This window comes from Neobacillus nitrireducens, from assembly GCF_030915405.1.
Classification (GTDB): Bacteria; Bacillota; Bacilli; order Bacillales; family Cytobacillaceae; genus Neobacillus.
The window spans coordinates 1,903,154-2,133,839 of record NZ_CP133262.1; the positions used below are offsets into that span (position 1 = coordinate 1,903,154).

A 230,686-nucleotide genomic window follows, 5' to 3' on the forward strand; every position below is an offset into this window, starting at 1 on the left:
AATACAATGCTAACCAGAAACCCGAAAAGACAGGCAGGACATTAGCGATTAATACATTGGCTTTAAAAAGTAACTTTAAATCAGTTATTATACTAGCTATATTTCGTTGATTTGATATTATCGATCTTCCGTCCTTCTGTAGAGAAGGTATTTCATTATTACTCATTTAATATCCTCTCCTAGGAAGTAATTCAAAACAGATATAATCTATCATACCATATTAAAATCATCAAAATAAGTGTCAGGCACTGGAAATGACTGTTGTTTACTCCAATCGAAACTGCTAGGTTTAATGTCATGTACTTTCTACAAAAACAACTGGAAATACCTTCCGTATTTTCTTGCGTTTTTAACGTATTTTACCATATTCCCCATATATGTGATAATAATAGAATATAGAATAAGGAGGTGTGAGATCTATTGTCCAACCTATTAGGGGAAGAAATCAACGAAGTCAATGAAGGGATTGTCATTCCATTATCTGAACCGTTTGACATGAACACCAACCTTGGCTACCTTAAGCGTAGTACTAATGAATGTATGTTTAAGGTCGAAAATGATGCCATTAGAAGAGTGATAGTAATTGGTAAGACTCGAACCTTAGTACAGATAGAATACTCCGATAATAAGCAGTTGAATGTCCACTTCATAGGCGGTGCTCAACCTACTAAGACTTGGCAGTGTGCGGAAATTGTTAATTACATTCAAGAATGGTTTGATCTTGATAACGACTTATTTCCTTTTTATGAAATGGCCAATGCTGATCCCTTACTTAAAACGACTATAAAAGAGTTTTATGGATTACGCCTCATCGGCATTCCTGATTTGTTTGAAGCTCTCTGCTGGGGAGTCTTAGGCCAACAAATTAACTTAGGATTCGCCTACACATTAAAGCGACAATTTGTTGAAAAATTTGGTGAATCAATCGAATCGGACGGCAAAAATTATTGGATATTCCCGTCCTATGAACAAATTGCCCAACTCACACCTAATGATTTTGCAGATATTAAAATGACCGTGAAAAAGAGTGAATATATTATTGGAATTGCAAAATTAATGGCGAGTGGAGAATTATCCAAGCAGAAGTTAATCGAAGCCGGTAGCTTTAAAGAGGTCGAAAAAAGTTTAATTAAAATACGTGGGATCGGTCCATGGACGGCCAATTATGTGCTGATGCGCTGCCTCCGTTTTCCGAATGCGTTTCCTATCGAAGATGTTGGTTTAATCAATGCAATCAAAACATTATTAAAAATGGATAGAAAACCAACCAAAGAGGAAATCCTCGCCTTATCAATTCCATGGGATAAATGGGAATCCTATGCAACCTTCTATTTATGGCGAGTTCTCTATTAGTCAAAAAAGTATGCTAATTAAGCAAAAAATAAACGTTTGAAACACCGTTCCTCGTAGATAAATGAAAAAAACCTTGCAAAGTTATGCAAGATTTTTTTGCGTCAGATGTGAAATCTCAGTATCTCTATTTAGATGTCAGCTCTTCAAAAGAACATTCCTTTAGTGGAACGACCTTCGATTTATGAAAAAATTTATACCCGAGCCATAATGCCAAAAAGACCGGTAAACCAATATAAGACACAGCTACTCCATACCAATCAATCTCACTAGTTATAAAAGCTTGATAATTTTGGCCGAAAATGACAAAGACACACATCGCAAAAGCTAGAATCGGACCAAGCGGGAACCATTTTGCTTTAAATTTTAAATCATTCATGTCCCTGCCCTGTGCCATATAGGCTTTTCTAAAACGGTAGTGGCTGACTGCAATTCCCAGCCATGCAATAAATCCAGTTAAGCCTGACGCATTTAATAACCATGTATACACTTGGTCCCCAAAAATGGACGTTAAAAAGGCCAAGCCTCCGATAATTGTCGTTAGGACAAGGGCATTCATCGGAATCCCGCGACTATTTACATTTTGTAAAAATTTAGGTGCCTGACCGTCTTTTGCCATGGACCAAAGCATGCGTGTCGATGCATATAAACCGGAACTCCCCGCCGATAAGACCGAAGTCAAAATGACCGCATTCATAACAGATGCCGCAAATGCAATGCCCACTTTCTCAAATACAAGGGTAAAAGGGCTGACAGCGATGCTGTCGACATCCCTGCCTAATAGGTTGGGACTTGTGTATGGAATTATCAGGCCAATGACTGCAATGGCAACGATATAGAATAAAAGAATACGCCAAAATACCTGTCGAATCGCCTTTGGTACGTTTTTCTCCGGCTCTTCACTTTCTCCTGCAGCAATCCCCACGAGTTCCGTTCCTTGAAAGGAAAAACCTGCAATGAAAAAAATACTTAAAATGGACAAAAGACCGCCATGAACCGGAGCATCTCCTATCGTAAAGTTTTTAAACCCGATAAACTCTCCGCCAAGAATACCGAAAATAGTGAGTAAACCGACTCCAATGAAAACAATGATAGTCACTACTTTAATTAAGGAGAACCAATATTCGGATTCTCCGTAACTTTTAACCGACAATGCATTCAATAAAAAGATTAGACCTAAAAATAGTGCACTCCAAACGATGCTTGGTACATCCGGAAACCAGAACTTCATAATAATAGCCGATGCAGCTATTTCAACCGCCAGTGTAATAGCCCAGTTGAACCAATAATTCCAACCAAGTGCAAAACCAAAGGCAGGATCGACAAAACGGCTGCCATATGTTGAAAAGGAACCCGAAACTGGCATTAAGGTAGCCATTTCTCCAAGACTTGTCATCAAAAAGTAAACCATGATGCCGATAGCTCCATAAGCTATAATCGCTCCACCAGGTCCAGCTGTTTGAATGGACGCACCTGTTGCTAAAAATAAGCCTGTCCCGATTGACCCTCCAATCGCAATCATCGTCATGTGACGTGCCTTTAGATTACGTTTAATATGCTCTTTACCTTCTCCTCTATTTTGACTATTCTGATTATTCTCGGTATTATTATAGCTTTTGAGTGCTTCCATACTTGTCCTCCTTCAATTTGAACTTATAAGCATCTGATAAAATTCATCTCCCGCTTACAATTGAAAAACGGGAGATGGCTTGCCAGTTATTTCGAAAAATCAAAGTAGTTTCGCTTCAATAAGCGTGGAGCTGCCATAAGTGTTTCATACGTCATACTTTTTTCGAGCTTTGTGCAATCTATTAAATATAGCTGATCCTCAATTTCTTTCACCGTATGATCGGTTTGATAGGTCATTCCGCATTCCAAGCAATGAATGGTCGGTGTGTCCTGAATCTCGATTGCTTTTGTTCCATCTGGAAGTTCCCAATACACTGAGTTGCTCGTTTCACGTGCTGTGTCAGATTCGCACCATTGACAAATCAAAATTATTCCTCCTTTGCTCCCACAGTTTCGTACTTACTCATTTGCGCCTGGAATTTTTTCTCTTTTAATTCGTCACGTTTTTCACGTTTATCTTTTAATGAACTATGCTCAGTGTTTTCCTTATACGTTTTGCGGCGGTCTAAACGTTTTAATCCTTCAGGTGTAAGGTTAAATTTCGTATCGTCAATAATCGATAGAACGCCATTACTTTCAAACTTTTCAAACACTTCAGGATATACTTTTTTGTAGTAATCCTCTGCACTGCCTGACTGATAATTTGTTGGTTCTGGATAAGATGTAATAACACCTTCAAAGTTACGTAATACGACTTTATTAGAACTTTGAGAAATGATATAGTTCGGTTGCAATGGAATTTTGCCTCCTCCACCTGGGGCATCAACAATAAATGTCGGAACGGCATAACCTGATGTATGACCGCGAAGTCCTTCCATGATTTCCAATCCTTTACTGATTGGTGCACGGAAGTGGCCGATCCCTTCTGATAAATCGCACTGGTAAATGTAATATGGACGAACACGAATTTTAACAAGATCATGCATAAGCTGTTTCATGATTGGTACACTGTCGTTAATGCCTGCTAAAATAACCGCCTGGTTACCAACAGGCACCCCAACATTTGCAAGCATTTCACATGCACGCTTCGATTCTTCCGTAATTTCAATAGATGTATTGAAATGTGTATTCAACCAAACAGGATGATACTTTTTCAAGATATTACAAAGATTTTCGGTAATACGCTGTGGGAATACGACAGGTGCTCTTGTACCGATACGAATAATTTCTACATGCGGAATCTCACGTAAATTCTTTAGAATATATTCTAAAATATTGTCATTAATGAGGAGCCCATCTCCTCCGGAAATTAACACATCTCGGATCTGTGCGTTGGATGCGATATAATTAATTGCTGTGTCTAACTGTTTCTTTGGTACCCCCATTCCGATTTGTCCGGAGAAGCGCCTTCTCGTGCAGTAACGGCAGTACATAGAGCATTGGTTTGTAACTAAAAACAACACGCGATCTGGATAACGATGTGTTAACCCAGGTACTGGTGAATCTTCATCTTCGTGAAGGGGATCTTCTAAGTCATATCTTGTTTTATGCAATTCCGCAGAAATCGGAACAGACTGCATTCGAACCGGACATCTTGAATCATCAGGATCCATAAGCGATGCATAATATGGCGTGATGTTTAATGGGATTGTTTTTGTTGAGATTAAAACCCCTTCCTCTTCTTCTGGTGTTAAGTTAACTACTTTCTTTAAGTCTTCTAAATTTTTAATAGTATTCGTCAGCTGCCAAACCCAATCATTCCATTGCTCATCCGTTACATCCTTCCAAAGCTCGATTTCTTTCCAATGTCTTTTTGGTTTGAATAAAGTGTTTCTCATGTTTAATTCCCCCTAAATTGGTTGATTTTTTATGATCCCTTAAATAAATGCTCTATTTATTAAGAAATGGTGTATTCCATATAGTAGCGATTTTCGCCTTCTCCAAACTCATCGAATCTCGTCTCTTTTATAGCAAATCCCATTTTTTCATATAGCTTGACAGCTGACTTATTCTCAACATTGACCGTTAAGCATACTTTTTGAAATCCATCTTGCTTCAAAATCGGATAAATCTCCTGTAAAAATAATTTCCCTATGCCTTTTCCTTGCTGATCAGAACGGACATAGAATCCAAAAATATAGACTTTATGACTATCATGGTAAGCTCTCATCAATTCACAAATCGCAATCGGTCTTGGATCACTTTCCTGACGATATTGAATGAGTTTTCCATAACGTGTAAGCGGGACAAGTGTTTGTTCATCTATTGCCCCAAATCCCGGAAATGCATCTTTCTCAAGCTCCATCATCATTGTTAGCTGATCCGGCTTCAATGCTGCCGGTACTTCGATATAATAGGTATTTTTCATCGTTTCCATCGTTCTTCCCCCTCCGTTCCACTTCATATTCGATATCATCCAGCGGCCAAATTGGCTTAGGAATGTTTTGATACGTAAAAGTTGTTAAACGATTGGATGCAACACCAGGTGCATCCACATAAATGATACGGCCAACCATCGGCTCAAACGCTGCCCGGAAATGATTTTTAGCCTTTAACCCAAGAATTCTCTTTGCCTGCGGCTCAAGACCAATATGACGAAACATTTCCGGATCATTCGCTGACATCGGCCTTCCAATGAGGAGGATATCCATGTTGCCAACGCGAATGTGAGCCGCCCCCTTTAAATCGACTCGTAAATGCTGGTTGAACGGTCCAGAATTGTGAAATACACCGTCTGATAAAGCCATTACCGTTGCTTCAACCTGTACGGGTTCCCCAAATTCAGGCGATACTTTTCCTCCAAGGGACAGCATTACCTTATTTCCGGCTCCCTTCTTGCGACAAGCCTCAATGGATTCTGGATCGTAAAGTCCTCCAAACAGCGTGTCGGGAATGTTCATCTTCACCATCTCCCGAAGCAGCTCTGTTGTATCCCCGCTCCCGCAGCTTAGAGGATTATCCGAGATGTCCGCCAGCACGACCGGTTTGTCGTCCTCAATCGACATAGCCAAAGCGAGCCCTTCTTTTACACCGGGCAAATCCATGATAAATTCTTCTCTTACGCTCCAGAATAAGGAAGCCATCTTTTGGGCGGTCTCTTTTCCTTTTTGCGAATCGATCGAAACAACAAGTACACTTGCACCGACCATGGGAATATCCGAGTAAGGAAAGCCTCCAAATACGGACACATGATAAATACCTGCTTCCTCTTCGGCTTGTTTCGCCCACTCTATCATTTTGTACATCGGCCCTTCTGCCGTTCTCATATTGATAGAGGGAGGCATCATCGGCAACTTTTCAAAAGAAGCGTAGTAAGTCACACCTTCCTTTAATTGATTTAACAAAGCGATTGCCGCATGAATACCTTGGTCGTACATATCAATATGCGGATATGTTTTAAATCCAAAATGAAGCGGTGTGTAATCAATCATTCTTTCGCTTAAATTGGCGTGCATGTCCAGAGTCGTACCAATTGGAATATTCGGTCCGATAAGCCCACGAATTTTTCCTAGTAAATGCTCTTCCGGGTCAAAGAGGTGCTCGACGACCATCGCTCCATGCAGTGCAAGCAATAATCCATCCAGCCTCCCCGCCTGCTCGATGGACTCCAGCATTTGTTTTTCGATGATGGAGTATGCTTCTGTTGATACTGCGCCCGATGGGACCGCTGCCGCACAAAGCAGCGGTACGATATCAACATCCTCCTCTTGTTTCAATACATCCAGAAACCCACCCACTTCTGTTTTCGTTCCGGTATAGGCATCATAAATTTCATCGCCGATAAAGTAGCCTTCATTTCGAAACTGTTCGATTTCTGTTTTCATCGGGCTGAAACTGTGGGATTCATGGTAAAAGAAGGCAATACCAATACGATGTTTTCTCATATTCTCCCACCTTATAATAGATATGGTCTGTTGATTAATAGTTCGTATAAATGGACTTCCACTCAGTCATGACATCAAATGCATGATGGGAAACTTCACGGTGACCGTTTCCGGACATCTTCATACCCCCAAACGCCACTCCCATCTCGGCATTAGAAGTTCCGTTATTTATATAGACGAGCCCACTTACCGCTTCCTTTGCGGCACGGTTTGCATAGTGAAGGCTCTCTGTATAAATGGAAGTCGATAGCCCATAAATTGTCCCGTTATTAACCTCCATGGCTTCCTCATATGAATCTACTTCAATGATGGCAAGAACTGGACCAAATATTTCATCCTGTGCAACGGTATCATTCGGCTTTACATTCTCAATGATTGTCGGCTCATAATAATAGCCGCCCAATTCTTTGACACGCTGACCCCCCGACACAATTTTCCCACCTTCTTCAATCGCTGTTTTTACATATTTTTCGACTGTATGAAGCTGGTCTTCATTTACAAGTGGGCCCACTTGTTTCCCTTCTTCAAGTCCATTTCCTATTTTCATAGACCTTGTTAGATCTACTACTTTTTGTACGAGCAATTCCTTTACTGGATGCTCGACGATTACTCGGCTTGCCGCTGTACAGCGTTGACCAGTTGTTGTAAATGCTGACTTTACGATTCCGTCTGCCGCCTTGTCCAAGTCCGCATCCTTCAAGACGATCACGGCATTTTTCCCACCCAATTCCAATGAGATACGTTTTAACGTTTTACTGCTCATTTCAGCCAGCTTTTGTCCGACTTCTGTTGAGCCCGTAAACGAAATGATTTTTACATCCGAATGCTCTGCGAGTGTTTGACCGACTGTTCTTCCTGAACCGGTAATTAAGTTCACAACCCCTGCCGGCAATCCTGCTTCGTCTAACACTTCCACAAAAATCTTTGCCGATAGCGCAACCTCTGAAGCAGGCTTCCATACGACAGTATTACCAGCAATCAGGGCTGAAAAGATTTTGTAGGAAGCAAGTGCAACTGGGAAGTTCCAGGGGGTAATGCACGCCGCAACTCCAAGAGGTTCACGAACCATTCTTACGTTTCGGTCTGGGAAGCCGGCAGGTACTGTTTCTCCAAAGAGGCGTCGTCCCTCGCCTGCCATATATTCAGCAGTCGCGATGACCACTCCCACTTCGCCTAAAGACTCAGGCAGCACTTTGCCCATCTCCATTGTCATCACACGAGCAAGTTCCTGTTTTCGTATTTCAAACAAATGGGCTGCTTTTATTAAATAAGCTGCTCGTTCTGGAATGGGGGTGTTCTTCCATAGTGAATACGCTTTATTCGCTTTTTCGACAACCTCATCCACTTGCTCCGTTGTGGCGGCTGCACATATGCCGACAAGTTCCCCCGTTGCCGGATTGATGCTTTCAAAGTAGGACTGATCGGGGGCACTTACCCATATACCATTGATATAAAGATCTCCCTGAAGAATATCTGTTTTGATTTGACTAGACATAAACTTGACCTCCTTTTTGGTGGTATTTCGAGGAAACGAGAATTAATTTCCTGAAATGGTCTCGGTTATCACATCTTCTAAAATAGTTAATCCTATATCAAGCACATCTTCTTGAATATTAAGAGGCAGCATTAATCGGATGGTTTGTCCGCTTACACCACAGTTCATAACAAGCAAGCCATTTTCCAGTGCTTTCGATTTAATTTTCGGTACAAATAAAGCAGCAGATTCGGAATCGAATTCAATACCGATCATCATGCCGACTCCTCGGACTTCAACTATGCCTGGTAAATTTCCGACCGAGTTATGAAGTCGGCCAACAATCTCGGCACCGAGTTTAGCGCTGCGTTCCACTAACTTCTCTTCCTCTATAACCTCAATGTTTGCCAATGCTGCAGCACAAGAAATTGGATTTCCTCCAAATGTTGAACCATGACCGGCCGTCGGCCATTTTTCATGAAGTTCACGACTTGCTACAATGGCACCAAGAGGCATGCCGCCTGAAAGGGCTTTTGCCAGTACTAAAATATCGGGGGTCACATTCGCATGCTCTGCCGCGAACATTTTGCCTGTACGGCCAAATCCTGTTTGTACTTCATCAAAGATAAGCAAAATGCCGTGTTCCTCTGTCATCTTCCTTAACTCCTGCAAAAAGCTTGGCGGTGCAGGATAATAGCCGCCTTCACCCATTACCGGTTCAATAATGATGGCCGCTACACGGGAAGGATCCACACGTAAATCGAACAATTTTTGAAGCTGATTCAAGCAATACTCTTCAACTTCTTCTTCTCTAATGTTTTTCAGCTGGCTAGGATACGGATAAGGAACATGGTACACCTCGCCTAAAATCGGTTCATAATAACGACGGTATTTAGAGCTTGATGCCGTTATGGCAGTAGCCCCTAATGTACGGCCATGAAACGATCCTTCAAAAGCAATGATGGCGGGTCTTTCTTTGGCCGCCTTTGCTAGTTTAAGTGCCCCGTCAATAGCTTCAGCTCCCGAATTGGAGAAAAAGACCGTGTCTAGATTTCCTGGTGTGATCTGTGCAAGCTTTTCCGCCAAATTCGCTGCCGTTTCATAATAACCATAGTTCAATCCAAGATGAATCAAGGCTTCCGCTTGCTTTTTAATGGCTTCCACCATTTTCCCGTTCGTATGCCCGACTGCGTTGACAGCTACTCCTGAAACAAAATCAATATATTCCTTTCCGTCTGTCGTCCAAAATTTGGCGCCATGCGCTTTTTCAATGACAAGCTCCGTTACCCTTGTCATAACAGGTGATAAATGTTTTTGTGCTTTTTTTTGAATTTCTTCTGTTTTATTTTGTAATTTCATATAGCTCATCCTTTCTTAATTGACCTTTAAATATCGTAAATGATTCATCTAAAATTCTAACAATCTCATCAATTTCTTTTCTCGTAACATTTAAAGGAGGGCTGATGATGAGGTGCTCCCCCTTTGTTCCGTCAATTGAACCGGTACCGGGATAAAAAACCGCACCGAGTTCCATTGCAATTGCATTCAATCTTTCAGCAGCTTTTTCAGATGGATCGAACAGCAGGTCCTGTCCACGATTCTTTACAAGCTCCATACCGATTAAAAGTCCTCTGCCCCTAACATCAGATATATAAGAATGTTTTTGCTCAAGCTCCATAAGACGCTGGACAAGGTAGGTACTTTGTTGTTTGACGTTTTCTAGCACCATATCTCGCTCATATACCTCCAATGCAGCAAGACCAGCTGCAACAGCAACAGGATGCCCACTATAGGTGTAACCGTGAATGAATTTCCCATCGCTGTTTTCAATCAAACCATCAATTAACCGATCATGAACGATCATTCCGGCGAGCGGAGCATATCCAGCTGATACCCCTTTTCCGAATGTGATGATATCAGGCTTGATTCCAATCTGTTCTGTTGCGAAGTTGGTACCAGTTCGGCCGAATCCAGTCATCACTTCATCGATAATTAAGACAATTTCGTAACGGTCACACAGCTCTCGGACTTTCTCAAAATACCCCGGCGGCGGTGGAACAGCACCTTGCTGGCTTCCGACAATCGGTTCGGCGATAAATGCCGACACGTTCTCAGGGCCAAGCTCTAAAATGGATCTTTCAATATCCGTCACACATGTCCAGTTTTGTTTAGAAAGACAATCCTCTTTTTGACGATCGTATGGACATCGGTGGCAGTACGGAGAATAGACATGGGCATAGTTTAAAAGATTAGGAGTGTATGCATGTCTTCTTTTAACGTCTCCTCCTGCTGATAAAGAACCGATGGTGTTCCCGTGATACGATTGCCATCGCCCGATTACCATATGTTTTTGGGTTCTGCCGGCATCTCGATGATATTGCCGCGCCAGCTTCAAAGCACTTTCATTAGCTTCTGAGCCTCCGGATGTAAAATACACTTTATTTAAATAATCTGGGGCCATTTTTCCGATGGTTTCAGCCAGTTCATGCAACGCTTTCGTCTCGAAACGCATAGAATGGACAAAAGCTGCCTTTTTTGCTTGTTCTGCCATAGCCTCCCCTATAGAAGTAATCCCATGGCCCAAGTTAGCTGCAACCGCACCCGAGCAGGCATCCAAATATTTTTTCCCGTTCTCATCGATGAGATAAACCCCTACACCGTGGGTAATAATCGGATACTCCTTTTTTAAATCACGATGAAACACGTAGTCTTTTTTTATTCCATCCATCTTTCCACCACCATTGCCATTCCTAATCCCCCCGCCACACAAATCGTCGCAAGGCCATATTGTCGTTTTTGTTTTTCAAGCTCATGACATAATGTAGTCACGATTCTTGCACCGGAGCATCCAAGTGGATGGCCTAAGGCAATCGCCCCTCCGTTGACATTCACGTTGTCTCCTTTTATGCCCCATTCTTTTAAACAAGCAAGACTTTGAGCAGCGAATGCTTCATTTAATTCAATTAAATCGATATCTTCCAAACGAAGACCTGCTTTTTTCAACGCAATTTGGGATGCTGGAACCGGGCCGATTCCCATTTCTTTTGGTGATACACCCGCTGCAGCAAAAGAACGAATCCTTGCCATTGGGACCACTCCGAGTTGTTTTGCTTTTTCTTCAGACATCAACAATAGCATCGAGGCCCCATCATTTCTTCCGGAGGAGTTTCCAGCTGTTACCGTACCGTCCTTTTGAAACACTGGACGCAATGTTCCTAACTTTTCAATGTCCGTCAATCTTGGGTACTCATCGATCGCAAAGTGTCTTATTCCCTTTTTACCTTCCATTACCGGAACAGGAATGATCTCTTCTTCAAAATGGCCCATTTCAATGGCACGTTTCGTCTTCTGCTGACTCATGAAGGCAAATTCGTCTTGTTCACGGCGGCTAATCTTATATTTTTCAGCCAGCCATTCAGCTGTTTGCCCCATTGTGAAACGACCATATATCTCCTCTGGCTGGGATTTTGGTTGACTCTCCGTATTCGAATCATACAGCGTTATATCTCCTATCTTCTGGCCGAATCGATTACCGATCATATAATGAGGAGCTTGTGACATGCTTTCGACACCTCCTGCTAAAACGACGTCCGCCTGACCTGTCATAATCGACATCGCCCCGTTAATGACGGCTTGCATACCCGAACCGCACTGACGATGAACGGTATAAGCAGGAATCGATTCTGGAAAATGGGCCTGTAACGCTGAGACTCTTGCAATATTCGGTGCATGAGCACTCTGCTTTGTTTGTCCGACAACGACTTCATCGACAATATTGGCGCCATAACCGGAAGCAGAAAGATTATTTTTCATGATGAGAGATACAAGCTCCTCTGGAGGCGTATCTGCCAGTGATCCGCCGTAGCTTCCGATAGCAGTCCGAAATGCATTTACGATTACAACCACTACGCGGTCACCTCTTTGCCTTTATTGAAAGATTCAGCCATTTGAAAAGATGCGTCCGTTTTCTGTTGAACTTCCTCAAGAGAAACTCCAGGTGACAGCTCAATAAGATGAAGCCCATCTTCCTTAACAGCGAAAACCGCCAAATCGGTAATAATTAAATCCACTATTCGTTCCGATGTGATCGGATAGGTTAATTCCTTGACGATTTTTGACTCTCCCTGGTTAGACGTATGCATCGTTGTTACGATTACCTTTTTGGAGCCTTCCAATAAATCCATCGCCCCCCCTACACCAAGAACACTTTTTCCTGGCACTGCCCAGTTGGCGATCCGCCCAATTGCATCGATTTGCAGCACACCAAGAATCGAAACGCTTACATGTCCTCCACGAATCATCGCAAAAGAGGAAGCACTATCAAAAAAGGATGACCCTTCCAATACTGTGACAGGCAGTTTCCCTGCATTGACAAGATTTTGGTCAATATGCTCTGGATCAGGGGTAGGACCTACTCCAAGGATGCCGTTTTCCGAGTGTAAAAAAACTTTAACATCTGATGGAATGTAATCAGCTACCAGCGTTGGAATCCCTATGCCCAAATTGACGATATCGCCATCCTTCAATTCCTTCGCCGCTCTTTGTGCAATGTATTGTTTCACGTTCAAGCTAGTTCCCGCCTTTCACTACGATAAAATCAACGTATAAATGAGGGGTCACAATTTCTTCAGGAGAAATTTGCCCTACCTCCACAATCTCATCCACCTCTGCAATAACCACATCCGCGGCTGTTGCCATCATCGGATTGAAGTTTCTTGCCGATTTGTTGTAGATGAGATTTCCTAAATGATCGGCTTTTTTCGCTTTAATGAAAGCAAAGTGGGCTTTGAGAGGCTCTTGGAACACATATTTTTTACCGTTAAGGATACGCTCCTCTTTGTTTTCGGCGATTTTTGTTCCTACGCTGACCGGCGTATAAAACCCTCCCAGTCCTGCACCACCCGCTCGAATAGCTTCAGACATCGTTCCTTGCGGGAGAAGCTCCACTTCCATTACCTTTTCCTGATAGGATTTAACCACCTCCGGGTTGGATGTAAAATACGATCCTATCGCTTTTTTTACTTGTTTTTGCCGCACTAATACCCCAAGACCTCTACCTGGTTCACCAAGATTATTACTAATAATCTCTAAGTCTTTCACTTCCGACTGAGCCAAAGCGGCTATTAAACTAAGCGGACTTCCGACAAGTCCAAATCCACCTACCATAATTCGGGAGCCGTTTTTAACCATTTTTACAGCTGCTTCGCATGTAATCAGCTTGCTCATGTTTTTTATCCCTGCCTCTCCATCGACTTTTGTGGATGTTAACCGTTTGGTAAAATAAAAAACCGAGCAAAACATAAATCTCTATAAAGAATGTCGTTCCAACGAACATTCCTTACAAAGAGTTCATGTTTGCTCGGTTTTAATAAGACCATGGGAAGAGGTCATCCTCCCACTTTATTATAACCAAACGTTATGTATTCATTTGCTTCACATTATCCCAGTAACGTTGAACTGCAGCTTGAAGAGCCACAATGATCGCTTGCTGGGATGGAGCAAAATAAAAACTTTGAATTCGTTTAATCAACTGCTCAACACCGTCTTCTAAACAGTAGCCTATCAGCAGTTTTTGAAAATAATTTTTTGTTAGTTCAGTTACGAATGTGAATTCAGCTCCGATAATCTTATGATCTTTCAGATTTACTTCGAGGACAATTCCCGCATGCTTATACATTTCATACATGGAAGTTCCCTGTGGAGCTTTTGCATATCCTGTAACAATTACTGTTTCCAGTGTTTGCATGCCCTTATCCACCTTTCAAAACCCACTGAACATGTTTCTAACACGAGTATACGGGTCAGAGTAAACAATGTCAATGTGAATATTTTAAATTTTCAAAAACGTTGAAGCGCCTTCAATTTCAAGAAGGCTTACGACTATTTTTTAGACCTATACACAATAAATAGATTATTCTGCCTTAGATGTTAATATCCTTCTGGAAAGGTTAGAATTTTTTACCACCCACGTTCCTGCATACGCAATCCGTTCCTGTTTTCGTTGTTAAGCCTCCTTAGATAAAAAATGGATACCCTTACAAATTTATCAAAAATTTAATTTTACTATTAAACTTGCAATTACTGTGCCAACATTAAAAACACCTATTTATTCACCATTTGTGGAAAAAACATGAAAAATTTATTGGCACTACCCTAGTTTTTTTGCACTAAAACTGCAAAAATTTTCTTTCTAAGAACAAAAGGCGCAAGCGCCCGTTCAGCGGCGTATGGCCTGGAGCGCTCCAACTGAGATAAAGGAAACACGAAGAGCGTTAGCGCATTCGTGCTTGACTTATCGTAGGGCGGAGAGCGAAGGACACTAGCCGTTGGGCGCTGGAGCTGGATTCAAAGAGACTAGATCAATTTATCCACAATTAAATATTTTATAATTTCCTATACAATAAAAAAATCCTAACATCATAAAGACGTTAGGATTTTAAATGATGATCTGAGAGGGATTCGAACCCCCGACCCCATCCCTGTCAAGGATGTATTCTCCCGCTGAACTATCAGATCGCTTATTAAGTACAAATTTAATTATATTGAATTTTTCTAGAATGTCAATATCTTTTCAGCTTTACTGCCTAAAAACAATAAAAGGGAAACATTTGTTCTAATTTTCTTGAATAAAGAACAAATGTTTGGATATAATAATAACATTCAGTAGAAAGGAGTGATTCAAATGGATGGTTTATTTATGCGTTCTATCGAGGAAAATATTCCATTAGAAATGATTTACCTAGCAGAAAACCAAGAGTTATCACAGCGTAAGCTAATTGTGAAGGAAGTTACCGACGAATACATTCGAGCCTATTGTTTGCTGCGGAAACAAATGCGCACCTTTAAACGTGAAAACATTTTATCGATTATGCCTGAATCCCGTTACAAAAACCATCACCTCCACTAATCCTCTTCCCTCCTACAAATCACATCACATTAGCTTCCATTCCCCCTATTATTAAAAGCATTTCGACTTTAGTTTTGTTATAATGCAGTAGTAGAAATCGAATCATTGGGGGAATAAATGCATGGAGTTTCCAAAAGGAACCATCAAAGAAGTTACCATCCAGAGCAGCGAACTTGGTGAGGATGTGCAGCTTCTAATCTACCTGCCTGCAAACTTTTCGCCACTATATAAATACTCACTGTTGATTGCCCAAGACGGCCAAGACTATTTCCAACTCGGCAGAATCGCACGATGGGCAGACGATTTTCTTTTCCAAAGAGAAATTGAAAATATAATCATTGTTGGGGTACCCTATAAGGATGTAGAAGACCGCCACAAGAAATACCATCCCTGTGGCATACAAAATCAACAATACATACGTTTTCTAGCCCATGAATTAGTTCCTTACCTTGATAAAGAGTTTCCTACTTATCAAATGGGATCGACGAGAGCACTGATTGGTGACTCGCTTGGTGGTGCTGTTTCGCTAATGACAGCGCTTCAATATCCACATACATTCGGAAAAGTCCTGATTCAGTCTCCTTATGTGGATGAGTATATTTTGAATTCTGTCGAGAACTTCTCAGAAGGACAGCTATTACAGCTCTATCATGTAATAGGAAATCAAGAAACAGGAGTCGAGACAACAGATGGAAGCTTGAAAGATTTCCTAACCCCAAATCGCAGGCTTTCAAAAATAATTTCAGAAAAACCCATTACCTATTTCTATGAAGAATTTAACGGAAATCATACTTGGACTTACTGGCAGCCAGATTTAAGAAGAGCCCTTAAAATGCTTTTTTAATCTTCCTAATATGGACATCAACGATAAGTTGTTTAATATATTTCGAAAATTTGTTATAATATTAAGAAGGTTAATTTTTGTATCTAAAAAAAGTCCTGTTTATCATAATGGAGGTATTCGAATGAAATTTGGTGTTGTTATTTTCCCATCAAAAAAACTACAAGATTTAGCTAATTCCTATCGAAAGCGTTATGACCCGCATTATTCTTTAATTACGCCACACCTCACACTGAAATATTCATTTGAGGCGACCGAAGAAGAGGCTAAAGAATATGCTGAAAAATTACGGAGAGTCGCTGTAAACCATAATGCTTTCCCATTAAAAACTTCTAAAATCAGTTCCTTTCAACCCGTTAATAATGTTATTTATTTTAAAGTGGATAAGACGGAAGAACTTTCCGCCTTGCATAATGAAATCAACCAAGAAGTTTCGGAGCAAAATTCAGATTATGCATTTGTTCCTCATATTACGATTGGACAAAAGCTATCAAATGATGAGCATTCTGATGTATTTGGTTCACTCCGGATGACCAAAATAAATCATGAAGAAACGATTGATCGCTTCCATCTCCTATATCAGCTAGATAATGGTTCTTGGACCGTTTATGAAACATTTCGTCTTGGAAAGGAATAGTTTAAGTGACAGTAAAGATTGTTGAAAATCAAAAAGAACGTGAAGATGCTTATTCCGTTAGAAAAACTGTTTTCGTTGAAGAGCAAGCAGTTCCACTTGAAGAGGAAATTGATGCCTACGAGGACGATGCAGAACACTTTATCATGTACGATGAAGGTTCTCCTATTGCGGCGGGCCGATTTCGTTTCGTTGATGGCTATGGAAAAGTTGAGCGAATTTGCGTATTAAAAGTGGCTAGAAAAACTGGTGCAGGTAAAGCGATGATGAATGCAATCGAGAGTTATGCCATTAAAAAGGATATTCATAAATTAAAGCTTAATGCTCAAACCCATGCCATTCCCTTTTATGCCGGACTTGGTTATGAAGTTGTCTCAGAGGAATTTATGGATGCTGGAATTCCCCATAAAACGATGTTAAAAGAAATATAAACATAGGAGGCACTTGGCGCTTTAAGCGGCAAGTGCTTTTTTGGTAATTCCATCAATGTTCGGGAATCCCTTTTAGTTCCCTTCAGGTTTTGATATGATAGAACATGTCTTGATTTTTGGATATAGAGGGTAAAAACTATGAAAACAGCGATTTATCAAAATCAGAATATTCTCCTTGAACAATTAAGCAGGGATCAATATCAAAAAATATTTCTGGCCGGAAAAAATGGTCAACTGAACTGTTCTATATGTAAAGAGACCGTTCGATTGTTTTTAGGTATTCAGAAGGAACCACATTTTTATCATATGCATTCACCCGATATACATTGTCCAGAGCCCACTGTAACTGCGTTGAAATTAGATTCCCACCAATCTACGGAGATAAATGGATTTCACATACCAAAGGGCAGGACGATTACAACGCCCCCACCAAGCATTGATAAGTTCAAAACTGCCACAAACATTGAATATACTGTTCCATACAAACAGCCAATGTGTAACACCCCTGTGGAGCGCTCACCTTACTTACAGGAGCTTGCCGAAAGTGGCGTTATTTTAGATGAAAGTCAGGCAGCCGCAGTCATGGAGACTGAAGGCTCTTTAATAGTCCTTGCAGGTGCCGGGAGTGGCAAAACTCGTGTATTAACTGCAAGGACAGCGTTTATGATGAATGAAAAACACTTGGATCCAAGGACAATAATGCTTGTTACTTTCACATCGAAAGCGGCTGCTGAAATGAAAAACCGGCTGCTTTCGTACCCGCAAATGAAACGAGAAAAAGTCACGCAACTTGTTACTGGTACCTTCCATAGCATTTTTTATCGAATCCTTATGTTCCACGATGGAAGTAATTGGTCATCAAATAAATTGCTGAAAAAAGAATGGCAACGGGATAAAATTTTGAAGGAATCAGGAAAAGAGCTCGACTTGTCGGAAAAAGAATTTGCCTATGATTTGGCCCTTCAGCAAATCGGCCTTTGGAAAAACTCATTACTAATGCCGGATGAAGTGAAGCCTGCTTCCGAATGGGAAGAAAAAGTAGTCTTTTTATATAAAAGATATGAGGAATATAAGAATAGTGAGGGTTTGTTTGATTTTGATGATATGCTGATTGGCTGCTATCAGCTGTTTGTCTCGACCCCTGCCCTGCTTGAACAGTATCAAGAGCGGTTTCATTATTTCTTAATTGATGAGTTTCAGGATATCAATAAGGTGCAGTACGAGCTCATTAAACTTTTATCAGGTAAACATAAAAATGTTTGTGCCGTTGGTGACGACGATCAAGCAATCTATTCCTTTCGTGGTAGTGATCCTAGTTATTTGTTGGAATTTGAAAAAGATTTTCCATATGCCAAAATGGTCACACTTGACCAAAATTACCGATCGTCACATGAAATAGTTACTGCCGCTAATCAAATGATAGCTGCCAATAAAGTGAGAAGAACGAAGAAAATGAAGGCACAGTTTTCAGCCGAAAGACTCCCGCAGTTATTTTTCCCCTTTGATGAAGAGGAAGAAGCAACAATGATTCTTACAGATATACAAGAGCAGATTTCACTCGGAGCCAATCCGTCAGACTTTGCGATTCTTTACCGGACCAATGCCGGGTCTCGCGCAGTCTTTGAAAGGCTGGCTGGCTCCAACCTTCCTTTTAAAATTGATTTAGATGCAGAGGCTTTCTATGAACGTTATATTGTGAGAAGCGCTCTGTCATTTCTAAAGGTAAGTTTAAACGAAGAGGACCCGCAAGCAATGGCAGACATATTACCATTACTTTTTTTAAAACAGACAATCCTCAAAGAATTAAAAGCACAAAGCATCCTAAAAGACTGCAGTCTTCTTGAGGCACTCGCACACTTAACAACAGCCCATGCATTTCAGGAAAAGAAATTAAAAAAGGCTGTCACGATTATTCGAGGATTAAAGCATACTTCACCGCTAACAGCGATTGAAAAAGTAGAGAAAGATATTGGCTTTCTTGATTTTCTTAAAAAACGCGGAAATGAATCGAATAAACTTGAAAAAGGATCGGACGACCTTAAGGATTTAAAAGTGGCAGCCAAAAGTTTTGACAGCCTTGAAGCGTTTCTGGCACATACAGAGCATATGTCGGCGATGAATCGAGAAATCAAAAATTTAAGTAAACATTTTCAAGAAGCCATCAGCCTAAGTACAATCCACCGCTCAAAAGGACTTGAGTACAAAACCGTTTATATTATCGGCGCAGTCGATGGCAGCCTTCCTCATGATTTTGCCCTAGAAGCTTATCGGAATGGTGACTTTAATGCACTTGAGGAAGAAAGAAGATTATTTTACGTAGCGATGACTCGTGCAAAGAAGCAGCTGTTTATTTCTGTTCCACAAAATAGAAGAGGAAAAAAAGCCAATCGATCACGGTTTATTGCTCCGCTTAATAAAAAGAAGAAGACCAATTCCTAAATTAGGAAAGTGGTCTTCTTTTTTTATTTCTTATTGATCATATTCGAGATTGTATTGAGGTCAAGTTGTTTTCCATCGTTGATGATCGATTTAACAATTTGATCTTCCATTTCCTGATTTACCGGTTTATTGGCAATTTGAGACACTCGACGGATCACATTACGGACAGTTTTTTCATCTTTAAAATTCGCATTTTGTAATGAATTGGCTAAATCAAAGATATCTTTCATATTAACGCCCGTTTTCTTTTCAATGTTTTTAAAAAATCCATTATCCATGTTCAAAGATCACGCTCCTTCATAAACTACTCTTATTGTATGAAGGAAGCGCAAAATGGTGAATAAAATAGGAAAAGCGTAAGCGCCCATAGGCACATACGTTATTGAAGCAAAGAAAGGGCCGGCCATCTTTTTTGGCCAACCCCTTCCATTAATACAAGCTTATTGTTTATTAATAGAAGCTTGCACCAACAATGATTAAAAGGATGAATAATACGACGATTAATACAAAAGTTGAACCGCCGCCATACCCACCGCCGTAGCCGTAGCCGCCATATCCAAAGCACATAGAATGTCACCTCACTTCTGTAATCTCATTAATAACATATGAAATTACTTTATACTGTGTGTAGGCAATACATCTATTTCAGTACTGTGGAAACAAAAATGTGTAGGTTATCCTTTCGGTTTAAAAATTAGTGCACCTATAAATCCAAATATTATTGCTGCAGAGATACCGGAACTTGTCACTTGAAACATACCGGTCAATACTCCGATCAGCCCATGTTTCTCTGCATCCTGCAGGGCTCCGTGGACTAAAGAATTACCAAAACTGGTAATTGGAATGGTAGCTCCAGCCCCTGCAAAGTCAACCAGTGGCTCATACAATCCGAAACCATCCAATATTGCTCCAATAACAACAAGCAAACTTAGTGTATGACCTGGGGTAAGCTTGGCAACATCAAATAAAAGCTGCCCGATAACACAAATTAGCCCGCCGATAACAAATGCCCAGAAAAACATCGCTAGCATTTGATCACTCCTTATCTCCATTCATTTCGATTGCAACCGCATGTGCAATACAGGGGATCGATTCGTTTTGCTGAAAACTAAGCGGTGACAGCAATGCTCCTGTTGCAACTACGAGGATTCGTTTAAATATACCCTTTTTCAATTGGTTTAATAAATGTCCATATAAAGCTGTTGCTGAGCATCCCGCGCCGCTTCCACCCGATTGTACAGGCTGATCATCTTTATACATTAATAAACCACAATCCTGGAATTGTTTCCGCTCTAATTGAAGACCACTTTTGTTGATTAACTCGAAAGCTGTATCATGACCGACCCTACCCAGATCGCCGGTTACAATTAAATCATAATAAGAGGGATCTAATTGAAGATCACGGAAATGGGCCATTATTGTATCAGCTGCCGCTGGTGCCATTGCCCCACCCATATTAAAAGGGTCAGATAATCCCATATCGACGACTTTTCCAATCGTTGCCGAAATTGTCACCGGATGCATCTGCCCAGGTTCATTTGGTTGTACTAAGGCAACCCCAGCACCTGTAACCGTCCATTGTGCAGTAGGCGGCTTTTGACCCCCGTACTCAGTAGGGTAACGAAATTGTTTTTCAACTGCAGCATTATGACTTGATGCACCCGTAAGCACGTACTTTGCGCCATCGTAATTAACTACAAAAGATGCTAAAGCCAAGCCTTCCATTGAAGTTGAGCAGGCACCAAAGAGTCCAAAGTATGGAATCTGCATCGTTCGTGCCGCAAAGCTGGTTGGGGTAATTTGATTAATTAAATCTCCGGCAAATAAAAATTGAATCTGCTCTTTCTCAATTTTCCCCTTTTGTAAAGCTGTTTTAATCGCTTCTTCGATCAGTAACCGATGTGCTTTTTCATACGTTTCCTTTCCCATCCATAAATCCTCAAATAATAAATCAAAATCATTAGCTAAATTTCCATTTGCTTCAAATGGTCCGCCGGTAACCCCAGTAGCAGTGATCATTGGCCGATTTGTAAAGATCCAAGATTGGTGCCCCTTTAACAATTACAAAACCCCCCAAATCACTAGCAGCGTTTTAACCAGTGCGACTACAAAGGCCGAGAAAACACCGAACAGAATGACTGACCCGGCAAGCTTAAACATATTTCCACCTACTCCTAAAACAAAACCTTCTGTTCTGTGCTCGATTGCCGCCGAGATTACGGCATTTCCAAAACCAGTAACCGGGACTGCACTACCAGCTCCTGCAAACTGACCCAGACGATCGTAAACACCAAATCCCGTTAATAGCATCGATAAAAAGACCATCGTAGCCACGGTCGGGTTGCCTACACTCTGTTCCGTAAAATCAAAATAATATATATAAAAATAACTGATGGCTTGGCCGACAACACAAATAATTCCGCCAACGAAAAACGCCTTAATACAATTCTTTAAAACAGGCCTTTTAATTTCGTGCTTCTGCTGAAGCTGTTGATATTTGCGCTGCTGGGGCGTCATATTTTTCTGCTTACTGGTCGCCATCTTCAATCTTCCTTTCTTACTTCATTTCTTTCGTCATTTTAACAATGTCGTTAAAGCGCTTTTCTGCTCTCTGATAAGAAAATTTAGAGGATTTCATTCGCTCTTCAAGTCTTACTGCTTCGAGAAATATTTTATAGTCACTCGAAATTGTAAAGTTATCATTTGGATATTTTTCTTCAAGCATGTTGTTGATGTCCTTTTCAATTTTTTTCATTCTAAAACGAGACAAATGCTTAACCTTATAAACAATCAGGGTGTCTTTTTTCCCTTTTAAAACCGCAACATCATATAGTTCTGGAAATGAGCTTACATCCTGTTCAATTTCTTTTACCTTACTTTTACTTTCATTCTTTACTGTCACAATCGGGCCAGGATTCGTTGTTTTCATAAGGGTCAATTGGCTATCCTTAACCTGCTGATTTTGAGAACAGGAAGAGAGTAACAATAAACAAGCAAATAATATCCAATAATGAATTACTTTCATTTGATTCCATCCCTTATTCCGTTTTTTTACCATCACTATAGGTAGTTTTTTCGACATTGTCTAAAATTATGACTAGCTGTGCGTAATTTATCTATATTCCTCAGCAAATATAAAAAACTGCCAGTTAATCTGACAGTTCCCAATAGCTTACTTTGAAGTCTTTTTGCCACAACCGCACCCTTTTTTCTTTATCGATTTAGATGGTTGATACATTTGGGTTGTTTCGGATGACTGTATGGATTGTGAGTAATCAGTAGTTTGATTTCTCCTTTTTTTCTGACCCATTTATCTCTCTCCCTTACGATTAATTTATTATTTGCTTGTATTAGAATATGAGCAACTGCGAAGTCTTGTCTCAGCGAACACCTTTATTTTTCGATAAAATGCTGTACAATTGCCTCCAATATCGATGCGAAGCCAGCCACTGCAAAAATTAAAATAATCGGAAAAGAAAAGTCGGGGTATAGAAGAGATATAGCTACGATTCCTGCAGAAGCCCATATCCCTGTACACCAGTAACAGCTAAGCAGCTCACCGATAAACTTTTTGTACCCTTTTTCCTTCGGTAGATAATAAATCTCGATTTCACCCTCCTCATTTTCTTCTTTGATTTCATTGAAAAAAGGTTCCCGAATAAACTCAGTTATTTTATCAAAAACAAGGAGCCTGGTCAGCCTAAAGCTTGCAAGCGAAAGAATAAGAATTTGTAAAATTGTTATATTCATGTTGAATTTCCCTTTCCAACTAACATGAAATATTTTAATTGCCTAATTTTTCTAAAACAAGGCTATTGTCCGTTACCCAAAAGTGCTCTGTGAAATATGTTAGTAATGTAAGATATATATCACGATTAAGGAGGAAAAATAAATGGGTTGTGGAAATAATAATCATGATTTTCGTAACGGTAATTGTGTTTGCGAAGTCGTTCGTGCAATTAAAGATATCCAAGATAATGCTGTAGAAGAAGACGATTGCCCAGAGTGTTCCAGTTGTTTCGCTGAGCCTCTAGGTTCTTTGGTGTCACCTGCGAGGAGAGATCCTGTAGATACTCGTGTATTTGTATTAAGTACTGCGGATGGTTCTCCATTCCATGCATTCTTTAGTAACGAAAACAATGCATGTGTATCCATCTACTTCCGCGTAGAAGATGTATTTGACAACTGTTGTGCGACACTTCGTGTCTTAGTACCAGGTCGCCGCGAAGGCGGAACTTTTTGCCCGGTAAACTTAGTTTCAGGGGGAGATAAGTGCTGCATTAACCTCGATAAAGTTTGTCAGGTTGAACGTTTCCGTGCTAGTAACGACTGCATTACAGTTGACTTAAGTTGCTTCTGTGCAGTTCAATGTATTGCTGATGTTAACCTTGGAATTTGCAACTAAAAACTTAGCCAGTCGGTAATTCGGCTGGCTTTTTTTGTTTTGGAAGAACGAAGAATTTACGTTTGCCAGCTATTTTTTTATCCCGATTAGCATTACATTTTTAAGTGTATTGACTGATACTGTTTTCATCGTTTGGTCATGAAAACGGATCGTTACTTCGCTTCCATCATACTTAGTTAGGTACCCCTGATAATTTCCTTCGTCGGTAATGAATACACATGGGGGAGGTGGAAGGACTATTGGATAGTTGATTAGATATTCTAATCGTTCGATTACATTCATTTCTTTGAAGGGTTTTACCCGTTTAAATGTTGAGTGATGCTTATCTGATATTGATGTTTTTTGCGGATTTTCTAATTTATTTTCTTCCATATTTTTTGGCTCTGGTTCAATATCCTTCTTGACTAAGGAAATTTTCTTTTTACTTTCAACTTCTATTGGCATTTCAACCTCAATTAGCACTTCATCCAATTTAATTGAATAAGTATCCTGCATGTTAGTTGCAGGAGTCCTTGCAAACGGCTGATGTATATAGAGTAATGGTCCTTTACTCTTCTTTTTCGACATGCTCTAAACCTCCATTTACGTAATCCTACACATTATATTTATGCTAAATGCCCAAACGGGTTCATAGGAAATTAAAAAATTTGCATGCAAAAGGCCCGCATCAGATGCGGGCCTGCATTTTTATAGAATATGATATCCGGAATCTACATGGATGTTTTCACCGGTAATTCCACGGGAAAGGTCACTGAAAAGGAAAAGGGCTGTATCGCCAACCTCTTCGGTAGTTGTTGCTCTTCGTAATGGGGCTCTTTCTTCCACTACTCTTGTGATTTCGTTAAAATCACCCACGCCTTTAGCTGATAACGTCCGAATCGGACCAGCTGAAATAGAGTTAACACGAATGCCTTCAATTCCAAGATCTGCTGCTAAGTACTTGACACTTGCATCAAGTGAAGCCTTAGCCACTCCCATAACATTATAATTTGGAAGGGCACGCTCACCGCCAAGGTAAGTCAACGTTACGATGCTTCCACCCTCTGTCATCAATCCTCTTGCCTCTTTGGCAACAGCTGTTAAAGAATATGAACTAATATTATGAGCAAGCAAGAAGCCCTCTCTTGTAGTGTTCAGATATTCACCTTTTAATTCTTCTTTGTTTGCAAAAGCAATACAATGTGCTACACCTTGAATTGTTCCAACTGCTTCTTTAATTTCAGCAAAGCACTTCGCGACAGCTTCATCACTTGTAACATCACACGGTAAAACAAGAGTCCCTTCAGCTTCTAACGAATTAGCAAGTTCACGAACACTGCTTTCTAATCTTTCACCTGCATAGGTAAAAATTAATCTAGCTCCTGCATTGTGCAATGAGCGGGCAATTCCCCATGCAATACTGCGTTTATTGGCAACACCCATTACTACATAAGTTTTTCCGGATAAAGAAAGATTCATATTGAAAAAGTCCTCCTACGATTACATGAGTTATTAGTACTTGGTACTAATTTTACACTAATTTACGATAAATGAAAAGTTCAACACTTCAAACAAAATTTTTTCAATAATATTTTAACAGGTTTCGCAGAATTCCAGCTCTCTTTTCAGTTCATCCACATATTCCTTCGACCCAGTAACAATCAGGCGGTCATTCATTAGCAGCTCTGTATCTCCATGTGGGACGATAGAATCCTTGCCACGGAAAATCCGGACAAATATGATATCACCTGTAAAAGGAAATCGCCGTAACGACATTTCATCAAATTGCTTATTCAACATTACAATTTCATAAAGTCCTGTTTCCTGATTGGTTAATATGTTTAACAAGGTTGGCGATTCAATTAAGGCTCGAAGCAATACTTTGGTGGACATAAATGTAGAAAATACCTCAATATTATGCTCACGTAAGTTTTCCTCTAATTCAGGACTTTCTATTCGCGCAATGACCCTTGAAACTCCTTTTTCTTTTGCAGCTACGGAAAGAGTTGCATTGACCCGCTCATCACCTGTTGAAATCACCACAACATCAGATTGAAAAACCGATGTCTTCTCCAACGTTTCCGGTGAATAATCAGGTATCTCAACTATTTCAAAAAGAGAATTAGCAATTTGTTTTTCTGATTTCTCCATTTGTATATGATAAAGTATTGGGTCATACAGGCCTATTTTTAATTCCCGTGAAACAGGCATTGTCGTCTGGTTTGCACCTAAGAATGCCACACTAACCCTTTTATTAGCGATCACTTCTTTAGGAAATAACTTTTTAAAAACAATCGGTGTAATTATAGACGTAATTACAGCAACCAATATTAATGTACCACTCATCTCCGGGGTTATGATTTCTAATCTCTCTCCTATTGTCGCCGCTGCAATGACAAGTGAAAGTGTTGAAGTGAGTAAAAAACCCGCTGCAATGACTGTTTTTAACTCATACCAAATTTTCAATATATACACGGGGATAAGTTTTGATAATAATAGTCCTATTAATAGAAGTGGTATCAATAATAAAAGTTTTTTTTCACTAAATAGGGACCAAATATCAAGATTTACCCCTACCATTACAAAAAAGATGGGAATCAAAAATCCATAACCGAATGAATCCAGCTTATGTACAAGCTCTTGGTTCGGTGATAACAACGAAACCAGGACCCCCGCTAGAAATGCTCCTAAGATGTTTTCTGCACCCACTGTTTCAGACAGGCCAACTAAAACGATGATTAATGTAAATACGGCTCTCGTCCCAATTTGAACGGTTCCCGTTGAAAGTGTTTCGATAAATGTTCGATTTTTAAATCTTTTTCCTAGAAAATAAAGAACTATACCTGCTGCAAACAAAATAAGTAGCAGCCACGTATTTCCATGACCTGATTCATTAAGAGATACGAATACTGCTAGTAAAATCATCGTCACCAAATCAGCAATGACCGCCACCAATAAGATAATTTGGCCGATAACGGTTTTCATCAGGTGTGCCTCTTTCAAGGTGGGTACAACAACCCCCAATGATATCGTTGAGATAATCAAGGTCATTAAAAAGGCATTATCAATAAATCCTGCCATTACAAACAAATGCGATAAACCAAGCGAGAAAATAAAGATACCTGCAAAGATTAGCCCCGCGACAACGAATGAATTGGGCTCGATTTTCCCATTTGGGAGCTTTTTACGTAATTTTCTCCCCGCAAAAGCCGTGAAGTCTATCTCCAGTCCGCTTAAAAACATGAGAAAGATAAACCCTAATGTAGATAGGGTTGAGATCCACATATCTTCGTGAACCACATCGAATCCGCTTTTTCCAATGACAAGTCCCATAATGATTTCTGCGACAACCACAGGGATATAATTCAATTTAAACCGATGTAAAAGAATGGGTGTTAAAAAGGCCATCGTCACAACAATTAATAAAGAAATGACTGATACATGTTGCTCCATTCATGTAACTCCTTTCCATTAATTTATAGTTTAGAATCCTTTTTATAAAAACTAACTCTAAGGCAAAAAATATCGATATAAGGGAGTTGATTTAATGAAAATTGATATAATCGGTGATATTCATGGCTGTCTTACGGAATTAAAGGAACTCACTCTAAAACTAGGTTATCAGTGGGAGAATGGAATACCAATCCATCCCGAGGGTAGAGTACTGGGATTTTTAGGCGATTTAACGGACCGCGGCCCTGCGTCACTGAACGTAATAGAAATTGTATGGCAACTGGTTCTTAAAGAAAAAAAAGCCTATTACACACCGGGAAATCATTGTAATAAGTTATACCGCTTCTTCCTTGGTAACAAAGTTCAGATTGCACACGGACTAGAAACAACAGTTGCTGAATATCAATCATTATATAAAAAAGAGCAGCAATCCATTCGAAAAAAATTCACCGAACTTTATGAAAAGGCTCCATTATACCTACAATTAGACAACAATAAGCTTGTGATTGCCCATGCCGGGATTAAACAAGAATTTATCGGACAATCGCATGCAAAAGTCAAAGAGTTTGTCCTTTACGGAGATATTACAGGAAAAAAACACCCTGATGGATCACCGATAAGAAGGGATTGGGCCAAAGAATATCACGGTGAAACATGCATCGTTTACGGACATACACCAGTTCATGAGCCAAGAATCATTAATAATACGTATAATATTGATACCGGGGCAGTCTTCGGTGGAAAACTAACCGCGTTAAGATATCCAGAAATAGAATTGATTTCAGTTAAATCAACTATGCCATATGTAGAAGAAAAATTTAAGGAATTTGATTAAGAAAAGCGTAGGCGCCCTGTTCAGCGGCGTATGGCCTGGAGCGCTCCAACTGAGATAAAGGAAACACGAAGAGCCAGGGGCGATTCGATGTTGACTTATCGTAGGGCGGAGAGCGAAGGACACTAGCCGCTAGGGCGCCGGAGCTAGACAGTTATCTAAGTTCAAAAACTCATGCTTCTTATCTTGAAAAAGGCTGCCTCCTAAAAAAGCGAGTCAGCCTCTAAGATTTCACCCATATCATCTGGAAGTGGTGCAGTAAAAATCATTTCCTCTCTCAAAAATGGGTGAATAAATTTTATTTTTTTACAATGAAGTGCCTGCCTTGAAATTAAGGATCGATCTCCTCCATACAAATCATCACCAAGCAAAGGATGCTTTAAATAAGTCATATGAACCCGAATTTGATGGGTTCGTCCAGTATCAAGCGATAGCTCTAAATAAGTAAAACCATGATTTCGCTCAAGTACCCGATAGTGGGTGCAGGCAAATTGCCCATCCTCACGAACTTCTCTCTCAATTATACTGTCATCTTTGCGTCCAATTGGCGCCTGTATAGTACCACTTTCTAACAAAACTCTGCCTTCTGCAAATGCTTCATAAGTCCTCTTAACCTCACCACTGCGCTGCATCATACTAAATAAATGGTGGACATGACGATGCTTCGCTACGAGAACAATTCCTGAAGTATCTCTGTCTAGCCGAGTAACAATATGGGAAGTAGTCTGTAGTCCAGTTTGCTGATAATAGCCAATTAGTGCATTCGCAAGGCTGCCGTCAGGATGCTCCCGAGACGGAATCGTATTCATTCCTGCCGGCTTATTTATTACTAAGAGATACTCATCCTCATATAGGATTGTTAACGGGATTTCTTCTCCCTTAAGTCCCTCACTAGGATACTCCATTGGAAAAGAAACCGTTACTTCCTCCCCTATTGATAGTTTGTATCGAACATTTACCTCTTCTCCATTTACTTGGATACTCCCACCCTTGAACTTAATATCCGTTAAAGCAGTCCGAGAAATCTCTTCCTTCTTTAAAAATTCCCTTAATAATTTCCCTGCATCACCTTCATTAATAATCCACTTCAATTTAAAGAGAGAATACATGACCATGCCCCTTTCACGTCAATCGGAAATAAAGGAATCATGTACTCTTTTCCAAAAAGGAAACGGCCGGAAACGGGCAAAGCGAATTTTTTCCTCTGGCACCCTAAATTGAATGGATTTTACATCCTTATGAAGCAGTGTCAGATGGTCGATTGTCACTTGAAAATCAGACCGATTTACCGGTTTAAGCATACAGGTATGGTGTGCAGGGAGAATAAGCGGCGAGCCTATGGTTCTAAAAACTTTGTTATTAATCGATGCCATTTCAGCCACTTGGAGGGCAGCAATCGACGGATGGATAATCGCCCCGCCAAGCGCCTTATTATAGGCAGTACTTCCTGATGGAGTTGAAACGCATAAACCGTCACCACGGAACCGCTCAAAATGCTGTCCACGGATTTCCACATCCATCACGAGTGTCCCTTCCACACTTTTAACCGTTGACTCATTTAAGGCAAGATACCTTGATTCCTTGCCTGCATGAGAATAACGGATAATCACCTCTAACAATGGGTATTCCACGACATGATAGGGGGTTTTAGCAATCGCAATCACTAACTTTTCAATTTCATCGGGAATCCAATCTGCATAAAAGCCGAGATGACCCGTGTGAATTCCGACAAAAGCCGTTTTATCCAATCGGCTGCTATAGCGATGAAAGGCATAAAGGAGTGTCCCGTCACCACCAATGGAAACAACTATATCTGGTTGGTCCTCATCGTACACAAGATCAAAATCAAGTAAATAGGTCCTCATTTTGTGCATTAAGATATTTGATTTCTGATCTCCTTTTGATGTAATCGCAAATTTCATAGTATTTTTGCTCCTTGTGGCTTGTTTGGCTATTCAAAAGGCGGTATTGACAATTAATCCTTTTCTTCTTGTTTCAATTCTTTCTTTCTTGTAAAAAATGCTTGAGCATCCTGTATTTCACCGCGAATCAATGACATTTCCTCGTCTAAACGAAATGCTGCTTCCGCGGCTCTTTGCAAACGCATTTGAATATCACTGGGGAAAACGCCCTTGTACTTATAGCTTAATGTATGTTCAATTGTCGCCCAAAAATTCATTGCAAGCGTTCGTATCTGAATTTCCGCTAAAATCTTCTTTTCTCCATGGATGGTTTGAACTGGGTAGCGAATAACAACATGGTAGGACCTATACCCGCTTGTCTTTTTATGTGATATATAATCTCTATCCTCGACAATTTCAAAATCATTGCGGTTTCGTAATAAATCGACGACCGTATGAATGTCATCGACGAACTGACACATAATACGCATACCCGCAATATCTTGCATTTCTTCTTCCAATCTTTCTAGTGGTATTCCTTTTTGATTTGCTTTGTCAAGAATACTTGCGATTGGTTTAACTCTTCCTGTAACAAATTCAATTGGTGAATGAGTGGCATCAAGTTCGAATAGACCTCTCATCCCCTTTAATTTTACTTTTAATTCTGCTACAGCCTGTTTATATGGGGCTAAAAATTGGTCCCAATGCTTCATGATTTCACCTCAAACCAAATTATGTTAAGAATATTCTCTCTACCTTTGAAACCAATTCTTTCCCATAATTACTATTTCCTTTAATATTAGATAGGACATAATCAAATTCCTCATGGAAATTTACCAATTCTTTTTGCTCATCATTAAAGGAAATCCAAACAGGTAACCTTTTTTCATAGGCATTATTTAAAAGCGGCCAGATTTGTTCATGTAAAACGATATATGTATAATCATTTTTATCTTCCATTAAGTAAATGAAAGAGTATTGGATAGAATCAACAAGAATCTGTTCCTCTGGAACCAAATCAATAATTGACTCATTCGTTTCTAACATTAGTTTATCTTCAAGTATGTATGCTTTTAGAATTGTAATATTTTTCTTCATCTCTCTACCTCCATTATCTCCCTACTTATTTTAGCATAATTCATGCATTTCTCCCAAGAATTGATATTGAAGTCGGTACGGATAATCGAGAAAAACTCTAGGTTGAAAGGAAGTTAAACCATGACGCAAAATATCGAAATCGAATTTAAAAATATGCTGACAAAAATAGAATATGAAAGCCTCCTTAAGTATTTCAAGATCAGCCAAAGCCAAATATTCGCCCAGGAAAACCACTACTTTGATACACCTGATTTTGCTTTAAAAAGTAATAATTCTGCACTAAGAATTCGCAAAAAGGGCGGAACCTACGAAATGACATTAAAACAGCCAGCAAACGTGGGGCTGCTTGAGACCAATCAAGTCATTGGGGAAGAAGAGGTCTTAATGGCCATTCATCAGGGCATCCTACCAACTGGAATCATTCGATCTCTTATCGAAGAATACCAAATTTCTTTTTCTACTATTGAATATTTTGGATCATTAATTACGGAGCGAGTTGAGTTGGAATACAAGCAGGGGTTACTAGTGTTGGACCATAGTATCTATCTAAGCAAAGAAGATTATGAATTAGAATATGAGGTTGAGGATTATCAGTTTGGAGAGAAAATTTTTTTGGAACTCCTAAAGCAATTAAAGATTCCTTCTCGAAAGACAGAAAATAAAATTGTCCGTTTCTATAAACAAAAGTTTGATCAAACGAACGAAAATAAAATCTTGTAAGAAGAATTAGAGCAGTTTTGAGATTTGGAGTTATTTCCAACATACTCCTTTCTATTTATTCTATTAAAATTTTCTCAATTGGTATACATTAATAATGCCTTTAGATACAAATTCGCATTTTCAAAGCAATTAATTTGAGATATGAAATGGGCATTGTTAAAATTAATTTACATAATACTTTAGGGGAGTTGTCAACATGATTGAGAGAAAGCTTTCACCATTTGAATCCATAGGTGAAGATACCTTACACCGTCTTGTGGACACTTTTTATGGCCTTGTTGCACAACATCCTGATCTTGCTCCTATATTCCCAAATCAATTTACTGAGATTGCTCGAAAACAAAAGCAATTCTTAACTCAATATTTAGGCGGACCTGCATTGTATACAGAAGAGCATGGCCATCCGATGATGCGTGCTCGCCATTTGCCATTTCCGGTTACTCCAATACGAGCGAGGGCTTGGTTATCATGTATGACTCAAGCAATGGATATAATTGGCTTACAGGGGCCGATAAGGGACGATTTTTATTCACGACTTTACCTTACTGCCCAACATATGATTAACACGCCTGATGGCGCGATATCAGGTGAAGATCGTGAATAGTTCAAGATTTTCGGGTTCGAAGCAGCAGTGCAGTGGTAGTGAAAAAAAGCCGATTGAGATTTATATGTTTATTGACCCATTATGTCCGGAATGTTGGGCATTGGAACCTATTTTAAAGAAGCTTCAAATCGAATACGGTCGTTATTTTTCTATAAAGCATATTTTAAGTGGACGATTAGCCGATTTAAATTTGAGTAAGAAAAAGAATTTTGAGAATATCGCTCAAGTTTGGGAGAAGACTGCTAGCAGATCTGGTATGTCATGTGATGGGAGCCTTTGGTTAGAAAATCCTGTCGATTCACCTTATACAGTTTCAATTGCTATAAAGGCAGCTGAGCTGCAGGGAAGGCGTGCTGGGCTTCGTTTCCTGAGAAGAATTCAAGAAGGATTATTTTTAGAAAAACGAAATATTTCTAATCTTGAAGTGTTAAAGGATTGTGCAAGGAGTCTAGGTTTGGATGTGGAGGAATTCATGGTTGATATCCATTCCGATAGTGCCGCGAAAGCCTTCCAATGTGATTTAAAAATCACATCAGAAATGGATGTACAAGAAATTCCCACATTAGTATTTTTCAATGAAAATGTTGAGGATGAAGGAATTAAGATAACGGGTTCTTACCCATATGAAATATATGTCCAAATTTTAGAGGAAATGCTTTCTGAAAAACCAGTACTGACTCCCCCGCCTCCGCTAGAAACGTTTATGAGATTTTTTAAATTTGTTGCCTCAAAGGAAATTGCAGTGGTTTATAATATGTCTATTTCGCAAATTGAACGGGAAATGAAAAAACTACTTTTAAAGCAGGTGGTCGAACAGATTCCCGCTAAATATGGGACCTTTTGGAGGTATATCGAAGAATAGAAAATGCCGGAATTAACCGGCATTTTTACTTTTATATAAAAACGAAAATGCCTTGCAGCTGTTACACTGCAAGGCATTTTTCTATTATACGAACAAAGGGGATGGGAGAAATTTTTCACGGTTCAAACAAAGGGGTATATGTTTGTTGTGATCAACTTCACGTATATAATATAGCATGGGATCAAAGAGGCTGACAATAAGTTTGTGCCTTATTTCACATAATTGTCAAAAATCATAATTCCATTGAAAGGACAATAAACATAGTAGTACAAAGAATAAAAACTTACTTTTAATAAGGGTGGCAATATACTATGAGAAAATTCCCTTTCGTTATTATGGTGCTTTTTATGTTCATTGCTTTTTTCCTTCAAATACTCGCTTTGTTAAAGATCTTTCCTCTATTAGTTAGTACACCCATTTTGTTTGTATCCATCTTTATTTTCATTTTTTATCTTAATGACCGAAAGAGGTTTAGAGGATTTTAAAAGGGATGGCTGCCAACAGGCACCATCCCTTTATTTATACTTTTGATAATAATTGTTCTAATTCATTCAGTTTCTCTTCAAATACCTTACAAGCATTCTTGATTGGATCAGCGCTTGTCATATCTACACCAGCTTTTTTCAGGACTTCGATTGGATAATCTGAACTTCCTGAACTTAAGAAGTCGATGTATCGTTTGACTGCCGGCTCACCCTCTTCAAGAATTTGCTTACTTAACGCAGTAGCTGCACTAAAACCAGTGGCATATTGGTAAACATAATAATTATAATAAAAATGTGGAATTCTTGCCCATTCTAACCCGATTTCCTCATCAATTACAATATCCTCTTCACCGAAATATTTCTTATTTAATTCATAATAGCTTTCGGTTAATGCGTCTGCAGTTAACGCCTCGTTATTTTGGGCCTTTTGATGGATTATGTGTTCAAACTCTGCAAACATAGTTTGCCGGAACACGGTGCCTCTAAAGCCTTCTAAATAATGGTTGAGTAAGTAAATACGTTTCTGTTCATCATCAATTGTTTTCAATAGATAGTCATTAAGAAGTGCTTCATTACATGTTGAAGCCACTTCAGCAACGAAAATAGAATAGTTGCCATAAGGATACGGCTGTGATTTTCTTGTATAATAACTGTGTACAGAATGGCCAAATTCATGGGCAAGTGTAAATAAATTATTTACATTATCCTGCCAATTCATCAGAATATACGGATGTGTACCATATGCCCCTGAAGAATAGGCCCCACTCCGCTTTCCTTTATTTTCATGGACATCGACCCAGCGATTTTCAAAACCTTCTTTTAATATATTCGAATATTCCTCACCTAACGGGGCTAACCCTTTAATAACTAAATCTTTTGCCTCTTCGTATTTAATTTCCATTTTCACATCTTTGACAAGAGGTGTAAATAAATCATACATATGAAGCTCATTAAGCCCTAGGACTTTTTTACGAAGCTTGATATAGCGATGTAATAAATGAAGATTATCCGTAACCGCATTAACAAGGTTATCATAAACGCTTTCTGGGATATTGTTTGCAGAAAGGGCAGCATGTCTGGCTGAATTATACTTTCTTACCCTGGCATTAAAATTATCCTTCTTCACATTCCCACTTAATGTACTTGAAAATGTATTTTTAAAATCACCATACGTCTTATATACTGCCTTAAAGGCCTCTTGTCTTACTCTAGGGTCTGCGCTTTCTAAAAAGCGGATATATCGGCCATGAGTAATTTCTACCTCTTCGCCATTTTCATCTTTAATTGTTGGAAATTCGAGGTCTGCATTGTTCAACATCCCAAACGTATTGCTAGAAGCATCCATCACTTCACTCGCCTCAGCGAGCAATGCTTCCTGTTCCGCTGTCAGGACATGCGGTCTTTGCAAATTAATTTCAGCTAAAGCATGCTCATACAATTTTAATTCCGGTTTCTCATTTAAGAAGCTAGTTACTTTGCTCTCATCTAGTGAGAGAATTTCTGGAACAATAAATGCTAACTGGCTCGCTGCCTGTGAATACAGATTCTTCATTCTGTCATCTAAACCTTGGTAAAATGAGTTCGTGGTGTCTTGGTCATAACGCATATGTGAATATGTATAAAGTTTTCCAATCCGTTCTAACAGTTTATCTTGGAATTGAAGAGCTTCATAAAGTGTTTCTGCACTTTCTCCTAATTTCCCTTCAAAGTTTTTTATCCCAGGGATTTGGCCTTTTACCTCTTGAAACTCCTTTTCCCACTCCTGGTCACTTGAGAAAATATCTTCTAATTTCCATGTATCTTGCGCTGGAATCTCATTTCTTGCTGGCAGTGATTTTACTGCAGTTTCATTTGCCATCCTTCATCCTCCATTCTTTTTTTAGGCTTCGAAATATAGTTATCATTTATTATATTCTCCCTAACTTTTCAATCTCCTCTTCCGATTAGGCAGATAGGATACTATTTACACCTCTATATAGTATGCCCTTATACCTGGTTTCATTTATTTAATTGATTGTATTCGATAATATTTTTGAAAAAATGCCAGCTTTGCTTCCTCTCTTTCACGATTAGACTTGGGAATGGAGATGGCCTTTTTCAATTGGAAAGTAGTTTCCCCTTTTTTTGCTAGAATACCCAATTGCTCTAAGAGTAAAAGATAATCAGTAATTGCTAATAATGGATTCACCGGTTCAAGTTGTGGTAAATTTCTTACGACAATTTGCTTTTTACTCAGCCTCTTTTGTAAATGGAAGTTTATTTCATGAAGGGAAATCAAATCATCGGGTCTTTTTTCGGCAATAAAATCCATATATAAATACGTTTGCCATATGATCGCAGGAGTCTGGAGAAGTAATGAGTGTGAGACGGGCAGGCCAATTTCAGGTGGCAATAAGAAAGGATTTAGATTTTTGTTATAAATTTCATGTAGGAAGGCTTTATGCTGTTTATTAGGATGAATAGTCCAATTCAGAATAAATTTTTCAATTTCCCGTGTCCAGCTTGATGAATCAAATGAGAGCTTTACCTTAGGTTCCACTATGTCATTTACGTTCATTTTCATTATAGGGTGAAAAGTATGATGGGCGAAGGCATTTTTAATGGAGTAGGGGTGAATTGAATCAATCCGATGAAATTGTTGTTTTTCGGGGCAATATGCTGGGATATAGAACTTTCCTGAGGATGTTGTCCGTAAAAATAAATACTGAAAGTTTGACAATGCAACAATATTCTTCTTTTTATTGTGTATTTGACTACTAGCAAGAATCCATATTGGAATGTACCCTTTCTGCAGATATGAATTCGTCCGCTTGATAAAATTACTATCTGAAATAGTTGAGCATTGATACTCTAATGCGTATTTCTTTCCATTATGATGGAAAATGATATCAGGCCGCTGCTGAATTTCTCGATCATAATATTCTAAAATGGCAGGAATCTTTTGTCCCACTAGCCACTGATAAAGTTGACGTTTTCCCTCCATATGGGATATTGATTCATTTTCATAAAAATTACGACAAGTTCCCCCTTGTATATGTGCAAAATGAAAAATCCGCTGATCTCCTAATTTCAGCAATACCCTTTCCCCACAAATAGGGCAATAAAATTCTTCTTTGCTTCGAAGGTCCAAAAGTGCGTCCTTTTTGTAATCAAATCCTAGACAAATACTTTTACCAGTGTTTGTTTGCGCAGTTAACAATTATTTATCTCCTCCTTTTCTTTCATAATTCGCTATATCTATCGATAATTCCTTTTAAAATCAAAAAAACTCGCCAATTCGACGAGTTTCTTAACATGATTCTTACAGTAAGGGCGAGAGTAACCGCGCTGTTGATTCTAGGACTCTTAATCCTAAGTGTCTTTCCTGAAACGTTTTTTTATCCAACTGGATAGAATATTCAAGGTCATTTATATATTCCGCAACGAGCTTTTGGGTACTTTTCGTTCGGAATAAAAAGGCATTTACTTCAAAATTCAAATGGAAGCTCCTCATATCCATATTGGATGTTCCAATCGAAGCTAGTTCATGGTCAACAATCACAATCTTACTGTGCATAAAGCCCCGCTGGTATTCATATACCTTAACCCCCGCTTCTAAGAGCTCTGGGAAATAAGATCTTGAAGCATGAAAGACGATCCGTTTATCAGGTTTATTAGGGACCAGGAGGCGTACGTCTACACCACTAAGTGCTGCAACTTTTATCGCCGAAAAGATATCTTCATCCGGAATAAAATACGGTGAAGCAATCCAAACTGTTTTTTCCGCACTTGCAATCATTGAGAAAAAGATATTTTTAATAACACTCCATTCATTGTCCGGCCCTCCAGCGATGAGTTGGACACCACCATGACTTTCATTATCATTTTGGGGGGATAAATATTCGGCTGTTAAGAAACTATGATTGGTCATATAGTACCAGTCTTGTAAAAAAATTAGCTGCAGCGTTCGAACAGCTTCCCCACGAAGCATTAAATGAGTATCACGCCAAAAGCCAATGGTTTTATCCCTTCCTAAATATTCATCCCCGATATTGAGCCCGCCAACAAATCCAATCGTCCCATCTATTATGATCATTTTCCGATGATTGCGGAAATTAAATTTATTGTTTAAAAAAGGAAGTTTTACTGGCCCGAAAGTCACCATTTCAATCCCAGCATTTCTTAGATCCTTAATATAAGACTTAGAAAGCTGCCAGGAGCCAACTGCGTCATATAAGAAACGAATCTTTACTCCTTGCTGAGCTTTTTCAATAAGTAAATCTTTAATTTCCTGACCAATTTGATCGTGGCGAACAATATAATATTCAAGATGTATATGATGCCTTGCTTTTTTTAACTGTTCTAAGATATGGTGAAATGTTTCCTCTCCATTTGTTAAAATCTTTGTCGAAGTATCGAAGGATATTGGGCTATTCCCAAGTTTTTGAGCCAAATTGAATAATTTCCCTTGATGTTCTCTCATTAAACTAAGCTTTTCTTCACTTCTCGGGTCATCCTCGCCTTCAACTGTCAAAAACGCCTGTTTGTCTAAGAAATATTTCTTTCTAAACATCTTCTCCTTCCGATAATTACGACCGAAAAGGATATAAAAAATAAAACCAACCAATGGGAAACTTCCTAGGACAACTAACCAAGTGAGTGTTTGTGTTGGATGGCGGTTCTCAAAGAATATTACAAAGGCAATAAAGATCACTGAAAGTGTGACCAATACACTCAAGAATCCAAAAATCCCACTTGCTAATTGATCATTAAAGAAAAACAATAGTACGGATAATACCCCCAAAAATATAATAACCCTTACTGTGTTTTTCAGTGTACTCACCTGCCAGATTATTTTCATAAACTATTAATGTTAAAAATACCGATTTCAATATTGAAATCGGTACATTTATTAGCGAAAATATTTTCGTATTTCAGCAAAAACATTTTCGGCAATTATTTCTTTTCCATATTCCTGAATTCGATGAATGGTAAGTTGTGTTTCAAAACCGTACTCAAGTAAAATACTCAAAATATCGTCAATTTCATCTTCTTCAAATAAATCTTCTGGGAATTCTGTATAAAGATAGTATTTTCCTTCAAAATGATAAAGCATCGTCACTAAATCATCCAATCCAGAGCGATTGGATAAACTAATAACATCCTCAAAGTCTTTAAAGCCAATCAGGAATTCTAATGTTTCTTCCTCAAGCAGGATACTTTCCTCATCGGAATGATTGGGATTGAAATGATGATCCAAAAGCTCTTCAAGCTTATCCTCAGCAGGAAAATCTTTACCTTTTTCATTTGGGATAGGAAGTTCAAACTTTTGCCCATCCTTTGATAGCTGAGCTTTAGTAACAAGAACCTCTAAGCCTTTATCAAGTGCTTGGACTTGAATCCAAAGAGGACCTTCAATAACAAATTCTTCCTCATCATGGACTTCATCCATCATTTCCCAAAAGAGTTCTTCACTCCGTTCCCTATTGTACCAAATTTCTTCGCGATCAAAGCCTCTTTCCTCTATATCACCATATGAAATATAAAATTTAACTGTGTAATCATTAATGCGTTCAATCTCCATCAAAAACCTCTCCCTTCCGTTTTCCAGATTGAAGGGACAAAATACCCCCAAGCAGATACTGCCTTAGCATTTACTGAAATCATAAAGAATTTTCATAACCTGAAAAAGTAAATACTCGTGTACTTTTATTTTATGACAAAAGCACTTATAAGGGAAATAAAAAAGGCTAAAATCTAAAAAACCGTGTGAATGCCTACTCGCTTGCATTAAGATTTTCATTATATTGTAGCAAAATCAAATAGAAACTACAAACGATATCAACTATTCTTTATATACAAAAAAGGCCTCCAAAAGAAGGCCTATTTATTTAATTAACCATTCGCTGTGCTTCGCGGAGCTGAAACGTTCTAACTCTTCTTGGGAGGAATCGTCTGATTTCATCTTCGTTATACCCAACTTGCAAACGCTTTTCATCAATTATTATCGGCCTACGTAATAGACCTGGATTCTCTTTTATTAATCTGAATAAATCTTGAAGAGGCATTGCATCTAAGTTAACGTCAAGTTTTTGAAATGTCTTGGATCTTGTTGAAATAATTTCATCCGTCCCATCTTCCGTCATGCGAAGAATTTCTTTTATCTCTTCCATTGTTAATGGCTCTGAGAAAATATTTCTTTCTGTGTATGGGATTTCATGTTCTTCTAACCATGATTTAGCTTTCCTGCATGATGTACAACTTGGTGAAGTGTATAGTGTAACCATCCGATTTTCACACTCCTCTTTTATTTAAGTCATAAATTAATAAATTCAGTATATTTAAATAAGCGAAAGTTTATATGATCTTGTTAAAACATTTTTAATAATCATTATAAATAAGTAATTTATATCATTAATTATACACCACTGTTTCTTAAAAGGGTATCTTTTTTTAAAAATTATATTGATGGACAAAAACAATTCAAATTTATCTATTTCACTATATTAGACGAATAATTCTTCTAAAAGTTTCATAATTAATTATAATTTTATCTTGAATTTTTTCAGAACTCATTATCCCACTTGCTATATTGTTCGTCAATTAAGGAAGAAAAAGTGTGGGTCGTCAAAAAAATAAAATTTTTCTTATTCTGATAATCATTATTTTCACCTGACATAACAATTAACTAAAAACTCATTCTCAATTAAAGGTCACCAATGAAAACGCATTCATTATTTTGTAAATTCTTAGTGAAAGTTATTTAATTTCCTCTTTAAATAAACAGCAAGTTCTTTTACAATAAGGGAGGGGATATTTAATGTCACGCTACAAATAATCAATATAGCTGATAAATGAAGGGAGTTAATACCATGGGCGCATACATACTCGATTTAACTATGGTTGCTTTACTAATTGTAGGGATTACTGCCTTAATGGGTGTTATTACAAACAGTTTTGGCTGAAAAAGTGTTTGGTGGTAAAAATCGTAGTGAATTTGTTGATGAAAGTGCAAAATACCAGACTGGTTGGAAAACTGTCGGGGGCATCAAAAAATAAAAATAAAGTCTATGTTAAAGATAATTGTTGATTTTTATATCCTACTTTAATTGGAGCGGAAATCAACAGCCCAGTCTAATACACAAAAAAACGATCTTACAGCAAGATCGTTTTTTTATGTTTATTTAGTTTGGACTTTGAATTGCTTGAATTCTTTCTCTGAGCAAAGCACAAAGTGACCAGGAGTAACCTCTCTAAATTCAACGGCTTCATTAGGTTCGTAGTTATGACTTGCCGGATCATATGATTTTCGTTTCCGTGTCCGTTCACTGATTGGGTCCGGTGCAGGAATCGCTGATAAAAGTGATTGTGTATACGGGTGAAGTGGATTTTTATAAAGTTCATCCGCAGGTGCTAGCTCAACCATTTTACCAAAATACATAACACCAATACGATCACTAATGTATTTAACCATTGAAAGATCATGGGCAATAAAAAGATAGGTTAAGTTTTTCTCTTTTTGAAGCTTTTTCATTAAGTTAACAACCTGAGCCTGGATTGAAACGTCCAACGCTGAAATAGGTTCATCTGCAATGATAAATTCCGGTTGAACAGCAAGGGCGCGTGCAATTCCAATCCGCTGACGCTGACCACCACTAAATTCATGTGGATAACGGTTCGCATGCTCTCTATTCAAGCCAACGGTTTCTAAGAGCTCATAAACTTGCTCCATCCGTTCTTGTTTTGTTTTCGCCAAACCATGAATGTCAATTCCCTCTGCAATAACATCAGCTATTTTTAATCTCGGGTTTAATGACGCATATGGATCTTGGAAAATCATTTGCATTTTTCGGTTAAAATCTTTTAATTGTTTTTTAGATTTTTTGCCGTGGACATTTACGCCGTCGTATAAAACTTCGCCGCCAGTAGCATCGTACAAACGGATGATTGTGCGACCTGTTGTTGATTTACCACAACCTGACTCCCCTACTAATCCCATTACTTCACCTTTAAAAATTTCAAAAGAAACATTGTCGACTGCTTTTACTTCGTTCACTTTACCTTCATTAAAATATTGCTTTAAATTTTTTATTTCAAGTAATTTTTCACGCTTAGCCATTTATTTCCCCTCCTTTTTTCCAGGGAATTGACCTTGACCAGTTTTCTCTAAGGTAGCTGTTGGTGCATTTCCAGCAAATTGATTTTGCCGTCTTTTCACAGCTTCTGGAGGGTTAACCTTTGGTGCATTAGGATGTAAAAGCCATGTAGCTGCGTAATGAGTGTCAGAAACTTTAAAGAATGGCGGCTCTTGCTCCAAATCTATTTTCATTACAAATGGATTACGTGCTGCAAACGCATCACCTTTTGGAGGATCTAATAAATCAGGTGGTGTCCCTGGAATAGAGAATAATTCCTCGTCATGGGTATCCATATCAGGCATAGAACTAATTAAGCCCCATGTGTAAGGATGTTGTGGGTTATAGAAAATCTCATCGGCAGTGCCAATTTCAACAATTTTCCCACCATACATTACTGCAACGCGATCGGCTACATTGGCAACTACCCCAAGATCGTGCGTAATGAAGATGATCGATGTATCAATTTTCTTTTGCAGATCCTTCATTAACTCAAGAATTTGCGCTTGAATTGTTACGTCAAGCGCAGTTGTCGGTTCATCGGCAATGAGGATTTTAGGATTACACGCCAATGCAATCGCGATAACAACCCGTTGTCTCATCCCTCCGGAGAACTGATGTGGATATTGATCTACACGAATTTCCGCCTTAGGAATACCAACTAGCTTTAATAAATCCACTGCTCTTTCTTTGGCAGCATGTCTGCTCATGTTTTGATGCTTAATAAGAGGCTCCATAATTTGCTTGCCAATTTTCATTGTTGGATTCAAGGAAGTCATTGGATCCTGAAAAATCATAGAAATATCTTTTCCACGAATTTTCTGCATTTCTTTATCTTTAAGTTTTGTAAGGTCTTTTCCTTCGAAAAGAATTTCTCCACTTTTAATTTCGGAATTATGTTCAGGAAGTAAACGCATGATTGATTTTGTTGTAACTGATTTTCCAGAACCTGATTCACCAACGATTGCTAATGTTTCACCATTATATAAATCAAAGTTTACACCACGAATCGCTTGCACTTCTCCAGAAAATGTATGAAACGATATTTTTAAATCCTTTACTTGTAAAACTTTCTCCATTTACATACACCTGCCTTCTAATCACGCATTTTTGGATCCAACGCATCTCGTAATCCGTCCGCCACTAAGTTAAAACAAACCATAATAATTGCTATCATTAAAGAAGGAATTATCATTTGATAAGGAAAAGCAATCATAGATTTAAACCCTGAATTGACTAATGTTCCTAAAGATGCATTCGGTTCTTGTAATCCCAACCCAATAAAACTCAAAAATGCTTCAAAGAAAATAGCATTTGGGATGGAAAACATCGTATTTATTATAATGACACCAAACATGTTCGGAATCATATGTTTAAAAATAATTGAAGAATTGGAGGCACCTAGTGTTTTGGCAGCTAATACAAATTCCTGGCCTTTAAATTTCAACACCTGCGCTCGAACAACTCGGGCCATACTAGTCCAGCCAGTTATCGTTAAAGCGATTATGATTGGAATAATACCTGGCTTTAACACCAAAATCATTAATACAACAACAATCAAGTTGGGAATACCAACAATAACTTCTATAATACGTTGCATAACACCGTCCACTTTGCCGCCTAAATAACCAGAAACAGCTCCATACGCGACTCCAATGGCCATATCAATTAATGCTGCCATGAAGGCAATAAATAAAGATACTTGTGTACCTTTCCAAATACGAGCAAATTGATCACGACCTAAATTATCAGTACCAAACCAATAATAGGCATCAATTTTCCGGACTTCATATGCGTTATAAACTGTGCCGTCTCTTCTGGATAATGTTCCGTCAAAGGGGAGCCATTCTACATCTTCCAAACCTTGAATACGCGGCGGCAGGTTATTATGCTTTGTGTCTTGTGTATCGAAATCATACGGCGTAATCATCGGACCAACAAATGCCATAATAAGCATGATAGCTAAAACCACTAAACTAACAACAGCACCTTTGTTCTTCCGAACTCTTAGCCATGAATCCTGCCAAAAGTTCAGGCTCTTTTTGGCAATCTTTTCACTATTTGCTGGATCAATATGGGCAGGAGTAAACAGATCCTTTGATATGGTAATGTCTTTGTTGCTCATTTAGTTTTCCCCCCGATATACGAATACGTGGGTCGATGATTCCATAAAGAATATCAACAATCAAAATAACTACCACAAATAATACTGCAAATAAAATATTAGTTCCCATAATGACAGGGTAATCATTCATATTAATTGATTTAACGAATTGCTCCCCAAGTCCTGGAATTCCAAAAATCTGTTCAATTACTAGTGAACCTGTCATCAGACTAACTGCTAGAGGTCCAAGAACAGTCACAACTGGTATTAAAGCATTTCGGAGTGCATGTTTTAGACTAATTTGCCAGCGGCTTGCTCCCTTAGCTCGTGCTAAGGTAATATAATCGGACCCTAAAACCTCGATCATTTCAGTCCGCATAAACCTTGCAGCAATTGAAATTGGAAACATAGCTAATGCAATGGTAGGAAGAATCGTATATTCTGGTCCTTTCCATAACATAACTGGCAGCCAATGCAATTTAACAGAAATATAAAACTGAAGCAAACCGGCAAAAATAAATGACGGTACTGATTTACCAACTACAGCAATAAATGTAGACCCATAATCTATCCATGTATTTTGCTTTAAGGCAGCAATTACACCCAAGAATATGCCAATTATTGCACCAACTATCATTGCTTGCAAACCTAATTGTGCTGATGGCCCAATGCGGTTAGTAATCAGTTCTGTTACAGGGGTATTGTCAAATTGAAAGGAGATTCCTAGGTCACCTTTTACCAAATTCCTCATATAATTAAAATATTGAACAGGCAGAGGTTCATTCAAACCATATTTATCCAGCAAAATTTCCCGCTGAACGTCGTTGAGCTTTTCGAAGTTATTAAAAGGGCTACCTGGAATTAGCTTCATGAGGAAAAATGTAAGTGATGTTACGATTAAAAGTGTAATTATCATATAGCCCGTTCGTTGTAAGATATATTTTGCCATGCTTACACCTCCTAATTTTTTAAATAGTCGACGTTTTTCGACAATTCCCATACAGGTAAAAAGAGAGTATATTTCTTCAATATACTCTCTTTCTATTTGATTAGTATAGCTACTATTTTGTGATTTTAATCCACTGGTAACTATAGTCTGGACCAAATGCATGGTGAGCAAAGCCTTTAACCTTTGGATTGATAAGAAGGTTAACTGAACGTTGGTAAAGTGGTGCAATTGCTGCATCATCTTCTAACAAGATTTTTTCTGCATCTTGAAGAGCTTTCCAACGATCTTGTGGCTTAGCTACAAGTTCTTCACTAGCTGATTTAATTAACTTATCAAATTCTGGATTACCATAATCCATGTGGTTTTGTCCGCCGCCTGTAACCCATAGATCCATGTATGTCATTGGGTCAGCGTAGTCAGGTCCCCAACCACCCATTAATAAATCGTAATCTTGAGCGTCTTCACGAGCGATACGAATTTTAAATGGTACAGCTTCAACAGTAATTTTTAATCCTGGTAAGTTTTTCTCTAATTGGTCTTTAATGAAGGCATCTGTTAATTTCGAAGTTTCAGTATCTTGACCAACATAAGTAAATTTCACTTCTTTAAGACCTGTTTCTTTAAGACCTTTTTCCCAAAGCTTTTTAGCCTCTTCTTTGTTAGTGCTTAAGTAAGTTCCAGCAGTATCACGGAAATCTTTACCGTCTAAGTATGAGAAACCTTTTGGTACAAGGAAATCTGCAGGGATTGATCCGTTTGCTAATACATCGTCTGTTAAAGCTTTTTTATCAACAGATAATGCAATTGCTTTACGGATGTTAACATTTTTCAATGCTTTGTTCTTTTCGTTCATTTTTAACCACCAGATAGATGGCTCTTGGTAACGTAGTAAATCTTTTTGTCCTTCAAATTGAGAAAGAATCGCAGCTTGTGCAAGCTTTCCTGTGATATCAGCTTCGCCTGCAGTGTATGCATTTGCAGAAGCTTGTGGATCTTTAGAAACGTTAAAGTTGATTTTCTCTAGAGTAACGTCTTTAGCATTTACGTAATCAGCATTCTTTTCTAATACCCATTCAGTTCCAGTTGGGCCATCCCACTTAGTCATCTTAAATGGACCATTGTAAAGTAGGTGAGTAGCATCTTTCGCATAGTTAGCGCCTTCTGCTTCAACAAACTTTTTGTTTTGTGGGTAGAACAATGGGAATGTTAGGTATGATTCGATGTATGGAAGAGCTCTAACTAAAGTGATTTCCACAGTATAATCATCTAATGCTTTAATACCTAAATCATCAAGTTTTGCTTTACCGGCAACAATTTCAGATGCATTTTTGATTTTGCCTTCCATGAAGTATGCGCCATATGGAGCAGCAACTTTCGGATCAATTGCACGTTGCCATGCAAACACAAAGTCATGAGCAGTAACTGGGTCACCGTTTGACCATTTTGTATCTTGTTTTAATTTAATTGTAATTACAGTTTTGTCATCATTGTATGTTGGTGCACCCTCAGCAACGCCAGGGATAACTTTTTGGTCGGGATCTAAACGATATAAACCTTCATTTGTAGCATTTAACATGGTGAAGCTTAATACGTCTTGAGACATTACGCTGTCCATTGATGGAATTTCAGCAGTTTCAAGAACATTAAGAACTTGTTCATCTGCTAAAGTTGTTTCCTCAGTACCAGCATTTTTATTGCCTTCATCCGTTTTCTTGCCTTCATTCTTGTTTCCGCCTGAACATGCTGCTAGAAACATGCTTAGAACTAGTGATAGTACTAAAAGTAGTGAAAGTTTTGATTTCTTCACTAGTAGACCTCCCTTTTCTATTATTCTGAAAAATTACTACATTCTCTATTATACATATTTTCTACCAATTGTACATTATTTTTTTGAAATTTATTTACAGATTGGCAACATTCTTTACATTTTCATTACGATTTCTTATGGTATAATTTGAACTTACACTAATTTTTAGTATAAAATATTTAAGTGAAAACCCTATTAAATTAATCTTTTGGAGGTTATTTAGTGAATTATCAACTTAAGAAAAGACTTGTTGTCTTGGCCTTATTACAACTTTTCATATTAATTGTCTCCATTCTTCTTGATCACAAAATCGCTTTGTTAATCTATATTAATATATCTTTTTATTTCACTTCTGCCCTTCTTTTATTATCTTTACTTCTATTTACTATTCATTCCGGTTTTTTTGATGCCATATCAAGGTCCTTCAGTTTTGCTTTTCAAAGAGGGCACAACAAACGAAGATTTGATGAAATACCTCCTCTCTCAGAACTAATTACAGTTAATCAGCGTCCATTAGTGTTTTACGGCATAGGAACTGGACTGTTCATGGGTATTGCTTTATTCTTTTATTATTTTTTGCAGACTTGAAATTAAATATGCAGTTCCTATATAATAATAAGCAATTGTATAGTACTTTAAAGGCTATGATAAAGAGTAGTACGTATTTCCCTTCGTCTTAGAGAGTTTGTGGCTGGTGTAAACAAACACGAATAAATACGGAATGGACTTTTGAGCCTCGGTCTGAACATTTAAAATGGTTAAAAAGTAGGATTTGACGTTTTCCTTGCGTTAAAAGGACTCCTGATTGTCTTGTTATGAGACGATCGTGGAATTGAGTGACTCATTTTTGAGTAATTTAGGGTGGTACCGCGAAACCATTCGTCCCTATTAGTTTTCCTGGGATGAATGGTTTTTTTATATATTCTTTTAGGAGGAAATTTATCATGAAAACAATTTTTTCTGGTATTCAGCCGAGTGGAACCATTACCCTTGGCAACTATATCGGAGCCTTAAAACAGTTTGTCGAAATGCAAAATGACTACAATTGCTTCTTTTGTATCGTGGACCAGCATGCGGTTACGGTTCCACAAGATCCAATAACACTTCGTAAAAATATTAGGAGTTTAGCGGCGTTGTATCTTGCAGTTGGAATTGATCCAGAAAAGGCTACATTATTTATTCAATCTGAGGTCCCAGCCCACGCACAAGCAGGATGGATGATGCAGTGCGTAGCATACATTGGAGAATTAGAAAGAATGACCCAATTCAAGGATAAATCTACTGGGAAAGAGGCTGTCCAGGCTAGTTTATTAACTTATCCACCTTTGATGGCAGCTGATATTCTCCTATATAACACGGATTTGGTACCTGTTGGAGAAGATCAAAAGCAACATATGGAATTAACACGCGACCTTGCGGAAAGATTTAATAAAAAATACAGTGACATATTGACCGTACCCGAAATCAGTATTCCAAAGGTTGGAGCAAGAATTATGTCCCTACAAGAGCCAACGAAAAAAATGAGCAAATCTGATCCAAATCAAAAAGCAAATATCACACCTTTAGATGATCCGAAGCAAATTGTGAAAAAGATTAAAAGTGCGGTTACAGATTCCGAAGGGATTGTTAAATTCGATAAAGAAAACAAACCCGGAATATCAAACTTATTATCAATATATTCGATCTTGGGTGGAAAATCTATTTCTGAAATTGAAGAAATGTATGATGGAAAAGGCTACGGTCAATTTAAAAGTGACTTAGCAGATGTCACAGTTAATTTCTTTAAACCAATTCAAGATAGATATTATGAGTTACTTGAATCTCCTGAACTTGATCGTATATTAGATGAAGGTGCTAAAAAAGCAAATCTAGTGGCTAATAAGACTCTTAAGAAGATGGAAAATGCCATGGGACTCGGCAGAAAAACTAGGAAGTGAAAAAAAGCCTGACCCACAAAAGATATGGAATCCATATCTTCTGGGTCAGGCTTTTAATTTACTTTCGGACCGTGCTCCATTTCCCATAGTTTTTCAAAAAATGGCTGCCCTTTTATTAGGTTTTCACAAAAGGTTTCGTGACGCTTAGACCATCCATACTTCGTTTCTTCAAATAACTGTTCCCACGCGGCTTCAAAATTTAATTCCTGTATAGTTGAATAATGCTCTGGACACCATTCTGTATACCAGTATCTAACTTCTGCTTCATTACTGGATGATAGCAATTGATCTAGAGCCATAAATAAAAGTTGTTTTAATTGGCGTTCTTTTCTTGTTAATCCTCTCATTAATTCTGGTTCAGGTGAGAGAATATGATAGTCCTTCATTTTCTCCTGCTCATAAAAGTGATATTTATTAGCCTCATGTTGAGAAATCATTTCGTACACCAATTGTTCCTGTCTAGGGATTAACCGACTTTTTCGAATTGGAATATTATAGCCGATTGTATCAATTGCCAAGATTCCAACTCCATCAGTTACCACGAAGCAATAGTCGAGTTGAACTCTCTCATGGTTTTTCCTTAAATAAGCTTTCTGAAAAATATCATCTAGAAGCTGCTGAGGTAATTCTGACAAATCATTTTCAATGTAATTAAACAATACTGGTTCAACTTTCAAAAGTGGTACCTGGTCTAACAATTCCACCCCGTCATCCTTACGCCATTCATGAAAGTGGCATACATTATAACCGTTTTCTTCCCCTTCAAACCAATTTACCCATACATCATGAAGATACAACATTCTACAACCCCTCACTTCAAGAATCTGTTTGTAAATCAGTATGGGCAGTCCTTAGTTAAATTATTCCTTTATATATATTTTACTCCAGTAACCATTACAAAAAAATCCACCACATTTATGGCAGATTTATCTTTTTGATTTTGGATTGAAGGCATCCTTTAGACCTTCGCCGATAAAGTTAATGGATAAAATGGTAATCGTAATAATTAATGCCGGTGGTACCCATATCCAAAGCTTAAATTGGAGAACATCCGGTTCGTTTGCTGAATTCAACATGTTTCCCCAACTTGGAATTTCCTGCGGAACACCAAATCCTAGAAAACTTAAACCTGTTTCAGCAACAATCATCGTAGCAAAGGTGATTGTCGCCTGAACAATAATTGTTGATAGAATGTTTGGAAGGAGATGTTTCATAATTACTTTAGCCGGTGAACAACCAATCGAAATAGCAGCAGTTATATATTCATTCTCTTTTTCTGCAAGGATTTTACTACGAACAATCCGCGCAATGCCACCCCAACTTAGCATGCTAATCGTTCCAATTAAAACCCAAAGCCCATTTACTTTTCCAAATAGAATCGCATTTAGGACGATTACGAAAACTAAAAATGGAAAGTTTAAGATAAAATCGGTAAACCTCATTAATATGCTATCAACAGTTCCACCGAAATATCCTGAAATTGAGCCAATCAAAGTTCCAAGGGCAATGACAAATAATGTACAACTTATTCCAACTAGTAACGATATACGGCCACCATATAGTAATCTTGTAAACACGTCTCGACCGGCTTTATCCGTTCCAAGCCAATGTTCAGCCGATGGCTCTAACGACATTTGTCCAATGTTAATTCTTGTAATATCTGCAGTGGTAATAAAAGGTGCAAGTATCGAAACAATAGAAACTATCATTAAAAAAATAAGGCTAATCATTGCAAGTTTATTTTTTATAAATTTCTTCCGCGCAATTGCCAAGGGAGAGAAACTTTTTTTCGGGGGTGTTACTAGCTTATGATTATTCTGTGTTACGATTTCCATTTTATCTCCCCCTAATCCAGCCTAATTCGTGGATCTACTACACCATATAGAACATCTGCAACTAAGTTGCCAATCAGTGTTAAGAATGAAAATAACATGGTCAATGTCATCAGAACTGGATAATCTCTTGTCCCAACAGATTGAAGAAATAATTGTCCAAGACCAGGATACGTAAATATTGTCTCGGTAATAATTGCACCACTTATAATGGCGACAATATCAAAACCTAAAAAAGTTATTAGTGGAATAATTGAGTTTCTTAAAATATGAACATTGTAGATTTTTTTTTCCGGGGTCCCTTTTGCACGAGCTGTGCGAACATAGTCTTTGCGGCTATTTTCAATAATATCGTTTCGTAAAAATTGAGTATAACTGGCTGTACTTAATAACCCAAGCACAACTGCCGGTAAAAATACATGGTGAAAACGGCTGAGCCACCATACGAATGTTCCATCTGTTACACCAATATCCACCGATCCATTGGATGGAAACCAACCTAACTTAAATGAAAAGAAAAATATGGCAAATACCCCTGCGATGAAGGATGGAATCGCTAAACCAATGTAGTTTAATCCTCCAATAAGGTTGTCCATCAACGTATATGGTTTTCGACCTGCATACGACCCCATAAAGAAAGCGAGGATATAAGTAATGAAGATGGCGGAAAGTCCCAAAAGTATAGTATTAGGGAGTCGTTCTCCAATAACCTCAGATACCTGTATTTTGAAACGTGTAGATTTTCCAAAATCCCCCTCCACGAACCCACTAATCCAACGGAAGTATTGCTGTGGCAATGGGTCATTATACCCCAACTTTTCACGCATATCAGCGATATACTCAGGATTTGTATTTCTTGGATCAATTTCTCCACTTAGAGAGTCACCCGGCATTAATTTTGCCAGCGAAAATACTACAATGGAGGTAAGGAGTAACATTGGAATCATTCCCAATATTCTTCGAAATGCATATTTCATCATGTGCATTCTCCTTGTCTATAAGCTATGTAAAGACAGAAGCTGTGTTTCTCGCCCAATCTATTCAAATGGGAGAAGCTAAGCCATCTCCCATTTGAAACCCAAAATTGAGTTGTTTGTATTAATCCTTAAAACAGATAGTAATGACCTTTAGGAAATTATAACTATTGTTTAATCCACCATTCATTTGGACGGTTCATTCCGGATACATCAAATTTTACGTCTTGGACCCGTTTACTGATAGCCATCGTTTCCTCTAGTTCAGCAATTGGTAATGCCGGAAGATCTTGCATGAATAGTTTTTGCCACTGGACATAAAGATCCTTACGCTTGCCGTTATCTGTTCCAACTACACTAATATCAAGTGCTTGATCCAATAATTTATCACTGTCAGCATTTACCCAGCGTGGATAGTTCCAAATTGCTTTTGATCCCCAAAGTGGAGTTGGGTCCGGATCTGTCCCCGTTGACCAGCCGCCAAAGAATACTTCCATTGATTTATCAGCTTTATCTAGCATTTCATAATAAAGGTTTACATCAGTCATCGTTAATTTCGTTTTCAAACCAACTTCTTCCCAATATTGAGTCATTGCCTTGGCACGTGCTTCAAACGTTGGGTTATCAGTGGCATAGTGGCTGAAGTTTACAACAAATTTCTTACCATTCGGATCTTCACGGAAACCATCACCATTAACATCTTTATATCCAGCTTCATCTAATAGGGCCTTCGCTTTTTCCGGATCATATTTGTATTGCTCTAATTCTTCATTAGGTGCAGCAATCCAATGATTGGTTGGAATTGGACGGTTAACTGGCTTTCCTACACCAAAGAAGAACGCCTTAACCCATTCTTCACGGTTGATTGCATAATACATAGCTTCACGAAGCTTCTTCTCTTGGTATTTAGGTTCATTCATGACATTTTTCTCGCCATCCCAAGTACCTAGTCTAAAACCAACATAGTAATAGCTTACACCGGGATAAGTTACAGCATTTACATTATCCAGGGCTTTTACTTGATCAATAATACTTGGATGGAAAGATGTCATATCAAGCGTTCCGTTTTTAAGTTCTCCAACAGAAAGGGATGGATCTATTACTTTAATAACCACCTTTTCAATATGCGGCTTACCGCCAAAATAATCATCAAAGCGTTCCATTTCTACAGATTCACCTGGAATAATCTTTGTAACTTTAAATGGACCTAAACCAACAGGTTTTGTACGAACTTGTTCAGAACCCATCATATCTTTTACGGCAAGGCCTTTAAATTCAGTACGATTCATAGGGTATGTCCAAAGATTATCCAAGTTGTTAACACGAGCTTTATCAAATGTAATTTGGATATGGTAATCATCTACTACCTTAATTCCAGCGATTTCTTTCGCTTTTCCATCATGATAATCCTGTGCACCCACGACATTTCTTACGTTATCAAAACGTGGACCATCATAATCCCTATCAGCAATAACTTTCAAAGCGAATTCCCAATCCTTTACAGATAATTCTTCGCCATTGTGCCATTTAACTCCTTGTTTGATTTCGAAGTCAAACACTTTATTGTCTGCTGTTTTCCATGAGGCGATATGCGGCTGGGCCTTTAAGTTCTCATCGTAATCGATTAGATTTTCATCAAAGAAATCTATTACATATTGATCAGTTGCATTTCCATAAAAAGAATAGTTAAATTTCCCCTCAGGTGCAGAATCCAGTGCATATACTAGTGTTCCGCCATCCTGTGGTTTCCCTGCTGTTTCGCTCGGTTTACCCTCGTTTTCATTTTTGGTTGTACCTGTTTTTTCTCCGCTGCTGCAAGCTGCTAAAAACGCAGCAAGAACAAGCATTAATGCTGCTAATATAAGCATACTTCTCTTTTTCATTTGTTTCCCCCCCTATTAACTTTGGATTAGTTACTGTCTATCTCCAACGCCCAGCTGCTAGTAAAGGTGGCAAGCTACTCGATGTGAGGGCTTCACCTCCTTTAATACTGGCTTGCGTCTGGAACATTCCTCCAATGCCATAGGGCAGCGCGGGTGGAATGTACATCCGGCAGGAGGATTGATTGGGCTTGGCACATCCCCTTTTAAAATAATCCGCTCCTTCTTCACCCTCGGGTCAGGAGTTGGAATTGCTGAAATTAATGCTTGTGTATACGGATGAAGAGGATTCGCGTATAAGCTATCTTTATCCGAAACCTCCACCATATTCCCTAGATACATAACACCAATTCGGTCACTCATATGTTTAACAACACTTAAGTCATGCGCAATAAAAAGAAAAGTAAGGTCAAATTCTTCCTGTAAATCTTTTAACAGGTTTAAAACCTGTGATTGGACTGACACATCAAGTGCTGAAACAGGTTCATCGGCAATAATTAATTTTGGTTTTAATGCAAGCGCTCTCGCTATTCCGATTCTTTGGCGCTGCCCCCCGGAAAATTCATGTGCATATTTGTAATAGGCATCTGGGGGCAAGCCTACTTTTTCTAACAAACCCATGACTTCCTGTTTTAACTCAGCCATGCTTTTTTTTGAAAAGTTATAAATAGGTTCAGCGATAATATCTCCAATCATTTGCATAGGATTCAAAGAAGCATACGGGTCCTGAAACACCATTTGCATATTTTTTCGAATCTCTCGAAGGGATTTACCAGATACTCTGGTGATATCCTTACCATCAAAAAGTATTTGGCCCTCGGTTGGTTTTAATAGCCGAAGAATAGTTCTCCCCGTAGTAGATTTACCACAGCCGGATTCACCAACAAGTCCAAGCGTTTCTCCTTTTTTTATCTCAAAGGAGATATTATCAACCGCTTTTACATTTCCAATTGTTCGTTTTAGAAATCCCCCTTTAACAGGGTAATAGGTTTTAAGATTTTTAATCTCTAATAGGTTTTCAGATTGTAAGGATGAATGGTCTCCCTGCTTATGTACTGAAACAATACTCATTTTCTTACCCCCTCGTTTGGCTTACTTGTTTCAAAGAGTAAACAGGCAACTTCGTGACCTTGTTCAACGTCTTCAAGTAAAGGGGTAATTGTTGTGCATTCAGGCATTGCTTTTGGACAGCGATTCGCAAAACGGCAGCCTTCTGCCGGCATATTTATTAGGGAAGGGACGATGCCTTTAATTGAACTTAACCTTTCTTCTTGTCCATCCATTTTCGGGATTGCCCCTAAGAGCAAACTAGTATATGGATGTTTAGGATTATGGAAAAGTGTATCCACATCTGTATGTTCTATAATTCTGCCAGCGTACATGACCATTACTTCGTCACACATTTCAGCAATAACCCCCAGGTCATGTGTAATTAAAATAACAGACATGTCATTAACTGCTTGAATATCTTTTAATAGTTCGAGAATTTGAGCTTGAACAGTAACATCGAGGGCTGTGGTTGGTTCGTCAGCAATTAATAATTTGGGTTGACAAGCAATAGCAATGGCGATCATGACTCGCTGCCTCATCCCGCCTGATAATTGGTGCGGATACTCATCAATGAGTTTTTCCGGCCTAGAGATTCCCACACTTTTTAATAAAGCGATTGATTTTAGCCGAGCTTCTTGTTTCGTAATCTTAAGGTGGTTAAAGAGGACTTCCTGGAGTTGATATCCAATTGTAAAGACTGGATTTAATGAGGTCATTGGTTCTTGAAAAATCATAGAGACATCTTTCCCACGCACTTTATTGATTTGCGATTCCGACATTTTCTCCAGATTTAATCCATCAAAAATGACTTCACCTGATTTAATTTTTCCGCTCTCTTTTGGCAATAACTTGATAATGGAGAGACTCATAACAGATTTACCGCAACCCGACTCTCCTACAATGCCGACAATTTGCCCCGACATTACTTTAAACGAAACATTATCTACTGCATTATAATCAGTTCCATCAATATCAAAAGAAGTTTGTAAATTTTTCACTTCGAGTAGTGGGGCCTCTTTGTGCAGCTTTTTTTTTGTGCTCATAGTACACCCTCTAACGTTTAAAATTATTCTATTTATTCAGTATATTCAAATAAATTTTATTATGTAATTGTAATATTTGCAAGATTTTTTTGTACAACTACCTGTTAGTGTTAACTAATATTAAAAAAAGCCCGATTTTACTGGCTTTTTTTGTTGAGATTATAAAGGTTTTCAAGATACCTTAGCGCAGGATACGTAAATGATAGTTTTGTAGAAAAATTTTTATTTTCGTAAAAACGTTCAACAATATTATATCCCACAGCATAACCTAGTAGCTTTGGCAGCCTTCCGACCCCGTAAAGTAATTCATCGTGCTTTCTTTCATGTTTTTTTGTATTTAGCTGTTCTTTCAAATATTTCTCCCAAAAATTTAATAGTTCCTTTTCTTTATACATACGACACCAATCGGCTAAATATTCCCGTCCACAATATTTTAAAACTGCATATTCAGCTAAACCTTCTATAATAATTGAATCAAGCAAGCTATATTCTTCGATCCTTTTCCCTAACATTCTAAGTCGGCAGACATGGTGGTATTCATGAACGAGCAAGGCCTCTACCTCTTTTGGGTCATCATAATTAGAGAGAAAGAGAAACATTTTATCGGGGAAAGAAACGCCAGCTTTACTTTTTACTTCTCTGAAAAAAAATCCACCAGATTGGGCTACTGGAAAAAGAAAGACTGGTATATCCGGACCATGCCACTTTTGCTTATATTTATTAAATAGTTGTTCCACTTTATCCCAAGCATTTTGTTCTATTAACCAATCGAAATTTTCTAAGGCAGACCTAGATGGCCGGTACATCCCAAAATCCACTAATTGATTGTAAATTTCCTTAGGTTTTTGTCTCTTAAAATAAGGCATTAATTTTTCACAAATTTTTAAGGGACTATCAAATTCCTCCTCTAACCATTGATCAGTTCGAATGATTCCCATCACTTCACCCCATTTACCTTCAATTCACCCTCTGATCAGTTTATTACTAATCACAAGAAGGGGTTCTTGTGATTAGTATCAAAAAAAATCGACCAGATTTCATCTCTGGTCGATTGGTTTACTTATTCGTATTTTTTGAACACAATTGTTGCGTTGTGTCCGCCGAAGCCTAGTGAATTACTCATGGCTGCTTTAATTTCCTTCGGACGTGCTTGATTCGGTACATAATCTAAGTCACATTCTGGATCTGGTGTTTCATAGTTAATAGTTGGCGGAAGCATGCTGTCTCTTATCGCTAATACCGAAAAGATTGCTTCTACACCACCGGCCGCACCAAGAAGATGTCCGGTCATCGATTTAGTTGAACTTATTGCTAATTTATAAGCATGCTCTCCAAATACTTCTTTAACGGCAAGGGTTTCAAACTTGTCATTATACTCTGTACTTGTGCCGTGCGCGTTTACATAATCAATTTCCTCAGGTTTTAACCCGCCATCATTGATAGCCATTTTCATTGCACGGGCACCCCCCTCACCACCTGGTGCTGGTGCAGTAATATGATAGGCATCACCAGTTGCCCCATAGCCGACTATTTCAGCATAAATTTTTGCACCACGTGCTAAGGCATGTTCAAGTTCTTCTAGAACAATAATCCCTGCACCTTCACCGATAACAAATCCATCACGGTTTTGATCAAATGGTCTGCTCGCCGTCTTTGGATCCGGATTTGTGGAAAGGGCAGTGTTTGCACAAAAACCTGCAACAGACATTTTTGTAATTGGTGCTTCTGCTCCACCTGTTACCATTGCATCTGCATCGCCGCGTTGAATTACTTTGAAGGCATCACCAATCGAATTTGTTCCTGTTGCGCATGCAGTTACCGTACAAGAATTAAAACCTCTTGCACCGAGTGTAATGGAAACTTGTCCAGTTGCCATATCTGGAATTAACATCGGTACAAAGAATGGACTTACACGTTTATATCCTCTTTTTTGGAAAATCTCAAATTGTTGTTCAAAGGTTTCCATTCCGCCGATCCCCGAACCAATCCATACTCCCACACGATGGGAGTTATCTTCGTTAATTGTTAAGTTTGCATCCTTCACTGCCATTATTGCCGATGCAACTGCAAATTGTGTAAAACGGTCCATTTTGCGCGCATCTTTTCTTTCCATAAATGCTTCAGGATCAAAATCAGTTGATTCTGCGGCAACTTTTGCCGGATATTCATCAGCATTGACTCTCTTCATCGGGCCAATCCCGGATTTGCCTTCTAATATGTTTTTCCAAGTTGTTTCGGCATCATTTCCAAGCGGTGTTACTGCACCTATGCCTGTTACTACAACTCTGCGCTTTTCCATTTTATCTATCTCCTTCATCTTTTTCCATATTGATATTTTCAACTTACTTTAACCTGCTTGTTTATTTCTGCTCCATGTGTTTCTTATTTTCCCCACCTGATAGCAATGGCTCCCCATGTTAAGCCACCGCCGAAACCGACCATAACAATGAGATCATCATCTTTAATTCTTCCCTCTTCCAAATCTTCCACAATCGAAATTGGAATCGATGCTGCAGACGTATTACCATATTTATTAATCGTTTTGGACATTTTTTCGACAGGTAGCTCTAATCTTTGTCTAGATGCTTCCATAATACGAATATTAGCCTGATGTGGAATTAAGAAATCGACATCATCTTTTGTCAGGCCTGCTTTTTCGAGAACATTGATGCAGCTTTCCCCATTTGCCTTACAGCAAATTTGAACACTTCTCTACCATTCATAATTATATATTCATCCTGGTAAAGGTGTTTTGCCCCCGTACCATCTGCTCCAAGCTCAAAGGAAAGAATTCCCCGATTTTCTGAAACAGGGCCAATAATGGTAGCACCAGCACCGTCTCCAAATAAGACTGCTGTATTGCGATCATTCCAGTCAGTTACTTTAGAAAGCTTTTCTACGCCAACCACTAATACATATTTATAAACTTTAGACTCAATAAATTGTTTAGCAGTCACAATTCCGTACATAAATCCCGCACATGCTGCACTAACATCCATTGCTGCTGCCTTTTTTGCCCCAAGTCTTTCTTGAATTCTACACGCAACCGAAGGAAAAGGAGTATCAGGTGTAACTGTTGCCACCAAAATTAAATCAATCTCTTCTGCAGTAATTCCAGCATCTTGAATGGCCTTTTTAGCTGCTTCAAATGCCATATCTGATGTATTCTCATCATCAGCTGCAATTCTTCTTTCTTCGATCCCTGTCATCGTACGAATCCATTCATCAGAGGTATCCATTATTTTTTCCAAATCCTTATTGGTGACAACTTTCTCTGGTAAATATCTGCCGATACCAACAATACCTGCTTTCATAAGATCCAGCTCCTTTTTTTTTCACAATTCTCTATATCACAAAGTTTAATATCAATTATTATGACTTGGTACTAATTTTATCAAATAAAACCTATTTTAAGCAACTGTTTCTTCACATTTCTCCCTCTGCTAAAGGACAATCTTTTACAAAAGAAATAAGCTCCCGATTTTGAGAGCTTATTTCCTCTTTATATTTCTTTTCGCCCTTCAGCCAGACCAAGTTCATAGGCTTCTTGCATGACCTTTGTAAAAAGATTCATAAAGGGCTCGATTAATTCCATTGATAAATCCACACCAGCCCTATCCAATTGTTCCTTTGCTTCTGGTAAGTATTTCATTGCAATCTGCATAAATTGTAATGTATTATCTTGACTATTCATATGTACTGCTCCTTCAATTTCTCATTTTGGCAATTTTCCTGTTTCCTTATAGATGTCAATTTGCTTATTTATCTTTTGAATAAATTCTTTATTTACATTGGGACTATATTTACCAAGTGAAATAACATTATCTTGAAAATCATAGGAAAGATTACCTGATTTTAATAACCCTTTATTGTATTGCCCTGCCACTATTTCATATAATAGATCGACCTGTTGTACGGTACTTGTAAGTACCGTAGATTCACCTAAATCTGATTGATCAGAAACGTATCCTATAACATACAATCCCCGTTCTTTCACCCTTTCTATTACTGGTACATTATACCCGTCACCGGCAGGGTAGATGACATCAATTCCCTTATCCATCATGTCATTTGCTAATTGAACTGCCTTTATTTCATCATCCCAATTTCCAACATATTCTATACTAACGTTTGTGTTTTTATTTTCTGCCATTGCCCCTTGATAGAAGCCTTCAATCTCCGGCTGCCATTCATATGCGGCTATAACACCTACATTTTGTGTTTTTGACATATGTGCTGCGACCATTCCACCAAAAAACCCCATCGCGTGACCTTTAAAATTCAGACTTGTTGTATTCTTGTTTTTAGCATCACCATTAAAACTTATAAAATGGATATTAGGATATTCAGATGAAATATCATTAAAATACTCTGCATATTCAGATCCATGACCAAAGATTAAATTTACCCCTTTTTGGTCAAATTCTTCAACAGCACGCCGGGCAATAGCTTCTGAATTCATACCTTCTTTATAAAACACATCTACATTAATATTCTTTTGAATTTTCAACAAGCCATTAAATCCCTTTGTCCCCCATACCTGGTCATTGACCGTTTCGGGTACTAACAATCCAACCTTTTTTATTTTACCTGCAGGTTTTGTCTCTCCACAGGCTCCAAGTAAAAAGAGGCATAAAAGTATCATTCCGAAACGGTATATCATATTACGCATCTCCTCTATCCTATTGCCATTCCTATACATGTTTCCTTTACACTTATAATTTACTTGACCAAGGACCATAGGTATATGACTCTATTTTCCAGTTTTATTCTAACCTTTCAACAAATAAATGAAAAGATAATTTTCCACTAGCCAACTAAATACATTATCTTACAAACGATTGGCATACAAGCGTTGAATATGTTCTATTTGTGTAATGATAGACTCTGCAATTGGACTAACCTTTTTTACAGCTACTTTTTCAAGTGGATCGTTATCCTCTATTGGTCCATTGCTATTTAACAATGCCTGATTTTCATCAATATTTAGATATTCTGCGCACCTATCCCAATGATCTTCATTTCCGCTTTCAATCAAGTAACTGCCCGGTCTCCCGCTCTCTATGATTTCTAACATGGATTCGATAGCGTCATCAACAAAAAGACAATCGTTAGTCCATTCCCGTATATCAGTTATTAAATTTACTTTTTTGTATTTCGAAACAATGGCTTGTTGAAACAAAAAAGCTGATGGCTGCCATGGACCATAAATAGCAGGTAGGTACAATAATTGGATATTCGTTGCTAATCCTTTTATATTCCCTATAAACCCCTCTATTTCTTTCCCCCTAAATGTTCGAGTAAGCATTTGAATAGGTAGAATAAAAACAATTTTTGCTTTGTTTTTGTTCCCCTCTACAAATTGAATGATTGGCCGAGTAACTTCCTCCATTTGTAAAATTTGTTCTTTTTTAAGCATAAATAGGTCATATATTGAAAATATTAGCCTTGAACTACTGATTTCATGTTGCTCATTTTTACGCCACTCGATTAATGATTGTTCTAAAAAGTTTGCATTCCGACCAACTTCAAGCCTTTTCTCATCAATAAAATGTATATTATCAGGATTTTCAATATGAACACCCTTGACCTCGATTCCTTTATTCAGCAGGTGCTTACCAACATGAAAACCGACAAAGTCGAACATTCCAAAAATAATTGCCTTGTCCATAAAATCTTCCTCCCCATCCTAACCTTATTGAATCCTATGCACATCGATAAGGAAATATTTCTTTTTGGGGAGGACCAGACTATAGGTCTGATTCATGGCTGTTGAAGAACTTAATCATCATATTTCCAAGCTGTGGTTTTTTTTCAGGGAGAATAAATGTAGGGTTTATATCTGAATCACTAATAATTTGGTGATATAGTTTCGATTGATTGTATGATTTTCCTCCTGCCAAGACATGAATTATTTTAACCGGACATTCAAATTGAAGATTAACTTTATCTTGGCTGCTAAAAACATTGTTTTCAATCACTTTTTGGTCCATTTGATAAGCTGCAACTAATTCTCTCATTAACTTTTTATAAAAGAATTTATGTTCCTTTTCTTGTTCAAGATGGTCTTTTAAAGAAATGATTGGGTTGAGCAGAATAATCGATCTTATACGCCCTTTCATTTTTTCCAGTAGTCTTATCGCAACCAGTGCACCCATACCTTCAGCTAAAATATGGATTTTATTATTAAGAATTTCACTTCTTATTACATGGTGGTATAATTTCTCGGCAAGTTCAACTGCAACATCGCTCCCCCAGTTGCGTCCATAAAGATTTGAGGAAAAAATGGTGTACCCTTTTTCTTTAAGCTGGTTAACAATAGCTAGCCTTCCTTCATTTTGTATCCAAAAACATTTGCTTTCATCTACAAAATGTCTTTCATCTCCAATGATTAAAACCCCAAATCCTGTAGGCTTTTCAGGGTAGTGAAGAATATTCCATTGGGTATCCATCTGAAAGTTACGATTTTCCATAGATAAATCTCCTTTTACATATTTCCTCACGGTATTGTATGCTGTCTCATTAAAGATGAAAGGGGGTTTGCCTATTTATAAGATATTATAGTTTCACTTTATCATTTCAGAATCATATGATAATATTAATAAAGATGTAAAACAGGTTAGAGGTGAAGAAATATGCGATTTTTTTGGACCTTTTTCTGGTCATTTCTATTAGTGCAAATGCTTACATATGTAGTAAGTTCAATGACTCCAGGTGCTGAATATGAATTTATGCCTGCAGCTATCGCTTCAGTTGTTGTGACAATCTTAATTTTCGTTGTAACTACTGTGATTCCAAACGAACCTGCTGCAAAACATTAAGAAAAAAGGTCATCCTTTCAAACGGATGACCTTTTTTCTTTAATGATTTTTAGTAAACAGATACTAGAACCTCACCATTGTTGATATTTATTTCAACTTTCGACTGATCATGTACCCTGCCGGCAATAATTTCACGGGCAATCTTTGTCTCAATATTTCTTTGAATAAATCTTTTTAAAGGCCTGGCCCCATAAATAGGATCAAATCCGTTAACAGCAATAAATTCTTTTGCATCCTCGCTAATATGAATATCAATTTGTTGATGTTTTAACCGATTTTGAAGCTCCCTCATCATTTTGACGACGATATTCTTTATTTCATCTATTGATAGTGGCTTAAAGAGGATGGTCTCATCGATTCGATTTAAAAATTCAGGACGGAAATGCCCCCTTAATTGACTCATTACTTTCTCTCTTACTGAATCAGAGATTTCAACCTCATTATCATTTCGTTCAAGTAAAAAATGCGAGCCAATATTAGAGGTCATAATGATAACCGTATTTTTAAAGTCAACTACACGCCCTTTAGAGTCAGTAATTCTTCCGTCATCAAGCGCTTGTAAGAGAATATTAAACACCTCTGGATGAGCCTTTTCAATTTCATCCATTAAAATAACAGAATAAGGTCTTCTTCTAACCGCTTCTGTCAACTGTCCGCCTTCCTCATAGCCAACATAACCTGGAGGAGCACCAATCAAGCGGGACACAGCATGCTTTTCCATATATTCAGACATATCAATCCGAATAATTTGTTCTTCACTATCAAATAAAGATTCAGCCAACGCTTTCGCAAGTTCAGTTTTCCCAACACCTGTTGGACCTAAAAATAAAAATGATCCAATGGGTCGATTAGGGTCTTTAATTCCAGCTCGCGCTCTGAGCACGGCATCCGCTACTAAATTTACCGCCTCATTCTGGCCGATGACTCTTTCGTGTAGAATGGATTCTAATTTTAAGAGCTTTTCTCTCTCGCCTTCGACTAGTTTAGCAAGTGGTATACCTGTCCACCTTGATACAATATTAGAGATTTCTTCCCCTGTAACTTCTTCTCGCAGTAAACGTTCGTCCTTGGCAGTCGCCGTTTCGAGTTCCTTTAACTCTTTTTCTGCTAACGGAATCTGACCATGGCGAAGTTCTGCAGCACGGTTTAAATCATATTTATCTTCTGCTTGTTGAAGCTCCCATCGAAGTTTTTCTAATTGTTCTCGTTTCTCCTGTAACTTCTGTATACTTTGTTTCTCCTGGAGCCATTTTGCCTTCATTTCATGGGCTGATTCTTTTAAATCCGCTAGTTCTTTTAGAAGAGAATCCAGCCTTAACTTGCTCCCTTCATCCACTTCTTTACTTAATGCTGCTTCTTCAATTTCTAATTGCATCACCCTGCGAGTTACTTCATCTAATTCGGTAGGCATGGAATCTATCTCGGTTCGTATGAGTGCACAAGCTTCATCAACTAGATCAATGGCCTTATCCGGTAAAAAACGATCAGTGATATAACGGTCAGATAGTGTTGCTGCCGCTACCAAGGCATGGTCATGAATTTTAACGCCATGATGCACCTCATATCGTTCTTTCAAGCCTCTTAAAATGGAAATCGTATCTTCAACGTTTGGTTCTTGGACCAGAACCTGCTGAAATCTACGTTCAAGTGCAGGATCCTTTTCGATATATTTCCGGTGCTCATCAAGTGTGGTTGCTCCAATACAATGGAGTTCACCACGTGCAAGCATCGGCTTTAACATATTGCCTGCATCCATTGCACCTTCCGTCTTACCTGCCCCGACAATCGTATGAATTTCATCTATAAATAACAATATTTGTCCTTCACTTTTCTTGATTTCATTTAAAACAGCTTTTAATCTTTCTTCAAACTCACCTCTAAATTTTGCTCCGGCGATTAACGCACTCATGTCCAATGAGAATATTGTTTTATCCTTGAGACCTTCCGGTACGTCTTTCCTCACGATCCTTTGTGCCAAACCCTCTACAATGGCCGTTTTCCCTACTCCAGGTTCACCAATTAAAACTGGATTATTCTTTGTTTTTCTCGATAATATTCGAATTACATGACGGATTTCAGAATCACGGCCAATCACTGGATCCATTTTTCCTTCTTTAACCTCTGCAACAAGATCCCGGCCATATTTTTTTAGGGCTTCATATCCCGCTTCTGGATTTTGTGATTTCACTCTCTGGTTCCCCCTTATATCTTTTATCGCGTGCAAAACTTTGTCAGGTTGAGTTCCAAAAGTTTGTAAAAGCCTCTGCATTTCTGATTCATTCGAGTTGACTGCTGCTAACAGTATATGTTCAACCGATAAATACTCATCTGAATACTTCTTGGCAAACTCCTCGGCACTTACAAAAAGTTTTTGCAGCTTTGCTGTGATATATAGTTTCCCTTGTTCTACCCCGCTTCCAGTAACCGTTGGTTTTTTAGCAAGGGCAGCAGTAAGGTGGTCTCTTATTTTTTCAGATGGAATTCCTGCCTTTTCTAATATGGATAAAATAAGGCTATCCTCTTGTTCCATTAAACATAAAAACAAATGGGGTTCATCAATCTCTTGATGATTTTTTTTGACAGCTAATGACTGTGCATCCATCAGTCCTTTTTGTAAACGTTCTGTCATTTGATTCATGTCCATTTTAACAGCACCCTCTTTGACCATTTTTGACCTTTTCTTTTATTATAAAACTTCGATTGAAAAAAGTAAATTTTTGCAAAGAAGAAATGCAGAGTGCTTTAATTGCAACACTGGGGTAGACAAAAGAAAAAGCCACCCAATGGATGACCTTATCCTTATTAAATTTATGGCTTCCGCTGATATGTCCAAACTCGTTCATCATTTGACGTTTCAGGAAATGCATCCCCTGCTTTAAGCCTAATTTTTTTGGGATTGTTAACATTGCTTCCTGTATCTCCGACCTCAATATAAATACCATTATTCGGGGCTTTACTCCCTGACTTAAACTGACGATTTTGTCCCATTCTTTTCCCTCCTTTACTTCACATACCTTATTATTACCTTTTCACGGATAGTCATTATAGGAATTTCTTTCAAAATAACCTATAAGTCGACATTATTTCCTAAGAAATACACTGGAATGTGCACGAACTTTTGACGATTGTATGAACTTATTGCTCATTTGTTGCTAATTATTCTTCGTTAACAATATAATTATAGTATTATCTAGTAAATCAAGATCTTGACTGTCATTTTTAAAAATAAATTTGTTTTGAATTCGTACCTTTAAAGGTGGTTATTAGTATGCAGTCAGTAAAAGAATTGCCAGTAACACTGTCCCATCTTTTTGATACAGTTCACCATATAAGGAAAGTTGAAAAAGGTACTTTTTTATTTCAAGAAGGATCTATGGCTGATGAATTGTATATTATTCAAAGTGGAATTCTTCAAATTAGCAAGATCATTCCAGATGGAAGAGAACTAACTTTAAGAATGTGCTCAAGTGGTGACTTTGTCGGTGAATTAAACTTATTCTCCCCTTCTTCACGCTATTTATTAAGCGCCCGAGTAGTAGAGAGTGGCGAAGTAGCCGTTATTATGAAAGATACGCTTGAAGAAAAACTTTCACAAAATCTTGCGCTTTCTTTTGAATTCATAAAGTGGATGAGTCAACAATATCGAAAAACCCAAACCAAATTTCGTGATTTGGTTCTTCATGGTAAAAAAGGGGCTCTTTATTCCACACTCATTCGAATTACCAACAGTTATGGTATTAAAACCAATAAAGGAATACTAATTGAATTACCACTAACCAATCAGGAACTAGCCAACTTTTGTGGTACATCCAGAGAAGTAGTAAATCGTTTGTTAAGCGATTTACGAAAGAGTGGTATCCTATCGATTGATAAAGGAACCATTACAATTCACGATTTAGAGTATTTAAAACGCGAAATTGATTGTGAAGATTGTCCAACGGAAATCTGTAAAGTAGACTAGGATGACTGCTGGCAAACAATTTAATATAGTACAAAAAAAATCGGTCATATTGACCGATTTTTTATTTTAGTATGAGTATTTGAATCGCCATAATTATAAAGAATATTGCTGAATTAATTATTTCATAAATGCCAATTTGTTTAGGTGAAAATGATCTTCCGTAAAAAGTAACAGCTCTCAACAGACTTGGGATCAATGCGAATGCAACCATCCAATAGCCAACCCCGAACCACACGGCCACTAATAGAAAATGGTAAATCCATGAAATCCATTTAAATTGGATATTCTTCTTCTCCCTAATCATTGACTTGACATAAAACGTACAGCCCACAAAAAACAGTACCGAAGTTAAAAAAGTGAATACAAGGGTCTCGATGTTCATCACACCATGACCTAAATAACTGCTTGCGAGGCCAGCTACTGAAAAAGCAAAAATAGCAGATATATCATTCATAAAAGCACGGTCTTGATTTTTGGAAGTAAAGTAAGCATTTATCATAAAAAACGGAATCATTAGTAGACCGAAATAAATAATGGTTGGTCTTTCCAAAAGCGGAATAAGTAAAAGTATTAGGGCAGGAATCATATATACCAGTGTCCATTTTGTATAGTACTGAAGTTTTTTCCTTTTAAATAAAAGAAGCATCGGATAGGTTGCTAAGTACAATAAGAGCCAACCAATGAAAAATGGGATATGCTTCCACATAAACCCTCCTTCAATGACACCAAGCCAAAACGGGATGATTAGCATTGCCCATGCACCATGTTGTTTCGGTAAAAATAACTTCATCATGTTCACTCCTTTTCCTTGCCTAACCTAAATATAAGCCAGCTAAGCGGAAAAATAAGTGAAACACATCACAAATTAAAGCAAAAAAGAAGGCCATCGCCTTCTTTTTGTGACAATTTTGTATAGGTTAAAATGGAAGTCCAACAATTTCAGATCATCTACAAGATAACTTCAGTCATCTCTAGGCCGGTTATCTGATGAGTGTTTGCCGTAGTTCCATTAAAAACCCATGATTCTATTTTAACAAACAATATATCCCCTAATTAGTATTATAGAGTATATCCATAGATCAGGCTGTGATAAAAGTAACAGATTTGACAATTTTATTAACTTTTTTAATCAATTTTATGAACAAGTTCCTGAAGTAAGTGCTCGGTCCAGATTAATGCACCTGCATCATCGATCTGAAAGCTAGGAACATTGATTCTTGATTTAATTTGCTGACACATTTCTTCCTTCCAATACAAAATCCCCAAAACATTACTTACGGTATTTAGCAAGGAGAGGTCAAATTCATCCCTTACTAACAGTAATTTGGGATAGGACTTTTGCTTATAGCCTTCGATTAAGATGATGTCTGGATGAAAAAATTTCATCAACTCAATTTGATCCTCTAGTGTTGGATAGAAATTGTCAGCTTGTAAGATTAGACTTCCTTCTCCTTCAACAATCGAGGCAAACGCCCCCGCATTTAGATGTTTTTCTGTATCTTTCTGCGGGAGTGCTGCTAATTTGCCACCATGTCCGTGATGCTTAATAGTAACTGTCTTTAGCCCCTTTTTTACTAGGTCATTGATCAGCTTGGTTGTGATTGTGGTTTTCCCACTATTTTGATATCCAACTACTTGAAAGATGACAGGCTTTACCACGGCCACTCACTGCCGACCTGGTCTTCAAGCAAGAGGACCTCCACTTCACATCCGGCTGTAAACCCTCTAGTTCCACCTGGAAGAATCATTAGCGAATTAGCTCCAGAGAGGCTCATAATTATGTTAGACTTGTCGAGTCCACTCGGTGTCGCCTTTAGTCTACCTGCATCAATAAACGTTGAACTTCGAACAAACCTTGTAAACGGATTTGCTTTAGGAAAATCAACTTCTAATAGGGCATGTTCTTTACGAAGATGCGGTTTATCTGAGAAAAGCATTCTACGGATAATTGGACGCGCAAACAATTCAAAGCCAACATAACAAGCCGATGGATTTCCCGATAGTCCAAAGAGAAGTTTCCCATTATGTTGTGCAACCGTCGTAACACTTCCAGGGCGCATGGCAACTTTATTAAAGAAAACCTCTGCTCCAAGCTTTTCATAAATAGCCGGAAGATAATCAAAATCTCCCACAGATACCCCGCCAGTGGTAATTAACAGGTCTACTTCATTGATTGCATTTTGGACTGCTTCAAAGCAAGTGTCGAATTCATCTGGAAGCTTCCCGAAATAGTGCACAATTCCTCCCGTTCTTTCGATTTGAGCAGCAATCATATGTGAATTACTGTTTCGAATTTTTCCGGGTACAAGGGCTTCATTTACTTCTAAAAGCTCAGTCCCTGTTGCAAATAAACCAACACGCGGTTTTTTTGCAACAGATACTTGTTCATATCCAAACGTAGCAAGCATGGCTTGAATACCGGGATTTATCAATGTACCCTTTTTTACCAAAATTTCGCCTTGTTTGGCATCTTCACCACTATACGAAACGTTATCACCCTTTTTAAAGCTGCGTTTAATCGACATATATGGAATACCATTCTTTTCGTAAGCCTTAGCCACCTCAAACATCACAACAGCATCTGTTCCCTCCGGCATCATCGCACCCGTCATAATTCTAACCGCTTGATGCTCTCCAATTAATTTGGTGGATACCATTCCTGCTCCGATGTGATCAACCACTTCAAATTCAACTACATTCGTTAGCGCAGCCTCACGAGTATCAATTGACCTAACAGCAAAACCATCATACGGTGCACGATCAAAATGCGGGACATCGCTAGTTGCGATCAAATCCTCTGATAAAAAACGGCCGTAGCTTTCATTTATTGGAACTTGTTCAGTTACACCAAGTAATTGATATTCCATTATTCTTTTAACTGCTTCACCAATTGGTATTGGTTTTCTTCTTTCGAACAAAATAATCACTCCTACCTTATACAAATATCTATCCATTGTGTTATGTACTAATCGTCATCGACTATCAACATTATAAGCTTATTAAAAACCAACTGACATATCAAATGTCACAAAATAAAAGTATTCTCCCATAAAAAAGAAAATCATATCGAATGTGTGATTCAGGTCACCTAGTTTTTTTTCTTTTTACTTTATTCTTAGGTTAGATTAAATCTTGCACTTAGGGAGGAAATAAATATGACTTTCACAATTACAGCAAATTCATTAGTTAAAGATATCGTTAACGAATTACCTAAAACAAGTGATGTTTTCAAAAAGAACCGGATTGATTTTTGCTGCGGTGGTAATATTTCACTAACAGAAGCGGTTGCCCAAAATAATCTTAACTTGGATACATTATTAGATGAACTAAAAGTTGTCTTTGAAAAATATGAAAACACTGAGAAAGATGTAGAGGTTTGGACGAACTCTGATTCCGCAACCATTGTTGATCATGTTATTTCAAATTACCATCGTGTGTCTGAAGAGGAACTTACCACGTTAAGTCCCTATGTAACAAAAGTTTCACGTGTCCATGGCGACAACCATCCTGAGTTACTAAAGGTTTATGAGCTTTTCTATGAATTCAAAAAAGAATTGATGGAGCATATGGAGAAAGAAGAAGCAGTTGTATTCCCTCTAATTAAACAACTTGCTGATGGAACGGTAGAAAACCGTGAAGAAGCCATTGCGATGATTGTTGAACTTGAAAAAGAACATGACCATGCAGGTGAAATATTAAGAGAGATACGTGCAGTAACTTCTGACTATACTCTTCCTCTTGATGCTTGTGGTACGTACCGTTTAGTATATGCTCGCTTAGAGGCGCTAGAAGGATTAACCTTTATGCATGTACATCTTGAAAATAACATCCTATTTCCTAGGTATCTTTAATAAAATCAACAGTCCGCTTTTTCTTAAAGCGGGCTGTTTCTTTCTACAAAAAAAATACTCTCTTCATGGAAGAGAGTTTAACCACCAATATACGACATTTCGATTTTTTTACGGTTTTTGTGTGTTTCAGCTGTTCTTTCGTCTGAATATCTGTCATCTCGTCCATTCCATATTGCGCTCACACGTTCACGGATTTCTTCATCGGAAGCACCGTTTCTCATGAAGTTACGGATATCATGTCCATTCCCATTAAATAAACAAGTAAAAATCTGACCATTCGCCGAAAGCCGAGACCGAGTGCAGCTTGAGCAAAATGATTCAGAAACGGATGTAATAAATCCTACATTCACATCTTTATCTTTATAGCGGTATAATTTTGCTACTTCTCCGTAATAGGCTGGGTCTACTGGTTCAAGCTCAAATTGTTCCTTTAATAAATAATATATCTGTTTTTTAGTAATAACATCATCCATTTTCCATCCATTGGTTGAACCCACATCCATGAATTCAATAAAGCGAAGCTCAAGACTGTTCGCCTTGCAATACTCTGCCATTGGAATAATTTCAGAATCATTGAGGCCCTTTTTGACAACCATATTAATTTTAACCCCAAGACCTGCCTGTTTCGCAGCTTCAATGCCTTCTAGAACAGGCCCAGTTCCAACCCCGCGTCCATTTATTTTCCCAAACAACTCATCATTTAACGTATCAAGACTGACATTTACCCTTTTGAGGCCAGCTTCCTTTAAATCTTTTGCAAATTTCGGCAGAAGCACACCATTCGTAGTCAAACCGATATCAAGTAAGCCTTCAATCGCTGACAGCTTTTTAACAAGAATAGGCATATCTCTACGAAGAAGCGGTTCTCCTCCGGTTAGGCGAATTTTTTCCACACCTAAACTAACAAATATTTTTGCGAGGCGATCAATCTCTTCATAAGTCAGCAAAGCACCTTTGGGAAGAAACTCAAAATCAGGACCAAATTGATCTGCTGGCATACAGTATTGGCAACGGAAATTACACCGATCAATCACAGAAATTCTTAAGTCATGTAAGGGTCTATTTAATTTATCTTTAATAATGGTTTTTTCCATTTATATCAACTCCATTATTTTAAGGAACCTAATTATAATAAGTGTACCAGTCTTTAGTTAAAAAGACTGTTACTTTATTCACTATTACAATACTTTATAATACCATTCTTATCTTAGCAGATATTTCCCATTCAATAAATAACTGTTTTGAAAATACCGTTCCTGCCTGTTATTTATTTTTTGATTATGTAAACCTGTCTGCTGATTTTGGCACCAAGTTTATAATTTCAAATGAGTTTTCACTATATTGTCATTGTTTACTTCTTTTTATGGCTTCCATATAGGATAGAATAATACTAACAAACTAAAATGAACACGCTGGTAATATGATAGTTGAGAATATGAATTTTAGAGGTGAATTCGATGACAATGATAATGAAACCGACTCATTCAATTGAAATAAAAGAATTACTTAAATTTGCAGACCGGAAATTTAAAAGTGAAAGAGGAACCTTTTTATTTCAAGAAGGAATGCTAGCAGAAGAACTTTACATTGTAATTTCAGGCAAAATTCAAATCAGTAAAGTTACATCAGATGGGCGTGAACTTTCATTAAGAATTTGCGGGGAAAATGATATTTGCGGAGAATTAACTCTTTTTACGGATAACCCCAGATATTTATTAAGTGCAATGGTTCTTGAGGAAGGAGAAATCGTTGCAATAAAAAAAGATATCATTGAAAGTGAAATATTCCAAAATAGTAAGCTTGCCTTTGAATTTATGAAATGGATGAGTGACCATTTCCGTAAAACGCAAACAAAATTTCGTGACCTCGTCTTAAATGGAAAACGGGGTGCCCTTTTTTCAACTCTTATCCGAATGTCGAATAGTTATGGTGTTCAAAAAGGTAATGAAATCTTAATTGACCTTCCTTTAACCAACCAAGAACTTGCCAATTTCTGTGGTACTTCACGTGAGAGTACAAACCGTATTCTTAGTGAGTTAAAGAAAGATAACATTATTTCAGTTAAGAAAGGTAAGATTTCAATTTTAGATTTACAATACTTAAAAAATGAAATCGACTGTGAGAATTGTTCTGCCGTCTATTGCAGTATTGAATAGAATGGGCAGCCATCCTTTTAGGGCATTTATTTTTTAAACAATAGGCTGTCTCCTAGTCGGGAGGCAGCCTTGTTTTATCGCTTTTTACTGAGCTTGCTTTTCTCTTAATGATTTAGGTACATAAACGCAGAATGGCTCGCTTTCCAGATAATCTCCTGTCATCGCGTATGCTCTAGACCTGGATCCCCCACAAACGTGCCGGAATTCACAGACACCGCATTTCCCTTTAAACAGATCTGGATTTCTAAGCGATTGGAATATCGGTGATTCACGATAAATCTCTGCTAATGGCGTTTCACGGATATTACCCGCTTTAACTGGCAAGAGTCCGCTTGGATATACATCCCCAATGTGAGAAATGAACACAAAACCATTACCATCATTAACACCTTTTGGTGCTCGTCCTAGACCATCAATAGATCCCGTTAAGCCTTTTTCTGTTAATGCACTTAGATACTCGATTTCATCTGACGTTTCCTTCGCTTCACGCATTTTTTGCTGAATTACAACCCGGCGGTAGTGCATTGCTTCAGTTGTTTTAATATCAAAGGATACACGCTTGCTTAAATCATAAAGCCATCTGAATACTTTTTCATGTTGGACCGGAGAAATCATATCGGATTCTTGGCCTCTTCCTGTTGGGACAAGGAAGAAGACACTCCATAATACACACCCTAAAGATTCAACCATTTTGGCCATATCATCAAGGTATTCAATATTATAACGTGAAATAACCGTGTTAATTTGAATCGGTAATCCAACTTCATGCAAATATTGTATTTTTTCCATGGTAAGATCAAATGATCCAGCTGTGCCTCTAAAATGGTCATGAATCTCAGCCGTAGGACCATCAATACTAAATGCCCAACGAGCGAGGCCCACTTCTTTAGCCTTCTCAATGGCTTCTTTTGTTACATTTGGTGTCGCGCTTGGGGTCATAGATACACGTACACCTTTTTCAACTGCATATTTCGCAATATCAAAAACATCTTCTCTCATTAAAGGATCCCCGCCTGTGAAAACAAGCATTGGATTGTTCATTTCATATATTTGATCTATTAGATTTTTGCCTTCTTCAAAAGATAGTTCACGTGGGTCCCTTTTATACTGTGCATCCGCACGGCAATGCAAGCACTTTAATTGACAAGCTCTAGTGAGTTCCCAAATTACGATAAAAGGGTCTTTATTAAAATCACGGATAATAGCCATATGAAACGCCTCCTACTAACGGCTACCTGAGAATTCAACAGCCTTAATAATTTGTATTATAAAGGTGTTTATATTCGAAAAAAGTGAACTATCTCACATCCATTCAGATAGATATGTCTGAATCGTGAAGAAAAAAGTAAAAAACAGCAGAGATTCTGCTGTTTTTTACAAGTGGTGAATAATTCCATTTTTCCGCTGAATAACCTTTAGTTTTTCTTAACGAATTCCTAAAGCAATCTTTGCATAGCGTGACATCATTTCTTTAGTCCAAGGTGGATTGAAAACAATATTAACTTCTACGCCTTTAATTTCTGGAATGTCAGCCAATGCTCGCTTAACTTGATCCACAATCGTACCTGCAAGCGGGCAGCCCATTGAAGTTAATGTCATCGTAATGGTAACATTCCCTTCATCATCCATTTCAGCATTATATACTAAACCTAAGTTTACAATATCTACACCTAGTTCAGGGTCAATTACTAACTCTAAAGCACCCATAATATTTTCTTTTAATTCTTCATTCATATTCGATCCACTCCTTAAATTTCTTTGTCCCAATTTATTATAACAAATATGTAAGCCTTTCTTTCTAGATTGAGACTTCGTTTAAAAAAGTATATAGTTTTTTTATACCTTTTGGTGTGAATTTTTTTACAGTTCAGATATAAAATTGTTAACATAGTGAATATAGAAATAATAATTTTCATTTATATTCGCAGTGTAACATATATATTAATTTTCCCCTAAAACCATCACCTTTATTAAGGCTGAAAATTATGATTAAAAGGAGTATTTATGACAGATAGACATTTAATTGCATTAGATTTAGATGGGACATTATTAAAAGATGATAAAACGATTTCTTTAAAAACAAAGGGCATTTTAAAAAAAGCAAGAGAACATGGCCATATCGTTATGATTGCAACAGGAAGGCCTTATCGTTCCAGTGAGATGTATTATCGGGAATTGGATTTGGACACACCCATTGTCAATTTCAATGGAGCCTTTATGCATCACCCTCGAAATCCTGACTGGGGATTTTATCATGAACCCTTGGATGTGAAGGTAGCAAAAGAAATTGTTGAAGCATGCAGAAGTTTTCACTTCCATAACATTATTGCCGAAGTAATTGATGATGTATATTTCCATTACCATGATGAGAAGCTTTTAGATATTTTTAACTTTGGAAATCCAAAAATCACTACAGGTGATTTAGCAAATTATTTGAATGATTCGCCCACTAGTTTGTTAATTCATACCGAAGAGGATCAATTAAAAACAATCCGTGATCATTTATCGGCTGTCCATGCAGAAGTGATTGATCACCGCAGTTGGGCCGCACCGTGGCATGTGATTGAAATTATTAAGGTGGGCTTAAGTAAGGCTGTTGGGTTAAAAAAGGCTTCTGATTATTATGGCATTCCTTCAGATAGAGTGATTGCCTTTGGCGATGAAGACAACGATCTAGAAATGCTTGAGTATGCCGGACACGGTATTGCGATGGGTAATGCCATTGAAAAAGTTAAAAATATTGCAAATGACGTCACTTTGAGCAACGAAGAAGATGGTGTTGCTCAATATTTGGCAGATTTGTTAAAGCTAAATTATTAACATTCATTCACCATTGTTTACCTAAATGAACCTACCTCTTTTTGTACATACTATTTTTTGAGGCAGCGTTGCTGTTTCAATTTGAGCTATGAGCATATTGGAGGGATTCGAATGGGTAAACGAAACAAATCAAAACGCTTTGTCCAGCAAGGAGTTGATACGGTCAGCAAGCATGCGGAACGTATTCCTTATCACATGACCTACGCTGAAGCAGAAGCTCAGAAGATGGCCAATGTGCAAGAATCCTCACTTGGAGGAATATAACATGGGAAACCAATTGTTCCAAGAAGCACGAAGATTTGTTGAAATGGCGAAGTCTGCCAACCCAGCTGAAACTGATTCTGCTGTTGCGAAGGCTAAAAATGCATTAAGTTCTGCTTATGCAAATTCGACTGTAGCAGAGCAAGCACAGCTCCAACAAATGCAACAAGAGCTTGAACAGATGACTTAAAACAGAAAAGCGGATGCGCCAAGGCGCTTCCGCTTTTCTACTCTTTTCGAAAAAATCCATAGATATTTGTCGTTTGAATGATATTTGTAAAGGCCCTTGGATCCACTTCCTTTAGGATTCTTTCTAAATCATAAAGTTCATAGCGGGTAATCACCACCATTAACATTTCTCTCGCTTCGTTTGAAAAAGCCCCTTTTGCAGGAAGGATCGTTATCCCTCGCACAAGTCTCTCCTGGATAGCCTTTTTCATTTCATCCGTCTTTTTGGTAATAATCATGGCCGTGAGTTTGGCATGTCTAGTATGAATGGCGTCAATCACTCTAGTTGAAGTATATAATGTTACAAGCGTATAAAGAGCTTTTTCCCAGCCATACAAAAATCCCGCTGTTATAATAATTACCCCATTTATAACCAACATATAGGGACCAATCGGCTTATCCTTCATTCTTGATAAAACCATGGCAATGATATCTACACCACCTGTTGAGGCCCCCCATTTCAACGTAATCCCGACACCCACGGCTTGGATTACACCTCCAAAAACAGCATTTAAAAGGATGTCTCCTGAAACTTCCTTTATCGGAATAAGTGTTAAAAATAGTGAGGACAGAGCAACACTTATAAAGCTATAAACTGTAAAGGATTTCCCTACCTTTTTCCATCCTAGAATGGCAACAGGAATATTCAATAAAAATAATAAGAAACCTAATGAAACTTGAATGCGAGTATAGTCACTCAACACCTTTGAAAGAAGTTGTGCTATTCCAGTGAATCCACTTGAATAAATGTTTGCCGGTATTAAAAATAAATTCATCGCTAGCGCAACTAACAATGAACCAGCTGTCACCACTGCCAGTTTTTTTGTCTGGAGCCATATCATATTAATTTCTCCTTTATAGTGAAATTGTGAACTGTTTTATACTTTGTGGTGAATGATAATTGTATTTTAAGTATGAAACCGATAAACTGAAACTATAAATTAGCTTGAAAGCAGGTGAGCTTCATGCAGGTAAGAGTACTGGCTGATAGCGCATGCGATTTACCAAAAAGTTTTTATGAAGAGAATCATGTCACACTATTTCCATTAAAAGTTGAGATTAACGGCAAGGAATATGAAGATGTAAAAACAATTGATCCAAACACCGTTTATGAAGCAATCCGAACTGGCATTGTTCCAAAAACCTCTCAGGTATCTCCACTTTTGTTTGAGGAAGTATTTACCGAAATGGCTGAAAAAAAACAAGACGGGATATACATAGCCTTTTCCTCCGAATTATCTGGTACATATTCCACCGCTGTTATGATTCTTGACCAAGTGAAGGAAAAATATCCAAATTTTAATTTAACGATTGTTGATACCAAATGTGCATCGCTTGGGTTTGGTCTTGTGGTTAAAGAAGCCGCAGCTCTCGCCCTGAAAAGTGTAAGTAAAGAAAAGATCTTAGAAGATGTTCTGTTTAGAAGCCAGCACATGGAACATCTGTTTACTGTTGAAGATTTAGATTATCTAGCAAAGGGTGGCCGTGTATCAAAAGCCTCTGCTTTCTTAGGGGGATTATTGAATATTAAGCCCATTTTAAATGTGGAAGACGGGAAACTTGTCCCCATTGAAAAGATACGCGGGAAGAAAAAAGTAATGCGTCGTATCATTGAAATCATGAAGGAACGCGGGGCAAATATGGAAGACCAAGTAATTGGGATTAGCCAGGCCGATTGTGAAGAAACTACATTAGAATTGAAAGCCATGATTGAAGAAGAATTCCATCCCAAAGAAGTATTCATTACTTCAATTGGCTCTGCCGTTGGGTCACATACAGGTGCAGGAACTATCGCTATTTTCTTTTTAAACGAAATACCATCTTCAAATTAAAAAAATGAGTGGGGTTTAAACACCGCACTCATTTTTCATTTATCTATTTATGGTCTGTCTTCTTGGAATATTGATTTTTTCCAGCTTGACGATTTTTTTCGCGCATCATATTCTTTTCATGGCGAAGGGCATTGTTGTCTTTTGCTTTTTTATCGTTGTCTGATGTGTGTGGCATAAGCTTACCCCTTTCAAATGGATTCACTTTAGTTTCTGTCAATTTGAAAAGAGTATGTAAAACACCTTAATCTTTCTTCTCATATGTCCAATTGCCCTCTTGGTACACCCTGCCCTCTTTCATAAGCTTTCCAAGTGCACGTTTGAAGGCGCCTTTACTCAAATCGAAACGATCTTTTATGTCTTCAGGCATGCTTTTATCGTTATATGGCATGGCACCATTTCTGCTCATTAGGTATTCATATATCCGTTCTGCATCTAGATCCTGCGATTCTTCTTTCCTTGCTAATAACGAAACGTTAATCGTTCCATCTTCCTTAACGTCAATAATCCGTCCCTCAACCTTTTGACCTATACGAGGCTCTTCCAGTCTTTGTGATTCATGAATAAACCCTTTGAAGCCTTCTATTGTATAAATCCAACTGCCTACTTTAGCTGTACGATAAATATGGCCCTGCACATTTTTATTAAAGTCTTCTCTTGTTGCTTCAACGGATATAGATTCAATCACCTGGTCACTGGCCAGCTTTGCATAAAGAAGATAAGTACTGCTAAGCTTTAAAGTAATATAGACTAAATCGCCTGGCTTCGGCCATACTGACTTATGCACAGGCAAATCATCGATTCCTAATAGAATATCCTTTGGAAGCCCAATATTTATGAAGACGCCAATTCTCGGATTTACGTCTGTTGCTTTAACCCAAGCATAGCGTCCAATTGCTACCGCTGGAGTCGTAGTTGATGCGGAAATTCGACCTTCTGAATCAACATAAAGAAACACTTCAACTTGATCTTCTACTTCTAATTCTTGGTTGGCTTGATTTGTATGCAGCAGAACATCTTCATTTCCATCAGTTAAAAAATAGCCAAATGAAGCCTTCCGGGCTACAGTTAATGTGGTCATTTGACCGATAAGTTCATTTAATGACATATATAACTCCTTCTTTCTTTTTCGGAGAATTTTCCTAAGCGGTTGTTACAACTGCTATATTTTACTATAATGTACCCATAAAGGGAAACTATAGCAGGATTAGTTTCAATATATAGTTATAAAATGGAGGTTTGTTTATGTCAAAAGATAGCTCATTTGATATTGTTTCTCAAGTCGATTTATCTGAAGTTTCAAATGCGATTGCGCAAACGATGAAGGAAATTGGCACGCGTTATGATTTTAAGGGCAGTAAAAGTGAAGTCTCACTTGATAAAGAAAAAGAAGAGCTGGTTCTTATTTCAGATGATGAATATAAAATGGACCAGCTGAAAGATGTTTTATTTAGCAAATTAATGAAACGAAGCGTTCCGGTTAGAAATCTTGACTACGGGAAAGTTGAAAAGGCATCGGGTGGAACAGTTCGTCAAAGAGCTAAATTGGTTCAAGGTATTGATAAAGAAAATGCAAAAAAAATCAATACCATTATTAAAAACAGCGGCGTCAAAGTAAAAAGTCAGGTACAAGATGACCAGGTCCGTGTGAGCGGGAAGAACCGAGATGATTTACAAAAAATAATCTCCCTTGTTCGCGATGCTGACTTAACTGTGGATGTACAGTTTATTAATTATCGATAAAAGCAAAAGGCAGAAGGATTTAAAATCCTTCCGCTTTTTTATTATCTTTATTTTTCATAATTTGAACTATTTATCTAAAACTATTAGGGAGTAAACACTTGGAGGTTTTAGTAAATGAGTAACAATCAAAAGCAACAAAAGCAGACCTTTCCCCCCAGCATCAGAACCACCAACCAGGGATAGAAAGTGAAATGAATCCTCTGCCCATTTCAGTTGATCCTAATTATAAGCCTGGAGGAAAATTAATTGGTAAAACAGCGATTATTACTGGAGGCGACAGCGGGATTGGCAAATCAGTTGCGATTTATTTTGCCAAAGAAGGAGCAGACGTAGCAATTGTCTATTTAGAAGAGCATCAAGATGCAGAAGAAACTAAGCAATTGATCGAAGCCGAAGGTCGAAGATGTCTTTTATATTCAGGCGACGTTGGCAATGAAGATTTTTGTAAGGAGACTGTCAATAAGATTCATTCTGAATTTGGCAGATTAGATATCGTTGTCAATAACGCTGCGGAGCAACATCCGCAAAAAAGCTTATTATCGATTACTTCACATCAATTGGAAAAAACATTCCGAACCAATATATTCTCCTTTTTTTATATGACGAAAATGGCCCTGCCTTTTCTAAAACCGGGTGCATCCATCATAAATACTGCCTCGATTACTGCTTATAAGGGGAATGAACAATTATTAGATTACTCAGCAACAAAAGGTGCGGTGGTTTCCTTTACCCGCTCATTAGCAATGTCGCTCGCACCTCAAGGGATTCGCGTGAACGGTGTGGCCCCGGGTCCGATTTGGACACCACTCATTCCATCGACTTTCCCGGCTGATCAAGTTGCTGTTTTTGGGTCAAGCACCCCAATGGGTAGAGCTGGCCAACCCTATGAATTGGCTGCGAGCTATGTTTACCTAGCTTCAGATGACTCATCCTATGTTAGCGGGCAAATGATTCACGTAAATGGCGGGGAGATTATCAATGGATAAAAAAATGTCGAGGGGATTAATAAGGTCCCCTCGACACTTTATTTTTTTCGTTTCCTTATTTTATAAAGAAATATGAAACACAACAGGTATACAACGACTAAGCTTGCGATTAATGAAAATTTGATACCACTTTTCTCAGCTAACACATATATTTCCGAATTATCCCGATCCAGAATTATCATATATTTATTATCTTTACTAACAATTTTGTCTCCGGCAAGCAAGCCTCGCAGCTCTTTCCCACCTTCAATCTGACTGCTTGTTAAGGTAACACTTTGGGATTTGCCCGTATTATTGATTGCAATAATGGACGTTTCATCTTTATATACTCGTTTATAAACAGCCATCCCGTTTTGATCATAAAGCATTTCCATTGTCCCTCTTGTTAAAGAAGGAAGTGTATTTCTTAATTCCCCCAGCTTGGTTATATAATCAATTAGTTCCTTTTCCGCCCGAAAGCTCATTTGCCCGCGGTTATCCGGGATTTCTCCCCCATTTAAGGCAATCTCTGTTCCATAATAAAAAAGAGGAATTCCCGGGGTTGTATATAAATATACCAATGCTGTTTTCCAGCGGGAGCCTGGGAATTGTTTCTTTGCGACAATGTCACTTGTAAATCTTGACGTATATTCGTTATCCATAAAATTAGCTCTTAAAAAGGATTTCTGACCATTATCACCATCTGAATAAAGTTCGCGGAAAGACTGATCTGTTCCTGCAAATGTTTTTCTCAACTTTTCACTGTATGAGTAATTAACTATGCTGTCTATTCCGGCACCTTCATACTTTTTCAAATCAGTTGAATTATTTTTTGACATTACTCCCATTAGAAAGAAGTTCTTCTTTTCTTGCTTAACTTCATTTGAAAAATCATTCCAAAAACTTATGGGAACATAATTTACTTCTGGTAGACTCATCCCATCTATATCTGTTTTATCAATCCACCATTTTGCTGCATCGATTAAATATTTTTTAACTTCCGGGTTGTCCTGATTCAAGTCAGGTAATCCTTCAATCCAGCCCTTTTCAAGTACTGCCTGATTTTCATTTGTACCTGGGATAGACTGTTTTTTATGGAACCAGTTCTTCTTGATAGGATCACTTAACCACGGATGGTCTGCCGCTACATTATTCGTAACAAAATCAATCATTACCTTCAACTTGCGGTTATGTGCTTCTTTAACTAATGTTTGAAAAGACTTCAAAGTTCCAAAATGCTCATCCACTTTGTAAAAATCATTCACCCAAAAGCCATGGTACCCATTTTTCGTATTGTCAAAAATGGGTGTTAAGCGAATTGCGGTGAATCCCATTTCATGTATGTAATCCAATTTATCAATAATACCTTTAATATCCCCGCCGTTATATGCTAATGGATCTTTTGCGTTTACATCCATGTCATTATTTCTATCTCCATTGTTGAAACGATCGACCATGATAGAATAAACGGATTCATCCTGCCACAAGCGGTCTTCCTTTTCAACCGCAGCATGGGCAGGAAGCGATGAATGAAGTAATAACAGAATTAAAATGAGTGAAATTTTTTTCATATAGTTATATCCCTCCTCTAAAAAAGAGAAGAGGATATCCCCTTCCCTACACCCATTTTAATCTAATCAAGTTTTTATTCCAAATATTAAATTCTTGGATGTAACAATATTTATTCTTAATTCACTATGTTAATATTGTAATCCTTAAACCATGTGTGCAGTTGCACAAGATAGGCCAATAACTGTGGTCCTGTCATCAATTGGCCAAACCAAGGTTCCTGAAAGGAATTTCCACCCGATTTGACGATACTCTCAAGCTGTTCTTTATTAAAAAATTCATGCAAGGCTGAGGATTTATCTTTTAATATATTTTCCACCAGCTTTTGAACTGCAATGGTATAGGCAGGATTATGTGTCTTGGGATAAGGGCTTTTTTTCCGGTACAAGACTTCCTCAGGTAAAATACCTTCAAAGGCTTTTCTAAGAATACCTTTTTCCCTGCCGCGATACATTTTCATTTCCCATGGGATATTCCATACATATTCGACAAGGCGATGATCAGCAAAGGGAACTCTAACTTCTAAACTTGCACCCATGCTCATTCGGTCTTTTCGGTCAAGTAATGTTGTCATAAAGCTAATCATATTAATATAAAATAATTCTCTCCGTTTTGCTTCTTCTTGACTTTCACCTTCTAACTTAGGGGTTTCAGCAATCGCTTGATAATACCTATCCATCACGTAATCATTTAATTTTAGTTTTTCCTGCCAATGAGATTTCAACAAATTATGTCGTTCTGATATGGAGCGCATCCATGGAAACCCAGGCCGCTCTAAGTCTTGTTTGCGGTGGAACCATGGGTAACCCCCGAAAATTTCATCAGCACATTCCCCAGAAAGACTGACAACAAAGTCCTGCTTGATTTCTTTACAAAACCAAAGTAACGATGAATCCACATCTGCCATTCCTGGAAGGTCTCTTACATGAGTAGCCTCCACCAAATCATTGACCAATTGCTTTTGAGTAATAATTTTGTTATGGTGCTTTGTATTAAATTTATCGGTTATCATTTGAATAAATTTTCCATCCGCATCTGGTTGAAATTCATTGGATGAAAAGTATTTGTCATTGCCTTCATAATCAATAGAATAAGTGTGTAACTGCCCCTTATTTTGGTCCTTGAATCCTTTGGCGGCAATCGCTGTAATGATGCTCGAATCCAGCCCTCCAGACAAAAAGGTACTTAGGGGCACATCTGAAACAAGCTGTCTTGTTACCGCGTCTGTGACTAAATAACGGACCTTTTCAGCTGTTTCCTCCACGTTATCCTTATGTTCTTCACTTTTCACATTCCAATAGCGCCAAATTTTCAAACCATTCTTTGAAAATGTTAAAGCATGCGCAGGTCTTAACTCATTAATTCCTTTAAACACCCCAGAACCAGGCGATCTAGAAGGACCAATTCCAAAAATTTCTGCAAGACCTTCTTGATTAATTTCCGTCTTTACCTCAGGATGGGCTAAAATAGCCTTGATTTCAGATGCAAATAAAAGGCCTTTTTCGTGTTCTCTAAAAAATAATGGTTTTACCCCTAAGCGGTCACGTCCAATAAAAAGTTGTTCCTTCTTACTATCCCAGATGGCAAAGGCATAAATCCCATTCAGATAATTTACGCACTCTTCCGCCCATTCTATATAGGCAGTTAATAGAACCTCTGTATCAGAATGACCTTTAAATGAATATCCTTTAGTATGGAGAACTTTGCGGATATCTTCGGTGTTATATAATTCCCCATTGTAACAAATGGTGTAATGGAAACCGTCTTTTTGTTTAGACATTGGCTGCCTTCCCCCTTCAGGGTCGACAACAATAAGTCTCTTATGGCCAAAAGCCACATGTGTCTCAGACCAGATGTTGGTTTCATCAGGGCCTCTTTTTGCTAATGAATTAGTCATTTTTGTAAGTGTACCCGCTTCGTTCTTAATTGGTTTATTAAAATTAATCCAGCCTGTAATACCACACATTTCCTATCTCACTCCTCATTAACAGAACTACTGTACATGAATTCATGTTTTTATAGTATTCAGCCCATGGGAAATGGTTAATTGTCCGAAGAGAAATGCGGATGGGCATGTGGCAAGCAAACAGTTTATTTGATTTAAAAAGATAATACTTTATCTTTCAGTTATAAAATTTCATGAAGATGTCTAAAAAGAATATGACAGCATCTGGTACGGAGGGTAGAAATGAGTCGACAACAACGAATGAGACTTTACGATATACAGGAAAGAGCCTACACGGAAGGAACAGTTGAACAAATTAATGATCAGTGGATTTTCTTTGATGAGGAAACAGAAGAAGCGGAAATGTTAGATGATTACCTTCAGCAAGAAATAGAAGTCTTCAGAATGAATCGTTGGAAGAAAGGTAAATTGTATGAAACAGGAAAAGTACGAATTGGAAACGATGCCACTATGCTCCGCAATCATGATTTAGTTAGGATTAGGAAGCATTTAGTGTATTCACTTGAAAGGCTTTTAGATGGAATCAATGATGATGCCTTTTTTCAATTTGTTACTACTTTAAACTCGTTAAACTTTTCCATTTACGATTGCATCTATTGTTATAACCATTTATCCTTCTTATCGGATGAGAACCGCAAGGATGGAGTCAATTTTCTAGTATTCGATAATCAGGAGCAAATCTGTAATGTCCAACACCACTTTTGTTACTTTGAAAAAGTGAATGACCGATTTGAATTTACATTAAATACAGGAAAACGACTAGTAATTGAAAAAATGATTTCATAAAACGCAAACAGGGTGTCAGGCACCATGTGAAAATTTCACATGGTGCCTGACACCCATTTTTTACGGACAATTTAGTTCCCGATATACTTTGAATAAAGCATTTTAGCTTTGACCACATCATTTGTTCCATGAACCAATACACGTGCATCTCTAAACACGACAATTGAAATTTCTTCGTCAGGAGCAAAACGGAGTAAGAAGTCATTTCCCGAAACATTACCACTTTTCTTGAGCCGCATTGCTAGATTTTTTACATCTAGGTCACGCTTATTTCTTGGATTAATTTGGACTGTATTTCGCCCACAAAGTGTCGTATAGACTACTTGGAGTTCAGACGACCGATTTAAAAAATCAAATTGATGGTTCACACATGTTGGACAATTAGGATTTCTTCCCTCAGAAATATCCATTTGCATGGAGGTATAATCCCATATATCAATTTGCTCTAAATTAGGTGTAGTTTTCTCACCCATTAATATTTTCATTGTTTCCATTGCTTGAAAGGAACCGATAATATCCGTTAATGGGGACAATACACCAACTGTATCGCAGGTTTCCCCAGTCGCAGTCGGGACATGCGGAAAGAGGCATCTGTAACAGGGGGTGATTCCGGGTATAATCGAGGCAAACATGCCTCTTGAACTTACCGCAGCCCCGTGAATCCAAGGAATTCCGTACTTTACAGCCACATCATTGATTAAAAAACGTGTGTTAAAATTATCGGTGCCATCAACGATACAATCAAATTCTGTTAATAATTCTTCGGCATTATCTAGATTTAAATCGGCAATTACCGCATCAACAATAACCGTCGAATTAATTTTATTTAATCTATTTTGTGCGGCAATTACCTTTGGAAACTGTAATCTTGCATCCTCTTCATCAAAAAGTGTCTGCCGCTGCAAATTAGATAGTTCAACTAAATCCCTATCAATTAGCCTTATATAGCCAACTCCGGAACGAACCAGGTGATTTGCAATTACTGTACCAAGCGCACCGACGCCGACAATTGCTACTTTACTATTTTGCAATTTTATTTGTCCGGTCTCCCCTACCTGTTGAAAAAGAATCTGTCTTGAATAACGTTCTAAATCACTCATGATCCACCACTTTCCTAAGTTAAACTAGAATTTTACTCCTCAAACGGAAAATTTATATTACTTTTATCTTACCAAATTATTTCCGATTGTCTTTTAGAAATAAATAATTTAATTTTAAAAATAATTGAAAAAGTATATAATAAATAATGAGGTAAAGTATAAATTTGGGAGGAATCTCTTATATCAATAGCTAATATTATAAGAGATTAGTATATATTTTTTTCATATGAGAAAGTGGGGGAAAACTTTGAATTTAGGCGGATTTAAAAACAAGGAAGTATTAGTCGACTTAACAAATGGTGTTGTTGATTACAGAGGAATCAATGAAGAGGATGCAGTTAAGTACATAGGCGGTCGTGGGCTGGGCGTTAAGTATGTATTAGATAACGGTCCTGAAGTCGAGCCATTATCTGCAGAAAACATTCTATGTATTATGACAGGGCCAGTCACGGGATCACGTTCTTCAATGAGTGGACGCCTTTGTGTTGTTACCAAATCACCGCTAACCGGCACGGTTACGGATTCCCACATCGGTGGCTGGACGGCTGCTCGTCTCAAGTGGGCAGGCGTGGATAATATTATTTTTTCCGGAAAAAGTGACAAGCCTGTATACCTATTTATTGAAGATGGGAAAGCAGAGCTTCGTGACGCTTCAAACCTTTGGGGAACGAGCACACGAGCATTCATTAAAGCAATGAAAGACGAACATGGTGAAGAAGACCTAAGTGTCATGACAATTGGTCAAGCGGGTGAGAATACCGTACGCTTTGCCGCATTTATTAATGAACATGATCGTGCTGCAGGCCGTGGCGGTACCGCTGCTGTTGCCGGCTATAAAAAATTAAAAGCAATCGTAATCAAAGCTGCTCAAAAAGGCAATATGCCACAGCCAAAATTAGATACCGATTACAAAGATGCCAATAAAAAAGCGGTAAAAGCAATCCTTGATGGCGGCTTAACAGCACCTAATAAAGGCGGATTATCTGTCTATGGTACAAACGTTTTAACCAATTTAATCAATGAAGTGGGAGCGCTCCCAACCAAAAATTCCCAATTAACACACTGGGATGAAGCAGAGAAACACAGTGGCGAGTATTACAACACGAATTTACGTGTAGCTAATAACACCTGCCATGCCTGCCCAGTTGGCTGTAAGATCGAAGTAGAGGTTAAGGATGGAAAATATAAAACACGTGTAGAAAGCATTGAATTCGAATCCGCTTGGTCACTAGGTTCCAACTGTCTGTTAAGTGACGCAAAAGCGATTTCCTATATGATCGACCGCTGTAATGAATATGGTCTTGATACAATTGAGCTTGGTCACTGCTTCTCTGTAACAATGGAGGCCTACGAAAAAGGAATTATTAATGAGGAACTAATCTGGGGCGATGCGGATTCCATGATTGACTTAACCAAGAAAATTGCTTTCCGTGAAGGATTTGGCGGCGTACTTGCAGAAGGACCAGCACGTGCCACTGCACTTTGGGGTGCACCTGAACTGTCCATGTCTGTTAAAGGTCAGTCAATCCCAGCCTATGACCCACGCGGCATTCAAGGAATTGGACTTGGTTATGCTACAAGTAACCGCGGTGCTTGTCACCTTCGTGGATACACTGTTGCCAGTGAAATTGCTGGGATTCCTGAACCTACTGACCGCTTAAAGCCAGAAGGTAAAGGTGAATTATTAAAAGTATTCCAAGATATGCTTGCATTTTCAGATTCTATGAATATTTGTAAGTTCTCCTCCTTCTCCGAAAACGCTGAGCATTATGCTGAGCAATATAGTGGGATGACTGGAATTCAATTAACAGCTGAGGATGTTATGAAGGCTGGGGAAAGAATTTATAATCTTGAACGTTATTACAATAATCTTGCCGGATTTAATAAACGCGAGGATGACTTCCTTCCAAAACGATTTACAGAAGAACCAGCGTCTGGAAACAGTGCAGGACATGTAAGCCATATGGATATTATGCTTGAAGAGTACTATCAAGTACGCGGTTGGAAAGATGGACTTGTAACAGATGAAAAACTTCGTGAATTAGGGATTATTGACCCAGAAGTAAAACAAACTGTATAGGAGAATATGAGAAAAGCTTCTGCAAAAAATATGCAGAAGCTTTTTTTACCCGCCAATTCTCGTTGTTTTATAACGGTAATTTCTTATTAACTCATTCAAAATAGATTCCTCGTTTGCACAAAAACGCACTTGGACGGTATTTACTTTAAAACTTGAGGTAAATGAAATTTCCTTTTCTGATAAAATTTGACCGCTCCAGCTTTCTGCTTCATAAACATAAGGGAATCTACCTGTTATTTGTTTCGCACCAAGTTCTTCAAAATACAAGCCCAGATGGTCAATCCTTATACCGCGAAACTCTAAATCTTTTTCTATCATATCAACCACCTGCAACTGGAGGAAAAAGCGCAAATTGATCCTTTTCATCTACTTTTGTTTGAAGGTCATCAAGGTGAATGATATTTCTTCCATTGACATAGACATGAACAAATGGAAGCAGTTCCTTTTCAGTTGAGAAAATCTCATCTTTTAATGGAGGAAACATTTCAACCATTTTATCAAGCACATCGATTACTCGTTCACCATCAGGCTGAACATTTACCGTTACCCCACCACATATTTGCCGGAGATTAGCAAACACTTTTACGAGCATATGTATCCTCTCCTCTCTACCTAATTCAATATTAAAACCTAAAGTACAAGTTGTCACGATGTTTATCATTTCTTACCAAAACAAAAAGGCTACCGATGTACTCGTGCAGCCTTTTTTAGTTAAGTTAATATTATGGGTGTAAAAATGACATTGGCAGTCTTCCGCCTAGATATAAAACAAGAAACCATGCAATGGCAAACTGAATCCAAAATACAGAAGTTCTTCTGTTATTAGCCACACGACTAAGGATCATTTCAAATAATCCGATTACCCACAAACCTACAACTGCTTTTAAAATATACCAAACATCAATTTTGTAAACCGAAAAAAGAAGACCTACACCAGTTGCAATGATAATCAAATATAATACTCGTAAAATCATTTTGATGATTTTAGCACCTTTTTCTTTTCCACCTTTATGTAAGAAAAGGGCGACAACAAATAAGATTAGTGCTAAAAGCCACGCAGTAATATGTCCGTGAATCAAAATAGTTCCTCCTAAATGTATGTAATTTCATTTATTTCGAACCTATCATACCATAATCAACCTATAAACACGAAGAAAAGTAAGGCAAATATAGTAACAAACATGAAAATGTATGCTCACGTCAGCCTTCAATTTATTTGGGCAATTGAATCACATAACCATCGCCCATACATAGGATGTAGGAGATACTTTGAAAAAAAGGGTGTTGAAAATGCCAGCGATTGTTGGAGTTGCACAGGTCATTACACTTGGAAGCAGTTCGGTTTTCCATATTGGTGATGTTTATAAAATTATGCCATTTTCTACTGCAAAAACCTTTTCAGGTGCTGGTTCCTTTAACACTGGGGAAAGCTTACAGCTCCATAATAATGTTAGTTCTACAAATACCAGTGATTCTGATGTTTACGACCAAGGGATTGCTCTTAATGCGTAATGAATGGGTGATATTTAAATGAATTTCTATATTCAACAGTCCATTCAAATAAATTTTATTAAGATTGGCGGGATTACCAATTCCTCCGTCTTACAAATCGGTAGTGCCGGGATTATCAAACCTTCAGCTCATTTATATAATACCGGCGGGTTTACACAACCAGCACCACATATAATTAAATCCTCCGGCTCTTTATTAGGGGCACCAGCCGTACCGTTACAGGCTGCCGTTCGAAAATAAGATAAGATGTAAGCCCGACCCCCAGTAAATAATATTGGGGAACCTATTGGCGAAATAATTGTGAGGTGATTAAATGTATCAGGATTATTCCCAATATCTTCAATGGCTGCAGAGATGTATTCAAGCACAGGAGCAAAGAATTCTTACTTTAGAGAATGCTCTCCAAAAAATGAGAGAAGATATCAAACTAGTAAATGAAAAACAGGCCGTCCATATTGACAAAATTGAATATAAATTTGATCAATTGAAGGTTGAGACACTTGAAGGAACATTAAATATTGGTCTAAACCCTTCCGAATTATCCGGAATTGAGGACTTTGCTGTACAAAACCAATCCTTAACTACCCCAATTTCACCCAAACACCAAATGCAGAGATCAATGAAAATCGAGGAAGCTATTTACAGATATCTAGAAACGGATTTACCGCTAGTAGTTGAAGCTGTCCAGAGGGAATTAAACGTACAACCAAATGATGAATATTTATCTTTTGTAAAACAAGACATTATTAAACAGCTTCCTAGCAGGATTGAACATCATTTAGCCGCCATTTCCGCTAGCAGCCGTTCATCTGAAAATACACCTTCGGACGAATTAATTATTGAAGCACTTAAGAAAGAAATTCAAAATGGTGTAATGGTTTTTTTCAGCAATTTACCTGAAAATCTGAAAGGAATGAACTAAGAATGAACTTCCAAGTTTATAACCGAGAGTTGTTTGTCGAGACCATCAAAATCACCGGGGTGGCCAGTTCATCGTTAGTATTGGTGGGCGATACGGAAACGATTCAGTTGGCATCAACTTTTGATACCCCTGCGGAATCATTAATCATCGGCCCATTTGTTCCTTTATCAGCGGAGTGACCATTATGCTGCAGAGGACCTCTTGTGTTGATAATATAAATATTAAAATAGTCTCGTTTGCATCAACGGTACAGTTAGGGGATTCATGTATCATAAATGGACTTTCTACAGCACTTGCTGTCCAAAGGGAAATCGAAGAATTTTATGGAAATGAGGGCAATTTATCCTCATACCGAGTTTTTTCTGAACCTATTCCTTTTCTGCCAATTACGGAACCTTTCACCTACTCGCGTCAAAATCCAAACCCGCTCATTAAAGTTAATAAGATTGATATTATCGGGATATCTTCTTCATCCCTTTTACACGTTGGAAACAGCCGGAATGTTTCCATGGAGGCTAGAATTAAGCATATTCGACAGTTACTCCCAACTCCTAGACATAATGAAGAAGTAGAATTAGAAGAACAGGGACAGAATTAAACACATAATCTGTATTACAGGAAAAAATAGTTTACAAAAAAGGATGTTTTTCATGCCGGCGATTATTGGTCCAGTCCAAATCGTTACCGTTAGTGGGGGTATTGTGCAGTTTGGCGATACCGTGTATATCTCGCCGAAGAGCGCCTCTAAGACAAATGCTGGTTCAGGTGCATTTAATACCGGTGGATTTATCGTATCAAATTCCGGGTTAAGCGGTACCAATGTACTTGATACTAAAGTAATTGACCAGCCAATTGCAGGGAATAATTAAAAAATGACATACACCATCCCATATGGTCTATGTCATTTTTTTATTAGATTAATCTTTATTAACCTTTAAAATATGGGCCCCATCAAAGAAAAATAAATACCGTTCTGTGACCTTTTTCTTCCAAATTTGTTCGATTGCTCTTGTATATAAATTAATTTGCAGCTTGTATCGGTCTTCAAGGATGGTTTTCGCTTGTTCAAACCCACCTTTATAGCGGTCAGAAATTCGATCTGATTTATAATCAACCAAAACAAGACCTTTTTCATCCTCAAAAACACAGTCAATGATTCCTTGAACAAACACAGATTCTTCCTCATTCTCCCAAGCAGGGTACACATCCCGAGCAGCCATGGAAAGTGTAAAGGGCACCTCTCGGTTGATTGACCTGGCGTTAAAATATCGATTTCCTAACTCTGATTGAAAGAATTGCACAATTAAATGAGTGTCAATAATCTCAGCTTGTTCAGGAGTTAATAATTCATTGGTCAGCATCCATGTTACCTGTTCCTGAAGAGTGTCTTGACTAACCGATTTAGTTAAATCTACATGCTGCATGACCATATGCATGGCCGAACCACGTTCAGCAGGACTTAATTGTTTTTCCTGCATAAACTTCGGACGTTTTACAATCGACTTTTTAAAGTGTTTCACAAGGTCCGTCCCACTTTGTTCATCTGCCATTTCTCTTTGGCGTTTCATTTCAGAAACAGATTGCTTCGAACGATGGACAGCGGCATTTGGGAAGGAATACTCCCAGTCTAAGCGCGTCTTGATTTCGTCCAGAAATGGAGAAGTGGTCGGGATATGCTCCCCTTTTTGGACCAGTTCAAGAAATTGGTCTTCTATCATTCCTGCATCTATTTCCTTCTTCTTTATTTCATCTGCACTTATTTGTGAAACTTTCCATAAAGAAGAATGATTACTAATTTCCTCTGGAACAAGGACATTTCCCGTACTGCCAAGCCTTAATTCACTGGCATCGTGATGGCGGACAAGCGCTGGTCCAATCCAATCAATATAGCTTGTAACCGCTGCCCGTTCATAATCCTTTAACAACCACTCTGTGTTAGAAACAACGTCATTCCATTGGTCGAATTTTTTTAGCGAATCCTTCAGAGTTGCCGTTAAAAACAGTTTTTCCTTCGCCCTTGTCATTCCCACATATAGCACGCGCATTTCTTCCGCAAGCATCTCCATTTTCTTTTTTCGTTTAAAAGCAATTTGTGGTAAGGAAGGATATGAAATTCTTTTTTCCGCGTTTACATACTTAGATGCAAATCCGTATTCTTTATCGAGCATATATGGTTTACGAACATCGGCCATATTAAAAGTTCGTGCCATGCCCGCCATGAATACAACTGGAAATTCCAGCCCTTTACTACTATGGATGGTCATAATCCGAACCACGTCTTCTTGCTCACCGAGTGCCCTTGCAGCCCCTAGATCGTCCCCTCTTTCAATCATTCTTTCGATAAAGCGAAGAAACCTGAAAAGTCCACGAAAGGAGGTTTGCTCGTATTGTCTAGCTCGGTCGTAGAGTGCTCGTAAATTAGCTTGCCGCTGCTTCCCCCCTGGTAAACCGCCAACAAAATCATAAAATTGAGTATCACGGTAAAGCTGCCAAATTAACTCGGCCAACGAACCTTGTCTTGCCATTGACCGCCACTCTGTCAGAAGGTCATAAAAGCGGCGAATTTTTTCGTAAAATACGGCCGTATTTTGAGCCTCCTTACTCCTACAAAAAGAACTAACAGCCTCCCAAAAAGAACCACGCTTCTGATGAATACGGATTTTTGACAGTTCTTCTTCGTTCAACCCAACGATGGGTGATCGTAAGACCGCTGCTAGCGGGATATCTTGGAATGGATTATCAATAACTCTTAGTAGTGAAATCATGATTGCCACTTCAGTAGCATTAAAATAACCTGTCGATAGGTTCGCATAAATCGGTATCCCTTGCTGCTTGAACTCTTCAATGATTTGTGGCGCCCAAGTCATTGAACGAAGCAGGATTACCGTATCTCGGTACATAAGTGGCCGATTGGATTTCGTTTTTGTATTATATACTGGTGTTCCACTTGCGACTAGTTCCTTAATTTTCAAAGCAATTACCCGGGCTTCTAGTTGGGATTGTTCTAAACCTGCAACATCAAATTCCTCTGGAACTTGTACCTCTGTCTCTGCCTCAGCTGTATCATCCGAACCATTATCTTTAACATTTTGATTAATAAGCAGCAGTTCTACCGGATAAGGCTCATCTTCTGGATACGGTGCACCGGCACGCAATTCAGCCGCCTCATCATATTCAATTTCGCCCACTTTGATTCCCATAATATGTTTAAATAAATAATTAGTTGCATCGAGCACTTCTTTTCGGCTACGAAAATTTCGTGCAAGATCAATCCGAAGTCCTGTAGAATCACCGTCTACTTTAAAGCGGTTATACTTGCCTAAGAAAAGGTTCGGCTCAGCTAACCGAAAACGGTAAATGGATTGCTTAACATCCCCAACCATAAACATATTACCATTGTGCTCATCTTTCTTTGTTACAAGTTTTAAGATAGTTTCCTGGACCATATTTGTATCTTGATATTCATCGCAATAGACCTCTTTAAAATGCCTTTGGTAAGCGAGTGCTGCCTCCGATGGAAGAAATTCTCCTTCTGTTGAGATTTCCTTTGTCAAAATTCCCAGGCAGTAATGCTCTAAATCAGCGTAATCTACGATCCCTTTTTCTCTCTTTACCCTTTCAAATCGCCGTGAAAATTCCTTCACAAGATGAACCAACGTTTCTATTAACGGTCGCATTTCTGCCATATCTCGTAAAAAGCTTTCAGGTCTTCGAGAAAATAACTCCTCTTTTAAATCTTGTAGTTTTTTCTTTGCTTTATCGCGAAGTTTTTGGGCTTTCTCAGTAAGTTCTTTATCATAGTGATCACCCTTGACCTGTTTTGCTCGTGAAAAGGACCAGTTCTGCATTGCTTGATAAAGTGTTTCCCAAGAATCCTCCTTGGCAAGCAGAAGGGTATCAATCATTGTTAAGTCATCCAGAAAATTTTCGGCTCTTGGGGCCGGTCCGCCTGGGAGCTTTGTAACTTCCATTCCTCGCTTAATCATTTCCTTAGCAGCTCCTAATTGAAGTTCAATATCAAAAAGAAGTGCCTCTATAAAGGTTAGGTCCGCTATATTATGAATAGATGAAACATCATACATAGAAATGATGGACTGCAAATACTGGTCCGGCAAAGGATTTGACCGAGCAAAATCATAAATAGACCGAACAATATTCATTAATGCTGCATCACTTCGATCACTGGTAAATGAATCAACCAAGGTGAAGAATGACTCATTTTCCTTTTTTCCATATTCCTCTTCAAATAATTCATCCATCACTTCATCTCGGATTAACTGTGCCTCTGTAACATCGGCAATTCGAAACCCGGGATCAACATCGATTAAGTAATAATATTTTCGAATGACCTCCATGCAAAAGGAATGAAGTGTTGAGATGGAGGCTTTATTCAATAAACTGAGTTGCTTTCTTAGATGCCGCGACCATGGATCTTCATCTATCGCTTTTTCTAACGCTTCTCCAACCCGATGGCGCATTTCTGCTGCAGATGCGTTCGTAAAGGTTACCACCAATAATTCATCCACATCAATCGGGGCTTCTTTTGAAAGGATTTTTTGGATAATTCTTTCCACTAAGACAGCCGTTTTCCCCGAACCTGCTGCTGCAGCAACTAAGATATCTCTATCCCTAGTCATAATTGCTTTCCACTGATCATCAGTCCATGTCACATTTTCAGGCTTTGGTGGTATTCCGAAATTACTCATGATTCACGCACCTCCTTCCTAATTAAGTCCAAAACATCATCCTTTGAGTGTGGTGTGAGAACCCGAAATTGATTCGCTTCAATCGTTTCATCGATTTGACAGACCGATTTAAAGGAGCAGAACGTACAAGGCGTTTTATCCTTTAATTGATAAGGTGCGATGTCTATTTGCCCATCAATAATGGCATTACCTGTTTTCTCGTATAATTTTCGAACATAAGTTTTCAGGTCGTCAAATTCTGATAAACTGGCCACCTTGGACCTTTTTGATAAATTCCCGTCTTTTTTGATACCAGCTGCAATAATTTGCGAATCACCTGATTCAAGTGACTTGTCCATAAGCCGAATTACATTTTGGTCACTTAGCATTAATCCATTCATTTTAAACTTTTTCATCATTTCCGTTTCTATCTCATCTATCGTCAGCATTTTAGAAGTATTAATGAATGGATTATGAACATGGAAATAGAGAACGCCTGCAGGACTGGCTTTCATTTCTACCAATTGATTTGAATGGGTCATGACAATATCAAGATAGGTTAACATTTGCAGGGCAAGTCCATAATATACTTCGTTAAAATTGATATCCTTTTCACTCGATTTATAATCGATAACCCGTAAAAAGACGCTATCGTCTTCCCCTTTTGCCTGATCAACTCTGTCTATTCTGCCCGCCAATTCCATTCGTTTTCCGTTCTTTAGAGAAAATGATAATGGCGGCAGTTTTCCATTTGGTCCAAAGCCTAGTTCCAAACCAATCGGTGAGAAACCACTTACTTTAGCGTGCTCACTCAACACGACAGATGCCCGGGTAATAATTTGCTCCAATTTTCGTTTAATATAATGATGGCGCTCCGAGCTTAACAATATTTCGTTTTGCAGCTTAGGTGCTATCGATTTGACTGCTTCCTTCGATAGGTCTTCACATTGCTTCCTCGAAAGCTCAGCCCAAGAAAGATTTTGTTCATTAACAATATCAGCTATCTGCTTTAATGCTGCATGAAATAGTTCCCCAATATCCGGAGCCTCTAAGCGAAAAACTTTCCGATCTCGAAGCTTAAGACCGTGCTGAGCGAAATGAGAAAAAGCACAGGAGTTATATAGCTCCATCCTCGAAACACTGGCTTGTATGGTCTCACCATATAATTCATCTGCAGTATCTTTAGAGAGTTGGACAGCTGTGTTTGAATAAAAAAGACTCGAAAACACTTTTAGGGCTTTATCCCTTCCTGAGCTCCTAAGGTAATAGTTATATACATCCCACCATAAATCTGAAATTGGATACCCTCTCTTTTTCCATTGAAGCTGTGCATTAAGATAGGATAACGTCGTCGTAAAATTTGAAATAAAGCTTAGTTGACTGGGCTCCGACACTTGTGACGGATCTGTCACATAGAATAACTCCAACGCATCAGGAAACATATCTTTTATTCTCTTAATATACGAAGATGGAATTAACGCTTTTCCTTCATCATTCGCCAATGGATAACTAACATAAAGAAATTTTGACGGTGCTGTAAAAGCTTTATATGCCAGAAAATTTTCATCGAGTAAACGCGTCTTGCTGCTTGGCGCAATTTTGACACCTGTTGCAAGAAGCATTTCCCTGTCTTCATCAGAGAGGATTCCTTCATCCGATATTTTCGCAGGCAAAATTCCCTCACTGACACCAACTACGAAAACGACCTTCATATCATTCAGCCTTGATTTTTCTAAATCCCCAATTAACACCTGATCAAGAGCCGGCGGAATAAGTGAAAAATGTAAGGATTCAAATCCTGACTCTAGAACTGCAGCAAATTCCTTTAGTTTGATTGGCTCTTCTCCAAGTATTTCTACATATTGGTCCAGAAGATCGATTACTGCATTCCATACTTGTTCATGCTCACGCATTTTCACAAGATTACCTTGTTCATCAGCAGCTGCTTTCCATTTTTCAAGCTTGGCCGGGACATCCAATTCCTCTAGTAATAAATAAATGGCTTCGCAGAGTTTTCGTCCGGAATCAGCCTTTTTCAAGCGTCTTGATAGCCGTAATAACGGTGCACTTACCATAAGTTTTAATTCATTTAACTCTTGTTCCATTTCTCTTTCCGCATCAGTTTGAGAGTTTACTTCTAATTCCAGCCCTCTAATCCGTCGATAACTCCAGCGATCCTTTTTCGTCCATTTACTTCCGTTAATTCCGTATGCTAAACAATAATTTTCTAGTTTGTCCATTTTCTCACGCATTTTTGCAGGATTTTCCTGGAGAGGGTATAACAGTTCTGTCTTAATTGCTCTAAACACCGGTTCATAGCGCCAGAAGGAATTAATGACTTCAAGGCTTGAGCGAATTAACTCAATCAGCGGATGGTTCAGCATGGTTCTTTTTTGATCAATAAAATAGGGAATCTGATAATCGTCGAAAACCGGTTCAACAATTTCATGATAATCCCCGCCATTCCGGATTAATAATGCAATTTCCCGGTAACGGTATCCTTTTGTCCTGACCAAATGGCGAATCTCTCTGGCAATCCCTTCAATCTCAGCTCGACGGTTTACCGCTTGGCAAATTGTAATTTTTGTCTCACCAAAATAAGATTTGATAGGGCGTGCATCAAAGTTTTCTTCAAAATGACTCAGCGACGGCTCAGTCCATTTTTTTTGTTCTTTTAGAACGACTATCGGCTCAATTTCAATACCATTCGCTTTAGCTAAATCATAGAGTGAATAGCTAGTATCACCAGATAAGCGGAACAAATCGAGCTCGTCCGGCGGGGAATCAACAGAGTCCTGATCTGTCGTCAGTGCGATTGAAACGTTTTTACAATGCTTCATCAATTCCAGCATTACTTGATATTCCTGCGGTGAAAAACTATAAAAACCATCAATATATATTTCTGCATTTTTTAAATAGGTTGAGAAGGACACTTTCTCCGACAGGAGTTGAAAGTAATCCTCCGAATCAATATATTTACCAAAGACTTCGTCTTCAAACTTTTTATAGATAATTTCTAAATCCTTAAGTTTATCATTGAGAGCATTAGACTCCGTCGCTTCTCCATCTGCTTTGGAAAAACCTTGAATTAGTTCATCTGGACTGATGCAGTAACGTTTAAATTCGGTTATCATTTGTTCAAGCTGCTTGATAAAACCATTCTTATCTGCAGCTCGTTGAAAAAGTTTTAGTTGATCCTTTTGCTCTTCGATAATTTTACGAATTAACATACTCATCCCGACACTGCTTAAATGAGTTCGGCTAATTCCACCTGTTTCTTGCAAGATACGCCATGCCAAGCGAGAAAAACTATAGACTTGAGCACGAATCATTCCACCAATTGCCGGGTCCGTTGCCAAGCGATATTCAGATAAAAACGTCATCTGTTCCGGAACAATATAAATAATCGGTGCCCCCTCGGGATTTTCCCCAAGCCGCTTCTTTATTTCGTCCAGAAACATAGCTGTTTTGCCGCTTCCTGACCGCCCGATTACCATTCTTAATGACATATTAAAACCTCGCTTTCCACACCCACTCATAAACTTTGTATCTTTCATTCTACCATAAAATAAGCACAAACGTTTGGATTACTATCAAACAGATTAGAGCCAGAAATGGTAATTCTAACATATTAAATCAAAAAAACACGATTGAATAATCGTGCTTTTTACTGCATCTATTTATTTAAAAATGTACGTCCATTTCGTTTAATGGCCAGTAGCGTAAATCAACTTTACCGACAACTTGACTTGCTGAAATGAAACCGAATTGACGGCTGTCCCAACTACCTAATCGATTATCACCTAGGACAAATAATTTCCCATCAGGGACTGTATTTTCACCGGTAATTTCCATTAAACTGAAATCTCCCGTTATCCTGATTCCCGGTGACTTTTGTTTATAAACATTTAAAAATGGCTCTTCATACTTGTGACCATTGATATACAATACATCATCACGATATTCAATCTTATCCCCAGGAAGCCCAATAATACGTTTGACAAAATCCTCTTTTTCATTGGCATGAAACACAATCACATCAAACCTGTTCAATTCACCAACTTGATAACCAAGCTTGTTAACTACTAGCTTGTTCCCATCCTGCAACGTCGGCATCATGGATTCGCCTTCTACTACATAATTTGAAAAGAAAAATGTGCGAATAAAAGCAAAAATAATGATTCCAATCGCAAAAGCCTTAGCCCATTCGATACCTTCCTTTTTCCATTCAATCTTCATTAAAGCTCCTCCGTTTCTCCTGCTTATAGTTTCTATCTATTTCACCATTATGGTCAGTTTCCGTGCCCTTATTCATTCGGTTTTCAATTCTTTTGCCTACAAACCACAGAATGAATATAATAAGCAATACTACAACAGTCCGAAGAGGCTTCGTCAGCAAGGATTGAATATCATAGCCAACGAAACTAATCGTGAAAATCATCACCATTTTCCCAATACACACGGCAAGCATGTATTGGGAAAATCGAATTTTGGAAAGACCAGCGACAATGTTTACAACAGCCGAGGGTGTAAATGGAAAACAAAGCAGTAAAAAGAGCGGGCCAAAACCATGACGATCTACCCAGTCCATTAACTTACGGACCTGAGGGTGCCTTGGCAAAAAGGATAATAACCTTTTTTGCCCGTACCTTCTAATTAGCGTAAATACGAGCAATGCTCCGATACAGGCTCCAAGCCATGAGTACAAAAATCCTAACCAAAGTCCAAAGGCACTGGCATTAGCCATTACAAATAAAAACAATGGGAGAAATGGCAGGAACGCTTCAATGATAATAAGCAATATCCCTGGAATGGGGCCTAGGGATCGATATTCTTGAATAAGACTCATAATATGTTCAAGCGTAAACCACGCTTTTAGTGATTCCATATCCATCCGGTTTCTCCTCATTTTTTTACTAAGGCTCTTTTCGTAAACTTGGTTGCTTTTCGAATATTATAAGCGTCCTAAACTAAGTTTCTGGGCAATTTTCGCAAATGTTCTTACGAAAAGATGCCACGATACATCAAGTTATACGGGTTGATGAACGTATACGAAAAACAACAATCTATGCAAAATAGCCTTTACTAATTAGCTCTGTCAATGATTATTTTGTAATAAATTGATGGAGGGCTTCTTTATTTTTTTGGACATTGATATCTAATACTGCTCCCTCCCCAGCTATTCGAGCATCTGAATAGCTATTTTCGACAGGAATCCGTAACGTATCAATAGTTCCACGGTTTTTCGAAAAGAAATCCTTCGCCATAAAGGTTATGTCTGAAGTGTTCATATTTGTATTCACATAAGGCTTGACGACTCCAATTAGCTTAGGAAGTTTTGGAATTGTTTGTAAACCCATCAATTGATCTCCAATCGCCTTTACTGCCTTTTGTTGGCGTTCTACCCTTCCAAAATCACCAATGGCATCATGACGGTAGCGAACATATCCAAGCATTTCCTTTCCATTTAATTTTTGCAGACCTGGCTCTAAAGTTACATCAATATTTTTAGACATTTTTTTCTCAACATCTATCTCGACCCCATTCGGGAATGCCTCATCTATAAGTTGTACAAAGCCTTGAAAATCCACTATGACATAGTATTGAAGGTCAATATCAAAATTTTGCTTAATCGTTTGTCTCATTAATTCTGGTCCGCCGCGTGCAAATGCGGAATTAACTTTATGCTTCCCATGCCCGGGAATCTCGAGGTAACTATCCCTCATAATTGAAGTTAACTTAAAGGTCCCTTTGTCTTCATTATAATGAACAATCATTATCGTATCTGCACGAGACGTTTCCTTCCCCCTTGCATCACTTCCAAGCAAGAGGATATTCGTACCTCCGTACTGATCCTTTTGTCCTTTGAAGGTATAGACAACATTTGAAGCTTTTTTATCCATTTTTCCTAACGATTGGTTTACACCCTGCTGGTATTGAAAATATGCATAACCTGCCACTGCCCCGATTAGCAGTAGGAATACTAATAAAACGGATGGCCATCTTCTTTTTTTCTTTACTTGATGTTTATCAGATCTCATTGTTAATCACCTATTCATTCATGTTTTTTATTCTCCTGTATATATGACTGATGTATCTTTTTAGTGGTTTCTTCATTTAATTCATTTTCCCCTATCAGATATCCTTCTATTAATAAAAACTTTCTCATATATCAACGGAACATTTCAATAAATAAAACTCGCCAAATGACGAGTTTTTGTAAATGTAATGCACTATTGCTTTTGAAGGTTCTTTTTTGTAAAATAAAGAGGAACGTTTGTTCGTGATCGATGAAAGGTGTGAATGAAAAAATGACCAGAATCCCCGATGATGATCGAGATATAATGGAAAAGGCTATGTATTTACCAATGGTTCTAATTATCTTAAACCGGGATATAACCGTCATAGAAAATAGTCCGTTTAAATTAAAACAACCATATTTGGATTTGATTGAAGAAACGATGAAGGAAATCCAGAGGGAATTGGCTGAGGTTAAACTATATATGAAAAAAAATAAACTTCAGGTAATTGAAACAAAACGGGACGATGCTTTTACACTGTACAGGTTTATTTATAAAGGCTATGAAGAAAACCATAATTACTTTAATCCAAGAATCCGCAACAAGGTCCAAGAATTAATGGAGGCCTATTTATTAAAAAAACATCTGTCCCGCTAATAGTTTTGAAATTCGTACCACTTATTTCGGGTCGTTCGGATAAAAATCATCACCATAATCATTGGATCTTTCCAAGGCATTAAACATCTGGGGCTCGTTTGGCGTATAAATTGTCTTTTTCCCATTACTTTCTATTCTTTGCAAAAGTTTTGTTTTTAGTAATGAGGTCCTTAACATTTGCCCCTCAATTGTACAGATAGAAACTGGAAAAATATAGGATTGTTTATTGCGGAATAAAACCATTGTTTTTTTTGAGGATACCCGGCGATAACTCTCAATATGCCCAAGCGAAATCCATATACACTCCGGAACTAGCGGCGATGCAGTTGGAAAAAAATAGATGTGGTTAGTTGCTTCAATAACAATTGGGATTTTTCGATCATAGCCAATTAATTGTCTTGTTCCCCTTTTCCTGCTTTCGTAATCGACACCAAAATAACTACAGCCTTTTTTGATAATATCCAGTGGTTTAAAGGGAGATAAAAATTCATCTTCTACTTCTACAGCACGTGAATAAACTTTACCACCATATACAACTGGTTCTACAAACATCGTACACGTATTTATTTCATATTCTTCAATTTGCGGATGCTTCAACACATTCAACTCCTTTATATTATACCCACCATATCTTACCACTACTGGTTTTTAATTCCTCCACTTTTCTGAATTGTTCTTAATTTATTCACAAAATTTACGGAAAAGAAATATTTATCAGAGAATTATAAAAACTAATGATATTCTTCAAAAAAAACCATATAATTTTAAAAAGCATCAGAGGTGATTTTCATGAATGAAAAATCATACACGGAATTAATGAAACTTGGTGCCATGAAACGAAATCGTCTGAAAGAGAACTTCGTCCAAGATTTGTACATCGAAATGCTGTTGTCCGAAATTCAACTGACAGTTGAAAAAGAAAAATTATTACGGAAAATTGATTTGGCGATTGATGGTCGAGATAAAAAGTCATTTATCCATCTGTCCGGACAGCTCAAAGAAATCAACAAACGATTTGGGACCTAACATTTTTTTAAGCCGTCTAAGTTTGACGGCTTTTTATTTGGTAACGAACAATGGCAAAAAAAGAGCTGTTGACAGAAACGTCTACTGCTCTTTTTTTGCCATTATTATCATTTATTTCTATGTTTGACCTCATAATCTTCAAGCATCGATATCCTGTCGAGCATGGAAGGATGAGTGTACCTGAAAATCTTCACCAAAAGCGGCGGGTTCACTTGACTTAAACCAGAGCGGGTTAACTCCTGGAAAGATGTGATGGCTGCCTCTGGATTTTTGGTCATTTCAATCGCATATTTGTCGGCCCGTGTTTCTTGATAACGAGAAGTAAAATTGGTTATTGGACTTGCAGCAAACAAGAGAATCGATAGGACCATAAAAAATAATGGCAGAGAGCGGATATCTCTTGTGTCTGAGATTTTCAACTCATTTCCCCAGCGTTTTGTTACCCAATTCATAATCCTATAGGTCAAATACAATCCCAGCAGTGAAATCAGCAAATAGCCAGCGATTCCAAAATAAATATGTTTCTCGACATAATGGCACATTTCATGAGCCATTATAAATAAAATTTGACTATCAGTTAGTTTATTTAATGTTGTATCCCACAGAACAATTCGAGCATTAGTGCCAATCCCCGTTACATAAGCATTTAAAGCATTCGTTTCATCTGACATATTTACTTCAAATACATGCTGTGCCGGAATTTCAGCCTTATCAGCCAGAGTCAAAATTTTTGTTTCTAATTCTTTATTTTTTAATGGATAAAAGTCATGGTATAACGGATCAATTACGACTGGCTGGAGAAACATCATAAACAATGTAAACGGTATGGATAAAAGCCAACCATAAAGCCACCATCTCTTTTGACTTTTCTTCATTAGCCAGTATAATACCGGGACAATAATCAGCCAAGTCCCATAATTAAGCCAAAAGTCGATCAACTCATCCTTCATCCAGGAAGCGAAGCTTTGGGTTCAAATATTATACGTTTTTGATAAAGAAAAACTAATATAGCTTAAAGGGAATGTCGCCAAATAAGCGAAAAAAGATAACCAAATAAGATAAATAGCTGTTTGAAGCAACTTATACTTTGAAGAGTTTTCTGCCCAGTTCTTGAACGCCTTTGAAAATCCGAATAATAAAATTAAGAAATAAAATAGCCATTCAAACGGAGTAGATAAGAAAAAAAGGAGGTTTCTTATTTTGGAATACTCCTCACTCAGCATAAGTTCCCTTCCATTTAAAAATGTCGACGGGTCAGCTTTAGACCCCTCATATTCAAACGGCAGGTTTGTATCCGCGAAATAGAATAAATACCAATAAAAAAATAAGCCATATAGAATGTAGCCCAAAACCGCATAGACTCCCATTTTCCTTACCATGTTTTTTCCCCCTTTGTGTACAAACTCTCTATACTTAGTTTAGTTAAAAAAGGGCAAATTAGAACAAAAACAAAAGCCGGTTTTAAATACCTGCTTACATAAAATAGGAATATAGGGACAGGATAGCGATTGAACCGAGGACAACAACTATGACGTTGGCTCCCAAAAAGGCAGCGACAAAGGCAGCTGCAGCTCCTAATCCCCCATACCAAATATCATCCTTTTGAATAAAGAGAATCGCAGGGAAAATTAATGCCCCTAAAGTGGCATAAGGTACATTTTTTAATACCCCTTGAATAAAAGGAGGGAGTTCTTTCCCTTTAAATAAAACGAAAGGTATCATCCGTGGAATATAGGTAACTAATCCCATACCAAGAATCATCCAAACTATTTCAGTCTTCATGATGAACACTCCGATTTCTCATTTTTATTACTTCAGCTATTTCGATGATTATGGCTGATAACAGGGTAGCTGTAACAATTGCCCAGCCTTGAGCCATGAAATGACCTATTGTAAAAATAGAATTAAAGATGGCACCAAGTATCGCCAAAAAAACTACTTTTACACTTTTTTTCATCGAGGGGACCAGGAGTCCAATAAACATCGCATATAGCGCGACCCCCATGCTTTCCTGTAGTGTTTTGGGGAGGCCTGCCCCAATCAAATGACCCAGCCCGGAAAAAACTACCCAACTCAAATAAGAAACCGAAATAACACCGAATAAAAAGCCTGTTGCCGCCTTTCCCTCTTTAGTGGCGACAACTGAAAATGTTTCATCTGTAATGCCAAACGAATAAATCAACTTATTAAGGAGATGGTCCTCCTCCACTTTTTCATTCAATGAGGTACTCATTAGAAAATGCCGAATATTTACAATGAAGGTTGTTAAGATAATTTCAAATATTCCTGTCCCGTAGGCGATAAGGCTTAGTGAAATATATTGGGAGGCACCTGCAAACACAATCAGACTCATTAAAACTGTTTCATATATGGATAGTCCTGAAGTTTTAGCAAGAAGGCCAAAGGTCAACGCAATCGGAAAATAGCCAATGCCAATGCTTATCCCTGCTTGAATACCTTTTTTAAATTCCGACGATTCTCTACTAATTACTAGATCCGACAACTCTCTTCCCCCTTGTTGCGTTCGCTCATGTAAATATAAATATTAACAAATATTCAGTAAAAATAAAATAAAAAACATGGCTACAATAAACCATGTTTCGATTTTTATATAAAACTTACTTACTTACAGTTTGTTCTACCTGAACCTTTAGGGCCCTTCTTAAAATTTTCCCAGTTGTATTCTTAGGCAGTTCTTCAATAAATTCAATTGATGAAGGAACCTTATATTTAGCCAAATGCTGACTGCAATATATCAGTAATTGCTCTGCGGTTAGCTGTGGATTCTTGCTGACAACATAGGCTTTAACAGCTTCACCGAGATTTGGGTCAGGAACGCCGAGTACGGCCACCTCTACCACATCAGAATGATTATAAATGACCTCCTCTACTTCACGTGGATAGACATTATATCCTCCAACTAAGATGAGATCCTTTTTTCGATCGACAATATAAAAGTATCCATCTTCATCCATTCTTGCAAGATCACCAGTATGAAGCCAGCCATTACGAATAGCGGCACCCGTTTCTTCAGGCATTTGATAATATCCCTTCATTACATTAGGACCACGAACGACAAGTTCCCCGACCTCGCCAACGGGTACTTCTTCACCCAACTCATTAAAGATTTTATTTTCAACACGAAGTATTGATGTTCCGATTGAACCAGGTTTGCGCGGTCGATCAAGCGGATTAAAGCAAGTAACAGGTGAAGCTTCTGATAGACCATAACCTTCAGATACAACAACATTAAATTTTTGTTCAAAGTTCTTCAAGAGAGCAACAGGTAACGATGCACCTCCTGAAATGCATAACCGCAAGGATTTCAGATCCTCAGTTTTTCCATCAGGGTTTTGAAAGAGAAAATTATACATGGTCGGCACACCTGCAAAAACTGTGGCCTGATTTTCTTTGATTAACTCAAAAATTTCCCTTGGACTAAATTTAGGTGCAATTAATAGTGTTGCACCGCTTAATAAGGGTGCATTTAGAGCAACTGTTAAGCAGAAGACATGGAACATTGGCAGAACCGTTACTACTTTATCATCTGAATTCATTTTCAAATATTGGCCCACATCTTTAGCATTACTATACAAATTTTTATGGGTTAACATTGCACCTTTTGGTTTGCCTGTTGTCCCTGAGGTATAAAGAATAATGGCTGTATCATCATCTTTAAGCTCCGGTCCCATAAAGGTTATTTCACCAGAAGTGACCACTTCTGCAAACGATTTCATTTTTGAAGAAGCTGATAAGCTCTCAAATTTCGATTCAACCCTGCTATTTGGGTCTGTTTCACAAAAAATATAGTGCTCTATTTTTGGAAGGAACGTGTGCATTTTTTCTACTAATGGGATGGCCATGTCGAGCGCAATCACTGCCTTGACGTCACCGTTATTCAATATATAGCCGATTTCATCAGCAGTATAAATCGGGTTCACGGGAATTACTGTTACCCCTAACCGTAACGTTCCGTACAAGCTGATCACAAAGTGTGGTGAGTTACCTAACAACAATGCAATATGATCCCCTTGTTTTACTCCTAATTTTTGGAGACCCGATGCAAATTTTGTAATCGCACCTTCTAATTCAGCATAAGTACAAGATTGATCCATAAAATAATAGGCTGGTTTGGCGGCATAGTTCATGGCAGTTTCTTTAAACTGTGTTAAAAGATTCATTGTTCTCCCCCTGAGATGAATGAACACTCATTCACAAAATAGTAACAATTTTCTAAATATATTATATTAAAAGTAATGCATCTATTCAAGTATAATACTAGAAAGTTCAGACAAAAAAAGAAAACACAGCGTTAAAATGCTGTGTTTCTCTTCTTAATATAAAAGATTTAAAAACTCATCTTTCGCTACATTTCCAAAATAGTGGGTCGTGTCAATATCGGCAAGTGTCTTCTCGATTTCATTTTTTTCGTAACGTGCGCCTATTAATTTATCCTCAATCTCACTTACCTCACCCACGCCAAAAAAGTCGCCATAGATTTTACAATTTTCGATGACCCCTTTATTTACTTCAAGACGAACATCAATTGAGCCTACAGGAAAACGATGAGAATGCTGCAAATTAAACTTTGGTGACCTTCCATAGTTCCATTCCCAGTTTTGATAGCGTTCTTTCGATAACTGATGGATCTTTTCCCAATCCTCTTCCGTCAGAACATATTCGAGAATTCCTTCTTGTCCTTCAAAAATATTCTTTAAAAGTAGAGACCGGAATTCACTGATATCTAACTTTTCAGTGAGAAACTCAGAAATATTGGCAACTCGGCTGCGGACTGATTTAATTCCTTTTGATTCAATTTTATCTTTTTTAACTTTCAACGCTGAGACTACGTTATCTATTTCTGAATTAAGCATTAGCGTACCATGGCTAAACATTCTGCCCTTCGTTGAAAATTGGGCATTACCGGAGATTTTTCGTCCTCCAACCTCAATGTCATTTCTGCCGCTTAATTCCGCATTTACGCCTAATTTTTTTAATGCGGTGACAACTGGCTCTGTGAATTTACGGAAATTATGGAAACTCTCCCCGTCATCCTTGGTAATAAAGCTAAAGTTTAAATTGCCCAGATCATGATAAACCGCTCCACCGCCAGACAGCCTGCGGACAACTTTAACTCCATTACCCTCTACATAATCCGTATTAATTTCTTCAATTGTATTTTGATTTTTGCCAATAATAATCGATGGTTCATTTATGTAAAATAATAAATACGTTTCATTTATATCAAGATTCTTCAGAGCATACTCTTCAATTGCCAAATTTATCTGCGGATCGGTAATTCCTTTATTATCGATAAATAACATTGTTTACTACCCCTTCTTATAGTGAAATAGTTTGAAATTCTTCTGCAAGCATAATTATACCAGTAAATTCATTAGATGCCTCAGTAATTAACTCAGATACTGACCCATAATGAGGTAAATGTGTAAGAATTAATTTTTTAACACCAGCTTTTTGCGCAAAGTTTCCGGCGTCGATACTGTTCATATGTCCTGCTGACTTTCCGTCCTGGTGTCCATAAAAGTTGCATTCACACAATAATAGATCAGCATTTTGACCGAACTCAATGAATTCATCCTTAAAGGAACTGTCAGCAGTGTAGACAATCGCTTTTCCAGCCGCTTCAATTCTCATTGCATAGCAAGGGACCGGGTGATCTGTTTTTAAAAATGAGACTTGAAATGGACCAACTGTGAGTATCTCACCAGGATGATAAGCAACACCTTTTGTAATCTCTTTATAGGTTAATTTACTAAATTCATTTGGATCGAGCTCATGACCATATAGGGGAAGGTTTGGAGTCTTCTTTCCTAAAAACCCTTGGATTAATCTCGCATGCTGCAGGACACCAATATCCGCGATGTGATCGGGGTGATAATGCGAAAGTAAAACAGCATCAAGTGCTTCGGGTTGAATAATGTTTTGGAGCTTACTAAGGACTCCACTCCCACAATCAATTAAGAGATGAAATCCCTCATGTTCAAGTAAATAACCGGAACTAGCCGCATTCTGTTTCGGATAGCCTCCCCAAAAACCAATCACAGTGAGTTTCAATTAAATTCCTCCCATTCAAAGTTTATATACCTAATATACTCTATCTTTTCATGAATGAACAAAAACCAGCCGAACTTTACGGCTGGTTTTTGTTCATTCTTATTCACTCATTTGGTGTCTATATTTATGATTATATCTAATGGTAAAATATGCGGTTGTTCCTAAAGAGAATGCAATCAAATAACCTAATAAAATCATGAAATTTTGCCACATGAAACTGAAGTCCCCACTTGATATCACTGCTTTAAAGCCTTGTACCGAATAGGTCATTGGCAGAATGGCATTAAAATGCTGTAGGAAGTTCGGGATTAATTCAAGTGGGAAGGTTCCCGCACTAGTGGTCAATTGTAAAATTAAGATAACAATCGCAATAAAGCGTCCTGCATCAGCGAATACCGATACAAGGAGCTGTATTAAAGCAATAAACGCTAAGCTCGTCATGATCGAAAAAAGAATAAATTTGGGTACGCTTTGTACATCGAGACCTAACCCACCAAGAAGAATCACATCTGCCAGTAGCGCTTGAAATACTCCAATCCCAGCCATGATAGAAAACTTACTAGAAAACCAGTTAAATCCATTGGCTGGAGCAACCGCAGTATCACGAAGTGGGAAGACGATGGATAGAAGCAGTGCACCAACAAACAAACCTAAAGAAAGAAAATATGGTGCAAAACCGGTTCCATAGTTTGGAACATGATTAATTTTTTCTTTATCCAGCTTGACTGGGTCGGCCATCATATTATAGGTCTTTTCATCGGAGTGGACTTTGGCCACTTCTTTGCTTCCATCAGATAACTTATCAGCTAATTCTTTTGCCCCATTAGAAAGTTTGGATGTACCGTCTTTTAACTGACCGGAACCTTTAGCCAATTGACCGGCGCCGGATGTTAGAGCAGAAGCACCGCCTGTTAATTGATTCATTCCATCTGTAAGGTCAGAGGCACCTGCTTTCAACTTACCGGAACCTGTGGCTAATTTGCCTGTTCCAGTTGTAATTTTATCAGCACCAGCTGCCAGTTGACTCATCCCGGCAGAAAGATTATTGGTGCCATCAGCTAATTTTGATGAACCAACATATAAATCATGAATCCCTTTTTGTAGTTCCTGTTGACCGCCATTAATTTTACCAATGCCTGTGATCAATTGATCAAAATAAGGGGTTGTTTGTGCTTTAATTTTATCTTCCAATCCCTTTGATGATCCTGCTAATTTGCCATCTACCCCTGTTTTAAATTGATTAAAGCCTGCATCTATTTTAGGGCTAAGTTGTGATAAAATTTGCTTTTCTACCTGTTCTTTTGTTGGTGCATTTTTTTGCTCATTAGCCATTATTCCTTGCACGAGTGCAGGGTCTACTTTATTTTCAATTAAGGTTTGGGCTAATTTCTGCATTTTCTCTGTTTGTTGAGAAATCGTTTGATCAGCTATTTGGGACGCTAATGTGGTCGTTAGCTGTGATTGAAATTGATCGATGCCCGCATTAAGTTCTCCGACACTTCCAGTTAATTCCTTTTCAATCCCTGAAGCAATCCCTGCGGGAAGGTCCCGTTTTAATTGTTCGGCACCTGCTGATGCTTCTTTCGTTCCTGCAATTAGCAACGGTAGATTGGCATCCGCTTTTGCTAGTCCGTTTTTCAGCTCTGTTGAACCTGTTGCTACTTGCCTGGAACCTGTAGCGGCTTCTTTCACACCATTGTCGAATTCAATTGACTTATCTGCTAAAGTTGCCAGCCCGTTATATAGTTCCTTCGAACCAACCGCAAGCTTGTTAGAACCTGCATCCGCTGACTTCATTCCATCGTTAAACTCAATTGATTTCTCTGCAAGTGTCGCCAGTCCTTTATTTAATTCCTTAGAACCTAAATCAAGGTCAAGCGTACCCGCACTTAATTGACCGGCACCATCACTTGCCTTCACAACACCATCGGCTAGCTCACTGATTTTGTCAAACATAGTTTCAGCATACGTTTCCGTAACTTTTTCAGCCACCGCTGTTTTTATTTTTTCTATAGCTGTGCCGCCAATTTGAGCGGACAGGAAGTTATACCCTTCGTTAGGGGTATAGATTAATTCCAACTTTTCCGGTTGCTCATCCAATAATGTCGTTGCGTTTTTAGAAAAGCTTTTCGGTATTTCAATGACCATATAATACTTTTGATCTTTTAAGTTTTGATAGCCCTCTTCTTTATTTACAAACTCAAAACCAAATTGCTTATTTTTCTTAAGCTTTGAAACTAATTCATCGCCAAGCTTCAGATGATTCCCATCCAGCGTTGCCCCTGTATCTTCATTTACAATGGCAACGGGAAGATCATCCAGTTTGTCGTAGGGGTCCCAGAATGCCCACAAAAACATTCCCGCATATAATACTGGTACAAACATGACAGCAATAATCGGGATTAACAATTTTTTATTTCTTAGAATCGCAAGGAGCTCTTCCTTAAACAATATGTTTTTCACTTATGATGCCTCCTTTTATATTTATGACCATTTTGTTCATTTAGTCATTTCCTTTCAAAAAAGTATGGAATATCTCATTGATACTCCAATAATTTCTACTAATCAAAATCACAAAAAGTGACTGATTGAGTAATTTGGTCAGTTAATACTTTTAGAGTATACATCGATTCATACCTGTTTGCAAGCAGAAAAAAGAAGCTGTTATTTATGAACAGCTCCTGTTGAGGTATCTTTTCTTTTTAAATAATCAAGGACGTCTTTAACTGCGGCCTCACCCTGGTCAATACAATCTGGTAGACCAACACCGCCATAGGAAGACCCTGCTAAAAATATACCTGGTAATTCCGTTTTCAATTGCTTATCAATGTCTATTAACCTTTGCTTATGACCCACCGTATATTGTGGCATGGAATTTTTCCATCGGGAAATGATTGCAAAATCCGGATTCATCGTGATATCCATGGTTTTTTTCAAATCATCTAAGACAATCTTTATAATTCTATCATCTGAAAGGTCGACGATTGTTTCATCTCCAGACCTCCCAACATAACAGCGGAGCAGCACTTTCCCTTCTGGAGTAGAATGAGCCCACTTTTTATGGGTCCAAGTACATGCTGTAATTGAATAGTCACTATTTCTAGAAACAACGAAGCCTGTTCCATCAATATCATTTTTCACTGCTTCTTTAGGAAATGCTAAAGCTACTGTTGCTACTGATGTAGAAGGGACCGATTTTAACGGATCAAAAAAACTATATTCTGAAAACATCGCTTGCGTTATTTTATGAGGCGTCGCCGCAATAATGCTATCAGCAACCAATGTTTCCCTATTATTGAGATAAACTTCATACTTATTCCCATCTTTAGTGACTTTGTCTACACGGTGCCCTTTTAAAATTGACCTTTTGTCTAACTTTGCTTCTATGGCTTCAGCAAATGATTGAAGCCCAGTTTTAAATGTTAAGAAGGCACCTTTAACTTTTTCATTATTTTCAGGTTTTTTGGGTTGTGAAGGGGCAGATTTTTTCATCCCAATGATCAGGCTTCTGTATTTCTGTTCTACCTCATAGAATTGCGGAAAAGTGGACATGAGACTTAATTGATCAATATCACCCGCATAAATCCCTGATAATAATGGTTCAATTAAATTCTCGACCACCTCATCGCCTAGCCTTCTTCTGAAGAACTCTCCCAATGATTGGTCTTTTCCGCTTTCGGACCGAGGTAAAATGAAATCTGCCGCAGCTCTTAGTTTGCCGGGAATAGAAAAAAGACCTGTGGTAAGAAAAGGTCCTACTTCGGTTGGAATTCCCATGATCGAACCACCGGGCATTGAATGAAGTTTCTCGTTAACTAACACGAATGATTTTCCCGTGGAATTATGGACTAATTGATCCTCCATCCCCACTTCCCTTGCTAACCTAGTAATACTTGTCTTTCGGGCTAAAAATGAATCCGGCCCTCTCTCAATTGTATAACCATCCCTGATAACAGTTTGCATCTTGCCTCCGAGACGGTGTGAAGCTTCGATTAGTTGGATCTCAATGGGGAGATTATGTTCCTGAATTGCTTTTTGAAGATAAAAAGCTGATGTGAGCCCAGCAATTCCTCCCCCAATGATGATAATCTTATGTTTTTCTTCCGCCAAGGTACTCACCTTCTTCCACTAATCTGAATCTTACTCAGTAACCATCTTAAGAACGACGGTCGACAATGCATCAATAAATTCTTCCTTTGCATTTGGCATTTCTGGGCGGTAGTAACTTGCACCCACTTCTTCCGTCACTTTTCTACATTCATAATCATTATCATAAAGCACTTCAAGGTGTTCACATACAAACCCTACAGGTGCATAAACAAACGCTTTATAATGATACTCATTATATAAATCCCGAGTTAAATCCTGAACATCCGGGCCAAGCCAAGGTTCTGGAGTTTGTCCGGCACTTTGCCAGCCAACCACATAATTTTGTATTCCCGCCTGTTCAGCAATTAAGTCCGCTGTTTCTTGCAATTGGCTCGGATATGGATCACCAAACTGGAGGATTTTCTCAGGCAGACTATGTGCGGAAACAATCAGGACGGCCTCGTCCCTTTCCTCTTGCGGCATCCTTAAAAAGACTTTTTTTACCTTATCAACCCAGTATCCAATAAACTTTGGTTCTTGATACCAGCTGTCAATTGTTCTGATTTTTAACTTTCCACCCAATTTTTCTGCTTCTTCTAAAGCTCTTCCATTGTAGGACTTTATGCTGAAAGTTGAAAAATGAGGAGCAAGAACGATACTGATAGCCTCTTCGATGCCGTCAGCATCCATTTGTTTCACTGCATCTTCAATAAAAGGAGTGATGTGTTTTAAGCCAAGATACATTTTAAATTCTATTTCCTGTTGAATATTATTTAGATGTTCTTCGAGTTTTTCTGCTTGCTCAAGGGTAATCTTAGCTAACGGAGATATCCCGCCAATCGCTTCATACCTGCCACGAAGTTCTTCGATCATTTCTGGTGTTGGCTTTCGGCCGTGTCGAATATGGGTATAGTATCCCTCTAAATCATCTAATGTATATGGAGTCCCGTAAGCCATTACTAACAGGCCCATTTTCTTTTTTGTCATGTTCGCACCTCATTTTCAAATCTATTCGCTTTTTCCCATTTAAAAAAATCATTTGGGTCCGGGCCATTAAAAGCTGTGTTGCCCTCAATGACCCATTATAAAGCAGCCGATATTATTGTGCCAAAAAATTGGACTGCTTACCAATTTTAAACTTAAGATGGGAAATTAACGACTTAATTTTGATGCAGAATACTCATGGACAAATGAAGCTAATTTTTTCAACGTTTCAGGGTTAACTGAAGGGAATACACCGTGCCCTAAATTAAAAATGTAGCCATCCTGTTCCATTCCTTGGTCTAAAATAGCTTTCGCTCTTTCCTCAATGACTTCCCATGGAGCTAACAGAATAGCCGGGTCAAGATTCCCCTGAATAGCTTTGTTAATACCCATTTCTCTTGCCTGGTGAATCGGCAGACGCCAATCCAACCCAACAACATCCAGTGGCAGGTCATTCCATTCTAAAGCAAGATGACTAGCACCGACGCCGAACATAATTAATGGAACATTTTCCTCTTTTAATGAAACAAAAATACGATTCATAATGGGCTTAATGAAATACCGATAATCCTCTACATTTAAAGCCCCCACCCATGAATCAAAAATCTGAATAGCCTTTGCACCAGCTTTAATTTGCGACTTCACATATGTAATGATCATGTCGCCGAGCTTATCCATAAGTGCAAACCACGCCTTTGGCTCGGTGTACATAAACGCTTTTGTCTTATTATAGTTTTTGGAAGGACCGCCTTCAATCATATAGCTGGCAAGGGTAAATGGAGCACCCGAAAAACCGATTAATGGTACGGATAACTGCTCTTGTGTTAATAATTTAATCGTGTCCAATACATAAGGGACATCCTCTTCAGGATTAATTTCACCTAGTTTTTCAACATCTGCTAAAGAACGAATTGGATTGTCAATAACAGGTCCAATCCCTCCTTTTATTTCTACCTCCATCCCAATTGCTGGGAGCGGCGTCATAATATCTTTATATAAAATCGCAGCATCGACGTTATATTGTTCAACAGGCAAGCGCGTTACATAAGCACAAAGCTCAGGCTGATGTGTAATTTCAAATAAGGAATACTTTTCTTTAATCGCTCTGTACTCTGGCTGCGAACGGCCAGCTTGACGCATATACCATAAAGGTACATGATCGGTTTTTTCGCCTCTGGCTGCTTTTAATAATGTTTCATTAATTGGTCTTGTCATTAGTGTTGTCCACCTTTCAAAAACGTGTCTGTTGTCAATTTTAATATATATAGCATAAATTTAAAACTTACTCATTCTTATTAAACTGTATTTACTATATCTATTTATCCTATTTGTGTATAGCTAACGATATTAACTGTCAAAAAAAAGTCGTTTTTTCGTTTTTAAATTTGTTAAATCTGCAGGCATTTCCCCAATAATTTTTTCACTAATTCCGCTCACCTCTTGATGCAATTTTCATATTCTGTATTACATCCAACAGGGCTATAGCCCTCCCTGGATGATAGAGAGGAGGGAAATACATGGTTGTCGAGCTTACTGCTCTTCATTGGATCTATGTGACCTTTATTGTTCTTATCATTGGATTTATGGTCATGAGAAGGGACACATCCATTGTATGTATCGTCGGGATATTCCTAATTGCTATCACTGCAACCGGGTCGTTAAGCCATTCAATAAGCAGTATTTTCAACAGTTTCAGTTATGCGATTACTGAATTATTATCTACTATTCTTGTTATTTCAATAATTGTTGCCATGAGCAATACTTTAACGGTAACTGGAATTAATGATGTGATGATTTCACCATTTCGAAAACTAATCCGCAACCCAACACTCGCCTATTGGACAATAGGAATTCTTATGATGATTATATCCTGGTTCTTCTGGCCATCCCCTGCTGTTGCACTTTTAGGTGCCGTCCTTCTTCCAGTTGCGATTCGCGCTGGACTGCCAGCTCTTGGCGTAGCCATGGCAATGAACTTGTTTGGTCATGGTATCGCTTTATCTGGTGACTTTGTCATTCAAGCTGCTCCTAAACTAACCTCAGATGCAGCGGGTATTCCCATTCAAGACGTGATTAATGCCAGCATTCCATTAGTGTTTATTATGGGTCTTGTTACAACTGTAACCGCATTCTACTTCTTAAAAAGGGATATGAAGCGGGGAATTCTAAAAACGACAACTTCCGAAAGCGCGGATTCGCCTGCTGGTGGCACTGACCAGCCTGCGCTTCTATCACTTGCTCAAAAACGCTTTTTCGCCCTATTAGTACCCTTATTATTTGCTGCAGACGTTGCGGCGATGTCCATTCTTGATTTAGCAGGCGGCGATGCCACAGCTTTAATTGGCGGCACTTCGATTCTTATACTTTTATTAATTGCCTTAACAAGCCATAAAAGTAAAGGCTTAGAAAAAACAACACAATATCTAATCGAAGGATTCCAATTTGGTTTTAAAGTTTTTGGTCCGGTAATCCCGATTGCTGCTTTCTTTTATTTGGGTGATGCCGGATTCGGGAAAATCATTGGTGACTTTTTACCGAAGGCTTCTCAAGGAATTGTCAATGATTTAGGAGTTTCTCTCGCTAATATCGTCCCATTAAGTAAAGAAGTTGGGGCGATTACCCTGACTACCGTTGGGGCAATCACTGGTCTCGATGGTTCAGGCTTTTCCGGAATCTCACTTGCCGGTTCTGTTGCCAGCCTATTTGCCATTGCCATCGGTAAGGGTGCTGCCACATTGACGGCACTCGGGCAAATTTCTGCCATATGGGTAGGGGGCGGAACTCTGGTACCATGGGCGTTAATCCCGGCTGCAGCTATCTGTAATGTCGATCCATTTGAACTAGCAAGGCGAAACCTTCTTCCTGTGGTGATTGGGCTCGTTGTGACAACGATTGCTGCGATGTTTCTCATTTAACCGAAGCAAAGAGGCTGATCCTATGAACAGCCTCTTTGCTTAATTTTGCCGCTTTTTAAAATAGTTATATATTAGAATCCAAATAACTACCCAGATATAACCTAATGCATAGCCTCCAAGGACATCTGATGGATAATGAACCTGTAAAACAATTCGGCTTGCACCTATTAATAAGAGTAAGATAGCTGTAATAACCGCGATTGTGATCTTTGCTGACTTTGATTTTGCTTCCTCCATTAGAAGATACGCAATCATAAAATAAACAATCATCCCCACCATCGCATGTCCACTCGGAAAGCTGTAGCTTTTCACATCGACAAGATGTTCAAGGTCTGGCCTAGGGCGTACAAAAAGATTCTTTAAAAGCTTACTAACTTCATTTCCTATTGCTACTGATAAGGCAAGGGCACCCGCACCAACGTAGTTCCTCTGTTTAAGTAATAACCACGCTAACGCAAGTAAGGCAACAACCCCAATCCCCTTTTTATCGCCCATTTCTGTTACTTGAATAAAAAATGGAATGACTGCTTTAGGCACATGTGCAAATAGCCTTGCCACCTTGTCATCGATCCAAAAATCGCTGCTCATTGCAACCTTGATGGATGTAAGCAATGCGCAAAAAAGTGCAAAAATAAAAAATAGATAAGAAAAATTCCTGTAGTTCTTTTGTTCCATCCCCCAAACCCTTTCCTGCTCATATCTAATTGAAATTCTAGTAAAAAGTATAAAGAAAATGCCTATAAAAATCTACTTTAGAGGATATAAATGTTAAAATAGTTTGAAAATAGATTCTATATCACTGATATGTTTGGAGGAATAGATTTGATAAACAAGTTGTTTGCAGCCTTAGAAGGGTCTTATGAAGAGATGGTTGATATCCGCCGCTTTATGCACCAACATCCGGAATTATCCTTTCAGGAATATAATACCGCCAAATTCATTCAGGCTTTTTATGAGAAACTCCAAATTGAAGTAACAGGGAATGTTGGCGGGAATGGTGTGGTTGCAAAGGTTTATGGAAAAAAACCAGGTAAAACAGTAGCACTACGGGCCGATTTTGATGCACTGCCCATCCAGGATGAAAAGGACGTTCCGTACAAATCCTTAGTCCCCGGGGTGATGCATGCCTGTGGACATGATGGCCATACTGCCACTCTCCTCGTCCTTGCCAAAACTTTGAATGAACTAAAAGAGGAATTAGAAGGCACCTATGTATTTATCCATCAACATGCGGAAGAGTATGCACCAGGTGGCGCAATTTCCATGATTGAGGATGGCTGTTTGGAAGATGTTGATGTTATTTTCGGCACTCATTTATGGGCAAGCGAACCGACGGGGACGATTCAATATCGAACCGGTCCAATAATGGCAGCAGCTGACCGTTTTGAAATTGATATTCAAGGCAAGGGCGGCCATGGAGCCCAGCCGCATAAAACGCTAGACGCAATCGTAACTGCATCCCAGATTGTCTTAAATCTACAGCAGATTGTCAGTCGGAGAGTAAATCCCGTTGATGCGGCCGTGGTCACGATCGGTTCTTTCACCGCACAAAATGCATTTAACGTTATTGCAGACAAAGCAAAACTAATTGGCACGGTTCGTACATTTAATGAGACCGTCCAACAATTGATCGAAGTAGAGATGGAAAGAATAATTGCGGGCACATGCTCCATGTCAGGCAGTACTTATGACTTTAGATTTGTGCGGGGCTATCCGGCTGTGGTCAATTCGGAGAAAGAAACCGTGTTTTTAACTTCCTGTGCACAGAAAGTCGCAGAAGTGACCAACATTGAAGAAACCGAACTCCAAATGGGCGGTGAAGATTTTTCCTATTACTTACAAAACGTGCCAGGTACATTCTTCTTCACAGGGGCAAAGCCGCTTGGTAACGACACGGGGTACCCACATCATCACCCTAAATTTGATATCGATGAAAAAGCAATGTTAATTGCAGCAAAAACATTAGGGGTGGCAGCTATTACCATCCATGGTAATGATTAAGAAAAAATCCCCTCGACTCAAATTGGGTCAGGGGATTTTTGCAGCAGTCTTAATCGATAGGCATTCATAGCTGTTTCACCTAAATGCTTAAGGAGATTGTTATTGGCATAGGCACCAACAAAGGCACCAATACCCGGCACTAATTGGAGCATTTTAGCCAGGTCAATATAATCCCGATACTCCTGCTGAAACTTGCGCCAATCCATTTCCACTAGGACAGTCTTTCGAGTCTCCCAGTTTTCAATTTCAGCTAATGTACTTTTTCGAATCTCCTCACTTGAAAATGCCAGCTGAAATACATGAAGAATAAACAATCTTTCTGCATATTCCTTTGTATTAAAACCATAGATAGAAGCTGCTTCAAAAAGAAATTTCATCTTTATGGAAAGCAGTAATGGAAAATCAGCCAGCCCAAGTAGAATTCCACCAGCTCCAGTCCCCGCCCCTTCAATCATCGCCGTCTTTTGAAAAGTAGCCATTTTTTTAACTGCCAATTCATCTTTTTCAGCAAGGGTTAACCCGTGTGCCTGATCCCTATTCGTTGTAATTTGCGAACCGAACAGCGTTGCTTTAACCATTGCTTTGATACTATCTGTCATTACTTCGTGAACCTTTTCAGGAATAAATTCATTTATTTTTCCTTGGGCTTTTTTCGATAATCGATTCATCATTCCTGAGCGTCTCGTTAATTTCCGTTTCCACTCTTCGACTTCTTCATAAACCTTTAATTCATACTCGTTCATTGGTCACCCCTCCACTATAATATTATGCATTCATACGAAGTTCTCCGCTCAATAGTTTCAAAAAAATCCCCTTAAATTTTCAAGGGGATCTGGATTATACTTTCAATCGATTTTTAGCGTAAAAATAAACAAAAACATAGCTAAACACAATTCCTGTAATTATGGATAGCAACGAGATGAACAATTCGCCCTTCACTACTATAAATAAAGAAAAAATGACTGTTTGAATCGCTAAAATGGTCATTAATAAAGAGTTGAATGCTATTTTTTTATATTTTTGTTCAACAGGATATAAGTCTACCCACAATTTGTTTTGATGATGATTCCACAGTGGAAGAAGCTGAAAACCTGTTAAATATAAGAATAAAATCCCAAGTAATATTTGACCTACACCAAAAGAGATAAAATAAATTGCAAGAACACCAATTACTGTTAAACGTATAAAAAGTCCAAGATAATCCGATGACCTTAAAAATGCTCTCGAAAACAAATATAAATAGGTCTTATCTCTGGAAAAAGCCATTCGATTAATAAATAGATCTAACCATTTTCTTCTTTTAACTGTATCCCTTAATTGAGGCACATCGGTAAACATATTCGCAAGCCGATAAAAGGATGCCATTCTTTTCTCTTCCTGGCTAATTAATAAATCCCATTTAAGGCCCATTTTCTTAGTTTGAGCAGAAAAGTAAAAGTAATACAAAGCGCAAACGATCACAATGAACAACAGGATAAAAATATCGGCTTGTTTAAATAGCAAATAAGTAAATATCGCATTAATTAAATAACGAACGACAATGTCCCATCTATGGATAGAAGCTTGGACAAAAAAATCGATCCGCCAACTCGTTGTTAAATTCCAGGCCTTTAAGACTAACAGGATCACTAAAAAAGGGAAAAATGATTGGAAGCCATTACTGCTTATCTTGGCATACATGGGCATTAATACAGCCAATACCATTAGAAGCAGGTAACCTTGAAAAACAAGGCTCGCCCCTCCTGAACGAAGGAAATACCCTCTCAATTTATCCTCAAGCGGGAGTATAAACACCTGATCCGCTTCTAGCAGGAAATTAGATACAGGACTATATGTTAACAAGGATCCAATCAGAATAGCGATAATTAATTCTGCAGGAAAACCTTCAGAAAGGGATTCAATCCACTTTTGATAATAAAATGAAGCCGTTCCAATTAAAAATAATAAAACAACAACCAGATGCCCATTGAAAATATAGCGTAAATACCTTCCTAAGTCCTTCATTCGACCGCTTGCTCGGTCCTTCCAAAGCTTTTTTTCATCAAACATAATTTTCTTCCTTTGTTAATTGAATATACAAATCATCTAAAGAAGCCCCTGGCATTGAGAATTGCTCTCTCAACTCTTCTAGGGTCCCTTTTGCACGGATTTTACCTTCATGCAGAATCACAAATCGATCACAATATCTTTCGGCTGTGGCCAAAATATGTGTGGACATTAAAATGCCTGCACCGTTATCTTTCATTTTTTTCATTAAATCGAGCAGGGATTGGATTCCTAGCGGATCAAGTCCAACAAATGGTTCATCAACAATATACAGTGACGGCTGAATTAAAAACGCACACATAATCATTACCTTTTGTTTCATGCCTTTTGAAAAATGGGCTGGAAACCACTTTAACCGCTTTTCCATTCGAAATTCTGTCAGTAGTGAAGTTATACGCTCTTTATAGGTGGCCTCATCAAGACCATACGCCATTGCTGTTAGTTTCAAATGCTCCTCAAGAGTCAATTCTTCATATAAAACAGGTGTTTCAGGAATAAAGGTAAACAATTTACGATATGCCTCTTTATTTTCTGTGAAAGTATGACCATTTATTTTTACTGAACCTTTGTGCGGTTCCATTAATCCAATAATATGTTTTATGGTTGTACTCTTTCCCGCTCCATTTAAACCAATAAGTCCGACCAATTCTCGTTCCTTTACTTCAAAGGAAACATCTTTTAAAACAGGGTTCCTTGTATATCCTCCGACGAGATTTTCAATCATTAATAAAGACATTTGCAACGTCCTTCCTTAACAGGATTATCTTTTTTTCTGATAAGATAGTATAAGTTTTTGAACTTAGTTTACATTCTAGCTCCAGCGCCCTAACGGCTAGTGTCCTTCGCTCTCCGCCCTACGATAAGTCAACATCGAATCGCTAACGCTCTTCGTGTTTCCTTTATCTCAGTTGGAGCGCTCCAGGCCATACGCCGCTGAACAGGGCGCTTGCGCTTTCTATTTTATCAAATTGTCTTTGATAAAAATAGTTTTCAAATTTTTATCATTTTTTTTGTATATTTCTTTTCACATCGGACATCATAATATTCGAAGGGGAAATAACTTACTTCGATGAAGAAATTCATCAAAACTTGAGATGAGGTGTCTGTCAAAGACAATTTACATTTCAAACAAGTGAGCTTCCAATTCGTTTCAGATAAGGGGATGGTTGTTTTGTACAGCGTGCACAGTAACCATTTTGAGTTCTAGTACACCAAGTCATTGTTTATCTTAAAAAAATAAACATTAAATGAGGTGTTTACCGCAGATCGCTACCTGTTTTTATAAGTTGGTAAAACATATAAAAACAACATAGGGGATGGTCAGCTTGAACAATGATGTCTCTTTATAAAAACACTCTATGAAAAATGAGGTGTTTATCAAAGAACACTCCTAATGAACGTTCCAATTGAAGCAATCCCCTTCGAGAGGGCAGGATCCCATGCGGATCCTGTCTTTTTCTTTTTTTAGATTTCATGGTAAAATAATACAAACTATTTAGAAGGGATCGTGTATCGAATGAGCGATTGTATTTTTTGTAAAATTGTTAATGGAGAAATTCCATCTGCAAAAGTTTTTGAGAATGAGCATGTATTAGCCTTTTTAGATATTACACAGGTGACAAAGGGACATACTTTGGTTATTCCAAAAGTACATAAAGAAAACTTATATGAATTAACGCCGGAAATGGCCAGAAACCTTTTTGAAGTAGTCCCTGCCATTGCAAACGCCTTAAAACAAGAATTTGATCCAATTGGATTAAACACCATTAATAATAATGGTGAACAAGCAGGCCAATCTGTCTTTCATTTTCACATGCATTTAATTCCTCGTTATGGAAAAGGCGACGGATTCGGAGCCGTATGGAAAAGTAATCAACATGAGTATACTTTTGACATGTTAGAGGAAATGGCTGCAAATATTAATAAACAAGTATAAAAAATATTTTTATAATTATCAGAAAACTATATCTTTATTATTATTATATTAATATGGTATAATGAATACAGGTTTTTCGCTGCAGGCAACTAGCGCACTGCAGGAGAAACAAATAGATTAGTATAGCAGAGGAGAGATGAGAAATGAATACGAAGAACATTGTAATTTTAGCACTATTGGCGGGGATTGGGGTGGTCTTGCATACGGTAATGCCAAGTTTTCTTGGAATAAAACCTGACATGATGCTGGCTATGATGTTTTTAGGAATAATTCTTATTCCTGAGATCAAGAGTGTCTTGCTCTTGGCAGTTGTGACTGGAGTACTATCAGCATTAACAACAACTTTCCCAATGGGTCAAATCCCCAATATCATTGATAAACCTATCACTGCATTAGTCTTTTTCGGTTTATTTTTAGCTTTAAAAAAGTATCGAAATTCTGTTGTAAGTGTTGGAATATTAACTGCTGTTGGAACACTGATTTCAGGGACCATCTTTTTGGGAGCAGCTAATTTTTTAGTGGGCCTACCCGGTAACACTCCTTTCACAGCATTATTCGTAGTTGGTGTTCTACCAGCTGCAGCACTCAATACCGTAACAATGGTTATTCTGTATCCAATTGCTCAATCAATTGTTAAGCGAACTAAATTAACATCCCCTTCCGTCATTCAAAAATAATGCACGGGATCCTTATTAAGAAAAGAACCCCCGATGGGTTCTTTTCTTAATATAACTCTATAAAAAATAAGTAATCATTATGGCAATTAGCATGAAGATCCCACCGCATCCAGCTAGTGCAACAAATCTTTTCTTTAAAATATGTTTAGGTGGATATACTCCAGATCTTGTTAATATCAAAAAAACCTTAATTGCACTCAATAAAAGGATTGTACTAAAGATAAAAAAAATGAGAGCTGTCATCTTCATTCTTCTTGTCCCCCTATTTAATCTCAAAAAAGCGACTAATTGTTGTAACTATTTATATGTTTACCCGTCCATTCCTATGAACAAGGGCTGACAGATTAATGAGAGGGATTATTGACTGACTAATTAGTAAACGATTTATAAGTTAAATATTCTAAAATTTCCTATTATTCAATGGATGCATTTCAGGTAAAAAACAAAGAAATTTAAAATTCAATAGATTATTATTCTAATTTTTAAAAATTTTGTGAATTTATATCTTTATTAATTTTTACTTTATTGGCATAATGAAAATACAGAAATAAAAAAGTAGGTGAAAATGGGGATGACCGAGAAACAATTTACAATGAAGGAAGCGATGATTTTTACTCAGAGAGTTGCACAATTAAGTAAAGCCTTGTGGAAAGCAATTGAGAAAGACTGGCAGCAATGGATAAAACCTTTTGATTTAAATATTAATGAACATCATATTCTATGGATTGCCTACCATTTAAACGGTGCCTCCATCTCGGATGTGGCGAAGTTCGGCGTCATGCATGTTTCAACGGCATTTAATTTTTCGAAAAAGTTAGAAGAGCGAGGATTACTTCAGTTTTCAAAAAAGGAAAATGACAAACGCAATACTTATATTCAGCTTACTGATGCAGGAGAAGAGATATTGCTTCAATTAATGGAAACCTATGAGCCCAAAGGTAATGCTGTATTTTCTGGAGCTTTGCCGCTTCGTGAATTATACGGGAAGTTTCCTGAAATTGTTGAAATGATGGCAATTGTCCGTAATATTTATGGAGAAGATTTCATGGAAATCTTTGAACGTTCTTTTCATAATATTGAAAGTAAGTTCATTGAAGAAGATGGAAAACTAAAAAAATCGAAAAATATTGAACAAGAACTCGTTTAAAACTGGACTATAAGTACTTTTCCAACTCTTGAAAAAGGGGCATATAAAGCTTCTGCTTTAAACAAGCATTTATTATTGCTCTCATATTAAGATTGGAAGGTAAAGAGACAGATAATTCATGAAAAAGCGGCTGGAAGTATACATATCCCTCCGCTTTTTGTTCTTCCAATTTTATGCTCATTTTGTTACATAAAGAATAAAACAGCTTTACTTCCTGTTCGGATATCCCATTTTCAATAATAAGTTTATATAAATCAAGCGTTGAATCATTGAGCAACTTTAGCAACAGTTTTTGGTGATATTCAAGGATTTTAATTCTTTCTAGTAATTCTTGTTCATTCATCCAATCGCCCTCTTTTCATTATTTTATATGGTATATGTATATTATTAACCTTTTAAAACATTGGGTAAACTATTTTAATCCCTAGAAGGGGAATTTTTTTATGCTTTTTTCCCTTTAGAATTTAATTGGTTCATGCGGTTCCCTTAAGAGCCTAACATTCTTCCATTCTTTTTGACTATCTTTTTTTTATAATATTTGATAATGTATTAAACATAACACGAACATCAGGGAGGGAATCATTGATGATCTCCATTTTTATTGTCTTAGCAATTTTCATCTTGTTTTATGTAAATAAAATGACCAATTCACTTTGTATCCAAAAAGAAATTCCTGAAGAAAACCAACATAAGGTGTTTCGTACTATAAATATCCTAATTACGATTCTTCTGATATCTTCATATTTGGAAATTTTATATACATGAACCAAGGGGAATACTACGCAAACGATGGCATTTGTATTAATAAAAAAATAGAAGCGATGAGATTTTCTCATCGCTTTTAGTTTGCGATTTTTATTAATAAACCCAAGAAGCTCCGATGATTATTAATAAAATAAATAGGACAACCACTAACGCAAAGCCTCCGCCGTAACCTGCTCCACCAGACATATATTCCCCTCCCTTCATAAAGTACTATTTGGCCTTAATAAATCCAAGAAGCTCCCACAATAATTAATAGTATGAAAAGTACTACAATTAGAGCAAAGCCCGCTCCATATCCATGGCTCATCGTAATACCTCCTTTTCCATTTACTACGATATACTATTCAAACTGAATTCATTTCGTTTAGGCACTTCCCAATTTTTTTTGGATTGTTTTACGTTCACTTTTTTGAAATATTTAAAAAAAATAATCATAGTATTATTTTTGCAGGAGTTCCCATTTATGTTATAGTAGAGTTTGTGGACAAGAAATTACGGTTTAGGAGAGATTTCATCATGAAAAAATGGTTATTAGCCCTTACATTAGCAGGCGGCGTACTTGCATTAACTGCATGTAATCAAAGCGGTTCTGATACAGTGGCAGAGAGCAAAGTTGGTAACGTAACTCAGGAAGAACTTTACAATACAATGAAGGATAAATACGGAGACCAAGCCCTTCAGCAACTTGTATATGAAAAAGTTCTAGCTAAGAAATACAAGGTTACGGATAAGGAATTAAATGCAAAAATTGATCAATTAAAAACCGATCTTGGTGCAAATTTCGAAACGACCCTTGCACAATATGGTTATAAAAGCGAAGCTGACTTAAAGAAAACAATGAAGTTAGGCATGATGCAGGAAAAAGCTGCAATGAAAGGCGTTAAAGTAACGGACAAAGAATTAAAGGATTATTACGATAACTATAAGCCGGAAATTAAGGCGCGTCATATCCTTGTTGCTGATGAAAAGACTGCAAAAGAAGTGAAGAAAAAGCTTGATGGTGGAGCAAAATTTGAAGATGTTGCAAAAGAGTATTCAACTGATGAAGGCTCTAAAGCAAACGGCGGGGATTTAGGCTGGTTTGGAACTGGTAAGATGGATCCAGACTTTGAAAAAGCTGCCTATGCTTTAAAAGTCAATGAAATCAGTGCTCCAGTAAAATCACAATTTGGTTATCATATTATCCAATTAACAGACAAAAAAGAGAAAAAACCATACGCAGAGATGAAGGACGAAATCGTAACCCAAGTAAAGTCCTCTAAATTAACAACAGAAGAAATTAATAAAGCTATGCAGCGTGAACTAAAAGCTGCAGATGTTAAAGTTAGTGATAAAGACTTAAAAGATGCACTTAACCCACAAACAACTGCAGCAACGGCAGCACATTAAAAAAATGAAAAAAGCGGAAACGCCTCTAAACGAGCGCTTCCGCTTTTCTATTCTCCAGTAACCTTTAATTCTTCCTTCAATTCCTTTTCTCTCTCCAGGCGTTTCATATAGATTTCGCCTTCCTGCTCAATGTTTTCCATTTCCATCAATCGCTCTTCTCTTCCTGTTTTCAGTGCCATTAGTGCACTTACTACAATTCCAACCACAACAGCATATACCCAAATAGGAATAGTCATATTTTTTGCTCCTTCCCTTAGTGGTTGTCCACTCTTTACTACATGATATTCCTTAGAAATGGAAATATTCATATTACCCTTTAAATGCAAAAAAAAATAACCCAAAAGAGGGTTATTTTATTTATGAAACGCTGGCTTATAAAAGGAACGATTATCAAGCGCAAAAATCCGCTCAGTAAATTCACCTGGCTTCACTCGATCTAGTGCCCGGTCAAGCATATTCATTTTCGCATCAAGATTATCGATATAATGTAGAATTTCGGCTTCTTTAATCATTGGCGGTTTAGGACTGCCCCATTCCGCTTTTCCATGATGGCTCAGAACAAGATGTTGAAGTATAAGGACTTCTTCCCCAGAAATGCCAAGTTCTTCAGCCGCTTTGCCTATTTCATTAATCATAATCGTAATATGCCCAAGCAGGTTTCCTTCAATCGTGTAGACCGTCGAAATCGGACCTGATAATTCCAATACTTTCCCCATATCATGTAAGATAACCCCTGCATATAGTAAATCCTTGTCGAGGCTTGGATAAAGCATAGCAATCGATTTAGCCAAATCAAGCATACTCACAACATGAAAGGCAAGCCCAGATACAAACTCATGATGATTTTTAGTGGCTGCAGGAAACTCTAAAAAAGCCTTCTGATGCTTTTTGATTAAGTGTCGTGTAATTCTTTGGATATTGGGATTTTTCATTTCAAAAATATACTGAGTGAGTCTACCTGACATTTCCTCTTGGCTTAATGGTGCGGTCTCCAAGAAGTCATCCAATTTTACGCCATCTGACGGCCCGGTCCGGCGTATTTGACGGATTTTAAGCTGGCTTTTCCCACGATAATTTTGTACATCCCCTAGTATTTTCACAATACTTTGTGGGGCATAGCTCTTTCCATCCTCTTCATTAACATCCCAGAGCTTTGCTTCTATCTCACCGCTTTTGTCTTGGAGAATAAGGGTTAAAAAAGGTTTGCCATTACTTGCAATACCCTTTGTAGAACTTTTAATTAGTAAAAAAAGTTCTACCTGTTCACCTACTTCATGCTTTAATATACCTTTCCCCATAAATTCACGTCCTTTCCATTAATAAGAGTATAACATATCCAATTAGTACTCTATGAAATTATCTGTACAGCACCTTTTTCTAAAAAAAGAACATTTTCCCTTTGGAAAAAAGGCAGTAAATGTTTATGACAAGTAAAAAATAATAGTTGATTCCGCTTCATCCCTTTTAGTAGTTCTATCACTTTTTCCGTTCTTTTTGCATCAAAGTTTACAAAACTATCATCAATAATAATCGGGAGGTGATGTTTCTCATATAACGTTACCGCAAAGGCAAGTCGTATGGCTACGTATAACTGTTCCGTTGTTGCTTGGCTAAGTTCATTTGCTTCAAAAATAGTATGATCCTTACGTTCAACTAAAAAACCCGAACCGGAGTCTCGTAAGTGAATCCTATGATAATTACCATCTGTGAGGAACGACAAATATTCTTCCGCCTTGGAGAGCATCCTTGGTAAATGGATGTTTTTATACTTTTCAATTGTATTTACGAGAATCTCTTGTGCGATACAAAAGACGGACCACTCTTTTGCAGCCTCTTCTAATTCATATTTTTTCTGTTTGTATTGATGGAGAATATCCGAATAAACGCCTCCCTCTTCTAAAACTTGAATTTCGTACTTAATCGATGCTTGCTCTTCCAAACGTTTTTTTAAGGCTGTTTGCAATAAATGGATTTCCTGATTATATTCAGTAATTACTTCATCACTAGGATGGATTTGGAGGAAGTTTTCCCGGTCCTGCTCCGAGAGAATTGAATATTGTAATTGACTTTGCAGTGATTCTAACCTTTCGATTAACTTTTCTTTCTTCTCTGCCTTAGCCCCAAGTTCGTAAAATTGCAACTCTGTCTCCACCTTTGCAGAAGAGATTAGTTGGTTATATTCTAATTGCAGATGAGCCAACTCCTGCGATTTCTGTTTTAAATCAGCTTCAAGATCATTAAGCTTTGCGAGTCTCTCTTGACTGGTTATTTGCTTGCCATGTTCTTCTTTCAACTTGTTTCGCAATACATAGGCTGCATTATATAAATCTAAACCTTTTTCATTTAAATAAAGCTGCTCATGATAATTAAGACTCTTAGTTACTTTCTCCTGCTGCAGATTTATTTGCTCAAGTCTTGTCTGCAATAGTCTTTTCTCTCTACAATTCATTTTATATTGTTCAATAAGTTCAAATGCTTCAAGTAAAAAGGAATTGGCAATATACTCAGGTACTTTTAATTCACGGCTAATTGATAACAGCTTTTCTTTATTTTGGGCGGACTCCAATTCCCATTGTTCGAATTTTGCAATCACCTTTTCGTATTGAGCTTGCTGCTGTTTTAACTTAATCTTTACAACTTGAAGTTCTTCTCTCCGCTGTTTATCAAGTATTAACTGCTCCTCAAGTTTTGTAATTTCCAGATATTCAGCTGATTGGAGTTTTTGCTTTAACTGCTTTTCCTTGTCTCGTAAACTGGTCAATGTTTGATTAAGGTCCGCATCCTGCGATTGTTTCTTACTATTGGTCATAAAAAGGGCTATAAAAATGCACCCTAGTAAACCAATAGTAACTAGAAACCATTGCCTTGACAGCACACCATATAGGGTTACTGAAGCCAGGATAAACTCAAATAGATAAAACTGAAGTTTTCTTTGCTTCACTAGTGTAGCTGAAGCGGCTTTATCTCGTTCATTTATTTGTTGATAGAAGTCTATTTTATCTTGTAAGGATCTTAATTCTCCTTCCAATCCCTTTTTATCATTTGCCGAATTTACCTTATCTTCAAGCAACAAGCGTTCCTGTTTAGATAGAACTAGCCGTTCTACAAATCGGACTTCTTTTTCTACTTCCTCTAATACACCCTTTTCTTCTTGATAATGAGTCTCTAATTCTTCCTTTACCTCTTCTAGCTTTTGAGTTTTCCTAGAAACTGCTTCCACTTGATTTTTCATATAAATATTTGTATTAATTGAAAAGATATCTTCTTCATTTAAGTTTATATGAAGCTTCTCTTTCGTCATAGAAATCTCTTCTTCAATAGCTAAAAGTTTTGTTTCACATTTCAGTTTTTCCTGCTTCAATTGTTCGAAAAGTGGAACTTGATCAAGCAAGGATAAGATGGCTGGCTCATTTTTAAGAAAAGCTTGGTCTGGTTGAATCAGTGTTAATTCTTTATTTAAATTTTCGATTCTATCGGTTATGCTGTTAATCTCTGCTTTATAGGGATGGATAAATTGAGTTATTTTTTCAATTCTTTCAATTCCACGTACTGGAAACCCAATTTCCCCTAATTCCTTAAGCTCATTCATGATCCACTTTTCATCTTTGACGATGGTTTCGATTCTTTTCCACTCATTTAGTTTTTCAATCTTTTCCCCTAAATCCTGTAATGATTTGTTTATTTCCAGCATTTCTTGGTGGAGAATTTCTTTCTTCTCTACTAAATTTGTATAATTTTTATTCTTTGCTTCTGCTATTTTCAATTCTTCATTGATTCTATGAAGTGCTTGAATCTTTTCATTTAATAATGGTTTCTTTCCAGTAGGTTTAAAGCGCGTGTCTAGCTCTTTCTGTAGGAAATCTTCTGTTTTTGCCAGACTTTCCGTTCCTAATGTTCCAGCAGAGAATAGGAACTTGCCTATCTCATCATTTTTCATTTGATGAATATTTTGCAAACCATGCAAATTAAAAGAAAAAATAGCTTGGTACAAACTTTTATCAAAGTTCCCTGTTAATTCTTTAAGAAGTTCCTCGCCACCCATCCTGCCATTGTCCATGGCGACCTTCACATCGCCAGTCGCTTTTCCTCTCACACGTTCTATCACTGCTCCGCCGTGACTTTCATGAACAATCCTAATTTTCCCGCCATATTTTGTACTATGTTTTGGCTCATAACGGAGTTCTGCTGATTGTTGTTTTGTAGGAAAACCAAATAAGATGCAATGGATAAAGGCCATAATTGTGGACTTACCTGCTTCATTTTCTCCATAGAATACTTGAAAATCATGAAGGTCAACAATTTTGACATTCTCTAATTGACCAAAACCATATATATGTAGTTCGAGAACTTTCAATCTTCTTCACACCTTCCTTAAGCCTGGTAAAGTAATTGAATCAGCAATTTCTCTGCTTTTTCGACTAACTCTTTCTGCTCTACAGCCGTTAAATGCACTAAATATTTTCTCCCTATTTGATGGCCGTACAAGGGAGCCAAGCTTTGCTCCACATCCTCAAAATGATCAATAGTTTCAAATAACTCCGCATAAAAATTAGCATCCCTTTTCATTTGTTCTTTGTCTATTTGCTGGCTCACTACAATGGTTAGGTCCACCACCCAGACAAAGGATTCCTCATCTTTTTCATCCTCTTGAAGAAGCTCTAAAAGTTCGGAATCAACACTTCTTTTTTCACGGGTATCATCTAATTGAATATTTTTCAAAACCAGAGATAATAGTGTTGCTTTCAGTTCCTTTCGTACACTATTGATTGTAGTCTGGCATAATAGCAACAACTCGTGGAAACTTTTTGCTGATGATGCATCAACAACTACTTCCTCCCAAATAATATCTGACGTCTCTAAAAAGTTCATTTTCGTATCATGTTCGGATAACGTTACATGATAGATCCCTTTTGAACCGGATTCTTTTTTATTCCTACCCTGGATATTACCCGGATAAATAATTGGCGGATTATTAGAAAGAATAGCCCTTTTATGGATATGTCCCAAGGCCCAATAATCAAAATCCTTTCGAAGCAAATCATTAACCGTAAAGGGAGCGTAATTGTCATGCTCCACCCCTGCACTCTCATTACCATGAAGAATTCCGATATGAAAATCTGCTCCTTCTTTCTTTATATAATCATCGATTTTTCTATCAAATACATGTCTGGTTGGATAACTGAAGCCATACAGATGGATAATTTCGCCATCCTTTGTATGTAAAACTTTGGTTTCTACCTCACTTTTAAAAATATGAACATTTGAGGGCATGTCAAGGTGAACCCAGGACCCATTTAAATGATCATGATTCCCATGGATGATATAAACAGGAATTCCCTTTTCTGCAAGCTTAAGCATCTCTGAACGAAAGCGGGATTGTGCACGCAGGCTGCGGTCCTCGCCATCGAATAAATCGCCTGCTAAAATGACAAAGTCAACCTGCTGATAAATTGCTGTCGAAGTAATTTGTTTTAATGCAGTAAAGGTACTCTCTTTTATTCGCATAAAAATGTTTGTTGGTAAATGCTTTAATCCAACCATCGGACTGTCCAAATGCAGGTCTGCTGCATGAATAAAGCTTATCTTTTTCATAAATAATTCCTTTCCACATCTTTTCTCCATTGTAGCACCTCTTAAATACGAATGCACGTTCTAGAAATAAGCTAACTAAAAAATAAAGAACCATTACCAGCAGGTAATAGCTCTTCGTTTTCTCATTCTTTCTTCGTTAACTGTAATGCTTTTTTAATATCTTTAAAAGAGTTTGACTGTCCATACATTAAGACGCCGCCACGGTATACGCGGGCACCAAATATGGCTAATATAGTAATTGTTGCAATAAGAATTGCAATGCCTAATACTGCTTCCCAAATTGGGATTGTTAGCATTCCAACACGTAAAAACATAATCATCGGTGTAAAGAATGGTATAAAGGATGTTACCGTAATAAACGGTGCATCCGGTTTACCTAAGCCAAACATTGCAATCATAAACCCGGCAACAACTAACAACGTCATTGGCGTAATCATTTGCTGAACATCTTCTATTCTGCTGACAAGGGAACCAAGAAATGCTGCTAAAGTTGCATAAAGGAAATAACCTAGAATGAAGAAAATGACTGCGTAGAGTATCGTCTCAAAAGGGATGTCACCAAAACCATAAACTCCCATAAAGCCTTCTTTTAATGATTCCATATTCTGTTTAAACGAGAAATAGCCAACAGACAGAAATACTGCGAGTTGTGTCAGACTTAACAACCCGATTCCGACTATTTTTGCAAACATCTGTTTAATCGGTGAGACACTGGAAATTAAGATTTCCATTACTCTTGATGATTTTTCTGTTGCCACTTCCATCGCAATCATATTTGCATACATGATGACCGAAAAATAGATAATAAACAGCAGGACGTAGACAAGTCCTCGTGCTTGGTTTAATTCTTCTTCTGTTTTTGCATTCTTCTCGAGCGCAATTTTCTCAAAAGAAACCGGTTCATAAAGCTTTTCGAGCTGGGCTGTTGCCAATTGAATCTGGGAAGCAGCAAGCATTGTTTTTACTTGCTGGAGACTTGTATTGAGATCAGTAAACATGGAAGAGTCCGCAATACTCATTGCCTTATATGTAGCTAATGGCAGGTTTTCCTTATTCATCCCTAGCAGAACAATGCCTTGATAACGCCCCTCTTTCACGGCTTTTTCTGCATCAGTAACACTTCCTTCGAAGGGAGATAGTTTTATATCTTTATTGATTAACTTAACTTGTTTTTTGAAAGGTTCGTAAAGTTGACCTGTTTCATCAAGGACTGCAACATTTTCTTTCCCGCCATCTTTATCAAAAATGTCAATGATATTATTTAAGTTCGTTAAGGCTAAGACAATTATGACTGTTAAAAGAGTGGTAATGATAAAGGATTTTGTTTTTAACTTGTTTATATAGGTATGGAATAAAATAATCCAAAAACTATTCATAAGAGTCACCTACTTTCTCTATAAAAATATCATTTAAAGAAGGTTCTTCCAGGGAAAATTTCCGAATAAACCCCTGATTTACTATCTCTTTAAGGATTTTTTCGGCTATGTATTCTCCCTCAATTTGCAGATGAATTCCTTCCATCGTAGGTTTGGACTTAACAACACCCGGATAATTTTTTAAGGAATCCAACGAAAAATCGGCATGGATAACCAAGTTCTTTTTACCAAATGATCGCTTTATTTCTTTTAAAGATCCATGTACCACCGGACTACCTTTTTGCAAAATGCATAGATGCTCACACATTTCTTCTACATGCTCCATCCGATGACTCGAAAATACAATGGTTGCCCCACTTTCTTTTAAAGATAAGACTGCTTCTTTCAGCATTTCAACATTTACCGGGTCAAGCCCGCTAAATGGCTCATCCAGAATTAGTAACTTCGGTTTGTGAACGACAGCTGCAATGAATTGTATTTTCTGTTGGTTTCCCTTTGAAAGCTCTTCGACTTTTTTATTCTCATACTCCGGGATCTTAAATCGATCAAGCCAAAGTTTTAATTCTGTAATTGCCTCGGTCTTTTGCATACCTCTTAATCTGGCTAAATAAACGATTTGGTCACGGACCTTTAGTTTCGGATACAAGCCCCGCTCCTCTGGAAGATACCCAACCAAATGACTAGTTGAATAATCAATCGGTTTGCCGTCCCAGGTAATCTTCCCACCGCTAGCATCAAGCAAACCTAAAATCATCCGAAATGTCGTTGTCTTCCCTGCACCATTTGCCCCTAAAAAGCCAAACATTTCTTTGTCTGGTATCTCTAAAGATAAATCGTCCACTGCAGTAAAATCCCCAAACTTTTTCATGACATGTTCAAGTTTAAGAACCATTTCACACACTCCTCTCCATTTTAGTACGAATAAACAATAAAATAGTTTCACATTCCTTTTGAACTTCTTTTTAAGTTGTGTGAAAATATAAAATATAACAACAAAATATAGAAAGGGGTTTGTAGCATGAAAACGTATAAATTAACTGCATTTGAAACCAATGGAGAAAAAATTTTAGACGAATCCATCCAGGCTGAACATGATGATGCTGCAAAAGAATTAGCAGAAAAGCTGTTAGCAGAGAGAAAGTTATTAGAATCAACACATCGCTTCACCTCACCAAGCGGAAAGCTATTACTGTTTCATTCCTAATACTACAAAAAAACAAAGAAGCTGAGGGCTTCTTTGTTTATTTTCCAATAAATCTAGGAGGTCTTTTTTCAATAAATGCTTGAATTCCTTCTTGATGATCAATTGTTTCACGCATTTTTTGTTGAGAGTGTTTTTCTAATTCTAAAATTTTTAGCAGGTATGGACGATTCATGTCAGCTAAGATTTTTTTCGTTTTTATCATCGCTTGAATAGGTCTCGTTAACCAATCTGCGATTCTAGCATCTAGTGTCTCCTGCAGATTTCCAGTCGCCACTTCTTCAATTAACCCTAACTCCAATGCCTTATCAGCATTCATCATTTTCCCATCCCAGATTACCTGTTTCGCCTTTGTCTCTCCCAATTTTTTCTCTAGAAAGAAATGGGCCCCGCCATCAGGAATCAAACCGATTCCGATAAAATTCATGGCAAGCTTACTAGTCTTTTCAGCGATAATATGGTCTGTAGCTAGGGCTAAGCTAAATCCCAAGCCTGCTGCGGCACCAGATACAGCGCTAATCGTTAATTTAGGCATGCTGTATAGGGTAATAATCAGCTCACTAATGCTATCCATGACTGGAAAAAATTCATGTTCATTCATGTTTGACAGCATTGTTTTAATATCGCCGCCTGCTGAAAAGGCTCTTCCTTTTCCTGTTATTACAACAATATCAATTTCATCTGACTCACTAATTTCTTTAAGCTTACAGACAAGCCCCTTAATCATATCTGAATCCATAGCATTTAACGCCTCGGGTCTGTTCATTTCTAGCATTGCAACCCGACCTGTAACCTTCACATTTACCTTATCAGTGATAAAATTGATTGACATTCCAAGCCCTCCCATCCTCTTCCATCACCTTCATTATATATGGAAATGAGGAGTTAAATAAATAACAGTTTTTTAAATATAGCGAATTTTCTTCCACCAAACTTTTTTCATAGATAATAGGACAAAAGAATAATCCCTTGTCCTCTATAGCTATCTTTTTCTAAGCACATCTTTTTGCACTTGGTCCCTTAACGACATCTTTAGGAATTTACCCACAGAAGTCTTAGGAATATTATCTAGGAATACAATATCATCAGGAATCCACCACTTCGCAAACTGGGGCTTTAAAAAGTCAAGCAGTTCTTCTTTTGATGTTTTCCCCTTCCATGCCTCTTTTAATACTACACAACCTATTGGACGTTCTTGCCACTGCTCGTGTGGAACTGCCACTACTGCTGCTTCAAAAACAGCCTCATGCGCCATTAATGCATTTTCTAAATCTACCGAGGATATCCATTCGCCACCGCTTTTTATTAAGTCCTTTGTGCGGTCGACAATTTTAACAAAGCCTTCTTCATCGATTGTGACAACATCACCAGTATGAAGCCAGTCATCACGGAATGCATCCTTTGTTCGTTCATCATGATAGTATTCAGATGCAATCCATGGACCCTTAATGCACAATTCTCCCATTTCTTTTCCGTCCCATTGGACCTCACCATTTTGGCCAACTACTTTTATATCAAGTCCTGGGACAAGAATTCCCTGTTTGGCTCTTATTTCTAGCCTTTCCTCTGCATCTAACCCTTCCTGGTAACTTTTTAAATTAGAGATAACAACTAGTGGACTCGTTTCTGTCATTCCATAAGCATGCATGAATGGGATGTTATGCCGTTGTTCATAGGATTTAATCAATCCTTTAGGGGCTGCTGATCCACCACATAATACTCCTCTTAAACTGCTCATATCATAAGAACCTTCATCGAGCTCTTTTAATAATCCAAGCCAAATAGTTGGGACCCCAGCGGTGATTGTCACTCGTTCCTGTTCAATGAGTTCTGCAATCAATTTAGGTGTGAAATATGGACCAGGTAAAACTAATGAGGTTCCAAACCAAACCGCTGCAAATGGCATCCCCCATGCATTTGCATGAAACATGGGGACAACCGGCAGTGCAATATCCTTTTCACTTAAGGCTGCACTATCGGCTAGTCCGAGTGCCATGCTATGTAGAAAAATACCTCGGTGTGAATAGACTACCCCCTTTGGATTACCAGTGGTGGCCGATGTGTAACACATTCCAGCCGGATCATTTTCATCAATATCGTTAGGATATTGGAATGTAGGATCAGCTTCAGATAGTAGATTTTCATAATGATAGACTGGGGAGAGTGTTGTTTCAGGAAGTTCCTTTTCATCCGTCATAATAATATAGGCTTTGACAGTTTTCAATTCTGAGGCACATTTTTCGAGTAAGGGTACGATGTCTGAATCAACGAGGAGAATCTGGTCTTCTGCATGATTGATAATAAAAGAAATATGCTGGGGAGAAAGGCGAATGTTAATCGTATGTAGAACAGCCCCCATACACGGAATGGCAAAATATGCTTCTAAATGACGGTGATGATTCCATGCCAGTGTCCCGATCCGTTCGCCTTTTGAAATACCCAGCTTCTTCAGGCTGCTTGCAAGCCTTCTCATTCTTTCAGTAATTTGTTTGTAAGTAAATTTATGGATGCCACTTGCCGTTCTTGATACAACTTGTTTCTTTGGAAAATACTTTTCTGCCCTTTCAATCATTTGAGTCATTGTTAATGCGGTTTGCATCATTTACATTTCCCTCCAATTATGAAAGTGTTCTCCTTATGCAGCATCAAATGTGGCCAACTCTATAAATTATTCGTCATTACGATACCTTATTCCTTTAGAAGAATTGAATAATAAAAAAGATATCAAAGGAAATCACCTCTGATATCTTCTCACCTTATTTTTTGATAATGTTCATCCTTCTTAAAAACTCGATTGGCTGCTGTTTCCTAAAGTGTTCTTTGACCATATATGCAACACCATGTTCATTCTCTGACCTAGTAACCCAATCTGATGCTCTCTTCACTTCGAAATTGGCATTCCACATCGATACTCCAAGTCCCACGGCCTCAAGCAATGGAATATCATCTAGACCATCACCGATATAAACCATTTCTTTTCTTTGGATTCCCAGTTGGCTCCCTAGATAGGATAGCCCTGATAACTTTGAAACACCCGCCGGTACAATATCTAACCGTAACGAGTCGAGCTCAATCATGTCAATCTCGGTAAACATTTTCCTTAGTGCTTTTTTCGCATCTTGAAGGTCACTCTCATCTTCAAAATAAACTTCAATCTTCGGCGGGCTGACCGGCTGATCATGTAAATATTCAGTAAGGGACGAAACAAACTGCTGTGAGTAGAAAACTGGGTCCCCTGAGGTAAAAACCGTTTTAGCCAATAAATTATTACTTAGTTTTAATTTATTGGCTAAAGAAAATTGTTCATGGACCAGGCGAATTTGACATGGAAGCGCCTCTAGAAAACTAATGGCATCGTAGGTTATATCCTCATTTATTCTCTGAACATATATTGGTTTATCCTCAGAGCTGGCAATAAATGCGCCTTGAAGGGTGATAAGTGGGGATTTTATTTTTAACGCTTTAGCTACTTTTCTTGCAGATGGGAAACTCCTCGAAGTTACAAGGGTGACATAGATACCTTTTTGCTGAACATATTCAATTGCCTCTTTTGTTGATTTATGGATTTTTCCATTTGTTTGAAGAAGCGTGCCATCAATATTTAAAGCAAGCAAGCGATAAATCATAACGTTGCCCCCTGTTCTTGGTGAAATAGCCTTTATATCACTTTTATGATTTTTTATGCATTTATAGAACAGAAAAGCTGGAGCTGGACAATTTCCAAAGTCGAAATTTATGATTTTCTATCATATAAAAAAAAGCCTTCAGTCACTCCGAAGGCTTTTCTACTTAAGTTTACAATTTCCCATAAAGGTCTTCTAATGGTTTCATAATTACTTTGTTTAGTTCTCCAATGACCATGCTCATCCGTTGTTCAGCTTGCATAAGCCGAGAAATTTTTTCATTTTGCTGAACGACTCCAACGGTGGACTGGGCTTGCTGAATCTCTTGTTCTGATATATCCTGCCCCATCATTTGCTTCTGCTGCAGGTCCATTTGGATTTTGCGGAACTGATCAAACATTTGTTTTGCTGCAGGGTCTGCATTTACTTCTTGGTAAGCTTGCTGTAATAGTCTATATTCGTCACTTTGACGAATCGCTGTTTCTAATGCATACGCGGAATCATATAAATTAACTGGCATTGGTAACCACTCCTTTTAAATAATAAGCTTTTCTAATCCGAATCAACTATAACAAACTATTCACCAAAATGCGAGAATGTTAATATCACCATCTAGATTGATTTTACATACATTACTATATCAACTAATGCCTATAGGCTCTGGGTAGAAATTGAGGAATGCTTATGTCTTTTCCATTAACCGCAATTACGATTAAGCCGAGGAAACCTATAAATAAAAAAGACTGTCAAGTGCAAATGTCAAACCAATTGTATACCAATTTACTAAAGAATCATAACCTTGACTTATATATTAAATTAGGAAACAAGACAATAAAGACAAAAGTTAAAACGGTAGAAATGGAACCGAATATGATGTTAATCCCCGAAAATATCCTAAAGGATTTTTGTCTCCCCGTCCAAAGCTATAAATTTCAGGCCATCTATAAGCCTGATCTATCTACTCTTAAGCTTGGACCTGTGATTGGACTATTGACTGATTTTCCTTCAAATCAGGAAGAGGAGCCCCATTTTCGCTCTATTCACGCTTTTTGCGAGGAGCTTCATCATGGAATTTCCGAAGCTGGCGGGTTTTTTTATGTCTTTTCATTTAATCATTTTTTAAATCGCGGATATTACCTTATAAATGGAAAATGGAGTCCTTTCGAACATCCTTTACCAGATGTGATATACAACCGAATCCATTCCCGCAAGCTAGAACACTCGAAGTCCTTCCTGCATTTTCGTCAAAGACTTGAAACCTTGCAGATACCACTTTTTAATGAGGGCTTTCTTTCAAAATGGGAAGTTTATAATCAAATATTTCAAGAGAAACGTCTCTATCCGTTTTTACCAAAAACAAAAATTTACACGAAAGAACACTTATATGAACTTGCACAAGAATTTGGAACAGTGTTTATTAAGCCGGTTCATGGCAGTCAAGGAAGAAATATTATTAAATTAAAAAAGGGGGAGAATAACCACTACTCTTTGCACACCTCTCTCGCATCACGCAACAGCAACTCTAGAAATCAATACGAATTAGATGAAATTCACCAATATATTCAGCCATTAGTAGATAATCGATTTTATATTATTCAGCAGGGTATAGAATTAGTTACTTACGAATTCTGTGCAATGGACTTTAGAGTCTTATGTCACAAAAATCAAAACAATCATTGGCAGGTTACATCGATTGTGGCCAGGGTTGCAGCAGAAGACGAGTTCGTTTCCAACATCGCAAGGGGCGGGAGAATTCTCAAACCCCTAAACGTTCTACGCACCTGTTTAGGTCCTAAAAAATCGATAGAAGTACTTGCACGTATGAAGGAATTGGCGATCAAAACGGCTGAGACTATTAGTTGTTCTTCACCTGGGATTACTGGAGAATTAGGGATTGACATAGGGGTCGACCCAAATGGGGAATTGTGGATCATTGAAGTAAACTCGAAACCTTCGAAAAACTTTGAGGACGGGGTAGGAAAAATTAGACCCTCTGCTAAGGCGCTAATTCAATTTTGTACATCACTTGCATTTGAATCGACCATGATAAAGGGGGACCAATAAATTGATTGCATTTGGAATAATGACAGTAAGCATGGAAAGTGAACAGCCCTATATAAACGAAATCGCAAAGCTTGCAGAATCCTGTGGAATGGAATGCTTTCGCTTCCTTCCTTCAAAAATAAACCCACTGACATTACAGATAAACGGGGAAAAATTTAATTCAATTTCTAAATCTTGGGTCAAAAGTGAATTTCCCATTCCTGCGATTATTTATGATCGGTGCTTTTACGGTGATGATGAGCATTCCAAACAATGCATTCCAATCGTATCTTGGCTAAAAACCAGAACCGATACCACCTTTTTAGGATATGGACTGCCCAATAAACTTGAACTCTATGAAGTATTAAGAAAAACAGTATTATCCCCCTACTTACCTGTGACTCTATTTGTTTCCGATACGAACATAGTGTTAAATGAATTAACAAAAATGAAAAGGATTATTTTAAAACCGATTAACGGTTCGCAAGGGCATGGCATTTACTATCTGAAAAAAAATGAAAAACCCTTTCATGTTAAAACTGAAAAACAAAAGAATATTATCTCTCGGATTTTCCCAAATGAAACAAAGCTAATCCAGTGGTTACAATCCCTGATTGGGAATCGTCAATACCTAATGCAACCGTATCTAGAGTTATCTAATACCCAACTTCAGCCATTCGATATTCGCATCCTCCTCCAAAAAAATATGGACGGAAAATGGAATGAATTGGGGAGAGGGGTTCGAAGGGGAAATACTGGCGGTATTTTATCAAATTTAAGTGCAGGCGGGTTCGCCCTCCCCTTTGCGGATTGGTCTAAATCTCTTCCTTCTGCTACTAAGGAATATATGAATCAGGAATTAGAATACATTCTCACCAATCTTCCTCCACTCCTAGAAAGTGCATTTTTGCCATTATTTGAGCTTGGTGTAGATATCGGCATAGCAAAAAATGGTTCAATTTGGATCCTGGATGTAAATTCAAAGCCAGGGAGAAAGGTGCTTTTGCAAACCCAGCCAGACTTAGAGGATGCTCTGAATCTAGCCCCACTTCTTTATGGGAAACACCTTACTCAGATAGATTCAAAAGAAAGGAAGAGCTATTATGAGAAAACATTATCTCATTGAAGTTGCTCAAAATGATCAATTGATTGTTTTCTGCCCTCCAACATTTCTTAAGGATAAAGAGTTAACACGGATTGCTTTTGGGTCAAGATCAATAGAAGTTGATTTTATCCCTCATCCAGATCAAAATGATCGAATTTCGATTAGTAGAGAAATTCAAAAAGCACTCCATTTCCCTAACTTCAACACTCCACTACATGTTTTTTTCGATAACCATAGTCTTATCATCGGTCCACTTGTAGGTATTTTCACAGCAGGATTTACCACGATACCCTCAGAACCAATTGGCGAAAGAACAGTGTTTTTTTCAAAACTTCTTTCCGTCAATAAAATCGTTGGGGCCTTCCCTTTTATATTTGGTGAACAGCATATTGATTGGGAACAAGGTATCATAGAAGGGTACCTTTTTCATAATGATGAATGGGAGACGGTGGAAGTTCCCTTTCCTAACGTTATTTATGATCGGCTCCCCAATCGGAAAAGTGAAAGTAACCCCATATTAATTAAGGTAAGAGATCGCCTGCAAAAGGAATACCATATTCCATGGTATAATCCCGGATTTTTTAATAAGCTTGATATTCATGAAAGGCTTATTCAAGATGAAACAGTTGCCAAATTCCTGCCCGAAACGCTGCCATTTACATCCTTCTCCTCTATCGAGACGATGCTTTCCACCCATGGCCATGTTTACATTAAGCCCAAAAATGGCAGTCTTGGATTAGGTGTTCACCAATTAATATATGACAAGTACAGTGATGATTATTATTGCCGCTACCAAGATGAAAACGGGGTAAATCGTTTGCGAAAATTTTCAAGTTTAGAACGATTGATGAGTAACGTTTTCTCTAATCAATCACTTGAAAAAATGGTAGTACAACAGGGAATTAATTTACTAAGAAGAGAATCTAGAACGATTGATTTTCGTGTTCACACGAATAAAGATGATCTGGGAAATTGGCATGTATCCGCGATTGCGGCAAAAATTGCAGGGCCCGGCAGCGTGACCACTCATACCAGAAGCGGTGGTGAAATTAAAACAATTGAAGAAATTTTCCCCCTTGAAGAAAGTACTTTGCATAAAGAAAGACTTTCCGATGCCGCACTACTTTTAAGCAACTCTTTGGATAGGCACGTGGAAGGCATTATCGGAGAGATTGGTTTTGATTTAGGGATCGACCGAAATGGAGATGTTTGGCTTTTTGAGGCAAATTCTAAACCTGGAAGAACGATCTTTTCTCATCCCGGATTAAAGGATTTTGATTTGCTCACCCGCAAATTATCCATTGCTTTTGCTGTTTTTCTTACCGAGCAATCCTTACTACATCCAGAGGAGATTTTCACATGAAAACCAATCAAACAGGTCCATTGATTGGGATTATGTCAGCAACCACTTCCAACGGTTCCATCGCAGGGAATCGACCGCTTTTTATAGCATTACAAAAGAAGCTTATTTCACTAGATGGAATAAGCTTTGTCTTTACTCCGGAAGATGCTGAATCAGATTTTATTACAGGCTATACATTTTTACCTGATAAAAATTACTGGATTAAGGAAAGCTTTCGTTATCCAGACCTCGTCTATAATCGGGTTCCGTTCCGAAATTCAGAAAAAAATGATCTATACCGAACATTTTTTTCGATTTTAAAGGAGAAAAATATCCCCTTTTTCAACCCATGTTTTATCGATAAATTTGAGTTATTTGAATTACTTAGAACCCTTCCATTTTTGCAAAACTTTTTGCCGCAAACCATTGTCATCCAGAAAAAAATGGATTTGTTAACTTTTCTAAAGAGGCAAGGAAGTATTTACTTAAAACCTGCTCAATCTTCAAAAGGGAAAGGCATTTTCCGCTTAAAATTGATGGATTCTTCAAAAGTTCAATTGGAAGGAATCCAGATTCATGCAAATTATCAATCCTTTAATCATTTTTGGGAGAAATGGAGCAAGAAACTTCTTGAGCAAACTTATATAGCACAAGAGGAAATATTATCTGCTGAGTATGAGGGTAATCGTTTCGATTTTCGTATTCTTGCCCATGCAAATGATGGTGAATATATGATAACAGGGGTTGGGATTAGACAATCACAACAACAAAATCTTACAACGCATATTCCCTCCGGCGGCAGGCTCCTGCCCTATGAACTGTTGAAAACAGCGGAGCATGATGATTTTATTCAAGCAATCGTCCCGTCTATTGGAAAGGCATTATCTAATCGTTTTGGCTATTTCGGTGAATTTTCTATTGATGCTGGTGTAAGTAAAACGGGGCAGTATTATATTTACGAGGTAAATTCCAAACCAATGAGCTTTGATGAACTAGAAATTGAAGAAAAGAAGATTGAGCAGCTTTGCCGTTTATTCCTCCAACTCTCAAATTTTCAGAACTAACAAAATATTAACAGAAAATTCTATTTAAAAAGTCTCCCAAACAAGGTAAGCTAGAAGTAAGTAAAATAAAAGGGGGATTTCACGATGCTAATGCACTTTCAATTCAAGCCACTATTTGAAAATAAAAATATTCCGGGCTGGAATTTTTCCTTTTACCATAAAAAGCAAAGAGTCACAGGAGTCTATCACCAAACTGGGAAAATAGAGTGGACAACGAATGTACCAGAACGAGAGGAAATTGAGGCATTATCAAGTCAAATCCATGAGCTAATGCTTTTCCACGTATATGAGTAAGGACCTGTCAGGATCTTAACAGTGCATGAAAACTTACCTTTTCCACAAACTAAAGATAGTTAATGGAAAGGGATGATCGTTATGGACAAAGGAAAAGACAAGGTAACTGATTTAGGTTCAGCTTATGAAGGCAGAGATAAGTTGTTCATGGATGTTGATCGAATGATTAACGAAGGTATGTCAGGTGGTTCTGTCCATTCCCGCCACGATACAACTAATATCGAAGAAGCCCATGAGTTCCACGAAGAACAACCACCCTATGAATGCGATTAATCTATTTTGACTTCTATATATGACAAGCTAGCCTAAAAAACATAGGCTGGCCTTTTTTATTTTCATGCTTACATTAACTACTGTTATAATAAGTTAAAAGAAATTTTTAATAAACGGGGAAATTAATCATGCTAAAAAAATTATTGTCTATTTATAAAAATTCTATTTTATTTCCCGATAAACCAGTGAATCCCTCTGAACAGTCTTATCTCTTCTTCAATGAGGTGGAAAACGAATGGATTAGCATTCCGAAAGGAGAGCTAACTGAAAAGGAATTAACCCTTCTTAAAACGCTTTATCAATTAATTGACTTTCAAACTCCTACCAGTAATTCGACTGCAAAGGGTTGGGATCTGTATTTATTCTCGGATGGGCCTCTCCCTAATTATAAACCTGAAACATACCTTCGGTTCATTCAGATTCAATTAAATAGTACTGATGCGGTTCAAACCGAGATTGAGTCTGCTTTAAAGGGATTTTTCAGCGAAGAAGTTATTATCATCTGGGAAAACAACAGTCGAGGTATTGTCATTGAAAAGGGTAATACGATTACTCTAACAGATGAAGAATTGATTTCAATGACAGAAACACTTGAAAGTGACCTTTATATAAAAATCTCCTTTTTTATTGGAAAATTCCATCCTATTTCCGATCAACTTCGCTCCAAATTTCTTGGGGAGAAAGAATACTTTTCTTTTGGATTGGCGAATTTAATCACCAACCTGAACATCTTAACATTCGAGCGCATCTTCCCAGCTTATTTAGCTTATCACTTACCACCTGAAATCAAGCAAAGGGTCATTCAGGTAATATTTAGAGTTTTTAAAGAGGATCATGAATTGTATTCAACAATCAAAGTTTTCCTTGAAAATAATTTAAATGCCAGTTTGACGGCTAAAAAACTATATATCCATCGAAATACACTACAATATCGAATCGATAAATTCATCGATAAAACCGGTATTCAATTAAAGGACTTTTATGGTGCTTTTACCGTTTTTTTAGCTTGCCTCCTTTTTGAGCAAAGTTTAGATAAATAACAACAATCTGCCTAAAAAAGCGTTTTCAATCTTTGTGCACTCTGTCCATATTGATTTTCTTCCTCTGAATGTAAACTGATACTTAACAAGATTAAGGGAGGCTTTCAAATGGCAGAGTTAAAATTAGACCACATTTATAAAATTTATGATAATAAAGTGACCGCTGTCCAGGACTTCAATTTACATATTGAAGATAAAGAGTTTATTGTGTTTGTTGGACCATCAGGGTGCGGCAAATCTACGACGCTTCGTATGATTGCAGGGCTTGAAGATATCTCCAAAGGTGAATTCTATATTGATGGAAAAAGAGTCAATGATGTAGCCCCAAAAGATCGAGATATCGCAATGGTTTTCCAAAACTACGCGCTTTACCCACACATGACTGTATATGATAACATGGCGTTCGGATTAAAACTTCGCAAGTTTCCAAAAGATGAAATTGAACGTCGAGTCAATGACGCGGCAAAAATTCTTGGTTTAGAAGCATACTTAACACGTAAACCTAAGGCATTATCAGGTGGTCAGCGTCAGCGTGTAGCATTAGGTCGTGCGATTGTCCGTGATGCCAAAGTATTCTTAATGGATGAACCATTATCAAATCTAGATGCTAAGCTTCGTGTGCAAATGCGTGCTGAAATTGCTAAACTTCACCGTCGCTTAGATACAACTACTATCTATGTTACTCACGACCAAACAGAAGCAATGACAATGGCCACACGACTTGTTGTTATGAAAGATGGTATCATCCAGCAAGTTGGTTCACCAAAAGAAGTATATGAAAAACCTGAGAATGTTTTTGTTGGAGGCTTTATCGGCTCTCCGGCAATGAATTTCTTTAACGGAAAACTGGAAGATGGAAAATTTGTCATTGGAAAAATATCGATGGCTGTTCCTGAAGGAAAGATGAAATATCTTCGCGAGCAAGGTTACGTTGGAAAATCAATCATTCTTGGAACTCGCCCGGAAGATATTCATGATGAGCCGGTTTTCATTGATGCATCTGCAGGCTCTAAGATTAATGCAACTGTGGATGTTGCCGAGTTAACTGGAGCGGAATTAATGATCTATTCAAGTATTGCTGACCAAGATTTCGTAGCCCGTGTAGATTCTCGAGGGGATATTCATCCGGGAGATACAATAGAACTAGCGTTTGATATGAACAAAGCACATTTCTTTGATGTAGAAACGGAATCACGTATTCGTCCATTATAAGAATATCGCAAGCGCCCGTTTAGCGGCATATAGAATAAGCCCCGTTTTCAAAGCGGGGCTTATTCTTTTATAAAAAAAATATCCTCTTGATTACAAACTGGGCAGCGATACACATGGGGGCACTTCTGACCCGAGTTCGTATCGGGATATCCATCTTCCATTTTCATTAAGTCTATTTCCATATATGGACTATAATCATCATAAAAATCCATAAGACGACCACTTTCCATCATAGGTTCACCGCAATTTGAACATAATAAATAGGCTTCTCGAAAACCATTACATACTGGGCATTCTGACATTCCATTCACCCTTTTAGTTTAGTTCTTACCCCTAGTTTGTGTTAACCTGCCACCTATATGTAATGGAATAAATTACTAATTAACTTTTTGAATATCTCCGTCCGTTTGAATCATAATAAATATTACAAAGCAAGCAACAACAGCTACTTACAACGATGGATGAAACCAACAAGGGTAATAGCCGGTGCAAGTCCGACTCATCCAACCAAAATAAGATAATGAATGAATCTCCAATTTGTAAAAAACTTATCAAAGGTAACATTGATAATTATGGGTTAGGCCAAGGCGGCAATGGTTTAATCTCCATTATGGTTCAATTCCATACTGACCCCAAACTTATTAAGAGGAGTGTTATTCAACTATGGCAAGTAACAACAACTCTAATCAACTACTAGTACCAGGCGTCGAGCAAGCTCTTAGTCAAATGAAGTATGAAATTGCTTCTGAATTTGGTGTAAATCTTGGTGCAGACACTACTTCACGTGCCAATGGTTCTGTTGGAGGAGAAATTACAAAGCGTCTTGTAGCAATGGCTGAATCTCAACTTGGCGGATTCCAACGCTAATTTTTAGAAAAACCAGTAAATACAAATAAATATTATGGCTAAGCCCCCTTCTCACGAAGGGGGCTTTCATTTTGTCAAATCATATTTTCCGGCCGAACCCAGTTTGAAAACTGTTGTTCTGAAACATAGCCTATTTTTATAGCTGCCTCCTTTAATGAGCAATTATCCTTAAATGCAAGTTTGGCAATTTCTGCAGCCTTTTCATAGCCTATATGTGGATTTAACGCTGTAACCAGCATCAATGAGCGGTTTACATGTTCCTTAATAATTTCTTCATTGGCCACGAGACCTAATGCACAATTTTTATTAAAGGATTTGATTCCATCAGAGAGGAGCCTGATTGATTGAATGAAATTATTAATAATCACTGGTTTAAACACATTTAACTCAAAGTTCCCTTGACTTGCAGCAAAACCAATTGCTGCGTCATTTCCAAAAACCTGGCACGCAATCATCGTCAACGCTTCACTCTGAGTAGGATTTACCTTTCCAGGCATAATTGAACTCCCTGGCTCATTGGCGGGAATACTAAGTTCGCCAATCCCACTGCGTGGTCCACTAGCAAGCCAGCGGACATCATTAGCTATTTTCATTAAATCAGCTGCCAAGGCTTTAAGAGCACCGTGGACATGTACAATCTCATCATGACTTGTTAAGGCGTGAAATTTATTTTCTGAGGAACGAAATGGATAACCTGTGAGAGTATAAATCTGCTCAGCCACCTTGTCACCGAATTCCGATGGAGCATTGATTCCTGTACCAACAGCAGTCCCTCCTATCGCCAAATCAAGCAGATACTTGCTTGCCTCTGTGATCATCCTTTCACACTTTTCAAGCATAACCCGCCATCCGCTGATCTCTTGTCCCAACGTTAATGGGGTTGCATCCTGCAAATGCGTTCTCCCTATTTTAATGATCTTTGAAAAATCCTTTTCTTTTCCAAGGAGCGTGCTTTTTAATTCTGATATAACAGGGAGGAGATCCTTAACGATTATTGTATAAGCTGCAATATGCATAGCAGTTGGAAAGGTATCATTAGAGCTCTGCGACATATTGACATCATCATTCGGGTGAATTTTTTCAAAGCTGACATCCTGCTCTTTTAACCATTCATTTGCCCGATTGGCTATGACTTCATTAACGTTCATATTAGATTGTGTACCACTGCCGGTTTGCCAAACGACCAACGGAAAATGTTCATCCATATCACCGTTATGAATGGAATCACATACTTTTATAATCGCCTTCATTTTTTCTTCGCTGAGTTTTCCTAATTGAGAATTGACGATGGCTGCAGCCTTTTTAATAAAAACCAGACCATAAATCACGCCCAAAGGCATCTTTTCAGAACCAATTTTAAAATTTTCCTTGCTTCGTTGTGTTTGCGCTCCCCAATATTTATCCACTGGCACACGAACCTCACCCAGGGTATCTTTTTCGATACGATAATTCTTCATGTCTCATCCACACCTCACAAATTCATATACTTCAATATATATACCCATTCCTATCGATTTTATTAAAGAAATAGCATTTTACTATATAAAAAAACTGCAGACACTTGTCTGCAGTTCAAAATTTAATGTTTAATAATTGTATATCCGATATAATAAGAAAGAATTAAAAAACTACCGATCAATAATACAATTGAATACTCTGACATAAACTTCCCACCCCTATAATATTTAATTGCATGCCTAAACATTTTTAAAATATCACATACGTCGGGGATGGCAAGTGATGATTATTACACTTGATTGACTAAGAGGTGAACTTTTTGTGAACATTTGCCTTTTCGGTGCAACAGGCAGAGTTGGTACAATTATTTTAGAGAATGCTTTATCTCAGGAACATAATGTCCGTGTACTGGTGAGGGATAGTAGAAAACTTAAATTTAGTGGAGATGGTCTTCTTGTTAAGGAAGGAAATGTGCTAATTGAAAAAGACATTTCAAATTGCATATCTGGCTCTGATGCGGTAATTTGTGCATTAAATACAGATGGCACCACCACTCTGTCTGAATCCATGCCATTCATTATAAAGCAGATGAAAGAGCAAGGCATACAGCGAATAATTAGCATTGGAACAGCAGGAATTCTTCAAGCCAGGTCTGTACCCTATTTATATCGGTTTCAATCTTCTGAGTCGAAACGGAAAAGTACACGGGATGCAGAAGAACATTTAAAAGCCTATTTAATATTAAGGGATTCTGGCCTAGATTGGACGGTCGTCTGTCCTACCTACTTGCCTATAGGAGAAAGAAAAGGGCATTATAGGTACGAAAAGGACTTTCTTCCTGATAATCCCTCCTCCATCTCAATTTTTGATACAGCTGATTTTGCGTTTGGGCAGCTATTTACCAATGAATTTATTGGTTCCCGCGTTGGAATAACTTATTAACAAGAAAAGCCCCTTAACAAGTTTCGTTTAGAGGCTTCTTTTGTTATCCAGCCAGGTCAGTGCTCCCCAGTTGGAGTTGATCCAAAGAACGATTAGTAACCATTACCTTTCCCATTATTCTTCCACTTTTTATTCCACTTTTCTTTTTGTTTATTCCATTTTTCTTCCCATTTCTGAACCTCATTATTAAAGTTCTCTTGAAAATTAAACCGATTCTTCTTTTCTTCTTCTTGCCTTTTCTTTTCAATCAAGGCAGCGATATGCGGGACATTAAAGCTTTCGTTTGGTTCATTCTTTAATGCTTCCCTCATCACTTCACGAAAAACAACCGCTGAACCTTTATTGCTCATTGGCTTTAAATAATGCTCTTCATCTGTTTTATCATAGCCAACCCAAATGGCACCAACCAGTTGAGGAGTATACCCTACAAACCATTGGTCCTTTACACCATTGATTCCTGTAATCGGCACCTGAGTGGACCCGGTTTTTCCTGCGGTTTCCCGACTGGGTATTTGTGCAGCACTACCTGTTCCTTGCTCCACCACCCCAAGGAGCATAGTCGTCATACTGTCAGTAACTGCTTTTGTTGTAACTCGCTCCTTTTTGGGTTTCCACCGGGTGATAACATTCCCTTCTGCATCAACAATTTTCTTAATTGCATGGGTCTTCATTCTTATCCCGTTATTTGGAAAAACAGCAAAGGCTTCTGCCATGTTTAGGGGAGAGACGCCATTATGCAAACCTCCCAAGGCTAGAGATAAATTGCGATCTTTTTTGTCTAATGAGATTCCAAACCGTTTAACGGAATCTAATCCTTCTTCAATTCCTAATTCATTTAAAAGCCAAACAGCAGAAACATTCTTTGATGCTTTCACAGCTTCATACATGGGTACTTCCCCGGCATATTGATAATCATAATTACTAGGTTGATAATCGCCAAAAGTCATCGGTTCATCTTTTAACATATCGGTAATTTTCCAGCCGTTTTCCAGAGCAGGTGTATAAACGGCTAATGGCTTAAAGGAAGAACCGGGCTGCGCTTCTAATTGTGAAGCACGATTATAGCCTCTAAAGATGTGTTTTCCTCGGCCGCCAACAATAGCCCTGATTCCGCCTGTCTTTGGATCCACTAAAATACCGCCACTCTGAACAAGACGATCTTTTCCTTCTGGAAAAAAGGAATCATTTTGATACGTCTCTTCCATAGCAGTTTGCATCACTGGTTCCAGCTCTGTATAAATTTGATAGCCGCCTGTTAGTAAGTCATCCTGTGACAATCCATAATGGTTAATTGCTTCATCTAATACCTGATCAACATAGTATGGAAATTTACCTCGGAACGGGTCGCCGCCCTTATCATCCAATACCACTTTGTCGTGCCGTGCTTTTTCATATTGCTGCTTTGAGATATACCCTTGCTTTCGCATTTGGGTTAATACGAGGTTTCGCCTTTCAGTCGCCTTCTCCATATGTTCGTATGGGTTTAAGGCTGATGGAGCTTTAATTAACCCTGCAAGTAAGGCAGATTCACTAATGGACAGGTCTTTTACTTCTTTGGCAAAGTATTTGCTGGCCGCAGTTTTAAGACCCCATGCACCATTTCCAAAATAGATTTGATTTAAATACATTTGGAGGATTTCGGGTTTCGAATACTCCCGTTCAATTTGCAGCGCTAAAAAAACTTCTTCCATTTTTCTATTTAAAGTCTTTTGTGATGTGAGTAATGTATTCTTGGTCAATTGCTGAGTAATGGTACTGCCGCCTTCTACCATTCCCCCAGCTTTTATATCACGCATAAGCGCCCTTGATGTTCCGACAAGGTCGACACCGCTATGTTGATAAAACCGATGATCTTCAATGGCAATGATGGCATTTTTCATGGAATCTGGAACTTGCTTGATTGACACCCCTTCATTTTTATTAGCCGAAACTTTACTTGCTACATCCTCATTTACATCATAAAACACGGTTGCCTGGGGCAGTTCGTTTTTAAGTCCTGATATATCTGCATCCTTGGAAAAATAATATAGAAGACCGAAGAAACTTAATATGATAGTCAACACAGAGAGCACTAATATTTGAAGTAAATGCCACTTTTTCCAGTTCTTAAAAATGGACATGAGCTTATGTTTAGATACCAAATGAAAAACATCCTTTATCTATAATCTCTAACAACGATTAGTATTCCATAAAAAAGAAAAAAGATGGGCGAATTCCCCATCTTTTCCATGTCTAATATTCATTTTTAGTCAACTCTTTAAAGCGTTGTCTTGAAAGCTTCTCATCAATACTGCTAAAGATTCGGTAATTTCTCTCATCCAAGATTCGAAAATGTTTACTAAGAATATTTTGTTGAAGAATATATCCATTTTTCTTTGAAACTATTCTCCACCAAATCCTGCCGCCGAATGTTTTTGATTTACGAATATCTATTCCTTCGCGGGCAACCGTTTCTAACACTTCGAGTGGCTCATTTCCAAATAAAAATTGGACGGTTTCCGTTTCACGGAAAAGAGCACAAATAGAAACAGCCGTAGACCAGTTGGCCAGAACTCTACCCTTCTCAATTTGAACGAGTGTTTTCTTTGAGACTCCAATGATTTCTGCCATTTTATCCTGAGTATAACCTGCTTCAGTCCGGATAAGACGAAGCTTTTCAGAAACCTGCATAATAATTTCATCCCTGGTCACGTTTAGCCCTTCCTTCAATGGTAACTAGTGTAATTTTACACTAGTTTGGTGAATCATTCAAATTTTTTCACAAAAAAACTGCTACCTCTAAAGATAGCAGTTTTAATTAGTTATTGAATTTTGGGCGGGGTCCCACAATTGCTTGAACATGAATTTTTCACTTCACATGCAGCGCATTTTCCCTTTTTCGATTTATTAATAAACCTGACTAAGGCCCAAGATGCGTATCCAAAAATAGCGGCCCCTATTACTATATTGGCAATCATTTCTTCACCTCATTTTTAAGTTTATACAAGTCCAAACAATTTTCCACCTTGATAGATAATCAAAGATAAGACATAGGCAATCGCAAATGCATAAATCATTGAAAAAGCTGTCCACTTCTTTGAATTCGTTTCTTTATAGATTGTTGCTACCGTCGCCAAACATGGAATATATAACAAAATAAAAACCATAAAACTATAGGCAGCCAGCGGAGTATAATAATCGGCCAGCAGCCCTTGCAGATTAGCATCGTTCGGAACAAAATAGATGATGTTCATAGTAGAAATAATGGCTTCCTTTGCCAAGAACCCAGTAATTAACGATGCGGATGCCTGCCATGTTCCAAATCCAATCGGATCAAAAATGGGTGCGATAACATTCCCAATCGCCGCTAAATAACTATGATCCATATCAACCTTTAAACCACTCGGACCTGCATAAGATAACAACCAGATAAAAACTGAACCGGCAAAAATAAATGTCCCTGCTTTTCTTACAAATCCTTTCCCTTTATCCCAAGTACTTCTCCAAAGTGATTGAAATTGGGGCAGTCGGTAAGGTGGAAGTTCTATAACAAATAATGAAGTTTCTGATTTAAGTACTGTAGATGAAAAGACTTTTGCCAAGGTTAATGCAACAATAATACCTAGGACATACAGGCTCAAGACCACCAATGCTTTATTTCCTGCAAAGAAGGCACCAACGAATAATGCATACACCGGTAAGCGCGCTGAGCATGACATTAATGGGGTGAGTAAAATGGTTAACAGCCTCTCCCGCGGTGTTTCAATTGTTCTTGCTGCCATTATTCCCGGGACATTACAGCCAAAACCAATCATCATTGGAATAAATGCCTTTCCATTTAAGCCAACTGATTCCATAATCCGGTCCATAACTAATGCGACACGAGCCATATATCCTGAATCTTCTAATAAAGAAATAAAAAAGAAGAGGATGAAAATTTGCGGTACAAAGACGAGAACCCCGCCTACTCCAGCAACTAAGCCTTCAATAATTAACGCATGGATAAAATCTGAGGCATGAATAGCAGTTAATACCTTCTCAAAGCCTACCGTAATCGGTCCCGTTAAAAATCCATCCAAGAGATTAGATAATGGCGTGCCTAGCCAATCAAAGGTCAGCATAAACATAAAATACATTAGCAGCAAGAAAATTGGCATTCCTAGAAACCGATTCGTAACGATACTATCAACTTTTTCTGAAAGAGGAATATCCGAATTACTTTTCCTTGCAACTTCAGCGGCAATCCCCTCGATTACTTCTTTTCTTTTTTGATATATATAGTTTGCTAAGGATTTTACCTCATACTGTTTTTGTAGTTTTGATTCTAGCTTTGCCTTTACAGAATTCAGCAATTGTGGATCGTCAATGCTATGAAGATAGTTTCTAACGTATTCATTTCCTTCAAAATATTGAATCGCCAAAAAGCGTTCAGAAAGGTCAGTTTTTCCATGTAACATACCAGTCAATGTCACAATTGCTTCTTCAACCTCTTTTCCGTAGTAAACGAGGTTCTTTTTAACAGGCTGGATTGATTTTGTTGAGATGGCATCTACTAGCTTGTCACAGCCCTTACCGCTTCTTGCTACGACAGGTACTACGGGAACCCCGAGAACCTCCGAAAGCTTTCCGGCATCTATTTGAATCCCACGCTTATTCGCTACGTCAATCATATTAAGTCCAATAAGTGCAGGCTTTTCAAACTCTAGCAATTGTAAGGTCAAATGTAAATTACGTTCTAATTGAGAAGCATCTAATATATTAAGGAGCCGGTCAACAGATTCATTTAAAAAGAAGGAAGTAACAACTCCTTCATCCTTTGACAGTGGATTAAGCGTATATACACCTGGTAAATCAATTAATTGATCAATATTATTTTTAAAAATACCAACTTTCTTTTCAACGGTTACACCGCTCCAGTTCCCAACATATTCATAGGATCCTGTTAAGTTATTAAACAATGAAGTTTTCCCGGTATTGGGATTTCCAATTAAAGCGATTTCCATTATAATTTCACCACTTCAATCTGAACTGCTTCCCTGCGACGGATACCAACACACTGTCCGCACGATTCAATCATTACTGGCCCGCCAAATGGCATCACACACTTAACGCATATCTCTGAGCCTTCTGTAATCCCTAAGTCAAGTAAACGTCTTTGTACCAAGTGACCAACTTGAGAAAGATTAATAATCTTCCCTTTCCCCCCTGCTTTTAACAATCCGAACATTTATATCACCCTATCTACGTTAATTGAGAATGATTATCTTTCTATATCGTCATTTTAACACTTTTTTTCGGTAATAAGCATAATAAATTTGTCAAAAGTTTGAAAAATATTAATAAAAAAAGAAAAGAGCGAGTGGACTCTTTTCTTTTTAACTATGTTTATTAATTTTTTTGTGTAAATAATCGCTTTTGAACTAACAGGTTCATAGGGTCAGAACTCAAGACGCTCACTCTCAGCCACATAAAATGCAGCTCCCCTTGTGGAAATATTCAATTGTTTCCATAAAAATATACTATTCTTTTATTGCTTTTTCAAGGAAAATAGAAAATAAAGAAGGAATTCTACACTATTCATCGAATTAACACTTAAAGCAGTTTTGTCAATTACATAGGGGGAAAAACGGCATGTTCACGGAAAGCCAAACGGATTTAATTGATTTTTTCGCTCAAAACAAACAGAAACTGATACAAGAGTGGGAAAATGCCATTGTTATAACTAAAGCAGACCCATTTAAATTGAAGATTCAAGAAAACGGAGCGGCCTTACTCGATGTCTTGCTTCATATGCATAAAATGACGAAACCAGAGCTTTTAGACATAATTGAAAAGCTTGCTATAGAAGTTTCACAAGAAAGAGTCTTGGCCGATATTAACCTTGGAGATTTTGTATATAATGTGAATCTAGGTAGAACCGTTTTATACAGTTATCTAAGTAATGTTGGGCTTCCATGGTCTGATATGCAAGAAGCGGTAAACAAAATTAACTTTTGCTTCGATAAATTTTTATTCTATGCTGTATCACATTACTCTGAAGCAAAAAACAAAATAATTGAGGAAAAAACGATGCACATCGATTCTACCCATCAGGATCGATTGACGCTACTTGGCCAAATGACATCAAGTTTTATCCATGAGTTTAGAAATCCACTAACATCTGTTCAGGGATTTATCCAATTGCTTAAAGCCGATTATCCGAATATGAAATATTTAGAAATCATTTCAAGTGAGTTGGATCAACTTAATTTCCGTATTTCGCAATTTTTACTTTTATCAAAAAAAGAGTTAATTGGGAAGGAAAAGGATTACTTCAATTTAAATACGCTAATTGATGAAGTTTTAAACTTTCTCTACCCCAGCATCCTCGATGGAAAAGTAAAAATAAAAAAGGAATTAAGTGAAGAGATTACTTTAAATGGGTATGCAGATGAAATCCGGCAAGTATTTATTAATATTATTTTTAATGCAATTGATGTCCTAAATCATGATGAGAATCCAAATCCAACAATCGAAATCTATAGTTGTCTTGATAATCAGTCGATCAAAATCAATATTTCTAATAACGGCCCCGTCATTCCAACGGAATTAAGAAAAACCATTTTCGAACCATTCTTCACAACAAAAAAACTGGGGACAGGTCTTGGTTTGTTTGTATGTAAAGAGATTATTGAAAAACATAAGGGGGTTTTAGAGTGTGAATCAACCCCGGATAAAACAACATTTTCCATTCTATTACCTGTCGCCCCAGTTATTCCGAAGAATCATGAACAAGAAATTTTATAGTTCTTTTGACCAATCCCACTTTAATCAAGCTGGGATTTTTTTATTTCTCATCGATCAATCTTCCACAAGGGTCCTATCGTGCATATGATGAACTAAAAATTTTTATCGGGAGATTAGACCAATGTTTACATTAAAGGTAGATAATCAAATTGAACTCCAGTTATTTCAGCAACATCACGCCTTGAAGTTATATCAACTGGTTGAGGAAAATCGTGAACATTTACGCGAATGGATGCCCTGGGTAGATAGCATGAATTCCCCCTATCAGTTTGAATCGATTATTCCGATTTGGCTCTCCCAATTCGCGGAGAATAACGGATTAAACGTGGGGATTCTCTATAATGGAGAACTGGTTGGCTCGATCGGATTACATCAAATTGATTGGCATAACCGAATGGCAAATATCGGCTATTATCTATCCAAAACCGCAGAAGGTCATGGGATCATGACTCGTACCGTCCAATCTTTGCTAAACTATACCTTTTTCACCTTAGGATTAAACCGTGTAGAAATTCGTTGTGGTGTAAAAAACAAAAAAAGCCGTGCGATTCCTGAAAGACTCGGATTTGTTAAGGAAGGAATCATTCGGGACGGAGAACAATTATATGGAAACTTTCATGATCTCTTTGTTTATGGAATGCTAGCCAGTGAGTGGAAAAAAAGAGTTCCTTATTAGAATTTCTTTTGCTCATGTTCAATTGATGCTGCCTATTAGGCAGTCTTTTTTATGTGGTGATTTGCTAATAGAATTTTTTTTTGAAATAATGGGTTCAGTACAACGTAAGTGAGGTGGCATACCTTACCTCTAGTAAGGTGATAGATGATTTGGATGAATGTAATAATAATTATTATCTTGATAGCCTTTACCGCACTTTTTGTCGCTTCTGAATTTGCGATGGTAAAGGTTCGAACAACGAGAATTGATCAATTACTATCAGAAGGAAATCCAAAAGCAGAAGCAGCTAAGAAAGTCATTTCGAATTTGGATGGATATTTATCAGCTACACAGGTTGGAATAACAATTATCTCCTTGATTTTAGGATGGCTGGGTGAGCCCACGATTCGAGAGCTGCTAAATCCCATTTTTCAATGGATTCAATTACCTTTATCTTTAAAGCACATTATCTCGTTTATAATTGCTTTTATTGTCATAACCTATTTCCATGTAGTCATTGGAGAATTATCACCAAAAACGATTGCGATTCAAAAAGCAGAAGAAATTCTTTTGTTTTTTGCTCGACCGTTAATCCTATTTTATAAGTTGATGTATCCATTTATTTGGATTCTTAATCATTCGGCACGTTTTGTAACTGGACTTTTCGGAATCCAACCAGCATCTGAACATGATATGGTTCTCTCGGAAGAAGAACTGCGGTTAATTCTCTCGCAAAGCTATGAAAGTGGGGAAATAAATCAATCTGAATACCGTTATATGAACCGAATTTTTGAATTTGATAATCGGATAGCGAAAGAAATTATGGTTCCGAGAACTGAGCTTATTACTCTTTCTAGGGATGCCTTAATGGATGAAATAATTGAAATCGTCAAGGAAGAAAAATACACTAGATATCCCCTAATTGACGGTGACAAAGATAATATTTTGGGGGTAGTTAATATTAAAGAGGTCTTAACCGATTGTATCCAGCAAAAATGTACTGGCGAACGACCGCTTATTCCCTATCTAAAGCCAGTTATCCATGTCATTGAAACCATACCGATTCAGGAACTTCTTGTTAAACTGCAAAAAAACCGTTCACACATGGCTGTTTTATCTGATGAATATGGAGGGACAGCAGGTATTGTCACTGTCGAAGATATTCTTGAAGAAATTGTTGGTGAAATACGAGATGAATTTGATTTAGATGAACTTCCGCTTGTTCAGAAGGAAGCAGATGGACATTTTATCTTAGATGGAAAAGTACTGATTAGCGAAGTAAATGACCTCCTCGGGACCACACTTGATGAAGAGGATGTTGATACGATCGGGGGCTGGTTTTTAACTCAAAAGTTTGATGTACATAAAGGAGATTTCATTGAAAACGACGGATTTGTTTTTAAAATTAATGAGATAGAAGGTCACCATATTCTGTATATTGAAGTACACAAACTAGAAAACAACCAAGAAAAGGCGGGGCCGGCTCCTGAATAGGAGCTGGAATTTATTTTGCGTAATTTTTGTAATATTTCGTCATTAATGTTCATATTCACTTTGTTTTCCCATAAAATATAGTTATCAACCAATATACTAACCAGAACGTTTGACTGTACAGTTCAAATTCTTTATAATTATTGTTAATTTACAAAATTGTCGAGGTGGTATAATGACCATTAGACGAGATTAGAAGAAAGCTAGATATGAGTTGATTGTATTACGAGTTGATTTTTTTTATCAAACTGGGAGGTGACTCCTTACCTGTCTAAAAACGGGATAAGGGAACTTATTTGGACATATTTAACTTGGTTATTATAGCCATTTTAATTGCATTAACTGCTTTTTTTGTAGCTTCAGAATTTGCTATTATCAGAGTAAGAGGTTCAAGAATTGATCAGTTAATTGAAGAAGGAAATTCCAGTGCTGTGACTGCTAAAAGAGTAATTTCAAACTTAGATGAATATCTTTCTGCTTGTCAGTTAGGAATTACCATTACTGCCCTTGGATTAGGTTGGCTTGGTGAATCGACATTTGAAAAGATACTCCACCCTATTTTTAAAAGCTTGCATATTCCTGAAAGTTTTAACCAAATATTGTCTGTGGGGTTAGCTTTTGCCGCAATTACATTTTTACATGTAGTTATAGGTGAACTTGCACCTAAAACCTTGGCAATCCAGAAAGCAGAATGGATTACCCTGATGATGTCACGTCCGCTCATCCTTTTTTATAAGATTATGTTTCCTGTAATTTGGCTGCTTAATGGGTCTGCACGAATTACCACAAGATTTTTTGGGCTTAAGCCTGTTTCAGAAAACGAAATTGCCCATACAGAGGAAGAGCTCCGAATTATCCTTTCAGAAAGCTATAAAAGTGGTGAAATTAACCAATCAGAGTTTAAGTATGTAAATAAAATTTTTGAATTTGATAACCGTATTGCCAAAGAAGTAATGGTCCCAAGAACGGAAATCGTTTCGTTGTCTAAGGATGATACATTAGAGACTTTTCTTCAGGTGTTACGCGAAGAAAAATTCACAAGATATCCGATTATTGATGGTGATAAGGACCATATCATTGGGCTTATTAATATAAAAGAAGTGATGACCGATTTAATTGGTAATGAGAAACTAGCCGAACGGACCTTAGAAAACTATACACGACCAATTATTAGAGTAATAGAAACGATTCCTATCCATGACTTATTAGTGAAGATGCAAAAAGACCGTGTCCATATGGCGATATTAATGGATGAATATGGCGGTACTTCAGGGCTTGTTACTGTAGAAGATATCTTGGAAGAGATTGTTGGGGAAATTCGTGACGAATTCGATATGGATGAAATTCCAGAGATACGTAAAATGAAGGAAAATCACTATATTATCGACTCTAAAGTATTAGTTAGTGAGGTCAATGATTTATTGGGAGTAGAGATTGACGATGAAGATGTGGATACGATTGGCGGTTGGATACTGACCGAAAATTATGAAGCAAAAGAAGGAGACATCCTGCTTCATGACACCTATTCCTTTAAAATTCTCGATATGGAAGAGCACCATATTAAATATATTGAGGTCATGAAAAATGCCAATAACGGTGAGGCAACCAGCCAACAAGTTTCAATACCCAATTCCGAAGTGCTATCTTAATATGTTCTAAAACAGATCGATTTTCGGTCTGTTTTTTTGTGCAGAAAAAAAATAGTAAAAAAGATCAGATTATCGTTATCTGATCTTTTTTACTATTTCGAGGAATTATTCTTTTGTTTTAATAATTATTATTTCCTCTTCAACTTTTGCGATTTTAACTAAATGCGAATCAAGACGTCGGTTCATATGCTGTATTTCACTTTTGTGAGAATCTTCAATTCGTTGAAGTGAATCTTTAATATCGGAAAGGTCGATTTGGTTTACTTCTACACGATGTTCAATGCTATCCATTTTTTCCAGCCTGGATAATCTTTTTTCAATATTATCTAACGTTTCATTAAATGTCTGAAGTAAACTTTTAATATCATTGTCATATTCTGTTAACTTATCGAACTCCTTCACCATTTGTAAAACCCCCTTTTTGCTTGCCTTTATCTTAACATTATTTTCATTATATATATGTTACAATATCAGTAACACTGTCTATTTGGAAATAATCACCAGTTTCTCCAAACTCTTAATACATATCCGCCACATCCACACTGATCAATGAATTTAATCTTAACCTTTTCAGGATACAGCTCCTCAATTAGTGGCTGTAGATAGTCAACAGGATTTCCAAACGTTTCAGCTGTTACCAGATTTACAAAACACCCCTTTTTCGTTTCTTCCACCGCCAATAGTGCATCTTTAATAATTAGGTCAATATTTAGTTCGTATTCATCATGCTCTAAATCTTTCGTCCAATCTTTATCCATATAATCCTCCATAATAGAAATATTTATTAGTTATATTTATTAGTTATATTTATTAAAACCGTTTTTGAAAAATATGTAGTGATTCAATGCATAAAAGTGAACGTTTTAAGGAAAAAATTTGAACATTTTATAAAATGATTATATTTGATGACAGCCCGTGAATAATGTCACATGCAAAACTTCTTAAAAGTTATACTCTTCCAATATAGAGAAATGGTAAATAGTAATTATCTAGCTGTAATCTTAACACCCATTTCTTACTTATGAATCATTACCTAAAAGGAAAAGGTTGGTGCATTTAGATGTTCATTTCAATAGACGAAAGAGCTGCCTCATGGTTCACAAGAGAATTCGAATTAAATAAGCCTTTTAGTATTCGGATGTTTCCTCAATATGCGGGTTTTGGAAATAAGCACAAAGGATATAGTCTTGCCCTTTCAGCTGAAAAACCTTCCAATGTTGGTTATACAAATGTTGTAAATGGAATTACCTTCTTTGTCGAAGCCAATGATGTTTGGTTTTTCGAAGATACAGAAACTTGCTTAACGATTGATAATGACTCAGAAGAACTATTGGTCCAATATAATGAACTTGCAACTGCTGCCGTATCTTAAAATCAGGATAGTTACTAACTAATTTAAAGTATAAAAAACAAGCCCTATGGCTTGTTTTTTGATTTCAATTAGTTTCCTTTCTCTAATCAATATTCTTCGGTTAAAGTTCCCTTTTATCACTTACATATCTTTCCAATACTACCGAACTTATTATTCAGAAAATTAGGAATAAATTGTGAACTGTGTTACAATATTGAAAGTTTTTGTTATAATAAACATGACATATTTCCTATACTTAAGGTCGTGATTTCTCTCTTTTCCTAAAATAAAAGAAAGGGGTTGGACATCATCGAACACTCAAGACCGCAAGTAGTTTGGTTTAATTTAACATTTGACTTATCGATAATCCTAACAAGTACAATTGCCGCAATCATTGTCTTCCTCATAGCCTTCTTAACTACAAGAAATCCCAGCGTAAACATACCAAAGAAATGGCAAAATTTTATGGAATGGATTATGGAGTTTGTAAAAAATATTATGAACGATTCCTTGGTTGTTTCAAGCAATCTCTTTATCTTGTCAACCGGTGTATCATTATTAATGTATTTATTTATTTCCAATCTTTTAGGCATCCCCTTTTCAATTGAAACAGCCGAACCCCATCCGGTTTCTTGGTGGCGATCTCCCACGGCTGACGCACATGTTACCATTACCCTTGCCATCATGATTATTGTTTATACACATTTCATTGATATCCGATTACACGGTTTCAAACATTTTTTCCTGAGTTTTTTCAAACCCTTTAAATTCTTATTTCCTATTAACGCTGTCGAACAACTTGCCACAACGTTAACTTTGGGACTACGTCTGTTCGGAAATATCTATGCTGGAGAAGTATTGCTGGCTCTCTTAGCTAGTTCTGTCTCCCAAGGATTTGTCGTCGCAGCCCTTGCCACTGTTCCAATGTTGCTTTGGCAGGCATTCTGCATTTTTATAGGTGCCATCCAAGCTTATATCTTCGTTACACTAACAATGGTTTATATTGCTCACAGGTTAACATAATAGTATTGAAGGAGTTGAGTTGTTTTGGGTGATCTTACTTTATTTGGTCTGCCAATTTCATTGGGGACGATGATTTACCAAGCAAGTATTTTTACAATTTTAGTATTAATTTTAAAAAAGCTTGTGTTTAAAAAACTAGTAAATATTTTAGATACACGAAAACAACACATCGAAAATCAGTTACAATTAACAGAAAAGTATAAAATTGATGCAGCCAGGAACCTTGACAAAAGTGAGGACACCCTCAAGCAAGCAAGACATGAGGCAAGAGAAATATTAAAACATAGTGAAAACGAAGCAACATTAATAATTAATGATGCTAGAGAAAAGGCCAAACAAATTTTAAAAGACGCAAATGAAGAAGCACATCATACACGTACCCGATTCATTACAAAGGCAGACCAAATTAAGGGGGCCTAAAACCATGAAACATAAGTTTACAATATCCTTGAACAAAGTAACTGAGAACTTAGAATTAGCATTTGAAGAAAAATGGATTTATGCCCATTATAAAAAAGGAGCAATTGAAAAAACTGCATGCCTATTAAAAAATGATAACAAATCAGAGGAAGAGTATCTTGATGCCTTTTTTGAAGATAATCAGGTGTCCGAAGAAATGAAAATGGAGGTTAAGAATTTTTTAAGAAGTGGAATAAGTCACAAAGATGAACATTGGAATGAATTCACCAATTTTCTTATTAAAACGCTCTCATTAAATATGGTTTTCGGAATTACAATAGCACTATGTGTTTTTGGTGGTTACAGGCTGGGTGCATTATTAGATAATCGCTATGGTATTTATCCTACTTTTACATTAATAGGACTATTTTTCGGAATTGGAATTGGCGCAATAACTGTTTATTCAATGGTTCAAAAGTACTTTAAAACATCTATTCAAAAAGGAAAAGGTATAAAAAAATCTTTAAATAAAGAACAGGAAAATGATAAGAGTTACCCTATTATTGATGTTACGATGGATGAAGTTCGTAAGGCAATAAGAACTTTTTCCGATAATTTACCAAAAGGAGTTTACCGGACGATTCTTGTTCAAGATGATAATTCTATTGACTTTAATCAACTTGCTCCACATCTTGGCGGGATTCCATCAAAAAAGTTCTATATGTCTAAAGAAACGTACGATTTATTTGAGGAAAATGAAAAGCAAATTCCCTTAGAAATGGATATCGTGCAGAAAGCGGTTGATTTGTTTGTAAAAGAACATAAGGAATTTCCTATGTTAAAATTCGACCCACTTCACAAGGTGAATTATTTTCAGTTAAAGCAAGAGCATTATCTTAAAGAAGAACCTAAAATACAATTTTATATTACCGACCTTGATGGATTAATTACACATATAAAACCTCGGAAGAAAAAGATGGGAAACACCTCTCACAGCTGAGAGGTGTTTTAACATATTAAATTCTATTTCCTTAAATGGAATGGGACTGTTGTTACCGCAATATCCTTATGGCGTAAGAACCAAACCCGTAGCATTAATGCGCTATGGTTATGTAATAGATGATGCCACCATTTAATCGGGATGAATTGGGGTATTAATATATGAATCAATTTTTCTTCATGTTTTTCTTCAACCACTTTTATTAATCTTGATAAAGGTTCAAGGAGGGACCGGTATTTGCTTTTTAGGCAAATCAACCTACATGGACTCCCCCATTCCATCCATCTTTGCTCCATTGTTTTTATCGCTTCATCGTCGAATCCTACATAGACTGCAATGACATCTGAATTTAGACTTTTTGCAAATGACAAGGTATTGTTTACTACTTTGTGGACTCCAGATATAAGAACAATCGATAATACATTCTTTGTTATTGGAATGGTTTCCGGATTAAGCTTTAGCTCATATGCTATTTCCTCATAATGTCGATGGATTGCGAATGAAAAGAAAATAAAAATTGGTAATACTATTAAAACAATCCAAGCTCCCCCCATAAACTTCGTCACTGCAAAAATTATCGCAACCAGAGTGGTAATGACTGCACCAACTATGTTTATAGAGAGCTTCAAATGCCAGTGATTCCCCTTTACCTTCAGCCATCTTCTTATCAAACCAAATTGTGCGATGGTAAACGATAGGAATACTCCAATTGCATATAATGGTATGAGAGCATTTGTATGGGCATTGAAACTAATAATCAGTAAGCTAGCAAATGAGGCTAAAACAATTATTCCATTTGAGTACCCTAGACGATCCCCTCTATTTAATAAGCCCCTAGGTAAAAATCCGTCAGCCGCCACTATTGCCGCAAGCTGTGAAAATCCTGTAAAAGTGGAGTTTGCAGCAAGAATTAACACAATAAATGTAAACCAAATGATTATCTGATAAATGATTCCATCCCCAAAATAAGTACTCGTTAATTGTGATAACATCGTATTATGCGGATTCACGGAGATTCCATTAATAAATATATGGAGAGAAAATCCAAGTAAGGTGATTGCAGTAATGATACCCAGGGCTATGTAGGATTTTATCGCATTCTTTTTCTGAGGTTCACGAAATACAGGGACAGCATTAGAAATAGTCTCAATACCTGTTAGGGCAGAACATGCTGAGCTGAATGCCTTGAGGGTTAATAGAATGGATAAATCCTGCGGGAACGTGCCAATCACTGGTGTTGAACCTTTAATAAATCCATATTTAAATTCATCAATAAATCCTGCCATGATAACTACTATCATACAAATCATAAAACCGATTGTAGGCCAAGCTAATACTCTTGCAGATTCAGCTACTCCACGTAAATTGATGATAACTAGAAGTGCTACACAAAGAATTGCTAGTACCGTTTCATATGGTGCCAAAATATGATAGGCAGAAACTAGTGCTTCCATTGCAGCAGAAATAGAAACCGCAACAGTCAAAATATAATCTATTAATAATGAACTCGAGGCAACTAATGAGATCCAAATCGGTTTGAAATTATCCTTAGCAATCGCGTAGGCTCCCCCGCCATTAGGATAGGCCAAGATTCCCATAATATATGATAAAATTAATATTCCTAATAAAAAAATAGTAGCCAATGTAATGGGGATAATAAGCCATTTCGCGTCTTCTCCAAGCGAAGCCAGTTCAGTTAATCCTGATTCCGGACCGTAAGAAACAGACGAATACAAATCCGCAGATAAAATTGGCAACGCAATAAACCACAATAACTTTGTATGTTTGCTTTGTAATTCTGCTGTACGCATCGGACGGCCAATTAAGACTTTTTTTACGTTCTTTAGTTCGTGGATTGCATAACAAATGAAAATTATTGCCACAACACCTAAAACCCATTCGAGTACTTTCACCCAATGGACCATAAAAAGGACTCCTTTCTATTCCTCCCATACAGTTGAAAACTATTTATTTAGAATATTATCTAATAAAATCAACCCATTTCCACTTTAACTTTGTGAAATCTTTATGTTATTTTTTTCCTATCTATCTGAGTAATCAACAAAAAATCCATTATTAAGTATTTTTTTTTGCTTTTTTTTCAGCAAAATTGAGATAATAGCAATAGACAATAATATTCTCTAAAGACGAGGGGTTCATGATGTTAAATCGTAAAAATAAAACACAGCATTTAGCGACTATTTTTCTTGCTGTGATGGGTATTGGCTTCCTAGCAACTATTCCGATACAGGATACTTTCTGGGGGAGGATCCTGCTCGGAGGATTTGAAGCTGGTCTTGTAGGAGGACTAGCGGATTGGTTTGCCGTAACAGCTCTATTTCGTCACCCACTAGGTATTCCTATTCCACATACTGCTCTGCTCCCAAAAAATCGAAGTAGAATCATTACTGGAATAATCTCAATGTTAGAAAATGATTGGCTCACAAAAGAAAGTATTCATAAAAAATTGGATAACATCAAATTTACCGAAAAACTATTTGAGATAATCTATAAAGAATTACCTTCACCAGCAGTAGAAAAGAATTTCATCATGATTTCTAAACACTTGATTACGACTTTTGATTTAAAAAGATTCGCTCCATTGTTAGAAGAAGAAATAAAATCTAGAATAGATGCTCTAGATAGTAAGAATTATCTCCCTTTGCTGATTGATCAGGTTGCCATTAGAAAATATGATGAAAAAGCCCTTGATTACATACTTAAAGAAATTGATGACTGGGCAAGTAAAGAGAGCACAAAGTATAAGTTAGGCGGATTAGCAGTCGATGCGGTGGAAAATATCAAAGCGGATGGTTTTATGCAATTTGCTTTAAAATCATTTAGCAACCTCGTAAATGAAGAAAAATTGGGTAATATTATCCAAAGCTTAATTTTAAAAGGTGTAGATAGCTATCGAGACCCCATGAACCAGAATAGACAAGGCTTATTGACTCATATCCAGAATAAGCTTCAAGTCATTAAAAGTGATGAAAAGATACAAGATGAAATAAATAATTTAAAATCTCAGCTAGTCGAAAAATGGGAGCTTCAAGAGCAAATTTCTGAATTATTAAGCCAAATTCAGCAAAAAGCTTATGACTTTGTTGAAAAACCATCCTTTTATGGAGATTATCTCCTTCCTTTAATTAAAAAGGGCTTAGAAGGAGTCGAGTCAAATCCAGAGAAAGTGATTCTTTTAGAAACTTGGATTAAGGATCATATTATTAGTTTTATTGATAAAAATCATTCGAAAATAGGATTACTAGTAAAAGAAAATTTAGAAAAACTAGATGATAAAACACTTATCGAAATGGTTGAAACAAACGTTGGAAAAGACCTGCAATGGATTCGTGTCAATGGGGCTGTATGCGGCTTTTTAATAGGAATTGTTCTAGTTGGTATTAAAGCCTTTTTTTAATCTTACGGAAGAAGCTGCCCTTAGAGGGTAGCTTTTTTGAATATGAATTTCTAACTTGTCCTCTTGAACCTAAAGTTATTTTTCAGAATTTTCCCGCATAATTAGTGCTGTAGTCATAACTTTTAAAGTAAAAAGGGAGGCTGGAAAATGGGAATAAGGTTGATTAAAATTTCTGTTGTGTATTTTGTTATTGGGGTTTGCATGGGTATGTATATGTCAATGACGCAAAGTTTCGACTTCACCCCTGTACATGCCCATATTAACTTATTAGGTTGGCTTACTTTGGCTGTTGCTGGTCTCATTTATGTTGCTTTTCCAAACGCAGCAGAAACTACACTCGCTAAAGTTCACTTCTGGATTCATAATATTTCTCTGCCCATTATGATGATAGGACTCGCTTTTTATGTTTCTGGGACGGAAAGTGCCGAGCCCGCGATAGCTACTGGTGGTACATTAATGGTCTTAGGTATCATTGTCTATGCAATTAATATCCTAAAAAATGTTAAGGGTTAAATTGCACTTTTAGTCTATTAATTTATTCATCAAAACTTGTCCAAACAAAAGACGCCAGTGGCGTCTTTTTATTTCTACCGATATATCTCTAAGAATTTCTTTCTTAGTTTGGCTTTTTCTTCATCCGTTTTCCTGTAATCGAAATTATAAATAGCCCCTTCCCAATCTCCATACATTGGGTTTGGAAATAGAATTAACCTTTTACCGAATTCCTCTTGATACATGTCCACCGCTTGATTTCTTCCCGAGACTGATAAAGCATCAAAACCCCTGAAATCTCCAAGATTATCTCCAAAAAACAGAAGGATATCATGTGTTCTCGCTACTTGCTTGCGGCGCTCTTCTTTCCCTTTTTCACCAGGCTGCAGTAGAAGTACATGATCAGCATCTGCTTGTGGTGCACCCACTTTCTGCAAATTTCTTATTGTTCTTTCTTTTTGTGATTCATAACGGTTAGAAATATAATAAATTGCCACCCCCAATGAATTTGCATAATGTAAAAACTCAATTGCCCCAGGCAGCGGCTTTGCTTCAGCTCTATTGAACCATTCATCCCATTTAAATGGAAGTCCTTTCCCTGCTAACACATACCAAGCTTGATGTGGGCTATTATTTAAAATCGTCTCATCGATATCAAGGACAATTGCCGGCTTTAAGCTTATCTTTTTCCTTTCTTTACTCAAAATTTGGTCTAATCTCATTCTTCCAATATTATAGCCTTGATAATATAACCCTTTTGCTTCCCCGGCGCTTTGAAACCAAAGGACAGACATCGTATTTTGCTCAGACAAGTTTGCGGTTGTTTCTGCATTTGGATGAACATTCTGAAAGGATATTGTTAAAAAGATAATCATGATCAGGACAGTAATTCTCCTCGCGAACAAAACGCATTCCCCCTTAAATTAATAAACTTATTATGTGAAATTAATAAAGATCTCAAACCATCTTTTGGTTATGTTATTTTTACTTTACTTTACTTCTTTTCGTTGATTCGATATATTTAACTTATCATCCGATAAGTTAAATGATGGGAGGGATTTTTTTCAATGGTAAAAGCAGATAAGCAAATGGAAGCCGCGAGCTACAAAGAAACATACCAAACAATTATTAAAACGGCTCAGCGCTTGTTCATGGAGTTAGGATATCGTTCAGTATCTACCAGACAAATTGCACAAATTTGCGGTGTTACACAGCCTGCTATTTATCATCATTTTAAAAACAAACAAACTCTTTATGTAGCTGTTATTCAACAAACTCTCCATCATACTGAATCAGACCTAAAAGCAATCTTGGGCAAATTTTCTACCTTTCAAGAAAGGCTAACTCAAATCGCATTCTACATGATGATTCATTTTGAAATGGATCTGGTACAAATGTTTCATGATATATCACATGAATTAGGCCCTGATAACCAACAACTCATTCATCAATGGTGGATTGAAGGTTTTTTTATGCCGATAGTAACTATGATTAATGATGGAATCATAAATGAAGAAATTAAAAATCCAGAATCGCTTAATACAAACTCTACCGAGCTAGCTTATTTAATATTAAATGTGATTAAAGCAAATCTACAACCTGAGACTACCGCAGTATTAACCAAAGAGGAACGGAAGATAATAGCTGAGAAAAAAGTCAAATTAATGGTCGCAATTTTTATTAATGGAATAAGAGGATAGTCTTTTTTCGTCCACGACTTATCAATTGATAAGTAAATAAGATTGGAGTGAACAATATGAAGAAAAAATGGTTAAAAATTTATGGCAACACTGTAAGCGGAAAAAAAGGCAGATGGGTTGTTATTTTTACATGGTTATTACTTGCTGCCGTTTTAAATATGGCCCTTCCACAAGCAAATACCCAAAAGAATGAGATGGCCGCCAATTTAGAATCAACTTCACCATCACAGCAAGCAAAAAAAGTAGCAGACATGGAATTCCCGGCAACTTCTGGCACTCCTGCCTTGTTAACCTGGTATAAATCAACTGGAATTACGAATGAAGACCTTTCACTCATTCAAAAGTATTCAATGGAATTAGATAAAAATCCCGTAAACTCCCAGGATTCCGTTGTGCCATTTTATCAATTCCCTCTTCCCGTTCTTAAGCAACAACTTTCACAGGATGGCACCACGTTAATTTTACCTGTTACTTTCAAAAAGGGTACAGACAAGGGGATTATCGCAGACGGAATATCTGCATTTAAAGAAAAAGCCTCGTCCATCTTCCCACAAAATCCAAATAAAGCAAAAATTGTTGATAAGGATAAATTATTATTAAGAATCACTGGACCTGCCGGTATATCAACAGATGCAACTGCCTTATTTAGTCAAGGGGACCTTTCCTTATTGTTTGGCACGGTAGCAATCGTTCTCATCCTATTATTATTAATCTATCGCTCTCCTATTTTAGCTTTGATCCCACTGTTAGGTGTAGGAATTGCCTACGGTGTTATTAATCCAATTCTTGGCGGAATCGCAAAGGCTGGCTGGGTCGAGCTTGACTCACAGGCCCTTTCAATTATGACTGTACTTCTCTTCGGAGCCGGAACAGATTATTGCTTATTCCTAATCTCTCAGTTTAGAAATCATTTATTGGAAGAAAAAGATAAGTTAATAGCCATGAAGCTATCTCTCAAAGGTGCATCAGGTGCGATTGCGATGAGTGGTCTAACTGTCGTATTTTCGTTATTAATGCTATTACTATCCAAATACGGTGCGATTCACCGTTTTGCCATTCCATTTAGTCTTTCTATTCTCATTATGATGTTGGCAAGTCTAACACTAATTCCTGCACTTCTAAGCATTATTGGGAGAGCCTCCTTTTATCCGTTTCTGCCACGGACACGGGAAATGCAAGAGGAGAGGGCCCAAAAGAAGGGAAAAACCTTACCTCCTCAAAAAAATAAACAGGGAATTGGTTTCCGACTAGGAAACCTTATCGTAAAAAAACCAATCCACTTGATGGTAATCACGTTATTATTTTTAGGTGTTTTTGCTCTTTTTTCAGCCAAAATTGTCTATACCTATGATACTTTGTCTGCTTTTCCAAAAGATATGCCATCTAGAGAGGGCTTCAATATCATTTCAGAACACTTTAATCCTGGTGAACTTGCACCTGTGCAAGTAATCGTTCAAACCGATGGGAAAACAAACACGGTAAAGGATGATTTAGAGAAACTAACTTATGTAGAACTTATTTCAGAGGGAAAACAAGGTGCCAAAAATTTAAATATTATTAGCTATAATGTTGAGATGAATATCAACCCTTATTCCAATAAAGCAATGGCTCATATACCAGAACTTCGCAAAACAGTTAAGGACAGTTTAACAAGAGCCGGCATTACTAATGCTTCTCAAAAGGTTTGGATTGGTGGCCTAACGGCTGAACAATACGATACTGAGCAAACAACCAATCAAGATAGCAATATCATCATCCCGATTGTCCTAAGTATCATCGCTGTTTTATTGCTCGTATATCTTCGTTCAATTACAGCAACTGCCTATTTAATTGGAACAGTTTTATTATCATACTTTAGCGCACTTGGACTCGGCTGGGTTCTCCTTCATTATATTTTCGGCGTTGAGGCAATCCAAGGGTTTATTCCGCTTTATGCCTTTGTATTTATTGTTGCATTAGGTGAAGACTATAATATCTTTATGATTTCAAGCATTTGGAAAAAAAGCAAGGTGCTGCCTCTATTTCAAGCCATTAAAGAAGGAGTGGCTGAATCCGGGTCAGTTATTACTTCAGCTGGACTGATTCTTGCCGGAACCTTTGCCATATTAACCACCCTGCCAATTCAAGTACTTGTTCATTTTGGAACGATTACTGCTATCGGTGTGTTACTAGATACCTTCATCGTCCGCCCGTTACTTGTACCATCGATTACAGTCCTACTTGGAAAATGGGCCTTCTGGCCTTCCAAAAAGCACATTGAGGCTGAAAAACGTATTACTGCAAAGGAATAATCCATAACGTTAATTTTTTATAATAATAAAGGATATTTTGCTGTAAAATTATACCGTAACATTAGAACATTCATGATATTTTAATCGTTTTTTCCTCCAATGAGCGAATTTTAGAGTTTTATGAGCGAATATTTGATTCCAATGAGCGAATAATGGACTTTAATGAGCGGATTTCGTGTTTTTATGAGCGAATTTATGAGGCAACTATTTTATAAAAAAAAGCGTTTTTTTTGATGAGTTGAAGAGCTTAAATTGATTACTTCACCGTTGATTGGAGTGGAAGGCGCGAAGACTCCTGCGGGAGTACGGAGCAGGGGAGACCCCGCAGGCGCTGAAAGCGCCGAGGAGGCTCCCCGCTACGCCCGCGGAAAGCGAAGCGCCTGGAGCGCAAATCAACAAACAATTTAACAAAGACATAAAAAAGACTGCCGGCAAACCCAAGTTTTAGGATTTGACGACAGTTTGAAAGCAGTGGGCTCCCCCACTGCTTTTTCTTCTACCTATTTATTTAACTAACACGTTCTTCCGCGTTATTTTGGACTGTACCTCGTTTATGGAATCCTTTTGCATAGTAAATAGCAACCAAGAAAACCAGGAATAACGGTCCAATGACTAAGGCAATCCTTGTATCCGGATTATAAGCCATAATGCCAATAACAAAAGCTAAGAAGGCTAATGAAATATAAGAAGTTATAGGAAAAAGCGGCATCTTATATTTCAGTACTTTTACCTCAGTCGGTTTTAAGGATTTACGATAGCGAATTTGCGATAAGAGAATGATTCCCCACGTCCAGATTGCTCCAAAGGTTGCAATGCTCGTGACCCATGTAAAAACTTTTGCAGGAACAATATAATTTAAGACAACACCTATTAATAATGCGCCAGCAGAAGCTATAACGGCAACTCCTGGAACACCACTTTTTGTTACTTTTGCAAAATTCTGTGGTGCCTCACCGTGTTGAGCAAGGTTAAATAACATCCGTGCCGTACTAAAAATCCCACTGTTACAAGATGAAAGTGCAGCTGTTAGCACGACGAAGTTAATAATACCTGCTGCTCCCGGTATTCCAATTTGTTCAAAAGTAAGTACAAATGGGCTTCCTTTTGTACCAATTTCCTGCCATGGATAGATGGACATAATGACGAATAAAGCCCCCACGTAAAAAATTAGAATACGCCAGAAAACAGAATCTATTGCTCTTGCAAGTGACTTTTCAGGATTTTTAACCTCTCCTGCTGTAACCCCAATCATTTCAATTCCCAGGTATGCAAACATGACCATTTGTAAAGATAATAAAACGCCTTTAATTCCATTAGGGAATAGCCCGCCATGTTCCCATAAATTCTTAATTCCTGTAGCGATACCACCGTTCCCAAAGCCAAAGAAAATCATGCCAATACCGATAGCAATCATCGCAATAATTGTTACAATTTTAATTAGCGCAAACCAAAACTCTAATTCACCATACGCTTTTACAGCCAGGAAATTGACTGTTGCCATGATCACTAGTGCTGAGAGTGCCCAGATCCAACGCGGAACATCTGGATACCAATACTCCATGTAAATTCCTACAGCTGTAATCTCTGCCATACATGTTACAACCCATAAAAACCAATAATTCCAGCCTGTTATGTACCCAGCAAGTGGCCCTAAATAATCACGTGCGTATTTACTAAACGAACCTGCTACTGGTTTTTGAATCGCCATTTCTCCGAGCGCACGCATAATAAAAAACATAATTAGTCCAGCAACTGCATATCCAACCAAAATACCTGGTCCTGCCATTTTAATAGCTGTTGCAGAACCAAGAAATAATCCCACCCCGATGGCTGCCCCTAAAGACATCAAGGTGATATGCCTTTCTTCTAAACCGCGATGCAACTCTTTTCCATGAGTGTTTTTACTCATATAAATCCCCCTTTATGAATAAACTTCAACATCTCTCTCATCCCAATGAAATAATTTCATCACTCTATTAATATAGCAATATTAGTCTTCACTTTTAAGCTTTTTTATACTAATTCCTCCTATCTTCCTAATGATAACGCTTCCAAATAAGGAGTTATTAAAATATTCATCCCTTTGGGACTAATCGAAATCATTTTAACATTATTATATATTAATTATTTTGTTAAAATACATGAAATTTTTTTATATTTTTTGTAAAATTAAACAAAGACAATTTTTACCGTAACAATAATATCAAAGAGCTTTATAAATTAATCTGGGGGTAATCATTTTGAATACTAGACTACATGATCCATTTAAGACAGCCTTTGATAGTTTAGATGAATTTGCCGACCTTATTAGTCAGGTACTAATGTGCCCAATTACCATTGAGGATGCCAACCATCGTCTGCTTGCTTATAGTACACATGATGAACGTACCGATCCTGCACGAATTTCTACCATCATTGGCCGCCGGGTACCGGAAAAGGTCATTAATCAGTTATGGAAAGAAGGAACGATTCCAGCTTTACTTAAGACCCAAGACCCGATCCGTGTTAAAAACATGAATGATATCGGTCTAAATCATAGAGTGGCTATCTCAATTTGGAAACAAGATGAAGTGATTGGATTTATTTGGGCTATCGAAATTGATAAATTATTAACGGATGAAGATTTCATTCTTTTAAAAAAAGCAGCTGATGCGGCTAAAAATAAACTATTGCAGCTGCAGACGCGGAAAAATAAAAAAGAAGAACGTTCTCAAGAATTTCTTTGGAAACTATTAACGGGTCATTTAAAAACAACAGAAGAGATTGTTGACCACTTCCATTCTTTGCAGATAACACCGCCCACTTCATTTGCGGTTCTTGTTTTTCAGTTTCATGAAAACATTTCGAATAAAGTAGAGCAATCCATCTCTTATCTTTTACAAACAAATCAAAGGATAAAAATTACTCTCTACACAATTGACTGTAATCAGTTGATTCTATTAGTATCCGCACCAAATTTTGAGAGTCCTTTCAATGATCTTGATCAGTTTGCAAAATACTTTGTCTTACAAATGAGTGAAAGGTATGGAATTAAGGGAATTAAACCTGGTTATAGCAGTATTTTTGAGGACTATCAAAAAACCAACAAAGCCTATAAGGAATCCATATCAGTTTTATCGATTAAGGAAAAATTCCCTTTGGACACAAAGGACATTTTTAATTATCAAAAACTAGGAATCTATCAAATTTTAGATATGATTTTAGAAAAAAGACAAACCGAGGCCTATGAAAATTATTCCTTGAAACGACTGCATGAATATGACGAAAAACACAACAGTAATTTAATTGAAACATTGGAGGTTTTTTTAAATAAAGATAACAACATTAATGACGCCGCTAAAGAATTAAATGTTCATGCGAACACATTAAATTATCGGCTTAAACGAATCACCGAAATTGGCGAGGTGAATTTCAAGGATCCCAATCAAAAAATGGTTCTCTACCTAGATTTAAAACTTGAAAAATATCAGGGGATTTGAACTTTTTGTGAAAATCTCCAAAAAGAATGAAAATCTTTCTCTTTTCTAAACAAAGAAATTCTCTGGCAAACATTCTATACTTTAGCCATAGCAAAACATTTTAATGTAACTAGGGGAGGAAAAAAGATTATGTTTATAGGTGTACCTAAAGAAATTAAAAATAATGAAAACCGTGTAGCACTAACTCCGGCAGGTGTTGTTTCATTCCTAAAGTCTGGTCACTCTGTGTTAGTAGAAAAGGACGCTGGAATTGGAAGCGGTTTCACTAACAGCGATTATGCTAAAGCTGGTGCTGAGATTATCGACAGCGCTGAACAGGTATGGACACGAGCAGATATGATTATGAAGGTGAAAGAGCCTCTTTCAAGTGAATATAAATACTTCCGCCAAGGGTTAATTTTATTTACTTACTTACACTTAGCTGCAGAGCCAGAGTTAGCAGAAGCTCTTAAAGATAAAGGTGTTATCGCAGTTGCTTATGAAACAGTATCTGCAAACAGAACTCTTCCGTTGCTTACTCCAATGAGTGAAGTTGCCGGTCGTATGGCTGCCCAAATTGGGGCGCAGTTCTTACAAAAAAATAATGGTGGACTTGGAATTCTCCTTGCCGGTGTTCCAGGAGTTAACCGTGGAAAAGTTACCATTGTCGGTGGTGGAATTGTTGGTACCAATGCAGCTAAAATGGCGATTGGTTTAGGTGCAGACGTGACAATTATTGACCTAAGCGCAGACCGTCTCCGCCAGTTAGACGATATTTTTGGAAATCAAATTAAAACATTAATGTCCAATCCTTTCAATATTGCTGAAGCAGTGGCAGAAGCCGATCTTCTCATTGGTGCCGTTCTAATCCCGGGTGCAAAGGCTCCAAAGCTAATTTCAGAAGAAATGGTGAAATCAATGAAACCTGGATCAGTGATTGTCGATGTTGCGATTGACCAAGGTGGAATTGTGGAAACAATTGACCATGTAACAACACATGACAATCCAACATTTATCAAACATGGTGTTGTACACTATTCTGTTGCAAATATGCCTGGCGCTGTTCCAAGAACTTCAACAATGGCACTAACAAATGTTACCGTTCCATATGCATTGCAAATTGCAAATAAAGGGGTTTACAAAGCCATTTCTGAAAATGCTGCATTATATCTTGGGCTTAACGTGGCCAACGGAGAAATCACTTATGAAGCAGTAGCAAAAGATCTTGGATATAACTATGTAACAGTAGAAAAGGCATTAGAAAAAGAACTTGCAACTTTATAGTTGCTCTCTTCCCCTCAAGAACGCTTGAGGGGATTTTTGATTATGGGGGATGGTTTACTTGAATCGATTAAGTTACCGCGATACATGGGCAGAAATTTCACTAGATCATATTAAAAATAATTATCTTCAGTTTAGGCAGTTTGTCCAGCCTCAAGCAAAAATCATGGCAGTGGTTAAAGCGGATGGATACGGGCACGGGGCATATGAAATTGCAAAAACAGCGATGGAGGCCGGAGCAAATTACTTAGCAGTGGCCCTTTTAGATGAGGCTATTGAACTTAGAATGTCAGGGATAACCCACCCTATTCTTGTACTCGGGTATACTCCGACACGCTCAGTCAGGGCCGCAATTATCGAGAATATCTCATTAACCGTCTTTGATCATGAAGTACTAGATGAAATTATTTTTCAATCGGATCGTTTACGCAAAAAAGCTATTATTCATTTAAAGATAGATACTGGTATGTCCAGGATAGGTGTTTCTACCCCTAATGAAGCATTGATTCTTGCGAAAAAAGCTTCTAACGCAGCATATGTATATCTTGAGGGGATTTTCACTCATTTTGCCAATGCTGATCATGAAAATAGTGCACCCACCTATTCACAGTTTAAAAAATTTCAAGCAATTGTGGAGCATTTGGAGAGCCATTACATCAATATTCCGATTAAACATTGCTGCAACAGTGCCGCAACAATGAAATTTCCGGATATGCATCTTGACATGGTTCGCATTGGGGTTGCCTTGTATGGTTTATATCCTGATGTTTCGTTAAAAAACCACTCCATTAAGCTAGAGCAAGCGATGAGCTTCAAAACGAAAATCGCAGCGATAAAAAAAGTGGCGGCTTCACAGGCAATCAGCTACGGATGGACTTGGAAGCCAGAAAGGGAAAGTCTCATCGCCACCCTTCCGCTTGGGTATGCTGACGGACTTTCCCGCCTCCTATCAAACCGCGGGAAGGTTTTAATCCATGGGTACAAATCGGCAATTGCAGGAAGGGTGTGCATGGATCAAACGATGATTGATATAACGGATATACAAAATTGTTCTGTTGGTGATATAGTCACCATATTTGGAGAATGCTGCTCTTCATTTCAGCCCGTGGACGAAATTGCCCATTTAATGGGCACCATCAATTATGAGGTTGTTTGTTTAATTGGGAAAAGAGTTCCCCGAGTGTATGACAACTACAGTGAACTAATCAAACTTCCTGGAAATAGGCAAAGTAATTTGTTTACATAGAAACAAAGGCAGCTATCTAGGTAGCTGCCTTTATCATCGCACCGTTATTGTTTCTCCAACTACATTAGGTCTGCCAATTGAATAATATTCAACCGGATATTTTTTTATAGCTTCTAATCGAAAGCAATTTCTCCCGTCAAAGATAACGGGTTCTTTCATTAACTCATGGAAGAGATTTAATGGAACATTTTTAATTTCATCCCACTCAGTTACAATAAACGTAAGGTCAGCATTCATTAGAGCTTGTTCAACCGTTTCTGCATATGAAATTAGCTCTCCTAATACCTTTTTTGCATTTGGAATGGATACAGGGTCATAGGCAATTACTGTCGCCCCTTCATGAACTAGATGCCTTGCTAACTTAATCGAAACGGCTTCCCTGATATCGTCCGTATTAGGTTTAAACGAAAGGCCCAGTAATGCAACTTTTTTTCCATGTAAACTTTGAAATCGGTTTAGGGCCTTTTCCACTAGTTTATGTTCCTGTCTTTTATTCACTTCAATAACCTCCTCAATGAGGTTAAAGGCTTCTCCCGCATCATTACCCATTTGAACGAGTGCGTGGGTATCTTTTGGCAGGCATGAGCCGCCAAAACCTACTCCAGCCTTAAGAAATGATGAACCGATCCTTGAATCCATCCCCATTCCAAATGATACGTCTTCGATATTTCCGCCCATCTCTTCACAAATACTTGCAAGTGTATTCACGTAACTAATTTTTAAAGCTAAGAATGAATTTGATGCTACTTTTATTAACTCAGCACTATTCATATCCGTTTTAAAAATGGGAATCCCAAACGGCTGATATAATTCTTCCAACAAATTGAGGGCTTCCTTACTATCAGATCCAATAATTATCCGATCCCCGTGAAAAGTATCATAAATTGCCGACCCCTGGCTGATAAATTCAGGATTAGCAACGATTTTAAATTTAAGACTTGTTTGTATTTCTGATTGAATCCAATTTTTAACTTTTGCATTTGTTCCCACTGGTACCGTACTTTTCGTAACGACTATGACGTTATTCCGCTTTATTGACCTGCCAATTTCTCTAGCAATCTGTTCAATATACTGTAAATCAAGAGTGCCCTTTTCATTTGGGGGCGTTCCTACTGTAATCATGATAACTTCAGCATCTTCAAACCCGATAGAGGGGCTAGTTGTAAACCGTAATCGCCCCTCCTCCATATTTTTCAACATTAGTTCATTTAATCCCGGCTCATAAATTGGAGGATACCCATTGTTTAAGGTACTTACTTTATGATGGTCCCGGTCTACGCAAATCACATCATGGCCGATGTCTGCTAAACAAACCCCTGTAACCAGTCCAACGTATCCTGTTCCAGCTATGGCTATTTTTTTCAATGAATATTTTCCTTTCCACATTGAGTATTTCTCATTTATTCCTACTTAGTTTATTTTGCCATCCATTTATATAAAATTATTTCATGATAAACCGGTTCAAAAAGCTCGTTGGAATGAAAAGTTGCTATCTTTTTGATTTTCCCATCTATTGAAATACCTTGTGACCTAAATCCTTGAATTACTTTATCAGTAAGTAGTACTGTCCTGCCTTGGAAATATTTTGCATCATACCGGAAATATTGATAGGTTTCTATCCTTTTGTGTATATATGGAACATCTAAATACTGCAGCACCCTCGTTTCTTCCCATGTGTAGAGTATAACAGGCTCATTCATTTTCTCAATATATGTATTCATTTGGTAGACAGCTGGAGGTTCTTTAGCTTCTGCCTTTAAAAGGGTCACATTTTGATTCACCTGATGGCATAGGACGAAAATACTGAGTCCCATTATTAAAAAAGGGATTCTTTCTGAAAAAAGACGTATACACAGGAAAAATATCAACAAGGCCGAGAGCGGGAGCACATGCCTAGCTTTTTCAACATTTTGAGCCAATAGCGCCCACCCAAAATAACTGCTAAATAATAGATATAGGAGGTTCATAAATGGCCATCTTTTTTTTACTTTCTTGAATGCATTATAAAATATATAAATAAGAAAGAAAATATAAATGACAGCACTAAGCACTGATTCCGTTGCAATCCCTGTCCATAAGATATTCTTTAAGGAAAAAAGGAGAAATCTATCAACAAAACCAATATCAGCTGCCTCTACCGTTCCTCCCCAATCATTGAAGTGACCACTGGTAAACGCTAAAGAAAGCTTAATAAAGCCAATGATACTCCCCTCAGAAATGACAAGACCAATTACCCATATGGCTTGAAAGATGACTCCTAAGATCAAGTAATAGATGATCTCTTTCATTTTTAAAAAATCTCTTTTTAATTTCCAATGAAACAGAAAGATTATACCAATCGCAAAGGGCATGTAGGAAAGGCGAATTCCTAGCATAAGACTCAAAAAACCTAACGGGATTAAGATTCTTACATTATTTTTGTTGAAAGCAAAAAGAAGGCTCCATAAATACCACCAAAATGCAGCCAATGCTGCTCCTTCTGACATTGGCTGATTTATCATAATAACACTGTAGCTTGCTGAATATATAAGTGCTGTAGATAAACTAGCAAAGGATCTCTTTATAAATCTTCTGGACAACTTATATATGGGAAAAATAGAACTAGCATAGCAAAAGACATTAAAAATCGTTAATGCTTTTGATGGGTTCATCACAAACAAATGAATGAATTTTCCGCCCAAAATAAAAAACGGATATCCTGGGAAGTGCGGCTGCATGGCCATTAAATCATAGCGCTTCACGGCAAGGGCAAAATCTACCTGATCCCACGAGGCGGTATATGGATTAATAAAATAAAGTTGAGATATAAAAACAATAATTATAGCTACAGTACTTATCACTATTAAAAAGGTATTCTTCCAATCACTTTTGAACAATAAATATCCACCACCCCATCTAGAGAAAAAGTACAAGGCAGCAGCCTTGTACTTTACATGTTCAAAAATTTATTTCACTTCTGTCTTTAGAATCTTGCTTGTCTTTGAATTCGTTTTATTAGTTTCCCTTCTTCCTGCAGGTTTGGAAGAGGTTAGCAATAAAATGGCGGCAAAGTATCCAATATAAGCCAGTACTTCTTCAATAGATGGCATGGAAGAATAGCCGAACAGTGCTTTTAGAAATATTCCAATATCCCCAGATAAAAGCGGAGCCGAACCGGTATCACGAAGATAATGTGTGTAATCAATCGGGTGCTCCGGCAGGAACCAAGTAAGATCATAAACATGAGGAAGAACACTGCCAATGATATTAAGGTCCTGCATCATGGAAATCGCTTGTACTAACAGACCGGCAGATATAAGAATAATAAACGCACCGGTGAGCTTGAAGAAAGTGCTCAATGGTATTCTCATCGTTCCTTTAAAGAACAAATAGGAGACAACGATGGCTATGGCTACACCAGTTAGCGCGCCCCACCCCTGCATGGCTGCACCGATGTTTCCACCTGTGATTGCGGCAAAAAAGAATACGGTTTCTACCCCTTCACGAAGGACAACCAGAAATGAATGGATTACCATGCCCACTACATTACCAGTAGAAATAAACTTATTCATTTTCCCTTCCATGTTCCCTTTTAAATCACGGCTGTGACTAGCCATCCAAAAGACCATTTGGGTTAATAATACGGTTGAAACGAGCATTATGCCTATTTTCAAGTACATTTCGCTTCCCATTGCCGCAAATCCTGTAAACACAATTTGGAATAGGAGGGCTACCCCAACACTTGCCAAAACTGCCAGACCTGCTCCTAACCAAACATATTTATTATACTGCTTATGGTCCACTCTTTTCAGATAGGTAGTTATTATGCCAACAATTAATAAAGCCTCTAACACTTCACGAAATGTGATTAATAGAGCCTGAATTTCCACAGCTGCTTCCCCTCCCCAATGGTGTTGTCACTTTATTTCTATTTCCTTCTTCTACGGATAACAACGATGATTACCGCAATTATTATCGCTGCAATTAATACAAGCGGTATCCAGTTTCGGATATTCGAAATATCCGTCCAGTCTTTTTTTTCAGTTCCTGATTCTGTTGCACTTTCAGAAAAATGCCCGACTTCGAGACTTTTTAAATTGAATTCAGTTTTCAATGAATTTAGAATTTCGTCTTTATTCTTCTTAAATCCATCTAAATTTGCTTCTTTTTTTCCGACACCAAATAAGCCTGGATTCCCCAATGCTTCAAGGGCCTGATCAAAATCCGTTCTGATTTTCTTATCATTCTCAGGTTTTTCTGCTTCCACTTTAGGTGACAACGCATCGTATGTAGCAAAAGCTTTAGCAAGGAGTCGCTTCGTTGTGTCGTATTCAGCAAAGTCCTTTTCAATGCTCTCGAGACGCCTGGCAATATTTAAAACCAGAAGTTTTTCCATATTGTTAATGGTAGCTTCTTTGTCCTTATCTTTTAGGTTACTCAGAATTAACTTAGCAGGCTCTTGGCCCATATGCATATCAATCTCTTCTTTAACAGTTTCAAAGTTCTTTTTAGCAGAATTGAAATTCGGAGGGTTCTCATCAAGCTTCACTACCATCTCTTTGTAGACCTCAGCTACCTTCTCCTCATTCGGATCGCCATAGGAATAGGCAAAAGCACTACTTAGAGGCATGCTGCAAAAAATTAATGCAAAAGTAAAAAATAATCCAAAAAATTTTTTCATTAAGTATTTCCCTCCTACATGGATAATGATAATGATTATCATCCTCGCTGTCAATGCAAGGATTTAGAATGTCACATATTTAACATATTTATCTTACTTATTAATCTCTCTTGCACTGCTAAGGTGTAATTCCCTGTCTTCTGCATAAGATGTTGTCCTATTATCGATCACCTTTTTCACCGGCCTTCTCATTTCTTTTAGAATGGCAGGCAAGACCGATGTCATATAACTACGAAACTTGATAAAAGATTCCCCTGCTTTACGGACCTGATAACGAATCGGGATTTCTTTCATCCGAAAGCCTTTTCTTATTAGATTTAGCGTAACTACTTGTGCATAATTGTAATTATGAACAATTTCTGCTTCTTCCATCGCTAGCCTAGAAAAAGCTCTCATCCCAGACTGTCCATCATAAATCCATTTTCTTAGTAAAAGAGCTTGTAGAAACGTAAAGCAATAATTTCCAATTCTTCTATTCCACTTCATTCCTTTAATAGTTCCAAGGAAACGGGAACCCATTACATAATCAGCGGTCCCCATTAAGATGGGTGAAACAATATCAGGAATCTGCTCAGCAGGGTATTCATTATCGGCATCTATCATGACTCCAATATCTGCTCCATTTAATACACAAAGCTCCAGCCCTTTACGAACAGCCGCACCTAATCCCTGATTTTCAGCAAAGGTATGAACATAATCTGCTCCAGCATTCCAGGATCGTTCTACCGTTCGATCATTTGATCCATCATTTATGACCAAAACTTCAACCTTCACCTTTGGGTCGAAATCTCTTGGTATTTTCTGAATGACTTGGGCAATCGACTCTTCTTCATTAAAAGCAGGAAGAAAGACAATTACTTTTTGCTGCTCCATTGATTAAACATCCTTCCTTATTGCGTCTATTAATACTGGTCCACGGCTGTGACTAGGATATGGTGCTCCTAACAAATAGGAAATCGTTGAAGCAAGGGATACTAAACTATGTTTTTCCTCCACACTTTTTCCTTGTTCAATGGCCGAACCATACATAAAGAATGGTACGAATCTTTCACCTTCATCGAGGTGGCCATGTCCGCCAATCCCATCAGCCTGACCATGGTCAGCACAAACAATAAACGTGTAATTTTCAAGCATACCTCTCGCTTTTAACCACTCAAAATATTCTTTAACTAAAGCGTCAGCCTCTTCAATTTTTTGAATATATTCGTCATATAATACTCCCCGGCTATGTCCAGTTTGATCTGTACTTATTAATTGCACAATTTGCAAATCGGGATTTTGTTCTTCCATGATATTTTTCGCTCGTTCAATAATTTTACGATCGACCAGATCATTGTGCATCACCGCTGTATATGTCTCTACGTCCTTTCCAAAGGAATCAACGAGATGGGCGACCGCTAGTAATGAACCCTTCTTTCCTACTTTTCTTAAAGTGTCGAATACACTCTCAACTTTAATACCCTGCTTCCACACCATATTCGACTTGATTCCATGTTCAAATGGGTAAGTCCCTGAAAACATTGATGAAAAACAAACTACGGTTCTTGCTGGATACACGGTTTCCATTCGAGTATAGTCTGTTCCATTTTTTCTCAAATAATCGAGAAAAGGGGTGTTCGCTTCTTCAAAACGCTCTTTCCTCATTCCATCAATGACCATAACAATAACTTTCTTATTTATTGCATCTGTCCGCTCTTCAACATTAGAAGTAAAGGAAGGGATAATCTTCGGCTTCCAATCGAACAGATTTTTATGGAGAATCCAAGAAAATAATAGAATCCCTAAATAGAAGAAAACGATGACTCCTATTTCACTTCCCGACCAGGTTTGCTTCTCTATAGTCAAATTCCAAAGTGATAATAACAACAGAAACTTTGGCAGTTGCTCTTGGGCATTCCCACTTGTTGAATCACTATTTTTTAGAACGAGCTTCCAGAATCGGGTAAAATTCAGCCATGAGGTACCAATTCGCAAATGATAATAAAATGTACCCCAAAAAAAGACTGTAAAGAAGAAATATAAACCGATGCCAGTAAAAAGCAAACTAAGATTCACATGATCCCAAATGATAAGAAAGGCTATAAATGGGATCCATAAATAATTTCTAAGAAATAACGGAAAATCGTAGAGATAGTAAATAATTAATAGAGGTAAAATGGCTAATAACCCTAAGAGTAGATCTAAACTGTAAGAAAGGGATCCCAACTTAAATAGGGAATAAATCAGCATGGTACCGATCGTAAATATTGGAGTAAACGGCTTCCCTTCATTCAGTAGGTTCCAACACCTCGCCGCCACTTTTTCAAAAGAAGATGCTTTTTTCATTTTTGTCTTCCTCTCATTCTTAAAAACAAATGTATTTGTCTAATATTTAATGCAGGTGATAGTATCAAAAGCAGAATCCCAACAAAGTAGGAGAAAATAAACTTATAGCTATGGCTAATAAGAGCAACCATATATCCATCCTTTATCGGAAAGCCAAAGCTTGTTAGTGCCGCGGTCATGACTGATTCGTATGTAGATATTCCTCCGGGCGTTATTTGAAATACCTGCCCGCCGACAGTAATAGAATTAGCCCAAATGGCTTTATAAATAGAAAGACCATCACCTAACGAAGCTGTTACTCCCCACAATACAGCGCCTTCCATAGCCCAGCTTAATCCAATTAAGAAAAAAATATAAACAAAATTCCAGCCCTTAAAGTTTGTTCTTAATATTAAGATATGCTTTTCCACAAAGTGTGGACAGTATTTAAAGAATATAAATCCACCTATTAGACTGCTTAAACCTAAAATAAGTACAACTGCTAAAGACAAGTGGAAGATAAATACTTTGGAAAAGGCAACCAGTCCGATCATGGAAAATAACATCAGGAACAACATATCAAGCGATCTGAGCACAACTACAGAATGGGCAGAAATATCAGGCGTAATGTCTTTTTCCTTCCAGGACAACACCCCGACCCTGACCGCATCCCCAACCTTGATAGGAGTAATATGATTTACAAAAAGACTTAAGAGAATGCCTTGTAAACAGCTAATAAATTTGGCTTTCTTTCCTAGATATAATCTCCACGCCTCAGCTCTTAGCATAAATGAGGATAGATAACTCACACTAACAAGGATGATAATCAAAGGATGATCCAAGAAAAACTTTTTGGAACTATTTAAGAAGTTTTCAGCATGAAAATATCGCCATGACAACATGATAAAAATCCCTACTAGGATTATTCCTGTCACTTTAACCAAAGGTTTAACTGATTTCCGAAACATGGTTTTTGGCCCATTCTATCGTTTTAGCAAGTCCCTCTGAGAAAGATATAGATGGGGAAAATCCAAGCTGTTGATGTGCCTTCGAAATATCCGCCCAGGTGGAATTGACATCCCCTTGGCGAATTCCTCCTTGTTTTACAGTTACATCAGGGAAGTGCTCCTTTAAATACTCAACTAGTTCTTCAATAAAGATCGGTTTACCAGACCCAATATTATAGGTACCGACTCTTTCAGGTTGGTTAAAAGCGCTAATAATCCCCGCTATGCAATCATCTATATATGTATAGTCTCTAGCCGTTCTATTTCCAAACAAAGTAATGTCCTTTTTATGCAGCAAATTTTTAATAAACCCTGTAATGGCCATATCGGGCCTACCCCATGGTCCATAAACCGTAAAAAAGCGAAGAATGGAAATTTTATAGTCAAATAATGATGAATAGGCATGACAAAACGATTCAGCCCCAAACTTAGCTGCCGCATAAGGAGATACCACCTTTCCCATCGCCATCTCTTCTTGAAGCGGAGCGTTCTTTTGTTCACCGTAAACCGATGAGGAAGAAGCAAAAATAAAATGTTTTACATTTGATTGACCCGCAAATCGCAGTGCATTAACGGTGGCTTTAATATCGTAGTCAACATACTCATTCGGGGCCGATATTGAATGTGATACACCGGGAATTGCTGCTAGGTGGATGACCATTTCCGGCTTGTAGGAAAGAAAGATTTCCTTTACTTCCGCTTCGTCATGTAGAAGACTTTTTTGAAAGAACGCGAACTCTCCTGCCTCACGCACAAATTCCAGCTGTCGTTTTTTCCTGGCAACAGAATAGTACGGATGCAGTTCATCGATGATTAAAACCTCATGACCTCCCTTTAACAATCTCCGCGTAAGATGAGAGCCAATAAACCCAGCTCCCCCAGTTACAATTACTTTCACTGAAATACACCTCTATACCTTCTCATTTCAACTCATTTTATAGCCTATTCTCTCATATCCGAGAAAAAGGAAAAACCTTGTGTTTAATAACCAAGGTTTTTCCTCTGCATTATTTCGCTTTTTCTACGATTGTATTCAGAGTGGAAATTAACTCGTTCAATTGTGCTTCACCGGCAGCTTTATCTTTAGCTTTTGCTGTTTCAACATATTTCTGTGCTTTTTCAGTTAACGTCTTATAAGCATCTTCTCCAAGAAGTGTCTTGATATCTTCACCGATGATATCAATAAATAACGCACCCTCTAAACCAGTAATAACTGCTTTATCTTCACCGAATAATTCTTTACTTTCACCATACTCAGAAATGGCAGTTTTCGCAAAGCCACGAACGAATGCTTTATTAACACCAGCTGGATCAATAGCTTTTACATCAGATTCAAGATTAAATTGTTTTTCAATCAATGCAGCTTCTTCCGGTGCATTCTTGTTCATATAGCTAGATAAAGATTGGAAGAATGCCCAGCCTTCGGCCTGTTCTACTTTAGCAAGTGCTGCGTCCTTCCCCGCTTCAGCAGCCGTCTTTGTCGCGTATCCGTTTGGAAGTGCGCCAGTGGCTAGATAGAAGGTCTTCATTAATGTTTTGTCAACCACTTGCTTACCAAGGTTAAAGCTTAGTAGATCATTGTTTTTAACCGCTGTTTCAATTTCACTAAATCCGCCATCAATTACACTTACAAGGGTAGTTCCATATGCAGCATCACGTTTTTCTACAGTTGTTTTAAGAATCGCATAATATCCTTTTGCTTCTTCTAGTTCTTCATTCACTTCTTCTGTTTTACCCCATTTTTCAGTTACTTCGGTAAAATCGTGTTTAATAGATGTATAAAATACCTTTTGCATTAATTTATCAAAGAGTTGTTTGACAACTACTTTGTCCATTGAACCGTCTTTACCTGCCGTAAGGGCTGTAGTGATTTTTTCATCGATTGTGTCTTCAAATTCTGCGTCTCGCTGTTTAACCAACTCTTTTAAATTCTTATTATATAAATCTGTAACTTTATCAAAATCTACTTCTTTTCCTTCTTTTGCTTTTTCCAGTTCCGTAACAGCTTCTGTAAATACAACAGAATACTCTACTTTTTCTTTTTCTTCAGCTTCTTTCTTCTCTGATGCTTTTTCCTTGTTCTCTACCTTTGGTTTACTAGCGGTTTCTTCCGCTTTCCCACAAGCACCAAGAACTAATGAAAGTGCTGCCATTGCTGCTAGAAGTTTAAATTTGATTGACATCGTGATTCTCCCCCGGTTTGTATAATTTTTATATTTGATAATGATTATCATTCACAATTATGATTATAAAGAGAATGATTATCAGTGTCAACCGGTTTATTAATTTGTAACAAATTAGTCACTTTTTCAACCTATTTATATTAAAAAGCTATCTTGGCTTACAAGATAGCTTTACAGATTGTCGGGAAAGGTTATTTTTCTTGGCAATTTTTTATTTCCCAGCATTAAATTATTCATTGTACCTGCTAATGGGCCTGTTGATTTCCGCTCCAATCAACAGGGAGGTAAAACAACCTAAAGCATCGCGACATACTTTCCCTACTAATTGTGTTGCAATCTTTTTATTTTGACAGGTCGCGGAATAGCTCCTTCTTATTGACCTCGGCAGTGACTTTTTAACGGGAATAGGCTTTATAAACCCTTTTTATCAACATCGCCTCTTTGGGCTTAAACATTGACTTCATCGCTTATTCTTTATTTTTTTTCATGAGTTGAGGGTATTAAATTAATATTACACTCTGTTGATTGGCACGGAAGGCACGAAGACTCCCGCGGGAGTACGGGACAGGGGAGACCCCGCAGGCGCTTTAGCGCCGAGGAGGCTCCCCGGAACGCCCGCGGAAAGCGAAGTGCCTGGAGCGCCAATCAACAGACATGTTCACAGTCTAATGATTTGTTAAAGTTCTAATAGAAAATAAGAGGCTGTCAAAAGTTTCTTAGACAGCCTAAAAAGCTATCTTGGCTGACAAGATAGCTATAACACACAATAAAAATCGACTCTTATTTCACTTTCTCATTAATGATTTCCTCAAGGTCACTCCAATTTACTATTCTCGGTAAATTTAAATGCCGATTATAGGATTGATCCCTGAGAAAAATCTTAATTGATTCGTTTAATAATGTATTTAAAACCTCTGGTTTATCGTCAAAGTAATATTCAAGATTTAATTTCTTAATGATTTCTACCTTTTCATGATCCTGCATTCCATAAAAGAATCGCTCATCGTGAACAGGAAAACCGTTTTCTTTTAACCATTTCTTCGTTCGTTCCCCATGCTCTTTTGGTCTTGCAGTTATATAATAAATTTCATGGCCCATCTTCTCTAGTTGTTGTAAAGTTTCAACAGCATCTGGAAAAGGAGGACAAGATGTATAATAAATTTCTTCTAAAGAACTGCGCCACATTTCATTCCCTTGTTCATCATCTAATCCAAAGGGTTCATGTATCTCAACACGTTTTAAGTTATGAAAAACTTCGATTGGTACATTTTGATTCAACCTTTGATTATAAATATTAAAGGCATGTTCGCGCAGATTTATTAAGGTATCATCAATATCAAAACCAAATCTCATCACAAAGTTCCCTCTTTTGAATAACTCGGATATCCAATAAATTTAAAGTCTTTTCCTATTTTAATGATCGATGTATCGATTAAATCCACTGCATCTGCCATTTTCTCAATTCCTGCCCCTTCCAAGAAAGTAGGTGCATCCTTTCCACCAATTAGTTTTGGTGCAAAATAGAGGATGACTTTATCAATACATTTCTTTTCAAGGAAAGCTGCGTTAATACTTCCTCCGCCTTCAATTAACACCGAGGAGACCAGGTTATCTCCTAATATTTGAACAACTTCTTCTGGTTCAACTTTTTCCAATCCATTCGTTGCAAAAACTTTTATTCCAAAAGACTTTAATATTTTTTCCTTTTCCTGATCATAATTCTTACTTGTAAATATCCAAGTTTCTGCAAGATTATCGGTAATTACCTTTGATTCTAAAGGAATTTTTAAAGTAGAATCCAGAATCACTCGAATTGGATTTCTCCCATTTGGAATTCTCGTCGTTAATTCAGGGTTATCTTTTATTACTGTATTGACGCCTACGAGTATGGCCATATTTTCATTTCTTAGATGATGGACATCGTTCCTGGATTCTTCCGAAGTAATCCATTTACTGTTTGATGCGTAAGTTGCTATTTTTCCATCTAAAGTAATTCCTGATTTTAAAGTCACAAATGGTTTTTTCTCGACGATGAATTTATTAAATACTTCATTCATCCTTTGAGATTCCTCTTGATGAACCCCAATTGTCACTTCGATTCCTGCATCTTTTAGGATGTTGACTCCATTCCCGGAAACTACAGGGTTCGGATCTAGTGTCGCTATAACCACTCTTTCAATACCAGCTTCTACGATTGCGATCGCACATGGGCCTGTCCTGCCATAATGGGAACAAGGTTCTAACGTGACATAGATGGTCCCGCCCTTTGCAGCTTCGCCAGCCATGCGAATGGCGTGAATCTCAGCATGCGGCTCCCCAGCCTTTAAATGGGCTCCTATTCCCACAACTCGGTTATCATTCACAATTACAGCCCCAACTAATGGATTTGGGTCTGTTTGGCCTTTCATTGCTTTTGCATTTTTTAGTGCTAATTCCATATAGAATTCATGATTAGTCATTTGGACCTTTCCCCTTATCTCTTATATGTCCAGATTTATTTACTTTGGTCTGCAGATATTTTTCGTTATACTCTGATACATCCCCCCATAAAGGCTTTCTGCTTGTTACCTCTAAACCGGCATTTTTTAAGGCCTCCAACTTTTTAGGATTGTTCGTCATAAGTGTGATAGGTTTAGAGCGCAGTGCTTTAAGGACCTGAATCGCATCTCCGTAGTTTCTGGAATCATCTACAAAACCAAGGCCTTCATTTGCTTCAACCGTGTCATACCCGTTTTCTTGAAGAACATAGGCCATAGCCTTGCTAAATAAACCAATCCCTCTTCCTTCATGGTTTGCTAGATAAAATAGGGCTCCATTACCATGTTCTGAGATCATTTTCATCGACTGTTTTAATTGGAAACCACAATCACAACGCTTGCTCCCAAAAATATCGCCCGTATGGCAAATCGAATGAAATCTTATGATTGCATCGTCTGCATATTCAAAGTCCCCGTATACTAAAACGCTGGATTGTTGATATTCTGCTAAATTTGCTGACGATAATTTATCAATTATTCGTTCAAAATCCTCTGTTACTTCATCACAGTTTAGCCAGCAATACCATTTAAAAACTACGGTTTCTCCATATAAATTAACTGGAAGTCTGATCGGACCTACTAAATATATCGCCCCTTTTTGTGTTTTAATTAATTGAATTTTATCTTCTAATACAGAGAGAACATTAGGGCTGAGCGTTTGTTTCATCGGATTTATCCCCTTTTTAGTATAGTGTTTACTACATTAACCGATACATTCATGAACAATTCCATCCTCAATTGCGAAGAAATTAAAATAGGCTATCTTGATAGTACAAGATAGCCCGAATAAATTACAAATATTTACGATGGACTCCTTTCCCATCATAAGAAAATAACATTCTTCTGTCTTCAATCATTGATTCGATATGAACAGGTCTTCCCCATAGCTGCTGGATATAAGGGAGAACTTTTTCTAGATATTTCACGTCTAGTTCCACTCCCTCGTACCAGTGTTTTAAGTATAGTTCTCCATTTTTTAAATAATCACCATCATTAACAGTGATGTAAGGGAAGCCTCCATTTACGCGCATATTTACTAGTTGATCACGCACTTGTTCCCATTGCTTATCAACAATTTTATAATCCCTTCCTTGTTTTTGGAAAAGGTACATGTCTTCACGCATGACAAGGTCCTTATTTAGATAATTTCGAAGGAAGGAAATATCTGATTCCACTTCTCGGACCTCAAATATCTTTTCACGCCCGGACCCTGGTACTACTCCTCGTCGCTTCATATCATCTGTTGGGTTATTATAACGTTCTTCAATATCCTCAAAAATCTTTATTCCTAAGTAATATGGGTTGATACCTGTTTTCGATGGCTGCACAACTCCTGCATTTAATTTAGCAAACTCGATGGCTTCACCACTTGTTAAATCCATTTCTCTAAGAATGCGTTGATGCCAATAGGATGCCCAGCCCTCGTTCATAATTTTCGTTTCAAGCTGCGGCCAGAAATAAAGCATTTCTTCACGCATCATCGTCAAGATATCTCGTTGCCAATCGGTTAACTCTCTACTGTATGTTTCGATAAATAGTAATAAATCCTTCTCCGGCCTTGGTGGAAATCTTTTTTTCTGAGGTTGATTCGTCTCCTTTTTATCTTTTTCATCCAATTTCCATAGATCATCGTATGGGGTTGCTGCTAGTGTTTCATGATCTTCATCTTCCTCGTGGTCTCCAATCGACCAAGATAGCTTAGGTCTCATAAGTGATGGGTCAATATGTTCGTCAATGGCCAGTACTGCATCTAGAAAGGTTTCTACCTCTTTTTTTCCGTATTGAATTTCATATTGGTGAATCCTTTCAGCGGTGGCTGCCATACTTTCGACCATGTCGCGCTTTGTATTTTGAAAACGAACATTGTTTTTAAAGAAATCACAATGTGCTAACACATGGGCAACAATTAGTTTATTTTGAATGAGTGTATTGGAATCAAGTAAAAATGCATAGCAAGGATTTGAATTGATTACTAATTCATAAATTTTACTTAGCCCTAAATCATAATGAAGTTTCATTTTATGAAACTGTTTACCGAAACTCCAATGTGAAAATCGGGTCGGCATTCCGTATGCACCGAATGTATAAATAATTTCGGCAGGACAAATTTCATAACGCATCGGATAAAAATCTAAACCAAACCCGGTTGCTATTTCAGTGATTTCACTAATCGCATATTCGAGTGAATTACGACCTTCCACATCCATTTGCCATTCCCCCTTTTCCTCTTACCACAATGTATGAAGTAAAAAGAGGAATGATGAAACAAGATAGAAAAAACAATAGGCAAGTATGGATTTAATCAGGGATTTTTTTGGCCTCTGCAGCAAGCTTAAGTCCTACATACCTATTTCGTCTCCATTCTTTAGTAAAAATAGATAAAGGCGGATTTGTTTCACCAACGAGATAACTTATTTCAATAGTTAGAGCAGGTCTATGATATGTAGTGATAAACCAGTCTGTGAATCCGCCGCCCACTGCCTCTTTAGCTGGTTCCGCTAATTTATAACCCGTTAATTTTGATATTTTTTTTGCAATAAGTTTGTCGCGCTTCAGATATTTGCCATTTTTATAATTCCAAAAAATCTCTCTGCCGGCGGTATGATATGCGACGGCAATGGAAGGGTTGATCTCTTTTATAAACCTCGTGAGCGAACGTACCTCTTTGGCCTCTAATGGTTTTTCTCCTTTATAAAATTTATTGCTAGGGGCAGCGGGGTCTCTATTAAGACTTGCCCAACCGGCAGGGTATTGTCTGTTTAAGTCTATTCCCAATCCGTTGGACTTCCAACCTTCAAAGTTAGTCGAGCCCCCATTCATTTTTACCAAAAGTTCTTGATGCGTAGGCGGAAATCTTTGTAGGTCATGCTGTTGTACGGCCACACCATCTGGATTTAACATCGGTACAAACCATAGGGATACATCATTAAGAATATGATGGGACTTGAATCCGAAAAGGCTCTTTTCATCATAAGAGGCCGCATAAGACTCGAGCATTTTCATTAACAAGATACTTGTCAGCCACTCTCGCCCATGATGGGAACCAATCAAAACCACATTTTTCTTCCCATTTCCAAGCTTTATTGCCCAAATATCCCGATTAAAGTGAGTGGTTCCGATTGATTTAATTTTAATTTTCTTGGGATACTTTTTTTGAATTTTTGCAAGATCGTCTTCTAACATTTCATAAGTATAGGGTTTATTTGCTTTGACAATTTTAGCGCTTACGACATTATTGTGTTGAAAGGTAAAAAAGAGGATAACACAAGTAATAATTTTAATCATCTGACCTCCACCTTGTTCAAAGTAACAACAATATATACAGGTAAATGTTGAAAACAGCGTAATCATTGGGTGTCCAACATTTTCTGTGAAAGTTATCGTCAAAATATCATACAATAATCTCAACTCCTAATAAGGAGGAGAGATAAACAAATGAATAAAATGGATTATGATCGAGCGTTATATTACACACATCGTTCCGAGTGGGATAATTTGCTGATTTTAATGGTACGAACAAAAGACCAATTTTTATCAAAAAGAATTGAACAATTCCTGCATGCCTATAATTTCGAACGTGATTACAGTGTGATTGAAACCAAATTATATAATCTTTTGCGCTACATCGACCATGCGAATGAAACCGTTCAGCCTGACCCGAGTGGGATACCGATGTATAGTCTTTCCTAAAATGTATGGTGAATACTTCAGCCAAAGAAACTTTTATCACCAGACCAATGAATTCCACCAAAAAACACGGCTTCCAGATTGGAGGCCGTGTTTTTAAAATTTCCGGATGATTAAGCAATTGGATATTGTTGAGCGAATGGATGGATCACGATTTCATCGATGATCATATGTTTAGGGGCAGAAGCCATGTATACCACAGCATTCGCTATATCCCCTACCTTCAACCAGTCTTCTTTTTCAGGTAAACCTTGAGTAGATTCTGCGAAATACGTATCAACCATGCCTGGATTGATGGTTCCTACACGAATTCCGTATTCCCTGACTTCTTGGGCAACTGAGCCGGAAAATCCTTGAACTGCATATTTAGTTGCAGTATAGGCTGCCCCATTAGGAATGGTATAACGGGCAACGTCAGATGAAATATTAATAATTGTTCCTGATTTTTGATCTTTCATATGCGGGAGAACAGCCTTTGTAGCAAGGAATACACCTTGAACATTTACTTCAAACACCTTTTTCCATTCTTCCAATGAGACTTCCTCTGTTAATTTAAAGAAGCCTAACCCGGCGTTATTTACGAGTAGATCAATTGAACCATATGCTTCGAGTGTCTTTTTCACAACTGCCTTCATGTCTTCTTCCTTGGAAACATCCGCTTGTACTGGCAGTACATTGTCATAACCCATTTTCTTCAATTCTTCGGCTGTTTCAGATACTTGTGTAGAACTCCCGACAATTGTAAGTTTCATTCCACTTTCAGCTAATTTCACAGCAATTTCCTTGCCAATTCCTCGAGACCCGCCTGTAACAATCGCAATTTGATCTTTAAGCATATTTTTCTCTTCCCTTCATGTTGATGTTCTAGGTGTTTTATTAAATATTAACTAAATTTCTTGAACCAATTTCATTTTACTGTCCGCTAACTCCATAAAATCATTCTCAATCGTACGTAATTTGGCTTTACTTTCTTCAAGACTTAAACTATTTACCCCAAAATAGAATTTGACTTTTGGCTCCGTTCCAGATGGTCTTAAACAAACCCATGAGCCATCAGTGAAAGTATATTTTAAAACATTCGATTTTGGTAAATTAATTTTTTCTTCTCCGCTATTCGCTACACGAATGCTTGTTAAGTAATCTTCCGTTGTTGAAGTAGTCAAGTCGCCAAGACTTGTAATGGGCTCCTTCCGGAACGATGCTAATAATTGTTGAATAGTCTCTGCCCCTTCTTTTCCTTTTAAGGTTAAGGAACGAAGGCCTTCTTGATAATACCCGTACTTTTCAAACACCTGCATCAGTCCATCATAAAGGGACATGTCTTGTTTTTTATAAAATGCACACACTTCTGTCGCTAAGAGGGCTGCTTGAACCGCATCCTTATCACGAGCAAAATCACCGATCAAATATCCATAGGATTCTTCATACCCAAATAAGAATTTCCGATCACCAGTTGCCTCATATTCATTGATTTTTTCAGCGATAAATTTAAATCCTGTTAAGACATCAACCGTTTCTAATCCATAAGCAGCAGCAATTTTCCTACCAATTTCAGATGTTACAATTGTTTTTAAAACCACTCCATTTTCCGGCAGATTTCCTTTTTCCTTTTTCTGCGTAAGAATATAATCAAGAAGTAGTGCACCTGTTTGGTTTCCCGTGAGTACAACGTATTCTCCTTCAGGATTAAGAACAGCAATTCCTAACCGATCCGCATCAGGATCCGTCGCAATGAGCAGATCCGCCCCTGCTTTTTTTCCATCGCGAATGGCTAATTCAAAGGCTGCATGTTCTTCAGGATTAGGACTTTTTACAGTTGAGAATTCCGGATCTGGAAGTTCTTGTTCTTTTACTACTGTTACATTTTTATAGCCCAAGGCAGCTAGCGCAGCACGGACAGGCTTATTAGCGGTACCGTGTAAAGGGGTAAAGACGATGTTAAGCTCTGTTTCTTCCGCAAGGGTTGGATTCTCTGAAATAGTTCTTAATTTTTCAATATAGGCATCATCAATTTCAGCACCGATTGTTTTAATTAATCCGGCAGCTTGCAATTTTTCTTCACTGTCAACTTCTATTAGTAATTCATTCTCGATCTCATTTACCTTGGCAATAACCTGATCAGCACTCTCTGGCGGAAGCTGACCACCGTCCGAGCCATAAACCTTATAGCCATTATATTCAGGCGGATTATGACTAGCGGTAATGACAATACCTGAGAAGGCATTTAAGTATCTAAGTGCAAATGATAATTCAGGGGTCGGTCTTAACTCTTCAAAAACATAGGTTTGGATTCCTTTTGAAGCTAAAGTTTTAGCTGCCTCCATTGCAAATTCAGGCGATTTATGACGTGAATCAAATGCAATCACAACACCGCGTTGTTTTGCTTCGATTCCTTGGTTTTCTATGTATGAAGCTAGACCAGCTGAGGCTTTGCGCACAGTATAAAGGTTCATTCGGTTAGTTCCAACCCCGATTTCACCTCGCATACCACCAGTTCCAAATTCTAAATTCTTATAAAAAGCCTCTTCTAATTGTCTTTCATCCTTGAAGATTTCAGTTAATTGACTTTTTAATTCAGTATCTAATCCTTCAAAATCTATCCAACCTTTAGCTGTTTGTTTCCAATCCATAGAATTCCCTCCAATTTCTGTCTACTTATATTGTTTCTAATTTCATTTTTGTTACTCCTCTTAAAATGCCTTGAAATTAGCCGACAATTTTCGCAGTATTAAACGAATGATTATTTTACTTTCATTAACTATATTACATTAAAATTAGTCATAATTAGTATAAAAAAAATAAAAGGCCTGCAATTTGCAGACCAGAACTTTTCTTCTTTATATGAGCAACTCATTATCAGCATTTGAATAAATACTTAGCATATGATTTTTAATACATCTTTCTTCTTGAAAATGCTCATATTTAAATGGAAACAATAATCCAAATTCCTGTAACGTCTCAACATTTTTATCAAATAATATTGAGTACTGACCATCGGGTTGAGTGGCCTCGAGAATAGATATTAATGTTTGAATACTTGTCATTACCAGAAAGGCATCTTTTAATGTATTAAAATCTTCAGATGTATGCAAAACTTTTAATTGTTCAAATTGACAAATCTCCTCATCAGAAAAATAGAGAGGAAAAATATTCGAATAGATATACCTCACCAGCCCATTTATTTCCTTTTCTTGACTTGGTGTCGAGGCAAAAACAATTTTCACTAATATAACCCACCTTTGCCATCGCTAATTTCTGTCTAATTGTATATCATTAGAATAACATAACTAAGTCGGCAGTTACGGTGGTAATTATAACCTGAAGGAGAATTAAATGCTAAAAACAACGCGAATAGGGGATTGGTTTCAACTAACAATTCCTTTAGAATGGAATGGAAAAACTGTTGCAGATATTTTTCGGAATGTTTGGGAGGCCCCCAAAAAAGTGACTCATTCTTTTAGAATGGATAATAAGGTATTAGTAAATGGTGACCCGGCTAATTGGAATACCCCACTCAGCCAGGGTTCAAAGCTACAAATTAACCTTTTTGGGGAAGAAGAATTACAAATCACACCCAACTACCTAAATGTTGATATCCTTTATGAAGACGACCATGTAATCGTCCTCAACAAACCACCTTTTATGAATACTCATCCAAATGACCCAAAAGCAGATATAAATACTCTTGTTAATGCGGTTCAATATTACCTGCAAGCAAATGGGGAAATAAGAAATATACGCCAGGTTCATCGATTAGACCGCGATACCTCAGGGGCTATTCTTTTTGCTAAACATGCTTTAGCAGGCGCTATTTTAGATAATATGCTTGAAAAACGAGAGATAAAAAGAACCTACCTTGCTTTGGTTCATGGGGTTGTAAAGCAAAGCAACGGAACTATAAAGGCTGCAATTGGCCGGGACCGCCATCATGCAACAAAAAGAAGAGTTTCTCCAACAGGCCAGGACGCACTTACCCATTACATAGTTTTAAAGGTAGACAAAGCCAAACAACTGTCCTATGTAAAATGTTGGCTCGATACTGGGAGAACCCATCAAATCAGGGTCCATTTAAGTTATCTGGGCCATCCCCTTGTAGGAGATATTTTGTATGGTGGTAAACCATTGGTTAAAAGACAAGCTCTCCACGCTGCCAAGCTTACATTTATTCATCCATTTACTCAGGAAAGAATTATTTGTCACGCCCCATTTTTAGATCAACCTATTATTTTTAAAGATATTGATATTTATTCACTTTAAGTAACATTGAAAAAGCCTCCTGATATCGGAGGCTTTTTCAATGTTTATTTATCTGTCTGTTCTTCTAAAGGATCGCATTATGAAGCTTAGTAACAGGGCTAAGACTGCAGACCCAATGATTGCTGGAATTATCGCAAAATCAGCAACCCTTGGCCCCCAATCACCTAGAACCGCTGTCCCAAGCCATGCCCCAACAAAACCTGCAATGATATTACCAATGATTCCTCCCGGTATATCTCTTCCAACGATAAGACCTGCTAACCATCCAATAATCCCACCAATAATTAATGCCCAAATGAAATTCATTCAGAACACTCCTTTTCAGTATTCAATTATTTTGTCTCAGGTAGTATTGGAAAAGTAACTCATTTTTCATGCTACCTGTACCATTAAAATACCCTATTTTTAATTTTATACTCAAAAAGAAAAAAATCCTTCAAGGTAAGCTTTATACATAAATCATTGAATTTGGGTAAAATTAAAAAAGTCTATAACATAAAAATAAACTATTCAAAACATTCTAATGTTAAGTTTTTGTAAATTTTTTATGAAGTTGTTTCTTTTTTCGACATTTTTCCATAAAATTATTTGGGTTGGTGTACAACACTTGTTTATATGAAAATGGGGGTAATAACATGGCATTCAAAAAAGCTGATAAATTTATGGTTTTACTTAGTCATATTTCTGCTAACCTTAAAGAAAGTGCAAATTTCTTCACTGATTACAAACTAAAAAATGTGAGTGATTTGAAAATCTTCTCAGAGAAGATGAAGGAACTTGAAACAAAGGGAGATTCATTCGTTCATGAAGTAATCAAAGAATTGAATGATGCTTTTATCACTCCAATTGAACGTGAAGACATTCTTCATCTTGCGATGAGCATGGATGATGTACTCGATGGGCTTGAAGGATGTGCAGCATTATTTGAAATGTACTCAATCACAAATGCTGATGACTATATGAAGAAATTTGTGGATGCCATTCAAGCTAGTGTCCATGAAATTGACAAAGCGGTTGAATTGCTCTCTAATAAAAAGTTACAACAAATTAGAGAACATGCGATTAAAATAAAGGATTACGAATCTAACTGCGATAATATCTTGCGCCAGTCGATTAAAAATTTATTTACGGTCGAAAAGGATCCCATTCGTATTATTCAATACAAGGAAATTTACGAAAATCTTGAAGATATTGCAGACTATTGCCAAACGGTTGCTAATACACTCGAAACCATTATTATGAAAAATGCGTAAGGAGCAAAAATATGAGCGTTGTATTAATTCTAACAATATTAATTGTAATTGGTGCTCTCGCATTTGACTTTATTAATGGATTCCATGATACCGCAAATGCAATTGCTACCTCTGTCTCAACAAAAGCCCTAAAACCACGCCAAGCAATTTTGTTAGCAGCAGTAATGAATTTTATTGGCGCATTGACATTTACTGGAGTAGCAAAAACTATTTCTAAGGACATCGTAGATCCATTCTCACTTACTGGTGGTCATACAGGATCAATTGTTATTTTTGCAGCTTTATTATCAGCTATTATTTGGAACTTACTCACATGGTATTATGGTATTCCCAGCAGCTCTTCCCATGCAATTATCGGTTCTATTGCTGGTGCAGCCATTGCTGCCAAAGGCTTTGAAGTGATAAAATATGAAGGTTTTTTAAAGATTCTTGAAGCTCTAGTTCTATCACCTATTTTGGCATTTACTGTTGGTTATATTGTTTATAGCCTTTTTAAAGTCTTCTTCAAGAACTTTAATTTAACTAAGACCAATCGAAACTTTCGTTTTATCCAAATTGCTACAGCGGCCTTGCAATCCTATTCACACGGGACCAACGATGCACAAAAATCAATGGGGATTATTACTATGGCGTTGCTGGCTAATGGTTATCTGACAACTGATGAAGTCCCTTTTTGGGTTCAGGTTTCCTGTGCGATTGCAATGGGGCTTGGTACCTCGATTGGCGGATGGAAGATCATTAAAACAGTGGGCGGGAAAATCATGAAGATTCGCCCAATAAATGGTGTTGCAGCTGATTTAACGGGTGCAGCGATTATTTTTGGAGCAACCTTCATCCATTTACCTGTTAGTACTACTCATGTCATTTCTTCAGGGATACTAGGTGTAGGTGCATCCCATCGTCTTAAAGGAGTAAAATGGGGTACGGCTCAGCGGATGTTAATTACGTGGGTAATAACACTTCCAATAACGAGCGTATTAGCAGGTATCATTTATTTCATAATGAATATTTTCTTTTAAATTCAACCAGAGATTCTGGTTGTTTTTTTTGACTCGTTTTCCTGGCTCTTTTTTTGTAACATCACTTCTAAATGGATGAAACCTTCATATTTTATCTAGGAGGACATGTTTTGGGGTGAAATTGTGAAGGAAAAAATCGTTGCTATGCTACTAGGAAGTTTGCTGCTGAGCCTTGGGGTCAATGGGTTCTTAGTACCCTACCACCTGCTGGATGGAGGGGTAATTGGCTTAGGATTAATCATTCATTATTTTTACGGGTGGCCGACTGGACTGAGTATTATTCTATTAAGTCTTCCTTTATATGTTCTAGCATGGATCTTTGAGAGACGTTATTTTTACTATAGTCTTCACGGACTTATCATTTCTTCTTTTTGTATTGATTTTCTTTCATTCATGAATGGAAAAATCCATATGGGTATATTACCAAGTACGATAATTGGAGGATTACTTGTCGGTGTTGGTATAGGTCTTATGCTGCGTTATGAAACAAGTACGGGTGGGACAGATTTACTTGCCCAGATTTTAACTAAGTTTACTTCCGTAAATGTCGGCATCATCATATTCATTATTGATGGGTTGGTGATAACGAGTGGGCTTCAGGTGGTGGGATTAGAAAAGTTCTTCTATTCCCTTCTTACGATCATTTGCGTTGGATTAATGACAACCTTAACTGTTAGTGGTAATAAGAACGAACATTTCCCGTATTATTAAAAAAAACGCTGGCACCTAAGCCAGCGTTTTAATCTGTATTCTTACTCACCTTAAGATCCGTCGTTCTAAAGACCTCTTCCATGATTCCATAGGATTTTTTCAATCGTTCATAATAGGTTGGCTTCTCCCACTTATTCCAGTTGTAGAAAAATACATCAGATTGTTGAAGCTGATTATTAACTGCTTTAGGCAATGTTTGCTTGATCGCCCCTTTTTCTGTTGTCACTAAAGCAACCCTAATCCCAGTAATCTCCGCACTTCCTGCCAACCCACTTTCCCATAAATCTCCCATTACTTCTTTTAAACTAGGGTCTTTAACATTCAATAACTGCCACGCGATCCTGCCTTCAATAACCTTCTTATCATTACTGATACTAATATCGGTTAAAGAATCGAAGTCTTTATTTTGGGGATTAGCATTTCCAAACTTCAGTTTTCCAGTCTCGTAGCCCTCAAAAGGAATAATCGTCTTTGTTGATGGAATCCTCAATTCTTTATTTAGGGCAAGTCTAATTGGATGAAAAACTCCATTATTTTTCTTGCTTACATAAGCCTGTTCGTCAATCATCTTCAATAGGTGCGCATACTGAAAATAGAAAGTATCATAGTAACTATCTACCAATATCCTTGAATGATTAGTTCCTGCCAGTTTTACCAAAAAGTCAATACCGAAGTCTGTCTTTACAGAGTTCTTATCTGTTAATGATATAGTGGTTTGGCCTTGCTTATTGATGGTATCAAGCAACAGGAAAGTTCCTTGGTTAGCAGAATCAACGGGTCGATTATACTTTAGAAGAAAATAGAAATACCCGTTATCCGAGGAAAACCGAACTTCCTTTATCGTTTTTTTCTTTTCTTTGGCTAGATAACCTTTCCTAACTCCTGCCAAATCCCAATCCTTAGTGACACCGTCAACAAGGATTACTTGTTCCTTTTTTCCTGGTTCAAAACCTTTGATACCAAAATGCTGTTCATTTGTCTGTACGTTGTTCCAATAGGGCCTTCGATCCGGATTATCAAAATCCATAGTGTTCCACGTCCGTTTAAACCATTCATCCTGCCAAGAAAAGACAAGCCCGCCCATATAACCTTCAGAAACAATCGATTGATAAAGATATCTATTAATTTCCCCTTGTTCCTCCTCTGAATGAAGGCCTTGGTTCATTCCATAAGCGTTCTTATGTGTTAAACCTCTTGAAGCCGGCACACCATATTCTGCAACAAGTACAGGCATTTGATGGGCTGAACGCAGGTCATTTAGATAACCGGCATAATTGTTTTTCTTCCCCTTTGAATCGACATAGTTAAGGTATGACTTCTCATAGTTAAGAAAATCAGGATAATAGGGATATATATGATAGGAAGCGAAGACCCCTGAAGAAAATTGCTTGGCTGCTTTAATATGGTTAGGATTAACCGAAACCATATCCTCATTTTCAAGCGGTTCTGCCGGATGTTTCAACAAATCAGTTGTTACCCAGTTTGTAAAACTCATTGAGTGTTGCCACTGGTATTGTTTCGCTTCATAATCAGCAGCAAAATCCATTAAGCCAGCCAACCAAATTTCAAATGGATTTGCCTTTTCTGTTTTAAAGTAATTGCCAGTAAATTGACCAATTTTTGTGTGCTTTGCATTCGTATTCTTGACCAGCGCGGGGTCCCATTCTGTACCGACTATTATTCCTATTACATATTTTGAAATATCGTGTGTATAACTACCTGAAGCATGTCCAGGTCTGTCAGGAATCACTGCTTTACCATGTATACTATCTATCATATTTTTAATTTCTAACTTTGCATCTTCTAGATTAATCTTTGCAAATGCATCTTGAGTATGAATAAGATTCTCCTCATTTACCCATGTACCATGAAATAGATACAACGGCTTTTTCGCGATTTGATTATATTCATAAAAGGCTTCATAAAATTGAGGCGGATGAAGCGTATAAATTCTGATAGCATTTGCATTCATTGCGCCAATTTCTTTAAACCAACGGAAGTACTCCTCTTTTGTTATCGCCGTCTCACCAGGAAAGTATCCTGGCTTTCCTATCCCCATATTCACTCCTTTAATTAAAAGATTCTCCCATTTTCCATTCTTCCGGACCTGTATATACGAATCTCCTGTCTTGCTGTTTATCTTAATCCCATCATTCTCTGCCAATTCCACATTTTCTTGATTGTCTACATGGTGCAATCCATTTTTTAAAATATCCTTCATTAATGGAACGTACGTTTTCCAATAAAAGGAGTTGTTTGCTCCTATATTTCTTTTCCATGCATCAAGCCCTTTTGTTTGGTAAATCGCAGGAACATCGGATTCATCTGCAAAATCTCCTGAAAAATAGTAGGAGGAGTATTTTGCATTTTGGTGATAAATGACTGCTGGGAAATTTGCTGGAATACCGAAACCTTCAAGTGTTTCCTTGGCTTTTTTTGAAATCGGCAATTTATATGAAGCAAGAACTTCATCCTGATCTTTAGCATCAATAATATCAAACCAATACTTATAATTCCCCTGAATATCTTTCTTAAAATATTTATTTCCTTTATTAGTTAATTGAAAAAGCAGCCCCTCATCTTGAACCTCTTTATTGCCAATAACAACAACATAATTATTTTTACTAACAAAAACGAATCCCTCACCAGTAAATGACCATTTCTTGGTTTGTTGTTGATAACTTTTCTTTACCCATTCAGGTACTTCCTTACTATTTAGGTCGGAAAAATAACGTCCAATCCAACCGGACCATTCTACATTTAGTAAATTAGAAATTTTCGCTTTGGAGGTTTCTGAAGTTGGACTAGCAAACGTATTAAATTCTGCAATTAACGTCTTTCCCTTCGATTGGATAAGGGCCTTTTCAATTTGATTAATTTCATTGGATTTTAGTCCGCCGTAAATTTTTTTCGATCGTTTTCCAGACGGATTCTGTCCGAAAAACTCCTCTTTATATACCCCGTATTGATCCGTTAAATAGAAAACATCATATTTTTGTAAATCCTTCGGCAGAGGTGCAATTGTATATTTCTTTCCCTCCTGCGGTTTAAAACCTCTGTAATCCTCGGTATCAGAATAAGGAACTTGTCCATTTTTAAAATATTTATCATTGTTTAATATCCAAACAAGCCCCTTATGTTCCCTGTAGGAAGAATTAGGGACCGTCTTGTCGACAATTAACACATTTAACTTTTTTACTGGTTGAATTTTCCATAACCAAAAAGGACATGTCAAAATTATCAAAAAAAGAATGGTATAGATGATTAAATACATAGGTTTTTTCATTCAGAAACACCTTTTCTTTTCATTTCTCCCCAACTTCTATCCCCCATTATCATTTGCCATATCCCCTCACAACGCCAAAATACGGTCAGCGGCCGATACCAAATGGTTTCAGTTAGAGAGTATAAAAACAATTTAACAATATCAGATACTTTCGGATACTTTGTTAGGCTCCATTCTTCTAGCAGAACCGCTGACATGGAAAAAATAGACCCGTATAAACAAGATAGAAGAAATAATAAAATAGAAAATTCAACATAAATGCCCCCTAAAAATAAACAGAAGAACATAAATAGATATCCCGATAGCTCGATCACAGGTCCAAAAAATTCAACGATCCAAAAGTATGGGAACGATATGAGACCAATCAATCCGTACTTCGGGTTAAAAGTTATCTTTTTATGTGTCCATAGGCTTTCAAACAGGCCTCTATGCCAACGTCTCCTTTGCCTGCGTAAGAAAGTAATGTCTTCAGGAACCTCCGTCCAACAAACCGGGTCAGGTACATAAACAATCTTTTTCTTAATATTTTTTTCCTTTAAGAATCGATGGATTCTAACGACTAATTCCATATCTTCCCCAACTGTATCTGTTCGATAACCACCTGCTGTAATTACCCAATGCTTGGAAAAAACACCAAAAGCACCTGAAATGATTAATAAGAGATTATGACGACTTAAGCCAATTCTCCCCATTAAAAAAGCACGTAAATATTCGATGATTTGCATAACGACTAATGGATTATTCGATAAACCAATTTTTTGAATATGCCCGTTTTTGATTTGACAACCATTTGCGATTCGAACACTTCCGCCCGAGGCAATTACCTCTTCGTTCGAGTCAATTATAGGCTTCATTACCTTTAAAAAAGCATCCGGTTCTAGTACTGAATCTCCATCTAATGAACAAAAATAGGGGTAATGGGAAAAGTTTAAACCCACATTAAGTGCGTCCGCCTTCCCTCCATTTTCCTTGTCAATCAGAAACAAATTGGACAGAATGGCTGATTGATAGATCTTACGAATCGGTTTTGTTTCGACCTGTTTTCTTACCACTCGTTTTATTTCCTTCATATCGTAGTGTTCAATTACTTTTTCAAGTGTTTGATCGGTTGAACCGTCATTCACCACAATCACTTCAAATGTAGGGTAATTAACGCTTAATAATGAGCGCACACTCTGAATAATACCAGCTTCTTCATTGTAAGCTGGGACGATAATGGATACCGGCTTGGTATAAAATTCATCCTCGTAATCCTCATAGGCTTGAACTCTATCCAGCTGATATTCCTTCCTAAGATGGAAAAATGAGATAACCAAAATGGCAGAATAGAAAATAATGACAACGACCATATAGATAGCTATAAACCACGCAAAAAAAGTTACCACATCTCCCCATTGCAAAACAATCATTGTCTATCCCCCTTTGTGAAGCCATTCCCAGGCCATATCTTTCGCAAATGCATCTTTGGAAGTTTCTAATACTTCCCGCAAAATATCGTACCCATTTGGAAATTGACAGATTGCCTGACCAGCCTGCGACCGAACCCACCATGTTTGGTCATGCAAAAGTTCAATCAGCCTCGAAATCGCTTTGACTTCTTTTATTGAACCAACTAATTTAGCGGCAACCATTCTCTCTTCCCACTTGGCGGAATAAAGAAGTTCTAGGTAAGGTTCTATATTTTTTACATAACCAATTTCAGATAATGCCTTTAAGGCTCTAAGCCTAATTTCCCCTTTATAGGAAGAAAAAACATTTTCAAGGAAGGATAGATACTTTAGGCCTCTTTTTATCGAAATTACATCAAGAATTGCTTTTTGTAAGGGAGGACTACTTTTATGAAAATGAAGAATAAACTGCTCAAATTGATGTTCGTCGAGGCGGATTATTATGATACGATACTCAAATTCAGAGAAAGGCTGATAGTAGGTTGTTAACAAATCAAATAATGGTCCAAATTGGAATAAAGCAAGGATTCTTAAAGAATGAATAAGTTCTGTGTGGGAAAGATTTTTTTTCTTTGTTAGCGTGTAGATATCATCGATCAGGAGATTCAATTGGAAATCCTCAATATGATAGAGGGTATTCATCCGTTGGCTCCACCGCTTACTTTTTAGTTGCTTTCGATAATAATCAGCCAAATACATGGAAGCTAATTCTGATAAACGTTTCTTTTCATCTACCCCCTCCAAAACTTTGCTATACTTACTTAGAAGTTCTTCGATCGCTCTCTGTTCTAGGACGGATTTAGGGTCCAGCCCCCTTGAATACCCTCCCTCCATAAGCATTGTAAAAAGGATCGATTGGTATTTTTCAATATATTGTTTTATCGCCTTCCTATTTTCTATCTCTATTGCTTTCCTTATCGTTAAGTATATTAGTAAAATCACTAATATTCCTAAAACGGTAACGGTTAGAATTGTTAGGAAATATAACTCATTTTTCAGCATTCTATTTCGTCCTTTTAATTAACCTTTCTATCCTTGCTTGAAGTTCTTTAATACTAAAAGGTTTGGTCATATAATCATCTGCACCATGCTTTAATGCTCTTTCAATATCCAATTTATTTTTCCTCCCAGTCAGCATAAGGACATGAATATTTCCCCATACTCCTACCTTTTTAACCTTCTGGAGGACTTCCATTCCATCCATGATAGGCATAACACCATCAATTATTAATAGGTGTTCTCCCTCTGCCTCTAAGCGCCTTGTTTCAAAGAATTGTAGACCATCTTCAAATACTTCCAGATTTAGTTCATAATCTTCAAAAGCCATCGCCTTAATTATTCTTTCTAGTATTGTTCGAATAATTTTATCGTCATCAATGACTGAAACGTTCAAGGGCATTTTAGTACTTCGATTGTTTAAGTCCATAAACGACCTTCTCTCTGATTCAAAAAGATAAACAGACTTTCTCTGTATTTGATTCATTTCTGTTACTATTCCCTATTTTTTGCACAGATTGAATGTATATAAAGTTTATTATTAATAAATCCATCTGTCACGCACAACATACAAAAAAAGTCGAATAATATTAATATTTGTCGAATATTTCGGAATTGGATGAAAGAACAAAAGGCGCAAGCGCCCGTTCAGCGGCGTATGGCCTGGAGCACTCCAACTGAGATAAAGGAAACACGAAGAGCGTTAGCGATTCGATGTTGACTTATCGTAGGGCGGAGAGCGAAGGACACTAGCCGTTGGGCGCTGGAGCTGGATTCAAAGAGACTAAATCAATTTATCCACAATTAATATTTTATTATTTCCTATACAACAAAAAAGGATCCATTGAACTGGACCCCATGCTTATTATATTAAGTTTTTAACCTTATTCGTACAGCTCTCCATTGCAGCTGTAATGGATCCCCGAAATTTCTTTTCCTCAAGGGTAACAACGGCTTCAATCGTTGCACCTCCAGGAGTACACACATTATCTTTTAATTCGCCAGGATGTTTTCCAGTCTCAAGGACCATTTTAGCCGCTCCTAGTACAGCTTGAGCAGCAAGCCGATAAGCCTGTTCCCTTGGTATTCCCTGCCTAACCCCTCCATCTGCCATTGCTTCAATGAGCATATAAACATACGCCGGAGAAGAGCCACTGATTGCAGGTACAGCATCCATTAGTTTTTCATCTAGCCGCTCGGTCTTACTAAAGGTGTGGAACAAGCGCTCCACCTCACTAATTTCAGATTCATCAAGATAAGTATTAGCACAGATTGCACTCATTCCTTCCCCTACTAGTGAAGGAGTATTAGGCATGGTTCGCACGGCCTTTACTTGGAATCCAAATGTTTGTTCGATATCCATTAATGAAATTCCAGCTGCAATCGTTATAATAATCGCAGATGGTTTAATCTCATTTTTTATTTCTTTTATTACATTTACATAGAGTTCAGGTTTCACTGCAAGTATTAGTATGTCTGCATATCCAGCAATATCTCGATTATTTAATGTTGTGAAAATCCCGTATGTTTTTTCAATGATCTCGATTGTTTTTTCTGAATTAGCGCTAGCCATAACGTTTTCTTTAGGAATTAGTTGTGATTTTATAATTCCCTCAATCATGGCCTGAGCCATTTTTCCAGCTCCAATAAAACCTATTTTCTTATTCATATTTTCTCCCCACTTACTTATACATTTCATTCTCAAGGACGATAATATTTTCTTTGTAATTTGTTCTCCCAATTTCTTTTGTATTCTTAACCAACCTATATATATTATCACAACATTGTTTAGCACCAATAACTAATAATGGCACCCCAATGAAATCGATTTTTAAACCCCTTGAGAAAAGTCCACCCATTGACATGGCAAAAGGCACCGTTGGCGAAGTATTGGAAAAGACAATTTTTTCCTCAAATTTAAATTTTTCTTGCAGCAATAAACTCATTTCTTTTAATGCTGGGACCACATATTTATTCCTTTTCCGTCCAATTGTGTATACAGGATGACCCTCCTCATCATTCCCATGGAAAATGAGTTTTCCAAAGTCTTCCTTCGTTAATTTATTGAAATAATTCACATTTAATATTTCTTCTTTTGTAAGTTTCCGTTCAGATTGTGGTAATTGTTTTAAATGATAAGCAGCTGCTAAAGACGTTGTATGCGTTCCACCATAATCATTATAGATATAAATCATAGCAATCATCCTTTTTTTTTACTATGTATAATATGCTCAATAAAGCAACTGCCAATTCTAGGTATAGACCATGTAAAAAAAGAAGTTTATCGCAAAAGGATAAACTTCTCTAGAACTTACTTATTTAAATCTTTAGGTGAAAAAGCTCCAGGAAGTAGGTCTTTCACTTTGAGTTTTAAAATATCACCCTTTAAATTTGTCAACACAACTTCCATTTCCGAATCACAAAGTTCTGAAATCACCTGACGACAGGCTCCACATGGAGAAACTGGTCCCTCAGTATCCGCCACTACAACGAGTGAATCAAATTGTGTAACACCCTCCGAGTACGCTTTAAACAATGCGGTTCGTTCCGCACAGTTAGTCATGCTGTATGCCGCATTTTCGATGTTACAGCCATGAAACACCTGACCATCTTTTGCCAAAAGAGCTGCACCAACTTTAAAATTTGAATAAGGCACGTAGGCAAACTCTCGCGCTTTATTCGCTTCAACAATTAAGCTGTTTTTTTCCATCATCTTCACGCTCCGCCAAGGAAATTTAATGCTGAACTAATTTTGTAATCCATTCGAATAGGATTCCGCCAAAATACACCCCGAAAATTCCCATTACTCCTGATAATACTGGGGGAGCAGGTATTGGAAGCTTTAAAAATTTAAACAACAAGCCAACTATTAATCCGGCAATTAATGCCAATATTACATCTCTCATATAATTAACCTCACAAAAATATTTTTAGTAATTGCTTAAAGACAGCTCACCCTTACTGATTGAAACACCAGAACTTGCACCAATTCGAGTTGCTCCAGCTTCTACCATGGCAAGTGCATCTTCACGACTGCGGACGCCACCTGAAGCTTTTACGCCAATTTCAGGTCCGACTGTTTGACGCATTAAGCGTATATCTTCAACTGTTGCACCGCCTGTCGAAAAACCTGTAGATGTTTTTACATAGTCTGCCCCAGCTTTTACAGAAATTTCACAAGCTCTTATTTTTTCTTCTTTTGTTAATAGGCAAGTTTCAATAATTACCTTTACCAATGCTTTTCCTTTTGCAGCTTCAACAACAGCTGCAATATCTCTTTCCACCAAATCATCCTGCATATCTTTAAGCGCAGCGACATTAATTACCATATCTATTTCATTTGCACCGTTTTCAATTGCATTCATTGTTTCAAATGCTTTGGTTTCTGGTGTAGTTGCCCCCAGTGGAAAACCAATTACGGTACATACTTTTACTTCTGGAGTATCTGCAAGCATTTTAGCTGCTGTATTTACCCAAGTAGGGTTAACACAAACAGATGCAAATAAAAGCTCTTTCGCTTCTTCCACTAATTTTATAATTTCTTCTTTTGTTGCATCTGCTTTTAATAATGTATGATCAATCATTCTGACAATATTTTGAGACATAAAGTTCGTCCTCCCTGTTTCCTGTTTATTTATTTATTTAAAGATTTTAATGTTATTTATCACAAGGTAACTATACCAAACTAATTGAACATTTGTAAATACATTTATGAACAAATGTAAAAAAATTTATTTAACTTAATGCTTATCAAGCAAGAATTGCGCCGTAAACTGATCCGTCACTAGCACATTGGCGTACCCGCCTTTTAATGCGCCGTAAATTCCCTCAATTTTATTCGGTCCACCAGCAACAAGAATCGAATGGTCCTTTTTCTTTAAATCATTTAGATCTACGCCAAGCGTTCTTTCATTTAAGCTCTCGTTGCAAATTTCTCCTGATTCATTAAAAAAACGTGAGCAAATATCACCGACTGCCTTACCGGACAAGGACTCCAAATCACTGTCTGTAAAATAGCCGAGCTGAAATAATAACGAGTCGGTCTTGATCGGACCAATCGTAAATAGCGCTATATTAGACTGACTACCTAACTCAAGGATCTTGCGAATATGGCGATCCGCCTCCATTGCCTGTTTTACAACAACGTGATCAACAATTGCCGGGAGGGGAAGATTGTGAGGCGTTGTATGAAATGCTTTACCAAAAAGATATAAAATTTCAGATGCATACGTATTTGTTTCCGAGTGGCTCACGCCGCCCTTTAGTTGAACAACCTTCACACCTTTTACCAACTTCTGCTTGAGTTCAACTGCCACATGGTATAAAGTAGTTCCCCATGTCACTCCTATTATGTCATCATCCGTAACAATTTCATCAAGATAAATGGCTGCCTTTTCACCAAGATAATTCTTAATGAAATGATCTTCATATTGGGGAATTGAAGCGACAATCGCCTTTTTAAGGTTAAACTTTTGTTCAAGTTCCGTTGCCAGATTCTCTACATCTTCTGTCGGATCCATGATACTAATTTGAACAATCCCATCACTTTTCGCCTGCTGTAATAAACGGGATACAGTAGGGCGGGAAACACCGAGCTTCTTGGCAATTTCATTTTGATTATAATCCAATAGATAATATAGCTTAGCTGCTTCGATGACTTTTGTTAATTTTTCACGGTCCACTGTTATCACCTAGTTTTTTAATATTTTCTTTATTGTAACAAAAAAGATGATTGATTTCATTTTGTTTTACATTTGTAAAAATTAATTTGAATTTTATTTCATTCTTTTAAGAATAAGGCTATCCTCATCTGGTGAATTTTCATCCTCTAAAATGGGGAAGATTTATTAGACATCCATCTGATTAGATGACTTACGAAAAAGACAACAAAAAGTCATCCGCTGTTCAACAGTTCTTCTGTATACTGAAATAAGGAAGAAGATTCCTTTCTGAGGAGGCGATACCTTGCTAAAATTAGGTGGATATATTTATCAAAAACGAAAATGGGTCCTGGCATTTTGGATTATCATTATTTTGCTATTAGGATTTTTTGCTCTAAAATTACCTAACGTTCTAAGCGGAAATGGTTTTGAGTATAAAGGAGAATACAATCAAACACGAAATATCCTTGAACAAGAATTCGGGCATCCGAAATCCTCGATCATCCTTGTGTTTGAAAAACATAAAACCGTCAGTGATGATATCTTTAAAAGGTTCATTTTAGACACATTTGATAAAATTACCACAAAGCATGTTGGAAAACAGGTTATTTCCCCTTTTGAACAGGAAGGGATGGTAGATGATAATTATGCCTACGGGCTGATTACTTTTAACAAGAATGCAGAAAGCCTGGGAAAAGAAATTAATCAATTAAATGCGCTGCTTGGAAATAAAAAAGGCTTAAAGGTCACTATGACCGGTGAACCAATTATTGTTCAGGACCTAAATACCGCAAGCCAGGAAGATTTAGCGAAAGCAGAAATGATTGGTCTGCCAATTGCCTTAATCGTTCTGATCCTTGCGTTCGGAGGTCTCGTTTCAGCATCCCTTCCAATTGTGATTGGGGTTGTTTCTATATTATGTACAATGGGAACCGTTTACTTTTTTAGTTATGGTACAGATTTAACCATCTTTATATTAAATATAGTCCCAATGATAGGGTTGGCCCTTAGTATTGACTTTGCCTTGTTGTTTATCAATCGATACAAAGAAGAACTAAAAACAAAATCCATACAATCTGCTATTGAAATAACCGTTTCAACGGCGGGACGATCCATCATCTTTTCAGGTCTATGTGTTTTTATTGGCTTATCTGCCCTTTGGTTTATTAAAATCGATATATTTCAAAATGTAGCACTAGGCGGAATGACCGTAGTGTTACTCTCTGCTTTTTGTGCATTAACCTTTCTCCCTGCACTGCTCGCGGTATTGGGAACCAAAATCAACAAATTAAGTTTACTGCCCGTTCGAGACGAGCAAACAAGTATCTGGCATCGATTTGCAAAATTTGTGATGAGACGGCCTATTCTCATGACAATTACCGCCCTTGTGATACTTTTGTCTGGATTGGTGCCCCTTAAAGAAATGATTTTAGCCATTCCCGGAACTGAATCTCTGCCGCCAAATTACCCTTCACGAGATGCCTTAGAAACATTTAAGGATCATTTCGTGGCAAAAGAAAAACGTGATGAGAAAAAAGTGACGATGGTCCTTGAAACAAAAGGTAGCGTTTCTGAAATAAACAATCTAAAAAAAGTCAAAAAGGTGATTAACGATCTTGATGCAGATGTGCATGTAAATTCAGTAGATTCACCATTTTCAGCGACTGGAATACAAGATGTGAAACAGCTTAATCAATTTCTCACCTATGGAAAAAATGCCAAGAGTTCCCCAATTTCTAACTACTACATTAGAGATAATAAAATGCTTTTAGAGGTGTATTTAAATACTGGTGAACATTCCTCAAAGGCACGACAGTGGGTAAGCGCTTGGTCCAATAAAGATTTAGGCCTAAAAGCTTCATTTGGCGGACCGATTAAGTTTGAGCAAGAAATTTTTTCGGAAATATTCCAAAAAGCTCCTTATGGTTTATTATTAATTGTCATTTCTACGTTCGTGATATTAATGGCAGCTTTCCGCTCCATTCTTATTCCATTGAAAGCTATCCTTATGAATATGTTAAGTCTTGGCTGCACCTTTGGAATAGTGGTATGGATTTTCCAGAAAGGGCATTTAGGAATGGCACCAGTTGATATTGCTCTCATTTTACCTGTGTTTGTCTTTACACTTGTTTTTGGTCTATCAATGGATTACGAAGTATTTCTCATTTCGAGAATTCAGGAATTCTATTTAAAAACAGGTGATAATAGTGAGGCGACCATTTCCGGTTTGACCTATACCAGTAAAATTATCACCTCAGCTGCTGCCATTATGATTGTCGTTACCGGTGCATTTGCATTTACCGGAGTTATGCCTGTCAAACAACTGGGGGTAGGGATTGCGATCGCCATCTTCATTGATGCCACCGTTGTCAGAATGGTCTTGGTCCCCGCCCTAATGAAATTACTAGGGGATTGGAACTGGTGGTTTTTTGGCAAGGAAAGTAAAAAACAACCTAGTACAAGTAGAAAACCAGCCTGATATCAGGCTGGTGGACATTTCTTCTGCTTTTCAACTAAGTTTTGTCCTTCATCCGCTTTATGAAGGACATTTCTTCTGCTTTTCAACTAAATTTTGTCCTTCATCCACTTTATGAAGGACATTTCTTCTGCTTTTCAACTAAATTTTGTCCTTCATCGGCTCTATGAAGGACATTTCTTCTGCTTTTCAACCAAGTTTTGTCCTTCATCGGCTCTATGAAGGACATTTCTTCTGCTTTTCAACTAAATTTTGTCCTTCATCCGCTTTATGAAGGACATTTCTTCTGCTTTTCAACTAAATTTTGTCCTTCATTGGCTCTATGAAGGACATTTCTTCTGCTTTTCAACCAAGTTTTGTCCTTCATCGGGCGACTCTAAGGTTCATTGGTTATATATTCTTTGCATATTGTTCGTTTGGAATTTTGCTTAATACGACATACAAACTTACAGGTTCTTTACCGCTATTATTAAAAGACATTTCTTCTTCACTGCTCACGTGAATCAAATCTGCCTCTGATACTTCTGATTCTTTTCCATCTATAACAATCGTACCGTTTCCTGTCACGACATAAAGATAAACCTCTGTACCCGGATGCTTATGTATTGGCAGTTGCTGCCCTGGTAAAAAGTTCAAAACAAAAGCGGTTGTTTCTCCTTTTTTGTAAATAATCCGTTTTGTAAATTTCTCTTCACTATATTCCATATATGCTTTAACTGAATTCTTTTCCATTTACTATTCCTCCTTGGAGATCATTATATATCCATCATAATTGAAAATGATTTTCAATTAAGTGAACCTTATCACTTTACATATTATGTCACAAACTTATTTTTTTATCATAAAAAGCTAGCTTTGATACAGCTGACATTCCTTTTAGGATATAGTGACGTTGACAAGTGATGCCCCCTTTTTTAGGGCCTGTTTATTTATATCTAGTAAATGATGCTTATCTTCAGAAAGGACCTTTTTTAATGACTCTATTACAGAATCCTCTGTAACAATCTTCGTTTGTTCCAAAAACGCCCCTAATAAAATCATATTGGCTACACGCGCGTTTCCAAGGTCGTTTGCCATATCGGTTGCGTTTAATTCAATTATCTTTAGGTCCTTTCGGTCTGAAATTCTAACAACTAACGATGAATCAATAATTAAAAGTCCACCGGGACGAACCTTAGGCTCAAACTTATCAAATGAAGGATTATTTAAAACGATGGCAGTCGATGGCATCGTAATGAGCGGAGAACCGACTGGTTCATCGTTTATTACAACCGCACAATTAGCTGTCCCACCCCGTTGCTCCGGTCCATAAGAAGGGAGCCACGAAACTCCTTTTCCTTCTAGCATCCCTGCATAAGCAAGAAGCTGTCCCATCGACATAACACCCTGTCCGCCAAAGCCGGCAATGATAATTTCCTCGAGCATCAGTTTTTCCCTCCTTCTTTATTTTTGTATATACCCAGAGGATAAACCGGAACCATACAATCCTTCACCCATTCTAGGGATTCCGCAGGGTCTAGTCCCCAATTGGTTGGACATGTCGATAATATCTCTACCATTGAAAAACCTAATCCTTTTTTCTGTGTTTCAAACGCTTTTCGTATCGCCTTTTTTGCCTTTTGGATATGAGGAACATCATGTGACGAAACCCGCTCGATATAGGCGGCACCATCGAGTGTGGCAATCATTTCACATACCTTAATTGGTGAACCTTGGAGGCTGACATCTCTCCCGAACGGGGTAGTGGCCGTTTTTTGACCAATCAGCGTTGTCGGAGCCATTTGCCCGCCTGTCATGCCATAAATAGCATTGTTAACGAAGATAACCGTTATATTTTCCCCACGGGCTGCAGCATGGATCACTTCACTTATCCCAATCGAAGCAAGATCTCCATCACCTTGGTAAGTAAACACAAACCGATTAGGCAAAACCCGCTTTACTCCTGTCGCTACGGCCGGGGCCCGGCCGTGAGCTGCTTGGGTCATATCACAATTAAAATACTCATACGATAACACGGAACATCCGACCGATGCTATTCCTATTGTATCTTCCAAAATATCCATTTCCTCTAAAACCTCAGCCACCAGACGGTGAATGACACCATGAGTACAGCCGGGACAATAATGTGTAGGTTTATCAGTCAAACCGCTTGTTTTTTTAAACACAGTCTTCATTGTCATACTGATACCCCTCCTGCAGTGGTGATAATCTTTTCATATATTTCTTCTTGTGTTGGTACTACTCCGCCAGTCCTGCCGTAAAAGTCGACCGGGGCGTGACCATTTACCGCAAGCCTTACGTCCTCAATCATTTGCCCTGCGCTCATTTCAACGGAAATATACGCTTTAACCTGATCCCTTGTTTCAATAAATGGCTTCTCCGGAAACGGCCAAAGTGAAATGGGCCGAATTAACCCAACCTTTATACCATTTTTTCTGGCTTTATTTATGGCATTCATCGTGATTCTAGCAACCGTTCCGAACGCTACCATAATATAATCTGCATCCTCAGTTTGATAGGACTCATATCGAACTTCATTTTCTTTGATTAAGGCAAATTTTCGCTGTAGACTCCAGTTCCGCTTTTCTAACCCCTCTGCATCTAGTTCCAGTGAGGTAATAATCCTCGGACCGCCATCACCGCGTGTCCCGGTTGTTGCCCATGCCTTTTCAGTCTTTTCTTGTTCGCTCCGTTCCTTGAATTCAACTGGTTCCATCATTTGTCCCAGCATACCATCACCCATTAAAATCACCGGTGTCCGGTAGCGGTCTGCGATATCGAAAGCATCCTCTGTTAATTCAACTATTTCCTGTAAACTCGCCGGTGCAAGAACAGGAATATTGTAATCTCCATGTCCTCCGCCTTTTGTTACTTGGAAATAATCGGATTGTGCAGGCTGAATATTACCTAATCCCGGACCTCCACGGACGATATTACAAATAACAGCTGGAAGCTCGGCACCCACCAAATAAGAAATCCCCTCCTGCTTTAAACTAAAGCCCGGACTTGAAGAGGAAGTCATTACTCTCACACCTGTACTTGCTGCACCGTACACCATATTTATCGCAGCAATTTCACTTTCAGCTTGGAGGAATATCCCTCCAACCTCTGGAAGTCTCCTTGCCATATAGGCGACAAGCTCACTTTGTGGGGTGATTGGATAGCCAAAGAAATATTTACATCCCACATGAACCGCTGCCTCAGCAATTACTTCATTACCTTTCATTAACACTTTCCCCATCGATAACGCCCCCTCCTAATCACACAGTTTGCAATATCTTTACTGGCCTATACACAGCAATAACAGTATCCGGACATATTTGGGCACATTTCGCACAACTGATACAATGCTCTTGATCAACAACTGCAGCCGGTCGATAGCCTTTTCCATTTAAATAATCTGCCAGAAATATAACGTTTGTTGGACAGACCTGAACACAAAGACCACAAGACTTGCAAATGTCTTCGTTAAAAATGACCTTTTTTTCCAAGACAATCCCCTCCTTTACCCTTCCCAAGGTAATTTCATAAATCTTTCGATAAAGATTACATCATGATGATTCGCAAATTCTTCTGCTTCCTTTTTCAAATGGTTTGAAATAGTTGTATATAAAAATGGGATTTCAAGTATTTCTGCCGCTTGGCAACATAACTCAAAGCCTGTTTGAACATCTTGCATGGTTGTTTCCATGCCAATATTTGAATTATTTATAATTCCTGTAATGTTTAATCGGGAGGCTTTTTCAATCTGTTCAATCGTATACAATGCCCCCTCTATGGTACTAACGTAAGGGCGGTTCTTATTAAGGACAAAAAGGAGCTCTGGGCTAAAATCCTTCCATTCATGATAATATTGCCCTAAAGCTGTAGCACCATCTTTATCCCCCCCGGCATCAACTATTAATCTATACCTATGGTCATGTAAAACTCGATAAATCTCACCAGATACAATAGGGAGGTCAGATGTTGCGAGATGACTTTTTGGGGAAATTAATTCAATATCTTGCTGTTGGAAAATACTTGCCACATCCCGCGTTCGATAATATGGGTTAATAATATCTAGATCATTAATCGCAACTTTTTCATGTTTTTGCCTTTCAGATAAAGCTAAATTAATAGCAATCTCCGTTTTCCCGCTTCCAAAATGACCCGATAAAATGGTTATCTTTCTAATTAGATTCACTTAGAGTTTCACTCCCTTATGACATGTAAGCGTTTCCAATTAAACACTTTGGGAAAAATGCCAAAAATAATTCTCCTTACATTATATGATAAATATCCCACTATCCGCTTTGACCAAAGTCACATGTCACTTGATTGTCAAAAAGAATCATAATTCTAGTAGGAAAACGAATACTAAATATACCTTTGAAGCACGATTCTGAAGGAGGTATTCTATTTTGTATAAAAAGACTTTGTTATTCTATTTCATCCTATCTCTTTTGAGTCTATCCCAGACTTCCTTTTCATCTAAAGCCGAGAACACTCCTAAACAACCAGGTGTGGTTGATTTACGTATCTTAGAAACAACCGATTTGCATGCATCCCTAGTGAATTATGATTATTATCAAACAAAGGCAGACAATCGAATTGGCCTTGTTAAAACAGCAACACTTATCCGGGCTGCAAGGAATGAAGCCCAAAATTCTTTATTGTTTGATGATGGTGACCACCTAAAAGGAAATCCGCTTGGAGAGTATTTGGCAAGAATTCGCGGTATTCATAAGGGAAAAATCCATCCGGTTTATCGCGCCTTTAATTTTTTGAATTATGACGCTATTGCCATTGGCAATCACGAATTTAATTATGGACTTGATTTCCTCAATGCAGCTATTAAGGGTGCAAAGATGCCAGTCATCAATGCCAATGTCTACTCCGTAAAAAAAAATAAACACTACTTCACCCCGTACGTTATTTTAAAAAGAACTGTAGTCGACCAGACTGGTGAAAAATTTGAACTAAATGTAGGGGTCATAGCTTTTATGCCTACCCAAATTATGAAATGGGATAAGGCTAATCTTGAAGGCAAGGTTATTGCTAAACCTATAGTTGATACAGCCAAAGAAATGATCCCGATTATGAAGTCTAAAGGAGCGGATATTATCGTCGCCCTGGCCCATACAGGGATCAGCTCTGAGCCATATAGTGCAGACTCAGAAAATACAGTCTATTATTTAACAAAAATCCCCGAAATTGATGTCGTACTGGCAGGGCATTCACACAATGTCTTCCCAGGATCTGTTTATAAAAGCATTCCTAATACTAACCTAAACTTAGGGAAAATAAATGGAAAACCTGTAGTTATGGCCGGCGCTTTCGGAAGTCGTCTAGGAATTATTGATCTCACAATCCAAAAAAGCAGTAACAGGTGGAAAATAATAAAAGGAATCTCATTTACAAGGCCAATTGCAGATGAGTCAGGGAAATCCCTTGTAAGGAAGGATAAAGGCCTATATAAGTTAGTTAAACCTGAGCATCAGGAAACCGTTGACTTTATCAAAAAATTGGGGCTCTAATAAGTAAAAGATGTTCTTTACATCCGAAGTATAGTCTAATAAAATAATGTATAATATATATAGGGTGCTTTATTAGGGGGGAGTCTGACAAACAGGCTCCTTTTTGTTATTTTTTCATCTACGCACTTTATAAATAATACAAGGGAGAAGGGGTCGATATATGTCAACTCAAGCACTAATCGCAATTGGTGTATTTTTAATTACATATGCCTTTATCGTCACAGAAAAAATCCATCGCACAATCATCGCCATGACGGGCGGAATCATGATGGTATTACTTGGAATTATCAGTCAGGAAAAGGCGCTTCACCATATTGACTTTAATACACTCGGATTGCTAACCGGTATGATGATTATCGTAGCTATAACATCCGAGACTGGACTGTTTAAATACATAGCAATATGGGCGGCTAAAAAAGTTAAAGGGGATCCTTTAAAAATTTTGCTTGCGCTTGGTACCATTACTGCATTGGGTTCAGCGTTTTTAGATAATGTGACAACGGTACTCTTGATGGTTCCGGTAACATTCAGTATCACAAGGCAACTTCGAGTCAATCCAATTCCTTTTTTAATTACTGAAATTATCGCATCAAATGTTGGAGGAACCTCCACACTGATTGGGGACCCGCCGAATATTATGCTTGGCAGCGCTGTAAAAGAACTCACTTTTATGGCATTTATTAATAATCTTACAGCAATTACATTCTTTATCTTATTTATTAATATTGGAATACTAGCGTTCATCTATCGAAAACAGCTTCGAACATCAGAAGAACTAAAGGCCAATTTAATGGACCTAGATGAAAAAGAAGAAATAACAGATAAAAGCTTATTAATCAAATCATTAATTGCCCTGCTGCTAACTATTTTGGGATTCTTCCTACATCAGTTACTTCACATAGAATCCGCAACTGTTGCATTAGCGGGTGCCTTTTTGCTTCTTCTTTTAACAGGAGAAAAATATTTAGACAAAGCATTTTCAAAGGTAGAATGGACAACCATTTTCTTTTTTATCGGACTGTTTGTATTGGTATCCGGTTTGATTGAAACTGGAGTGATTTCGTTATTAGCAGATTACTCAGTCCACCTTACCGGGGGTAATCTGACTTCAACATCGATATTAATTCTCTGGGTAAGCGCAATCGCATCTGCCTTTATAGATAATATCCCTTTTGTCGCAACGATGATTCCGATGATTAAAGATATGGGAGAACTAGGAATAAATAATTTGGAACCACTTTGGTGGAGCCTTTCATTAGGGGCATGTCTTGGTGGAAACGGTACATTAATTGGCGCAAGCGCCAATGTAATTGTTGCCGGGCTGGCAGCGAAGGAAGGCCATCCAATTACTTTTGGTAAATTCTTATTGATTGCCTTCCCATTAATGATTTTATCGATCATAATCTGTACAGTTTATATTTATTTAAGATATCTAATATAGGGGGAGTATGATGAAAGTAGCGTATCGATATAATGAACAGCTTCTCGGCATAAAGGAAACAGCGAACGGCGAGGATTATGAATTTATCCTGACTTTTGATAATAAAAATTGGAAAAGAAAAGTAGAAAAAATCCGCGAATATTTTGATGAAAATAATATTTTAACGGATATCCATTTCTATATTCACCCCAACAATAGATTTCAAATAATCGTAAGAAAAGACTTTTATAATGAATTTATAATCCAGTTGTTTAGACAGCAAATAGTTGAAGAGATTAAATGGATTTAAGAAATGGCTGCCATTATTCTATATGGCAGCCATTTACTATACTAGAACGCAAACATTTCCATCAGGAGGTTTCTTCATTAACATATCCATTTGAGCATTGGCATGAGCCTTCATTTCAGGTATATATAGAGAATAACAGTTTCTTCCCTTTTCCTTCGACTGGTACATAGCAAGGTCAGCATTTTTAATTAGCGTATTAATATCTGTCCCATGATGAGGGTATAAACTTATTCCTATACTCGGGGAAATGTTAAATTCTTGCCCGAAAACAGTAAATGGCTCTCCCATTACCTGCAATATTTGCCTGCACATTTCACTAGCGTCCACATCACTGATTAAATTAGGAACTAAGATGATAAATTCATCCCCGCCAAATCTTGCAAGGACAGTATCTTTGCCAAGTGCCTCTTTTAATCTTTGGGCAACCGATTGCAATAATACATCTCCTGCTTGATGGCCTAAACTATCATTGATTACTTTAAAATGATCTAAATCAAGGAGAAACAACCCTACACCTGAGTTTTCCATTTCATGATTTACTTCGTAGGTTTCAAGATAGGATTTGATAAACCAGCGATTAGGAAGACCGGTCAAGGCATCATGATAGGCCATATGCGCAATCCTTTTTTCTGCCTTTTTTAATTCACTAATATCCATACCAAATCCCAATAAAAATTCTTCAGTTGATTCCGGTACTTGAATAATCGTTTTACCGGTGAACATATAATATTCCTTCCCTTGGAAACCTGCGATTCCTTCAGACGTAATAAGACTTCGTTTCCGCCATACCTCAAGGTCTATTTTTCGGTTTACTTTAGCAATAGCCTCGGGGAAAAGGTCAAAAACAGTCTTACCCAATAACTCATCTAAATTCATACCATTTAACTCACATGCCTGTTTATTCGCAAACATCGTCCGACCTTCAGGGTCTTCTAAAAAGACATTAATCGGCAATGCATCGAGAACCATTGAATGTAAGGAAGAATTAAGACGGAGTTCTTTTAATAGCTCCTGTTCTCTATTTTCAAGTTCTTCTATCCTTAATTGTAATCTTTTTATTTCTTCATATAATTGGGAATGGTTTTTCACTAAGTATCCCGCCTTTGATAAACAATCTACAAAAATAGATATAAAATCTTAATTATATTTTATATCTATTTTTGCAGCTGTTATTGTTGATTTCTAACAATTTAATGAAATTCGTAAGAATAGGCTATGGATAAAATAAAAATTGCTGCCAGAATTACCTGGCAGCAATTTTTTATTATTAATAAGTTAGTTCTTTAAAGCGTTTCACAACATTCTCAACGGAGAATCCATATTTTTCAAGTAATATGCTTTCAGGTGCAGATGCACCAAATTGATTGATGGCTATGACACTGCCATGGTCCCCAACATATTCTCTCCAACCAATCGATGAACCCATTTCAATCGCAAGCCGTGCTTTCATATGTTTCGGCAGAATCGATTCCTTATATTCAACTGTCTGCTTCTCAAATCGGTCCCAGCTAGGCATACTCACAACAGATACATAGATTCCTTCGTTTTCCAGCACTTGTTGAGCAGCCATCGCCAATGAAACTTCGGAGCCAGTTGCGAGCAATAAACCGCTCACCTTGCCTTTCGCTTCTGAAACAACATATGCACCTTTTTTCACACCTTCATAAACCGTTTGTTGAGGAAGTGCTAACGTTGGCAGGTCTTGACGTGTTAATACAAGAGCAGTTGGAGTATCTGTACTTTCAATGGCCAATCTCCAAGCAGCAACTGTTTCTTTCGCTTCTGCAGGACGGATAATTGAAAGTCCGGGCATAGCACGTAATGCTGCTAGCTGTTCGACTGGCTCATGAGTAGGTCCGTCTTCACCTACAGCGATGCTATCATGTGTAAATACGTAAGTAACTGGAAGTTTCATTAAGGCTGCTAACCGAATTGCTGGGCGTAAATAGTCCGAGAATACAAAGAAAGTAGAACCAAATACTTTAACTCCACCATGAAGTGCCATCCCATTTAGTGCAGCTCCCATCGCGAATTCACGAACTCCAAACCAAATATTGCGGCCTGCATAGCTATCAATATAGTAATTTTTTTCAGATGTAATCAGTGTTTTGTTCGAAACTGCTAAATCCGCAGACCCCCCGATAAATTGTGGGACAACATTGGCTACGGCATTTAGTGTTTTCCCTGATGATGCACGAGTTGCTATCTTTTCACCTTCAGTGAAAGTAGGCAATGCCTCTTCCCAATCTTTTGGAAGTTCACCAATACTAGCTGATTCAAATTGCTTTGCGAGCTCAGGATAATCCTTCTTATAGCTTTCAAATAATTCATTCCAAGCATTTTCTTTCAGTTGTCCATCTTGTGTAAATTGATCAAAGTGATCTTTCACTTCTTCTGGAATGAAAAATGGCTCTTCATTATCCCAATTATAGACAGCTTTTGTTAACTTAATTTCTTCTTTTCCAAGTGGAGATCCATGAGAAGCGGATTTACCGGCTTTATTTGGAGAACCAAAGCCAATCACTGTTTTAACCTCAATTAATGTTGGGCGATTCAACTCTGCTTTTGCTTCTTGCAATGCCTTTTGAATTGAATCTGTATCATTTCCATCTTCAACACGAATCACTTGCCATCCATAAGCATTAAATCGATCCTCAACACTTTCAGAGAAGGATAAATGTAAATCCCCGTCCAATGAAATATCATTTGAATCATACATGACGATGAGTCTTCCAAGTTTAAGATGACCTGCAAGAGATGCTGCTTCAGCAGATACTCCTTCCATTAAGTCGCCGTCTCCACAAATACTATAGGTATAATGGTTAACAATTGGATATCCTTCTTGATTGTATGTAGCTGCAAGATGCCTTTCCGCCATTGCCATCCCCACAGCCATAGCAACACCTTGTCCTAGGGGCCCTGTCGTTGCTTCAACACCCGGAGTATGACCAAATTCAGGGTGCCCAGGAGTTCTGCTGCCCCATTGACGGAAGTTTTTCAAATCATCAATGGTTACGTCGTAACCAAATAAATGTAATAAACTATATAAAAGCATGGAACCATGACCTGCAGATAAAACAAACCGGTCCCTGTTAAACCAGTTAGGATTCACTGGGTTATGATTCATTTCTTTTGCCCAAAGCGTGTAAGCCATTGGTGCTGACCCCATAGGCATCCCAGGATGACCTGAGTTTGCCTTTTCGATGCCATCTATCGATAATGTCCGAATCGTATTAATGGCTAATTGATCAAGTTTTGTTTCATTAACTAGTGTTTTCATAGGCTATGACACTCCCAATCTATCAATTTAATAGGCAAATCTTATTATCTTATGGTATGAAAGGCTTAGTTTTCACTGCCCAAAGCCTTCCAAACCATTTCGTAAACTTTTTTCAATGGAATGTTATGTATTTGTGCAATGCTTTTGCATTCCTCAAACTCTGGAGCCCTTTGCACAACGTGTCCATTATACATTCCTTCTTTAACTGTCACAGGACCACACTCGGTTGTAACCAACCTAAACTTTCTTTCTAACCGGTGTACTGTTAAAGGATAATAACGTACCCCTAGTGTAGTGGTTTCTTTAAAAAGGATTTCCTTTATATTAGTTACCTGCTTCTGGGAGCAAAGTAATTGAAGTAATACACCTGGTCTATTTTTTTTCATATAGATTGGTGTATAGAAAACATCATTTGCCCCAGCATCAAAAAGGAGATCCATTACATAGCCAAGCCATTCTCCGGGAATATCATCAAGGTTAACTTCCATTTTGACCATTTGATCATCGATATGTTCATGATTGGCGGGATGTGATACCAAGAGACACTCTCCTTTCATTTAGCATTTTTACGTAGGAGGTAGATTTTTATCAGACTGAAACAGACAAAACCTTATTCACCGATAATGACGCGGAGTACATTCGGATGATTTTTAAATGTTTTTGTTCCCGCACCGTAGCCAATTGAATTGATTTTCATTGAAGGAATCGAACAAAACTCCTCTGCAAGGACAGAAACTATCGCTGCACCTGTTGGCGTAGTTAGCTCAAATTTAATATCTGACTGTTCAATTGGCACCCCTTTTAAAATTTCTAATGTTGCAGGTGCCGGGACAGGATAAACTCCATGGTCAATGTGGATACGACCTGTTCCCACAGGGATGGGCGATGATTTGATTATGTCAATTTCTAATTGATGTATCAAGATAGCTGCCCCAATAATGTCAATAATCGAATCGACTGCCCCTACTTCATGAAAATAAACCTTCTCTAACGGAATTCCATGGATATGTCCTTCCGCTTCACCAATTCTTTTAAAGATGTTTAAAGCAGTTATTTTCACAGGCTCATCAAAACCAGCTTTTTCAATTAAACCAACAATATCTTTATATGGCCGGTGGTCATGATGGTGGTGGTCATGATGGTGGTGCTCATGAACGTGGTCGTTGTCGTGAGCGTGCTCATGGTCGTGATGATGGTCATGAGCATGCTCGTGGTCGTGAGCATCCCCATGGTCGTGATGGTGTACATTGTTCATTAACACCACATCAAATTTTGTACTAGTAATCCCATTTTTCACTAGCTTGTTCCATGTTAACTTATACTCATCCTCTATATGCAGCTTTTTTAATTCCTCTGCTAAACGGTTAGGATCTGCCCCAGCATCAATTAGGGCACCAATCACCATATCCCCACTGATACCTGAAAAACAATCAAAATAAAGTGTTCTCAATTCTTCCTAGCCCCTTTTTGTGCAAGTTGATCAATTAATACTGCGTTATAACCTCCGCCAAATCCATTATCAATATTCACGACACTAATCCCGGATGCACATGAATTTAACATCGTTAACAAAGCAGATAATCCATTAAAATTGGCCCCATACCCAACACTTGTCGGAACAGCAATTACAGGATGTGATACGAGCCCGCCTACTACGCTTGGAAGAGCTCCTTCCATACCTGCTACAACAACGGAGACCGTGGCATTTTGAATTTCTTCAGCGTGACTTAACAGGCGATGAATACCAGCAACACCAACATCATAGAAACGATGTACCTTACTGCCTAATACTTCCGCAGTAACTGCTGCTTCCTCCGCAACCCGTAAATCCGAAGTTCCTGCACAAATCACGGCAATATATCCTTGGGGATCCGCTTCTTTCGTATTGTCGTCTTTCCAAAAAAGAATTTGCGCATCTTCTTTATAGGTAAACTCAGGGCACGAACGTTGAACTACTTCTGCCTTTTCTTTGGAAATTCGAGTAACGAGTACTTGATTGTTTCGGGCTCTTAACACTTGGATAATTGAAATAATTTGTTCATTTGTCTTCCCTTCACCGTACACGACCTCGGGTAAGCCTTGCCGTTTTTTACGATGATGATCAATTTTAGCAAATCCCAAATTCTCAAATGTTGCTAGTTTCTCCTTGGCTTCTTCGACACTTAGGGTACCTCTTTGAACCTGCTCTAAAATTTCTTCAAGCATTCGTTCTCCCCCTCAATATATTCTTCAAAAATTTTTAGACATTCCACTTGCCAACTTTTCATAGTTATCATATATTACTTTATATTTTTCACTAATTTCTTTATTTGGAAGGATAGCTTCACCCATAGGGATATTCTCTTTAATATCTTCAAAAGATTTTACCTTACCTGAAGCAACTAGCGCTGTCCAAGCTGCTCCCCAGGCTGCACTGTGGTAGCTCTCTGGAACATAAATTTCCGCTTCGAATACATCTGCCATCATTTGCAGCCATAATCGAGATCTCGATAACCCACCGTTAACATATATCTTTTGATGCTTCCCTGCTAACCTCTCTAATGCCTTGCCGATTTGAAAGAGGTTAAAAGTAATCCCTTCTAGAACAGCCCGTATAAAATGTTCTTTTTTGTGTGTAATAGATAATCCATAAAAGTTTCCTTTTGCCCGTTGATTCCAAATCGGTGCTCTTTCGCCATTAAGATAAGGTAGAAAAAGGATTCCATCTGAACCCAGTGGAACTTTTTCAGCATCTGCAAGGAATTCTGTGAAGCTTCTTTGGTCGTTCAATAGGTCCTTTAACCATTGTAAGGCAATCCCGCCATTATTCGTTGGACCGCCTATGATAGAAGAATCTTCAGTAAAGGAATAACAAAAGGTTTCTTGATTATCACTTATCTTAACGCCTGAAGCGATTTGCCTGATGGCCCCGCTAGTTCCTACGGAAACCGCTACTTCACCAGGGAGAATCGCTCCAATTCCCAAGTTAGCCAACTGGCCGTCAGCAGCACCGATGACAAAAGAAAGTTCAGGGTCTATGCCCATTTCTTCTGCAATTTGAGGCTTAATTCCCGTTAGCACCTCTGTTGGCGGGACAATTCTTGAAAGCTGTACCTCATGAATACCCGTAAGCGTTAATAATTTTTGATTCCAGGTATGTGTGGATGGGTTAAATAACCCTGTCGCAGATGCCATCGAATAATCAATTACCCGCTGATTAAACCAGCATTGGAGTAAATACTCCTTAATCGACATAAAGTACTTAGCTTGTAGGTAAGGTTCATATTTTGTTTCTTTCATCCATAACAACTTAACGAATGGTGTCATCGGGTGAACCGGTGTTCCTGTTTCCGAATAAACCTCGTTACCCATTGTTTCTATCACTGATTCTGCTTGTGGATAACTTCTTCCATCAGCCCAAATTAAGGCTGGAGAAATGGGAGAACCGGTCTCATCTACACAAATAAGTGAATGCATGGCCGCAGAAAATCCAATGGAAATTAAATCATGTTTTTCAATACCAGATTTATGAATCGCCTCTTTTATAGCTTGTACAGCGGATTGTTCAATCTCAATGGGATCTTGTTCCACCCAGCCTTGCTGTGGGTAATTAAACGTGTTCATTCTCTCTGCTTCAGCTATTAAATTCCCTTTTAAGTCAAATACGCATGCTTTAACACTTGTTGTTCCGATATCTAGTCCAATTACAACTTCTCTTGACATACTTCCTCTTCCTTTTTACATAGTATTAAATTATATTATCATTTTCCGCCATTTTATTATCGTTATAATAAAAGGCTTTGGAACACTCCAAAGCCTTTTTTAAAAAGCACTTTCCTCAATCATATCGACGAAGCAGAAACTATTAGGATAACACCTTGTTCATACTTCCACTCTGGTATCCAATTAAATCTAACGTAATATATTTGTAACCAAAATTCTGGAGTGCTTTCACGATTGAGTCATGATTCTCAAGAATCTCCTTCATATCCTTTGGTTCTACTTCGATTCTTGCAATATCCTGATGTGTTCGTACCCGAACCTGATGGATATCAAATGTTTTTAAATAAGCCTCTGCTTTTTCAACCTTCGTCAGCTTTTCTTTTGTAATATATTCACCGTACGCAATTCTTGAAGACAGACAAGCTAACGATGGTTTATCCCATGTTGGCAAATTAAATTCCCGGGATAATTCTCGAATTTCTTGTTTAAATAGATTCGCTTCTAGGAGTGGGCCGCGTATCCCCTTTTCCTTAGCGGCTTGCATTCCTGGTCGAAATTCATTCATATCATCGGCAATGACCCCATAAACCACATTTTGAAAACCCTTTTCTTCCATGACTGGAATTAGATGTTCAAACAAACTGCTTTTACAGAAATAGCACCGATTTTTATTATTTTCCGCGTACCCCGGAATTGCGAGTTCAGATGTTTCAATTACTTGGTGCCTGACACCAATTTGATTTGCCAGTACTTTTGCCTCTTCAAGCTCACTAGAAGGGTAGCTTTCAGTGTCTGCTGTAACGGCGAGAACATGGTCCCCACCTAATGCATCTACAGCCGCCTTTAGTAGAAATGTACTGTCCACTCCTCCTGAAAATGCTACAACCACGGATTCCATTTCTCGGAGAATAGACGTTAATCTTTTGTATTTCTCTGTTAGCATGGCCCTTTTCTCCTCCCATCCCTTATCTTAATTAAAGTCAGCCATTGTTAATTTATTTAGTAGTCTGTAAATTTATGTTTACCTTGGATTATATTGTCATGCTGCCAAAGCCGCCGTCCACTCGAATAAGCGTACCTGTTACAAAACTTGATGCTTTATCAGAGGCAAGCCAAACCGTTGCACCTTGCAATTCATCCGCTTCCCCAAAGCGATTCATTGGAGTATGTCTCATGATTGATTCAATGCGTTCTTTGTCTAATATTTTTCGATTTTGTTCTGCAGGGAAAAATCCCGGAATAATAGCATTGACCCGAATACCATTCGGAGCAAATTCACGTGCTAAAAATTGTGTCACACTATTGATACCTGCTTTTGATACGGAATACGTAAACACTCTTGAGAGTGGTGTTGTTGAAGAAACAGATGAGATATTAATAATGCTTCCTTTTCGGTCCTGGTCAATCATTTTCTTCGCAAAGATCTGGCAGGTTAATACAATGCCTTTTAAATTTATATCCATAATTTTGTCCCATTCATCCATACCAAGTTCAAAAAATGGAGTAGCACTGTTTGTACCTGGGGCATTTAAAAGAATATCCCAGCCGCCGGACCATTGTTCGATTTCATTCGCAACGTTAACTAAAGAATCCTTTGAACTTACATCTGCAGAAAAGGCTTTTGCCTTTCCACCACTTTCTACGATTTCCTTGACAACTTCCTCTGCCTTTTCAAGATTACGTCCTACAATCGCTACTTTTGCACCATGTTCTGCCAAGCCTTTTGCCATTGCTGATCCTAAAACACCATTTCCACCAACTGCGACAGCAACTTTTCCAGTT

The 230,686-nt window shown here is 37.7% G+C and carries 230 protein-coding genes, 1 tRNA gene, 3 pseudogenes and 1 other annotated feature (2 of these 235 cut by a window edge); of the genes and pseudogenes, 77 read left to right on the forward strand and 157 right to left on the reverse strand.

What is annotated here, in order from left to right; all coding sequences use genetic code 11:
* Positions 1-166 carry the start of a heme o synthase gene (cyoE, locus tag RCG22_RS09155; RefSeq protein ID WP_308106597.1) on the reverse strand. Its footprint begins 779 nt before the window's first position, so only the first 166 of its 945 coding nucleotides appear in the window; its start codon is at positions 164-166; its stop codon lies off the left edge, out of view.
* Between the two features lie 254 nt (positions 167-420).
* On the opposite strand from cyoE, the gene RCG22_RS09160 reads away from it, so the two are divergent.
* Positions 421-1,353, forward strand: a complete 933-nt coding sequence (locus tag RCG22_RS09160) for a DNA-3-methyladenine glycosylase family protein (protein WP_308106598.1) — start codon at positions 421-423, stop codon at positions 1,351-1,353.
* Between the two features lie 124 nt (positions 1,354-1,477).
* On the opposite strand, the gene RCG22_RS09165 is transcribed toward RCG22_RS09160, so the two are convergent.
* The 13 genes from RCG22_RS09165 to RCG22_RS09225 form a co-directional block, all read right to left on the reverse strand.
* Positions 1,478-2,980, reverse strand: coding sequence for an amino acid permease (locus tag RCG22_RS09165; RefSeq protein WP_308106599.1), 1,503 nt, complete (start codon positions 2,978-2,980; stop codon positions 1,478-1,480).
* A gap of 86 nt (positions 2,981-3,066) precedes the next feature.
* Positions 3,067-3,345 carry a YokU family protein gene (locus tag RCG22_RS09170; protein ID WP_308106600.1) on the reverse strand — a complete coding sequence of 93 codons (279 nt, stop codon included), beginning with the start codon at positions 3,343-3,345 and terminating at the stop codon, positions 3,067-3,069.
* A 2-nt stretch (positions 3,346-3,347) separates the two neighbouring features.
* Positions 3,348-4,757 carry a lysine 2,3-aminomutase gene (kamA, locus tag RCG22_RS09175; protein ID WP_308106601.1) on the reverse strand — a complete coding sequence of 470 codons (1,410 nt, stop codon included), beginning with the start codon at positions 4,755-4,757 and terminating at the stop codon, positions 3,348-3,350.
* 59 nt (positions 4,758-4,816) lie between these two features.
* On the reverse strand, positions 4,817-5,296 hold the full coding sequence (locus tag RCG22_RS09180; protein WP_308106602.1) for a GNAT family N-acetyltransferase: 480 nt from the start codon (positions 5,294-5,296) through the stop codon (positions 4,817-4,819).
* Complete coding sequence (locus RCG22_RS09185) at positions 5,214-6,803, reverse strand: M81 family metallopeptidase (RefSeq protein ID WP_308106603.1); 1,590 nt, start codon at positions 6,801-6,803, stop codon at positions 5,214-5,216. Before RCG22_RS09185 ends, RCG22_RS09180 begins: the two co-directional genes overlap by 83 nt.
* Before the next feature lie 34 nt (positions 6,804-6,837).
* Positions 6,838-8,298 carry an aldehyde dehydrogenase family protein gene (locus RCG22_RS09190; protein ID WP_308106604.1) on the reverse strand — a complete coding sequence of 487 codons (1,461 nt, stop codon included), beginning with the start codon at positions 8,296-8,298 and terminating at the stop codon, positions 6,838-6,840.
* Between the two features lie 42 nt (positions 8,299-8,340).
* A complete protein-coding gene (locus tag RCG22_RS09195; RefSeq protein WP_308106605.1) occupies positions 8,341-9,636 on the reverse strand; it encodes an aspartate aminotransferase family protein in 1,296 nt (431 codons plus the stop codon).
* Positions 9,620-11,005, reverse strand: coding sequence for an aminotransferase family protein (locus tag RCG22_RS09200; protein WP_308106606.1), 1,386 nt, complete (start codon positions 11,003-11,005; stop codon positions 9,620-9,622). Before RCG22_RS09200 ends, RCG22_RS09195 begins: the two co-directional genes overlap by 17 nt.
* Complete coding sequence (locus tag RCG22_RS09205) at positions 10,993-12,183, reverse strand: thiolase family protein (protein WP_308106607.1); 1,191 nt, start codon at positions 12,181-12,183, stop codon at positions 10,993-10,995. The genes RCG22_RS09200 and RCG22_RS09205 overlap by 13 nt, the downstream gene beginning before the upstream one ends.
* Positions 12,183-12,845: a 3-oxoacid CoA-transferase subunit B gene (locus tag RCG22_RS09210; protein WP_308106608.1), complete on the reverse strand. Its 663-nt coding sequence runs from the start codon at positions 12,843-12,845 to the stop codon at positions 12,183-12,185. The genes RCG22_RS09205 and RCG22_RS09210 overlap by 1 nt, the downstream gene beginning before the upstream one ends.
* A 1-nt stretch (position 12,846) precedes the next feature.
* Positions 12,847-13,503, reverse strand: coding sequence for a CoA transferase subunit A (locus RCG22_RS09215; RefSeq protein WP_308107116.1), 657 nt, complete (start codon positions 13,501-13,503; stop codon positions 12,847-12,849).
* A gap of 190 nt (positions 13,504-13,693) precedes the next feature.
* The gene (locus tag RCG22_RS09220) at positions 13,694-14,023 is read right to left on the reverse strand and encodes a DUF3870 domain-containing protein (protein ID WP_168242528.1); all 330 of its coding nucleotides are present in this window, start codon (positions 14,021-14,023) and stop codon (positions 13,694-13,696) included.
* Between the two features lie 698 nt (positions 14,024-14,721).
* Positions 14,722-14,793: transfer RNA gene (locus tag RCG22_RS09225), tRNA-Val, on the reverse strand.
* Positions 14,794-14,959: 166 nt separating this feature from the next.
* Between RCG22_RS09225 and RCG22_RS09230 the strand changes: the two genes are divergently transcribed.
* The 5 genes from RCG22_RS09230 to RCG22_RS09250 all read left to right on the forward strand — a co-directional run bounded on the left by RCG22_RS09230 (position 14,960) and on the right by RCG22_RS09250 (position 19,529).
* Positions 14,960-15,184, forward strand: a complete 225-nt coding sequence (locus tag RCG22_RS09230) for a hypothetical protein (RefSeq protein ID WP_098260946.1) — start codon at positions 14,960-14,962, stop codon at positions 15,182-15,184.
* Between the two features lie 121 nt (positions 15,185-15,305).
* Positions 15,306-16,028: an alpha/beta hydrolase gene (locus tag RCG22_RS09235; RefSeq protein ID WP_308106609.1), complete on the forward strand. Its 723-nt coding sequence runs from the start codon at positions 15,306-15,308 to the stop codon at positions 16,026-16,028.
* Positions 16,029-16,149: 121 nt separating this feature from the next.
* Positions 16,150-16,662, forward strand: coding sequence for a YjcG family protein (locus tag RCG22_RS09240; protein ID WP_098260944.1), 513 nt, complete (start codon positions 16,150-16,152; stop codon positions 16,660-16,662).
* Positions 16,663-16,667: 5 nt separating this feature from the next.
* Positions 16,668-17,090, forward strand: a complete 423-nt coding sequence (locus tag RCG22_RS09245) for a GNAT family N-acetyltransferase (RefSeq protein ID WP_308106610.1) — start codon at positions 16,668-16,670, stop codon at positions 17,088-17,090.
* A 138-nt stretch (positions 17,091-17,228) separates the two neighbouring features.
* Complete coding sequence (locus RCG22_RS09250; RefSeq protein ID WP_308106611.1) at positions 17,229-19,529, forward strand: UvrD-helicase domain-containing protein; 2,301 nt, start codon at positions 17,229-17,231, stop codon at positions 19,527-19,529.
* 23 nt (positions 19,530-19,552) lie between these two features.
* Here RCG22_RS09250 and spoVIF read toward each other — a convergent pair whose 3' ends face one another.
* From spoVIF to RCG22_RS09290, 8 genes are all read right to left on the reverse strand, one after another.
* Complete coding sequence (spoVIF, locus tag RCG22_RS09255) at positions 19,553-19,807, reverse strand: sporulation-specific transcription regulator SpoVIF (RefSeq protein ID WP_066259806.1); 255 nt, start codon at positions 19,805-19,807, stop codon at positions 19,553-19,555.
* Positions 19,808-19,979: 172 nt separating this feature from the next.
* Positions 19,980-20,096 carry a YjcZ family sporulation protein gene (locus RCG22_RS09260; RefSeq protein WP_074432806.1) on the reverse strand — a complete coding sequence of 39 codons (117 nt, stop codon included), beginning with the start codon at positions 20,094-20,096 and terminating at the stop codon, positions 19,980-19,982.
* 107 nt (positions 20,097-20,203) lie between these two features.
* Entirely contained in the window at positions 20,204-20,560 is a 357-nt protein-coding gene (gene spoVAE / locus RCG22_RS09265; protein ID WP_066252224.1) for a stage V sporulation protein AE, read from the reverse strand.
* Positions 20,561-20,564: 4 nt separating this feature from the next.
* Positions 20,565-21,590 (reverse strand): stage V sporulation protein AD, encoded by a 1,026-nt coding sequence (gene spoVAD / locus RCG22_RS09270; RefSeq protein ID WP_098260940.1) that lies wholly within the window; start codon positions 21,588-21,590, stop codon positions 20,565-20,567.
* Entirely contained in the window at positions 21,591-22,070 is a 480-nt protein-coding gene (gene spoVAC, locus RCG22_RS09275) for a stage V sporulation protein AC (protein WP_098260939.1), read from the reverse strand.
* A gap of 16 nt (positions 22,071-22,086) precedes the next feature.
* Entirely contained in the window at positions 22,087-22,554 is a 468-nt protein-coding gene (locus tag RCG22_RS09280; RefSeq protein ID WP_308106612.1) for a sporulation protein, read from the reverse strand.
* Between the two features lie 147 nt (positions 22,555-22,701).
* Positions 22,702-22,839, reverse strand: coding sequence for a hypothetical protein (locus tag RCG22_RS09285; protein WP_308106613.1), 138 nt, complete (start codon positions 22,837-22,839; stop codon positions 22,702-22,704).
* Between the two features lie 83 nt (positions 22,840-22,922).
* Positions 22,923-23,279, reverse strand: coding sequence for a DUF1360 domain-containing protein (locus tag RCG22_RS09290; protein WP_098260937.1), 357 nt, complete (start codon positions 23,277-23,279; stop codon positions 22,923-22,925).
* Between the two features lie 142 nt (positions 23,280-23,421).
* On the opposite strand from RCG22_RS09290, the gene RCG22_RS09295 reads away from it, so the two are divergent.
* Positions 23,422-23,934 (forward strand): CotY/CotZ family spore coat protein, encoded by a 513-nt coding sequence (locus RCG22_RS09295; protein ID WP_098260936.1) that lies wholly within the window; start codon positions 23,422-23,424, stop codon positions 23,932-23,934.
* A 69-nt stretch (positions 23,935-24,003) separates the two neighbouring features.
* On the opposite strand, the gene RCG22_RS09300 is transcribed toward RCG22_RS09295, so the two are convergent.
* The 3 genes from RCG22_RS09300 to RCG22_RS09310 form a co-directional block, all read right to left on the reverse strand.
* Positions 24,004-24,501: a CotO family spore coat protein gene (locus RCG22_RS09300; protein WP_308106614.1), complete on the reverse strand. Its 498-nt coding sequence runs from the start codon at positions 24,499-24,501 to the stop codon at positions 24,004-24,006.
* A gap of 120 nt (positions 24,502-24,621) precedes the next feature.
* Positions 24,622-25,392 (reverse strand): enoyl-ACP reductase FabI, encoded by a 771-nt coding sequence (gene fabI / locus RCG22_RS09305; RefSeq protein ID WP_098260934.1) that lies wholly within the window; start codon positions 25,390-25,392, stop codon positions 24,622-24,624.
* A gap of 114 nt (positions 25,393-25,506) precedes the next feature.
* Positions 25,507-27,366, reverse strand: coding sequence for a monovalent cation:proton antiporter family protein (locus RCG22_RS09310; protein ID WP_308106615.1), 1,860 nt, complete (start codon positions 27,364-27,366; stop codon positions 25,507-25,509).
* A 94-nt stretch (positions 27,367-27,460) separates the two neighbouring features.
* Between RCG22_RS09310 and prpE the strand changes: the two genes are divergently transcribed.
* Positions 27,461-28,201, forward strand: coding sequence for a bis(5'-nucleosyl)-tetraphosphatase PrpE (prpE, locus tag RCG22_RS09315; protein ID WP_308106616.1), 741 nt, complete (start codon positions 27,461-27,463; stop codon positions 28,199-28,201).
* 200 nt (positions 28,202-28,401) lie between these two features.
* On the opposite strand, the gene RCG22_RS09320 is transcribed toward prpE, so the two are convergent.
* From RCG22_RS09320 to RCG22_RS09335, 4 genes are read right to left on the reverse strand one after another with little or no spacing between them, the layout of a single operon-like run.
* Positions 28,402-29,307, reverse strand: a complete 906-nt coding sequence (locus RCG22_RS09320; RefSeq protein ID WP_308106617.1) for an RluA family pseudouridine synthase — start codon at positions 29,305-29,307, stop codon at positions 28,402-28,404.
* A gap of 18 nt (positions 29,308-29,325) precedes the next feature.
* Complete coding sequence (locus tag RCG22_RS09325; protein ID WP_098260930.1) at positions 29,326-30,120, reverse strand: NAD kinase; 795 nt, start codon at positions 30,118-30,120, stop codon at positions 29,326-29,328.
* 53 nt (positions 30,121-30,173) lie between these two features.
* Positions 30,174-30,812 (reverse strand): GTP diphosphokinase, encoded by a 639-nt coding sequence (yjbM, locus tag RCG22_RS09330; protein WP_098260929.1) that lies wholly within the window; start codon positions 30,810-30,812, stop codon positions 30,174-30,176.
* Positions 30,813-30,831: 19 nt separating this feature from the next.
* Entirely contained in the window at positions 30,832-31,197 is a 366-nt protein-coding gene (locus RCG22_RS09335; RefSeq protein ID WP_308106618.1) for a UPF0738 family protein, read from the reverse strand.
* A gap of 120 nt (positions 31,198-31,317) precedes the next feature.
* On the opposite strand from RCG22_RS09335, the gene RCG22_RS09340 reads away from it, so the two are divergent.
* From RCG22_RS09340 to RCG22_RS25510, 4 genes are all read left to right on the forward strand, one after another.
* On the forward strand, positions 31,318-31,917 hold the full coding sequence (locus RCG22_RS09340; RefSeq protein WP_308106619.1) for a CYTH domain-containing protein: 600 nt from the start codon (positions 31,318-31,320) through the stop codon (positions 31,915-31,917).
* Between the two features lie 196 nt (positions 31,918-32,113).
* Positions 32,114-32,521 (forward strand): globin domain-containing protein, encoded by a 408-nt coding sequence (locus RCG22_RS09345; RefSeq protein WP_098260926.1) that lies wholly within the window; start codon positions 32,114-32,116, stop codon positions 32,519-32,521.
* The gene (locus RCG22_RS09350; RefSeq protein WP_374049435.1) at positions 32,490-33,383 is read left to right on the forward strand and encodes a ClpXP adapter SpxH family protein; all 894 of its coding nucleotides are present in this window, start codon (positions 32,490-32,492) and stop codon (positions 33,381-33,383) included. The genes RCG22_RS09345 and RCG22_RS09350 overlap by 32 nt, the downstream gene beginning before the upstream one ends.
* Positions 33,384-33,730: 347 nt before the next feature.
* Positions 33,731-33,868, forward strand: a complete 138-nt coding sequence (locus RCG22_RS25510; protein ID WP_488656039.1) for a hypothetical protein — start codon at positions 33,731-33,733, stop codon at positions 33,866-33,868.
* Positions 33,869-33,902: 34 nt separating this feature from the next.
* On the opposite strand, the gene pepF is transcribed toward RCG22_RS25510, so the two are convergent.
* The 5 genes from pepF to spxA all read right to left on the reverse strand — a co-directional run bounded on the left by pepF (position 33,903) and on the right by spxA (position 40,134).
* The gene (gene pepF, locus RCG22_RS09355; RefSeq protein ID WP_308106621.1) at positions 33,903-35,726 is read right to left on the reverse strand and encodes an oligoendopeptidase F; all 1,824 of its coding nucleotides are present in this window, start codon (positions 35,724-35,726) and stop codon (positions 33,903-33,905) included.
* A 144-nt stretch (positions 35,727-35,870) separates the two neighbouring features.
* Positions 35,871-37,067, reverse strand: coding sequence for a competence protein CoiA (locus tag RCG22_RS09360; RefSeq protein WP_308106622.1), 1,197 nt, complete (start codon positions 37,065-37,067; stop codon positions 35,871-35,873).
* Between the two features lie 102 nt (positions 37,068-37,169).
* Entirely contained in the window at positions 37,170-38,681 is a 1,512-nt protein-coding gene (cls, locus tag RCG22_RS09365) for a cardiolipin synthase (protein WP_308107117.1), read from the reverse strand.
* 78 nt (positions 38,682-38,759) lie between these two features.
* Positions 38,760-39,431, reverse strand: a complete 672-nt coding sequence (gene mecA / locus RCG22_RS09370) for an adaptor protein MecA (RefSeq protein ID WP_098260922.1) — start codon at positions 39,429-39,431, stop codon at positions 38,760-38,762.
* Between the two features lie 307 nt (positions 39,432-39,738).
* Complete coding sequence (gene spxA, locus RCG22_RS09375) at positions 39,739-40,134, reverse strand: transcriptional regulator SpxA (RefSeq protein ID WP_098260921.1); 396 nt, start codon at positions 40,132-40,134, stop codon at positions 39,739-39,741.
* A gap of 585 nt (positions 40,135-40,719) precedes the next feature.
* Here spxA and RCG22_RS09380 point away from each other — a divergent pair.
* A pseudogene (locus RCG22_RS09380) lies at positions 40,720-40,906 on the forward strand (hypothetical protein).
* A 121-nt stretch (positions 40,907-41,027) separates the two neighbouring features.
* On the opposite strand, the gene RCG22_RS09385 reads toward RCG22_RS09380, so the two are convergent.
* From RCG22_RS09385 to RCG22_RS09405, 5 genes are all read right to left on the reverse strand, one after another.
* The gene (locus tag RCG22_RS09385) at positions 41,028-41,966 is read right to left on the reverse strand and encodes an ABC transporter ATP-binding protein (RefSeq protein ID WP_308106623.1); all 939 of its coding nucleotides are present in this window, start codon (positions 41,964-41,966) and stop codon (positions 41,028-41,030) included.
* The gene (locus RCG22_RS09390) at positions 41,967-43,061 is read right to left on the reverse strand and encodes an ABC transporter ATP-binding protein (protein WP_308106624.1); all 1,095 of its coding nucleotides are present in this window, start codon (positions 43,059-43,061) and stop codon (positions 41,967-41,969) included.
* A gap of 17 nt (positions 43,062-43,078) precedes the next feature.
* Positions 43,079-44,107, reverse strand: a complete 1,029-nt coding sequence (gene opp3C / locus RCG22_RS09395; protein WP_098260917.1) for an oligopeptide ABC transporter permease — start codon at positions 44,105-44,107, stop codon at positions 43,079-43,081.
* Positions 44,052-45,035 carry an oligopeptide ABC transporter permease gene (gene opp3b, locus RCG22_RS09400; RefSeq protein ID WP_308106625.1) on the reverse strand — a complete coding sequence of 328 codons (984 nt, stop codon included), beginning with the start codon at positions 45,033-45,035 and terminating at the stop codon, positions 44,052-44,054. The genes opp3C and opp3b overlap by 56 nt, the downstream gene beginning before the upstream one ends.
* 112 nt (positions 45,036-45,147) lie before the next feature.
* The gene (locus RCG22_RS09405; RefSeq protein ID WP_308106626.1) at positions 45,148-46,842 is read right to left on the reverse strand and encodes a peptide ABC transporter substrate-binding protein; all 1,695 of its coding nucleotides are present in this window, start codon (positions 46,840-46,842) and stop codon (positions 45,148-45,150) included.
* Between the two features lie 222 nt (positions 46,843-47,064).
* On the opposite strand from RCG22_RS09405, the gene RCG22_RS09410 reads away from it, so the two are divergent.
* Both RCG22_RS09410 and trpS read left to right on the forward strand, forming a co-directional pair.
* Positions 47,065-47,430, forward strand: a complete 366-nt coding sequence (locus RCG22_RS09410; RefSeq protein WP_308106627.1) for a DUF3899 domain-containing protein — start codon at positions 47,065-47,067, stop codon at positions 47,428-47,430.
* 47 nt (positions 47,431-47,477) lie between these two features.
* Positions 47,478-47,732: a binding site (T-box leader), on the forward strand.
* A gap of 51 nt (positions 47,733-47,783) precedes the next feature.
* On the forward strand, positions 47,784-48,779 hold the full coding sequence (gene trpS / locus RCG22_RS09415) for a tryptophan--tRNA ligase (protein WP_308107118.1): 996 nt from the start codon (positions 47,784-47,786) through the stop codon (positions 48,777-48,779).
* Positions 48,780-48,832: 53 nt separating this feature from the next.
* Here trpS and RCG22_RS09420 read toward each other — a convergent pair whose 3' ends face one another.
* From RCG22_RS09420 to RCG22_RS09480, 13 genes and pseudogenes are all read right to left on the reverse strand, one after another.
* Positions 48,833-49,579, reverse strand: coding sequence for a YjbA family protein (locus RCG22_RS09420; protein WP_308106628.1), 747 nt, complete (start codon positions 49,577-49,579; stop codon positions 48,833-48,835).
* Between the two features lie 126 nt (positions 49,580-49,705).
* A complete protein-coding gene (gene opp4C, locus RCG22_RS09425) occupies positions 49,706-50,614 on the reverse strand; it encodes an oligopeptide ABC transporter permease (protein WP_308106629.1) in 909 nt (302 codons plus the stop codon).
* Positions 50,615-50,625: 11 nt separating this feature from the next.
* Positions 50,626-51,591, reverse strand: coding sequence for an oligopeptide ABC transporter permease (gene opp4B, locus RCG22_RS09430; RefSeq protein ID WP_308106630.1), 966 nt, complete (start codon positions 51,589-51,591; stop codon positions 50,626-50,628).
* Between the two features lie 161 nt (positions 51,592-51,752).
* Positions 51,753-53,468 carry an oligopeptide ABC transporter substrate-binding protein gene (gene opp4A / locus RCG22_RS09435; protein ID WP_308106631.1) on the reverse strand — a complete coding sequence of 572 codons (1,716 nt, stop codon included), beginning with the start codon at positions 53,466-53,468 and terminating at the stop codon, positions 51,753-51,755.
* A 57-nt stretch (positions 53,469-53,525) separates the two neighbouring features.
* Positions 53,526-54,536, reverse strand: a complete 1,011-nt coding sequence (locus RCG22_RS09440) for an ABC transporter ATP-binding protein (protein WP_308106632.1) — start codon at positions 54,534-54,536, stop codon at positions 53,526-53,528.
* On the reverse strand, positions 54,533-55,558 hold the full coding sequence (locus RCG22_RS09445; protein WP_308106633.1) for an ABC transporter ATP-binding protein: 1,026 nt from the start codon (positions 55,556-55,558) through the stop codon (positions 54,533-54,535). Before RCG22_RS09445 ends, RCG22_RS09440 begins: the two co-directional genes overlap by 4 nt.
* 137 nt (positions 55,559-55,695) lie before the next feature.
* A complete protein-coding gene (locus tag RCG22_RS09450; protein WP_308106634.1) occupies positions 55,696-56,496 on the reverse strand; it encodes a DUF2268 domain-containing putative Zn-dependent protease in 801 nt (266 codons plus the stop codon).
* A gap of 122 nt (positions 56,497-56,618) precedes the next feature.
* Positions 56,619-57,857 (reverse strand): beta-ketoacyl-ACP synthase II, encoded by a 1,239-nt coding sequence (gene fabF, locus RCG22_RS09455; RefSeq protein WP_098260906.1) that lies wholly within the window; start codon positions 57,855-57,857, stop codon positions 56,619-56,621.
* A gap of 83 nt (positions 57,858-57,940) precedes the next feature.
* Positions 57,941-58,872 (reverse strand): annotated as a pseudogene (locus RCG22_RS09460) (beta-ketoacyl-ACP synthase III).
* A 188-nt stretch (positions 58,873-59,060) separates the two neighbouring features.
* Positions 59,061-59,252: a ComZ family protein gene (locus tag RCG22_RS09465; RefSeq protein WP_066252115.1), complete on the reverse strand. Its 192-nt coding sequence runs from the start codon at positions 59,250-59,252 to the stop codon at positions 59,061-59,063.
* A 21-nt stretch (positions 59,253-59,273) separates the two neighbouring features.
* Positions 59,274-60,221, reverse strand: coding sequence for a BMP family ABC transporter substrate-binding protein (locus tag RCG22_RS09470; RefSeq protein ID WP_308106635.1), 948 nt, complete (start codon positions 60,219-60,221; stop codon positions 59,274-59,276).
* A 168-nt stretch (positions 60,222-60,389) separates the two neighbouring features.
* Positions 60,390-61,229, reverse strand: coding sequence for a hypothetical protein (locus tag RCG22_RS09475; protein ID WP_308106636.1), 840 nt, complete (start codon positions 61,227-61,229; stop codon positions 60,390-60,392).
* 79 nt (positions 61,230-61,308) lie between these two features.
* On the reverse strand, positions 61,309-62,031 hold the full coding sequence (locus tag RCG22_RS09480; protein ID WP_308106637.1) for a lipase family protein: 723 nt from the start codon (positions 62,029-62,031) through the stop codon (positions 61,309-61,311).
* 162 nt (positions 62,032-62,193) lie between these two features.
* Between RCG22_RS09480 and RCG22_RS09485 the strand changes: the two genes are divergently transcribed.
* On the forward strand, positions 62,194-62,379 hold the full coding sequence (locus RCG22_RS09485) for a YjzD family protein (protein WP_098260900.1): 186 nt from the start codon (positions 62,194-62,196) through the stop codon (positions 62,377-62,379).
* 49 nt (positions 62,380-62,428) lie between these two features.
* Here the strand turns inward: RCG22_RS09485 and clpB are convergent, their stop codons facing one another.
* On the reverse strand, positions 62,429-65,023 hold the full coding sequence (gene clpB / locus RCG22_RS09490) for an ATP-dependent chaperone ClpB (RefSeq protein WP_308106638.1): 2,595 nt from the start codon (positions 65,021-65,023) through the stop codon (positions 62,429-62,431).
* A gap of 164 nt (positions 65,024-65,187) precedes the next feature.
* Positions 65,188-65,367, reverse strand: a complete 180-nt coding sequence (locus tag RCG22_RS09495) for a YjzC family protein (protein ID WP_098260899.1) — start codon at positions 65,365-65,367, stop codon at positions 65,188-65,190.
* Positions 65,368-65,647: 280 nt separating this feature from the next.
* Here RCG22_RS09495 and RCG22_RS09500 point away from each other — a divergent pair, with 280 nt between their 5' ends.
* Positions 65,648-66,340, forward strand: coding sequence for a Crp/Fnr family transcriptional regulator (locus tag RCG22_RS09500; protein WP_308106639.1), 693 nt, complete (start codon positions 65,648-65,650; stop codon positions 66,338-66,340).
* A gap of 61 nt (positions 66,341-66,401) precedes the next feature.
* Here RCG22_RS09500 and RCG22_RS09505 read toward each other — a convergent pair whose 3' ends face one another.
* The 3 genes from RCG22_RS09505 to RCG22_RS09515 form a co-directional block, all read right to left on the reverse strand.
* Positions 66,402-67,133 carry a YwiC-like family protein gene (locus RCG22_RS09505; protein ID WP_374049436.1) on the reverse strand — a complete coding sequence of 244 codons (732 nt, stop codon included), beginning with the start codon at positions 67,131-67,133 and terminating at the stop codon, positions 66,402-66,404.
* A gap of 332 nt (positions 67,134-67,465) precedes the next feature.
* A complete protein-coding gene (mobB, locus tag RCG22_RS09510) occupies positions 67,466-68,005 on the reverse strand; it encodes a molybdopterin-guanine dinucleotide biosynthesis protein B (RefSeq protein ID WP_308106640.1) in 540 nt (179 codons plus the stop codon).
* Positions 67,993-69,258 (reverse strand): molybdopterin molybdotransferase MoeA, encoded by a 1,266-nt coding sequence (locus RCG22_RS09515; protein WP_308106641.1) that lies wholly within the window; start codon positions 69,256-69,258, stop codon positions 67,993-67,995. The genes mobB and RCG22_RS09515 overlap by 13 nt, the downstream gene beginning before the upstream one ends.
* 237 nt (positions 69,259-69,495) lie before the next feature.
* On the opposite strand from RCG22_RS09515, the gene ric reads away from it, so the two are divergent.
* Complete coding sequence (gene ric / locus RCG22_RS09520) at positions 69,496-70,191, forward strand: iron-sulfur cluster repair di-iron protein (protein ID WP_308106642.1); 696 nt, start codon at positions 69,496-69,498, stop codon at positions 70,189-70,191.
* 77 nt (positions 70,192-70,268) lie between these two features.
* Here ric and moaA read toward each other — a convergent pair whose 3' ends face one another.
* Positions 70,269-71,285 (reverse strand): GTP 3',8-cyclase MoaA, encoded by a 1,017-nt coding sequence (gene moaA / locus RCG22_RS09525; RefSeq protein WP_308106643.1) that lies wholly within the window; start codon positions 71,283-71,285, stop codon positions 70,269-70,271.
* Positions 71,286-71,648: 363 nt separating this feature from the next.
* On the opposite strand from moaA, the gene RCG22_RS09530 reads away from it, so the two are divergent.
* On the forward strand, positions 71,649-72,347 hold the full coding sequence (locus tag RCG22_RS09530) for a Crp/Fnr family transcriptional regulator (RefSeq protein WP_098260892.1): 699 nt from the start codon (positions 71,649-71,651) through the stop codon (positions 72,345-72,347).
* A gap of 84 nt (positions 72,348-72,431) precedes the next feature.
* Here RCG22_RS09530 and RCG22_RS09535 read toward each other — a convergent pair whose 3' ends face one another.
* On the reverse strand, positions 72,432-73,556 hold the full coding sequence (locus RCG22_RS09535) for a TIGR04053 family radical SAM/SPASM domain-containing protein (protein ID WP_308106644.1): 1,125 nt from the start codon (positions 73,554-73,556) through the stop codon (positions 72,432-72,434).
* A 216-nt stretch (positions 73,557-73,772) separates the two neighbouring features.
* Complete coding sequence (locus RCG22_RS09540) at positions 73,773-74,081, reverse strand: metal-sulfur cluster assembly factor (protein WP_098260890.1); 309 nt, start codon at positions 74,079-74,081, stop codon at positions 73,773-73,775.
* Between the two features lie 270 nt (positions 74,082-74,351).
* Between RCG22_RS09540 and RCG22_RS09545 the strand changes: the two genes are divergently transcribed.
* From RCG22_RS09545 to RCG22_RS09555, 3 genes are all read left to right on the forward strand, one after another.
* Complete coding sequence (locus tag RCG22_RS09545; protein ID WP_308106645.1) at positions 74,352-75,167, forward strand: Cof-type HAD-IIB family hydrolase; 816 nt, start codon at positions 74,352-74,354, stop codon at positions 75,165-75,167.
* Positions 75,168-75,278: 111 nt separating this feature from the next.
* Entirely contained in the window at positions 75,279-75,431 is a 153-nt protein-coding gene (locus RCG22_RS09550) for a hypothetical protein (RefSeq protein WP_166258563.1), read from the forward strand.
* A 1-nt stretch (position 75,432) separates the two neighbouring features.
* A complete protein-coding gene (locus tag RCG22_RS09555) occupies positions 75,433-75,618 on the forward strand; it encodes a DUF3813 domain-containing protein (protein WP_098260888.1) in 186 nt (61 codons plus the stop codon).
* A 37-nt stretch (positions 75,619-75,655) separates the two neighbouring features.
* On the opposite strand, the gene RCG22_RS09560 is transcribed toward RCG22_RS09555, so the two are convergent.
* On the reverse strand, positions 75,656-76,498 hold the full coding sequence (locus RCG22_RS09560; RefSeq protein WP_308106646.1) for a YitT family protein: 843 nt from the start codon (positions 76,496-76,498) through the stop codon (positions 75,656-75,658).
* A gap of 123 nt (positions 76,499-76,621) precedes the next feature.
* Between RCG22_RS09560 and RCG22_RS09565 the strand changes: the two genes are divergently transcribed.
* On the forward strand, positions 76,622-77,488 hold the full coding sequence (locus RCG22_RS09565) for a DegV family protein (RefSeq protein ID WP_308106647.1): 867 nt from the start codon (positions 76,622-76,624) through the stop codon (positions 77,486-77,488).
* Positions 77,489-77,531: 43 nt separating this feature from the next.
* On the opposite strand, the gene RCG22_RS09570 is transcribed toward RCG22_RS09565, so the two are convergent.
* Positions 77,532-77,663 carry a DUF3941 domain-containing protein gene (locus tag RCG22_RS09570; protein ID WP_081825501.1) on the reverse strand — a complete coding sequence of 44 codons (132 nt, stop codon included), beginning with the start codon at positions 77,661-77,663 and terminating at the stop codon, positions 77,532-77,534.
* A gap of 66 nt (positions 77,664-77,729) precedes the next feature.
* Positions 77,730-78,593 carry a CvfB family protein gene (locus RCG22_RS09575; protein WP_098260885.1) on the reverse strand — a complete coding sequence of 288 codons (864 nt, stop codon included), beginning with the start codon at positions 78,591-78,593 and terminating at the stop codon, positions 77,730-77,732.
* 137 nt (positions 78,594-78,730) lie between these two features.
* Here RCG22_RS09575 and RCG22_RS09580 point away from each other — a divergent pair, with 137 nt between their 5' ends.
* Together RCG22_RS09580 and RCG22_RS09585 are read left to right on the forward strand one after the other, a co-directional pair.
* Positions 78,731-79,228 carry a YajQ family cyclic di-GMP-binding protein gene (locus RCG22_RS09580; RefSeq protein ID WP_098260884.1) on the forward strand — a complete coding sequence of 166 codons (498 nt, stop codon included), beginning with the start codon at positions 78,731-78,733 and terminating at the stop codon, positions 79,226-79,228.
* A gap of 191 nt (positions 79,229-79,419) precedes the next feature.
* Positions 79,420-80,214: an SDR family oxidoreductase gene (locus tag RCG22_RS09585; RefSeq protein ID WP_308106648.1), complete on the forward strand. Its 795-nt coding sequence runs from the start codon at positions 79,420-79,422 to the stop codon at positions 80,212-80,214.
* A gap of 38 nt (positions 80,215-80,252) precedes the next feature.
* On the opposite strand, the gene RCG22_RS09590 is transcribed toward RCG22_RS09585, so the two are convergent.
* Together RCG22_RS09590 and asnB are read right to left on the reverse strand one after the other, a co-directional pair.
* Positions 80,253-81,764, reverse strand: a complete 1,512-nt coding sequence (locus tag RCG22_RS09590; protein ID WP_308106649.1) for an alpha-amylase family glycosyl hydrolase — start codon at positions 81,762-81,764, stop codon at positions 80,253-80,255.
* Between the two features lie 116 nt (positions 81,765-81,880).
* On the reverse strand, positions 81,881-83,728 hold the full coding sequence (gene asnB / locus RCG22_RS09595; RefSeq protein ID WP_308106650.1) for an asparagine synthase (glutamine-hydrolyzing): 1,848 nt from the start codon (positions 83,726-83,728) through the stop codon (positions 81,881-81,883).
* A gap of 222 nt (positions 83,729-83,950) precedes the next feature.
* Between asnB and RCG22_RS09600 the strand changes: the two genes are divergently transcribed.
* Complete coding sequence (locus RCG22_RS09600; RefSeq protein WP_098260880.1) at positions 83,951-84,514, forward strand: DUF2777 domain-containing protein; 564 nt, start codon at positions 83,951-83,953, stop codon at positions 84,512-84,514.
* A gap of 71 nt (positions 84,515-84,585) precedes the next feature.
* Here the strand turns inward: RCG22_RS09600 and RCG22_RS09605 are convergent, their stop codons facing one another.
* Positions 84,586-85,614 (reverse strand): ThiF family adenylyltransferase, encoded by a 1,029-nt coding sequence (locus RCG22_RS09605; RefSeq protein ID WP_308106651.1) that lies wholly within the window; start codon positions 85,612-85,614, stop codon positions 84,586-84,588.
* A 247-nt stretch (positions 85,615-85,861) separates the two neighbouring features.
* On the opposite strand from RCG22_RS09605, the gene RCG22_RS09610 reads away from it, so the two are divergent.
* Positions 85,862-87,694: an aldehyde ferredoxin oxidoreductase family protein gene (locus RCG22_RS09610; RefSeq protein WP_308106652.1), complete on the forward strand. Its 1,833-nt coding sequence runs from the start codon at positions 85,862-85,864 to the stop codon at positions 87,692-87,694.
* 45 nt (positions 87,695-87,739) lie between these two features.
* Here the strand turns inward: RCG22_RS09610 and RCG22_RS09615 are convergent, their stop codons facing one another.
* From RCG22_RS09615 to RCG22_RS09625, 3 genes are all read right to left on the reverse strand, one after another.
* Entirely contained in the window at positions 87,740-88,012 is a 273-nt protein-coding gene (locus RCG22_RS09615; RefSeq protein WP_308106653.1) for a MoaD-like domain-containing protein, read from the reverse strand.
* 1 nt (position 88,013) lies between these two features.
* Complete coding sequence (locus tag RCG22_RS09620; RefSeq protein ID WP_098260876.1) at positions 88,014-88,286, reverse strand: ubiquitin-like small modifier protein 1; 273 nt, start codon at positions 88,284-88,286, stop codon at positions 88,014-88,016.
* Between the two features lie 130 nt (positions 88,287-88,416).
* The gene (locus tag RCG22_RS09625) at positions 88,417-88,773 is read right to left on the reverse strand and encodes a YisL family protein (protein WP_308106654.1); all 357 of its coding nucleotides are present in this window, start codon (positions 88,771-88,773) and stop codon (positions 88,417-88,419) included.
* Between the two features lie 211 nt (positions 88,774-88,984).
* On the opposite strand from RCG22_RS09625, the gene RCG22_RS09630 reads away from it, so the two are divergent.
* From RCG22_RS09630 to RCG22_RS09655, 6 genes are all read left to right on the forward strand, one after another.
* Positions 88,985-89,206, forward strand: a complete 222-nt coding sequence (locus RCG22_RS09630; protein WP_098261017.1) for a spore germination protein — start codon at positions 88,985-88,987, stop codon at positions 89,204-89,206.
* Positions 89,207-89,224: 18 nt separating this feature from the next.
* Entirely contained in the window at positions 89,225-89,446 is a 222-nt protein-coding gene (locus tag RCG22_RS09635) for a spore germination protein GerPB (protein WP_098260874.1), read from the forward strand.
* 73 nt (positions 89,447-89,519) lie between these two features.
* A complete protein-coding gene (gene gerPC / locus RCG22_RS09640; protein ID WP_308106655.1) occupies positions 89,520-90,128 on the forward strand; it encodes a spore germination protein GerPC in 609 nt (202 codons plus the stop codon).
* Between the two features lie 2 nt (positions 90,129-90,130).
* Positions 90,131-90,307, forward strand: coding sequence for a spore gernimation protein GerPD (locus RCG22_RS09645; protein WP_098260872.1), 177 nt, complete (start codon positions 90,131-90,133; stop codon positions 90,305-90,307).
* Positions 90,308-90,312: 5 nt separating this feature from the next.
* Entirely contained in the window at positions 90,313-90,726 is a 414-nt protein-coding gene (locus RCG22_RS09650) for a spore germination protein GerPE (protein WP_308106656.1), read from the forward strand.
* Positions 90,727-90,778: 52 nt separating this feature from the next.
* Positions 90,779-90,997, forward strand: a complete 219-nt coding sequence (locus tag RCG22_RS09655; protein WP_308106657.1) for a spore germination protein — start codon at positions 90,779-90,781, stop codon at positions 90,995-90,997.
* Positions 90,998-91,045: 48 nt separating this feature from the next.
* Here RCG22_RS09655 and addA read toward each other — a convergent pair whose 3' ends face one another.
* The 5 genes from addA to RCG22_RS09680 form a co-directional block, all read right to left on the reverse strand.
* A complete protein-coding gene (gene addA, locus RCG22_RS09660; RefSeq protein WP_308106658.1) occupies positions 91,046-94,834 on the reverse strand; it encodes a helicase-exonuclease AddAB subunit AddA in 3,789 nt (1,262 codons plus the stop codon).
* A complete protein-coding gene (addB, locus tag RCG22_RS09665) occupies positions 94,831-98,322 on the reverse strand; it encodes a helicase-exonuclease AddAB subunit AddB (RefSeq protein WP_308106659.1) in 3,492 nt (1,163 codons plus the stop codon). The genes addA and addB overlap by 4 nt, the downstream gene beginning before the upstream one ends.
* A 175-nt stretch (positions 98,323-98,497) precedes the next feature.
* The gene (gene lepB / locus RCG22_RS09670; protein ID WP_098260867.1) at positions 98,498-99,052 is read right to left on the reverse strand and encodes a signal peptidase I; all 555 of its coding nucleotides are present in this window, start codon (positions 99,050-99,052) and stop codon (positions 98,498-98,500) included.
* Complete coding sequence (locus RCG22_RS09675; protein ID WP_098260866.1) at positions 99,042-99,707, reverse strand: TVP38/TMEM64 family protein; 666 nt, start codon at positions 99,705-99,707, stop codon at positions 99,042-99,044. Before RCG22_RS09675 ends, lepB begins: the two co-directional genes overlap by 11 nt.
* A gap of 211 nt (positions 99,708-99,918) precedes the next feature.
* Complete coding sequence (locus tag RCG22_RS09680; RefSeq protein ID WP_308106660.1) at positions 99,919-100,854, reverse strand: LCP family protein; 936 nt, start codon at positions 100,852-100,854, stop codon at positions 99,919-99,921.
* A gap of 270 nt (positions 100,855-101,124) precedes the next feature.
* On the opposite strand from RCG22_RS09680, the gene RCG22_RS09685 reads away from it, so the two are divergent.
* A complete protein-coding gene (locus RCG22_RS09685; protein WP_098261016.1) occupies positions 101,125-101,490 on the forward strand; it encodes a YhjD family protein in 366 nt (121 codons plus the stop codon).
* Between the two features lie 21 nt (positions 101,491-101,511).
* Here RCG22_RS09685 and RCG22_RS09690 read toward each other — a convergent pair whose 3' ends face one another.
* Positions 101,512-102,090 (reverse strand): competence protein ComK, encoded by a 579-nt coding sequence (locus RCG22_RS09690; RefSeq protein ID WP_308107120.1) that lies wholly within the window; start codon positions 102,088-102,090, stop codon positions 101,512-101,514.
* Between the two features lie 189 nt (positions 102,091-102,279).
* Here RCG22_RS09690 and RCG22_RS09695 point away from each other — a divergent pair, with 189 nt between their 5' ends.
* Positions 102,280-102,516 carry an IDEAL domain-containing protein gene (locus RCG22_RS09695; protein WP_098260863.1) on the forward strand — a complete coding sequence of 79 codons (237 nt, stop codon included), beginning with the start codon at positions 102,280-102,282 and terminating at the stop codon, positions 102,514-102,516.
* A 107-nt stretch (positions 102,517-102,623) separates the two neighbouring features.
* Here the strand turns inward: RCG22_RS09695 and RCG22_RS09700 are convergent.
* The 10 genes and pseudogenes from RCG22_RS09700 to hemE form a co-directional block, all read right to left on the reverse strand.
* A pseudogene (locus RCG22_RS09700) lies at positions 102,624-103,895 on the reverse strand (M48 family metallopeptidase).
* A 94-nt stretch (positions 103,896-103,989) separates the two neighbouring features.
* On the reverse strand, positions 103,990-104,298 hold the full coding sequence (locus RCG22_RS09705) for an AzlD domain-containing protein (RefSeq protein ID WP_098260861.1): 309 nt from the start codon (positions 104,296-104,298) through the stop codon (positions 103,990-103,992).
* Positions 104,288-105,019, reverse strand: coding sequence for an AzlC family ABC transporter permease (locus RCG22_RS09710; RefSeq protein WP_308106661.1), 732 nt, complete (start codon positions 105,017-105,019; stop codon positions 104,288-104,290). The genes RCG22_RS09705 and RCG22_RS09710 overlap by 11 nt, the downstream gene beginning before the upstream one ends.
* 115 nt (positions 105,020-105,134) lie before the next feature.
* Entirely contained in the window at positions 105,135-106,697 is a 1,563-nt protein-coding gene (locus RCG22_RS09715; RefSeq protein ID WP_308106662.1) for a fatty acid--CoA ligase family protein, read from the reverse strand.
* A gap of 153 nt (positions 106,698-106,850) precedes the next feature.
* Positions 106,851-107,840, reverse strand: a complete 990-nt coding sequence (gene lplA, locus RCG22_RS09720; protein ID WP_308106663.1) for a lipoate--protein ligase — start codon at positions 107,838-107,840, stop codon at positions 106,851-106,853.
* 16 nt (positions 107,841-107,856) lie between these two features.
* The gene (locus RCG22_RS09725) at positions 107,857-108,591 is read right to left on the reverse strand and encodes an MBL fold metallo-hydrolase (protein WP_308106664.1); all 735 of its coding nucleotides are present in this window, start codon (positions 108,589-108,591) and stop codon (positions 107,857-107,859) included.
* 99 nt (positions 108,592-108,690) lie between these two features.
* On the reverse strand, positions 108,691-111,054 hold the full coding sequence (locus tag RCG22_RS09730) for a YhgE/Pip family protein (protein WP_308106665.1): 2,364 nt from the start codon (positions 111,052-111,054) through the stop codon (positions 108,691-108,693).
* A 201-nt stretch (positions 111,055-111,255) separates the two neighbouring features.
* Entirely contained in the window at positions 111,256-112,701 is a 1,446-nt protein-coding gene (gene hemY, locus RCG22_RS09735; RefSeq protein WP_308107121.1) for a protoporphyrinogen oxidase, read from the reverse strand.
* A 30-nt stretch (positions 112,702-112,731) separates the two neighbouring features.
* Positions 112,732-113,667 carry a ferrochelatase gene (gene hemH, locus RCG22_RS09740; RefSeq protein ID WP_308106666.1) on the reverse strand — a complete coding sequence of 312 codons (936 nt, stop codon included), beginning with the start codon at positions 113,665-113,667 and terminating at the stop codon, positions 112,732-112,734.
* A 165-nt stretch (positions 113,668-113,832) separates the two neighbouring features.
* Positions 113,833-114,879 (reverse strand): uroporphyrinogen decarboxylase, encoded by a 1,047-nt coding sequence (gene hemE / locus RCG22_RS09745; RefSeq protein WP_166258666.1) that lies wholly within the window; start codon positions 114,877-114,879, stop codon positions 113,833-113,835.
* A 302-nt stretch (positions 114,880-115,181) separates the two neighbouring features.
* On the opposite strand from hemE, the gene RCG22_RS09750 reads away from it, so the two are divergent.
* Positions 115,182-116,579 carry a hypothetical protein gene (locus tag RCG22_RS09750; RefSeq protein ID WP_308106667.1) on the forward strand — a complete coding sequence of 466 codons (1,398 nt, stop codon included), beginning with the start codon at positions 115,182-115,184 and terminating at the stop codon, positions 116,577-116,579.
* Positions 116,580-116,618: 39 nt separating this feature from the next.
* Here RCG22_RS09750 and RCG22_RS09755 read toward each other — a convergent pair whose 3' ends face one another.
* Positions 116,619-117,254, reverse strand: coding sequence for a phosphatase PAP2 family protein (locus RCG22_RS09755; protein ID WP_308106668.1), 636 nt, complete (start codon positions 117,252-117,254; stop codon positions 116,619-116,621).
* Positions 117,255-117,401: 147 nt separating this feature from the next.
* On the opposite strand from RCG22_RS09755, the gene RCG22_RS09760 reads away from it, so the two are divergent.
* A complete protein-coding gene (locus RCG22_RS09760; RefSeq protein WP_308106669.1) occupies positions 117,402-118,580 on the forward strand; it encodes a M20 family metallopeptidase in 1,179 nt (392 codons plus the stop codon).
* Positions 118,581-118,597: 17 nt separating this feature from the next.
* On the opposite strand, the gene RCG22_RS09765 is transcribed toward RCG22_RS09760, so the two are convergent.
* The 3 genes from RCG22_RS09765 to RCG22_RS09775 form a co-directional block, all read right to left on the reverse strand.
* Complete coding sequence (locus tag RCG22_RS09765; protein ID WP_308106670.1) at positions 118,598-119,323, reverse strand: EcsC family protein; 726 nt, start codon at positions 119,321-119,323, stop codon at positions 118,598-118,600.
* 94 nt (positions 119,324-119,417) lie between these two features.
* The gene (locus tag RCG22_RS09770) at positions 119,418-120,629 is read right to left on the reverse strand and encodes an ABC transporter permease (RefSeq protein ID WP_308106671.1); all 1,212 of its coding nucleotides are present in this window, start codon (positions 120,627-120,629) and stop codon (positions 119,418-119,420) included.
* Positions 120,622-121,362, reverse strand: a complete 741-nt coding sequence (locus RCG22_RS09775; protein ID WP_098260847.1) for an ABC transporter ATP-binding protein — start codon at positions 121,360-121,362, stop codon at positions 120,622-120,624. Before RCG22_RS09775 ends, RCG22_RS09770 begins: the two co-directional genes overlap by 8 nt.
* 780 nt (positions 121,363-122,142) lie before the next feature.
* On the opposite strand from RCG22_RS09775, the gene RCG22_RS09780 reads away from it, so the two are divergent.
* Both RCG22_RS09780 and RCG22_RS09785 read left to right on the forward strand, forming a co-directional pair.
* Positions 122,143-122,562, forward strand: a complete 420-nt coding sequence (locus RCG22_RS09780; RefSeq protein WP_308106672.1) for an HIT family protein — start codon at positions 122,143-122,145, stop codon at positions 122,560-122,562.
* A 143-nt stretch (positions 122,563-122,705) separates the two neighbouring features.
* Positions 122,706-123,239: a tryptophan transporter gene (locus tag RCG22_RS09785; RefSeq protein ID WP_308106673.1), complete on the forward strand. Its 534-nt coding sequence runs from the start codon at positions 122,706-122,708 to the stop codon at positions 123,237-123,239.
* A gap of 57 nt (positions 123,240-123,296) precedes the next feature.
* Here the strand turns inward: RCG22_RS09785 and yhzF are convergent, their stop codons facing one another.
* Complete coding sequence (yhzF, locus tag RCG22_RS09790) at positions 123,297-123,488, reverse strand: membrane protein YhzF (RefSeq protein ID WP_308106674.1); 192 nt, start codon at positions 123,486-123,488, stop codon at positions 123,297-123,299.
* Between the two features lie 322 nt (positions 123,489-123,810).
* On the opposite strand from yhzF, the gene RCG22_RS09795 reads away from it, so the two are divergent.
* Positions 123,811-124,386 carry an HTH-type transcriptional regulator Hpr gene (locus RCG22_RS09795; RefSeq protein ID WP_374049437.1) on the forward strand — a complete coding sequence of 192 codons (576 nt, stop codon included), beginning with the start codon at positions 123,811-123,813 and terminating at the stop codon, positions 124,384-124,386.
* A 7-nt stretch (positions 124,387-124,393) separates the two neighbouring features.
* On the opposite strand, the gene RCG22_RS09800 is transcribed toward RCG22_RS09795, so the two are convergent.
* Positions 124,394-124,729, reverse strand: a complete 336-nt coding sequence (locus RCG22_RS09800) for a DUF1878 family protein (RefSeq protein WP_308106675.1) — start codon at positions 124,727-124,729, stop codon at positions 124,394-124,396.
* A gap of 242 nt (positions 124,730-124,971) precedes the next feature.
* On the opposite strand from RCG22_RS09800, the gene RCG22_RS09805 reads away from it, so the two are divergent.
* Positions 124,972-125,151, forward strand: coding sequence for a hypothetical protein (locus RCG22_RS09805; RefSeq protein ID WP_066251952.1), 180 nt, complete (start codon positions 124,972-124,974; stop codon positions 125,149-125,151).
* Between the two features lie 93 nt (positions 125,152-125,244).
* Here RCG22_RS09805 and RCG22_RS09810 read toward each other — a convergent pair whose 3' ends face one another.
* Together RCG22_RS09810 and RCG22_RS09815 are read right to left on the reverse strand one after the other, a co-directional pair.
* Positions 125,245-125,337: a YjcZ family sporulation protein gene (locus RCG22_RS09810; protein ID WP_066251949.1), complete on the reverse strand. Its 93-nt coding sequence runs from the start codon at positions 125,335-125,337 to the stop codon at positions 125,245-125,247.
* Between the two features lie 34 nt (positions 125,338-125,371).
* On the reverse strand, positions 125,372-125,458 hold the full coding sequence (locus RCG22_RS09815; RefSeq protein WP_098260841.1) for a YjcZ family sporulation protein: 87 nt from the start codon (positions 125,456-125,458) through the stop codon (positions 125,372-125,374).
* Positions 125,459-125,667: 209 nt separating this feature from the next.
* On the opposite strand from RCG22_RS09815, the gene RCG22_RS09820 reads away from it, so the two are divergent.
* Positions 125,668-126,540 carry a peptidylprolyl isomerase gene (locus RCG22_RS09820; RefSeq protein ID WP_066251943.1) on the forward strand — a complete coding sequence of 291 codons (873 nt, stop codon included), beginning with the start codon at positions 125,668-125,670 and terminating at the stop codon, positions 126,538-126,540.
* Positions 126,541-126,587: 47 nt separating this feature from the next.
* Here RCG22_RS09820 and RCG22_RS09825 read toward each other — a convergent pair whose 3' ends face one another.
* The 6 genes from RCG22_RS09825 to RCG22_RS09850 form a co-directional block, all read right to left on the reverse strand.
* The gene (locus RCG22_RS09825) at positions 126,588-126,776 is read right to left on the reverse strand and encodes a sporulation YhaL family protein (protein WP_098260839.1); all 189 of its coding nucleotides are present in this window, start codon (positions 126,774-126,776) and stop codon (positions 126,588-126,590) included.
* 117 nt (positions 126,777-126,893) lie between these two features.
* Positions 126,894-127,838 carry a 3'-5' exoribonuclease YhaM gene (yhaM, locus tag RCG22_RS09830; RefSeq protein ID WP_098260838.1) on the reverse strand — a complete coding sequence of 315 codons (945 nt, stop codon included), beginning with the start codon at positions 127,836-127,838 and terminating at the stop codon, positions 126,894-126,896.
* Positions 127,839-127,888: 50 nt separating this feature from the next.
* On the reverse strand, positions 127,889-130,894 hold the full coding sequence (locus tag RCG22_RS09835) for an AAA family ATPase (RefSeq protein WP_308106676.1): 3,006 nt from the start codon (positions 130,892-130,894) through the stop codon (positions 127,889-127,891).
* Between the two features lie 17 nt (positions 130,895-130,911).
* Positions 130,912-132,162 carry a metallophosphoesterase family protein gene (locus tag RCG22_RS09840; RefSeq protein WP_308106677.1) on the reverse strand — a complete coding sequence of 417 codons (1,251 nt, stop codon included), beginning with the start codon at positions 132,160-132,162 and terminating at the stop codon, positions 130,912-130,914.
* 92 nt (positions 132,163-132,254) lie between these two features.
* The gene (locus tag RCG22_RS09845) at positions 132,255-133,508 is read right to left on the reverse strand and encodes an ABC transporter permease (protein ID WP_308106678.1); all 1,254 of its coding nucleotides are present in this window, start codon (positions 133,506-133,508) and stop codon (positions 132,255-132,257) included.
* Positions 133,501-134,400, reverse strand: a complete 900-nt coding sequence (locus tag RCG22_RS09850; protein WP_308106679.1) for an ABC transporter ATP-binding protein — start codon at positions 134,398-134,400, stop codon at positions 133,501-133,503. The genes RCG22_RS09845 and RCG22_RS09850 overlap by 8 nt, the downstream gene beginning before the upstream one ends.
* Positions 134,401-134,526: 126 nt before the next feature.
* Between RCG22_RS09850 and RCG22_RS09855 the strand changes: the two genes are divergently transcribed.
* Positions 134,527-134,712 (forward strand): YhzD family protein, encoded by a 186-nt coding sequence (locus tag RCG22_RS09855; RefSeq protein ID WP_308106680.1) that lies wholly within the window; start codon positions 134,527-134,529, stop codon positions 134,710-134,712.
* Positions 134,713-134,749: 37 nt separating this feature from the next.
* Here RCG22_RS09855 and RCG22_RS09860 read toward each other — a convergent pair whose 3' ends face one another.
* The 4 genes from RCG22_RS09860 to RCG22_RS09875 form a co-directional block, all read right to left on the reverse strand.
* Complete coding sequence (locus tag RCG22_RS09860; protein ID WP_308106681.1) at positions 134,750-135,541, reverse strand: enoyl-CoA hydratase; 792 nt, start codon at positions 135,539-135,541, stop codon at positions 134,750-134,752.
* 150 nt (positions 135,542-135,691) lie between these two features.
* Positions 135,692-137,311: a long-chain fatty acid--CoA ligase gene (locus tag RCG22_RS09865; RefSeq protein ID WP_308106682.1), complete on the reverse strand. Its 1,620-nt coding sequence runs from the start codon at positions 137,309-137,311 to the stop codon at positions 135,692-135,694.
* 154 nt (positions 137,312-137,465) lie between these two features.
* Positions 137,466-138,335, reverse strand: coding sequence for a Cof-type HAD-IIB family hydrolase (locus tag RCG22_RS09870; RefSeq protein WP_098260832.1), 870 nt, complete (start codon positions 138,333-138,335; stop codon positions 137,466-137,468).
* Between the two features lie 169 nt (positions 138,336-138,504).
* The gene (locus RCG22_RS09875) at positions 138,505-138,852 is read right to left on the reverse strand and encodes a YlbF/YmcA family competence regulator (RefSeq protein WP_098260831.1); all 348 of its coding nucleotides are present in this window, start codon (positions 138,850-138,852) and stop codon (positions 138,505-138,507) included.
* A 236-nt stretch (positions 138,853-139,088) separates the two neighbouring features.
* Between RCG22_RS09875 and RCG22_RS09880 the strand changes: the two genes are divergently transcribed.
* The 8 genes from RCG22_RS09880 to RCG22_RS09915 all read left to right on the forward strand — a co-directional run bounded on the left by RCG22_RS09880 (position 139,089) and on the right by RCG22_RS09915 (position 146,705).
* Entirely contained in the window at positions 139,089-140,396 is a 1,308-nt protein-coding gene (locus RCG22_RS09880) for a YheC/YheD family endospore coat-associated protein (protein WP_308106683.1), read from the forward strand.
* A gap of 1 nt (position 140,397) precedes the next feature.
* A complete protein-coding gene (locus tag RCG22_RS09885) occupies positions 140,398-141,501 on the forward strand; it encodes a YheC/YheD family endospore coat-associated protein (protein WP_308106684.1) in 1,104 nt (367 codons plus the stop codon).
* Complete coding sequence (locus RCG22_RS09890) at positions 141,479-142,843, forward strand: YheC/YheD family endospore coat-associated protein (RefSeq protein WP_308106685.1); 1,365 nt, start codon at positions 141,479-141,481, stop codon at positions 142,841-142,843. The genes RCG22_RS09885 and RCG22_RS09890 overlap by 23 nt, the downstream gene beginning before the upstream one ends.
* Positions 142,840-143,886 carry a YheC/YheD family endospore coat-associated protein gene (locus RCG22_RS09895; RefSeq protein ID WP_308106686.1) on the forward strand — a complete coding sequence of 349 codons (1,047 nt, stop codon included), beginning with the start codon at positions 142,840-142,842 and terminating at the stop codon, positions 143,884-143,886. Before RCG22_RS09890 ends, RCG22_RS09895 begins: the two co-directional genes overlap by 4 nt.
* An 84-nt stretch (positions 143,887-143,970) precedes the next feature.
* Entirely contained in the window at positions 143,971-144,180 is a 210-nt protein-coding gene (locus RCG22_RS09900; RefSeq protein ID WP_066251902.1) for a YheE family protein, read from the forward strand.
* An 81-nt stretch (positions 144,181-144,261) separates the two neighbouring features.
* Entirely contained in the window at positions 144,262-144,453 is a 192-nt protein-coding gene (locus RCG22_RS09905; RefSeq protein WP_098260826.1) for a hypothetical protein, read from the forward strand.
* 128 nt (positions 144,454-144,581) lie between these two features.
* Positions 144,582-145,493 carry a PucR family transcriptional regulator gene (locus tag RCG22_RS09910; RefSeq protein WP_308106687.1) on the forward strand — a complete coding sequence of 304 codons (912 nt, stop codon included), beginning with the start codon at positions 144,582-144,584 and terminating at the stop codon, positions 145,491-145,493.
* Between the two features lie 108 nt (positions 145,494-145,601).
* Positions 145,602-146,705 carry an ABC transporter ATP-binding protein gene (locus RCG22_RS09915; protein ID WP_098260824.1) on the forward strand — a complete coding sequence of 368 codons (1,104 nt, stop codon included), beginning with the start codon at positions 145,602-145,604 and terminating at the stop codon, positions 146,703-146,705.
* A 59-nt stretch (positions 146,706-146,764) separates the two neighbouring features.
* Here the strand turns inward: RCG22_RS09915 and RCG22_RS09920 are convergent, their stop codons facing one another.
* The gene (locus RCG22_RS09920) at positions 146,765-147,007 is read right to left on the reverse strand and encodes a hypothetical protein (RefSeq protein WP_308106688.1); all 243 of its coding nucleotides are present in this window, start codon (positions 147,005-147,007) and stop codon (positions 146,765-146,767) included.
* A gap of 361 nt (positions 147,008-147,368) precedes the next feature.
* Between RCG22_RS09920 and RCG22_RS09925 the strand changes: the two genes are divergently transcribed.
* On the forward strand, positions 147,369-147,572 hold the full coding sequence (locus tag RCG22_RS09925) for an alpha/beta-type small acid-soluble spore protein (protein WP_026566044.1): 204 nt from the start codon (positions 147,369-147,371) through the stop codon (positions 147,570-147,572).
* 74 nt (positions 147,573-147,646) lie between these two features.
* On the opposite strand, the gene fumC is transcribed toward RCG22_RS09925, so the two are convergent.
* Entirely contained in the window at positions 147,647-149,029 is a 1,383-nt protein-coding gene (gene fumC, locus RCG22_RS09930; protein ID WP_308106689.1) for a class II fumarate hydratase, read from the reverse strand.
* Between the two features lie 322 nt (positions 149,030-149,351).
* Here fumC and RCG22_RS09935 point away from each other — a divergent pair, with 322 nt between their 5' ends.
* A complete protein-coding gene (locus RCG22_RS09935) occupies positions 149,352-149,972 on the forward strand; it encodes an NAD(P)-dependent oxidoreductase (protein ID WP_308106690.1) in 621 nt (206 codons plus the stop codon).
* A 92-nt stretch (positions 149,973-150,064) separates the two neighbouring features.
* Here RCG22_RS09935 and RCG22_RS09940 read toward each other — a convergent pair whose 3' ends face one another.
* The 5 genes from RCG22_RS09940 to RCG22_RS09960 form a co-directional block, all read right to left on the reverse strand.
* Positions 150,065-152,113: a transglycosylase domain-containing protein gene (locus tag RCG22_RS09940; protein ID WP_308106691.1), complete on the reverse strand. Its 2,049-nt coding sequence runs from the start codon at positions 152,111-152,113 to the stop codon at positions 150,065-150,067.
* A gap of 91 nt (positions 152,114-152,204) precedes the next feature.
* A complete protein-coding gene (locus tag RCG22_RS09945) occupies positions 152,205-152,663 on the reverse strand; it encodes a helix-turn-helix transcriptional regulator (protein WP_308106692.1) in 459 nt (152 codons plus the stop codon).
* 110 nt (positions 152,664-152,773) lie between these two features.
* Positions 152,774-152,929: a FeoB-associated Cys-rich membrane protein gene (locus RCG22_RS09950; protein ID WP_098260819.1), complete on the reverse strand. Its 156-nt coding sequence runs from the start codon at positions 152,927-152,929 to the stop codon at positions 152,774-152,776.
* A gap of 21 nt (positions 152,930-152,950) precedes the next feature.
* Entirely contained in the window at positions 152,951-154,954 is a 2,004-nt protein-coding gene (gene feoB / locus RCG22_RS09955) for a ferrous iron transport protein B (protein WP_308106693.1), read from the reverse strand.
* The gene (locus RCG22_RS09960) at positions 154,954-155,178 is read right to left on the reverse strand and encodes a FeoA family protein (protein WP_066251864.1); all 225 of its coding nucleotides are present in this window, start codon (positions 155,176-155,178) and stop codon (positions 154,954-154,956) included. Before RCG22_RS09960 ends, feoB begins: the two co-directional genes overlap by 1 nt.
* A 404-nt stretch (positions 155,179-155,582) precedes the next feature.
* Here RCG22_RS09960 and RCG22_RS09965 point away from each other — a divergent pair, with 404 nt between their 5' ends.
* The 4 genes from RCG22_RS09965 (at position 155,583) to RCG22_RS09980 (ending at position 160,532) form a co-directional block, all read left to right on the forward strand.
* Positions 155,583-156,737, forward strand: a complete 1,155-nt coding sequence (locus tag RCG22_RS09965) for a histidine kinase N-terminal domain-containing protein (RefSeq protein WP_308106694.1) — start codon at positions 155,583-155,585, stop codon at positions 156,735-156,737.
* Positions 156,738-156,858: 121 nt separating this feature from the next.
* Positions 156,859-157,413 (forward strand): GNAT family N-acetyltransferase, encoded by a 555-nt coding sequence (locus tag RCG22_RS09970; RefSeq protein WP_308106695.1) that lies wholly within the window; start codon positions 156,859-156,861, stop codon positions 157,411-157,413.
* Positions 157,414-157,557: 144 nt separating this feature from the next.
* A complete protein-coding gene (locus RCG22_RS09975; protein WP_308106696.1) occupies positions 157,558-158,886 on the forward strand; it encodes a hemolysin family protein in 1,329 nt (442 codons plus the stop codon).
* Between the two features lie 293 nt (positions 158,887-159,179).
* Complete coding sequence (locus RCG22_RS09980) at positions 159,180-160,532, forward strand: hemolysin family protein (RefSeq protein ID WP_166254769.1); 1,353 nt, start codon at positions 159,180-159,182, stop codon at positions 160,530-160,532.
* A gap of 105 nt (positions 160,533-160,637) precedes the next feature.
* On the opposite strand, the gene RCG22_RS09985 is transcribed toward RCG22_RS09980, so the two are convergent.
* The gene (locus RCG22_RS09985) at positions 160,638-160,937 is read right to left on the reverse strand and encodes a hypothetical protein (RefSeq protein WP_308106697.1); all 300 of its coding nucleotides are present in this window, start codon (positions 160,935-160,937) and stop codon (positions 160,638-160,640) included.
* Positions 160,938-161,029: 92 nt separating this feature from the next.
* The gene (locus RCG22_RS09990; RefSeq protein WP_489685533.1) at positions 161,030-161,302 is read right to left on the reverse strand and encodes a CGCGG family putative rSAM-modified RiPP protein; all 273 of its coding nucleotides are present in this window, start codon (positions 161,300-161,302) and stop codon (positions 161,030-161,032) included.
* Between the two features lie 290 nt (positions 161,303-161,592).
* Here RCG22_RS09990 and RCG22_RS09995 point away from each other — a divergent pair, with 290 nt between their 5' ends.
* The 4 genes from RCG22_RS09995 (at position 161,593) to RCG22_RS10010 (ending at position 164,305) form a co-directional block, all read left to right on the forward strand.
* The gene (locus RCG22_RS09995; RefSeq protein WP_098260810.1) at positions 161,593-161,904 is read left to right on the forward strand and encodes a HesB/YadR/YfhF family protein; all 312 of its coding nucleotides are present in this window, start codon (positions 161,593-161,595) and stop codon (positions 161,902-161,904) included.
* Between the two features lie 279 nt (positions 161,905-162,183).
* Positions 162,184-162,906 (forward strand): F0F1 ATP synthase subunit A, encoded by a 723-nt coding sequence (atpB, locus tag RCG22_RS10000; RefSeq protein WP_374049438.1) that lies wholly within the window; start codon positions 162,184-162,186, stop codon positions 162,904-162,906.
* 24 nt (positions 162,907-162,930) lie between these two features.
* Positions 162,931-163,326, forward strand: a complete 396-nt coding sequence (locus tag RCG22_RS10005; RefSeq protein WP_308106699.1) for a F0F1 ATP synthase subunit B — start codon at positions 162,931-162,933, stop codon at positions 163,324-163,326.
* A 4-nt stretch (positions 163,327-163,330) separates the two neighbouring features.
* Entirely contained in the window at positions 163,331-164,305 is a 975-nt protein-coding gene (locus RCG22_RS10010) for an AtpZ/AtpI family protein (protein ID WP_308106700.1), read from the forward strand.
* 23 nt (positions 164,306-164,328) lie between these two features.
* Here the strand turns inward: RCG22_RS10010 and RCG22_RS10015 are convergent, their stop codons facing one another.
* Positions 164,329-166,230: an APC family permease gene (locus RCG22_RS10015; RefSeq protein WP_308106701.1), complete on the reverse strand. Its 1,902-nt coding sequence runs from the start codon at positions 166,228-166,230 to the stop codon at positions 164,329-164,331.
* Between the two features lie 236 nt (positions 166,231-166,466).
* Between RCG22_RS10015 and RCG22_RS10020 the strand changes: the two genes are divergently transcribed.
* Both RCG22_RS10020 and RCG22_RS10025 read left to right on the forward strand, forming a co-directional pair.
* A complete protein-coding gene (locus RCG22_RS10020) occupies positions 166,467-167,723 on the forward strand; it encodes a DUF445 domain-containing protein (protein ID WP_308106702.1) in 1,257 nt (418 codons plus the stop codon).
* Positions 167,724-167,870: 147 nt separating this feature from the next.
* A complete protein-coding gene (locus RCG22_RS10025) occupies positions 167,871-168,236 on the forward strand; it encodes a cytochrome-c oxidase (protein WP_098260805.1) in 366 nt (121 codons plus the stop codon).
* A gap of 74 nt (positions 168,237-168,310) precedes the next feature.
* On the opposite strand, the gene RCG22_RS10030 is transcribed toward RCG22_RS10025, so the two are convergent.
* Entirely contained in the window at positions 168,311-169,090 is a 780-nt protein-coding gene (locus tag RCG22_RS10030; protein WP_308107124.1) for a 5'-nucleotidase, lipoprotein e(P4) family, read from the reverse strand.
* Positions 169,091-169,282: 192 nt separating this feature from the next.
* On the opposite strand from RCG22_RS10030, the gene RCG22_RS10035 reads away from it, so the two are divergent.
* A complete protein-coding gene (locus RCG22_RS10035) occupies positions 169,283-169,915 on the forward strand; it encodes a TetR/AcrR family transcriptional regulator (RefSeq protein ID WP_308106703.1) in 633 nt (210 codons plus the stop codon).
* Positions 169,916-169,971: 56 nt separating this feature from the next.
* On the forward strand, positions 169,972-172,206 hold the full coding sequence (locus RCG22_RS10040) for an MMPL family transporter (protein WP_308106704.1): 2,235 nt from the start codon (positions 169,972-169,974) through the stop codon (positions 172,204-172,206).
* Positions 172,207-172,714: 508 nt separating this feature from the next.
* On the opposite strand, the gene alaP is transcribed toward RCG22_RS10040, so the two are convergent.
* Positions 172,715-174,115 (reverse strand): alanine permease AlaP, encoded by a 1,401-nt coding sequence (gene alaP, locus RCG22_RS10045; RefSeq protein ID WP_308106705.1) that lies wholly within the window; start codon positions 174,113-174,115, stop codon positions 172,715-172,717.
* Positions 174,116-174,446: 331 nt separating this feature from the next.
* Between alaP and RCG22_RS10050 the strand changes: the two genes are divergently transcribed.
* The 3 genes from RCG22_RS10050 to alr all read left to right on the forward strand — a co-directional run bounded on the left by RCG22_RS10050 (position 174,447) and on the right by alr (position 178,191).
* On the forward strand, positions 174,447-175,685 hold the full coding sequence (locus RCG22_RS10050; RefSeq protein ID WP_308106706.1) for a PucR family transcriptional regulator: 1,239 nt from the start codon (positions 174,447-174,449) through the stop codon (positions 175,683-175,685).
* A gap of 129 nt (positions 175,686-175,814) precedes the next feature.
* Complete coding sequence (gene ald, locus RCG22_RS10055) at positions 175,815-176,948, forward strand: alanine dehydrogenase (RefSeq protein WP_308106707.1); 1,134 nt, start codon at positions 175,815-175,817, stop codon at positions 176,946-176,948.
* Between the two features lie 58 nt (positions 176,949-177,006).
* On the forward strand, positions 177,007-178,191 hold the full coding sequence (alr, locus tag RCG22_RS10060) for an alanine racemase (protein WP_374049439.1): 1,185 nt from the start codon (positions 177,007-177,009) through the stop codon (positions 178,189-178,191).
* 33 nt (positions 178,192-178,224) lie between these two features.
* Here alr and RCG22_RS10065 read toward each other — a convergent pair whose 3' ends face one another.
* From RCG22_RS10065 to RCG22_RS10130, 14 genes are all read right to left on the reverse strand, one after another.
* Positions 178,225-179,577 carry a UDP-glucose dehydrogenase family protein gene (locus RCG22_RS10065; RefSeq protein WP_308106709.1) on the reverse strand — a complete coding sequence of 451 codons (1,353 nt, stop codon included), beginning with the start codon at positions 179,575-179,577 and terminating at the stop codon, positions 178,225-178,227.
* Positions 179,578-179,606: 29 nt separating this feature from the next.
* On the reverse strand, positions 179,607-181,067 hold the full coding sequence (locus RCG22_RS10070; RefSeq protein ID WP_308106710.1) for a glycosyltransferase family protein: 1,461 nt from the start codon (positions 181,065-181,067) through the stop codon (positions 179,607-179,609).
* A 69-nt stretch (positions 181,068-181,136) separates the two neighbouring features.
* A complete protein-coding gene (locus RCG22_RS10075) occupies positions 181,137-182,060 on the reverse strand; it encodes an FTR1 family iron permease (protein ID WP_098260798.1) in 924 nt (307 codons plus the stop codon).
* Positions 182,061-182,098: 38 nt separating this feature from the next.
* Complete coding sequence (locus tag RCG22_RS10080; protein ID WP_308106711.1) at positions 182,099-182,851, reverse strand: hypothetical protein; 753 nt, start codon at positions 182,849-182,851, stop codon at positions 182,099-182,101.
* Between the two features lie 93 nt (positions 182,852-182,944).
* Complete coding sequence (locus RCG22_RS10085; RefSeq protein WP_308106712.1) at positions 182,945-183,724, reverse strand: glycosyltransferase family 2 protein; 780 nt, start codon at positions 183,722-183,724, stop codon at positions 182,945-182,947.
* 3 nt (positions 183,725-183,727) lie between these two features.
* Complete coding sequence (locus RCG22_RS10090) at positions 183,728-185,176, reverse strand: alkaline phosphatase family protein (RefSeq protein ID WP_308106713.1); 1,449 nt, start codon at positions 185,174-185,176, stop codon at positions 183,728-183,730.
* Positions 185,173-186,123, reverse strand: a complete 951-nt coding sequence (locus RCG22_RS10095; RefSeq protein ID WP_308106714.1) for a lysylphosphatidylglycerol synthase transmembrane domain-containing protein — start codon at positions 186,121-186,123, stop codon at positions 185,173-185,175. Before RCG22_RS10095 ends, RCG22_RS10090 begins: the two co-directional genes overlap by 4 nt.
* Positions 186,104-187,060 (reverse strand): NAD-dependent epimerase/dehydratase family protein, encoded by a 957-nt coding sequence (locus RCG22_RS10100; RefSeq protein WP_308106715.1) that lies wholly within the window; start codon positions 187,058-187,060, stop codon positions 186,104-186,106. The genes RCG22_RS10095 and RCG22_RS10100 overlap by 20 nt, the downstream gene beginning before the upstream one ends.
* A 109-nt stretch (positions 187,061-187,169) precedes the next feature.
* Positions 187,170-188,345: a hypothetical protein gene (locus RCG22_RS10105; RefSeq protein ID WP_308106716.1), complete on the reverse strand. Its 1,176-nt coding sequence runs from the start codon at positions 188,343-188,345 to the stop codon at positions 187,170-187,172.
* A gap of 780 nt (positions 188,346-189,125) precedes the next feature.
* Positions 189,126-189,698: a 5' nucleotidase, NT5C type gene (locus RCG22_RS10110; protein ID WP_308107125.1), complete on the reverse strand. Its 573-nt coding sequence runs from the start codon at positions 189,696-189,698 to the stop codon at positions 189,126-189,128.
* Positions 189,698-190,804, reverse strand: a complete 1,107-nt coding sequence (ribD, locus tag RCG22_RS10115; protein ID WP_308106717.1) for a bifunctional diaminohydroxyphosphoribosylaminopyrimidine deaminase/5-amino-6-(5-phosphoribosylamino)uracil reductase RibD — start codon at positions 190,802-190,804, stop codon at positions 189,698-189,700. Before ribD ends, RCG22_RS10110 begins: the two co-directional genes overlap by 1 nt.
* Positions 190,797-191,549, reverse strand: coding sequence for a GTP cyclohydrolase II (locus RCG22_RS10120; protein WP_308106718.1), 753 nt, complete (start codon positions 191,547-191,549; stop codon positions 190,797-190,799). Before RCG22_RS10120 ends, ribD begins: the two co-directional genes overlap by 8 nt.
* A gap of 124 nt (positions 191,550-191,673) precedes the next feature.
* On the reverse strand, positions 191,674-193,089 hold the full coding sequence (locus RCG22_RS10125; protein WP_308106719.1) for a SpoVR family protein: 1,416 nt from the start codon (positions 193,087-193,089) through the stop codon (positions 191,674-191,676).
* Positions 193,090-193,180: 91 nt separating this feature from the next.
* Positions 193,181-194,167 carry a M14 family zinc carboxypeptidase gene (locus tag RCG22_RS10130; protein ID WP_308106720.1) on the reverse strand — a complete coding sequence of 329 codons (987 nt, stop codon included), beginning with the start codon at positions 194,165-194,167 and terminating at the stop codon, positions 193,181-193,183.
* A 150-nt stretch (positions 194,168-194,317) separates the two neighbouring features.
* On the opposite strand from RCG22_RS10130, the gene RCG22_RS10135 reads away from it, so the two are divergent.
* Positions 194,318-194,572: a YhdB family protein gene (locus RCG22_RS10135; protein ID WP_308106721.1), complete on the forward strand. Its 255-nt coding sequence runs from the start codon at positions 194,318-194,320 to the stop codon at positions 194,570-194,572.
* A gap of 110 nt (positions 194,573-194,682) precedes the next feature.
* Here RCG22_RS10135 and RCG22_RS10140 read toward each other — a convergent pair whose 3' ends face one another.
* The 3 genes from RCG22_RS10140 to RCG22_RS10150 all read right to left on the reverse strand — a co-directional run bounded on the left by RCG22_RS10140 (position 194,683) and on the right by RCG22_RS10150 (position 197,793).
* Complete coding sequence (locus RCG22_RS10140; RefSeq protein WP_308106722.1) at positions 194,683-195,405, reverse strand: SDR family oxidoreductase; 723 nt, start codon at positions 195,403-195,405, stop codon at positions 194,683-194,685.
* Positions 195,406-195,456: 51 nt separating this feature from the next.
* Positions 195,457-197,199: a phospho-sugar mutase gene (locus RCG22_RS10145; protein ID WP_308106723.1), complete on the reverse strand. Its 1,743-nt coding sequence runs from the start codon at positions 197,197-197,199 to the stop codon at positions 195,457-195,459.
* 207 nt (positions 197,200-197,406) lie between these two features.
* The gene (locus RCG22_RS10150; protein WP_308106724.1) at positions 197,407-197,793 is read right to left on the reverse strand and encodes a YhcU family protein; all 387 of its coding nucleotides are present in this window, start codon (positions 197,791-197,793) and stop codon (positions 197,407-197,409) included.
* Between the two features lie 109 nt (positions 197,794-197,902).
* Here RCG22_RS10150 and RCG22_RS10155 point away from each other — a divergent pair, with 109 nt between their 5' ends.
* Positions 197,903-198,826 (forward strand): RluA family pseudouridine synthase, encoded by a 924-nt coding sequence (locus RCG22_RS10155; RefSeq protein WP_308106725.1) that lies wholly within the window; start codon positions 197,903-197,905, stop codon positions 198,824-198,826.
* Positions 198,827-198,874: 48 nt separating this feature from the next.
* Here the strand turns inward: RCG22_RS10155 and RCG22_RS10160 are convergent, their stop codons facing one another.
* Positions 198,875-199,132 carry a GlsB/YeaQ/YmgE family stress response membrane protein gene (locus RCG22_RS10160; RefSeq protein WP_308106726.1) on the reverse strand — a complete coding sequence of 86 codons (258 nt, stop codon included), beginning with the start codon at positions 199,130-199,132 and terminating at the stop codon, positions 198,875-198,877.
* 329 nt (positions 199,133-199,461) lie between these two features.
* On the opposite strand from RCG22_RS10160, the gene RCG22_RS10165 reads away from it, so the two are divergent.
* The 3 genes from RCG22_RS10165 (at position 199,462) to RCG22_RS10175 (ending at position 201,809) form a co-directional block, all read left to right on the forward strand.
* On the forward strand, positions 199,462-200,079 hold the full coding sequence (locus tag RCG22_RS10165; RefSeq protein WP_098260780.1) for a DUF47 domain-containing protein: 618 nt from the start codon (positions 199,462-199,464) through the stop codon (positions 200,077-200,079).
* Positions 200,080-200,090: 11 nt separating this feature from the next.
* Positions 200,091-201,098: an inorganic phosphate transporter gene (locus RCG22_RS10170; RefSeq protein ID WP_308106727.1), complete on the forward strand. Its 1,008-nt coding sequence runs from the start codon at positions 200,091-200,093 to the stop codon at positions 201,096-201,098.
* A 105-nt stretch (positions 201,099-201,203) separates the two neighbouring features.
* Positions 201,204-201,809 carry a YitT family protein gene (locus tag RCG22_RS10175; protein ID WP_308106728.1) on the forward strand — a complete coding sequence of 202 codons (606 nt, stop codon included), beginning with the start codon at positions 201,204-201,206 and terminating at the stop codon, positions 201,807-201,809.
* 28 nt (positions 201,810-201,837) lie between these two features.
* On the opposite strand, the gene RCG22_RS10180 is transcribed toward RCG22_RS10175, so the two are convergent.
* From RCG22_RS10180 to deoR, 10 genes are all read right to left on the reverse strand, one after another.
* The gene (locus RCG22_RS10180; RefSeq protein ID WP_308106729.1) at positions 201,838-205,095 is read right to left on the reverse strand and encodes a hypothetical protein; all 3,258 of its coding nucleotides are present in this window, start codon (positions 205,093-205,095) and stop codon (positions 201,838-201,840) included.
* Positions 205,092-206,504, reverse strand: coding sequence for a glycosyltransferase family 2 protein (locus tag RCG22_RS10185; protein ID WP_308106730.1), 1,413 nt, complete (start codon positions 206,502-206,504; stop codon positions 205,092-205,094). The genes RCG22_RS10180 and RCG22_RS10185 overlap by 4 nt, the downstream gene beginning before the upstream one ends.
* Before the next feature lie 3 nt (positions 206,505-206,507).
* Positions 206,508-207,545 carry a HEAT repeat domain-containing protein gene (locus tag RCG22_RS10190; RefSeq protein WP_308106731.1) on the reverse strand — a complete coding sequence of 346 codons (1,038 nt, stop codon included), beginning with the start codon at positions 207,543-207,545 and terminating at the stop codon, positions 206,508-206,510.
* A 1-nt stretch (position 207,546) separates the two neighbouring features.
* The gene (locus RCG22_RS10195; RefSeq protein WP_308106732.1) at positions 207,547-208,026 is read right to left on the reverse strand and encodes a response regulator; all 480 of its coding nucleotides are present in this window, start codon (positions 208,024-208,026) and stop codon (positions 207,547-207,549) included.
* A gap of 378 nt (positions 208,027-208,404) precedes the next feature.
* A complete protein-coding gene (gene proC, locus RCG22_RS10200; protein ID WP_308106733.1) occupies positions 208,405-209,208 on the reverse strand; it encodes a pyrroline-5-carboxylate reductase in 804 nt (267 codons plus the stop codon).
* A gap of 13 nt (positions 209,209-209,221) precedes the next feature.
* On the reverse strand, positions 209,222-209,734 hold the full coding sequence (locus RCG22_RS10205) for a DUF3189 family protein (protein ID WP_308106734.1): 513 nt from the start codon (positions 209,732-209,734) through the stop codon (positions 209,222-209,224).
* 116 nt (positions 209,735-209,850) lie between these two features.
* On the reverse strand, positions 209,851-210,249 hold the full coding sequence (locus RCG22_RS10210) for a cytidine deaminase (RefSeq protein WP_308107126.1): 399 nt from the start codon (positions 210,247-210,249) through the stop codon (positions 209,851-209,853).
* A gap of 25 nt (positions 210,250-210,274) precedes the next feature.
* A complete protein-coding gene (locus RCG22_RS10215) occupies positions 210,275-210,445 on the reverse strand; it encodes a XapX domain-containing protein (RefSeq protein WP_098260772.1) in 171 nt (56 codons plus the stop codon).
* A 24-nt stretch (positions 210,446-210,469) separates the two neighbouring features.
* Positions 210,470-211,144, reverse strand: a complete 675-nt coding sequence (gene deoC, locus RCG22_RS10220; protein ID WP_308106735.1) for a deoxyribose-phosphate aldolase — start codon at positions 211,142-211,144, stop codon at positions 210,470-210,472.
* 135 nt (positions 211,145-211,279) lie between these two features.
* Positions 211,280-212,221: a DNA-binding transcriptional repressor DeoR gene (gene deoR / locus RCG22_RS10225; RefSeq protein ID WP_308106736.1), complete on the reverse strand. Its 942-nt coding sequence runs from the start codon at positions 212,219-212,221 to the stop codon at positions 211,280-211,282.
* A gap of 283 nt (positions 212,222-212,504) precedes the next feature.
* Between deoR and RCG22_RS10230 the strand changes: the two genes are divergently transcribed.
* On the forward strand, positions 212,505-214,679 hold the full coding sequence (locus RCG22_RS10230) for an MMPL family transporter (RefSeq protein WP_308106737.1): 2,175 nt from the start codon (positions 212,505-212,507) through the stop codon (positions 214,677-214,679).
* 387 nt (positions 214,680-215,066) lie between these two features.
* Here RCG22_RS10230 and RCG22_RS10235 read toward each other — a convergent pair whose 3' ends face one another.
* From RCG22_RS10235 to RCG22_RS10260, 6 genes are all read right to left on the reverse strand, one after another.
* Positions 215,067-215,408 (reverse strand): cupin domain-containing protein, encoded by a 342-nt coding sequence (locus RCG22_RS10235; protein ID WP_308106738.1) that lies wholly within the window; start codon positions 215,406-215,408, stop codon positions 215,067-215,069.
* Between the two features lie 144 nt (positions 215,409-215,552).
* On the reverse strand, positions 215,553-216,101 hold the full coding sequence (locus RCG22_RS10240) for a 2-oxoacid:ferredoxin oxidoreductase subunit gamma family protein (RefSeq protein WP_308106739.1): 549 nt from the start codon (positions 216,099-216,101) through the stop codon (positions 215,553-215,555).
* Positions 216,101-216,856 carry a thiamine pyrophosphate-dependent enzyme gene (locus RCG22_RS10245; protein WP_098260767.1) on the reverse strand — a complete coding sequence of 252 codons (756 nt, stop codon included), beginning with the start codon at positions 216,854-216,856 and terminating at the stop codon, positions 216,101-216,103. Before RCG22_RS10245 ends, RCG22_RS10240 begins: the two co-directional genes overlap by 1 nt.
* Positions 216,853-217,917 carry a 3-methyl-2-oxobutanoate dehydrogenase subunit VorB gene (locus RCG22_RS10250; protein WP_308106740.1) on the reverse strand — a complete coding sequence of 355 codons (1,065 nt, stop codon included), beginning with the start codon at positions 217,915-217,917 and terminating at the stop codon, positions 216,853-216,855. The genes RCG22_RS10245 and RCG22_RS10250 overlap by 4 nt, the downstream gene beginning before the upstream one ends.
* A gap of 19 nt (positions 217,918-217,936) precedes the next feature.
* Positions 217,937-218,194 carry a 4Fe-4S dicluster domain-containing protein gene (locus RCG22_RS10255; protein WP_308106741.1) on the reverse strand — a complete coding sequence of 86 codons (258 nt, stop codon included), beginning with the start codon at positions 218,192-218,194 and terminating at the stop codon, positions 217,937-217,939.
* Positions 218,182-218,859, reverse strand: a complete 678-nt coding sequence (locus RCG22_RS10260; protein WP_308106742.1) for a hypothetical protein — start codon at positions 218,857-218,859, stop codon at positions 218,182-218,184. The genes RCG22_RS10255 and RCG22_RS10260 overlap by 13 nt, the downstream gene beginning before the upstream one ends.
* Positions 218,860-219,076: 217 nt before the next feature.
* Between RCG22_RS10260 and RCG22_RS10265 the strand changes: the two genes are divergently transcribed.
* From RCG22_RS10265 to RCG22_RS10275, 3 genes are all read left to right on the forward strand, one after another.
* Entirely contained in the window at positions 219,077-220,192 is a 1,116-nt protein-coding gene (locus RCG22_RS10265; RefSeq protein WP_308106743.1) for a metallophosphoesterase, read from the forward strand.
* A gap of 160 nt (positions 220,193-220,352) precedes the next feature.
* Positions 220,353-221,633, forward strand: a complete 1,281-nt coding sequence (locus RCG22_RS10270) for an ArsB/NhaD family transporter (RefSeq protein WP_098260763.1) — start codon at positions 220,353-220,355, stop codon at positions 221,631-221,633.
* A 10-nt stretch (positions 221,634-221,643) separates the two neighbouring features.
* On the forward strand, positions 221,644-221,922 hold the full coding sequence (locus RCG22_RS10275; protein ID WP_308106744.1) for a hypothetical protein: 279 nt from the start codon (positions 221,644-221,646) through the stop codon (positions 221,920-221,922).
* Positions 221,923-221,958: 36 nt separating this feature from the next.
* Here RCG22_RS10275 and RCG22_RS10280 read toward each other — a convergent pair whose 3' ends face one another.
* The 8 genes from RCG22_RS10280 to RCG22_RS10315 form a co-directional block, all read right to left on the reverse strand.
* Positions 221,959-223,011, reverse strand: a complete 1,053-nt coding sequence (locus RCG22_RS10280; protein ID WP_098260761.1) for a GGDEF domain-containing protein — start codon at positions 223,009-223,011, stop codon at positions 221,959-221,961.
* Positions 223,012-223,189: 178 nt separating this feature from the next.
* On the reverse strand, positions 223,190-225,202 hold the full coding sequence (gene tkt / locus RCG22_RS10285; RefSeq protein ID WP_308106745.1) for a transketolase: 2,013 nt from the start codon (positions 225,200-225,202) through the stop codon (positions 223,190-223,192).
* Positions 225,203-225,267: 65 nt separating this feature from the next.
* Positions 225,268-225,741 carry a nickel pincer cofactor biosynthesis protein LarC2 gene (gene larC2 / locus RCG22_RS10290; protein ID WP_308106746.1) on the reverse strand — a complete coding sequence of 158 codons (474 nt, stop codon included), beginning with the start codon at positions 225,739-225,741 and terminating at the stop codon, positions 225,268-225,270.
* Positions 225,742-225,812: 71 nt separating this feature from the next.
* Entirely contained in the window at positions 225,813-226,652 is an 840-nt protein-coding gene (larC, locus tag RCG22_RS10295) for a nickel pincer cofactor biosynthesis protein LarC (RefSeq protein WP_308106747.1), read from the reverse strand.
* Entirely contained in the window at positions 226,649-227,407 is a 759-nt protein-coding gene (gene larB, locus RCG22_RS10300) for a nickel pincer cofactor biosynthesis protein LarB (RefSeq protein WP_308106748.1), read from the reverse strand. Before larB ends, larC begins: the two co-directional genes overlap by 4 nt.
* 24 nt (positions 227,408-227,431) lie before the next feature.
* Positions 227,432-228,904 carry a gluconokinase gene (locus RCG22_RS10305; RefSeq protein ID WP_308106749.1) on the reverse strand — a complete coding sequence of 491 codons (1,473 nt, stop codon included), beginning with the start codon at positions 228,902-228,904 and terminating at the stop codon, positions 227,432-227,434.
* 142 nt (positions 228,905-229,046) lie between these two features.
* Positions 229,047-229,847 carry an ATP-dependent sacrificial sulfur transferase LarE gene (gene larE, locus RCG22_RS10310; RefSeq protein WP_308106750.1) on the reverse strand — a complete coding sequence of 267 codons (801 nt, stop codon included), beginning with the start codon at positions 229,845-229,847 and terminating at the stop codon, positions 229,047-229,049.
* 88 nt (positions 229,848-229,935) lie between these two features.
* Positions 229,936-230,686, reverse strand: partial view of an SDR family oxidoreductase gene (locus RCG22_RS10315; protein WP_308106751.1) — the 3' portion only. Its footprint extends 20 nt past the window's final position; 751 of the gene's 771 nt are visible here — the last part of the coding sequence; the start codon falls outside the window, past its right edge; it ends in the stop codon at positions 229,936-229,938.

What these genes read in the sequence shown, in the direction of transcription:
- kamA (WP_308106601.1), bottom strand. Translation starts at nt 4,757, where the DNA reads ATGAGAAACACTTTATTCAAACCAAAAAGACATTGGAAAGAAATCGAG.
- RCG22_RS09555 (WP_098260888.1), top strand. Translation starts at nt 75,433, where the DNA reads ATGGGAAACCAATTGTTCCAAGAAGCACGAAGATTTGTTGAAATGGCG.
- RCG22_RS09565 (WP_308106647.1), top strand. Translation starts at nt 76,622, where the DNA reads ATGCAGGTAAGAGTACTGGCTGATAGCGCATGCGATTTACCAAAAAGT.
- RCG22_RS09605 (WP_308106651.1), bottom strand. Translation starts at nt 85,614, where the DNA reads ATGAGTGATTTAGAACGTTATTCAAGACAGATTCTTTTTCAACAGGTA.
- RCG22_RS09220 (WP_168242528.1), bottom strand. Translation starts at nt 14,023, where the DNA reads ATGCAAACACTGGAAACAGTAATTGTTACAGGATATGCAAAAGCTCCA.
- RCG22_RS10065 (WP_308106709.1), bottom strand. Translation starts at nt 179,577, where the DNA reads ATGTGGAAAGGAAAATATTCATTGAAAAAAATAGCCATAGCTGGAACA.
- RCG22_RS09695 (WP_098260863.1), top strand. Translation starts at nt 102,280, where the DNA reads ATGAATGAAAAATCATACACGGAATTAATGAAACTTGGTGCCATGAAA.
- RCG22_RS10165 (WP_098260780.1), top strand. Translation starts at nt 199,462, where the DNA reads ATGGCATTCAAAAAAGCTGATAAATTTATGGTTTTACTTAGTCATATT.
- RCG22_RS09295 (WP_098260936.1), top strand. Translation starts at nt 23,422, where the DNA reads ATGGGTTGTGGAAATAATAATCATGATTTTCGTAACGGTAATTGTGTT.
- RCG22_RS10155 (WP_308106725.1), top strand. Translation starts at nt 197,903, where the DNA reads ATGCTAAAAACAACGCGAATAGGGGATTGGTTTCAACTAACAATTCCT.
- RCG22_RS09680 (WP_308106660.1), bottom strand. Translation starts at nt 100,854, where the DNA reads ATGAGATCTGATAAACATCAAGTAAAGAAAAAAAGAAGATGGCCATCC.
- gerPC (WP_308106655.1), top strand. Translation starts at nt 89,520, where the DNA reads ATGTATCAGGATTATTCCCAATATCTTCAATGGCTGCAGAGATGTATT.
- RCG22_RS10040 (WP_308106704.1), top strand. Translation starts at nt 169,972, where the DNA reads ATGAAGAAAAAATGGTTAAAAATTTATGGCAACACTGTAAGCGGAAAA.
- ric (WP_308106642.1), top strand. Translation starts at nt 69,496, where the DNA reads ATGACTTTCACAATTACAGCAAATTCATTAGTTAAAGATATCGTTAAC.
- RCG22_RS09530 (WP_098260892.1), top strand. Translation starts at nt 71,649, where the DNA reads ATGACAATGATAATGAAACCGACTCATTCAATTGAAATAAAAGAATTA.
- RCG22_RS09910 (WP_308106687.1), top strand. Translation starts at nt 144,582, where the DNA reads ATGCTAAAAAAATTATTGTCTATTTATAAAAATTCTATTTTATTTCCC.
- RCG22_RS10090 (WP_308106713.1), bottom strand. Translation starts at nt 185,176, where the DNA reads ATGAAAAAAGCATCTTCTTTTGAAAAAGTGGCGGCGAGGTGTTGGAAC.
- yhzF (WP_308106674.1), bottom strand. Translation starts at nt 123,488, where the DNA reads ATGAAGATGACAGCTCTCATTTTTTTTATCTTTAGTACAATCCTTTTA.
- hemE (WP_166258666.1), bottom strand. Translation starts at nt 114,879, where the DNA reads ATGACAAGACCAATTAATGAAACATTATTAAAAGCAGCCAGAGGCGAA.
- mecA (WP_098260922.1), bottom strand. Translation starts at nt 39,431, where the DNA reads ATGGAGATTGAACGCATTAATGATTACACAGTTAAATTTTATATTTCA.
- RCG22_RS09545 (WP_308106645.1), top strand. Translation starts at nt 74,352, where the DNA reads ATGACAGATAGACATTTAATTGCATTAGATTTAGATGGGACATTATTA.
- RCG22_RS09845 (WP_308106678.1), bottom strand. Translation starts at nt 133,508, where the DNA reads ATGAATAGTTTTTGGATTATTTTATTCCATACCTATATAAACAAGTTA.
- RCG22_RS09855 (WP_308106680.1), top strand. Translation starts at nt 134,527, where the DNA reads ATGAAAACGTATAAATTAACTGCATTTGAAACCAATGGAGAAAAAATT.
- RCG22_RS09500 (WP_308106639.1), top strand. Translation starts at nt 65,648, where the DNA reads ATGCAGTCAGTAAAAGAATTGCCAGTAACACTGTCCCATCTTTTTGAT.
- RCG22_RS09470 (WP_308106635.1), bottom strand. Translation starts at nt 60,221, where the DNA reads ATGATATACCGTTTCGGAATGATACTTTTATGCCTCTTTTTACTTGGA.
- RCG22_RS10195 (WP_308106732.1), bottom strand. Translation starts at nt 208,026, where the DNA reads ATGAATCAAATACAGAGAAAGTCTGTTTATCTTTTTGAATCAGAGAGA.
- RCG22_RS09300 (WP_308106614.1), bottom strand. Translation starts at nt 24,501, where the DNA reads ATGTCGAAAAAGAAGAGTAAAGGACCATTACTCTATATACATCAGCCG.
- RCG22_RS09960 (WP_066251864.1), bottom strand. Translation starts at nt 155,178, where the DNA reads ATGTTCGGATTGTTAAAAGCAGGGGGGAAAGGGAAGATTATTAATCTT.
- RCG22_RS09385 (WP_308106623.1), bottom strand. Translation starts at nt 41,966, where the DNA reads ATGGCTAAGCGTGAAAAATTACTTGAAATAAAAAATTTAAAGCAATAT.
- RCG22_RS09655 (WP_308106657.1), top strand. Translation starts at nt 90,779, where the DNA reads ATGCCGGCGATTATTGGTCCAGTCCAAATCGTTACCGTTAGTGGGGGT.
- RCG22_RS09230 (WP_098260946.1), top strand. Translation starts at nt 14,960, where the DNA reads ATGGATGGTTTATTTATGCGTTCTATCGAGGAAAATATTCCATTAGAA.
- RCG22_RS09240 (WP_098260944.1), top strand. Translation starts at nt 16,150, where the DNA reads ATGAAATTTGGTGTTGTTATTTTCCCATCAAAAAAACTACAAGATTTA.
- RCG22_RS09780 (WP_308106672.1), top strand. Translation starts at nt 122,143, where the DNA reads ATGAGCGATTGTATTTTTTGTAAAATTGTTAATGGAGAAATTCCATCT.
- RCG22_RS09895 (WP_308106686.1), top strand. Translation starts at nt 142,840, where the DNA reads ATGAAAACCAATCAAACAGGTCCATTGATTGGGATTATGTCAGCAACC.
- RCG22_RS09865 (WP_308106682.1), bottom strand. Translation starts at nt 137,311, where the DNA reads ATGATGCAAACCGCATTAACAATGACTCAAATGATTGAAAGGGCAGAA.
- RCG22_RS09840 (WP_308106677.1), bottom strand. Translation starts at nt 132,162, where the DNA reads ATGGAGAAAAGATGTGGAAAGGAATTATTTATGAAAAAGATAAGCTTT.
- RCG22_RS09920 (WP_308106688.1), bottom strand. Translation starts at nt 147,007, where the DNA reads ATGTCAGAATGCCCAGTATGTAATGGTTTTCGAGAAGCCTATTTATTA.
- RCG22_RS25510 (WP_488656039.1), top strand. Translation starts at nt 33,731, where the DNA reads ATGTTCATTGCTTTTTTCCTTCAAATACTCGCTTTGTTAAAGATCTTT.
- tkt (WP_308106745.1), bottom strand. Translation starts at nt 225,202, where the DNA reads ATGAAAACACTAGTTAATGAAACAAAACTTGATCAATTAGCCATTAAT.
- RCG22_RS09675 (WP_098260866.1), bottom strand. Translation starts at nt 99,707, where the DNA reads ATGGATATGGAATCACTAAAAGCGTGGTTTACGCTTGAACATATTATG.
- RCG22_RS10190 (WP_308106731.1), bottom strand. Translation starts at nt 207,545, where the DNA reads ATGCTGAAAAATGAGTTATATTTCCTAACAATTCTAACCGTTACCGTT.
- RCG22_RS09260 (WP_074432806.1), bottom strand. Translation starts at nt 20,096, where the DNA reads ATGTGCTTTGGATATGGCGGCTACGGCTACGGCGGTGGGTATGGCGGC.
- RCG22_RS09340 (WP_308106619.1), top strand. Translation starts at nt 31,318, where the DNA reads ATGACGCAAAATATCGAAATCGAATTTAAAAATATGCTGACAAAAATA.
- RCG22_RS09715 (WP_308106662.1), bottom strand. Translation starts at nt 106,697, where the DNA reads ATGAATCTTTTAACACAGTTTAAAGAAACTGCCATGAACTATGCCGCC.
- RCG22_RS09200 (WP_308106606.1), bottom strand. Translation starts at nt 11,005, where the DNA reads ATGGATGGAATAAAAAAAGACTACGTGTTTCATCGTGATTTAAAAAAG.
- RCG22_RS09880 (WP_308106683.1), top strand. Translation starts at nt 139,089, where the DNA reads ATGTCAAACCAATTGTATACCAATTTACTAAAGAATCATAACCTTGAC.
- addA (WP_308106658.1), bottom strand. Translation starts at nt 94,834, where the DNA reads ATGAGTAATTTCGGAATACCACCAAAGCCTGAAAATGTGACATGGACT.
- RCG22_RS10235 (WP_308106738.1), bottom strand. Translation starts at nt 215,408, where the DNA reads ATGGAAAAGAATTCAGTTAAAGCATATATGGAATATAGTGAAGAGAAA.
- RCG22_RS10305 (WP_308106749.1), bottom strand. Translation starts at nt 228,904, where the DNA reads ATGTCAAGAGAAGTTGTAATTGGACTAGATATCGGAACAACAAGTGTT.
- pepF (WP_308106621.1), bottom strand. Translation starts at nt 35,726, where the DNA reads ATGGCAAATGAAACTGCAGTAAAATCACTGCCAGCAAGAAATGAGATT.
- RCG22_RS09535 (WP_308106644.1), bottom strand. Translation starts at nt 73,556, where the DNA reads ATGGCTATTATCCGTGATTTTAATAAAGACCCTTTTATCGTAATTTGG.
- RCG22_RS09190 (WP_308106604.1), bottom strand. Translation starts at nt 8,298, where the DNA reads ATGTCTAGTCAAATCAAAACAGATATTCTTCAGGGAGATCTTTATATC.
- RCG22_RS09770 (WP_308106671.1), bottom strand. Translation starts at nt 120,629, where the DNA reads ATGTTTGATGAAAAAAAGCTTTGGAAGGACCGAGCAAGCGGTCGAATG.
- RCG22_RS09420 (WP_308106628.1), bottom strand. Translation starts at nt 49,579, where the DNA reads ATGTTGTATCTTCATGATGTATGGGTAAATTGGTTTGAAGGGGAAGAA.
- RCG22_RS10170 (WP_308106727.1), top strand. Translation starts at nt 200,091, where the DNA reads ATGAGCGTTGTATTAATTCTAACAATATTAATTGTAATTGGTGCTCTC.
- RCG22_RS09805 (WP_066251952.1), top strand. Translation starts at nt 124,972, where the DNA reads ATGATCTCCATTTTTATTGTCTTAGCAATTTTCATCTTGTTTTATGTA.
- RCG22_RS09985 (WP_308106697.1), bottom strand. Translation starts at nt 160,937, where the DNA reads ATGGTGAAGGAGTTCGATAAGTTAACAGAATATGACAATGATATTAAA.
- RCG22_RS09860 (WP_308106681.1), bottom strand. Translation starts at nt 135,541, where the DNA reads ATGTCAATCAATTTTATCACTGATAAGGTAAATGTGAAGGTTACAGGT.
- asnB (WP_308106650.1), bottom strand. Translation starts at nt 83,728, where the DNA reads ATGTGTGGTATTACAGGCTGGATTAATTTTAATAAACCAATTAAGAAC.
- spoVIF (WP_066259806.1), bottom strand. Translation starts at nt 19,807, where the DNA reads ATGGATAATGGATTTTTTAAAAACATTGAAAAGAAAACGGGCGTTAAT.
- spxA (WP_098260921.1), bottom strand. Translation starts at nt 40,134, where the DNA reads ATGGTTACACTATACACTTCACCAAGTTGTACATCATGCAGGAAAGCT.
- RCG22_RS09850 (WP_308106679.1), bottom strand. Translation starts at nt 134,400, where the DNA reads ATGGTTCTTAAACTTGAACATGTCATGAAAAAGTTTGGGGATTTTACT.
- RCG22_RS09635 (WP_098260874.1), top strand. Translation starts at nt 89,225, where the DNA reads ATGAATTTCTATATTCAACAGTCCATTCAAATAAATTTTATTAAGATT.
- RCG22_RS09185 (WP_308106603.1), bottom strand. Translation starts at nt 6,803, where the DNA reads ATGAGAAAACATCGTATTGGTATTGCCTTCTTTTACCATGAATCCCAC.
- opp3C (WP_098260917.1), bottom strand. Translation starts at nt 44,107, where the DNA reads ATGAGCAACAAAGACATTACCATATCAAAGGATCTGTTTACTCCTGCC.
- RCG22_RS10145 (WP_308106723.1), bottom strand. Translation starts at nt 197,199, where the DNA reads ATGGATTGGAAACAAACAGCTAAAGGTTGGATAGATTTTGAAGGATTA.
- RCG22_RS10245 (WP_098260767.1), bottom strand. Translation starts at nt 216,856, where the DNA reads ATGACAATGAAGACTGTGTTTAAAAAAACAAGCGGTTTGACTGATAAA.
- RCG22_RS09390 (WP_308106624.1), bottom strand. Translation starts at nt 43,061, where the DNA reads ATGGAGAAAGTTTTACAAGTAAAGGATTTAAAAATATCGTTTCATACA.
- fumC (WP_308106689.1), bottom strand. Translation starts at nt 149,029, where the DNA reads ATGAAGAATTATCGTATCGAAAAAGATACCCTGGGTGAGGTTCGTGTG.
- RCG22_RS09795 (WP_374049437.1), top strand. Translation starts at nt 123,811, where the DNA reads ATGACCGAGAAACAATTTACAATGAAGGAAGCGATGATTTTTACTCAG.
- RCG22_RS09800 (WP_308106675.1), bottom strand. Translation starts at nt 124,729, where the DNA reads ATGAATGAACAAGAATTACTAGAAAGAATTAAAATCCTTGAATATCAC.
- lplA (WP_308106663.1), bottom strand. Translation starts at nt 107,840, where the DNA reads ATGTTATTTATCGATAATAAAGGAATTACCGATCCGCAGATAAATTTG.
- RCG22_RS09540 (WP_098260890.1), bottom strand. Translation starts at nt 74,081, where the DNA reads ATGAATGAAGAATTAAAAGAAAATATTATGGGTGCTTTAGAGTTAGTA.
- RCG22_RS09925 (WP_026566044.1), top strand. Translation starts at nt 147,369, where the DNA reads ATGGCAAGTAACAACAACTCTAATCAACTACTAGTACCAGGCGTCGAG.
- RCG22_RS09475 (WP_308106636.1), bottom strand. Translation starts at nt 61,229, where the DNA reads ATGGACAAGGCAATTATTTTTGGAATGTTCGACTTTGTCGGTTTTCAT.
- RCG22_RS09950 (WP_098260819.1), bottom strand. Translation starts at nt 152,929, where the DNA reads ATGATTGCCAATATAGTAATAGGGGCCGCTATTTTTGGATACGCATCT.
- RCG22_RS09600 (WP_098260880.1), top strand. Translation starts at nt 83,951, where the DNA reads ATGAGTCGACAACAACGAATGAGACTTTACGATATACAGGAAAGAGCC.
- RCG22_RS09290 (WP_098260937.1), bottom strand. Translation starts at nt 23,279, where the DNA reads ATGAATATAACAATTTTACAAATTCTTATTCTTTCGCTTGCAAGCTTT.
- proC (WP_308106733.1), bottom strand. Translation starts at nt 209,208, where the DNA reads ATGAATAAGAAAATAGGTTTTATTGGAGCTGGAAAAATGGCTCAGGCC.
- RCG22_RS09705 (WP_098260861.1), bottom strand. Translation starts at nt 104,298, where the DNA reads ATGAAGACTGAAATAGTTTGGATGATTCTTGGTATGGGATTAGTTACC.
- RCG22_RS09785 (WP_308106673.1), top strand. Translation starts at nt 122,706, where the DNA reads ATGAATACGAAGAACATTGTAATTTTAGCACTATTGGCGGGGATTGGG.
- deoC (WP_308106735.1), bottom strand. Translation starts at nt 211,144, where the DNA reads ATGTCTCAAAATATTGTCAGAATGATTGATCATACATTATTAAAAGCA.
- RCG22_RS09345 (WP_098260926.1), top strand. Translation starts at nt 32,114, where the DNA reads ATGATTGAGAGAAAGCTTTCACCATTTGAATCCATAGGTGAAGATACC.
- RCG22_RS09575 (WP_098260885.1), bottom strand. Translation starts at nt 78,593, where the DNA reads ATGTCATTAAATGAACTTATCGGTCAAATGACCACATTAACTGTAGCC.
- RCG22_RS09650 (WP_308106656.1), top strand. Translation starts at nt 90,313, where the DNA reads ATGCTGCAGAGGACCTCTTGTGTTGATAATATAAATATTAAAATAGTC.
- RCG22_RS09505 (WP_374049436.1), bottom strand. Translation starts at nt 67,133, where the DNA reads ATGATGAAGTTATTTTTACCGAAACAACATGGTGCATGGGCAATGCTA.
- opp4B (WP_308106630.1), bottom strand. Translation starts at nt 51,591, where the DNA reads ATGATGAAATATGCATTTCGAAGAATATTGGGAATGATTCCAATGTTA.
- larB (WP_308106748.1), bottom strand. Translation starts at nt 227,407, where the DNA reads ATGCTTGAAGAAATTTTAGAGCAGGTTCAAAGAGGTACCCTAAGTGTC.
- RCG22_RS09310 (WP_308106615.1), bottom strand. Translation starts at nt 27,366, where the DNA reads ATGGAGCAACATGTATCAGTCATTTCTTTATTAATTGTTGTGACGATG.
- RCG22_RS09870 (WP_098260832.1), bottom strand. Translation starts at nt 138,335, where the DNA reads ATGATTTATCGCTTGCTTGCTTTAAATATTGATGGCACGCTTCTTCAA.
- RCG22_RS09550 (WP_166258563.1), top strand. Translation starts at nt 75,279, where the DNA reads ATGGGTAAACGAAACAAATCAAAACGCTTTGTCCAGCAAGGAGTTGAT.
- RCG22_RS09875 (WP_098260831.1), bottom strand. Translation starts at nt 138,852, where the DNA reads ATGCCAGTTAATTTATATGATTCCGCGTATGCATTAGAAACAGCGATT.
- RCG22_RS09765 (WP_308106670.1), bottom strand. Translation starts at nt 119,323, where the DNA reads ATGAACGAGTATGAATTAAAGGTTTATGAAGAAGTCGAAGAGTGGAAA.
- RCG22_RS10085 (WP_308106712.1), bottom strand. Translation starts at nt 183,724, where the DNA reads ATGGAGCAGCAAAAAGTAATTGTCTTTCTTCCTGCTTTTAATGAAGAA.
- prpE (WP_308106616.1), top strand. Translation starts at nt 27,461, where the DNA reads ATGAAAATTGATATAATCGGTGATATTCATGGCTGTCTTACGGAATTA.
- RCG22_RS09280 (WP_308106612.1), bottom strand. Translation starts at nt 22,554, where the DNA reads ATGAAAGTAATTCATTATTGGATATTATTTGCTTGTTTATTGTTACTC.
- opp4A (WP_308106631.1), bottom strand. Translation starts at nt 53,468, where the DNA reads ATGAAAAAGAGAAGTATGCTTATATTAGCAGCATTAATGCTTGTTCTT.
- RCG22_RS10110 (WP_308107125.1), bottom strand. Translation starts at nt 189,698, where the DNA reads ATGAGATTTGGTTTTGATATTGATGATACCTTAATAAATCTGCGCGAA.
- RCG22_RS10030 (WP_308107124.1), bottom strand. Translation starts at nt 169,090, where the DNA reads ATGATTATCTTTTTAACAATATCCTTTCAGAATGTTCATCCAAATGCA.
- yhaM (WP_098260838.1), bottom strand. Translation starts at nt 127,838, where the DNA reads ATGGGGAAAGGTATATTAAAGCATGAAGTAGGTGAACAGGTAGAACTT.
- RCG22_RS09915 (WP_098260824.1), top strand. Translation starts at nt 145,602, where the DNA reads ATGGCAGAGTTAAAATTAGACCACATTTATAAAATTTATGATAATAAA.
- RCG22_RS10210 (WP_308107126.1), bottom strand. Translation starts at nt 210,249, where the DNA reads ATGGAAAAAAACAGCTTAATTGTTGAAGCGAATAAAGCGCGAGAGTTT.
- RCG22_RS10080 (WP_308106711.1), bottom strand. Translation starts at nt 182,851, where the DNA reads ATGAAAAAATTTTTTGGATTATTTTTTACTTTTGCATTAATTTTTTGC.
- RCG22_RS09965 (WP_308106694.1), top strand. Translation starts at nt 155,583, where the DNA reads ATGTTCACGGAAAGCCAAACGGATTTAATTGATTTTTTCGCTCAAAAC.
- RCG22_RS09335 (WP_308106618.1), bottom strand. Translation starts at nt 31,197, where the DNA reads ATGAAGAAAAATATTACAATTCTAAAAGCATACATACTTGAAGATAAA.
- RCG22_RS09815 (WP_098260841.1), bottom strand. Translation starts at nt 125,458, where the DNA reads ATGAGCCATGGATATGGAGCGGGCTTTGCTCTAATTGTAGTACTTTTC.
- RCG22_RS09495 (WP_098260899.1), bottom strand. Translation starts at nt 65,367, where the DNA reads ATGGGACAAAATCGTCAGTTTAAGTCAGGGAGTAAAGCCCCGAATAAT.
- RCG22_RS10270 (WP_098260763.1), top strand. Translation starts at nt 220,353, where the DNA reads ATGTCAACTCAAGCACTAATCGCAATTGGTGTATTTTTAATTACATAT.
- fabF (WP_098260906.1), bottom strand. Translation starts at nt 57,857, where the DNA reads ATGGAAAAGCGCAGAGTTGTAGTAACAGGCATAGGTGCAGTAACACCG.
- RCG22_RS09890 (WP_308106685.1), top strand. Translation starts at nt 141,479, where the DNA reads ATGAGAAAACATTATCTCATTGAAGTTGCTCAAAATGATCAATTGATT.
- RCG22_RS09180 (WP_308106602.1), bottom strand. Translation starts at nt 5,296, where the DNA reads ATGGAAACGATGAAAAATACCTATTATATCGAAGTACCGGCAGCATTG.
- RCG22_RS09620 (WP_098260876.1), bottom strand. Translation starts at nt 88,286, where the DNA reads ATGCTCGTAAAAGTGTTTGCTAATCTCCGGCAAATATGTGGTGGGGTA.
- RCG22_RS09285 (WP_308106613.1), bottom strand. Translation starts at nt 22,839, where the DNA reads ATGGGTCAGAAAAAAAGGAGAAATCAAACTACTGATTACTCACAATCC.
- RCG22_RS09165 (WP_308106599.1), bottom strand. Translation starts at nt 2,980, where the DNA reads ATGGAAGCACTCAAAAGCTATAATAATACCGAGAATAATCAGAATAGT.
- RCG22_RS09755 (WP_308106668.1), bottom strand. Translation starts at nt 117,254, where the DNA reads ATGGAACAAAAGAACTACAGGAATTTTTCTTATCTATTTTTTATTTTT.
- feoB (WP_308106693.1), bottom strand. Translation starts at nt 154,954, where the DNA reads ATGGAAATCGCTTTAATTGGAAATCCCAATACCGGGAAAACTTCATTG.
- RCG22_RS10010 (WP_308106700.1), top strand. Translation starts at nt 163,331, where the DNA reads ATGAAACATAAGTTTACAATATCCTTGAACAAAGTAACTGAGAACTTA.
- RCG22_RS10240 (WP_308106739.1), bottom strand. Translation starts at nt 216,101, where the DNA reads ATGCTCGAGGAAATTATCATTGCCGGCTTTGGCGGACAGGGTGTTATG.
- RCG22_RS09685 (WP_098261016.1), top strand. Translation starts at nt 101,125, where the DNA reads ATGACCAGAATCCCCGATGATGATCGAGATATAATGGAAAAGGCTATG.
- RCG22_RS10135 (WP_308106721.1), top strand. Translation starts at nt 194,318, where the DNA reads ATGAATAAAATGGATTATGATCGAGCGTTATATTACACACATCGTTCC.
- opp4C (WP_308106629.1), bottom strand. Translation starts at nt 50,614, where the DNA reads ATGGAAATCGTAACACAGAATAATCATAAGCTAGTAACACCCCCGAAA.
- RCG22_RS09615 (WP_308106653.1), bottom strand. Translation starts at nt 88,012, where the DNA reads ATGATAGAAAAAGATTTAGAGTTTCGCGGTATAAGGATTGACCATCTG.
- spoVAC (WP_098260939.1), bottom strand. Translation starts at nt 22,070, where the DNA reads ATGGCGACCAGTAAGCAGAAAAATATGACGCCCCAGCAGCGCAAATAT.
- RCG22_RS09450 (WP_308106634.1), bottom strand. Translation starts at nt 56,496, where the DNA reads ATGGGAATCATTCGAACTGATCAATGGTTAGAGGAGGAATTTGATAGT.
- RCG22_RS09325 (WP_098260930.1), bottom strand. Translation starts at nt 30,120, where the DNA reads ATGAAATTTGCGATTACATCAAAAGGAGATCAGAAATCAAATATCTTA.
- RCG22_RS09630 (WP_098261017.1), top strand. Translation starts at nt 88,985, where the DNA reads ATGCCAGCGATTGTTGGAGTTGCACAGGTCATTACACTTGGAAGCAGT.
- RCG22_RS09590 (WP_308106649.1), bottom strand. Translation starts at nt 81,764, where the DNA reads ATGAAAAAAATTTCACTCATTTTAATTCTGTTATTACTTCATTCATCG.
- RCG22_RS10015 (WP_308106701.1), bottom strand. Translation starts at nt 166,230, where the DNA reads ATGGTCCATTGGGTGAAAGTACTCGAATGGGTTTTAGGTGTTGTGGCA.
- clpB (WP_308106638.1), bottom strand. Translation starts at nt 65,023, where the DNA reads ATGGACATGAATCAAATGACAGAACGTTTACAAAAAGGACTGATGGAT.
- RCG22_RS10205 (WP_308106734.1), bottom strand. Translation starts at nt 209,734, where the DNA reads ATGATTTATATCTATAATGATTATGGTGGAACGCATACAACGTCTTTA.
- RCG22_RS09215 (WP_308107116.1), bottom strand. Translation starts at nt 13,503, where the DNA reads ATGAGCAAGCTGATTACATGCGAAGCAGCTGTAAAAATGGTTAAAAAC.
- RCG22_RS09975 (WP_308106696.1), top strand. Translation starts at nt 157,558, where the DNA reads ATGATTTGGATGAATGTAATAATAATTATTATCTTGATAGCCTTTACC.
- RCG22_RS09900 (WP_066251902.1), top strand. Translation starts at nt 143,971, where the DNA reads ATGCTAATGCACTTTCAATTCAAGCCACTATTTGAAAATAAAAATATT.
- RCG22_RS10175 (WP_308106728.1), top strand. Translation starts at nt 201,204, where the DNA reads ATGTTTTGGGGTGAAATTGTGAAGGAAAAAATCGTTGCTATGCTACTA.
- RCG22_RS09195 (WP_308106605.1), bottom strand. Translation starts at nt 9,636, where the DNA reads ATGAAATTACAAAATAAAACAGAAGAAATTCAAAAAAAAGCACAAAAA.
- RCG22_RS10130 (WP_308106720.1), bottom strand. Translation starts at nt 194,167, where the DNA reads ATGATTAAAATTATTACTTGTGTTATCCTCTTTTTTACCTTTCAACAC.
- spoVAE (WP_066252224.1), bottom strand. Translation starts at nt 20,560, where the DNA reads ATGCTAGCGATGTTTTTCTGGGCATTTGTTATCGGCGGGCTAATTTGT.
- lepB (WP_098260867.1), bottom strand. Translation starts at nt 99,052, where the DNA reads ATGAAGATTGAATGGAAAAAGGAAGGTATCGAATGGGCTAAGGCTTTT.
- larE (WP_308106750.1), bottom strand. Translation starts at nt 229,847, where the DNA reads ATGCTAACAGAGAAATACAAAAGATTAACGTCTATTCTCCGAGAAATG.
- ald (WP_308106707.1), top strand. Translation starts at nt 175,815, where the DNA reads ATGTTTATAGGTGTACCTAAAGAAATTAAAAATAATGAAAACCGTGTA.
- RCG22_RS10020 (WP_308106702.1), top strand. Translation starts at nt 166,467, where the DNA reads ATGTTAAATCGTAAAAATAAAACACAGCATTTAGCGACTATTTTTCTT.
- RCG22_RS09995 (WP_098260810.1), top strand. Translation starts at nt 161,593, where the DNA reads ATGTTCATTTCAATAGACGAAAGAGCTGCCTCATGGTTCACAAGAGAA.
- RCG22_RS09440 (WP_308106632.1), bottom strand. Translation starts at nt 54,536, where the DNA reads ATGAGTATTGTTTCAGTACATAAGCAGGGAGACCATTCATCCTTACAA.
- RCG22_RS09320 (WP_308106617.1), bottom strand. Translation starts at nt 29,307, where the DNA reads ATGTATTCTCTCTTTAAATTGAAGTGGATTATTAATGAAGGTGATGCA.
- hemH (WP_308106666.1), bottom strand. Translation starts at nt 113,667, where the DNA reads ATGACAAAAAAGAAAATGGGCCTGTTAGTAATGGCTTACGGGACTCCA.
- RCG22_RS10275 (WP_308106744.1), top strand. Translation starts at nt 221,644, where the DNA reads ATGAAAGTAGCGTATCGATATAATGAACAGCTTCTCGGCATAAAGGAA.
- RCG22_RS10105 (WP_308106716.1), bottom strand. Translation starts at nt 188,345, where the DNA reads ATGTCAATCAAATTTAAACTTCTAGCAGCAATGGCAGCACTTTCATTA.
- RCG22_RS10160 (WP_308106726.1), bottom strand. Translation starts at nt 199,132, where the DNA reads ATGAATTTCATTTGGGCATTAATTATTGGTGGGATTATTGGATGGTTA.
- RCG22_RS10125 (WP_308106719.1), bottom strand. Translation starts at nt 193,089, where the DNA reads ATGGATGTGGAAGGTCGTAATTCACTCGAATATGCGATTAGTGAAATC.
- alaP (WP_308106705.1), bottom strand. Translation starts at nt 174,115, where the DNA reads ATGAGTAAAAACACTCATGGAAAAGAGTTGCATCGCGGTTTAGAAGAA.
- RCG22_RS10140 (WP_308106722.1), bottom strand. Translation starts at nt 195,405, where the DNA reads ATGCTTAAAGATCAAATTGCGATTGTTACAGGCGGGTCTCGAGGAATT.
- RCG22_RS09810 (WP_066251949.1), bottom strand. Translation starts at nt 125,337, where the DNA reads ATGTCTGGTGGAGCAGGTTACGGCGGAGGCTTTGCGTTAGTGGTTGTC.
- RCG22_RS09825 (WP_098260839.1), bottom strand. Translation starts at nt 126,776, where the DNA reads ATGACTATTCCTATTTGGGTATATGCTGTTGTGGTTGGAATTGTAGTA.
- RCG22_RS09235 (WP_308106609.1), top strand. Translation starts at nt 15,306, where the DNA reads ATGGAGTTTCCAAAAGGAACCATCAAAGAAGTTACCATCCAGAGCAGC.
- RCG22_RS09250 (WP_308106611.1), top strand. Translation starts at nt 17,229, where the DNA reads ATGAAAACAGCGATTTATCAAAATCAGAATATTCTCCTTGAACAATTA.
- RCG22_RS10185 (WP_308106730.1), bottom strand. Translation starts at nt 206,504, where the DNA reads ATGATTGTTTTGCAATGGGGAGATGTGGTAACTTTTTTTGCGTGGTTT.
- RCG22_RS10035 (WP_308106703.1), top strand. Translation starts at nt 169,283, where the DNA reads ATGGTAAAAGCAGATAAGCAAATGGAAGCCGCGAGCTACAAAGAAACA.
- RCG22_RS09480 (WP_308106637.1), bottom strand. Translation starts at nt 62,031, where the DNA reads ATGGAAAATCGTAACTTTCAGATGGATACCCAATGGAATATTCTTCAC.
- ribD (WP_308106717.1), bottom strand. Translation starts at nt 190,804, where the DNA reads ATGACTAATCATGAATTCTATATGGAATTAGCACTAAAAAATGCAAAA.
- RCG22_RS09750 (WP_308106667.1), top strand. Translation starts at nt 115,182, where the DNA reads ATGGTTGTCGAGCTTACTGCTCTTCATTGGATCTATGTGACCTTTATT.
- RCG22_RS09445 (WP_308106633.1), bottom strand. Translation starts at nt 55,558, where the DNA reads ATGAGCACAAAAAAAAAGCTGCACAAAGAGGCCCCACTACTCGAAGTG.
- RCG22_RS09820 (WP_066251943.1), top strand. Translation starts at nt 125,668, where the DNA reads ATGAAAAAATGGTTATTAGCCCTTACATTAGCAGGCGGCGTACTTGCA.
- yjbM (WP_098260929.1), bottom strand. Translation starts at nt 30,812, where the DNA reads ATGAAGCATTGGGACCAATTTTTAGCCCCATATAAACAGGCTGTAGCA.
- RCG22_RS10025 (WP_098260805.1), top strand. Translation starts at nt 167,871, where the DNA reads ATGGGAATAAGGTTGATTAAAATTTCTGTTGTGTATTTTGTTATTGGG.
- RCG22_RS10120 (WP_308106718.1), bottom strand. Translation starts at nt 191,549, where the DNA reads ATGAAACAAACGCTCAGCCCTAATGTTCTCTCTGTATTAGAAGATAAA.
- moaA (WP_308106643.1), bottom strand. Translation starts at nt 71,285, where the DNA reads ATGGAAAAAACCATTATTAAAGATAAATTAAATAGACCCTTACATGAC.
- RCG22_RS09645 (WP_098260872.1), top strand. Translation starts at nt 90,131, where the DNA reads ATGAACTTCCAAGTTTATAACCGAGAGTTGTTTGTCGAGACCATCAAA.
- addB (WP_308106659.1), bottom strand. Translation starts at nt 98,322, where the DNA reads ATGTCATTAAGAATGGTAATCGGGCGGTCAGGAAGCGGCAAAACAGCT.
- RCG22_RS09970 (WP_308106695.1), top strand. Translation starts at nt 156,859, where the DNA reads ATGTTTACATTAAAGGTAGATAATCAAATTGAACTCCAGTTATTTCAG.
- RCG22_RS10180 (WP_308106729.1), bottom strand. Translation starts at nt 205,095, where the DNA reads ATGAAAAAACCTATGTATTTAATCATCTATACCATTCTTTTTTTGATA.
- RCG22_RS09350 (WP_374049435.1), top strand. Translation starts at nt 32,490, where the DNA reads ATGGCGCGATATCAGGTGAAGATCGTGAATAGTTCAAGATTTTCGGGT.
- RCG22_RS09580 (WP_098260884.1), top strand. Translation starts at nt 78,731, where the DNA reads ATGTCAAAAGATAGCTCATTTGATATTGTTTCTCAAGTCGATTTATCT.
- RCG22_RS10095 (WP_308106714.1), bottom strand. Translation starts at nt 186,123, where the DNA reads ATGTTTCGGAAATCAGTTAAACCTTTGGTTAAAGTGACAGGAATAATC.
- RCG22_RS09570 (WP_081825501.1), bottom strand. Translation starts at nt 77,663, where the DNA reads ATGCCACACACATCAGACAACGATAAAAAAGCAAAAGACAACAATGCC.
- RCG22_RS09485 (WP_098260900.1), top strand. Translation starts at nt 62,194, where the DNA reads ATGCGATTTTTTTGGACCTTTTTCTGGTCATTTCTATTAGTGCAAATG.
- opp3b (WP_308106625.1), bottom strand. Translation starts at nt 45,035, where the DNA reads ATGGCAAAATATATCTTACAACGAACGGGCTATATGATAATTACACTT.
- RCG22_RS09465 (WP_066252115.1), bottom strand. Translation starts at nt 59,252, where the DNA reads ATGAATAGTCAAGATAATACATTACAATTTATGCAGATTGCAATGAAA.
- RCG22_RS09560 (WP_308106646.1), bottom strand. Translation starts at nt 76,498, where the DNA reads ATGATATGGCTCCAGACAAAAAAACTGGCAGTGGTGACAGCTGGTTCA.
- RCG22_RS10215 (WP_098260772.1), bottom strand. Translation starts at nt 210,445, where the DNA reads ATGAGAGATGTAATATTGGCATTAATTGCCGGATTAATAGTTGGCTTG.
- RCG22_RS09905 (WP_098260826.1), top strand. Translation starts at nt 144,262, where the DNA reads ATGGACAAAGGAAAAGACAAGGTAACTGATTTAGGTTCAGCTTATGAA.
- RCG22_RS09775 (WP_098260847.1), bottom strand. Translation starts at nt 121,362, where the DNA reads ATGTCTTTATTAATGATTGAAAATCTCGTCGGAGGATATACAAGGAAC.
- fabI (WP_098260934.1), bottom strand. Translation starts at nt 25,392, where the DNA reads ATGAATCTTTCTTTATCCGGAAAAACTTATGTAGTAATGGGTGTTGCC.
- RCG22_RS10250 (WP_308106740.1), bottom strand. Translation starts at nt 217,917, where the DNA reads ATGGGGAAAGTGTTAATGAAAGGTAATGAAGTAATTGCTGAGGCAGCG.
- RCG22_RS09990 (WP_489685533.1), bottom strand. Translation starts at nt 161,302, where the DNA reads ATGGAGGATTATATGGATAAAGATTGGACGAAAGATTTAGAGCATGAT.
- RCG22_RS09585 (WP_308106648.1), top strand. Translation starts at nt 79,420, where the DNA reads ATGAATCCTCTGCCCATTTCAGTTGATCCTAATTATAAGCCTGGAGGA.